This window comes from Tessaracoccus massiliensis (assembly GCF_000826065.2).
In the GTDB taxonomy this organism is placed as follows: Bacteria; Actinomycetota; Actinomycetes; order Propionibacteriales; family Propionibacteriaceae; genus Arachnia; species Arachnia massiliensis_A.
Map to the genome: position 1 here is coordinate 1 of NZ_LN623542.1, position 226033 is coordinate 226033.

General features: G+C 68.3%; 214 protein-coding genes, 5 tRNA genes, 1 other RNA gene and 9 pseudogenes (1 of these 229 cut by a window edge). 90 read left to right on the plus strand and 139 right to left on the minus strand.

Annotated elements, in window-relative coordinates:
- Window positions 1–1344, minus strand: a 1344-nt coding sequence (locus tag BN1186_RS07010) for a Clp protease N-terminal domain-containing protein (protein WP_040283424.1), incomplete at its 3' end; no start/stop codon positions are given.
- Window positions 1345–1471: 127 nt separating this feature from the next.
- Window positions 1472–1807 (minus strand): histone-like nucleoid-structuring protein Lsr2, encoded by a 336-nt coding sequence (locus BN1186_RS07015; RefSeq protein WP_040283425.1) that lies wholly within the window; start codon window positions 1805–1807, stop codon window positions 1472–1474.
- A gap of 99 nt (window positions 1808–1906) precedes the next feature.
- Here BN1186_RS07015 and BN1186_RS07020 point away from each other — a divergent pair, with 99 nt between their 5' ends.
- The gene (locus BN1186_RS07020) at window positions 1907–3007 is read left to right on the plus strand and encodes an NADH-quinone oxidoreductase subunit D-related protein (RefSeq protein WP_074437002.1); all 1101 of its coding nucleotides are present in this window, start codon (window positions 1907–1909) and stop codon (window positions 3005–3007) included.
- A gap of 19 nt (window positions 3008–3026) precedes the next feature.
- Here BN1186_RS07020 and BN1186_RS07025 read toward each other — a convergent pair whose 3' ends face one another.
- The 11 genes from BN1186_RS07025 to dacB form a co-directional block, all read right to left on the minus strand.
- Window positions 3027–3644 carry a hypothetical protein gene (locus tag BN1186_RS07025; RefSeq protein ID WP_040283426.1) on the minus strand — a complete coding sequence of 206 codons (618 nt, stop codon included), beginning with the start codon at window positions 3642–3644 and terminating at the stop codon, window positions 3027–3029.
- 84 nt (window positions 3645–3728) lie between these two features.
- Entirely contained in the window at window positions 3729–4232 is a 504-nt protein-coding gene (locus BN1186_RS07030) for a DUF3180 domain-containing protein (RefSeq protein ID WP_040283427.1), read from the minus strand.
- Window positions 4229–4792: a 2-amino-4-hydroxy-6-hydroxymethyldihydropteridine diphosphokinase gene (gene folK, locus BN1186_RS07035; RefSeq protein ID WP_040283428.1), complete on the minus strand. Its 564-nt coding sequence runs from the start codon at window positions 4790–4792 to the stop codon at window positions 4229–4231. The genes BN1186_RS07030 and folK overlap by 4 nt, the downstream gene beginning before the upstream one ends.
- Window positions 4785–5168 carry a dihydroneopterin aldolase gene (gene folB, locus BN1186_RS07040; protein WP_040283429.1) on the minus strand — a complete coding sequence of 128 codons (384 nt, stop codon included), beginning with the start codon at window positions 5166–5168 and terminating at the stop codon, window positions 4785–4787. The genes folK and folB overlap by 8 nt, the downstream gene beginning before the upstream one ends.
- A 45-nt stretch (window positions 5169–5213) precedes the next feature.
- Complete coding sequence (folP, locus tag BN1186_RS07045) at window positions 5214–6014, minus strand: dihydropteroate synthase (protein ID WP_246043263.1); 801 nt, start codon at window positions 6012–6014, stop codon at window positions 5214–5216.
- Between the two features lie 4 nt (window positions 6015–6018).
- Window positions 6019–6585: a GTP cyclohydrolase I FolE gene (gene folE / locus BN1186_RS07050; protein WP_040283430.1), complete on the minus strand. Its 567-nt coding sequence runs from the start codon at window positions 6583–6585 to the stop codon at window positions 6019–6021.
- 1 nt (window position 6586) lies between these two features.
- Complete coding sequence (gene ftsH / locus BN1186_RS07055) at window positions 6587–8524, minus strand: ATP-dependent zinc metalloprotease FtsH (protein WP_082031254.1); 1938 nt, start codon at window positions 8522–8524, stop codon at window positions 6587–6589.
- 183 nt (window positions 8525–8707) lie between these two features.
- A complete protein-coding gene (hpt, locus tag BN1186_RS07060; RefSeq protein ID WP_040283432.1) occupies window positions 8708–9259 on the minus strand; it encodes a hypoxanthine phosphoribosyltransferase in 552 nt (183 codons plus the stop codon).
- A gap of 10 nt (window positions 9260–9269) precedes the next feature.
- Entirely contained in the window at window positions 9270–10349 is a 1080-nt protein-coding gene (locus BN1186_RS07065) for a PP-loop family protein (RefSeq protein WP_082031152.1), read from the minus strand.
- Window positions 10342–11322: a zinc-dependent metalloprotease gene (locus BN1186_RS07070; protein ID WP_052459902.1), complete on the minus strand. Its 981-nt coding sequence runs from the start codon at window positions 11320–11322 to the stop codon at window positions 10342–10344. The genes BN1186_RS07065 and BN1186_RS07070 overlap by 8 nt, the downstream gene beginning before the upstream one ends.
- Complete coding sequence (gene dacB / locus BN1186_RS07075; protein ID WP_052459903.1) at window positions 11310–12785, minus strand: D-alanyl-D-alanine carboxypeptidase/D-alanyl-D-alanine endopeptidase; 1476 nt, start codon at window positions 12783–12785, stop codon at window positions 11310–11312. The genes BN1186_RS07070 and dacB overlap by 13 nt, the downstream gene beginning before the upstream one ends.
- Window positions 12786–12875: 90 nt before the next feature.
- On the opposite strand from dacB, the gene BN1186_RS07080 reads away from it, so the two are divergent.
- A complete protein-coding gene (locus BN1186_RS07080; protein ID WP_040283881.1) occupies window positions 12876–13415 on the plus strand; it encodes an inorganic diphosphatase in 540 nt (179 codons plus the stop codon).
- A 1-nt stretch (window position 13416) separates the two neighbouring features.
- Here BN1186_RS07080 and BN1186_RS07085 read toward each other — a convergent pair whose 3' ends face one another.
- Both BN1186_RS07085 and BN1186_RS07090 read right to left on the minus strand, forming a co-directional pair.
- Window positions 13417–13752 carry a fluoride efflux transporter FluC gene (locus tag BN1186_RS07085; RefSeq protein WP_040283434.1) on the minus strand — a complete coding sequence of 112 codons (336 nt, stop codon included), beginning with the start codon at window positions 13750–13752 and terminating at the stop codon, window positions 13417–13419.
- Window positions 13749–14111, minus strand: a complete 363-nt coding sequence (locus tag BN1186_RS07090) for a FluC/FEX family fluoride channel (protein ID WP_040283435.1) — start codon at window positions 14109–14111, stop codon at window positions 13749–13751. Before BN1186_RS07090 ends, BN1186_RS07085 begins: the two co-directional genes overlap by 4 nt.
- Window positions 14112–14157: 46 nt before the next feature.
- Here BN1186_RS07090 and BN1186_RS07095 point away from each other — a divergent pair, with 46 nt between their 5' ends.
- The 5 genes from BN1186_RS07095 (at window position 14158) to BN1186_RS07115 (ending at window position 18145) form a co-directional block, all read left to right on the plus strand.
- Entirely contained in the window at window positions 14158–15222 is a 1065-nt protein-coding gene (locus BN1186_RS07095) for a TRM11 family SAM-dependent methyltransferase (RefSeq protein ID WP_040283436.1), read from the plus strand.
- 111 nt (window positions 15223–15333) lie between these two features.
- Window positions 15334–15822 carry a SixA phosphatase family protein gene (locus tag BN1186_RS07100; RefSeq protein ID WP_040283438.1) on the plus strand — a complete coding sequence of 163 codons (489 nt, stop codon included), beginning with the start codon at window positions 15334–15336 and terminating at the stop codon, window positions 15820–15822.
- 112 nt (window positions 15823–15934) lie between these two features.
- Window positions 15935–17266 (plus strand): ammonium transporter, encoded by a 1332-nt coding sequence (locus BN1186_RS07105; protein ID WP_052459904.1) that lies wholly within the window; start codon window positions 15935–15937, stop codon window positions 17264–17266.
- A complete protein-coding gene (locus tag BN1186_RS07110) occupies window positions 17263–17601 on the plus strand; it encodes a P-II family nitrogen regulator (RefSeq protein ID WP_040283439.1) in 339 nt (112 codons plus the stop codon). Before BN1186_RS07105 ends, BN1186_RS07110 begins: the two co-directional genes overlap by 4 nt.
- A gap of 25 nt (window positions 17602–17626) precedes the next feature.
- Window positions 17627–18145, plus strand: a complete 519-nt coding sequence (locus tag BN1186_RS07115; RefSeq protein WP_040283440.1) for a hypothetical protein — start codon at window positions 17627–17629, stop codon at window positions 18143–18145.
- 12 nt (window positions 18146–18157) lie between these two features.
- On the opposite strand, the gene BN1186_RS07120 is transcribed toward BN1186_RS07115, so the two are convergent.
- The 13 genes from BN1186_RS07120 to BN1186_RS07180 form a co-directional block, all read right to left on the minus strand.
- Window positions 18158–19231, minus strand: a complete 1074-nt coding sequence (locus tag BN1186_RS07120) for a winged helix DNA-binding domain-containing protein (protein WP_040283441.1) — start codon at window positions 19229–19231, stop codon at window positions 18158–18160.
- Between the two features lie 20 nt (window positions 19232–19251).
- Window positions 19252–20601, minus strand: a complete 1350-nt coding sequence (locus tag BN1186_RS07125) for a flavin monoamine oxidase family protein (protein ID WP_040283442.1) — start codon at window positions 20599–20601, stop codon at window positions 19252–19254.
- 130 nt (window positions 20602–20731) lie between these two features.
- Window positions 20732–20807, minus strand: a tRNA-Thr gene (locus BN1186_RS07130).
- Window positions 20808–20859: 52 nt separating this feature from the next.
- Window positions 20860–22515, minus strand: a complete 1656-nt coding sequence (locus BN1186_RS07135; RefSeq protein ID WP_052459905.1) for an alpha/beta hydrolase — start codon at window positions 22513–22515, stop codon at window positions 20860–20862.
- A complete protein-coding gene (locus BN1186_RS07140; protein ID WP_040283443.1) occupies window positions 22508–23356 on the minus strand; it encodes a PSP1 domain-containing protein in 849 nt (282 codons plus the stop codon). Before BN1186_RS07140 ends, BN1186_RS07135 begins: the two co-directional genes overlap by 8 nt.
- Before the next feature lie 315 nt (window positions 23357–23671).
- Window positions 23672–25216 (minus strand): midas domain-containing protein, encoded by a 1545-nt coding sequence (locus tag BN1186_RS07145; protein WP_040283444.1) that lies wholly within the window; start codon window positions 25214–25216, stop codon window positions 23672–23674.
- 80 nt (window positions 25217–25296) lie between these two features.
- The gene (locus tag BN1186_RS07150; protein ID WP_040283445.1) at window positions 25297–26448 is read right to left on the minus strand and encodes a DNA polymerase III subunit delta'; all 1152 of its coding nucleotides are present in this window, start codon (window positions 26446–26448) and stop codon (window positions 25297–25299) included.
- Window positions 26449–26457: 9 nt separating this feature from the next.
- Window positions 26458–27066: a dTMP kinase gene (gene tmk, locus BN1186_RS07155; protein WP_040283446.1), complete on the minus strand. Its 609-nt coding sequence runs from the start codon at window positions 27064–27066 to the stop codon at window positions 26458–26460.
- Window positions 27063–28469: a hypothetical protein gene (locus tag BN1186_RS07160; protein WP_040283447.1), complete on the minus strand. Its 1407-nt coding sequence runs from the start codon at window positions 28467–28469 to the stop codon at window positions 27063–27065. Before BN1186_RS07160 ends, tmk begins: the two co-directional genes overlap by 4 nt.
- Before the next feature lie 96 nt (window positions 28470–28565).
- The gene (gene topA / locus BN1186_RS07165) at window positions 28566–31208 is read right to left on the minus strand and encodes a type I DNA topoisomerase (protein ID WP_139650937.1); all 2643 of its coding nucleotides are present in this window, start codon (window positions 31206–31208) and stop codon (window positions 28566–28568) included.
- A gap of 65 nt (window positions 31209–31273) precedes the next feature.
- Window positions 31274–31756 carry an HAAS signaling domain-containing protein gene (locus tag BN1186_RS07170; protein ID WP_040283449.1) on the minus strand — a complete coding sequence of 161 codons (483 nt, stop codon included), beginning with the start codon at window positions 31754–31756 and terminating at the stop codon, window positions 31274–31276.
- Entirely contained in the window at window positions 31753–32088 is a 336-nt protein-coding gene (locus BN1186_RS07175; protein WP_040283450.1) for a PadR family transcriptional regulator, read from the minus strand. Before BN1186_RS07175 ends, BN1186_RS07170 begins: the two co-directional genes overlap by 4 nt.
- A gap of 53 nt (window positions 32089–32141) precedes the next feature.
- On the minus strand, window positions 32142–33620 hold the full coding sequence (locus tag BN1186_RS07180; protein ID WP_139650939.1) for a DUF7059 domain-containing protein: 1479 nt from the start codon (window positions 33618–33620) through the stop codon (window positions 32142–32144).
- A 42-nt stretch (window positions 33621–33662) separates the two neighbouring features.
- Here BN1186_RS07180 and BN1186_RS07185 point away from each other — a divergent pair, with 42 nt between their 5' ends.
- Window positions 33663–33851, plus strand: coding sequence for a hypothetical protein (locus tag BN1186_RS07185; RefSeq protein ID WP_040283452.1), 189 nt, complete (start codon window positions 33663–33665; stop codon window positions 33849–33851).
- Between the two features lie 65 nt (window positions 33852–33916).
- Here the strand turns inward: BN1186_RS07185 and mgrA are convergent, their stop codons facing one another.
- The 4 genes from mgrA to BN1186_RS07205 are packed head-to-tail and all read right to left on the minus strand — an operon-like array spanning window position 33917 to window position 35933.
- Entirely contained in the window at window positions 33917–34966 is a 1050-nt protein-coding gene (mgrA, locus tag BN1186_RS07190) for an L-glyceraldehyde 3-phosphate reductase (protein WP_040283453.1), read from the minus strand.
- Window positions 34967–34975: 9 nt separating this feature from the next.
- A complete protein-coding gene (locus tag BN1186_RS07195) occupies window positions 34976–35344 on the minus strand; it encodes an Rv3654c family TadE-like protein (RefSeq protein WP_052459906.1) in 369 nt (122 codons plus the stop codon).
- Window positions 35341–35694 (minus strand): TadE family type IV pilus minor pilin, encoded by a 354-nt coding sequence (locus tag BN1186_RS07200; protein ID WP_139650941.1) that lies wholly within the window; start codon window positions 35692–35694, stop codon window positions 35341–35343. Before BN1186_RS07200 ends, BN1186_RS07195 begins: the two co-directional genes overlap by 4 nt.
- Window positions 35691–35933, minus strand: coding sequence for a DUF4244 domain-containing protein (locus BN1186_RS07205; protein ID WP_040283454.1), 243 nt, complete (start codon window positions 35931–35933; stop codon window positions 35691–35693). Before BN1186_RS07205 ends, BN1186_RS07200 begins: the two co-directional genes overlap by 4 nt.
- A gap of 216 nt (window positions 35934–36149) precedes the next feature.
- Between BN1186_RS07205 and BN1186_RS07210 the strand changes: the two genes are divergently transcribed.
- From BN1186_RS07210 to BN1186_RS07220, 3 genes are read left to right on the plus strand one after another with little or no spacing between them, the layout of a single operon-like run.
- Window positions 36150–36608, plus strand: a complete 459-nt coding sequence (locus tag BN1186_RS07210; RefSeq protein ID WP_040283455.1) for a hypothetical protein — start codon at window positions 36150–36152, stop codon at window positions 36606–36608.
- Window positions 36605–36940: a hypothetical protein gene (locus tag BN1186_RS07215; protein WP_040283456.1), complete on the plus strand. Its 336-nt coding sequence runs from the start codon at window positions 36605–36607 to the stop codon at window positions 36938–36940. The genes BN1186_RS07210 and BN1186_RS07215 overlap by 4 nt, the downstream gene beginning before the upstream one ends.
- Before the next feature lie 2 nt (window positions 36941–36942).
- A complete protein-coding gene (locus BN1186_RS07220; RefSeq protein ID WP_040283457.1) occupies window positions 36943–37698 on the plus strand; it encodes a hypothetical protein in 756 nt (251 codons plus the stop codon).
- A 140-nt stretch (window positions 37699–37838) separates the two neighbouring features.
- Here BN1186_RS07220 and BN1186_RS07225 read toward each other — a convergent pair whose 3' ends face one another.
- Window positions 37839–38768: an integrase core domain-containing protein gene (locus BN1186_RS07225; RefSeq protein ID WP_218975426.1), complete on the minus strand. Its 930-nt coding sequence runs from the start codon at window positions 38766–38768 to the stop codon at window positions 37839–37841.
- 17 nt (window positions 38769–38785) lie between these two features.
- Window positions 38786–39034: a helix-turn-helix domain-containing protein gene (locus BN1186_RS07230; protein WP_040283886.1), complete on the minus strand. Its 249-nt coding sequence runs from the start codon at window positions 39032–39034 to the stop codon at window positions 38786–38788.
- On the opposite strand from BN1186_RS07230, the gene BN1186_RS15445 reads away from it, so the two are divergent.
- Window positions 39027–39383: a hypothetical protein gene (locus tag BN1186_RS15445; protein ID WP_180349034.1), complete on the plus strand. Its 357-nt coding sequence runs from the start codon at window positions 39027–39029 to the stop codon at window positions 39381–39383. The two genes, BN1186_RS07230 and BN1186_RS15445, sit on opposite strands and share 8 nt — an antisense overlap.
- 29 nt (window positions 39384–39412) lie before the next feature.
- Here the strand turns inward: BN1186_RS15445 and BN1186_RS07240 are convergent.
- From BN1186_RS07240 to BN1186_RS07270, 8 genes and pseudogenes are all read right to left on the minus strand, one after another.
- Window positions 39413–39649: pseudogene (locus tag BN1186_RS07240) on the minus strand (integrase core domain-containing protein); the annotation flags it as partial.
- Window positions 39634–40135: pseudogene (locus BN1186_RS07245) on the minus strand (IS3 family transposase); the annotation flags it as partial. The pseudogenes BN1186_RS07240 and BN1186_RS07245, both read right to left, overlap by 16 nt.
- 21 nt (window positions 40136–40156) lie before the next feature.
- Window positions 40157–40330, minus strand: a pseudogene (locus tag BN1186_RS15995) (transposase); the annotation flags it as partial.
- Between the two features lie 374 nt (window positions 40331–40704).
- Window positions 40705–42954, minus strand: a complete 2250-nt coding sequence (locus BN1186_RS07250) for a DEAD/DEAH box helicase (protein WP_040283460.1) — start codon at window positions 42952–42954, stop codon at window positions 40705–40707.
- A gap of 639 nt (window positions 42955–43593) precedes the next feature.
- Window positions 43594–44199 (minus strand): type II secretion system F family protein, encoded by a 606-nt coding sequence (locus tag BN1186_RS07255; RefSeq protein WP_052459908.1) that lies wholly within the window; start codon window positions 44197–44199, stop codon window positions 43594–43596.
- Complete coding sequence (locus BN1186_RS07260) at window positions 44196–44972, minus strand: type II secretion system F family protein (RefSeq protein ID WP_139650943.1); 777 nt, start codon at window positions 44970–44972, stop codon at window positions 44196–44198. The genes BN1186_RS07255 and BN1186_RS07260 overlap by 4 nt, the downstream gene beginning before the upstream one ends.
- Window positions 44973–45066: 94 nt before the next feature.
- Entirely contained in the window at window positions 45067–46212 is a 1146-nt protein-coding gene (locus BN1186_RS07265; RefSeq protein ID WP_082031258.1) for a TadA family conjugal transfer-associated ATPase, read from the minus strand.
- A complete protein-coding gene (locus BN1186_RS07270) occupies window positions 46205–46819 on the minus strand; it encodes a CpaE-like family protein (protein ID WP_147625366.1) in 615 nt (204 codons plus the stop codon). The genes BN1186_RS07265 and BN1186_RS07270 overlap by 8 nt, the downstream gene beginning before the upstream one ends.
- 605 nt (window positions 46820–47424) lie before the next feature.
- Between BN1186_RS07270 and BN1186_RS07275 the strand changes: the two genes are divergently transcribed.
- Genes BN1186_RS07275 through BN1186_RS07295 form a run of 7 tightly spaced genes read left to right on the plus strand, consistent with a single transcriptional unit; the run spans window position 47425 to window position 51266 of the window.
- Window positions 47425–48165 (plus strand): class I SAM-dependent methyltransferase, encoded by a 741-nt coding sequence (locus tag BN1186_RS07275; RefSeq protein WP_052459911.1) that lies wholly within the window; start codon window positions 47425–47427, stop codon window positions 48163–48165.
- A gap of 52 nt (window positions 48166–48217) precedes the next feature.
- Window positions 48218–48721 carry a phage holin family protein gene (locus tag BN1186_RS07280; protein WP_040283461.1) on the plus strand — a complete coding sequence of 168 codons (504 nt, stop codon included), beginning with the start codon at window positions 48218–48220 and terminating at the stop codon, window positions 48719–48721.
- A 13-nt stretch (window positions 48722–48734) separates the two neighbouring features.
- A complete protein-coding gene (gene sp36 / locus BN1186_RS15450; RefSeq protein ID WP_180349036.1) occupies window positions 48735–48893 on the plus strand; it encodes a Sp36 family protein in 159 nt (52 codons plus the stop codon).
- On the plus strand, window positions 48893–49348 hold the full coding sequence (locus BN1186_RS15455; RefSeq protein ID WP_040283462.1) for a RidA family protein: 456 nt from the start codon (window positions 48893–48895) through the stop codon (window positions 49346–49348). The genes sp36 and BN1186_RS15455 overlap by 1 nt, the downstream gene beginning before the upstream one ends.
- Window positions 49311–50021, plus strand: coding sequence for an endonuclease III (gene nth / locus BN1186_RS07285; protein ID WP_052459912.1), 711 nt, complete (start codon window positions 49311–49313; stop codon window positions 50019–50021). The genes BN1186_RS15455 and nth overlap by 38 nt, the downstream gene beginning before the upstream one ends.
- Window positions 50022–50046: 25 nt before the next feature.
- Window positions 50047–50643, plus strand: coding sequence for a TlpA family protein disulfide reductase (locus BN1186_RS07290; protein WP_246043264.1), 597 nt, complete (start codon window positions 50047–50049; stop codon window positions 50641–50643).
- Window positions 50640–51266, plus strand: coding sequence for an NUDIX hydrolase (locus tag BN1186_RS07295; RefSeq protein ID WP_052459913.1), 627 nt, complete (start codon window positions 50640–50642; stop codon window positions 51264–51266). The genes BN1186_RS07290 and BN1186_RS07295 overlap by 4 nt, the downstream gene beginning before the upstream one ends.
- A gap of 67 nt (window positions 51267–51333) precedes the next feature.
- On the opposite strand, the gene BN1186_RS07300 is transcribed toward BN1186_RS07295, so the two are convergent.
- On the minus strand, window positions 51334–51639 hold the full coding sequence (locus BN1186_RS07300) for a WhiB family transcriptional regulator (RefSeq protein ID WP_074436967.1): 306 nt from the start codon (window positions 51637–51639) through the stop codon (window positions 51334–51336).
- Window positions 51640–51789: 150 nt separating this feature from the next.
- Between BN1186_RS07300 and BN1186_RS07305 the strand changes: the two genes are divergently transcribed.
- The 3 genes from BN1186_RS07305 (at window position 51790) to BN1186_RS07315 (ending at window position 55234) form a co-directional block, all read left to right on the plus strand.
- A complete protein-coding gene (locus BN1186_RS07305; protein ID WP_052459914.1) occupies window positions 51790–54210 on the plus strand; it encodes a transglycosylase domain-containing protein in 2421 nt (806 codons plus the stop codon).
- Entirely contained in the window at window positions 54207–55136 is a 930-nt protein-coding gene (locus BN1186_RS07310) for a metallophosphoesterase (protein WP_139650947.1), read from the plus strand. Before BN1186_RS07305 ends, BN1186_RS07310 begins: the two co-directional genes overlap by 4 nt.
- 24 nt (window positions 55137–55160) lie before the next feature.
- Window positions 55161–55234, plus strand: a tRNA-Pro gene (locus BN1186_RS07315).
- A 392-nt stretch (window positions 55235–55626) separates the two neighbouring features.
- Here BN1186_RS07315 and BN1186_RS07320 read toward each other — a convergent pair.
- Window positions 55627–56220 (minus strand): hypothetical protein, encoded by a 594-nt coding sequence (locus tag BN1186_RS07320; RefSeq protein ID WP_052459915.1) that lies wholly within the window; start codon window positions 56218–56220, stop codon window positions 55627–55629.
- On the minus strand, window positions 56220–56768 hold the full coding sequence (locus BN1186_RS07325; RefSeq protein ID WP_052459916.1) for a hypothetical protein: 549 nt from the start codon (window positions 56766–56768) through the stop codon (window positions 56220–56222). Before BN1186_RS07325 ends, BN1186_RS07320 begins: the two co-directional genes overlap by 1 nt.
- A gap of 221 nt (window positions 56769–56989) precedes the next feature.
- Between BN1186_RS07325 and BN1186_RS07330 the strand changes: the two genes are divergently transcribed.
- The 3 genes from BN1186_RS07330 (at window position 56990) to BN1186_RS07340 (ending at window position 60906) form a co-directional block, all read left to right on the plus strand.
- A complete protein-coding gene (locus BN1186_RS07330) occupies window positions 56990–58879 on the plus strand; it encodes a phosphoenolpyruvate carboxykinase (GTP) (RefSeq protein ID WP_040283467.1) in 1890 nt (629 codons plus the stop codon).
- A 79-nt stretch (window positions 58880–58958) separates the two neighbouring features.
- Window positions 58959–59381 (plus strand): glutaredoxin domain-containing protein, encoded by a 423-nt coding sequence (locus BN1186_RS15740; RefSeq protein ID WP_218975427.1) that lies wholly within the window; start codon window positions 58959–58961, stop codon window positions 59379–59381.
- Window positions 59382–59412: 31 nt separating this feature from the next.
- On the plus strand, window positions 59413–60906 hold the full coding sequence (locus BN1186_RS07340; protein ID WP_040283468.1) for an amidohydrolase: 1494 nt from the start codon (window positions 59413–59415) through the stop codon (window positions 60904–60906).
- Here BN1186_RS07340 and BN1186_RS07345 read toward each other — a convergent pair.
- The gene (locus BN1186_RS07345) at window positions 60896–61201 is read right to left on the minus strand and encodes a hypothetical protein (protein ID WP_040283469.1); all 306 of its coding nucleotides are present in this window, start codon (window positions 61199–61201) and stop codon (window positions 60896–60898) included. The genes BN1186_RS07340 and BN1186_RS07345 overlap by 11 nt on opposite strands.
- A gap of 31 nt (window positions 61202–61232) precedes the next feature.
- Between BN1186_RS07345 and BN1186_RS07350 the strand changes: the two genes are divergently transcribed.
- Window positions 61233–62255, plus strand: a complete 1023-nt coding sequence (locus BN1186_RS07350; protein WP_040283470.1) for a Gfo/Idh/MocA family protein — start codon at window positions 61233–61235, stop codon at window positions 62253–62255.
- A 435-nt stretch (window positions 62256–62690) separates the two neighbouring features.
- Here BN1186_RS07350 and BN1186_RS07355 read toward each other — a convergent pair whose 3' ends face one another.
- The 11 genes and pseudogenes from BN1186_RS07355 to BN1186_RS07405 form a co-directional block, all read right to left on the minus strand.
- Window positions 62691–65480: a cation-translocating P-type ATPase gene (locus tag BN1186_RS07355; protein ID WP_040283471.1), complete on the minus strand. Its 2790-nt coding sequence runs from the start codon at window positions 65478–65480 to the stop codon at window positions 62691–62693.
- Between the two features lie 75 nt (window positions 65481–65555).
- A complete protein-coding gene (locus BN1186_RS07360; protein WP_246043265.1) occupies window positions 65556–66962 on the minus strand; it encodes a phosphoenolpyruvate--protein phosphotransferase in 1407 nt (468 codons plus the stop codon).
- Between the two features lie 155 nt (window positions 66963–67117).
- Window positions 67118–67414, minus strand: a pseudogene (locus BN1186_RS16000) (phosphoenolpyruvate-utilizing N-terminal domain-containing protein); the annotation flags it as partial.
- Entirely contained in the window at window positions 67411–67686 is a 276-nt protein-coding gene (locus BN1186_RS07370; protein WP_040283474.1) for an HPr family phosphocarrier protein, read from the minus strand. The pseudogene BN1186_RS16000 and the gene BN1186_RS07370, both read right to left, overlap by 4 nt.
- A 9-nt stretch (window positions 67687–67695) precedes the next feature.
- Window positions 67696–69027, minus strand: coding sequence for a sn-glycerol-1-phosphate dehydrogenase (locus BN1186_RS07375; protein WP_040283475.1), 1332 nt, complete (start codon window positions 69025–69027; stop codon window positions 67696–67698).
- Entirely contained in the window at window positions 69017–69382 is a 366-nt protein-coding gene (locus BN1186_RS07380) for a PTS glucitol/sorbitol transporter subunit IIA (RefSeq protein WP_040283476.1), read from the minus strand. The genes BN1186_RS07375 and BN1186_RS07380 overlap by 11 nt, the downstream gene beginning before the upstream one ends.
- Window positions 69383–69402: 20 nt before the next feature.
- Window positions 69403–70464 carry a PTS glucitol/sorbitol transporter subunit IIB gene (gene srlE, locus BN1186_RS07385; protein WP_040283477.1) on the minus strand — a complete coding sequence of 354 codons (1062 nt, stop codon included), beginning with the start codon at window positions 70462–70464 and terminating at the stop codon, window positions 69403–69405.
- The gene (srlA, locus tag BN1186_RS07390) at window positions 70457–71008 is read right to left on the minus strand and encodes a PTS glucitol/sorbitol transporter subunit IIC (protein ID WP_040283478.1); all 552 of its coding nucleotides are present in this window, start codon (window positions 71006–71008) and stop codon (window positions 70457–70459) included. The genes srlE and srlA overlap by 8 nt, the downstream gene beginning before the upstream one ends.
- Before the next feature lie 170 nt (window positions 71009–71178).
- A complete protein-coding gene (locus tag BN1186_RS07395; RefSeq protein ID WP_052459917.1) occupies window positions 71179–71691 on the minus strand; it encodes a transcriptional regulator GutM in 513 nt (170 codons plus the stop codon).
- Between the two features lie 7 nt (window positions 71692–71698).
- The gene (locus BN1186_RS07400; protein ID WP_040283479.1) at window positions 71699–73594 is read right to left on the minus strand and encodes a BglG family transcription antiterminator; all 1896 of its coding nucleotides are present in this window, start codon (window positions 73592–73594) and stop codon (window positions 71699–71701) included.
- A 38-nt stretch (window positions 73595–73632) separates the two neighbouring features.
- On the minus strand, window positions 73633–74703 hold the full coding sequence (locus BN1186_RS07405; RefSeq protein ID WP_040283480.1) for an NAD(P)H-dependent glycerol-3-phosphate dehydrogenase: 1071 nt from the start codon (window positions 74701–74703) through the stop codon (window positions 73633–73635).
- A 191-nt stretch (window positions 74704–74894) separates the two neighbouring features.
- Between BN1186_RS07405 and BN1186_RS07410 the strand changes: the two genes are divergently transcribed.
- Window positions 74895–75704 (plus strand): HAD-IIA family hydrolase, encoded by an 810-nt coding sequence (locus tag BN1186_RS07410; protein WP_052459918.1) that lies wholly within the window; start codon window positions 74895–74897, stop codon window positions 75702–75704.
- Between the two features lie 167 nt (window positions 75705–75871).
- On the opposite strand, the gene BN1186_RS07415 is transcribed toward BN1186_RS07410, so the two are convergent.
- From BN1186_RS07415 to BN1186_RS07425, 3 genes are read right to left on the minus strand one after another with little or no spacing between them, the layout of a single operon-like run.
- The gene (locus BN1186_RS07415) at window positions 75872–76693 is read right to left on the minus strand and encodes an ABC transporter permease (RefSeq protein ID WP_040283481.1); all 822 of its coding nucleotides are present in this window, start codon (window positions 76691–76693) and stop codon (window positions 75872–75874) included.
- Window positions 76690–77514 (minus strand): ABC transporter permease, encoded by an 825-nt coding sequence (locus BN1186_RS07420; protein WP_074436969.1) that lies wholly within the window; start codon window positions 77512–77514, stop codon window positions 76690–76692. The genes BN1186_RS07415 and BN1186_RS07420 overlap by 4 nt, the downstream gene beginning before the upstream one ends.
- Complete coding sequence (locus BN1186_RS07425) at window positions 77511–78437, minus strand: ABC transporter ATP-binding protein (protein WP_040283482.1); 927 nt, start codon at window positions 78435–78437, stop codon at window positions 77511–77513. Before BN1186_RS07425 ends, BN1186_RS07420 begins: the two co-directional genes overlap by 4 nt.
- 157 nt (window positions 78438–78594) lie before the next feature.
- On the opposite strand from BN1186_RS07425, the gene BN1186_RS07430 reads away from it, so the two are divergent.
- Window positions 78595–79275, plus strand: coding sequence for an SDR family oxidoreductase (locus tag BN1186_RS07430; RefSeq protein WP_052459920.1), 681 nt, complete (start codon window positions 78595–78597; stop codon window positions 79273–79275).
- A 37-nt stretch (window positions 79276–79312) separates the two neighbouring features.
- Here the strand turns inward: BN1186_RS07430 and BN1186_RS07435 are convergent, their stop codons facing one another.
- The 6 genes from BN1186_RS07435 to ffs form a co-directional block, all read right to left on the minus strand.
- Window positions 79313–80245 carry an aminoglycoside phosphotransferase family protein gene (locus BN1186_RS07435; protein ID WP_040283483.1) on the minus strand — a complete coding sequence of 311 codons (933 nt, stop codon included), beginning with the start codon at window positions 80243–80245 and terminating at the stop codon, window positions 79313–79315.
- 246 nt (window positions 80246–80491) lie between these two features.
- Window positions 80492–81163, minus strand: coding sequence for a PepSY domain-containing protein (locus BN1186_RS07440; RefSeq protein ID WP_040283484.1), 672 nt, complete (start codon window positions 81161–81163; stop codon window positions 80492–80494).
- Between the two features lie 33 nt (window positions 81164–81196).
- Window positions 81197–81820 carry a recombination mediator RecR gene (gene recR / locus BN1186_RS07445; protein ID WP_040283485.1) on the minus strand — a complete coding sequence of 208 codons (624 nt, stop codon included), beginning with the start codon at window positions 81818–81820 and terminating at the stop codon, window positions 81197–81199.
- On the minus strand, window positions 81821–82165 hold the full coding sequence (locus BN1186_RS07450) for a YbaB/EbfC family nucleoid-associated protein (RefSeq protein ID WP_040283486.1): 345 nt from the start codon (window positions 82163–82165) through the stop codon (window positions 81821–81823).
- Window positions 82166–82256: 91 nt separating this feature from the next.
- Entirely contained in the window at window positions 82257–84443 is a 2187-nt protein-coding gene (locus BN1186_RS07455) for a DNA polymerase III subunit gamma and tau (protein WP_082031264.1), read from the minus strand.
- A 127-nt stretch (window positions 84444–84570) separates the two neighbouring features.
- Window positions 84571–84667: signal recognition particle sRNA small type (ffs, locus tag BN1186_RS07460), an RNA gene on the minus strand.
- 141 nt (window positions 84668–84808) lie between these two features.
- Between ffs and BN1186_RS07465 the strand changes: the two genes are divergently transcribed.
- From BN1186_RS07465 to BN1186_RS07480, 3 genes are all read left to right on the plus strand, one after another.
- Window positions 84809–85774, plus strand: coding sequence for an asparaginase (locus tag BN1186_RS07465; protein ID WP_040283488.1), 966 nt, complete (start codon window positions 84809–84811; stop codon window positions 85772–85774).
- A 222-nt stretch (window positions 85775–85996) separates the two neighbouring features.
- Entirely contained in the window at window positions 85997–87079 is a 1083-nt protein-coding gene (locus BN1186_RS15745) for a L,D-transpeptidase (RefSeq protein ID WP_218975428.1), read from the plus strand.
- Window positions 87080–87184: 105 nt separating this feature from the next.
- Window positions 87185–87272, plus strand: a tRNA-Ser gene (locus BN1186_RS07480).
- Here the strand turns inward: BN1186_RS07480 and BN1186_RS07485 are convergent.
- The gene (locus BN1186_RS07485; protein ID WP_074436970.1) at window positions 87235–87471 is read right to left on the minus strand and encodes a hypothetical protein; all 237 of its coding nucleotides are present in this window, start codon (window positions 87469–87471) and stop codon (window positions 87235–87237) included. The two genes, BN1186_RS07480 and BN1186_RS07485, sit on opposite strands and share 38 nt — an antisense overlap.
- A 388-nt stretch (window positions 87472–87859) precedes the next feature.
- Between BN1186_RS07485 and BN1186_RS07490 the strand changes: the two genes are divergently transcribed.
- From BN1186_RS07490 to BN1186_RS07510, 6 genes are all read left to right on the plus strand, one after another.
- Window positions 87860–88189 carry a hypothetical protein gene (locus BN1186_RS07490; RefSeq protein WP_040283489.1) on the plus strand — a complete coding sequence of 110 codons (330 nt, stop codon included), beginning with the start codon at window positions 87860–87862 and terminating at the stop codon, window positions 88187–88189.
- 155 nt (window positions 88190–88344) lie between these two features.
- Window positions 88345–89019: a hypothetical protein gene (locus BN1186_RS07495; protein ID WP_040283490.1), complete on the plus strand. Its 675-nt coding sequence runs from the start codon at window positions 88345–88347 to the stop codon at window positions 89017–89019.
- Window positions 89016–89408 (plus strand): hypothetical protein, encoded by a 393-nt coding sequence (locus BN1186_RS07500; protein ID WP_040283491.1) that lies wholly within the window; start codon window positions 89016–89018, stop codon window positions 89406–89408. The genes BN1186_RS07495 and BN1186_RS07500 overlap by 4 nt, the downstream gene beginning before the upstream one ends.
- A 25-nt stretch (window positions 89409–89433) precedes the next feature.
- Complete coding sequence (locus BN1186_RS07505; protein WP_040283492.1) at window positions 89434–89808, plus strand: hypothetical protein; 375 nt, start codon at window positions 89434–89436, stop codon at window positions 89806–89808.
- Window positions 89805–90632, plus strand: coding sequence for a hypothetical protein (locus BN1186_RS15460; RefSeq protein WP_180349037.1), 828 nt, complete (start codon window positions 89805–89807; stop codon window positions 90630–90632). The genes BN1186_RS07505 and BN1186_RS15460 overlap by 4 nt, the downstream gene beginning before the upstream one ends.
- Window positions 90629–91228, plus strand: a complete 600-nt coding sequence (locus tag BN1186_RS07510) for a 2'-5' RNA ligase family protein (protein ID WP_052459922.1) — start codon at window positions 90629–90631, stop codon at window positions 91226–91228. The genes BN1186_RS15460 and BN1186_RS07510 overlap by 4 nt, the downstream gene beginning before the upstream one ends.
- On the opposite strand, the gene cobS is transcribed toward BN1186_RS07510, so the two are convergent.
- Window positions 91217–91975, minus strand: a complete 759-nt coding sequence (gene cobS / locus BN1186_RS07515) for an adenosylcobinamide-GDP ribazoletransferase (RefSeq protein WP_040283907.1) — start codon at window positions 91973–91975, stop codon at window positions 91217–91219. The genes BN1186_RS07510 and cobS overlap by 12 nt on opposite strands.
- The gene (gene cobU, locus BN1186_RS07520) at window positions 91972–92514 is read right to left on the minus strand and encodes a bifunctional adenosylcobinamide kinase/adenosylcobinamide-phosphate guanylyltransferase (protein ID WP_246043266.1); all 543 of its coding nucleotides are present in this window, start codon (window positions 92512–92514) and stop codon (window positions 91972–91974) included. Before cobU ends, cobS begins: the two co-directional genes overlap by 4 nt.
- A gap of 76 nt (window positions 92515–92590) precedes the next feature.
- Here cobU and BN1186_RS07525 point away from each other — a divergent pair, with 76 nt between their 5' ends.
- The 5 genes from BN1186_RS07525 (at window position 92591) to serB (ending at window position 96967) form a co-directional block, all read left to right on the plus strand.
- Window positions 92591–92839, plus strand: coding sequence for a type II toxin-antitoxin system VapB family antitoxin (locus BN1186_RS07525; RefSeq protein ID WP_040283495.1), 249 nt, complete (start codon window positions 92591–92593; stop codon window positions 92837–92839).
- Window positions 92836–93219 carry a type II toxin-antitoxin system VapC family toxin gene (locus BN1186_RS07530; protein WP_052459924.1) on the plus strand — a complete coding sequence of 128 codons (384 nt, stop codon included), beginning with the start codon at window positions 92836–92838 and terminating at the stop codon, window positions 93217–93219. Before BN1186_RS07525 ends, BN1186_RS07530 begins: the two co-directional genes overlap by 4 nt.
- Before the next feature lie 18 nt (window positions 93220–93237).
- A complete protein-coding gene (locus BN1186_RS07535; protein WP_040283496.1) occupies window positions 93238–94236 on the plus strand; it encodes a class I SAM-dependent methyltransferase in 999 nt (332 codons plus the stop codon).
- 738 nt (window positions 94237–94974) lie between these two features.
- Window positions 94975–96084 (plus strand): S1C family serine protease, encoded by a 1110-nt coding sequence (locus BN1186_RS07540; RefSeq protein ID WP_074436972.1) that lies wholly within the window; start codon window positions 94975–94977, stop codon window positions 96082–96084.
- Window positions 96085–96100: 16 nt separating this feature from the next.
- Window positions 96101–96967, plus strand: coding sequence for a phosphoserine phosphatase SerB (gene serB / locus BN1186_RS07545; RefSeq protein ID WP_082031162.1), 867 nt, complete (start codon window positions 96101–96103; stop codon window positions 96965–96967).
- 49 nt (window positions 96968–97016) lie between these two features.
- Here serB and BN1186_RS07550 read toward each other — a convergent pair whose 3' ends face one another.
- Entirely contained in the window at window positions 97017–98201 is a 1185-nt protein-coding gene (locus tag BN1186_RS07550) for a M14 family zinc carboxypeptidase (RefSeq protein ID WP_082031164.1), read from the minus strand.
- Window positions 98202–98303: 102 nt separating this feature from the next.
- Between BN1186_RS07550 and scpC the strand changes: the two genes are divergently transcribed.
- Window positions 98304–99818, plus strand: a complete 1515-nt coding sequence (gene scpC, locus BN1186_RS07555; RefSeq protein WP_040283497.1) for a succinyl-CoA:acetate CoA-transferase ScpC — start codon at window positions 98304–98306, stop codon at window positions 99816–99818.
- A gap of 86 nt (window positions 99819–99904) precedes the next feature.
- On the opposite strand, the gene BN1186_RS07560 is transcribed toward scpC, so the two are convergent.
- Window positions 99905–100126 (minus strand): helix-turn-helix domain-containing protein, encoded by a 222-nt coding sequence (locus BN1186_RS07560; protein WP_040283498.1) that lies wholly within the window; start codon window positions 100124–100126, stop codon window positions 99905–99907.
- Between the two features lies 1 nt (window position 100127).
- Window positions 100128–100739, minus strand: coding sequence for a DUF2975 domain-containing protein (locus BN1186_RS07565; protein ID WP_180349038.1), 612 nt, complete (start codon window positions 100737–100739; stop codon window positions 100128–100130).
- Window positions 100740–100971: 232 nt separating this feature from the next.
- On the opposite strand from BN1186_RS07565, the gene BN1186_RS07570 reads away from it, so the two are divergent.
- The 7 genes from BN1186_RS07570 (at window position 100972) to BN1186_RS16005 (ending at window position 108699) form a co-directional block, all read left to right on the plus strand.
- Window positions 100972–101556, plus strand: coding sequence for a MarC family protein (locus tag BN1186_RS07570; RefSeq protein WP_246043267.1), 585 nt, complete (start codon window positions 100972–100974; stop codon window positions 101554–101556).
- Window positions 101557–101747: 191 nt separating this feature from the next.
- Window positions 101748–102914, plus strand: coding sequence for a M20 metallopeptidase family protein (locus BN1186_RS07575; RefSeq protein WP_040283500.1), 1167 nt, complete (start codon window positions 101748–101750; stop codon window positions 102912–102914).
- A 131-nt stretch (window positions 102915–103045) separates the two neighbouring features.
- Window positions 103046–104212 carry a hypothetical protein gene (locus BN1186_RS07580; RefSeq protein ID WP_040283501.1) on the plus strand — a complete coding sequence of 389 codons (1167 nt, stop codon included), beginning with the start codon at window positions 103046–103048 and terminating at the stop codon, window positions 104210–104212.
- The gene (locus BN1186_RS07585) at window positions 104212–105195 is read left to right on the plus strand and encodes an ATP-dependent DNA ligase (protein ID WP_040283502.1); all 984 of its coding nucleotides are present in this window, start codon (window positions 104212–104214) and stop codon (window positions 105193–105195) included. The genes BN1186_RS07580 and BN1186_RS07585 overlap by 1 nt, the downstream gene beginning before the upstream one ends.
- Before the next feature lie 245 nt (window positions 105196–105440).
- On the plus strand, window positions 105441–106979 hold the full coding sequence (locus tag BN1186_RS07590; protein WP_052460042.1) for an SDR family oxidoreductase: 1539 nt from the start codon (window positions 105441–105443) through the stop codon (window positions 106977–106979).
- 508 nt (window positions 106980–107487) lie between these two features.
- Window positions 107488–108063: a hypothetical protein gene (locus BN1186_RS07595; protein WP_040283503.1), complete on the plus strand. Its 576-nt coding sequence runs from the start codon at window positions 107488–107490 to the stop codon at window positions 108061–108063.
- A gap of 15 nt (window positions 108064–108078) precedes the next feature.
- Window positions 108079–108699, plus strand: coding sequence for a type II toxin-antitoxin system PemK/MazF family toxin (locus BN1186_RS16005; protein WP_040283504.1), 621 nt, complete (start codon window positions 108079–108081; stop codon window positions 108697–108699).
- A 221-nt stretch (window positions 108700–108920) separates the two neighbouring features.
- On the opposite strand, the gene BN1186_RS07605 is transcribed toward BN1186_RS16005, so the two are convergent.
- Window positions 108921–109622, minus strand: coding sequence for an alpha/beta fold hydrolase (locus BN1186_RS07605; protein ID WP_040283505.1), 702 nt, complete (start codon window positions 109620–109622; stop codon window positions 108921–108923).
- A gap of 316 nt (window positions 109623–109938) precedes the next feature.
- Between BN1186_RS07605 and BN1186_RS07610 the strand changes: the two genes are divergently transcribed.
- The 8 genes from BN1186_RS07610 to BN1186_RS07645 all read left to right on the plus strand — a co-directional run bounded on the left by BN1186_RS07610 (window position 109939) and on the right by BN1186_RS07645 (window position 118015).
- The gene (locus BN1186_RS07610) at window positions 109939–110958 is read left to right on the plus strand and encodes a methionine ABC transporter ATP-binding protein (protein WP_074436973.1); all 1020 of its coding nucleotides are present in this window, start codon (window positions 109939–109941) and stop codon (window positions 110956–110958) included.
- Complete coding sequence (locus tag BN1186_RS07615; protein ID WP_040283506.1) at window positions 110955–111635, plus strand: methionine ABC transporter permease; 681 nt, start codon at window positions 110955–110957, stop codon at window positions 111633–111635. The genes BN1186_RS07610 and BN1186_RS07615 overlap by 4 nt, the downstream gene beginning before the upstream one ends.
- A gap of 95 nt (window positions 111636–111730) precedes the next feature.
- On the plus strand, window positions 111731–112567 hold the full coding sequence (locus tag BN1186_RS07620; RefSeq protein ID WP_040283507.1) for a MetQ/NlpA family ABC transporter substrate-binding protein: 837 nt from the start codon (window positions 111731–111733) through the stop codon (window positions 112565–112567).
- 152 nt (window positions 112568–112719) lie between these two features.
- Window positions 112720–113808 carry a polysaccharide deacetylase family protein gene (locus BN1186_RS07625; protein WP_040283508.1) on the plus strand — a complete coding sequence of 363 codons (1089 nt, stop codon included), beginning with the start codon at window positions 112720–112722 and terminating at the stop codon, window positions 113806–113808.
- A 108-nt stretch (window positions 113809–113916) separates the two neighbouring features.
- Complete coding sequence (locus tag BN1186_RS07630; protein ID WP_180349039.1) at window positions 113917–114588, plus strand: HAD family hydrolase; 672 nt, start codon at window positions 113917–113919, stop codon at window positions 114586–114588.
- Between the two features lie 481 nt (window positions 114589–115069).
- Window positions 115070–116385, plus strand: a protein-coding gene (locus BN1186_RS07635; RefSeq protein ID WP_246043268.1) for an IS3 family transposase whose coding sequence is annotated in 2 segments (ribosomal slippage) — window positions 115070–115364 and window positions 115364–116385 — 1317 coding nt in all. Because the reading frame shifts where the segments join, the coding sequence is not laid out codon by codon here.
- Window positions 116386–116533: 148 nt separating this feature from the next.
- On the plus strand, window positions 116534–116812 hold the full coding sequence (locus BN1186_RS07640; protein ID WP_246043269.1) for a hypothetical protein: 279 nt from the start codon (window positions 116534–116536) through the stop codon (window positions 116810–116812).
- 207 nt (window positions 116813–117019) lie between these two features.
- On the plus strand, window positions 117020–118015 hold the full coding sequence (locus BN1186_RS07645) for a DUF368 domain-containing protein (protein WP_082031168.1): 996 nt from the start codon (window positions 117020–117022) through the stop codon (window positions 118013–118015).
- A gap of 74 nt (window positions 118016–118089) precedes the next feature.
- Here the strand turns inward: BN1186_RS07645 and BN1186_RS07650 are convergent, their stop codons facing one another.
- The 3 genes from BN1186_RS07650 to BN1186_RS07660 all read right to left on the minus strand — a co-directional run bounded on the left by BN1186_RS07650 (window position 118090) and on the right by BN1186_RS07660 (window position 124395).
- On the minus strand, window positions 118090–123396 hold the full coding sequence (locus tag BN1186_RS07650; protein ID WP_052459929.1) for an endo-alpha-N-acetylgalactosaminidase family protein: 5307 nt from the start codon (window positions 123394–123396) through the stop codon (window positions 118090–118092).
- Window positions 123397–123678: 282 nt separating this feature from the next.
- Window positions 123679–124050 (minus strand): hypothetical protein, encoded by a 372-nt coding sequence (locus BN1186_RS07655; protein ID WP_139650949.1) that lies wholly within the window; start codon window positions 124048–124050, stop codon window positions 123679–123681.
- A 274-nt stretch (window positions 124051–124324) separates the two neighbouring features.
- Window positions 124325–124395 (minus strand) — tRNA-Gly (locus BN1186_RS07660).
- Between the two features lie 75 nt (window positions 124396–124470).
- Between BN1186_RS07660 and BN1186_RS07665 the strand changes: the two genes are divergently transcribed.
- Window positions 124471–127233: an FAD-binding and (Fe-S)-binding domain-containing protein gene (locus tag BN1186_RS07665; RefSeq protein WP_052459930.1), complete on the plus strand. Its 2763-nt coding sequence runs from the start codon at window positions 124471–124473 to the stop codon at window positions 127231–127233.
- Window positions 127234–127345: 112 nt separating this feature from the next.
- On the opposite strand, the gene BN1186_RS07670 is transcribed toward BN1186_RS07665, so the two are convergent.
- A complete protein-coding gene (locus tag BN1186_RS07670; protein WP_040283510.1) occupies window positions 127346–128692 on the minus strand; it encodes a serine hydrolase domain-containing protein in 1347 nt (448 codons plus the stop codon).
- A complete protein-coding gene (locus BN1186_RS07675; RefSeq protein WP_040283511.1) occupies window positions 128693–129814 on the minus strand; it encodes a 6-phosphofructokinase in 1122 nt (373 codons plus the stop codon).
- A gap of 199 nt (window positions 129815–130013) precedes the next feature.
- On the opposite strand from BN1186_RS07675, the gene BN1186_RS07680 reads away from it, so the two are divergent.
- The 4 genes from BN1186_RS07680 to ppgK all read left to right on the plus strand — a co-directional run bounded on the left by BN1186_RS07680 (window position 130014) and on the right by ppgK (window position 133735).
- Complete coding sequence (locus BN1186_RS07680; RefSeq protein WP_052459931.1) at window positions 130014–130694, plus strand: DUF1707 SHOCT-like domain-containing protein; 681 nt, start codon at window positions 130014–130016, stop codon at window positions 130692–130694.
- Window positions 130694–131182, plus strand: a complete 489-nt coding sequence (locus BN1186_RS07685; RefSeq protein WP_040283512.1) for a PH domain-containing protein — start codon at window positions 130694–130696, stop codon at window positions 131180–131182. Before BN1186_RS07680 ends, BN1186_RS07685 begins: the two co-directional genes overlap by 1 nt.
- A 199-nt stretch (window positions 131183–131381) precedes the next feature.
- Window positions 131382–132722 (plus strand): PH domain-containing protein, encoded by a 1341-nt coding sequence (locus tag BN1186_RS07690; protein WP_040283513.1) that lies wholly within the window; start codon window positions 131382–131384, stop codon window positions 132720–132722.
- 230 nt (window positions 132723–132952) lie between these two features.
- Window positions 132953–133735, plus strand: a complete 783-nt coding sequence (gene ppgK / locus BN1186_RS07695) for a polyphosphate--glucose phosphotransferase (RefSeq protein ID WP_040283514.1) — start codon at window positions 132953–132955, stop codon at window positions 133733–133735.
- Window positions 133736–133787: 52 nt separating this feature from the next.
- On the opposite strand, the gene BN1186_RS07700 is transcribed toward ppgK, so the two are convergent.
- The 3 genes from BN1186_RS07700 to BN1186_RS07710 form a co-directional block, all read right to left on the minus strand.
- On the minus strand, window positions 133788–135128 hold the full coding sequence (locus BN1186_RS07700; RefSeq protein WP_139650951.1) for a hypothetical protein: 1341 nt from the start codon (window positions 135126–135128) through the stop codon (window positions 133788–133790).
- A gap of 140 nt (window positions 135129–135268) precedes the next feature.
- A complete protein-coding gene (gene argS, locus BN1186_RS07705; RefSeq protein WP_040283516.1) occupies window positions 135269–136903 on the minus strand; it encodes an arginine--tRNA ligase in 1635 nt (544 codons plus the stop codon).
- A gap of 322 nt (window positions 136904–137225) precedes the next feature.
- Window positions 137226–138818: a xylulokinase gene (locus tag BN1186_RS07710; RefSeq protein WP_040283517.1), complete on the minus strand. Its 1593-nt coding sequence runs from the start codon at window positions 138816–138818 to the stop codon at window positions 137226–137228.
- Window positions 138819–138922: 104 nt separating this feature from the next.
- Between BN1186_RS07710 and BN1186_RS07715 the strand changes: the two genes are divergently transcribed.
- The gene (locus BN1186_RS07715) at window positions 138923–140266 is read left to right on the plus strand and encodes a UDP-glucose dehydrogenase family protein (RefSeq protein ID WP_040283518.1); all 1344 of its coding nucleotides are present in this window, start codon (window positions 138923–138925) and stop codon (window positions 140264–140266) included.
- A gap of 109 nt (window positions 140267–140375) precedes the next feature.
- On the opposite strand, the gene BN1186_RS07720 is transcribed toward BN1186_RS07715, so the two are convergent.
- The 5 genes from BN1186_RS07720 to pgi all read right to left on the minus strand — a co-directional run bounded on the left by BN1186_RS07720 (window position 140376) and on the right by pgi (window position 146031).
- Window positions 140376–141068, minus strand: coding sequence for a potassium channel family protein (locus BN1186_RS07720; protein WP_218975429.1), 693 nt, complete (start codon window positions 141066–141068; stop codon window positions 140376–140378).
- Window positions 141061–142398, minus strand: coding sequence for a TrkH family potassium uptake protein (locus tag BN1186_RS07725; protein ID WP_040283519.1), 1338 nt, complete (start codon window positions 142396–142398; stop codon window positions 141061–141063). The genes BN1186_RS07720 and BN1186_RS07725 overlap by 8 nt, the downstream gene beginning before the upstream one ends.
- A 49-nt stretch (window positions 142399–142447) precedes the next feature.
- Window positions 142448–143353: a CAP domain-containing protein gene (locus tag BN1186_RS07730; protein WP_040283520.1), complete on the minus strand. Its 906-nt coding sequence runs from the start codon at window positions 143351–143353 to the stop codon at window positions 142448–142450.
- Window positions 143354–143648: 295 nt separating this feature from the next.
- Window positions 143649–144365: a SanA/YdcF family protein gene (locus BN1186_RS07735; protein ID WP_246043270.1), complete on the minus strand. Its 717-nt coding sequence runs from the start codon at window positions 144363–144365 to the stop codon at window positions 143649–143651.
- Window positions 144358–146031: a glucose-6-phosphate isomerase gene (gene pgi, locus BN1186_RS07740; protein WP_040283521.1), complete on the minus strand. Its 1674-nt coding sequence runs from the start codon at window positions 146029–146031 to the stop codon at window positions 144358–144360. Before pgi ends, BN1186_RS07735 begins: the two co-directional genes overlap by 8 nt.
- Window positions 146032–146076: 45 nt before the next feature.
- Between pgi and BN1186_RS16250 the strand changes: the two genes are divergently transcribed.
- The 7 genes and pseudogenes from BN1186_RS16250 (at window position 146077) to BN1186_RS07765 (ending at window position 151876) form a co-directional block, all read left to right on the plus strand.
- The gene (locus BN1186_RS16250; RefSeq protein ID WP_281278449.1) at window positions 146077–146205 is read left to right on the plus strand and encodes a hypothetical protein; all 129 of its coding nucleotides are present in this window, start codon (window positions 146077–146079) and stop codon (window positions 146203–146205) included.
- Between the two features lie 42 nt (window positions 146206–146247).
- Window positions 146248–147357, plus strand: coding sequence for an LCP family protein (locus BN1186_RS07745; RefSeq protein WP_052459933.1), 1110 nt, complete (start codon window positions 146248–146250; stop codon window positions 147355–147357).
- Window positions 147354–147845, plus strand: coding sequence for a VanZ family protein (locus BN1186_RS07750; RefSeq protein ID WP_040283522.1), 492 nt, complete (start codon window positions 147354–147356; stop codon window positions 147843–147845). The genes BN1186_RS07745 and BN1186_RS07750 overlap by 4 nt, the downstream gene beginning before the upstream one ends.
- Window positions 147846–147885: 40 nt before the next feature.
- A pseudogene (gene idi / locus BN1186_RS16345) lies at window positions 147886–148419 on the plus strand (isopentenyl-diphosphate Delta-isomerase); the annotation flags it as partial.
- A 219-nt stretch (window positions 148420–148638) separates the two neighbouring features.
- Window positions 148639–149541, plus strand: a pseudogene (locus BN1186_RS16350) (polyprenyl synthetase family protein); the annotation flags it as partial.
- The gene (gene crtI, locus BN1186_RS07760) at window positions 149538–151004 is read left to right on the plus strand and encodes a phytoene desaturase family protein (RefSeq protein ID WP_040283523.1); all 1467 of its coding nucleotides are present in this window, start codon (window positions 149538–149540) and stop codon (window positions 151002–151004) included. The pseudogene BN1186_RS16350 and the gene crtI, both read left to right, overlap by 4 nt.
- Window positions 151001–151876, plus strand: coding sequence for a phytoene/squalene synthase family protein (locus BN1186_RS07765; RefSeq protein WP_040283524.1), 876 nt, complete (start codon window positions 151001–151003; stop codon window positions 151874–151876). The genes crtI and BN1186_RS07765 overlap by 4 nt, the downstream gene beginning before the upstream one ends.
- 142 nt (window positions 151877–152018) lie before the next feature.
- Here BN1186_RS07765 and BN1186_RS07770 read toward each other — a convergent pair whose 3' ends face one another.
- The 5 genes from BN1186_RS07770 to BN1186_RS07790 are packed head-to-tail and all read right to left on the minus strand — an operon-like array spanning window position 152019 to window position 156772.
- Window positions 152019–153521, minus strand: a complete 1503-nt coding sequence (locus tag BN1186_RS07770) for an FAD-dependent oxidoreductase (protein WP_040283525.1) — start codon at window positions 153519–153521, stop codon at window positions 152019–152021.
- Complete coding sequence (locus BN1186_RS07775; protein ID WP_040283526.1) at window positions 153518–153850, minus strand: lycopene cyclase domain-containing protein; 333 nt, start codon at window positions 153848–153850, stop codon at window positions 153518–153520. The genes BN1186_RS07770 and BN1186_RS07775 overlap by 4 nt, the downstream gene beginning before the upstream one ends.
- Window positions 153843–154178, minus strand: coding sequence for a lycopene cyclase domain-containing protein (locus BN1186_RS07780; protein ID WP_040283527.1), 336 nt, complete (start codon window positions 154176–154178; stop codon window positions 153843–153845). Before BN1186_RS07780 ends, BN1186_RS07775 begins: the two co-directional genes overlap by 8 nt.
- A gap of 24 nt (window positions 154179–154202) precedes the next feature.
- Window positions 154203–155381: a cytochrome P450 gene (locus BN1186_RS07785; protein ID WP_040283528.1), complete on the minus strand. Its 1179-nt coding sequence runs from the start codon at window positions 155379–155381 to the stop codon at window positions 154203–154205.
- Window positions 155382–155404: 23 nt separating this feature from the next.
- Window positions 155405–156772: an MFS transporter gene (locus BN1186_RS07790; protein WP_052459934.1), complete on the minus strand. Its 1368-nt coding sequence runs from the start codon at window positions 156770–156772 to the stop codon at window positions 155405–155407.
- A 236-nt stretch (window positions 156773–157008) separates the two neighbouring features.
- Between BN1186_RS07790 and BN1186_RS07795 the strand changes: the two genes are divergently transcribed.
- Both BN1186_RS07795 and BN1186_RS07800 read left to right on the plus strand, forming a co-directional pair.
- Window positions 157009–157632, plus strand: coding sequence for a beta/alpha barrel domain-containing protein (locus tag BN1186_RS07795; RefSeq protein ID WP_082031175.1), 624 nt, complete (start codon window positions 157009–157011; stop codon window positions 157630–157632).
- A 123-nt stretch (window positions 157633–157755) separates the two neighbouring features.
- Entirely contained in the window at window positions 157756–158772 is a 1017-nt protein-coding gene (locus BN1186_RS07800; RefSeq protein WP_139650953.1) for an SH3 domain-containing protein, read from the plus strand.
- A gap of 96 nt (window positions 158773–158868) precedes the next feature.
- On the opposite strand, the gene BN1186_RS07805 is transcribed toward BN1186_RS07800, so the two are convergent.
- The 8 genes from BN1186_RS07805 to BN1186_RS07840 form a co-directional block, all read right to left on the minus strand.
- Complete coding sequence (locus tag BN1186_RS07805; RefSeq protein ID WP_052459937.1) at window positions 158869–159945, minus strand: sialidase family protein; 1077 nt, start codon at window positions 159943–159945, stop codon at window positions 158869–158871.
- Between the two features lie 114 nt (window positions 159946–160059).
- On the minus strand, window positions 160060–160740 hold the full coding sequence (locus BN1186_RS07810; RefSeq protein ID WP_040283529.1) for an N-acetylmannosamine-6-phosphate 2-epimerase: 681 nt from the start codon (window positions 160738–160740) through the stop codon (window positions 160060–160062).
- Window positions 160737–161660 carry an ROK family protein gene (locus tag BN1186_RS07815; RefSeq protein WP_040283530.1) on the minus strand — a complete coding sequence of 308 codons (924 nt, stop codon included), beginning with the start codon at window positions 161658–161660 and terminating at the stop codon, window positions 160737–160739. Before BN1186_RS07815 ends, BN1186_RS07810 begins: the two co-directional genes overlap by 4 nt.
- A complete protein-coding gene (locus BN1186_RS07820; protein WP_040283531.1) occupies window positions 161657–162574 on the minus strand; it encodes a dihydrodipicolinate synthase family protein in 918 nt (305 codons plus the stop codon). The genes BN1186_RS07815 and BN1186_RS07820 overlap by 4 nt, the downstream gene beginning before the upstream one ends.
- 28 nt (window positions 162575–162602) lie before the next feature.
- On the minus strand, window positions 162603–163391 hold the full coding sequence (locus BN1186_RS07825) for an ATP-binding cassette domain-containing protein (RefSeq protein ID WP_040283532.1): 789 nt from the start codon (window positions 163389–163391) through the stop codon (window positions 162603–162605).
- Window positions 163388–165469, minus strand: a complete 2082-nt coding sequence (locus BN1186_RS07830) for a dipeptide/oligopeptide/nickel ABC transporter permease/ATP-binding protein (protein ID WP_040283533.1) — start codon at window positions 165467–165469, stop codon at window positions 163388–163390. Before BN1186_RS07830 ends, BN1186_RS07825 begins: the two co-directional genes overlap by 4 nt.
- Complete coding sequence (locus tag BN1186_RS07835; RefSeq protein ID WP_040283534.1) at window positions 165469–166431, minus strand: ABC transporter permease; 963 nt, start codon at window positions 166429–166431, stop codon at window positions 165469–165471. Before BN1186_RS07835 ends, BN1186_RS07830 begins: the two co-directional genes overlap by 1 nt.
- 164 nt (window positions 166432–166595) lie before the next feature.
- Window positions 166596–168257 (minus strand): ABC transporter substrate-binding protein, encoded by a 1662-nt coding sequence (locus BN1186_RS07840; RefSeq protein WP_139650955.1) that lies wholly within the window; start codon window positions 168255–168257, stop codon window positions 166596–166598.
- Window positions 168258–168372: 115 nt separating this feature from the next.
- Here BN1186_RS07840 and BN1186_RS07845 point away from each other — a divergent pair, with 115 nt between their 5' ends.
- Window positions 168373–169098, plus strand: coding sequence for a FadR/GntR family transcriptional regulator (locus BN1186_RS07845; RefSeq protein ID WP_052459938.1), 726 nt, complete (start codon window positions 168373–168375; stop codon window positions 169096–169098).
- A 25-nt stretch (window positions 169099–169123) separates the two neighbouring features.
- On the opposite strand, the gene BN1186_RS16010 is transcribed toward BN1186_RS07845, so the two are convergent.
- From BN1186_RS16010 to BN1186_RS07870, 8 genes are read right to left on the minus strand one after another with little or no spacing between them, the layout of a single operon-like run.
- On the minus strand, window positions 169124–169948 hold the full coding sequence (locus BN1186_RS16010; protein WP_246043272.1) for an alpha-L-fucosidase: 825 nt from the start codon (window positions 169946–169948) through the stop codon (window positions 169124–169126).
- Entirely contained in the window at window positions 169860–170411 is a 552-nt protein-coding gene (locus tag BN1186_RS16015; protein WP_246043273.1) for an alpha-L-fucosidase, read from the minus strand. Before BN1186_RS16015 ends, BN1186_RS16010 begins: the two co-directional genes overlap by 89 nt.
- Window positions 170401–170745, minus strand: a complete 345-nt coding sequence (locus BN1186_RS15755) for a carbohydrate ABC transporter permease (RefSeq protein WP_218975457.1) — start codon at window positions 170743–170745, stop codon at window positions 170401–170403. The genes BN1186_RS16015 and BN1186_RS15755 overlap by 11 nt, the downstream gene beginning before the upstream one ends.
- Window positions 170746–170967, minus strand: coding sequence for a hypothetical protein (locus BN1186_RS15760; RefSeq protein WP_218975431.1), 222 nt, complete (start codon window positions 170965–170967; stop codon window positions 170746–170748).
- A complete protein-coding gene (locus BN1186_RS07860) occupies window positions 170964–171458 on the minus strand; it encodes an ABC transporter permease family protein (RefSeq protein WP_052459940.1) in 495 nt (164 codons plus the stop codon). The genes BN1186_RS15760 and BN1186_RS07860 overlap by 4 nt, the downstream gene beginning before the upstream one ends.
- Complete coding sequence (locus BN1186_RS07865; protein ID WP_180349040.1) at window positions 171451–172389, minus strand: carbohydrate ABC transporter permease; 939 nt, start codon at window positions 172387–172389, stop codon at window positions 171451–171453. Before BN1186_RS07865 ends, BN1186_RS07860 begins: the two co-directional genes overlap by 8 nt.
- 2 nt (window positions 172390–172391) lie before the next feature.
- Window positions 172392–172664, minus strand: coding sequence for a type 2 periplasmic-binding domain-containing protein (locus BN1186_RS15765; RefSeq protein ID WP_218975432.1), 273 nt, complete (start codon window positions 172662–172664; stop codon window positions 172392–172394).
- A complete protein-coding gene (locus BN1186_RS07870; protein WP_218975433.1) occupies window positions 172661–173623 on the minus strand; it encodes an ABC transporter substrate-binding protein in 963 nt (320 codons plus the stop codon). Before BN1186_RS07870 ends, BN1186_RS15765 begins: the two co-directional genes overlap by 4 nt.
- A gap of 287 nt (window positions 173624–173910) precedes the next feature.
- On the opposite strand from BN1186_RS07870, the gene BN1186_RS07875 reads away from it, so the two are divergent.
- The gene (locus BN1186_RS07875) at window positions 173911–174654 is read left to right on the plus strand and encodes a sulfite exporter TauE/SafE family protein (RefSeq protein WP_040283535.1); all 744 of its coding nucleotides are present in this window, start codon (window positions 173911–173913) and stop codon (window positions 174652–174654) included.
- A 104-nt stretch (window positions 174655–174758) separates the two neighbouring features.
- Here the strand turns inward: BN1186_RS07875 and BN1186_RS07880 are convergent, their stop codons facing one another.
- Window positions 174759–176255: a CoA-acylating methylmalonate-semialdehyde dehydrogenase gene (locus tag BN1186_RS07880; protein WP_040283536.1), complete on the minus strand. Its 1497-nt coding sequence runs from the start codon at window positions 176253–176255 to the stop codon at window positions 174759–174761.
- Window positions 176256–176368: 113 nt separating this feature from the next.
- Between BN1186_RS07880 and BN1186_RS07885 the strand changes: the two genes are divergently transcribed.
- Window positions 176369–177388, plus strand: a complete 1020-nt coding sequence (locus BN1186_RS07885; protein WP_040283537.1) for a Gfo/Idh/MocA family protein — start codon at window positions 176369–176371, stop codon at window positions 177386–177388.
- 8 nt (window positions 177389–177396) lie between these two features.
- Here BN1186_RS07885 and BN1186_RS07890 read toward each other — a convergent pair whose 3' ends face one another.
- From BN1186_RS07890 to iolC, 10 genes are all read right to left on the minus strand, one after another.
- The gene (locus BN1186_RS07890) at window positions 177397–178362 is read right to left on the minus strand and encodes a sugar phosphate isomerase/epimerase family protein (protein ID WP_040283538.1); all 966 of its coding nucleotides are present in this window, start codon (window positions 178360–178362) and stop codon (window positions 177397–177399) included.
- Between the two features lie 15 nt (window positions 178363–178377).
- A complete protein-coding gene (locus BN1186_RS07895) occupies window positions 178378–179376 on the minus strand; it encodes a Gfo/Idh/MocA family protein (protein ID WP_040283539.1) in 999 nt (332 codons plus the stop codon).
- Between the two features lie 20 nt (window positions 179377–179396).
- Entirely contained in the window at window positions 179397–180404 is a 1008-nt protein-coding gene (locus BN1186_RS07900; RefSeq protein ID WP_139650957.1) for an ABC transporter permease, read from the minus strand.
- On the minus strand, window positions 180401–181903 hold the full coding sequence (locus tag BN1186_RS07905; protein ID WP_040283541.1) for a sugar ABC transporter ATP-binding protein: 1503 nt from the start codon (window positions 181901–181903) through the stop codon (window positions 180401–180403). Before BN1186_RS07905 ends, BN1186_RS07900 begins: the two co-directional genes overlap by 4 nt.
- A 75-nt stretch (window positions 181904–181978) precedes the next feature.
- The gene (locus BN1186_RS07910) at window positions 181979–182959 is read right to left on the minus strand and encodes a sugar ABC transporter substrate-binding protein (RefSeq protein ID WP_040283542.1); all 981 of its coding nucleotides are present in this window, start codon (window positions 182957–182959) and stop codon (window positions 181979–181981) included.
- Window positions 182960–183130: 171 nt separating this feature from the next.
- Window positions 183131–183991 (minus strand): sugar phosphate isomerase/epimerase family protein, encoded by an 861-nt coding sequence (locus BN1186_RS07915; protein WP_040283936.1) that lies wholly within the window; start codon window positions 183989–183991, stop codon window positions 183131–183133.
- Window positions 183992–184137: 146 nt separating this feature from the next.
- On the minus strand, window positions 184138–186021 hold the full coding sequence (iolD, locus tag BN1186_RS07920; protein ID WP_040283543.1) for a 3D-(3,5/4)-trihydroxycyclohexane-1,2-dione acylhydrolase (decyclizing): 1884 nt from the start codon (window positions 186019–186021) through the stop codon (window positions 184138–184140).
- Between the two features lie 25 nt (window positions 186022–186046).
- Window positions 186047–186883: a 5-deoxy-glucuronate isomerase gene (gene iolB, locus BN1186_RS07925; protein WP_040283544.1), complete on the minus strand. Its 837-nt coding sequence runs from the start codon at window positions 186881–186883 to the stop codon at window positions 186047–186049.
- Complete coding sequence (locus tag BN1186_RS07930) at window positions 186880–187746, minus strand: Cgl0159 family (beta/alpha)8-fold protein (protein ID WP_040283545.1); 867 nt, start codon at window positions 187744–187746, stop codon at window positions 186880–186882. The genes iolB and BN1186_RS07930 overlap by 4 nt, the downstream gene beginning before the upstream one ends.
- Window positions 187743–188729 (minus strand): 5-dehydro-2-deoxygluconokinase, encoded by a 987-nt coding sequence (gene iolC, locus BN1186_RS07935; protein ID WP_246043292.1) that lies wholly within the window; start codon window positions 188727–188729, stop codon window positions 187743–187745. The genes BN1186_RS07930 and iolC overlap by 4 nt, the downstream gene beginning before the upstream one ends.
- A 157-nt stretch (window positions 188730–188886) precedes the next feature.
- On the opposite strand from iolC, the gene BN1186_RS07940 reads away from it, so the two are divergent.
- Window positions 188887–189630, plus strand: coding sequence for a GntR family transcriptional regulator (locus BN1186_RS07940; RefSeq protein WP_040283546.1), 744 nt, complete (start codon window positions 188887–188889; stop codon window positions 189628–189630).
- 105 nt (window positions 189631–189735) lie between these two features.
- Window positions 189736–190815 carry a transaldolase family protein gene (locus BN1186_RS07945; RefSeq protein ID WP_040283547.1) on the plus strand — a complete coding sequence of 360 codons (1080 nt, stop codon included), beginning with the start codon at window positions 189736–189738 and terminating at the stop codon, window positions 190813–190815.
- Between the two features lie 53 nt (window positions 190816–190868).
- Here BN1186_RS07945 and BN1186_RS07950 read toward each other — a convergent pair.
- The 4 genes from BN1186_RS07950 to BN1186_RS07965 all read right to left on the minus strand — a co-directional run bounded on the left by BN1186_RS07950 (window position 190869) and on the right by BN1186_RS07965 (window position 193911).
- Window positions 190869–190951, minus strand: a tRNA-Leu gene (locus BN1186_RS07950).
- Between the two features lie 218 nt (window positions 190952–191169).
- The gene (locus BN1186_RS07955) at window positions 191170–192105 is read right to left on the minus strand and encodes an aldo/keto reductase (protein WP_040283548.1); all 936 of its coding nucleotides are present in this window, start codon (window positions 192103–192105) and stop codon (window positions 191170–191172) included.
- 67 nt (window positions 192106–192172) lie between these two features.
- The gene (locus BN1186_RS07960; protein WP_082031179.1) at window positions 192173–193225 is read right to left on the minus strand and encodes a glycosyltransferase family 4 protein; all 1053 of its coding nucleotides are present in this window, start codon (window positions 193223–193225) and stop codon (window positions 192173–192175) included.
- Complete coding sequence (locus BN1186_RS07965; protein WP_052459943.1) at window positions 193210–193911, minus strand: TVP38/TMEM64 family protein; 702 nt, start codon at window positions 193909–193911, stop codon at window positions 193210–193212. Before BN1186_RS07965 ends, BN1186_RS07960 begins: the two co-directional genes overlap by 16 nt.
- Before the next feature lie 364 nt (window positions 193912–194275).
- Between BN1186_RS07965 and gndA the strand changes: the two genes are divergently transcribed.
- Together gndA and BN1186_RS07975 are read left to right on the plus strand one after the other, a co-directional pair.
- A complete protein-coding gene (gndA, locus tag BN1186_RS07970; RefSeq protein WP_040283549.1) occupies window positions 194276–195730 on the plus strand; it encodes an NADP-dependent phosphogluconate dehydrogenase in 1455 nt (484 codons plus the stop codon).
- Window positions 195730–196803 (plus strand): PfkB family carbohydrate kinase, encoded by a 1074-nt coding sequence (locus BN1186_RS07975; protein ID WP_040283550.1) that lies wholly within the window; start codon window positions 195730–195732, stop codon window positions 196801–196803. The genes gndA and BN1186_RS07975 overlap by 1 nt, the downstream gene beginning before the upstream one ends.
- 110 nt (window positions 196804–196913) lie before the next feature.
- Here BN1186_RS07975 and BN1186_RS07980 read toward each other — a convergent pair whose 3' ends face one another.
- Window positions 196914–197663 carry a hypothetical protein gene (locus BN1186_RS07980; protein WP_139650958.1) on the minus strand — a complete coding sequence of 250 codons (750 nt, stop codon included), beginning with the start codon at window positions 197661–197663 and terminating at the stop codon, window positions 196914–196916.
- Window positions 197664–197755: 92 nt separating this feature from the next.
- The gene (locus tag BN1186_RS07985) at window positions 197756–198493 is read right to left on the minus strand and encodes a hypothetical protein (protein ID WP_040283552.1); all 738 of its coding nucleotides are present in this window, start codon (window positions 198491–198493) and stop codon (window positions 197756–197758) included.
- Between the two features lie 259 nt (window positions 198494–198752).
- On the opposite strand from BN1186_RS07985, the gene BN1186_RS16255 reads away from it, so the two are divergent.
- The 6 genes and pseudogenes from BN1186_RS16255 (at window position 198753) to BN1186_RS08005 (ending at window position 202890) form a co-directional block, all read left to right on the plus strand.
- Entirely contained in the window at window positions 198753–199100 is a 348-nt protein-coding gene (locus BN1186_RS16255) for a lactate racemase domain-containing protein (RefSeq protein WP_281278451.1), read from the plus strand.
- On the plus strand, window positions 199087–199821 hold the full coding sequence (locus tag BN1186_RS07990) for a lactate racemase domain-containing protein (RefSeq protein ID WP_281278452.1): 735 nt from the start codon (window positions 199087–199089) through the stop codon (window positions 199819–199821). Before BN1186_RS16255 ends, BN1186_RS07990 begins: the two co-directional genes overlap by 14 nt.
- Window positions 199818–200000: a hypothetical protein gene (locus tag BN1186_RS16020; protein ID WP_246043274.1), complete on the plus strand. Its 183-nt coding sequence runs from the start codon at window positions 199818–199820 to the stop codon at window positions 199998–200000. Before BN1186_RS07990 ends, BN1186_RS16020 begins: the two co-directional genes overlap by 4 nt.
- 368 nt (window positions 200001–200368) lie before the next feature.
- Window positions 200369–200734: pseudogene (locus BN1186_RS16470) on the plus strand (glycosyltransferase); the annotation flags it as partial.
- A 113-nt stretch (window positions 200735–200847) separates the two neighbouring features.
- The gene (locus BN1186_RS08000; protein WP_052459944.1) at window positions 200848–202272 is read left to right on the plus strand and encodes a glycosyltransferase; all 1425 of its coding nucleotides are present in this window, start codon (window positions 200848–200850) and stop codon (window positions 202270–202272) included.
- Window positions 202273–202296: 24 nt separating this feature from the next.
- Window positions 202297–202890, plus strand: a complete 594-nt coding sequence (locus BN1186_RS08005; protein WP_040283554.1) for a histidine phosphatase family protein — start codon at window positions 202297–202299, stop codon at window positions 202888–202890.
- 3 nt (window positions 202891–202893) lie between these two features.
- Here the strand turns inward: BN1186_RS08005 and BN1186_RS08010 are convergent, their stop codons facing one another.
- Window positions 202894–203400, minus strand: a complete 507-nt coding sequence (locus BN1186_RS08010; protein WP_040283941.1) for a DUF6328 family protein — start codon at window positions 203398–203400, stop codon at window positions 202894–202896.
- Between the two features lie 69 nt (window positions 203401–203469).
- Here BN1186_RS08010 and BN1186_RS08015 point away from each other — a divergent pair, with 69 nt between their 5' ends.
- Window positions 203470–203892 (plus strand): hypothetical protein, encoded by a 423-nt coding sequence (locus BN1186_RS08015; RefSeq protein WP_040283555.1) that lies wholly within the window; start codon window positions 203470–203472, stop codon window positions 203890–203892.
- Window positions 203893–204051: 159 nt separating this feature from the next.
- On the opposite strand, the gene BN1186_RS08020 is transcribed toward BN1186_RS08015, so the two are convergent.
- Window positions 204052–205227, minus strand: coding sequence for an MFS transporter (locus tag BN1186_RS08020; protein WP_040283556.1), 1176 nt, complete (start codon window positions 205225–205227; stop codon window positions 204052–204054).
- 70 nt (window positions 205228–205297) lie between these two features.
- Entirely contained in the window at window positions 205298–206617 is a 1320-nt protein-coding gene (locus BN1186_RS16260) for an IS1096 element passenger TnpR family protein (protein WP_040283557.1), read from the minus strand.
- Between BN1186_RS16260 and BN1186_RS08030 the strand changes: the two genes are divergently transcribed.
- Together BN1186_RS08030 and BN1186_RS08035 are read left to right on the plus strand one after the other, a co-directional pair.
- A complete protein-coding gene (locus BN1186_RS08030; RefSeq protein WP_040283558.1) occupies window positions 206616–208601 on the plus strand; it encodes a DUF2207 domain-containing protein in 1986 nt (661 codons plus the stop codon). The genes BN1186_RS16260 and BN1186_RS08030 overlap by 2 nt on opposite strands.
- Before the next feature lie 460 nt (window positions 208602–209061).
- Window positions 209062–209229: pseudogene (locus BN1186_RS08035) on the plus strand (integrase core domain-containing protein); the annotation flags it as partial.
- Window positions 209230–209257: 28 nt separating this feature from the next.
- On the opposite strand, the gene BN1186_RS08040 reads toward BN1186_RS08035, so the two are convergent.
- The 4 genes from BN1186_RS08040 to BN1186_RS16475 all read right to left on the minus strand — a co-directional run bounded on the left by BN1186_RS08040 (window position 209258) and on the right by BN1186_RS16475 (window position 212850).
- Complete coding sequence (locus BN1186_RS08040; RefSeq protein WP_040283559.1) at window positions 209258–209890, minus strand: ATP-binding cassette domain-containing protein; 633 nt, start codon at window positions 209888–209890, stop codon at window positions 209258–209260.
- 8 nt (window positions 209891–209898) lie between these two features.
- Window positions 209899–211038, minus strand: a complete 1140-nt coding sequence (locus BN1186_RS08045; protein ID WP_040283942.1) for an ABC transporter permease — start codon at window positions 211036–211038, stop codon at window positions 209899–209901.
- A gap of 59 nt (window positions 211039–211097) precedes the next feature.
- On the minus strand, window positions 211098–212432 hold the full coding sequence (locus BN1186_RS08050) for an ABC transporter permease (RefSeq protein WP_218975434.1): 1335 nt from the start codon (window positions 212430–212432) through the stop codon (window positions 211098–211100).
- Window positions 212433–212598: 166 nt separating this feature from the next.
- Complete coding sequence (locus tag BN1186_RS16475; protein ID WP_425471484.1) at window positions 212599–212850, minus strand: DUF418 domain-containing protein; 252 nt, start codon at window positions 212848–212850, stop codon at window positions 212599–212601.
- Window positions 212851–212952: 102 nt separating this feature from the next.
- On the opposite strand from BN1186_RS16475, the gene BN1186_RS08060 reads away from it, so the two are divergent.
- Window positions 212953–213726, plus strand: coding sequence for a hypothetical protein (locus tag BN1186_RS08060; RefSeq protein WP_040283562.1), 774 nt, complete (start codon window positions 212953–212955; stop codon window positions 213724–213726).
- 63 nt (window positions 213727–213789) lie between these two features.
- Here the strand turns inward: BN1186_RS08060 and BN1186_RS08065 are convergent, their stop codons facing one another.
- From BN1186_RS08065 to BN1186_RS08095, 8 genes and pseudogenes are all read right to left on the minus strand, one after another.
- Entirely contained in the window at window positions 213790–214839 is a 1050-nt protein-coding gene (locus tag BN1186_RS08065; RefSeq protein WP_040283563.1) for a hypothetical protein, read from the minus strand.
- A 169-nt stretch (window positions 214840–215008) separates the two neighbouring features.
- Complete coding sequence (locus BN1186_RS08070; protein ID WP_139650963.1) at window positions 215009–215524, minus strand: chymotrypsin family serine protease; 516 nt, start codon at window positions 215522–215524, stop codon at window positions 215009–215011.
- 41 nt (window positions 215525–215565) lie between these two features.
- A pseudogene (locus BN1186_RS16480) lies at window positions 215566–215817 on the minus strand (IS256 family transposase); the annotation flags it as partial.
- Window positions 215818–215847: 30 nt separating this feature from the next.
- Window positions 215848–216201 (minus strand): hypothetical protein, encoded by a 354-nt coding sequence (locus tag BN1186_RS08075; RefSeq protein WP_139650965.1) that lies wholly within the window; start codon window positions 216199–216201, stop codon window positions 215848–215850.
- A 488-nt stretch (window positions 216202–216689) separates the two neighbouring features.
- On the minus strand, window positions 216690–218945 hold the full coding sequence (locus BN1186_RS08080) for a transglutaminase-like domain-containing protein (protein ID WP_180349041.1): 2256 nt from the start codon (window positions 218943–218945) through the stop codon (window positions 216690–216692).
- Window positions 218946–218983: 38 nt separating this feature from the next.
- Window positions 218984–220219, minus strand: coding sequence for a DUF58 domain-containing protein (locus tag BN1186_RS08085; RefSeq protein WP_052459946.1), 1236 nt, complete (start codon window positions 220217–220219; stop codon window positions 218984–218986).
- A complete protein-coding gene (locus BN1186_RS08090; protein ID WP_040283567.1) occupies window positions 220219–221184 on the minus strand; it encodes an AAA family ATPase in 966 nt (321 codons plus the stop codon). The genes BN1186_RS08085 and BN1186_RS08090 overlap by 1 nt, the downstream gene beginning before the upstream one ends.
- Window positions 221185–221209: 25 nt before the next feature.
- Window positions 221210–226033 carry the 3' portion of an Ig-like domain-containing protein gene (locus BN1186_RS08095; protein ID WP_040283568.1) on the minus strand. Its footprint extends 1464 nt past the window's final position, so the window shows 4824 of its 6288 coding nt (coding positions 1465–6288); its start codon lies off the right edge, out of view; the stop codon is at window positions 221210–221212.

Consider the following 226033-nt stretch of genomic DNA (forward strand, 5'->3'; position numbering starts at 1 on the left):
GCGGAGGCTGCCCGCCTTCTCGAAGTCCTGCGCGTCGATGGCGGCGTCCTTCTCCATCTTGTTCGCCGCGATCTTCTCGTCGAACTCCCGCAGATCCGGCGGGGCCGTCATGCGCTGGATGCGCAGGCGGGCGCCCGCCTCGTCGATCAGGTCGATGGCCTTGTCCGGCAGGAACCGGTCCTGGATGTAGCGGTCAGCCATCGTGGCGGCGGCAGCGAGCGCCTCGTCGGTGATGGTGATGCGGTGGTGCGCCTCGTAACGGTCCCGCAGACCCTTGAGGATGTCGATGGTCATCGCGACGCTGGGCTCAGCCACCTGGATGGGCTGGAAGCGACGCTCCAACGCGGCGTCCTTCTCGATGTGCTTGCGGTACTCGTCCAGCGTGGTGGCGCCGATCGTCTGCAGCTCACCGCGGGCCAGCATGGGCTTGAGGATCGACGCCGCGTCGATCGCGCCCTCGGCCGCACCGGCACCCACGAGCGTGTGGATCTCGTCGATGAACAGCATGATGTCGCCGCGGGTCTTGATCTCCTTGAGCACCTTCTTCAGGCGCTCCTCGAAATCACCGCGGTACCGCGAGCCGGCCACGAGCGCACCGAGATCCAGCGTGTAGATCTGCTTGTCGCGCAGCGTCTCCGGCACGTCGCCGCGGACGATGGCCTGCGCCAGGCCCTCGACGACGGCGGTCTTGCCGACGCCGGGCTCACCGATCAGCACCGGGTTGTTCTTGGTGCGGCGGCTGAGCACCGTCATCACGCGCTCGATCTCGTGGACCCGGCCGATCACCGGATCCAGCTGGTTCTCGCGAGCGGCCTGTGTGAGGTTGCGGCCGAACTGGTCGAGCACCTGGGAACTGGACTTCTCCGGGCCGCCCTCGGGCGCGCCGGACATGGAGGCCTCGCGGCCCTGGTAGCCCGTGATGAGCTGCAGCACCGTGTTGCGCACGCGGCTGAGATCAGCGCCGAGCTTGATCAGCACCTGCGCCGCCACGCCCTCGCCCTCGCGGATGAGGCCCAGCAGGATGTGCTCGGTGCCGATGTAGTTGTGGTTCATCTGCAGCGCCTCGCGCAGCGAGAGCTCGAGCACCTTCTTCGCGCGCGGCGTGAAGGGGATGTGCCCGGTGGGCACCTGCTGCCCCTGGCCGATGATCTCCTCGACCTGTTCGCGCACCGCCTCCAATGCGATACCCAGCGACTCGAGCGCCTTCGCGGCAACGCCCTCGCCCTCATGAATGAGGCCAAGCAGGATGTGCTCCGTGCCGATGAAGTTGTGGTTGAGCAGTTTCGCCTCATCCTGCGCCAGCACGATCACGCGGCGGGCTCGGTCTGTGAACCGTTCGAACATGTAACTTCTTCCCTTCCCGTCGCCCCGCGACGAGCACAGGGGACTGATTCCCCAAGCTTACTAACGGTTGGGGAGGAACAAAGGTCTCAGCACTTCTCCCGCGGCGAACACCGCCGGGCGAGCAGGCTCAGTTGGCCGCCTCGTAGGCAGCGACGATGTCTGCGGCGATGCGGCCACGGTCTGAGACCTTGTAGCCGTTGGCCCGCGCCCACGTGCGGATCTCGGTGTTGTTGGTGCGCTTGGCGGCGCCACGTCCGGCGGTGCTGCGGCTGGTGCTGCTGCGGCGGCGACCCACGCGCTCAGCCTTGGCGATGTAGGGCTCCAGGAGGGCGCGGAACTTCGCCTCGTTCTCCGGGCTCAGATCGATGGTGTAGGCGTCCCCTCCTATTGAGAACTCCACCGGCTTTGCCCCCTCCGTGCCGTCGAGATCGTCGGTGTGGACCACCTGGACAATTCGGGCCATGAAAAATCTCCTCAATTGATGCGCGCTATAAAAGCTAGGATCGCTAAGAACAGTAGCGCCACCACGGATCAATTGACAGAGGAACTCATTGTGGATTCCATGCGAATCGCCATTGGCGGATTGACGTTCCCGGGCCACGACGCCATGAGCCTCGGCCCCCGTCACCCCACCAGCGCCGGGCTGATCTCGCTGGCACTGGATTCCGACGCGGGCAGTGTCGTGCGCGCCGAGGTGACTAGCGGTTACGGCCACCGGGGGGCAGAGAAGCTGTTCGAGGTCCGCGACTACCGCTCCATGATCATGCTGGGCGACCGACACGATTGGCTCTCGGCCTTCGGTGGGGAATTGTCCCTGACGCTCACGCTCGAGAATTCCATGCGGTTGGCCACTCCCCCTCGCGCGGCCATTCTGCGCACGTTGTTGGCCGAAATGGCCCGTATTCACTCGCATCTATCCTTCCTCAGCTATCTGGCCCCTGAGGGCGAACTCCATGCCCGCTTGTGGAGCGGCGTCGAGGCGATCCGTGGGCGATTCCTGGCCTGGACCGGCAACCGCGTCCATCCCATGCTCAACCGGGTGGGCGGGCTCGCCACTGACGCACCCGAGGGCTGGCTCGATACTCTCGATGATCTGCTCGACGACATCGCCCGGCTCTCCGCGGACCTGCGGGCGGTTCTCGACCGGACCGACCGCTTCTCCGGCCTCGCGGTGCTGGACGAGGAGGCCTGCCTGGGCTACGGCTTGACGGGGCCGGTGGCCCGGGCCGCAGGCTTCGATCCTGACCGACGCGCTGATGGCTACCTGGCCTACGGGGAGCTGTTCAGGCCGGTCCACGTGCGTACCTCGGGAGACGCCGAGGCCCGCCTGGGCGTGCTGATCGACGAGGTGGGCACCTCCGTCGACATGATCCGGGTGACCGTCTCCCTGGCGGCGCAGACGACGGGTGAGGTCAATATCAAGCTCTCGCGTCGGTTGCGGGTGCCAGAGGGTGAGCACAGCACGGATGTCGAGGCCCCATGGGGCATCGCGTCGTGCCTGATGACGTCCCGCGGCAATCCCACCCCGTGGCGCGTGGCGCTGCGCACGCCGTCGTTCGCCAACGTCTCCGCCCTGGGGAAGGCCCTGGAGGGCGTCTCAACGCAACAGATCCCCGATGTGGTGGCCTCGTTGGGCTACACGATCGGGGATCTGGACAAGTAACGGGGCACGCCCCACCCGGTCAGGCGCGCTGGCGGAGATCCGGGAGGATGTCGAGGTTGAGCTTGGCGAGGTCCACCATTGTGGGGTGCTCGTCCTCGGCCCAGATCTCGTCGATGCTGGGGCGCAGCGCGCGCTCGGGCAGGTCGACGATGTTGGCGGTGTCCTCGGCGCGGCCGGCCTCAAGCTCGGCGATGCGCTTCTCGAGGGCGTCGATGCGGGCCTGCCGCTCAGCGACCTCCGCACGCAGCCACGCGCTGTTGCCGCGCATGGAGCTGAGCTCGGACTTGGCGGCACCCAGCTGGCTGCGCAGCTTGGCGATGACGGCCTTGAGGTTCTCCGCGCGGGCGTTGTAGCGCTCGATCATCGCGACGGATTCCTCGTGGTGACGTTCGGCCTGCACCGAGCGGAGCTCAACCTCGTGGTGGAGTTCCTCGGCGTGCGCCACGCGTTCGGCGCGCAGCTGGCGGACCACCACGTAGAAGGCGGCGAAGGCCATGAGGATTGCCACGACGACGCCGGCGCGGACCAGCCAGATGTTGCCGGCGAGGGATGCCAGCGACACGACGGTGCCGACGGCGAGAATAGTGAGCGCGATAGTGCGTTCGGAGGACTTGTGAGCAGCGCGACGACCAGCCATGGCGCCATTGTAGGTTCACCTCGGCGAGGACCCGCGTATTGAAACGGGCATGTTGCGACGTTTTTTCCGCTCCTCGACCCCTGATCAGGCGGGGGTGGGCTTCGCCCCGTTGGGCGGTTCGTCGTCCTCGTCGTCGCTGCGCACCATGCACGCCCGCTCCAGCAACGCGCCTGCTCCGGCCAGCAGCAGGGCTGCGACGACGGTGGCGCCGCCCTGGATCACGCGCGCCGACGGCAGCGGCGCGTCGAACTGCGAAATGTAGCGCATCACGTAGACGATGTGGCCGCCCGCGAACAGCGCGCCGGTCATGATCATCGACTTGCCCACGGCCAGGGCTGCGACCGCCTCCTGCGCGTCGACCCGCTTCTCCTCGACCCGCTTGGGCAGCGCCCGGCTGTAGAGGGCCACAGCGATGGCGAGGATGACCAGCAGGATGGGCACGGACCATGGCACGACCGGCGGGAAGGAGCCGGCCGCCTCGAAGCTGAGGATCAGCAGCCCGGCCACGATGGCACCCGACAGGACGGAGACGACGGCCTGCCGCGGCGTGGTCAGGCCCAGTTTGGGCCTGGGCTCATGGGTGCTCAAAAGCCAGTGTTGGCCTGGATGGTGATGTCGTCGCGGCGCGTCAGCACGCTCTCGTCGACATCGTCGAGCAGTTCGGCCACCGGGCCGTGGCCGGCGATCTCGGCATTCGGGTCGATGTCGTGCCACGGCACCAGCACGAACGCGCGCTCATGGGCACGGGGGTGCGGCAGTTCGATGTCGTCCTCGGAGATGCGCTTGCCCACCATGATGATGTCGATGTCCAGCGTGCGCGGGCCGTTGCGGACCTCGCGGGTGCGTCCGAAGTTCTCCTCAATGGCGAGGCAGCGGTCCAGGATGGTCAGCGGCTCGAGCGTGGACTCGGCGACCACCACCATGTTGAGGAAGTCGCCCTGATCCGGGCCCTCCCCCACCAGGGCGCTCTGGTACACCGGCGACACGTCGACCAGGATGAGATCCGGGGTCTCAGCGAGCAGGTCGACCGCTTCTTGGAGGATGGCGGCCGAGTCCCCGACGTTCGAACCCAGGCTGAGGACCACCTTGGCGATGGGGCGCAGATTGCCCAGTGTGTCGACGTCGATATCGAAGGGCCCGTTAGACATGTCTACTCCTGCTGATCGTGACGGATACATCCGCAAAGGTCTGGCTGAGGGGCGCACGGGGCTTGTGCACCGTGACCGTGACGCGCCCCACTTTGCCATGAGCGAGGCACCTGTTCGCAACCTCACCGGCAACCGTCTCGATCAAATTGCGCGGTTCCCCCGTGATCACGGCCTCAACCTCACCGGCGATCTCCGCGTAGCTCACGGTGTTCGACAGATCATCGGACTCGGTGTCGAGGTCGAGTTCCAGCACCACGTCCACGACGAACGGCTGCCCCTCGCGGCGTTCCTCGGGGAAGACGCCGTGATAGCCCGTGGCCGTCAGGCCCGTCAGCGTGATGCGGTCGATGGTGAGCTCCTTTGCCTCAGGCAGCACTCTAGCGAACCTCGCCATTGGGCCACTGTCCGGGGAGTCTTCGGATCAGAAGGGGCTTTCCAGCGCGAGCCGGCGGGCCACGGCGATAGCGTCGGACTGTCCGGCCACGTCGTGGGTGCGCACCGCCCACACACCCACCTGAGCCGCCCAGAACGAGACCGCGGCCGTGGCGCCGTCGCGCCCCAGCGGTTCGCGACCGCCCAACAACTCGCCCAGGAACGCCTTGCGGGAGGCGCCGACGAGGACGCGGTGCCCCAGCTTCTGGAACTGCGCGAGGTGCCGCAGCAGCGTCCAGTTGTGGTCCCACGTCTTGGAGAAGCCGAGGCCCGGGTCGAGGATGATGCGCTCACGGGCGATGCCCGCGTCGATGGCCTTGTCGCGCTGGGCGATGAGTTCGTGGCTCACGTCGAACACCACGTCGTCGTAGCTGGCGGTGTCCTGGAAGCGCTCGGAGTGGTCGCGCCAGTGCATCAGCACGAAATCCGCGCCGGACCGGGCAACCACGCCCAACATGTCGGGATCCGCCTGGCCGCCGGAGACGTCGTTGATGATGCGCGCCCCCGCGTCGAGGGCAGCCGAGGCGACCTCGGCGCGCATGGTGTCGACCGACACCGCGATGCCGTCTCCCGCCAACGCATGCACGATGGGGATCACACGCTCCAGTTCCTCCGCCACGCCGACGCGGGCTGAGCCCGGCCTGGTGGATTCGCCACCGACGTCGATGATGGAGGCGCCGGCCGCGAGCATCCCGCGGGCGTGGCCGATCGCCGCCTCCGTGTCCAGGTAGGCCCCGCCGTCGGAGAAGGAATCAGGCGTCACGTTGAGGATGCCCATCACCAGCGTCATCAGCTCACCTTCCGAGGATCAGGCTCATCGCCTCCGCGCGGGTGGCGGGGTCGCGCAGCAATCCCCGGACGGCGGAGGTCACGGTGCGCGAACCAGGCTTCCGGACACCGCGCATGGTCATGCACTGGTGCTCGGCCTCGATCACGACGATGACGCCGCGGGCGTCGAGGTGCTCCACGAGAGCCTCGGCGATCTGGGTGGTGAGCCGCTCCTGCACCTGCAGGCGGCGCCCGTACATCTCCACGAGGCGGGCGATCTTCGACAGCCCCGTCACCCTGCCGTCGCCGGAGGGGATGTAGCCGACGTGCGCAACCCCGGTGAACGGCAGCAGGTGGTGCTCGCACATGCTGACCAGCTCGATGTCCTTGACCAGCACCATCTCGTCGTGCGAGATATCGAAGGTGGTGCCCAGCACGTCGTGCACATCTGCGCAGTACCCGGCGAGCAACTCCGTGTAGGAGCGGGCCACCCGCTCCGGGGTGTCCTTCAACCCGTCGCGGTCGGGGTCTTCGCCGACGGCGGCCAGCAGTTCCCGGACGGCGGCCGCAACGCGCGGCTGGTCGATGGCCATGTCAGTGGCTCGGCGGGGCCGTCGGCGGGCCCCACGGGGAGGGCCCGGTCTCGGGGAGGGCCTTGGTGGTGGGCTGCTCCGGCAGCGGCTCCGGCGCGGGGGGCACCTCCACTGGCGGCTCGTCGGACGGGATGCGCAGATCCGAACCGGTCCAGGCGGGGCGCTTCCCACGGCGGCGCAGGGGCTTGAACACCTCGTCGACCTCGTGGCGGTTGAGCGTCTCCTTCGCGAAGAGTTGGCGCACCAGCTCGTCGAGCACGTCGCGGTTCTCCACGAGGACGTCGAAGGCCTCCTGGTGCGCGGTGTGGATGAGCTTGGCCACTTCCTCGTCGACGATGGCGGCCATGCTCTGCGAGAACTCCGTGGAGGAATCCGTGCCCCGCATGCCCATGAAGGGTTCGGAATCTCCGCCGCCGAGCTTGACGGAGCCGACGCGCTCACTCATGCCGTACTGCATGACCATGGCGCGGGCCACCTTGGTGGCCTTCTCGATGTCGTTGGCGGCGCCCGTGGTGGGGTCGTGGAACACGAGCTCCTCAGCCGCGCGGCCACCCATCATGTAGGCCATCTGGTCGAGCAGTTCGCCGCGGGTGCGGGAGTACTTGTCCTCGTCCGGCATCACCATGGTGTAGCCCAGGGCCCGGCCACGCGGAAGGATGGTGACCTTCTGCACCGGGTCGTTGCCGGGCATGGCGGCCGCGACGAGTGCGTGCCCGCCCTCGTGGTAGGCGGTGATGAGCCGCTCCCTGTCATCCATGAGGCGGGTGCGCTTCTGCGGGCCGGCGATGACGCGGTCGATGGCCTCGTCCAGCATGGGCTGGCGGATCATGTCCTGGTTCATGCGGGCGGCGAGCAGCGCGGCCTCGTTGAGGACGTTGGCCAGATCCGCGCCGGAGAAGCCCGGGGTGCGGCGGGCGATGGCCACCAGGTCGACGTCGCTGGCCAGCGGCTTGCCGTTGGCGTGCACCTGCAGGATCTTGGCGCGACCGTCCGCATCCGGCGCGTCGACGCCGATCTGGCGGTCGAAGCGACCCGGGCGCAGCAGCGCCGGGTCCAGCACATCCGGGCGGTTGGTGGCGGCGATGAGGATCACGCCGCCGCGCACGTCGAAGCCGTCCATCTCGACCAGCAACTGGTTGAGGGTCTGTTCGCGCTCGTCGTGCCCGCCGCCCATGCCGGCACCACGATGGCGGCCGACAGCGTCGATCTCGTCGATGAAGATGATGGCTGGCGCGTTCTCCTTGGCCTGCGTGAACAGGTCACGCACGCGGGAGGCACCCACGCCGACGAACATCTCCACGAAATCCGAGCCGGAGATGGAGAAGAACGGCACGTTCGCCTCGCCCGCGACGGCGCGGGCCAGCAGCGTCTTACCGGTGCCGGGCGGCCCATAGAGCAGCACGCCCTTGGGGATCTTGGCGCCCAGCTTCTGGAACTTGGCGGGCTCTGCGAGGAATTCCTTGATCTCTTCAAGTTCCTCGACGGCCTCATCCGCGCCGGCGACGTCTCCGAACGTGGTCTTGGGGGTGTCCTTGGACACCAGCTTGGCCTTGGACTTGCCGAAGGACAGCGGGCCGCCGGCACCGCCGCCGGACATGGAGCGCATCAGCCAGAAGAAGATCAGGATGATGATCAGGAAAGGCAGGCCCGTGTAGAGGAACATCTGCAGGAACCCGGGCGTTGGGTTCCGGCTGGTCCAGTTGTCGAGGGTGCCGTCCTGCTGGCGCTGTTCCAGCAGCGGCGTGACCGCGTCGACCTGGTTGGCCACCCACTGCGACTGGGTCTTCTTACCCGTGTGATCCGTGATCTGGATCTGCTGTTCGCCGTCGACGAGGATGACTTCCTGCAGCTTCGTGTCGCTGGCCAGGAGCTTCATCGACTCCGAGGTGGGCACCGTCTCGTAGCCGGTCACGGAACTGATCAGCTGCATGCCGAGCATGAGGAACACGATGCTGATCAGAATCCAGGCGAACGGACTCTTGAAGAATCTCTGCAACTTAACTTCAGCTCTCTGGCGACGACTTCGGACGCGCACACGGCAACGCACCGACACATTACCAGCGAGCGCAAGACTCGCCCCCGTCGAGCGTCAGCTTGCCCAGCGGGCACCGGGCGAGGGCTGTCAGGAGTAGACGTGCGGGGCGAGGGTGCCGACGTCGCGGAGGTTGCGGTACCTCCCGGCGTAGTCGAGGCCGTAACCCACCACGAACTCATTGGGGATCTCGAAGCCCACGTACTTCACCGGCACCTCCATCTGGGCCGCGTCGGGCTTACGGAACATCGTCATGATCTCGAGGCTCACGGGCTTGCGGGAGGCCAGGTTGCTCATGAGGTAGCTCAGCGTCAGGCCCGTGTCGATGATGTCCTCGACGACGATGACGTCGCGACCCTCGAGGTCCACGTTGAGGTCCTTCAGGATCCGCACGACGCCGGAGGACTGCGTGCCGGCGCCGTAGCTGGACACCGCCATCCAATCCATCTCCACGTGGCTGCGCATGGCGCGCTGCAGGTCGCTCATCACCATGACGGCGCCGTTGAGGACACCCACCATGAGGACGTCGCGCCCCGCGTAGTCTTCGTCGATCTGGTGGGCGATCTCGGCCACGCGGGCCTGGATCTCGTCGTTGGTGTAGAGGACCTTCTCGAGGTCACCGGAAACGTCTGCAGCATCCACGGAGCCGAGCCTAGCGCAGGAGCCGCAGCGTTCCTGCCTCGCGCAGCACGCGGGCCCCCGGCACCGCGATGGGGCCCTGGCCCCGCCAGGCGGTCAGCAGTGTGTCGACCGCCAGGACGTGCCGGTACTCCACCTCCGGCGCGGCCCCGCCCAGCCAGCGGTGCAGCACCCGCCAGCGCAGCGCGTCGGGCAGCGCAGCGAGATCTTCGACGGGGAGGTCGCCGTCGGCGGGGAGGGCCTCGGTGGCCAGGCGGTCCAGCAGATCTGCATCGGCCCGGGCGAGCTGCGCGGTGCGGGCCAGCGCCGGGGCGAGGTCGCGGCCCAGGGTGGAGGTGAGGGAGGCCAACTGCTGGCGGATGGCGACCCGCGCGAAGCGTGGGTCCTCGTTCATGGGGTCCTGCCAGGGGATGACGCCCCAGTCGCGGCAGGCGGCCTCCGTATCGGTGCGCCGCAGCCCGAGCAGCGGGCGGAGGAGCGTCCTTCGATACACGCTCGTTCGTTCCTCACGAGCGCACTCAGGACCCGGCGGCCACTCCCCCAGGCTCGCACTCTCAGGAGCGGAAGGTTCCGGGTCCCGAGTGCCTCGCGAGCAGCCGGGCCCAATCCCAGCGGCGCTGACCTCGCGAGGTGTATCGAGGGACGTCACAGGCCGCATCCCAGCGAGCGAGCGGGTGCCCGAGCCCCGCAGCATCCCCAGCAGGACGGTCTCGGCCTGGTCGTCGAGGGTGTGGCCCAGCAGCACCGGAACCTCGTAGGACGTGAGCGCGGCGAGCCTGGCATCGCGGGCGGCTGCCTCCAGCCCGCCGTCGGACGGCTCGACGGCGACGCGGACCGTCTCAGCCGTCAAGCCCCGTTCGGTGAGCGTGTCGACGACGCGAGCGGCGACCTCGTCGGAACCGGGCTGCAAACCGTGGTCCACGACGACGACGCGCATCTCACTCCCCCGCTTGCCGCCCGCCCAGTGCGCCCCGAGCGCCAGAGCCAGCGAATCCGCACCTCCCGAACAGCCCACCACGCAGCGTTCCGGCAGCACGGCTGCCACGGCCTGCGCCACGCGGAGCGCTGCCGCGCCCAACTCGCGCCTAGCCAAGGCGTGCCACCCACAGCGCCGGGTCCGCGATCTCTTCGGGTGTCGGCAGGTTGGCGGGCTCCTCGAAGGCGCGCTTGAGGAAGTTGCGGTACTTGATCCGCTGGATGCGCATGCAGAACTCCAGCCCGTCGCGGTACTGGGCGTTCTTGTCGAACGACGTCGACAGCCTCGCCAGCAGTCCCTGGCTCTTCGGGCGCGCGAACGCCCGCCTCATGCTCGGGATGGTGGGGGCATGACGGCGGCCGGCGTAGTCGGAGGTGTAGTCCGCGTGGCCTTCGAGGAACGTCATGGCGGCGCTGAGTTCGCGCAGCGCCTCGTCTGCCCTCGGCGAGGTGAACAACGCCCCGACGTCACGGGTGCGGGCCCAGCCGAGCAGCCCGTCGGCGAGCGAGACGTCGTCGCCCAGGATGATCCGTAGGCGTGCGGCGAGGTGGTCGCGCAGCCACGGGGCGAGCCGGAACTGCAGGGCATGGGTCTGCTCATGCAGCGCCACCCACATCCGGAAATCTGCCGGTTTGAAGCCGTGGAGCCGCTCGTAGGCGACGATCGAGGGGGCCACCAGATAGAGGGCGTCCGAGCCGGTGAAGGCGTCGTACTGCCCCAGCAGCCTCCGGCTCACCGTCCTCACGCCGGCACCGACGAGTGCCCCGTTGCGCTTCGCGGTCAGGGCGGCGCCCAGGCCTGCGCGGGGCGGGGTGAGGCTGAGTTCGGCGACGGCGCCGTCGGCCATCTCCCGGACCCCCCGGGCCCAGCCGTCCCAATCGACCACGCGGATGCTCGTGGCGCCCACCGCCTTCATGCCGAGGTGCCTGGCCGCGATCTCGCCGGCCCGGCGGGCGGTGACGCGCAGATCCGCCACGAGGCGGGTGAGTTCGTGGGCCGTGAGATCCGGCAGGTCGTCGGGGCGCAGCGCCGCGACCCGGTGGGCAAGGCGCCAGTCGATGCTGGGAGCGCGTTCCATCAGCAGCCGCACGAGGTGACGGTGCCGGTGGCCTGGTCCAGCCACACGCGGGCGGCCCAGCCGTCGGGCGCGCCGTTGATCATGAACGCGTAGGCGAGCTGCCGGCCGTCTGCGGTGAGGGTGGTGCCGCCGAGCGTGGCGACGAGGGACAGCGAGCCGGTCTTGGCGCGCGCGACGCCCCGTGCCGGGGCGGAGACGGCGTCTCCGAAGCGCTCGGCGAGAGTGCCGGTGACGCCGGCGATGGGCAGGCCGTCGAGGATGACCGACAGCCGCTCATCTGCGGCGAGCGTGGCGTTGGCCCTGGCCAGCATGTTCGGCGTGAACAGGTTGGAGCGCGCCAGGCCGGAGGCGTCGTGCAGCACGGTGCCCTCGTCCCAGATCTTCAGGGCCGTCAGCTGCTCCTGGATGGCCGCCACGGAGCCGGCGAACGTGGTGGGGTGCCCCGTCTTGGCGGCGAGCTGGAAGCCCATCACCTCGGTGAACGAGTTGTTGGAGCGCTGCATGAACTGCTCGACGAGCACGTGCAACGGCAGCGACTCGACGCGCGTCACCTCCTCAGCTTCGCCCGAGCCGGGGGCGGCGACCGGGGGCCCGGTAACCTCGATGCCCAGCGCCGTGAGCTGCGCCGCGAACGTGGTGGCGGCAGCCAGGGCGGGCGTCTCGCTCCTGGGCCCGCCAGTGGGGCCGCGGCCCTCGTCGATCCAGAGCGCGGAGATGGTGGTGACCTGGTCGCGGTAGTTGGGCGGCCAGTTCTCATTCCAGCCGGGGCCGGTGAAGTGGGACTCGTCGTAGCCGAGCGTCACGGAGGTGACGCCCGCCGCGCGCAGCGCCTCGACGGTGCGCTTGGCCAACTCCTCCGTCGTGGCCGGCACGGGGTAGGTGTCGGAGACCGACGGGATGCTGCGGAGCATGGGGTCTCCGCCGCCCACCAGGACCAGTTGACCCGGGGCGGGCTGCACCACGCGGGTGGCGAATCGTTCCGTGCCGTCGAAGGCGCTCATCACGGCGAGCGCGGTGAGGGTCTTGGTGTTCGACGCCGGGATCAGCGGGTTCTTCTCGTTGGCGGCCGCGACCACCTCACCGGAGGCCACGTCGATGACCTCGTAGGCGATCGTCACGGGCGGGCCGTCGTCAGCAGGGACGAGTTTGGAGGTGTCGAGAGCTGAGAGGCGGGCCTCCAGCGCCGCCCTGTCCGGCAGGGGGCCTGCGCTCGGGAGCTCCGCCGGGCCCACCAGGCCGGTGCCCGCGGGCGCCTGAGCCTTCTCGGTGGGTTCAGGGGCCGTCGGAGTGGGCGACGGCGCGAACAGGGTGGGCGCCACCGTCGACGGCGCACCGTCGCGTGTCAGGCCCGCTGCGGCCAGCGCTTCACGGTGGAAAACCGCGATCAGAAAACCGCTCGCCAGGAGCACGCCGACGAAAAGCCAGGTGATCACCCACTCCGCGACGCGTCCACGGCTCCGCACACCAACCTCCATAGGGGTATCCTGCAGGGGACCCGCAACGATGCGCGGGGCTTAGACACCAACTATAGGAGTGCCCAAGTGAGCGAAGAAGCGCCTGCTGGTCTGAGGCCGATCGACCCTGGCCGCCGAATCCTTTTTGACGTCACGGTGGAGATCCCTAAGGGCACCAAGAACAAGTACGAGATGGACCACAACACCGGCCGGCTACGGCTGGACCGCGTGCTGTTCACCTCGACGCAGTACCCCTACGACTACGGCTTCGTGGAGGGCACCCTCGGCCTCGACGGTGACCCGCTGGACGCCATGGTGATCGGCGCTGATCCCACCTTCCCCGGCTGCCTCATCGAGTGCTACGCCGTGGCCATGTTCCGGATGACCGACGAGATGGGCGGCGACGACAAGGTGCTGTGCGTGGCCACGGCTGACACACGCCGCGCCCACATCACGGACTTGGAATCGGTCCCGGAACACATGCTGCTGGAGATCGAGCACTTCTTCTCCGTGTACAAGGACCTGGAACCCGGCAAGTCCGTCGAGGGCGCCACCTGGACCGGACGCGGTGAGGCCGAGGACGAGGTGCAGGCCTCCTTCGAGCGCGCCAAGGGCACGCCCTACGAGCACCACCACGTCAACCTGGCGTAGCTCACCCCACTGACACACCGAGCCAGGCTGCCGCAAGGCAGCCGGCCACGGTGATGGCCGAGTAGCAGATGGCGAACCAGACACGCCCGCGGCCCAGTTCGCGGGCGGCCTGCCAGCATGCCGAGGAGAACGTGGTGAACGCGCCGCAGAAGCCTGCGCCCACCACGGCCAGCCCTCTTCCCTCCAAAGTGGCGGAGGTCAGCCCCAGGATGAACGAGCCGGCCCAGTTGACGGCGAGCGTGGCCTTCCAGGGCTCCCAGCGGCGCGCGACATACGCATCCACCCCTGCCCGCGCGACGGCGCCGAGGCCGCCAGCCAGGCAGATCAACCAGATCATCGCGTGTCGCCGCCCATGATCTTCCAGCCCGCAAGGTGACCCAACCCTGCGATGATCACGCCGAAGAAGGTCTCCATGATGGCCACCAGCACCCCCGCGAGGGACAGTGACTGGAGCGCCAGCGTGGACCAACTGGTGAACGCCGCAACGCCTCCGACGGCGAGGAACAGCCGCGCGAGCGTGATGCGGGGGCCGTAGATCCCGGAGATCAGGCCCAGTAGGAGGCAGCCCACCAGGTTGATCGCCGCCAGCACGATCACCTCGTGGCCGGTGAGGCTGAGCAGCGCGACGCGCAGCGCCGTGCCCAGAGCCCCGCCGACGAAGATCACGCCTGCCTTCACCCACCACTTCTCGCTCATCGCGGCCTAAGCTACCCGCCTGCCGCGGTGTGGGAAACTTGGCGCTATGCCTCGATACCTGATGCTGCGCACCCCGTCGGCCAACCGCGTCTATGCCGGGGAGTCCGGCCCGCTGACCGCCGCCGAGTTGGAGATCACCGCACCCTTCGCCACAGGCATCGCGGAGGAGGAACTGGCCGGGGTCGGCTACCTGTCGTTCGAGGCCCCCGAGCTGAACGACGCGCAGCTTGCCACCGTGGCGCGCCAGTCGGCCGCCTTCGCCCTGTTCGAGGACCGGTCCCCGAGCGGCACCGGCGAGGAACGACCCAACTCCGACGAAGGTTCGCGCAAGCGTGCAGACCACCTGCTGCGCCCCGTCGCCCTCCCACGCCCGTTCACGTTGGACGACGACCTGGTCTCCATCCCGAAGTACCCGGGCAAGACCAACGAACAGTTCACCCAACTCCTCGTCGGTGTCACGCTGGCGGCCATCACCCGCGAACCCACCGGGCCACGGCAGATCCTCGACCCGCTCGCCGGACGCGGCACCACCCTCTCGACAGCACTGCTGCTCGGGCACGACGCATTCGGCGTGGAGGGCGACGCGAAGGCATTCGAGCAGATGGCGTCGTTCTACAAGACGTATCTGCGGCGCAAGCGGATCAAGCACGCCGCCGACGTGCGGCCCGTGCGCCGCGACGGCAAGTCCGTGGGCAGGCGTTTCGATGCGGAGATCACCACCGACGAGGGCAGGCGCACGGTCAGCGCGTTCACCGGCGACACCCGCGACTCCGCCGCACTGTTTGGAAAGAAGCGCTTCGACGCCGTCGTCGCGGACGCCCCCTACGGCGTGGCCCACGGCTCCACCACGGATGTGCGCGGCGTCTCCGGGAAACGCGACCGCTCCCCCGCCGGCCTGCTGAAGGAGGCCATCCCGGTGTGGGCGGGCCAGTTGATGCACGGCGGCGCGCTGGGCCTGTCGTGGAACACGTTCGGCCTGTCCCGCGAGGACCTGGCCGGGCGCCTGGACAAGGCCGGGCTCGTCGTGCAGCAGGGCGGCGCCTGGGAGCGGTTCGCGCACCGCGTCGACTCCTCCATCAAGCGCGACCTCATCGTCGCCGTCAAACCCTGACCGCTCCTCCGCCCCGCCCTGCCACCCGCGCTCACATCTGGGTTTGGGGCCGTCCACCACACTGAATCCAGATGTGGCGCGACGACGGCGAGCTGAGGCTAGTCTCGGAGCATGCGACGACTCGTGCTGATGCGCCACGCCAAGACCGAATCGAACAACGCGGGCGGTGACAAGGCCCGCGAACTGACGCCGCGCGGCGTCCAGGACGCGCAGGAGGCGGGCGTCGAGCTGCGGGAGTTGGGCATCGACCACGCGCTGGTCTCGACGGCGCAGCGCACCCGTCAGACGTTCGCGGCGCTGGGCCTCGACGTGCCGGCCGAGTTCCAGGATGCGTTGTACTACGACGGCACCGACACCATGATCCAGCGCATCTCGGAGATGACCGACGACGTGGAGGCCCTGCTCGTGATCGGGCACGCGCCCACGATCCCCAGCCTCGTGGCCCAACTTGCTTACGCCAGCAACAGCTCGGCGGCAGACGAGGCGCAGTGCCACTTCCCCACCGCCACCTATTCCGCCTTCACCGTGCCCGGCGGCTGGGCGGATCTGGCCGACGGCGACTTCAGCCAGGTGCGACTCGACAGCATCGCGCGTCCTTAACGCCGCCGCAACAACCGCGACGCCCCGCTGACACGAACGCCCCCATACGCTAACCAGGCTGTTACGTGGCGGGCAGATCCGCCGAAATGTGGCGCCGACAGGATTCCTGTCCATGGAACTTCTGGAAATTGACACCGGCGACACCGCCTGGGTGCTCATCAGCGCGGCCCTCGTGCTCCTCATGACGCCCGCCCTCGCTTTCTTCTACGGCGGCATGGTTCGCGCCAAGTCCGTCCTCAACATGCTCATGATGTCGATCACCACGATGGGGATCGTCGGGGTCCTGTGGATCGCCGTCGGCTTCTCGATGGCCTTCGGTGAGGACATCGGCGGCGGCATCCTCGGCAACCCGTTTGAGTACATGTTCCTCAACGGGCTCATGTCCGCCGACGCCGTCGTCGGCACCATCCCGACGGCGGTGTTCGCGGGCTTCCAGGCCGCGTTCGCGATCATCGCCGTGGCCCTCATCTCCGGCGCCGTGGCCGACCGCATGAAGTTCTCCGCCTGGGCGGTCTTCGCGGCTGTGTGGGCGCTGGTGGTGTACTTCCCGGCGGCGCACTGGGTGTTCAGCTTCGACGACAGCGTCAGCGCCAACGGCGGCTTCATCGCCAACTCCATCCAGGCCATGGACTTCGCCGGAGGCACCGCCATCCACATCAACGCCGGCGCGGCCGCCCTCGCGCTGGCCCTGGTCCTCGGGCCCCGGCTGGGCTTCGGCACGGTACCCATGCGCCCCCACAACCTCACCCTGGTGATGCTGGGCGCCGGCCTCCTGTGGTTCGGCTGGTTCGGCTTCAACGCCGGCTCCGCGCTGGGCGCCGGCACCCTCGCGGGCGTCGCCTGGGTCAACACGCTGGGCGCGACGGCGGCCGCGATGCTCGCGTGGCTGCTCGTCGAACGCATCCGTGACGGCCACGCCACGTCCCTGGGCGCCGCCTCGGGCATCGTCGCCGGTCTGGTGGGCATCACGCCGGCTGCGGACTCGGTCAGCCCGCTGGGCGCGCTGATCATCGGGGCCCTCGCCGGCGCTGCCTGCGCCTGGGCCATCGGGCTCAAGACGAAGCTGGGTTACGACGACTCCCTCGACGTGGTGGGCGTCCACCTCGTCGGCGGCCTCGTCGGCACCCTGCTGATCGGGCTGTTGGCCGATCCGGCCTCGCCCGCCGAGACCGCCGGCCTGTTCTACGGCGGTGGCGTCGACCAGTTGTGGCGCCAGTTCCTCGGCGCCGCCGTGGTGCTCGTCTACTCGTTCGTGGTGACGTTCGTGATCGCCAAGGTGCTCGACAAGGTGATGGGGCTGCGCGTCCCGGAGTCCTCCGAGACCCACGGGATCGACACCGCCGTGCACGCGGAGACCGGCTACGACCTCAGCCACGTGGGCTACTCCACCTACGGCGTCCGCCAGACCCTGATCGTCCCCGCCCGAGAGGAAGCCCACTCATGAGGCTCGTCACCGCCATCGTCCAGCCCACCATGCTCACCGCCGTCCAGATCGCGCTCGCGCACCACGGCATCGCCGGCATGACCGTCACCGAATGCTCCGGCTACGCCCGCCAGAAGGGACACAAGGAGGTCTACCGGGGCGCGGAGTACACCATCGACTTCATCACCAAGGTCAAGATCGAGGTCCTCGTGGAGGACGCGGAGGTCGACGGCGTGCTGGGCGTGATCACGACGTCGGCGCGCACCGGCTCCGTAGGGGACGGGAAGGTATGGTCCACCCCGGTCGACGAGGTGGTCCGCATCCGCACGGGCGAGAAGGGCTCGGCGGCCGTCTGACCAGGGGTTCCCCTACCCTGGGGGCATGAGCCAGCAGCACCGGGGCGACCGCCCATCCATGTCGATGAAGCCCAGCCGGGTGACGGTCGCGCTGATCTGCGTCCAATTGCTGGCGCTGATGACCACAGTCCTCGCCGTCACCCACTACTCCGACGGGACCCCCGGCAGTCACCTGACTGCCGGGGTCCTGCTGTTGATCGGCGCGGCAGCGGTGGTGCTTCTCGGCTCCGTGTTCATTCCAGTGCGTCACGTGCTGGGCTGGTACCAGCGTCCCGGCCTGCTCATCGGCATCGTCGTGGGCGTGGTTGTCGCTCTGGTCGCGGCGGTGATCGCAGCGGTGCTGTGGACCACACCGCTGCTGTGGCTCTCCCGGCTGACCCTCGCGGTGCTGGCGATCGGGCTCGTGGCGATCGCCACGGTGGGGTTCGTCGTGGCAGGATGGCTGAGCATCCGTGGAGGTGACACGCAGCTCGGCAAGCACCAGTTGGAGTTCGCCGTCGTCGGCCTGTTCGTGATGCTGCTGCTTCCCTGGTTCATCTCCTGAGGCACTGGGCGTTCAGCCAGCGTGAAAGGGGAACTGCTCAAACAGCCTCGCGAAGCGTCGCGCTGCGGCGTCGGTGAGTTCCACGAACGGTTCGAACTGGAACGCGCGTTTCCCCGGGCGACCGGCCCGCGACCACGTCCCCACCACCTTTCCGCCGAGCACAGCCGATCGCTTGAACACCCCGTTGTTGCCCGGCACCAGTCGCTGGTGGTCCTCCGCGCTCATGGCGAACAGCCGGTCCCGGTAGCCCAGGATGAACTCGTCGAAGCCGGGTAGCAGCAGCGGCGCCGCCGTCGCCCGGCGCAGGGCCCTCACTTCATCCAGCAGGCCGGTGCGCCAGTAGCTGGCTTCATCCGCGTCGTCGGTCTCGAACTCACCCTCGACCAGCGTCAGCCCCCTGCGGATTTGAGCCAGGGTGAGCTTGGTCCACCAGGCGAAGTCCCGCACTGTCGCCGGCCCGTGGGTGGTGAAGTAGCGGCGCATCAGCTCCGCGGTGGCAGCGTCGAGGTCTCCGTTGAAGCGGGCCTCGAGGCCCGAGTCGGCAGGCAGCCACTGCGCGGCCAGCGCCACGTCCTGGTCCGTCCCGTTCCACGGGCCGTAACACACGGTGCCCTCCGCGATGAGGTTGAACAGCAGGTGGTAGCCCCGGCCCTCAGCCGTACTGATGCCGCCCGCCTCCCATCCTCCGAACAGTTCCGAGCGGGGCCGAGGCGCGCCGTCGAGGAGGGCGAGCGTGAGATCGCGCGCCCGGTCGAGGATCCCCTCGTGCAGTTCGCGACGCCGCGACATCGCGGCACGGATCGTGGGCTTGGCGCACAGTTGCGTGATCCACAGCGCATCAGCGGCAGGCATGAGGAACACGGTGCCCCGCATGGGGTAGCCGCGCACGACGGTGCCGTTGTCCAGGGCGGCGAGCACGTCGTCGACGCAGTTCGACGGCGTACGCAGCGCCACTGATGCCAGCACGCCCGGCAGGTCCTGGCCCTGCATCGCGGCGAACGCGGTGATCGCGTCCGTGGGCGTCGGGTAGGGGCGGGTGATGAGCCCCTGGGCGACGAGCCGGGTTCTGCCGAGCGTGGGTGCCATGCACCCCAGTATGGCCGCGGTCAGGCCAGGTTGCGCGCCACCACGGCAGCGACCTCGCGGCCGCTGCGCACTGCGCCCTCCATGTAGCCGTTGAAACGGGTGGCGTACTCGGAGCCGGCCCAGTGCAGGACGCCATCGGGTTCGGCGAGGACGGGGCCGTTGGTGGTCCACACACCCGGTGCGAAGTGCGCGCCGTGGCAGCCTCCGGTGAACTTCTCCGCGGCCCAGTCGCGCTCGATGTAGGCAGCGGGCTTGGAACCGGCCTGCCCGAAGCTGCGCACCACGGAATCGACGAAGGCGCGCTCGCGCAGCGTCACGGAGCGACGCGACAGCGAATCCGCGTCCGCGCCCTCGAAGAAGCCCATCAGGTGGCCCTTCGCCGCGCCCTGAGCGGTGGCGTCGAAGGTCACCCGCACGGCGCCTTCATCTGCCGACGACTGACCGCTGAGGCCCAGTTCGCGCCAGAAGGGCGCATCGTAGATGAGGAAGGCCTTGATGACGTTGCCGGGAGCCACCTTGTCTGCAGCCTCGGCGCGCCACTCGGGCAACGCCGGCTCGTGCTCCAGCGACATCGCGAGGCGGGGCGGGAGCGTGGAGATGACCTGCTTGGCCTCGATGACCTCACCGTCGGCGAGGGTCAGCCGAGCGGAGGTATCGGTGTGCTCCACCTTGACCACCTCGGCGCCAAGGCGCACCGCGTCTCCCAGCTTCGCGGCGAGGGCGTCGGTGACCGCGGCCATGCCGCCGTCGACGCGCTTCTGGTGCAGGCCGCCGTTGCTGGCGAGCATGGTCTCCAGATCCGGGCCGGAGTTGACCTGGTGCAGGCCCTCCAGGAGGGTGCAGTCCTTCGGCATGGGGCCGAACGCGGCGCTGTACACCTCCGAGAAACGGCGCTGCGCGCCCTGCGTGCGGAGGTTGGTGGTGATCCAGCGGCGCAGATCCTGGTTCAGCCACGCGTCGTTGGCCTTGCGCCAGGCCGTGTCCGTGCGGAAGCGCTCGGCGAGCCGGCGCAGGCGCAGCAGCCCCTGGCCCAGATCTGAGACCTCGAACGGTGTGAGCGCCGGCTCGTCCTCGGACGACGGCACGGAGAGAGCCTGGCCGCGGAGGCGGACGATGAGGTTGCCCTCGGCGGGCAGGCCGATGGTCTCGAGGCCCAGGTCGTCGATGATTTCGAGGAGGGAATCGAAGCCGGGGCCGATCCACTGGCCGCCGAGCTCGACGTAGCTTCCGTCGTTGAGGGTCTTATTCTCAACCCGGCCGCCGACGCGGTCCCTGGCCTCGAGCACGGTGACGCTCAACCCTCGGTCAACAAGATGCTGTGCGGCCACCAGCCCAGCCAGGCCGGCACCGATGATGGCGCAGTCGAACACGAGTTTCCTCCTCTACCGGACGTCCAGAGTCTGCTCCCTGAACGCAATGCCAAGACTACAAGGCGCCCGGCCGAGGCTGAGGGCGGGTAGGCAACAAGCAGGCCCCCGGTCCATGACCGGGGGCCTGAAGTGGAGCCGCCCACGGGAATCGAACCCGTGACCTACGCTTTACGAGAGCGTCGCTCTACCGACTGAGCTAGGGCGGCAGCAGACGGAACTATACAGAACCGACGGCGGGTTTCGCCAACTGGCCGGTCCCTACGTGCAGCGGGTGCCCTCATCGGGGACCTCGCCGTCGTAGAGGAACTTGTCGACGGCCTCGGCGATGCAGGAGTTGTCACCGGTGACGGCGCCGTGGCCGGCGCCCTCGAGGGTGAGCAGCGTGCCGGATTCGAGCTGCTCCGCCATGGAGACTGCCTGCTCGTACGGCGTGGCCGAATCCCCCGTCGTGCCGACCACCAGGATGGGCGGGGCATCAGGCGCGGTGATCTCCAACTGGGGCGCCGAGTCTGCCGTCCAGAACTCGCAGGTGAAGGAGGTGCCCATGTTGGGCGCCATGACGGGGGCCTTGGGGAAGGTCTCGCGCCAGGCGGGCAGCACCGCGTCGGCGCCCTGGTCCACGCCGTCGACGCAGCCCATCGCGGGGAACGCATAGAGGGGTGTGTCGTAACTGTTGGGGGTGCGGCCGTTGTACAGGTCGGCCAGCATCAGCAGGGCCTGTCCGTCCCCCGCGATCGCCTCGCCCAGGTACTGGGCCAGCGTGCGGTAGGCCTGGTCGTCCTCGTACAGCAGAACGGCGATGCCGAGCGCGGCCAGCGACTGGGTCAGTTCCCGGTCCCCCACCTGGAGGGGCTGCTCGTCGAGGCGGGTGAGCATGCCGTCGATGTCCGAGCGGATCTCGTCGGCGTCATCGCCGAGGTCGCACAGATCGGAGCCGGCGCACCAGTCAATGAAGTTGTTCAGCGCCAACTCGAAGCCCGCCACCTGCGGGGTGGGCTCGCGGTCGGTGATCTCGACGGCGGCGTCGAGCACCAGCCGCCCAGTGGTGTCCGGGAACAGCTGGGCGTACATCACGCCCAGGTAGGTGCCGTAGGACACGCCCACGTAGTTGAGCTTGTCTGCGCCGACGAGGTGCCGGATGAGGTCGAGGTCGCGCACCACGTCGATGGTGGTGAGGTGATCCAGGAGCTTGCCGGAGCCGTCGCGGCACTGTTGCGCGAACCGCTTGGAGCCCTCCATCAGCGCCTGTTCCTCGGCGGCGTCGTCCGGGCTGCCGTCGAGTGCGAGCATCTCCTCGCTCTCCTCGAACGTGCCGCACACCACATGGGTGGACTGGCCGGTGCCTCGCGGGTCGAAGCCGTAGGTGTCGTAGTTCTGCCAGCGGCCCGCCAGGCTCACGGCCATGCTCTGGCCACCGAACCCGGGGCCTCCGGGGTTGACGAACAGCGCGCCACGCGACGAATCGCCGCCCGGAACCCGGTTGATGGCGATCTCGATGGCCTCGCCCTCGGGGTTGTCCCAGTCGAGCGGCACCAGCACGGTGGCGCACTGCGGACGGCCGCCCTCGGTGCATTCGGACCATTCCACGCTCTGCGTGGCGTACTTCTCGTAGCTCCCCAGGCTTTCTTCGAACTCGACGCTCGGTTCGCCCTGCGGCTCGTAGGAGAGCTGCCGGTCCGCGTTGGCGTTGCTGACCGGCGCCATCGTCGGGTGCTCTGCCACCGGGGTCGACGGCACGCCCGGCATGCGCTCCCCGCTGGGCACCGGTGAAGGCGTCTCCGTGCCCGTGCGCGTGGGAGAGGCAGGCTGGTCACGGTTGCGCCCGCCCACCATGCCCCCGATGAACAGCGAGCCGATGAGGGCCAGCGCAATCATCGCCAGGATCATCTGGGTGACCTTGACCGACCTACTCATCAACTGCCTTTCCTGCCACACGGGCCTTGCGTGCGCGCGATGTCGAACATACCGATTCGAGCGGGCAGCGCACGATCTCTCCGCCCGCCTGACGCACGGTGACCGAGTCGGACGGCACGTTGTGGCCGACGACGACGCCCTCGCCGTCGTCGATCTCCACCCTGTCGCCGATCGACGGGGCCCTCTGCACGAAGTCGACATACAGCGGGTGCTCGTACTTGAGGCAGCACATCAACCGCCCGCAGGCACCCGAAATCTGCAGGGGGTTGGGCGGCAGGCCCTGCACGCGCGCGAGGCGCATGGAGACCGGCTCGAAGTCCTTGAGGAAAGTGGAGCAACACAACTCGCGGCCACAGTGGCCGATGCCGCCCTGCAGCCGGGCCGCGTCGCGGGCCCCCACCTGCCGCAGGTCGATGCGCGCGCCCAGGGCGCGGGCGAGGTCTCCCAGTAGCTGCCGGAAGTCCACGCGGTGAGGCGCGGTGTAGTAGATGGCGATCAGCCGGTCGTAGTCGGCCGACCGGTCGAGGTAGTCGACGGCCACCACCTTCATGGGCAGCCCGCGCCTGGCGATGATCTCCTTCGCCGCGACGGTGGCATCCGCACGCACCTGCCGGTTGGCCTCGTCGCGGGCGAGGTCTGCAGCAGACGCTGGCCCCAGACATACGGGCAGGTCGCCGTCCGCCAGTTCGGCCTCCTCCGGCGCCCACACGCACTGGGCCACCTCGGCGCCGTCAGCCGTCGGGTAGAGGACCCAGTCGCCGACCTTGTAGTCGCGGCCTCCTGAGTCGAGGTAGTGCAGCTGGCCGTGGCGCTCGAAGGCCACCGCCATCACCCGTGTCATGCGCCCAGCCTAACCAGTCGCTCAACGCAGCCGGATTCAGCACGGCCGAGCACAGCTGATGTGGATCGGGCGTTGCAGAAGACGGTCATCCCAACCAGGCACCGAGCAGCACCACAGAGTGACCGCCTTCTGCATGGGCGGCGAAGGCCCCCATCAGTGACAGCGGAAACCACCTGTACATCAGGTGACAGACACGCTTCAGGGCTTCGACACCGCTCGTGGAACTCGCGGGCTCAAGCAGCGACGGGCGGCGCTCAGGGAATGAGAATCCCCGCGGGGCTCGGCCTCGCGGGGATTCTTCTCAACAGGGTGGCGTCAGTTGCGCTTCGCCTCGCGGGCCTCTTCGCGGCTGCGGTAGATCGCGCCGTCGATACCGAAGCGGCCGCCGCCGAGCGACAGGAACAGGATGCCGATGCCGGTCATCAGGAGGTCCTTATCGCCGAGGAAGCCCTCCATACCGTCGACGAACGGGCTGAAGCTGCCCCAACGGATCAGGGCGAGCGCCGCGATCCCGAGGGCGGCCAGCACCAGGCCGACGATGCGCACGCCGAGCCCGATGACGAGCATCACCGCCATCGCGGCCAGCGTGAACCCGAGGATCCACGCCACCAGGCGGGGCTCGGGGATCAGCGGCTGGCGCGTCAGGAATTCAGCGGTCGCGTCGATGCTGTAGAGCACCTGGTAGGCCAGGATACCGAGGATCGCCGCGGTGATCAGGCGCAGCACGAACAGCCCGAAGCTCCCGAACCGGCCGACGCCCTTGGCGCGGGGGCGCAGTTCGCGCTCCGCGTTGGCGTCCGAGGTCTGGACCCGGCCGAGGCGACGGTCGCGCTCCTCCTTCTCAGCGCGCAGGGCGGCGGCACGGGCCTCCTCCTCAGCGGCTTCGTCCTCAACGGTTCGGCGGGTGTCGAGCACCTGCGTCTCGTCGCCATCGGTGCGGTACAGCCCGGCCATGCCGACAGGTGCGGCAAGCCCGGCGGAGCCTGCGCCGCCGGCAGCGGCCAGTGGCGCCGCGGCCACTGCCGTGGCTTCGGGATCAGTGGAGGGCGATCGCCCGATGACGACCTCCTCCGGGTCGCGCTCCGCCGTGGCGTCGGTCACGCGGGTCTCCTCGAGCGCATCAGGGTCGACCTGGGTTGCGCCGCCCTCGTCCAGCACTGCCTCATCATCAACCGGGGCCACCACCGGCTCATCGGCGGCCGGGTCTCCTTCGATGACCTCATCGCTGCGCGCCTCACCTACGGGGTCAGCCACCGGCACGACGACGGGGTCCTCGTCGACGAGTTCTTCATCTCGACGGTCCCCGACGAGGGGCTCATCGCGGGGAGCCTCATCGACCACAGGCTCGTCGTCGCGGAGATCCGCGCCCAGATCCTCGTCACGGGGCGTGTCGTCGATCACCGGCTCATCGGCGTGGTGCTGCTCGGTGCGCTCAGCCTCGATTCCTTCGGAGACCTCGCGGGCGACGTCGTCGTCCGCGGCATCCACCGGGCGATCGTCGGCGAACACGGTTTCTTCGGCCCGGCCCTCCCGCACCTCGGTGACGCCATCGTCGGCCGCGACCTCTTCCGGGGTCTCCCCCAGCTCGACGGTGGGGGCGGGCTCGTCCTCCCCCGCCACGTCGCGCGGCTCGGGCGCGGTGGTCAGGTTGGCATGATCCGTGACCTGCTCTTCAGCTGGGAGCACCGGCTCGTCGCGGGGCTCGGCCGGGGCCGGGGGTGCCGGCACGGGCACAGCCTGCTCCGCCGAGTAGTCGTCCCATTCTGCGGGCTCAACGGGTACGCCGTAGTCATCGGTCTCTTCCGTCCACTCCGCATCGTCGCGCGGGGTGCCTTCCTGGACCCACTCATTGTTGGACATCGGCTGGTTCCTATCCCTGGGCAGTCTTCCAGGCAATCTTCGCACCGAGACCCACTGTGATGAGGGGGGACACGCCGTTGCTAGGTACGTGGAGCCAGAGACAGGCTGATGAGCATCGACTCCAGCGCCAACAGCGGGGCGACGTTGCCTTCGAGCGCCGTGCGGGCCTCCAGGATGGCGTCGAGCGCGCGCACCGTCTGCTCCGGTGTCGACCGCTTGGCGACCGGTTCGATCTCGTCTGCCAGATCCGCGTTGACCAGCGGCACCTCGGGTGCGGTCTGCACGGCGAGCACGTCACGGTAGTAGCCGGTCAGTTCCGTGAGGACCCTGTCGAGCGAATCGCGCTGCATGCGCTTGGCGCGCATCTTCTGCTGGTCTTCCAGATCCCGGATCGCGGCCTGGGCGTTGCGCGGCTTGGCCGTGCCGCGTCCGCCGATCCCCAAGGCCTCCTGCAGCGCCGCCAACTCCTTGGCGTCGAGCGCCGTGGTGGTTTGCTCCGTTTCCTCCTTCGCCGCCGCCACGAGGTTCTCCGCCGCGGTGAGGCACGCGCTCACTGAGGTGAGCTTGGCGGGCAGGGTGAGGATCTCGTGGCGCCTGATGCGGGCGTCCTCTGAGCGGGCGAGCATGCGGGCGCGGCCGACGTGGCCCTGCGCCGCGCGGGCCGAATGGGCCGCCAGGGCCGGGGAGACGCCGTCGCGTTCGATGAGCAACTGGGTGACCGCCTCGTCCGACGGGGTGGCCAGCTTGATGACGCGGCACCGTGAGCGGATGGTGACGATCACGTCATCAGCATTGGGCGCGCACAGCAGCCACACGGTGCGCGGGGCCGGCTCCTCGAGGCCCTTGAGGAGGGCATCTGCACCGCGCTCCGTGACCCGGTCCGCGTCTTCGACCACGACGATCTGGTGGCGCTGCTTGACCGGCGCCATGTTGGCGCGACCCACGAGGGCGCGCACCTCGTCGACCCCGATGGACAGCTGCTCGGTGCGCAGCAGGGTGACATCTGGGTGGGCGCCGGAGAGGGTGGTGCGGCACTCCTCGCATTCACCGCAGCCCCCGCGCGGGCACTGCAGCGCGGCGGCGAAGGCCTTGGCGGCGTTCGACCTGCCGGAGCCGGGCGGGCCGACGAACAACCAGGCGTGCGTCATGGCGTGGCTGCGCCCCTCGACGGCCCGGCGCAGCGTGCCCACCGCCCGCTCCTGACCGATCAATTCCGAGAACACATCACCCATGCGGTCATCCTAGAGAAGGGGTGCGACACGGGCCGCGATCTGGGCGGCCATCCCGTCGCGGCCGGAGAACGCCTTCATCACGAAGTACTCCTCGGGGCGCTGCGCGGCCAGGTCGAGGAAGTGCTGGCGCACGCGTCGATGGAAGCCCAGCCCGGCGCTCTCCAGCCTGTCCTTGTTCTGCTTGACGGAGACCGCCTCATCGGGGTCGGCGTCAAGCAGGATGGTCAGATCGGGCCGGAGCCCGCCGACGGCCCACCAGGCGATGTCGCCCACCTCGGCGAGCGCCAGGTTACGGCCCGCACCCTGGTAGGCGATCATCGAATCGACATAACGGTCACAGACCACCACCTCGCCCCGCTCGAGCGCCGGACGGATCACCTCGTAGACGTGTTGCGCCTTGTCAGCGGCATACATGAGCGCCTCAGCGCGGTGATCGACGTCCCCTGAGGCAGGGTCCAGCACCAGGTGCCGCAGCGTGGCACCCAACGAGGTACCCCCGGGTTGGCGCGTGACCAGGTGCGCCCGCCCCTTTTCCGCGAGCCACCTCTGCAGCCGCTTCACCTGTGTCGACTTGCCGGTGCGGTCGCCGCCCTCGAACACGATGAACAGCCCGCTCATGCCCTCTGCTTCCGCGCGTACTTGTCCTGCTTCTTCTTCGCCTTGGCGATCAGCTTGCGTGCCTCGGCGGCGCGGCCGGGCCACTGATGGACGAAGCTGTGGCGGCGGAAGACCGTCTCGCTCCTGGCGCGCTCGTAGTCGAGGCCCAACTGGTACGCCTGCGTGGGAGAGAGCCCGTCCAGATCGGGTGCGCCCGGATGAGTGCCGTGCGAAGCGTGCCGTAGCTCGTCGAGCACGTCGTCGAGCTTGCGCAGCAACTTGCCCATCACCTTCGGCATGAGGGGCGCCAGCACGGAGGCCGCCACCTCGAGTTGCTGGGCGGCCATCAGCGCGGCCTGCCACGCCTCGTCCGCCCCGGTGACGCTGAGGCTGCGGCAGCGGTCGGCCAGGATGACGGTGCCCTGCTCGGCCCGCTCGAACAGCACCTGCGCCGCCGGCCACTGAGACAGGTCGCCCAGGCGCGGGGCCCGGGCGCCGACGATGAGGGCGTCGATGACGTCCATGGTGGGCTGTTCGATGTCGTGGGAGGTTTCGAACGGCAGCCCCCTGAGCAGGTGCTCGACGCTGCTGCGCCATCCCGGTTCCAGCACCGGGGCCAGCCCGCGCAGGTCGCGGCCGAAGGCCCACAGCCGGTCGTTGAGGAGGCCTACGTCCTCGGTGTCTCCGGTGCGGCGGTCGAGATCGGCGCGCACGATGTCGCCGAGGTGCCGGGCGAACAGCGTGGCGACAAACTCCTCCAGCGTCGCGTCGCGGCGCAGCGGCCGCGCAACGGGGAAGCTCGTCAGCCCGGTGGCGGGGGACCCGATCCGCTGCTGGATGGTGGGGAAGCGCTCCACCACCGTCGCCTGCACCGCCTGCGCGGCGCTGAGCAGGAACTCGCGCTGCTGGCCGGTGAGGTGATCTGTGGGTTCCACCGTGACCTCGCGGTGCCGGCTGACGACAGCACGGTCGCGGTGCACCTCCACCTTCTCGTCGCGGACGATCGCGGCGGTCTCGCCCCCGTCGGTGCGCAGCGCCCACTCGTCGCGCGTCGAGGTGAGGATGGCGATGGGGCTGAGCGCCGCGCCGCGGACGAACGGGCCCAGGAGGCGGGCGAAATCCCGGGGAAGGTCCCCGTTGCCGGCCATCTGCTCCACCCGCTCTGCGGGGAGGTGCGGTTCCCACCCCGGCGCCGACAGGTACCACTCTCCCCCACCCCGGATGACACGGTGGGCGACGACCACCCCGGCGCGCAGCAGCCTGCCGTCGGGGGCGTCGAGGATGCTGACCGCCATCTCGTAGCTGGCCCCGGGGCGATGGAGGAGGCGCGGCAGCCCCACCGCCGCCGAGGTGAGCTTCGGCTGCTCCGAGGTGTAGGGCACCTCGAACCTCAGCGCACCCGTGGGCTTGCCCTTCTTAGCCATGCCAGCAGCCTAACGCCCTTCGACACCCCGAACCCTTGGAGATTTCGACGCGACCGCGCACCCTCGCTGCTGGGGCGGAGGACGGCTCAACCAGCGTCATTTCTTGCGGGCCGCTGTCTTCCGGGTCGTGGTCTTGCGGGCCGGCTTCTTGGCCGGCCCCTTGGCACGCTTCTCGGCCAGCAGCTCGAACGCCCGCTCCGGGGTCATCGATTCGGGCGTCTCTCCGGACGGGATCGTCCGGTTGGTCTCGCCGTCGGTGACATAGGGGCCGAAGCGGCCGGTCTTGACGACGACGGGCTTGCCCGTGTTGGGATCCGCGCCGAGCTCCTTGAGCGGCGGTGCGGCGGCGGCGCGGCCGCGGGTCTTCGGCTGCGCGTAGATCGCCAAGGCCTCGTCGAGCGTGATGTCGAAGATCTGATCCTCGGAGGTCAGCGACCGCGAATCCGTGCCGCGCTTGAGGTACGGTCCGTAGCGGCCGTTCTGCGCGGTGATCTCGTTGCCCTCATCGTCCTTCCCGACGACGCGGGGCAGGCTGAGCAGCTTCAACGCGGTGGGCAGATCCACCGAATCCAGCGACATCGACGTGAACAGCGAGCCGGTGCGCGGCTTGGCGGACTTCGGGGCATCCTCGGGAAGCACCTCGGTGACATACGGGCCGTAGCGTCCGTTCTTCGCGACGATCATGCGACCGGTCTCCGCGTCGACGCCCAGCTCGTGCTCCTCATCGAGGGGCTTGCTGAGCAGCTCCTCGGCGACGGCGACGGTCAGCTCGTCGGGCGCGAGCTCCTCCGGCACGTTGGCGCGGCGCCCATCGGCGGCCTCCACGTAAGTGCCGTAGCGACCGACGCGCACGTCGATGCCGGAATCCTTCAACGGGAAGGTGGACAGCGCTCGGGCGTCGATGTCGCCCAGCTCTGTGACGAGGGTCTCGAGCCCGTGGTGGGTGTCGCCCTCGGGACCGCGGTAGAAATCGGTGAGCACCTTGAGCCGCTTGGCCTTGCCTGCGGCAATCTCGTCGAGCTGATCCTCCAGCTCCGCGGTGAACGCGTAGTCCACCAACTCGGTGAAGTGCTCCTCGAGCAGACGCGTCACGGCGAACGCGAGCCAGGTGGGCACCAGGGCTGAGCCCTTCTTGAACACGTAGTCGCGGGCGGTGATGGTGCGGATGATGGAGGCGTAGGTGGACGGGCGGCCGATCTCGAGCTCCTCCAGCTTCGCCACCAGGGACGGCTCGGTGTAGCGCGCCGGCGGGCGGGTCTCGTGGCCGGCGGGCTCCGCCTTCGCCACGGACAACTCCTGCCCCTCTGTGAGCACGGGCAGCCGCGACTGCGCGTCGTCGGAGGCCGACTCGTCGTCGGTGCCCTGCACGTAGGCCTTCAGGAAGCCGGGGAACGTGATGGTGCGCCCGGAGGCGACCAGGCCGGCCGTGCTGACCTCGGCGTCGCCGATGGCGGTCGCGCTCAGGCGCGCGTCGATCTTGATGGAGACCGATTCTCCGCGGGCATCGGCCATCTGCGAGGCCAGGGTGCGTCGCCAGATGAGCTGGTACAGGCGGTAGGGGTCGCCGACGAGGCCGGTGTCATCCGGGTGGCGGAAGGAGTCGCCTGCGGGGCGGATGGCCTCGTGTGCCTCCTGCGCGTTCTTGACCTTGGAGGCGTAGACGCGGGGCTTGTCCGGCAGGAACCGCTCGCCGAACAGCACGCGCACAGCCTTGCGGGCCGCGTTGATCGCCTCGCCCGACAGCGAGACCGAATCGGTTCGCATGTAGGTGATGAAGCCCTTCTCGTAGAGTTCCTGAGCCACCGACATCGCCCGCTGCGAGGAGAAGCCCAGCTTGCGGCCGGCCTCCTGTTGCAGCGTGGTGGTGCGGAACGGCTCGTACGGGCGGCGCGTGTACGGCTTGGAGTCGACGGAGGCGACGGCGAGGCTGCCGGCCTTGAGCGCCTCGGCGAGGGCCTTGGCGGAGGCTTCATCAAGGACGACGGCGTTGCCGGCGGTGAGTTCACCGTCGGCGTTGAAGTCGCGGCCCTGAGCGACCTTCGCGTCGCCCACCTCGGTGAGGCGCGCCGGGAAGTCGCGGGGATCGACGTCTGCGCCGCCGTCGAGGGTGATGTCGAGGTCCCAGTACGCGGCGGGGGTGAAGGCGATGCGTTCGCGTTCGCGGTCCACCACGAGGCGGGTCGCGACGGACTGCACGCGGCCGGCCGAGAGCCTCGGCATGACCTTCTTCCACAACACCGGGGAGACCTCGTAGCCGTAGAGGCGGTCGAGGATGCGGCGGGTCTCCTGCGCATCGACGAGCGCGACGTCGAGGTCGCGGGGGTTGTCCACGGCGTCCTGGATGGCGGCCTGGGTGATCTCGTGGAAGACCATCCGCTTGACCGGGACCTTCGGCTTGAGCTCCTCCATGAGGTGCCACGCGATGGCCTCGCCCTCGCGATCACCATCCGTTGCGAGGAGGAGTTCGTCGACGTCCTTCAGCTTGGCCTTGAGGTCACGGATGGTGGCCTTCTTGTCCGGCGAGACGACGTAGATGGCGCTGAAGTCGTCGTCGACGTTGACGCCGGTGCGTGCCCACGGCTGCCCCTTGTACTTGGCGGGGACCTCAGAGGCCTTGGTGGGAAGATCGCGCACGTGCCCGCGGCTCGATTCCACGATGTAGTCGCGGCCGAGGTAGCCGGCGATCTTGGTCGCCTTGGTCGGCGACTCGACAATCACGAGACGCTTGGTCATGCAGATCTGTCCTTGGTTGTTGGGGGAAACTCGTGACGAACAATAGCTTGCGCTGTCAAGATGTCAGGCTTCTAGGCATCCTTGCGCCTGCCACGGAGGTCCCATTCAACCTCGCGGCCGGTGCGGGGATCGACGATGCGATCAGCCTCTGACAGGCGCGTGAACCAGGCCCACCAGGCGGCGAGCAGCACCACGCCCAGCGCGATGGCCGCCCAGGGCGGAAGACCGAATGCCGCCCCTCCTCGCCCGGCGAGCGCAAGGATGCCGCTGATCAGGAACCAGGTGGCGATGAGCGTGTAGAAGAAGCCGCCCACCGCCAGCAGCAGCTTGCCGCGGAACAGGCGGACCAATAGGTTGCGGCTCTGGTCCACGTCGGCGAGGCCGGCGCGTTCACGGGCGTAGTCCTTGACCGGGCCGAACGCGACCACGGGGTCCTCCCCCGTCTCCGCGACGTGGGCCTCCACCTCGGCGAGGATCTCCCCGATCCGCGTGCCGGGCACATCCAGCAGCCGCAGTTCGAGGGCCAGGTCATCTGTGTAGCTGGTGCTGGTCATGAGCGCTCCTTGAGGAGGGTGGTGAGGTTGTGGGAGAAGGCGCGCCAGGTGGCCACGCGACCGCTGAGCTCGGCTTCGCCGTCGGCGGTGAGGCGGTAGTACTTGCGGCCGGGGCCGGAGTCGCCGGCCCGCCACTGGGCCTCCACAAGACCGGCCTCTTCGAGGCGGCCGAGGATGGGATAGAGCGTGCCGCCTTTGACGGCCCCGAATCCGTGGGCCTCGAGCCGGCTGGTGATCTCGTAGCCGTAGGTCTCGCCCTCGGCGATGATCGCGAACACCGCGAGCTCGAGGAATCCCTTGAGCCAAGAGGTCGGCCAGGCATCTGTCGTCATGACTAGATCGTAAACCTATCTAGTCAGCAATGCAATCTATTCAGCAAGCCAATCTAGCGAGCGCTTCCCTGGAGGACGAGCATCTGGTCGAGGAGGGCCTGGCGGATCTCGGGGAGGAGCGCGCCGGCGAGCTCGGTGACGTCGAGGTCCAGCACCTGGCCGACGGCGGCGATCACCTGCCCGACGGTGAGGTCGCCGTCGAGGGCCCCGAGCGTTGCCGCGAGGGCGGTGTCGGCCTTGATGGCGCGCAGGAGACCGACGCGCTGACGGAACACGACGTGCTCCGGGTCCTCGGCTCCGGGACGACCGATGGTTTCCTGCTCCACGTCCACGAGTCGCGGGCGGCTGGCCAGCAGCTCACCGGTGGGCAGCTGGAAGGCGTCGACGGCGGCGCGGTGCCGGGCGAACACGTCACCCACGGGCTGCGCCACGGCGTGCGGCCAGCTCTCGAACCGGAGGTGGCGTTCTGCGCGCTCAGCGCGGGTGATCAGCACCCAGCCCATGCCGATGCTGCGGATGCCCAGGGAATCGAAGTAGGCCAGCCACTCGTCGTAGGCGGCGCGCCAGCCGTCCGTGCCGGCGAGCCCCGCATCGGTGAGCCACATCTCGATGTAGCTGAACACGTCGAGGCGTTCGCGCTCGATGACCCAGGCGTCGCAGCCCTCCGGCACCCATTCGGCCAGTCGCTCCTCCCACGGCTGGTCCGTCACAGCCCAGTTGGTCAACAACTGCAGCGACCCGCCGGGGTTGAGGTGGTCTGCCGCGCCTCGCACGAGCGCCTCGACGAGGGAGTCGCCCTCGAAGTTCGCCTCGCGGTAGGTGAGGGTCGCGGCTTCGTCGCTGGGCGGGCTCATCACGAAGGGAGGGTTCGACACGATGAGGTCCAAGCGCTCCCCCGCCACGGGCTCGTACAGGGAACCCTTGCGGTAGTCGACGTCCACCCCACCCAGGGCTGCGGTGACGCGTGCCAGCTCCAGGGCGCGTTCGTTGACGTCGGTGGCGACGACGCGCTCGGCGTGCCGCGACAGGTGCAGCGACTGCACGCCGCAGCCGGTGCCCAGATCCAGCGCGGAACCCACCGGCTCCCGCATGGTGAGCTGCGCCAGCGTCGTCGACGCCGGGGACACGCCCAACACGTAATCGGGCCGGATGGGCTGCATCTGGTGGTCGAGCCCCGGCGTGGGATCAGCCACCACCCAGCCTGAGGCGCCGTCATCCGGCGATCCGTAGGGCCGGACGTCGACGACGGCCCGCACTGCGTCGCCTCCGACGGCGACGAAGCCGGCGCGTACCAACTGCTCCAGGTCCAGCGCGTTGGCCACGACCTCGCGGGGCACCTGTTGCTGCAGGATGAAAAGTCTGATGAGCGCGGCCTGTGGATCTGTCGCATCGCCGAGGGCAACGTCTGCCGGCACGGTGCAGTTGCGCCCAAGGCCGGCTTGACCGTCGTCGCCGATGCGCTCCACCACGCCATCGGAGGTGTAATCGGCCGCGACAAGGCGCTCGCGGAGCGCTGCTGCATCGAGAGGCATGCTGGCCATCCTATTGACCTTGGAACCTGAGACCATGGGTGAATGAAGATGCGTAAGCACGTGATCATCGCGGCGCTGGGTGGCGAATCCGGCAACGAGGGGATGCCCACCACCATGTGGGTGGACGACCAGTTCCGGGTGATCAAGCAGGAGGTCGCCGTGGGCGAGATCGTCACCACCACGGAGTACTCGGATTTCGACCAGCCGGTCGACATCCCGGACGTTTCCTGACCACAGCCCCGAACACAGCGCAAGACCCCGCCCACCGGTTGCCGGTGGGCGGGGTCTTGCACATGTCACTGTACGGAGTCGGTGGCTCCCTGCCAGAGGTTCACACCGTCGACGCCGCCGTGCTCGTCGATGGCGGCCAGTTCCTCCGCGGTGAATTCGAGGTTTCCCAAAGCGTCGAGGTTGTCGTCGAGTTGGCGCACCGACGATGCGCCGAGCAGCGCGGAGGTGACCGACGCCTCCCCCTGGTCGCGCAACACCCAGGCGATCGCCATCTGTGCCAACGACTGCCCACGCTTGCCTGCGATGTCGTTGAGTGCGCGCAGGTGGTTGACGTTCTCGTCGCTCAGGAGATCTGCGTCCAGTGACTTGCCCGCGGCGGCACGCGAGTCTTCAGGGATGCCGTCGAGGTAACGGTCGGTGAGCATCCCCTGGGCCAGCGGCGAGAACGCGATGACGCCCATGCCGTGGTCTGCCGTGGCCTGCAACAGGCTGGGGCTGCCATCCTCCACCCAGCGGTTGAGGATGGAGTACGACGGCTGGTGGATGACCAGCGGGGTTCTGAGGCTGCGGGCGATCTCCTGCGCCTTCGCCGTCAACTGGGCGGAGTAGGACGAAATGCCGGCGTACAGCGCGCGCCCCGAGCGCACGATGAAGTCGAGGGCCTGCATCGTCTCCTCGACGGGCGTGTCCGGATCCGGGCGGTGGTGGTAGAAGATGTCGACGTAGTCGAGACCCATCCTTTTCAGCGAGTCGTCGCACGAGGCGACGAGGTACTTGCGCGAGCCGCCGAAGCCGTAGGGACCGGGCCACATGTCCCAGCCCGCCTTCGAGGAGATGATCAACTCACCGCGGTAGGGCTTGAAGTCCTCCGCGAAGATCCGCCCGAAGTTGGTCTCGGCGGAGCCGTAGGGCGGGCCGTAGTTGTTGGCCAGGTCGAAGTGCGTCACCCCCCGGTCGAAGGCCCGCCGCAGGATGTCGCGCTGCGTCTGGAGGGGCTTGTCGTCACCGAAGTTGTGCCACAGGCCCAGCGAGATCGCGGGGAGCTTCAGGCCCGAGGTGCCGAGCCGCCGATAGGGCATGGACTCATAACGGTCTTCCGATGCAACATAAGTCATGGGTCAAGCCTATTGCGCTCCTGTACCCGCCGTCGCCATCCGTTGGAAGGTGGCCGGCGCGCCTGGCAGGTTCGGCTCCAAGGGCGCTTCCACGGTGACCTCGACGACCACGTGACGGCCGGCGCCTCGCACGTCGCAGGCTGCCACTGCCACGCCGTTGCGGCGAGCCGTATCGCTCGCGGCGGCGCAGGGATCTGCATCCTGCGCGGAGGCAGACGCTGCAGCGAGGGCGGCCAGTTCCGCCGCCTGCTCGGCATGGCGGGCGGCCGAGAACCAGGCGATGAACACCCCGGCCACGCTGAAGACGACCAGTAGGGCCAGGCTCATGCCGGTGGTGACGAGCACCCCCACGGCGCCCCGTTCGTCGCGGCGGTTCACGGTCCCTCCCCCGGCTCGTAAGCCGCCCACGCCTTGGCGGACAGTTCGACCGGCCCCAGGAACAGCACCGGCACGGCCATGGTGACCTCCGCTGCCACCCCTGAGGGCTGCCTGTCGATGTCGATGCGAGCACCGTCGGGCACCCGTTCCCTGGCGTCCTGCAGTGCGGCCTCGTCACCCCGGGCGGCCTGCCGGGCCAGCTGGGCGCTGGCCTCGGCAGCCGTGGCCTGGGCGACGCCGAGGAGGGAGGCCCCGACGAGGGCAGCGGTCAGCACGATGGCCAAGAGCAGCCCGACACACAGCTCCACCGTCACCATGCCCCGCTGCCCCCGTCGGGGCCTACTGGTCACCTCCCGACCTTCAGGAGATCAGAAATGTTGAAGTCACCGGTGAGGACCTTGCCGAACACTCCGGTGACCCAGTCGAAGAGGACCTGGAAGAACGCATTATCGGAGAAGACCCTGACGAGCAGGATGGCGATGGTGGCGGCGGCGAGCAGGCCGATGGCGTACTCGACGGTGGTGAGGCCGCGCTCGGCGAGGCGCCGGATCTCGGTGCGGCGCTCCGAGCGGACGATGGTGTTGTGCATGGCGGGTTCCTTTCGGTTGAGCGGCCGCCTCTCGGCCGGTCTCGCCACCATTAATCGGAAAAACGCCCCCCGAATCCCCACTGAGGAGCCGGTTTGTGGATGGATCGAACGGACAACACCAGCACCTGTGGACAGCGACGACTCGGCCCCAGACCTCAGCAAACAGCCGCGTCCGGGCTCCTTGGAGTGCACCCACTCTCAGCTAGCTTGGGTCCAGTGACCGAGATATTCCACTTCGAGTTCGACGCTGGCGGCACGGTCAGCGCCGCGCGGATCAACGACGGGTGGTCTCGCGAACTGACGCCCGACCAGTTCGCTGACGCCGCCTTCCTCTCGTACCTGCGCGCTAGGAGCGCGCATCGGGTCTCCCCCATCCCTCCGGAAGAGGAACTCAGCAATCAGGAACGGAGCCGCGTCCTTCGGGCCAGGCTGCGTGAGGCGAGGGAGAAGCTGCGCACCGTGCCTGATGCCCAAGACGAGCCGTACCTCCAGGACACCGGCACGATGGCCGAGGTGACGGATCGTCGCACCCGGTTCACCATCACGACGCGCCACGGTCAACCGGACAGCATCACCGTCAACGAGGCGTGGCTGCGCACCGCTGACCTCTCCGATGTGGAACACAGCCTCGTCGAGACGTTGCAGGCCCTGGAAGGAGCAAGCGAAACAGCATGAGCCAGGACCACATTCGATTCAAGATCGGCTGGTTCCGTCGAGAAAGTGACCTGCTGGCGCAAGCCTCCACCTCATTGGAGGAGGCCAGCCTCCAGCTGCAGGCGGCACGCCTCGAGCTGCATTCCGATACGGAGATCCAGCCCATCAAAGATGCCTTCGACGAGCTGAAATCTGCCCTGGCCGATGCGCCTGACATCTCCTTCGCCGCGGGTTCGGAGCGTCTTCGCGACCTGTCCGGAGCGATAGCCGCCACCGGTAAGAACTATGAGCTCGTGGAGGCGGACAACGAACAGATCGCCGCCTTGATGCGACCGAATGAAGCAGAAGGCTGACCATGGGATTCACCAGAGAGCTCAGAGAGTTCGCAGAAGACATCAAGGATGCTCTGGACGAGATCAACGAAAAGATCGAACCGGTGCTCAGTGGAGCGAAGCGGGTCATCGACCTGCTTCCCCCAAATCCCGCCTTCGAGCCGGCGAGGAGGCTCGCGGAAGATCTGCCCAACGATTGGGGCAGCGTGCACGAACCCTGGTACCTGCACTCGGAGGAGGCGGTCGACGGCACCATCGACCTCGATGCCGTCTGGAAACTGAACGAGGAACTGTGCCAGATCGACCTGACTGCCCAAGAAGTGGCCGTCGCACGGCTGGGGCAGGGCGGGGACTGGTCCTCGGCAAACTCTGACAGGTATCAAGAGTTGGCCGCTCGAGCACCCATGCAGCTGGCCCGCCTGGTGGAGACCAGCAAGGAGGCCTGCCGGTTGATGGAAGACTTCGCGAATGACTACGAGGACTACCTGGATGACATCTGGGGTGAGTTGAACTCCCTTGGGTCGATCATCTTCGACGTTCTGGGCATCCTCGCTTCTTTGCCGCTCAAGCTGACCCTTTGGACCATCTCCCTGCTGCTCTATGACCTGGGGCGTCTGATCGAGGCCGCCGGCGACCTCTGGGGGCAGATCGGACCCACCCGCGAGAAGGGCAACACTGCCCGCACCGAGATCGTGCACAGGCTGCGTGATGAGAACGCGAGGTTCAGAGCTCAGGGTCAGTGGCCCAACGTGCCGAGCATGGCCACCGACGCATGGTGACGCTCACCCTGTGAATTTGATCGTTCTTTGGCTGGGTTATGTGATGTTTGGGTGGCGTTAGTTGCCGATGACGAGGATGCTGGCGGCTGCTTCGATGACGTCGTCGGTGATGGTTTCGAGTTGGTTGATCTTGTCCCGCGTCAAGTAGTTGGCAGGATTTCCTTGGCTTGAAATGTCGGGATGGTTGGATCGGCCAGTCCTAGGTGCACCTCCTTGGGCCGGTTCCATGCGATGGCCTCGTGAGGCCTCAGCTCGTTGTACTCGATCCGGTAGTCCTCGGCACGCTCGGCGAGCACGAGCGCGTCGTCGATCTCATCCAGGTAGAGCCGCTCGTACTTCAGCGTGCCGAAGCCGCGCTCACGAGAGCCGTTCTGACCGGGCGTCTTCACCCGGGTCCGCACGTGGGCCAGCTCAGGGTGGGCGGCGATAAAGGACTCGAAGCGGAAGGACCTAAACGGTCCGCCGTTGTCCGTCACGATGGTCACCACCGGGCCCAGCTCACCAGTCTCGGGATCGACGGGGCAGGCCTCGATCAGCGGGTGGCCGAACATCTCCTGGTAGTCGGCCAGCGCCAGCTCGATCGCGTCGATTGCGTCGTGCTGGTTCCCGGTCGGCGAGACGTGGAAGGGGTGCTCGTACTTGGACCAGTAGTCCCGACATCCGGCCAGCCGCCAGGTCCCGCCGGTGGTGGTCTCGAACTCGGAGAAGTCCAGCTGCCAGACCTGGTTCGGGCCCGAGGGCTCGGTGGCGAACGCGGCCTTGCGCCGCTCGGCCAGGTTCCGCCGCTCCCCCTGGTACTCCGCCGGCAGGATCAGCCCCTCCTCGCCCAGGATGCGCAGCACGGTCGCCTCGGAGAGCACGTGCCCGTCGTGGCGGACCATCGCCCAGATCTTCCGGTGACCCCACGCCGGGTGGGCCAGCGCGTGCTCGCGGACCAGATCCCGGGCGGCCTGCCGCGCCGGCTGCGGCCAGGGCCCCTTGGTCTGTGTCCCGGTGCGGGCCCTGGCCTGCCAGCGGCGCCAGGTCCGCTCGGGCATGTCGAAGAGCTGGCAGAACCTCGCGGTCGACATGCCCGCCTCCACGCGGATCACCTCGAGGTCCTCGAAGGGCCCAGCCGGCCCTCCGCCGACTTCTTCCACACCCGGGCCTCCAGATGCGCCTCGCCCAGGGCCTGAGTCAGCTCGGCGACCTCGGCCTCCAGCTGCTCCTCCCGGGAAGATGGTCCGGACCTGCCGGCCACCAGGGCGGTCTTGCCGGCTTCCAGGAACTCGGCCTTCCACCGTCCGATCGACTGCTCACTAACTTTCTCCTTGCGTGCCGCTTCGGCGATGGACATCTCGCCGGCCAGCACAGCCCTGCCACATAGTCTGACGCGCGACAATCTTGAGCACGCGGTTGATTTGGGGGAAGAGTCGTTCGAGGAGGCGGAAGTTGCCGCGTGTGATGCGTTCGATCGCGGCGATGGCTTGGGCGTCGGTGAAGTCTTCGGGGTCGAGATCGTGGCCGAGTCGTTTCCAGTGGCGGGTGAGGAGGAACAGGAGTTCTTCGCGTCCGAGGGCTCGGTAGCGGTGTGCGAAGCCGAGTCGGCTGTAGAGCTGGGGGTAGTGTCGGAAGCGCTGGTCGATGCCGGGCATGCCGATCAGGATGATCGCGATGTGCTCGCGGTCGTGGAGGTCTCGGAGTAGTTAGAACCGCCTGAGGTTTCGTGCCGCTCTCATGTGGGTTGCAACTCTGGGTTGAGAGCAGCGTAGTGGGTGTCCTCGTACTCTGCTGGGGTGAGGTAGCCGAGGGTGGAGTGGAGCCGTCGCTGGTTGTACCAGTCGACCCAGCCGGCGGTGGCGAACTCGACATCAGAGATCGTCTTGTAAGGCCCGTCGTGGAAGACGGTCGTGCGGATGCATTCGGGTCTGCTGAAGGTTTGGTTGACCTCCGGGGTTATGCCGCCAGTGTAGCGGCGGGGTTGTAGATGAGTTCGTACTCGATGGGGGTGAGTTTCCCGAGGCGTCGTTGACGACGTTTCCGGTGGTACTTGCCCTCGATCCACGAGACGATCTCGAGGCGGAGTTCGTGGCGGGTAGTCCAGGGTTGGCGGTCGAGGACGTTCTTCTGCAGCAGGGCGAAGAACGACTCCATCGCAGCGTTGTCACCACAGGCCCCGACGCGGCCCATTGAGCCGCGTAGCCCGTGACGTTTCAGGGCTTTCAGGAAGCGTCTGGAGCGGAATTGAGAGCCTCGGTCCGAGTGCACGATCACTCCGGTGGGCCGGCCTCGGTGAGCCACGGCCATCTCAAGAGCGTTGACCGCGATCCGGGCCTTCATCCGCGAGTCGATCGAGTAGCCCACGATCCGGTTGGGAGTTCACATCCTTGATCGCACACAGATACACCTTTCCCTCGCGGGTACGGTGCTCGGTGATGTCGGTGAGCCACAACTGGTCCTTGCGTGCCTCGGGGTCCGTTGTGGGTGTCATTCCGTGGGACTGGAACCTCGCGTCACGGACCCACGCCTGCAGCGTGGTCTTCGCGACACCCAGGTCCTTGACGACCTGCTTCTGCGGGATGCCTGAGGCGACCAACGCGACCGCGTCGCGCTTGAACTCGTCGGAGTAAGTGATCTTCGGCATGGTTGCCATCCTTTCAGCACAACCTCCTCCCAGAAGTCATGCGGTCTTGGAGTCAACCAAACCTTCAGCAGACCCCCGGTGGTCCCTCAGTGTCCTCACCCTCCAGGCCCTCCTGGTCGTAGCCACCGGGCTCATAGGCGGACTGCTCGCGGGAATCACAGCCATCGCGCTGTTCTCCCACTTCGCCGCAGAAGGGGCATTGACCCTAGAGATTCCCTGGAACTACCTAGCACCAGTTACAGCCGGAACCGTCACAGCCACAGTCCTAGCCTCCCTCCTCGCGCTCACCCGCCTACGTCCCCAACAGACCCACAACTGACCATGCGCGACTGACGACACTCAGCCTTCCCAGAACCGCGCCACCCAGCGATCCAATCCACAGCTCACCCCAACAGCAGGCCGAGCAGTTCTGCAGCGTCTGTCTTGTTGAGCACCTGGTTGGCGTTGCCGCATTTGGGAGAGACGACGCAGGCCGGGCACCCCTCTGCGCAGGCGCAGCGGGTGAGTCGTTCGTAGGTGGCGGCGAGCCACTCGTCGATCACTTCGAAGCCCCGGTAGGCGAAGCCTGACCCGCCCGCCATGCCGTCGTGCACGAAGACGGTGCACAGCCCCGTATCCGGGTGCAGTGCTGTGCTGACGCCGCCGATGTCCCACCTGTCGCAGGGCGCGAAAGCGGGCAGGAGGCCGATCGCGGTGTGCTCCATGGCGTGGGCCGCCGCACCCATCTGAAGCTCCTGCCAGCCGAGGCGCCTGGCCAGGTGTGCGGGCACCGTCCACCACACGGCCTGTGTGGTCATGCGGTGTTGCGGCATGTCGAGCGGCGTGGTGTCCCAGACCTCGTGGGTCACCTCGTCTCTGCGCAGATAGGCGGTCACCTGCGAGTCGAGCCGCACGTCGCCCCGACACACCTGCATCACCCCCAACGGTTTGCAGTGGTCCTCACGCAGGATCTCGATGTCGAAGGCCGATTGCGGCTGCGTGTAGTACTGCGTCCGCCCAGCGGTGACGAACGCCTGGTGTTCCTCGCGATCGAGGTCCTCGACGAGGAACGTCTCACCCTGGTGCAGGTAGACGGCGCCGGGATGGACGGTGCGGTCTGCGGCGGCCATGTCGACCTCCCCCACAACCCGGCCGGTGTCGCGTTCGATGATGTCGATGGGCCGCTCCCCGATGGCCCTCAGGTCGATGAAGTCGACGGCGCGATCCGGGCGGGTCCAGAAGTACCGGCCGGCTCTGTTGCGCAGGACGCCCTGCTGCGCCAGCGCGTCGGCGAGGGTACGGGTGGTGGGCCCGAACCAGCGCTCGTCCTCCGCGGAGAGTGGAAGCTCCTGGGCCGCGGCGGCGAGATGGGGGCCGAGCACGCGGGGATTGTCCGGGTGCAGCACGGCGCGCTCGACCGGCGCGTCGAAGATCAGCTCGGGATGCTCGAGGAGGTAGGCGTCGAGCGGGTTCTCGCGCGCGAGCATGACGACGAGGGCATCCTGCCCCCTGCGCCCAGCGCGGCCGGCCTGCTGCCAGAACGAGGCGAGCTTGCCCGGGTAGCCGGAGATGAGCACCGCGTCCATGCCTGCCACGTCCACACCCAACTCGAGGGCATTGGTGCTGGCGAGACCCCGCAACTCGCCGGAATGGAGGGCGGCCTCCAGCTCACGCCTGTCGTAGGCGAGGTAGCCCCCTCGGTAAGAGGCGACCCGGGTGGGCTCGCGCGCCATCTCCTGCGCCGCCATGGAGATGAGCTCAGCCCCCTGCCTGGAGGCGACGAAGGCGATCACCTGCCGCCCCTCGTCCGTAAGGCCGGCCAGCAGCCTCGCGGTATCGTCGCGCAGCGACTGTTCCGGCCGCCACAGCGCCACCGTCCGCCTACCCGACGGCGACGTGTCCTCCTCGATCACCCGCACCGGGCCCGTCCCGATGAGCGTCTCGGCGAATTCCGCGGCGTTGGGCGCCGTCGCGGAGGACAGGGCGACGGTGGGCTCAGCGCCGTACTGCGCCGCCACCCGCCGCAACCTGCGGATGACCTGTGCCACGTGCGCGCCGAAGATGCCCTGGTAGCGGTGCGCCTCGTCGACGACGATGTAGCGCAGCGAACTCAGGAACCTCGTCCATCGCTGGTGGTTGGGCAGGACAGCGAAGTGCAGCATGTCCGGGTTGGTGAGGATGAAGCTCGCGTGGTCGCGCGCGAAGCGCCGCTCCGCCTCGTCCGAGTCGCCGTCGAGGGTGCTGACCCGCCATCCCTTCGGCCCCAGCGTGGCCGCGGCCCGGGCCTGATCGTGCGCGAGAGCCTTGGTGGGAGAGATGTACAGGGCGGTGTGCCGCGGCGTGGTGAGTTGAGCACGCAGGGCCTCCACCTTGACGCCCAGCTTTCCGTGGGCGCCCGCCGCGATGATGGGCATGAGGTAGCCGAGCGACTTACCCGAGCCGGTGGGCGTGCACACGATGGCATGCTCGCCGCGGAACAGTGCGTCAGCGAACGCCACTTGATGGCGCCATGGGGCTGCGATGCCGGCTTCTTCAATCCGTGCAGCGGCCTGCTCCGGGAGCCACTCCGGCCAGGACGCGGGCATGCCGGGCGAGGCGTCGCGCTGCGAGACAGCGGCCACCTCGTCGCGGTTGAGCACCCAGGAAAACGTCACAGGCCAACTGTGCCAGGCGGCTCCGACAATCTCCCGTCGCGGGAGGAGTCACGCGCCCGTAGCCCTGCGCCCTCCAGTTATCCACAGGTTTGGAATGTGTGCTCGATGCACGCACCCCGACACCGGACGCTCCGGCAACCACGCCGACAGCGGTGTCGGTGCTGTGCCCCGACAAGCAAAAGCGTTGAAGCCGTGGATGGGGGATGAAGGACGCGAGTTTCGAGGCCACGCCTGGACGTAGCAGCCCTAGGTCGCCGTCCACGCGTACGGGTAACACTCGCGTCCTTCGTCCCCCAGCCTCGGCGGAGCACAACCGCCGTGGCCAAGGTGATGGTGACGCTGCAGCGGTTTCGACACGGTCGCGGTCCTCGCAAGCTCGGACGCAACCGGCTCAACCAGCGTTGGGCCCTTCGTCCCCCATCCTCGGCGGAGCACACCCGCGGTGGATCAGGTGCTGGATCGACTGCGGGGGCCCTTTACTTCGACCTGTCCGGCGCTTCGCGCTGGGACAGGCTCAGCACAAGCGTCGTCCGCGGGCTCGCGTCCTTCGACCAGACGCGCTGCTCGTTCCTCGCAGGCGCCTGGCTCAGGACACGAGCTCGCAGGCGAACGCTCAGGGACCAGTTGCGGGGTGACGGCTCAACCAGCGAAGAAGCCCTTGATGAGGCCCGCGACGATGGGGACCACGCCGATGAGGATGAATGCCGGCAGGAAGCACGCCATCAACGGGATCACCGAGCGCACGCCCACGGTCCGGGCGGCCTTGAGCGCCTGATCCCGGGAGTCCTGACGGGCGTCCTCTGCGTGGACCTTCAGCACGCCTGTCAGAGAGGTGCCGGAGCGCTCGGATCTGGCCATGTCGGCGGCGATCCTCCCCCACACCGCATGCTCCTTCAGGTGCTGCCAGGCGTCCGGGCCTGCGCGGCCCAACGCCAACTGGGCGGCGACCTCCTTCAGGAGGCGCCCGGTAGCCGGAGGGGAAACCCGCGCCACGGTCTCCACCGCGGCGGACATCGGTTGGCCCGCCTCCAGGCTCACCGCCAAGAACTCCAACGCTTCAGGCAGTTCAGCGATCAGCTCCTTCTCCTCGCGGGACACCTTCCTGGGCCCGAGTTCTGCCGTCAGCCAACCCGGCAACGTGCGTCGTGCCCGGGGCTGCAGCCGGCTCAACGCCGTTGCCGGAGTGCGCAGCCAGACCGCCACGGCCAATGCCCCCAGCACCGCGGCCAACATCAGCTCGGTCATCGCGACGACTTCCCCTGCGCGAGCTTGTCAATCCACAGCACGCCCGCCGCCGTCAGGGTCACCGCGGCCAGCACCAGCACCTGGCCCAGCCCCTCCCCCAGCAGGAAGCTCACCGGATCTGCACCCGCCATGAACCCCAACCCGACGGCGAGGAACGGCAGCGCGGCCATGATGTGCCCGCTCGTGCGCGCAGCGGCGAGCTCCGCGTCGACGACGGACTGCAGCTGCCGTTGACGCCTCAGGGTCTCCGCCACCTGCGCGAGCACCTCCGCGACGGGCGCTCCACTCCGCTCACTGACCGTCCACGCTGAGGCCACAGCGTGAAGTCCGCCCTGGCCGGGAATGGAGGCGGCGCGCTCCAGCTCAGGCGCCACATCCGCGCCCAACTTCGACGCTGTGGCGGCGGGCCTGAGCACCGGGGAGTCCTCCGCGGCCTCTGCGAGCGCAACGCTGGGGATCTGGCCCGACTTCAGCAATGAGCTGAGCACCCTGGCGGCCACCGCGCACTCCGCAGCCCGCTTCGCCGCGAGCTTGCGACGCCGGGCGCTCACCACCAGCCACCCCACGGTGCCCACGACGATGCCCGCCACCGCAAGCCAGCCCACCACGCGCGGCCCCAGAGTTCCCGCCACGCCGAGCGAGGCCAACCCCGCCAGCACCGACCAGGGCGAGACCTTCCATTGCCGACGGCGGCGGGGCGGGTCGAGCCGTCCCAGCCCCGGCGCGGGGCCAAGCCCACCCCCGCCAGCACCGACCAGGGCGAGACCTTCCATTGCCGACGGCGGCGGGGCGGGTCGAGCCGTCCCAGCCCCGGCGCGGGGCCAAGCAGCAGTGCCGCAGCCAGGGCCGCGAGGAGCGCCGCGCCAGTCATAGCGTCACCAACCGCGAGAGTTCGGCGCCGGCCTCACCGTCGAACCGGATGCCGTCAGCCGTGAACGTGGCGGCCGACGCTATCTCGACCGTCCCGTCAGCCCCGCGCCGGAAGAGCCCCACCTGCTCCACCCGTCTGGCCCCTGAAGGCTCGCGCCTGACGTGGATGACGAGCCGCAGCGCGGCCGCCACCTGCGCGTGGCACGCGTCGCGGCTCAACCCACCCAGGGCCGCCAACGCCTCCAGCCGCGCGGGGATGTCGCGCACCGAGTTGGCGTGGACGGTGCCGCAGCCTCCCTCGTGGCCGGTATTGAGAGCAGTCAGCAGATCCGTCAGTTCCGCCCCGCGCACCTCGCCCAGCACCACGCGATCCGGCCGCATGCGCAGCGCCTGCCGCACCAGGGTGGTCAGCGTGATGGCCCCAGCACCCTCGGCGTTGGCGGGCCTCGACTCAAGCCGCACGGTGTGCGGGTGATCCGGTATCAACTCCCGCGCGTCTTCCACGATCACCATCCGCTCGTGCGCCGGCACCAGCGCCAGGAGAGCGGAGAGCAGGGTGGTCTTGCCCGTTCCGGTCCCGCCCGAAATCAGGAACGGCACCCGCTGCGCGATCACCGCCCTCAGCAGGCACGCACCCTTGTCCGACAAGGAACCGGCCGCTACCAGATCATCCAGCGAGAAACTGCGGCGCGCGGGCACCCGTAGCGACAGGCACGTGCCGGGGGCCGCGACCGGCGCCAGCACCGCGTGCAGCCGCACCCCTCCGGGCAGGCGGCCGTCGACGAAGGGCGAGGCGTCGTCGAGTCTCCTGCCGCAGGCCGCGGCCAGCCGGATCGCCAACCGTCGTACCTGCTCGTCGTCCACGAAACGCACATCCGCGCGCTCCAGCCCGGCACCCCTGTCCACGAACACTTCGTGCGGCCCGTTGACCACCACATCTGAGACGCCCGGCTCGGCGAGCAGGTCGTCGAGCGGGCCCGCACCCAGGCTGTTGCGGCGCAACTGCCCCAGCACGTCATGGACCACCGCATCCGTGACGATCACCCCCATGCCACGCAGCGCCCCGGCAACGTCCAACGGGGTGTAGGCGCGGCCCAGTGCCGCCAGCCTGGTCTGCAACGTGTCGAGTTCGAACTCAGCCACCACGCACCTCCTTCAGAACCTGCGCCACCTGTCTCCGGTACCGACGCGCGGGCCCCGCCACCGGCACCATGCCCAATTCCGCCAACCGGGGCACAGCCTTGTGTTGGCCCACCGCCCCCACACATGGCACCCCGAGCGAGCGGGAGACCACCTCCACCGGGATGGCGCGCCCCATCCCCTGCCGCACCACCACCGCTGTGGGCACCACAGCCCGGGTCTCGGCCAGCATCCGCGCCGAGGCCACCGAGCGCACGTCTGCACCCACCATCAACACCACGTGATCGCACTCCACCGGAGGCGGCTCGCGCCCCACGTCGAGCACCACGAGCCCGGCCGTGCGGGCCAGCGACCCGACGGCCGCCGTGACCGCCGCCGACGGCGGTGCGGCCGCGGATTCCCGCCCCTGCGCGAGCACCGCCAGGCCCTCGACCGCGGGCAGGCTGCCGAGGAGGTCTCCCAGTTCGCCGCGCGCATGCCCGAGATCCGGCCACCGCACACCGGCCGAGGTCTCGGCCCCCACCAGCAGATCCAGCCCTCCACCTGCAGGCGCAAGCTCGACGACCGCGGCCCACTCACCGCCGGCCGCTGCCAGCAGCGCCAACGACACCGCCAACGTGCTGGCGCCGAACCCGCCGGAGGACCCCACTCACCGCCGGCCGCTGCCAGCAGCGCCAACGACACCGCCAACGTGCTGGCGCCCAGCCCGCCGGAGGCCCCCACCACCCCCACCACCGAGCCGCGAGCCGCATCCTTGCGTACAGACGCCGACATCGCCTCCGCCAGGTGACCGGCCTCATCCGGCAACGGGAGCACCGGCAGGCCGAGTCCCGCAGAGCAGCGGGCCAATTCAGAGGCCGACGGCCCCACCAGGTAGGCGCGGCCGGGCGCGACCCCCGACCAGCGCGCAGCCACCTCCGTCGAGACCAGGCGCAACGCGGCCTCAGACCAGGCGACCCGCACCTCGTCTGGATGGTGCGCCACCCGCAGCGGCACCTCGAGCGCCGCGGCGGAGACCTCCACCGCCTCGATGACGGCGGGGTCTCGGGCGCAGAGCAGAACATGTGGTTCCATGCCCACCACTCTGGCCAGCCGGTCACCGGATATTCGATGACCTTCGCTCGCTGTGGATAACCCCCGACACGGCGTGTCGCACGCCAGCCGCCCCGCCCCGCGGCCAGCTAGGCTGGCCCTACCCCGACATGGAAGGACGGCATGAGCATCACCCTGCCCGACGAGGCCCTCACCTGGCTTTCCGTGTGGCAGGACGTGCGCGCGCTCGCCTTGGCCGAGGACGCGCACCTCACGCGTCGGCTGTCGGCTGCAGGCAACACGATCTTCGCGCTGACGGACAACCCGAAGCTGTACACCCGGCTGTCGTCGCTCGAGCGCGTCACCGCGCTCCTGGCCCGGCCGGAGGCGATCCCCACGGACCCGCTGCAGTTCGAGGTGGTCTTCGCGCACCAGAGCCTGCACCGCTACGACCTGGCCGAGGCCCTCCCCCAACTGGCCCGCGTGCTCCGCCCAGGAGGCTGCGTCAGCGCGTCCTACCTCGTGCGCGACGACTCGGTGCCGTGGGTGCGCCGCCTCGCCGCGCTGCTGCGCCGCTACGACCCCATGGCAATGAAGGGCGACTACGGCCACCAGAGCCTCGACGTGCTGGGCGGCTCCAAGTACTTCCCCGAGGTGGAGCGCCGGGCGTTTCGCATCTGGCAGCCCATCAGCCGCGACAACCTAGTGGCGATGGTCCGCAACCAGCCCCTGGCCTCCAACCTCGACCAGTCCCAACTCGACGGCCTCATCAATCAGGTCACAGACCTCTTCGACGGCGCGGTGCGCCCCGGCGAGAACCTCCGCCTGCCGTATCAACTCCTCTGCTGGCGCGCGTGGGTCAGCCACGAGGAGCTCACCGGCCCGGTGCACCTGCCGGACAGCGGCTTGGCCATCCCCCTCTGATCCCCTGCTTGGGTGACATGCCCTAGGCTGTTGCTGCGAAAGGAGCATCCACATGCCCGTTGAGCCCGTAAAGCCCAGCCACCCGCTCGTCGACATCAAGGACTCGCTGTCTGAGTTCGTGTCCAAGACTTCCGAACTGGCCTCGGCCGAGATCAAACCCTCTGCCAAGGCAGCCGGCATCGGATCCGGCTTCTTCGCGGGGGCCGTGATCTTCGCGCTGCACGCCCTCTGGATGCTGGTCATCCTCATCGCGCTGGCTGTGGGACTGCTCCTCCACGCCCTCACGCCGCTGGGGGCCTTCCCGTCCATCACGCTCGGCTTCCTCGTCAGCGTGCTGTTCTCCCTGCTCGTGGCGGGCATCCTGTTCACGTTGGGCCGCGGCAAGTTCAAGGCGGTCAAGAAGCCTGAGGCCACCCTCACGGAGGCCAAGCTCACCCTCGACGCCGTGGTGGACGCCGTCGCGTCCCGCAAGAAGGACGCCGACGTGGTGATCCGCCCCGAGGACCTCCCCCGGTTCCGCGACGCAGACCTCGAGAACACCTTCGGCCGTCCGTAGTACGTTGATCCCCATGAACAAGTGGGAATACTTCGTCGCGCCCATCCTCTCACACGTCGCGCAGCAGATCCTCAACAACTTCGGCTCCGAGGGGTGGGAGCTGGTCCAGCTCGCCCCCGGCCCCAACCCGGACACCCTGGTGGGCTACTTCAAGCGCCCCGCGCAGGACTGATGAGCGCCTCCGCACGCCTGGCCGAGCTCGGCATCGAGCTCCCGCCAGTGGCAGCCCCCGTCGCCGCCTACGTGCCCGCCACCCGGGTGGGCAACCAGGTCTGGACCTCCGGCCAGCTGCCCTTCGTCGACGGTGAACTCACCGCCACCGGCAAGGTGGGCGGCTCAGTGTCCCCCGAGGATGCGGCAGCCGCCGCCCGCACCGCAGCGCTCAACGCGATCGCCGCGGCTGCCGACGTCGCGGGCGGGATCGATGAGATCCGCCGCATCCTCAAGGTGGTCGTGTTCGTGGCCAGCGCCCCGGACTTCACCGGTCAGCCAGCCGTCGCGAACGGGGCCTCCACGCTGCTGGGCGACGTCTTCGGCGACGCCGGCCAGCACGTGCGCAGCGCCGTGGGCGTCGCGGCGCTCCCGCTGGATGCGGCCGTGGAGGTCGAACTCATCGTCGAGGCCTGACGTGGACCAGCCGGCCGCCATCAACGAGAGGCTCGCGGAGACCTACCCGGACGCGCACTGCGAGCTGGATTTCCGTGACCCGTTCGAGTTGCTGGTGGCCACTGTGCTGTCCGCACAGTCCACCGACCGTCGCGTCAACGCGGTGACCGTCGAGTTGTTCCGCCGCTTCCCCACCCCGCCTGCGCTCGCGGAGGCGGAGCGGGAAGAGGTGGAGACGATCATCGGGCCGGTGGGGTTCTACCGGAACAAGACCACCGCGATCATCGGGCTGAGCCAGCGCATCGTCGACGAGTTCGACGGCGAGGTGCCGGGCTCGCTCGAGGATCTGGTGTCGCTGCCGGGCGTGGGCCGCAAGACCGCCAACGTGGTGCTCGGCAACGCGTTCGGGGTGCCGGGGATCACGCCTGACACCCACCTCATCCGCCTCGCGAACCGCTTCGGCTGGGTGGACAGCACCAAGCCTGATGTGGTGGAGGAATCCGTAGGTGCACTGTTCCCGCCAGACGAATGGGTGATGCTGTGCCACCGTGTGATCTGGCACGGCCGACGGTGTTGCCACGCCCGTCGCCCGGCCTGCGGCGCCTGTCCGGTCGCCGAACTGTGCCCCAGCCGCGACATCGGTGAGCAGGACCCGGCCAAGGCGGCCAAGCTCCTGCGCAAACCCCGCGCCTGAGCGCGTCGGGTAGCCTCGGGGCACCATGAGGATTCGGCCTATGATCGCCGCGCTGGGCGCGGCGGCTCTGTTGGCGGCGTGCACGCCGTCGGAACAACCCACCCCCACGGAGCCCGCCAGCACCCCGCCGGATCTGGCGGCGCTGCGGGTCGAGTACGGGCTACCTGACTGCCCGGACACGGACCCGGCTGCACAGCAGATCGACGGCGGGCTGCCGCGGACCGATCTGGCCTGCCTGGGCAGCGACAAGCGGGTCAACCTCGCCGGGCTGGAGCGCACCCCCACCATCATCAACGTCTGGGCCCAGTGGTGCGGGCCGTGCCGCGAGGAGGCCCCGTTCCTCCGTGAGGGGTTGGCGGAGCTCGACGGCGTCTCGTTCCTGGGTATCGACTACAACGACCCTCTTCCGGACTGGGCCATCGAGTTCGCCGGCCGCGTCGGCTGGATCTACCCCCACGTCGTCGACCAGGACAAGACCCTGCAGGTGCCGCTCAAGGTGCCCGGCATCCCGTCGACCTACTTCGTGGATGCCGAGGGCAGGATCGCCGGCGTCCACGCCGGACCCATCGAATCCACCGAGCAACTCACAGAGCTGGCCGCCGAGTACCTGGGGGTCTCGTGAGCGTCTTCGGCCCATTGCGCGACGCGCTCCGGGAGCCGCAGACTGCGCGTCAGATCGGCATCGACCGCACTCCGCGGGGTGAGCGCTCCGCCGCTGTCCTTGCGTTGTTCACCGACGAGGCGGATCCCCTGCTGACGTTCATCACCCGTTCGGCGACGATGCGCCGGCATGCCGGACAGATCGCGTTGCCCGGCGGTGGCGTCGATGACACGGACCGGGACCGGGCACACACCGCCCTGCGGGAGGCCAATGAGGAGATCGGGCTACGGCCTGAATCGGTGACGGTGCTGGGGCAGCTGCCCGCGTTGTGGGTGCCGGCGTCGCGCTACGACGTGACCACCGTCGTGGGCACCTGGCCCGGAGACGCAGAACTCGGCGTCATGGATCCGCGCGAGGTGGACGCGGTGCACCAGTACCGGATCTCCGAGTTGACCGCCCCGGAGGCCCGCCTGATGGGCCGCCACCCCAGCGGCTTCCTCGGCCCGTCATTCGTGCTGGGCGAGCAGTTCATCTGGGGCCTCACGGGGCACTTGGTGGACTGGGTGCTGGACCTGGCGGGCTGGTCGCGTCCATGGGAACGCGACCGGGTGGCAGCCGTCCCCGAGCGCTTCCTGCGCGACTGAGAGCTCAACGCGGCCGGAAAAGAGAAACGGCGCGTGGATTTCTCCACGCGCCGCGCACAACTGGCTGTCAGCGGCGATCCACCGGGACGACGGTGAGGTTGGACTCCGCGTTGTAGTTGACCAACACGTCGTACCAGGAGTCGATATCCGGGCGCTGGCGCAGCAGCGCGCGCCGTTCCCGTTCGGTCATGCCGCCCCAGACGCCCCACTCGATCCGGTTGTCGAGGGCCTCCGCGAGGCATTCTGAACGCACTGGGCATCCCACGCACACAGAACGAGCCCGTTTCTGGTCCTTACCCTCTGGAAACAGAGCGTCCGCCATGTCCCGGCACTTGGCCTGAAGCGTCCACTCACTCACCTCAGCAAGCGACATCAGCTGCCCTCCCTTGCGCAGTTTGTCTGGTGCATTGACCGTAGCGCATGATCGGGCCTTTGCAACAGGGGGGTCTTTGCTGAGACGCTGGTCAGCGGCCCATCGTCGGCTCGACAAGGGGATTTCCGGCGCGTCACGTAGAATGGCCGCATGAAGTCAGCCTCCCTTGGACAGAAGGGCTATGCCCTCTTGATGTTCCTGGCGGTGAGCGTCCTTTCCGGCCTCCTCCTCGCAGGGCTCGCCGTGCCGATGACCGCTCTCGCCAACAGCAGCGTCAAGATGGCTGCCGAGTCGTTCGAACAGCTGCCCGCCGAGTTCGAAACGCCCCCTCAGTCCGAGCGTTCCCGCGTGCTGATGGGCGACGGCCAGGTGCTGGCCACGTTCTTCGACGAGAACCGCGTCTATGTGCCGCTGGAGGACATCTCGCTGCACATGCAGGAGGCGCAGATCGCCATCGAGGACCACCGGTTCTACGACCACGGCGCCATCGACTTCCAGGGCTTCGGCCGAGCCGCCCTCAAGACGCTCATGGGCGACACGCAGGGTGCCTCGACGCTGACGCAGCAGTACGTGAAGCTGGTGCGCGTCGAAACCGCGTCCATGAACAATGACGCCGAGGGTGTCCGCAAGGCAACCGAGGTCTCGATCGAGCGCAAGATCATCGAGATGCGCTACGCCATGGCCGTGGAGGAGAAGCTCAGCAAGGACGAGATCCTCGAGCGCTATCTCAACATCGCCTACTACGGCGACGGCGCCTATGGCGTGGAGGCCGCCGCGCAGCACTACTTCGGCGTGTCCGCGAAGGACCTGGACCTAGCGCAATCTGCGATGCTGGCTGGCCTGGTGCAGAACCCGGTGCAGACCAACCCGACGAAGTACACCCAGCGCGCACTCAACCGCCGCGACACCGTGCTCAACCGCATGGCTGAGCTCAACATCGTGACGAAGGCGGAGGCCGCGGCCGCCAAGGAGGTCACCTTCGACCCGGCGCAGGTGCGCCGCACCCCCAACGGCTGCGTGGCCTCGAAGTACCCCTTCCTCTGTGATTACGTGCAGCGCACCCTGATGACTCTGCCCAGCATGGGCGAGACCGTCGAAGAGCGCCGCAACCGGCTCAACCGTGGCGGTCTGACCATCCACACCCTGATCGACCCCACGGCCCAGGATTCCGCAGAAGCCGCCGTCGCCGCGCAGATCGCGCCGCAGGACCCGGTGTGGGGTGCTGCCGTGCTGCTGCAGCCGAGCACGGGCCTGATCGTCGCGATGGCGCAGTCGCGGCCCGACATGGGCCCCGACGCCGCCGCCGGCCAGACGTTCTACAACATCAACGTGGAGGAGTCGATGGGTGGCATCGAGGGCTTCCAGGCGGGCTCCACGTTCAAGGCCTTCACGATCGCTGCCGCGCTCGACGTGGGCATGACCCCGGATCAGTCCTACAACTCCCCCGACCGCCTGGAGATCGATGGGGAGACCTACACCAGCTGCGAGGGCCCGTTCCCGGTGCGCGCTGACAAGCCCGTCGGCAACCTGAACATGCGTAGCTACGGCAACATCGACATGCGGAAGGCGACCGAGCAGTCGGTCAACACCTACTTCATGCAGCTCATCCAGGACGCGGGCATCTGCAACACGACCACCATGGCGGAGAAGGTGGGCGTCAAGCTGGCCAACGGCGACCCCATGTCGTCGCAGTCCTACTACCCGTCCTTCACGCTCGGCACCGCCGACGTGACCCCGCTGTCCATGGCTGAGGGCTACGCCACCTTCGCCAACCGCGGCATCCACTGCACCCCGATCATCCTGCGCTCCGTCACCACCAAGGACGGCACGCAGCTCGACGTCCCCTCGGCCAACTGTGAGCAGGTCATCCGCCCCGAGGTGGCCGACGGCGTCAACTACCTCCTCAACGGCGTGGCCACCCGCGGCACCGGCCGCCCCGCCGCCATCGGCGACGGGCGCCCCGAGGCCGGTAAGACCGGTACCACCAACGGCAACGAGGCGGTCTGGTACGCCGGCTACACCCCCGAGATGGCGGGCGTGGCACTGATCGCCGTGGACAAGCCCAACCCCTACTTCCAGTCCCACCCCCGCTCCGTGCGCATGACGCTGCCCGTCAGCGGCAACCGTCTGCAGGGCACCGGTGGTGGCGATGCCGGCAAGATCTGGAACGCCGCGATGAAGGCCGCGCTGGCTGACAAGCCGAAGACCGCGTTCACGGACCCGGCAAAGGACATCCTCGAGGGTGTGAAGGTGCCGGTGCCCGATGTGAAGGGCATGGGTTACAACGAGGCGAAGGAGACCCTCGAGGCTGCTGGTTTCAACACCCGCACCGTGCGCGTGGACTCCAACCGCCGCAAGGGCTCCTACCTGGGTATCTCGCCGTCGGACGAGGCTGTGAAGTTCTCCACCATCACGTTGCGCGTCTCCAACGGCCCCAAGCCGAAACCCAAGCCCGCTGCTCCGCGGCCAGCACCCCCGGCTCAGCCTCCGGCGCAGCCGCCCGCTGCACCCCCAGCTGCTCCTCCCGCTGCTCCGCCCGCCGCCCCGCCGGCTGGCGGCGAAGAGGGCTGATGAACGGTTGGACGAAGGCTGCCGCGGCCCTCGCGGCAGCCGGTGGAGCATGTTTCGGCTGGGGTCTCCTGGAGCGCGGCATGTACACGGTGCGGCGCGTCACGCTCGACGTGCTGCCGCCCGGCTGCCCTGAACTACGTGTGCTGCACGTCTCGGATTTCCATCTGACGACGAGGCAGCGCCGCAAGCAGGAGTTCATCGCCTCGCTGACTGCTCTCGAGCCGGATCTGGTGGTCAACACCGGCGACAACATCGCCCAGGCTGCCGCCGTCGAGCCGCTGATGGCTGCCTTGGAGAGCCTCCGCGGGGTGCCCGGCGTGTTCGTGTTCGGCTCCAACGACTACTACGCTCCGGAGTTCCGTAACCCGCTCAAGTACGTGGTGAAGGGCTCCTCGAAGGGCGAGGATGAGCCGCCCGAGGAACTACCCACCGACGCCGTGGCGGCCGGGCTGGAGGACCTCGGCTGGGTGAACCTGACGCAGGCGTCGGCCACGCTGGAGGTCGCGGGCCAGCGCATCGCGTTCCGGGGCACCGATGACGCGCACCTGGGTCGCGACGACTACGACGCCGTCGCCGGGCCGGTTGATCCCGACGCGGTGCTCAACGTGGGCGTGACGCACGCCCCCTACCTGGGTGTGCTGGATGCGATGACCGCCGACGGCCTGGAACTCATCTTCGCCGGCCACACCCACGGCGGGCAGGTCTGCGTGCCCGGCTTCGGCGCGTTGATCACCAACTGCGACCTGGACACCGACCGCGTCAAGGGCCCGTCGACGCACATCGCCGGGGGCCACACCGCGCAGTTGCACATCTCCGCAGGCTTGGGCACGTCGCCGTATGCGCCGTACCGCTTCGCGTGTCGCCCGGAGGTCACGCTGCTGACGCTGCGGCCGGCCGGTTTCGCACCTGAGGCCGGGGTGCGCTAATCTAACCCTTGGCTCAAATGCCATCGGGGTGTGGCGCAGCTTGGTAGCGCGCGTCGTTCGGGACGACGAGGCCGCAGGTTCAAATCCTGTCACCCCGACGCAGGCCGAGAGAAGTGAGAAAGCGCACTTCCTCGGCCTGAAGTCATTTCTAAGACCTTCAGGCGCTTTCTCACTTCCGAGGCCAAGGAAGGGGTTGAGGACGAAGTCCGATCACCCCGACGCAGGCCGAGAGAAGTGAGAAAGCGCACTTCCTCGGCCTGAAGTCATTTCTAAGACCTTCAGGCGCTTTCTCACTTCCGAGGGCAAGGAAGGGGTTGAGGACGAAGTCCGATCACCCCGACGAAGCCCGAGAGAAATGGACAAGCTCCTTACTCTCGGGCTTTAGTCTTTTCATTAGCTAGGAGCTTGTCCATTTCCGAGGGCAGGGAAGGGGTTGAGGACGAAGTCCGATGACCCCGACGTCACGCGGGGGCGCGACGCTCAGGGGGCGTCAGAACTCTGAGTAGTGACCGGCGGCCTCGGAGCAGACGAGGCCGACACCGGCGGGCAGGCCGATCGCCTTCAAGTCCGCGCACGCGTGAGCCGACTGGAGCATCATCTCGAGTGACCAGCCCTTGTGCGGATCCGTCAGGTGCTCAGACCAGATCGCCTGGCCTCCCCCGCAATCGGTGCTGACGCTGCCCAGGACGAAGCCGTCAGGGTGCGTACTCATCACGCTGATGCCCAGCACTGTGCAGCCGTCGGTGTCCGTCGAGCTCATCGACTCTTCGACGAAACTGCGGAACGACGGCGAGACCGCGTCCAGGCGGTGGGCCTCGGAGAAGGCGATGTCCTCGATGGGCGTCTCCACCCAACCGTTGGTGGGCTCGTAGGCGGCGCGCTGCGCGGCCACCTCGGCGTTGGAACTCGAGAACTCCACCGTCGAGCCCATCGCGACGCTCGGCTCAGTGCTGGGGGTGGCCTGCGTCGGCGCGATCGACTGTGCGGTGTGCGCCGCCGGCAGGGCGGTGACGAACGGCTCCGGGGCACACCCGGCGGCCAGCAGGAGGGCGGCGACGGGGGCCGCGAGCAGGAGCACCCGCATCAGTAGTCCCTGGCTGCGCCGTCGGCATCAGTGCAGCGGAGGCCGGGGGCGCCGGTCGGGATGTCGTTGTGCGCAAGATCGTCGCAGGGCATGGCGTCGCCGAACTGGACGATGTAGTTCCACTGGTTGTCGGCGATCCCCCACACAGCCTGACCGCCACCGCAGGTGGACTCCTCAGTGCCGTACACGTAGCCGTCCTGGTGGATTCCGTGGAGGGCGATCTCCTCGGTGAGGCAGCCGGTCTCGTCCTCGACGCCGATGCGGGTGACGAGGAAGTCGCGCAGCGACTGGGGAAGGTCGGTTTCGCGGATCACATCTGACCCGGAGCGCAGCGTGAGATCCAGGGACGTCCAGGGGCCACCCTGGGGCTCGGGCCGCTCCACCGGGGCCAGCGTCGTCGTCGATTCCGCGGTGGGCGCCGCGACAGATTCAGGGGCCGTCGTAGCGGGATCAGCAGGCTCAGAGGCGGGCGCTGCGGGCTCGGACGTGAGCTGGTCGATCTCCGCAGGAGGCGGCGCCTCGGTGGCTCCGGGCGTGGTCATCTCCACCGCGGGCGTCGTCGGGGACGGCGCCGTGGACTCGGGGGAACACCCACTCAATGCGGCCGCACAGGCGAGTGCGCCCGTCAGTAATACAGCCGTTCGCACCCCAGCACTGTACCAGTGTGAGACAAAGTGTCCCGAAGTAGCAACGGATGCCCTGCGTGGCTATGGTTGAACTGGAAACGCTCAATGGAGATGCGTGATTCCAGCCGCAACGAAGGGGACCCATGTCAACCGCCACGGAAGTTAACCGGAAGAGCCGAGCCGATCTCCCCGCCACAGGCGAGGCGCCCACCCACCCGAAGCTGGCGGCGTGGCTCGACGAAGTCGTCGAACTGTGCCAACCCGATGCCCTCTACTACTGCAACGGCTCCGACGAGGAGTACGCCGATCTGGTCCGCATCCTGGAGGAGGCGGGCACGGTGGTGCGGCTCAACGACGAGTTGCAGCCCAACTCCATCTACGCCCGAACGGACCCCGACGATGTGGCCCGCGTCGAGGACCAGACGTTCATCTGCTCGGAGGATGAGCGCAACGCCGGCCCCACCAACAACTGGATGGCCCCGGCGGAGATGAAGCGCGTCATGAAGGGGCTCTACGACGGCTGCATGCGCGGCCGCACGATGTACGTGATCCCGTTCTGCATGGGGCACATCGACGCGGCGGACCCGAAGTTCGGCGTCGAGGTCTCGGATTCGGCCTACGTTGCGGCGTCGATGCGCATCATGACCCGCATGGGCGCCGACCCCCTCAAGGCGATGACGGAGAAGGACGCGGATTTCGTGCCCTGCCTCCACTCGGTGGGTATGCCGCTCGAGCCGGGCGAGGAGGACGTGCCGTGGCCGTGCTCCGAGACCAAGTACATCGTGCACTTCCCCGACGAGCGGATGATCTGGTCCTACGGCTCCGGGTACGGCGGCAACTCGCTGCTGGGTAAGAAGTGCTACGCGCTGCGCATCGCCTCGGTGATGGCACGCGACGAGGGCTGGCTCGCCGAGCACATGTTGATCCTGCGCCTCACCAACCCGGAGGGCCGCAAGTACCACATCGCGGCCGCGTTCCCGTCTGCCTGCGGCAAGACGAACCTGGCCATGCTCGAGCCCACCATCCCGGGATGGACGGTGGAGACCCTGGGCGACGACATCGCCTGGCTGCGCTTCGGCGACGACGGCCGCCTATGGGCCACCAACCCGGAGACCGGCTTTTTCGGCGTGGCCCCTGGCACCAGCATGGACACCAACCCCAACGCCATGCGCACCATCGAAGGCGGCAACTCCATCTTCACCAACGTGGGTCTGACCGCTGACGGCGACATCTGGTGGGAGGGCATGACCAAGGACAAGCCCGAGAACATCACCGACTGGAAGGGTCGCCCCTGGAGCGGCTCGACCGGCCCGCGGGGCGGCCGCAAGGACGAGAAGGCCGCGCACCCCAACAGCCGCTTCTGCACCCCCATCGAGCAGTGCCCCATCCTGGCTGACGACTACCACAATCCGGAGGGCGTGCCCCTCGACGCCATCGTGTTCGGCGGCCGCCGGGAGAACACCATCCCGCTGGTCACGCAGGCCCGCAACTGGAAGCACGGCGTCTTCATGGGTGCCACCTGCTCGTCGGAGACCACCGCTGCCGCGAGCGGCGCCGTGGGCGTGCTGCGCCGCGACCCCATGGCCATGCTCCCGTTCATCGGCTACCACGTGGCCGATTACGTGCAGCACTGGATGGACGTGGGTAAGAAGGCGGACGCGGACAAGCTGCCGAAGATCTTCTACGTCAACTGGTTCCGTCGCGACGCCGACGGCCGGTTCATGTGGCCGGGCTTCGGGGAGAACTCCCGCGTGCTGAAGTGGATCGCCGACCGCGTCGACGGCAAGGTGGAGGCCGTGGAGACGCCCACCGGCCTACTCCCGGCCAAGGGCTCGCTGGACGTCGACGGCCTCGACATCACCGATGATGATCTCGAAGCCGTGGTCAGCTACAGCGCTGAGGAATGGCACGACGAGGTGCCGCGCATCGGCCGCTGGTTCGACACTTTCGGTTGGCGCCTGCCGCGCGAACTGGTCGACGAACTGCGCACCCTCGAGGTCGCCGTGGGGCGGGCCCCCAGCTCCATGTGGTGATCGGCTGACAGCCAAGAGCGCCGGCATCGCCCCGTGGCGGTGCCGGCGATCTGCGTTTTCGGTGCACTAGCCTGAGGCCATGCAGCGTTGGGTGTGGGTCGTCGTGCTGGTATTCGGCCTGCTCGCCGCCGGGTCGTTGGGCGGCTGGCAACCCACCCTGCCGAGCATCCTGCTCGGGGTCAGCGTGGTGCTACTGTCCTGGTGGATGAGTCCGTTTTCTGGAGGCCGCACGATGAAGCACACCGAGGTCATGTCTCTGCCCGAGGGTCAGCGCCGCGTGGTGATCTACTGGCGCCCCGGCTGCATCTTCTGCCAGAGACTCAAGGGTGGCCTCGGCTCTGACGGAGGCAAGGCCACGTGGATCAACATCTGGCATGACGAGGACGCCGCCGCCTTCGTTCGCTCCGTCAACGACGGCAACGAGGTGGTGCCCACCGTCGTGATCGATGGCCAGCCGCACACCAATCCGGCTCCGCAACTGGTGCTCGACGCCCTTTCTTGACACCTTCCACGGCCGGTGAGACGGTGCGTTCATGAGTGCTTCTCTCCTGGTGCGTGGTGGGCGGATCGTCGGGCTCGACGGCGAGGCCGAGCGGGCTGCCGATGTGCGGATCCACGACGGCGTGGTCACCGAGGTGGGTCCGGGGTTGGCTGCACACGGCGAGCGCGTCGTCGATGCCAGCGGGCACTGGCTGATCCCAGGGCTGTGGGACAAGCACGTGCACTTCGGGCAGTGGTCCCGCTCCACCACCTGGATCGACCTCACCGGCACCACCAGCCCGGAGGACGCCTGCGCGCGGGTCTGCCAGGCGCTGGAGCTGCGCCGGGAGGACGGCCGGATCGCGGTGGGTTTCGGCTACCGCTCGGCGGGCTGGGACCGGATCGGCACGGTGGCGGAACTGGACGCAGTCACCGGATCGCAGCCCGTGGTGTTGATCTCCGGCGACGCCCACAACGGCTGGCTCAACTCTGCCGCGCTCGCCCGTCTCGGCGTGCCCGCCCGGCAGGAACCCATGACCGAGAACGAGTGGTTCGATACCTTCGCCCGCCTCTCCGCCATGCCGGAGCAGGCCCCCACCGCCGACGAGCAGCGCGCCGCCGTCGCCCACCTCAACTCGCTGGGCTTCACCGGCATCGTGGACATGGAGTTCGAGAACACGTTCCGTGACTGGCCCCGCCGCCTCGCGGAAGGCATCCGCGGGCTACGGGTGCGCACCGCCGTCTACGCGCCCCAACTCGACGAGGTGTTCGCCGCCGGCTGGCACACCCACGACGCCCTCCCCGGCGGCGAGGGCCTCATGACGATGGGGCCGCTGAAGATCATCAGCGACGGGTCGCTGGGCACGCGCACCGCCTGGTGCTGCGACCCGTATCTGGGGCTGCCCGACAACGACCCCAACCCGTGGGGCGTGGTCAACGTCGACCGCGAGGAACTCGAACACCTGCTGGGGAAGGCCCTCACCGCAGGGCTGGAGATCGCCGTGCACGCCATCGGGGACCGCGCGAACCAGGCCGTGCTCGACGCCTTCGCCACCACGGGGGCGCACGGCTCCATCGAGCACGCACAACTGTTGCGCCGCGAGGACGTGCCCCGCTTCGCGCAACTGGGCCTGACCGCCAGCATGCAGCCCCACCACCTCATCGACGACCGCGAGATCACCACCCGCTGGTGGGCGGACCGGGCGGATCGCACGTTCCTGGCCAAGTCGCTGATCGACGCCGGGGCCACCGTCGCGCTCGGCTCCGACGCGCCGGTGTCGCCGCCGGATCCGTGGCTGGCGATCGCCTCGGCCGTGCACCGCAGCGGCGACGACCGGCCGGCGCTGCAGCCCGAGGAGTCGCTGAGCCCGAGGGAGGCGCTAGCGTGTTCGGTCGACGGGCAGCGGCTGCGCCCCGGTGCGCCGGGCGACGTGGTGCTGCTGGGCTCAGACCCCCTGGCGGATCACGGGTCGCCGGCCGAGACTGCAGCCGCGCTGCGCGGGATGCGGGTGGCGGCCACGATCTGCGCCGGAGAGCTCACCGGCTGAGCCGTAGCGCCGCCAGTTCGGCATCGCGCTGCGGGGACGGCACGTAGGCCTGCGCGAGGCGGCGCAATTCCCCGGCCCAGTGACTGACGGCGTACATCGACCACGGGTTGAACAGCTCACCTGCCCCGCGCTGGACGGCCTGCGCCGCCAGGAGGATCAGCACGCCGGGGCTTTGACGGGTGTTCCTGGCGCACCAGTGGACGCCGGAGTTGAACCCGTTGGAGTTCGGGGCGGCCCGTGCCTCGTCGCGGCCGCTGCGGGCACGCTCGGCTGCTGCGGCGTCGATGCGTCCCACATTGAGCCTGCCACAGGGCGATAATGGGGGGATGCTCACCTTGCCGAACTCCCGCGTCCCTGACCCCATGACTGCTCCCCCGCTTCGGTGGGGCGTGCTGGGCACGGGGTGGATCGCCGAGCGGTTCTTCGACGCGGCGCACCGCCTCACGTCGCAGCGGCTGGCCGCCGTGGGGTCGCGCACCCAGGGGCGCGCCGACGAGTTCGCCCACCGGTTCGAGGCGCCCCGCGCCTACGGCAGCTACGAGCAGTTGGTCTCGGATCCGGAGATCGACGCGGTCTACGTCGCCACCCCGCACAGCGAACACCTCGCCAACGCGAAGCTGGCGCTCGAGGCCGGCAAGCCGGTGCTGGTGGAGAAGGCGTTCACGCAGACCGCCGCCGAGGCCCGCGAGCTGATCGGCGCCGCCGAGGCCGCGGGGCTGCCCGTGATGGAGGCGATGTGGACCCGCTTCCTGCCGCAGATGGACGTCATCCGGCAACTGCTGGCCGACGGCGCGCTCGGCGAACTCGAGACCGTCTCTGCGGATCACGGGCAGTGGTTCGCCGACGACCCGGCCTCGCGCCTGTTCGACCCCGCCCTCGCGGGTGGGGCGATGCTCGACCTGGGCGTCTACCCGGTCTCGTTCATGCACTTCGCGCTGGGCGCGCCGGGGCGCTCGCTGTCCATGGGCACGCGGGCGTTCACCGGGGTCGACCGGCAGGTCTCCGCGGTGTTCGACGGCTTCGACGCCCACCCCTGCGCCACCGCGCTGATCACCACGACGTGCAAGGCGAAGACGCCCACCCGCGCCTACATCGCCGGCACCGAGGCCACCGTCGAGATCCCCACGTTCTTCTACGGCCCGCAGCAGTTGACGCTGCGCACGGTCGACGGCGAGGTGACCCGCAGTGAGGAGCCCACCGTCGTCGAGCACGAGGGCCTCAGCTTTGAGGCGGCACACTTCGCCACAATGGTCGCCGAAGGGCGCCTCGAGTCTGAGCTCATGCCCTGGTCCGAGACCATGGCCGTGATGGAGACGATGACCTCGCTGCTCGCCAACCTGGAGAGCTGAGCAGCCTGGTCCCTGAGCGTCTGCCCGCGAGCTTGCGAGCCAGCGGACGACGAAGGGCGCCCGCAACGTGACTATGACTTTGACACAGTGGGTTGAGGTGTCGGATCGGCTGCGGGCGCCCTTCGTCGCCGCGCGAGGCGCGACGCTCAGGGACCAGCCAGCCCCGACACCGGGCACTCAGGCAGCCGCGCCAACCACAGCTGCGGCCATCAGCCAGTACCAGCTGAGAGTCCGACGCAGTCTCTGATGGGGGCCTGAGTAGGTGGGTCGGGCGTTGCAGAAGACGGTCACCCACACCACCAGCCAGCAACACCACAGAGTGACCGCCTTCTGCATGGGCGGCGAAGGCCCCCATCAGAGACAGCGGCAACCACCTGTGGCACAGGTGACAGACAAGCTTCAACGGTTTCGACACTGCTCGCTGCGCTCGCAGGCTCAACCAGCGGCGGCGCGACGGACGGCCTTGACGATCTCCTCGTAGACCAGGATGGCGACACCGGCGCCCACAGCGACAGCCCAGTGGATCCAGTCCAGCGACGTGGTGCCGAACGCGGCCTGCAGGAACGGCACCTCCACGACGGCGACTTGGGCGAGCGTGGCGCCGGCCAGTGAAATCCACAACCACTTGTTGGTGAACAGGTGGCTGAACGCGCTGGCCAGATCCGAGCGGGAGTTCAGTGCGTTGAACAGCTGCATCATCACCAGCGAGGTGAACACCGTGGTCCGGGCCACGGCGAGCTGCTCGTCGGCCCCCGCCAGGTGCTCGAGCCCGCCGACCAGGCCGCCCGGGAGCGTCAGGTCGTAGATCAGCAAGCTGATCACGCCCATCACCAGGCCGATACCGATGATGCGGGTCCACATGTGCCGGTCGATGATCTTGTCGTCGTAGGCGCGCGGCTTGCGGTCCATCACGTTGTCGATCTCGGGGTCGACGCCCATCGCGAGCGCCGGCCCGGAATCGGTGACCAGGTTGATCCAGAGGATCTGCGTGGCCAGCAGCGGGACGACTGTGGCGCCTGGGTTGCCGGGATCCGCCAGGCCGATGACCGAGCCCAGCACCACGCCGAGGAACACCGTGGCGACCTCGCCCATGTTGGAGCTGAGCAGGTAGCGGATGAACTTCTTGATGTTGTCGAAGATCACCCGGCCCTGGCGCACCGCGGCCACGATGGTGGAGTAGTTGTCGTCGCCGAGGATCATCTCCCCGGCCTCCTTGGTCACCTCAGTGCCGGTGATGCCCATCGCGATGCCGATGTCCGCCGACTTCAGGGCCGGGGCGTCGTTGACGCCGTCGCCGGTCATCGAGACGATCTGCCTGTCCGCCTGCAGGGCGTCAACGATGCGTAGCTTGTGCTCGGGCGAGACCCGGGCGTAGACGTTGGTGCGGCGGACCACCTCGGTGAGCTCGTCGTCGGACAGCCCTTCCAACTCCCGCCCGGTGACGGCTTCTGCGGAAGCTGAGCCGTCGGTGATGCCGAGATCCTGGGCGATGCGGGCGGCGGTGACGGGGTGGTCGCCGGTGATCATGACGGTCTTGATGCCCGCCCCGTGGGCCTGGGAGATGGCCTCGGCGGCCTCCTCGCGGGGCGGGTCGATGATGCCCACCGCGCCCACCCACACGAGGTCGCGTTCGGCGCTCTCGTCGAAGTCGTCGGGGTCTTCGTCGTCGGCGGGGCGCCAGGCGACGCCGAGCGTGCGGTAGCCCTGCTCGCTGAGCTCCACCACGATGCGGGAGAGTTCCTCGCGTCGTTCGTCGGTCAGCGGGCGCTGGCTTCGGCCCACCTGTTCCTCGACGCAGCGCTCCATCAGGACGTCGGGCGCGCCCTTGGAGAAGACGCGCTTCTGGTCTTCACGGTGACCGAGCACTGACATCATCTTGCGCTCGGAATCGAAGGGTACCTCCGCGTCGCGCTCGAACCAGCCGACGCGCTCGGCCACGCCGTCGAGCTTGTGCTGGGCCACCAGGAAGGCGGCCTCGGTGGGGTCGCCCTGGATGCTCCAGGTGCCGTCCTCGCCCTGATCCAGTTGCGCGTTGTTGGCCAGCACGCCCGAGGCGAGCAGCCGGCGGGCCTCGGCGGCGGCCTCGTCCCCGCCGTCGATCTCCACGTCGCCCTCGGGCGCGTAGCCGGTGCCGCCCAGCTTCACTCGACCGGAGGCGGTGACCACCTCGCGCAGCGTCATCTCGTTCCGGGTGAGGGTGCCGGTCTTGTCCGAGCAGATCACGGAGACCGAGCCGAGGGTCTCGACGGAGTGGAGGTCCTTCATCACCGCGTTGCGGCGGGCCAGCACCTGGACGCCGATGGCGAGCACGAGCGACAGGATGGCCGGCAGGCCCTCGGGGACGGCAGCCACGGCGAGCGAGACGCCCATCAACAGGATCTCGACGGCTTCGCTGAGGTTGGAGACGCCGTTGACCAGCGCGACCGCGGCCATCACCACCACCGCGATGATGATCACCAGCAGGCCCAGCATCTTGGAGATGCCGGTGATCTCCTGCTGCAGGGGCGACGGCTCGTCCTCGGTCTCGTCGAGCAGCGTGGCGATGCGGCCCATCTCGGTCTCCATGCCGGTGCCGGTCACGACGGCGCGGCCGACTCCGCGGGCCACGGCGGTGCCCTTGTAGACCATGTTGAGGCGGTCGCCGAGCGGCGCCTCCCCGTCGAGGGTCTCGGCGTTCTTCTCGACGGCCTCGGATTCGCCTGTGAGTGACGCCTCCTGCACGCGCAGCGACGACGAGGTGAACAGCCGGGCGTCTGCACCCACCGCGTCGCCCTCGGAGAGCACGAGGATGTCGCCGGGCACGATGTCGGTGGAGGCGACATCGGTGAGCTTGCCGTCGCGCAGCACCGTCGAATGGGTGGCCGTCATGTCCGACAGGGCCGCGACGGCGTCCTCGGCCTTGTTCTCCTGCACGAAGCCGAGCACGGCGTTGGCCACGACGATCAGGGCGATGACGATCGCGTCGATGGGCAGGCCGGTGGCGCCTTCGGCGAACCACGCGACGATCGAGATGGCGATCGCCGCGAGGAGGAGATAGACCAGCGGGTCGGTGAACTGCCTGAGGAACCGCTTCCAGGCCGGCTCCCTGGCTGCCCCGCGAAGTTCGTTGGGGCCGTATTTCTCCAGCCGTTGCCTGGCCTCACCGGCGCTCAGCCCCTGTTTGGGGTCGACTGACTGGTCAGTGGCCACGTCCTGCGCAGCTCTGGTGTACGCCGGTGCCGACATGCTCTCGCCTCCACGGATGATGTTGTGCCATCCACGCTACGCCCATCGGGCAAGTCCCGACGCTCAGGGAGCGTCTCAGCCGACGAGGCTGCGGATCTCCTCGTCCGCCAGGGCGAGCACCGCCTGCCGGGCCTCTGCGGGCGACGACGACGCCAGCACCTCGTCGAGCATCGCCCTGCACTGCGCCAGGTCGTGGCGGGCCAGCGACGTCTTGACCGCACCCACGCGGCCCACGGCCATCGACAGCGACGAGATCCCGGCCCCGGCGGCGATCAGGGCGAGCAGCGGGTCGCCGCCCACCTCGCCGCAGATGCCGACGGGCTTGTCGCCCGCGCCGCGCACCGTCATCACGATCAGCTCCCACAGCGCCGGCTGCCATCCGTTGAGCAGGCCGGCGAGGCGGCCATCCATCCGGTCGGCGGCGAACAGGTACTGCGACAGGTCGTTGGTGCCGATGGAGGCGAAGTCGCACGCCGCCAGCACGTCGGCCGAGCGCACCGCGGCGGCGGGCACCTCCACCATCGTGCCGGCCTTGGGCAGCCCCACCTCGCGGCAGCGGGCGGTGAACCACGCGGCCTCCTCCGCCGTCGCCACCATGGGCGCCATCACCCACACGTCCGCCCCGGTCGCCTCGCGGGCGCGGGCCAGTGCGGTGAGCTGGTCGTCGAGCAGATCCTCCCGGGCGCGCTGCAACCGCAGGCCGCGCACGCCGAGGGCGGGGTTCTCCTCCTCACCCAGGTCGGCGAAGGCGAGCGGCTTATCGGCGCCCGCGTCGAGTGTGCGCACCACCACCTTGCGCCGGCCGAACGCCTCGAACACGCGCGTGTAGGTGGCGGTCTGCTCCTCCACCGACGGCGCCTCGGCGCGGTCCAGGAACAGGAACTCAGAGCGGAACAGGCCTGAGCCCTCCACGTCGGCCAGCGCGGCGCGCAGTGCGTCGTCGACGGTGCCGATGTTGGCCAGGATCTGCACCGCGTGCCCGTCGCGGGTCGAGCCTGGGCCCTGCGCCATGGCCTGCAGGGCGAGCCTGCGCTCGTTGCGCTCCAACAGTGCGGCGGCCACGTCGTCGGCCGGATCGAGCACGACCTCGCCCGTGGCGCCGTCGAGCCCGACGGTGGCGGCCTGGGCCACCATCACGCCCGGCGCCTGCACCACCGCGGGGATGCCGAGTTGCGCGGCGAGGATGGCGGTGTGCGACGTCACTCCCCCGCCCTCGGTGACGATGCCGAGCACCTTCTCCGGGTCGAGCGTGGCGGTGTCCGCCGGAGCCAGGTCGAAGGCGACCAGCACCGACGGCGTGGTCAGCGCCGGCACACCGGGCGCGGGTAGGCCCATGAGGCGGGCGCCTGCGCGCTGGAACACGTCGCGCAGGTCGTCCTGCCGCTCGGCCATGTACCCGCCGAGGCCGGCGAGCATCTCGCAGTACTGCTCGACGGCGTGGTACAGCGCGTCGACCGGGCCGTGGCCCTCCGCGATCTGCATGGACGCGGCGGAGAGGAGGCCGGGGTCGCGGGCCATGGTGGTAGGCCCATGAGGCGGGCGCCTGCGCGCTGGAACACGTCGCGCAGGTCGTCCTGCCGCTCGGCCATGTACCCGCCGAGGCCGGCGAGCATCTCGCAGTACTGCTCGACGGCGTGGTACAGCGCGTCGACCGGGCCGTGGCCCTCCGCGATCTGCATGGACGCGGCGGAGAGGAGGCCGGGGTCGCGGGCCATGGTGGCGGTGGCCTCCAGCACGGGCCTGGCGGCCTCGGGCGCGGTGGCGACGCGGGCGTCCATGTCCTGCGCCACCGCCTCGAGGGCCTTCGAGACGGAGGCCTCGGCCAGCGCCGGGTCGTCGACCCGTTCGCCCGGCGGGCTGATCTTCACCGTCGAGACGACGACGGCGGGCCCCACCGCGGCCCCGGGGCTCACCCCGATGCCCTGGATGCTCATGCGTCGGTGGCGTCGTGGTCGATCTTGAGGAACTCGACGAGCGCGTCGAGGGCCTCGTCGGCTCCGTCGCCCTCGGCGGCGAGGGTGACGACCTCGCCGTGCTTGACCCCGAGCGTCATGATGCCGAGCAGGCTGCGGGCGTCAACCGGCGGGCGACCCTCCTTCTGGAGCGTCACGGGCACGCCGAGCTTGTTCACCTCCTGCACGAACAGGTTGGCGGGGCGGGCGTGCAGGCCCACGGAGGATCCGATGGCAACTTCGCGGCTGGGCATTGTGTTCACTCACTTCCAGATCGTGTCGAAGACATCCGCGACCAGTTCGTCGAAGATGCCGAGCTCCCACGCCACGTCGAGGGCGGTGTAGCGGGAGCGGTAGTACATGGCCTTGGGGAACATCGCCCGCACGTCGTCGCGGGTGATCCCGATGTCCTCGGGCCGGGAGGGGGCACCGGCGCGGCGCAACATGTCGCTGAGCTCGGCGGTGGTGACCAGTTGGGTGCGCAGCCTGTCGACGGCGGCGGGCCACTGGTCGATTAGCGGCTGCAGGCGGGCGACCAGGTCGTCGCCGGCGGCGTACTTTTCGCGGGTCTCACGGACGGCGTGATCGGCGAGCGCGCCGTCGAACCGGCTGCGGATGTCGGCCTCGATCTCGTCCCACGGGGCGCGGGCCGCCGCGATGGCTGGGAGGTCGAGGTCTGCGAGGTCGCGTGCCAGGAGCGCCTCGTAGAAGGCGCACATGGCCAGCGACCCGATGGCCACCTTGAACCCGTGCGACAGCGGCGGGTTGCGGTCGGCGCCCAACTGGGCGATCTCCCACAGGTGGCTGAAGTAGTGCTCGGCGCCCGACGCAGGCCGGGTGCCGCCGTAGGCCTGCATCGCCAGGCCGGAGAGGCACAGCCCCTCGACGAGGCCGTCGAAGGCGTCGGCGTTGCCGGCGGCCAGGTCGTCTGGCCGCGACAGCGCGGTGCCGACGCCGGACTGGACCATGGCCCACACCTCCGGGTCGATGGGCTCGATGCCGGTGTAATCAGCCAGGATCCAATCGGCTCCGCCGGGGATCTTGGCCACGAGGTCGCCGTAACCGGAGGCCGTCATGATGGACGGCGCGGCGGCCACCACGTCGAGGTCCATGATCACGACGACGGGGGCCTTGCAGTTCTTGGTGACCTTCACCCCGTTCTCCGTCATGGGTGCGCCGGCGCCTGTGTAGCCGTCCATGGAGGCGGCGGTGCCGACGACGGCGTAGTCGCGGCCCTGCTCGAAGGCGGCGAGCTTGACCAGGTCGTTGATCGTGCCGGAGCCGAGCGCGATGGGGGTGCTGGTGTCCGACATCACCCGCTGGATCTCGAGGCAGTTGTCGTAGGAGGCGTAGAGGGCGGGCCGGCCGGGGAAGATCAGCGGCTCGGCCACTTCGCAGCCGGCCTCGCGCAGCGACACCGTCAGCGCCTCCCCCGCCACGGCCCACGTGTTCTCGTCGGCGACGACGAGGTGCGGGCCGGTGCCGAGGTGGGCGGCGATCAGCCGCCCACTCTCGGCGAGGACTCCGCGCCCCACCGCCGCGGCCACCGTGTCGGTGGCGCGGCCCAGGGCCTCACGCAGAGTCTCACTGGTCACTGCCGAACACCACCTCGGCGCCGAGCGTCAGGGCCGGGGTCTCGTCGAGACCACCCAGGTGGATGGCCCCCGGCATCCGCGGCTCGGCCTCGCCGTCGAAGACGAGGGTCACGTGGCCGAGGTCGCGCAGGTTCTTCTCCGCAACCTCGCCCAGCGCGGTGAGCGTCCAGCGCTGGTTCCCGATCCGCACGGGCATCCCGACGGTGAGGCTGCCGGTGAGCTCGGCGTCGTCGATCAGGAAGCAGTACGAACGCAGCGCCTCCGGGGCCTCACCAGAGAAGGTGATGGCCATCTTCTCCTCGAGGAAGGCGGGCGCGTCCGGGCCGACCTCGATGACGGTGGTGGTGTATCCCATGATTCAGATTCCTTTCAGGACTACGAGGTGGTGGAGTACAGGCCGATGCTCGCCAACCACGCTATGGCAACGCGCGGCACGCCGTTGAGGAACCGTGAGTACAGCACTGCGGGCACGCCCACCTGGATGGTCTCCGGCTTGGCCTCGCCGAGGCCCATGCCCACCGGGATGAAGTCACACGCGTTCTGCGTGTTGATGGCGAACAGCGCGGGCAGCGCCAGGTGCGGCGGGATGTTGCCCTTGCCGATCTCCACGCCGATGAGCGTGCCGATGATCTGTGCGATGACGGCGCCGGGGCCGAGCAGCGGGGACAGGAACGGCAGCGAGCAGATGAAGCCCAGGATCATCAGGCCCCAGCCGGTGCCCGCGAGCGGGGTGAGCAGGTTGGAGAACCACTCGCCCAGGCCGGAGGCCTGGATGATGCCGATGAGCATCGCGACGAACGCCATGAACGGCAGGATCGTGTTGATCATCATCTGCACGGCGTTGCGGCCGGCCTGGTAGAACACCGAGATGACCCGGCCGGCGCCGAGACCGATGGTCTCGAGCAGGTTCTTCTTACGCTTCTGCGCCATCTGCTCGGTGAGCTTCATGGGTCGGCCATCCTCGCGGGTGGGGATGGTCGCGCCGGAGGCGGCGGCTTCGGTGTCGCCCACGCCCGTGGTGGCCTCCGCTTCTGTGGCGGCGACGGCGGCGAGCGCGGCGTCGTCGGCCGGCTGCACCTGGGCGGGACCCACGGCCGAGACGTAGATGCCCTCGTGGATGAACTGCGCCAGCGGGCCGGACTTGCCGGTGGGCACCACGTTGACGGTGGGGATGTTCTTCTTCGGGTAGAGGCCGCAGCGCAGCGAGCCGCCACAGTCGATGACGGCGACGAAGTGCTCGTCGTCCGGCACCGAGGTGTTGAAGCCGTTGACCGGTTCGGCACCCGTGAGCTCGGCGATCCTGTCGACCACCTCGGGGCGCTGACCGCCGCCGATGATGTAGACGATCTTGTTGCGCTTCGCGTCAGGCGTGAGGGTCAGCGGGCCGCCGTAGCCGCTGGGCCCGCGGGTGATGGTGATGGAGCGGTACTCAGACATTGGAGTGGACCTCCTTGGCCAGGACGACGCCCTGCTGCTTCGAGACGAAATTCGTGGTGATGTCGGTCACCCAGCCGCCCACGAAGTTGAGCACGGCGCCGAGCAGGAGGTAACGGATCGCGAGGTCACCGGTGGGCAGGCCGAGGGCGATGATGCCCTGGGCGATGCCCATCCAGACGAACAGCTCGCCGGGGTTGTTGTGGGGGAACAGGCCGTTGTTGGTGTGCACCATCTGTGCCACCGAGGCGTAGTAGCCCGGCTTGTACCGCTCGGGGAGGAACCGGCCCAGCGTGAAACACGCGGGGTTCGTCAGGAAGAACGCGCCGATGAACGGCAGCAGCAGGTAGCGGCTGATGACGTTCTTGCCGGCCTTCTGCGCGAACCTGTCGATGCGCTCCTCACCGATGAGGGCGATCATTGCGTTCATCGCAACAAGCAACATGAGCACCAGCGGGACGATGCCGGACATCCAGGACAGAAACACTTCTGCGCCTGTGCTGAAGAGTCCGACGAACCACTCCGCGGCTCGTACGAGGTAATCCACTTCAGCTCCTTTCTAGGGTGGGTGATGGTGGGGCTTGTGCCCCAGTTGGTCGACGTTGGTTGAGCCGGTCGCCCCTGAGACCGCGTCGCAACCGCCGAGCGGACAAGCAGGATGCTTGTACGCTCACCAGGGCTCGACACTGCTCGCAGAGCTCGCAGGCTCAACCAGCGTCAGACGGGCTGCTTCGCCCGTCGGGTGACGACGATCTTTTCCACAGGTGCAGCCAGACCGGGCAGCACCTTCTTCTTCGGCTTGATGCCGGGAAGCTTGTCGAGCGCGCGTCCGACGGCGGACGGCGGCTCTGCGGGGACCCCGCCCTCGGCGACCACGCGGTAGTTGTCGCGGGCGTTGGCCACAGCCCTGACCACGGACCTGCCATGGCGGGCGGCCTCGCTGGGCTCCACCATCGACATGAACCGGCCGTTGTAGAGGCTGAACTCCTTGAACGTGGCCAGCACCGTGATCCCGTTGAGGCGGTGCCCCTCGACGACGCGGTCGTCGTCGTCGAGGACGAACATCACGATCGAGCCGGCAGCGATGCCGCCGCTGAACTTGCCCATCGCGACCCTGCCCTTCTTACGCAGGTTGACGAACAGCTCAGTGAAGGCCTTGGTCTGTTTGAACGACAGGAACGACTGGGCGACCCAGGCGAAGCCGATCGCGATGATGAAGATCCAGAACATGTCCCGGTCACCTCTCTGTGGTGGGGTTCTTCTCGAGGAAGTAGTAGAAGCCTTCGAACGTGGTCAGCTGACACAGCTGGCTGATGAGGTCGCGGCGGGCGCCCAGCCTGAGCACCTCGTCGTAGACCTGGACGAGCACGTCCTCGCTGTGGCTGGAATCGGCGGGCACGCCGAGCAGGACGATCAGCCGCACCCCGTCGTCGTCCGCCTCGCGGGGGATGACGCCGACGGCGAGCATGATGTGCTCCTGCCCCTCGAGGGTGGCGTGGGGGAAGCCCACCCAGGGGTCGAGCTGCGTCTGGGCGCGCGCCTCACGCTCGCGGATCCGATCTCCGAAACCCTTCTCCACCAGGCCGCGGGCCTCGAGGTGGCCGGCCATGAACTCGACGGCCTCCTCGTACCCGGTGCCGGCGGGAAGGGCGAAGAAGTGCTGCTCGTCCAGGGCGCCTGCGAGCACGGAGCCGCCATCGGCGTCGACGTTCATGGGGATGCGCAGCTTCAACCGTTCCAGTTGGCGGGCCAGCGCCTTGCGGTCCAGCACGCGGGTGACGTGCAGGACGGGGGCGGTGGTCTCGAGGTCGGCGTCGCCGGCGACCACCACGAGATCGGCGCCGCGGAGCGCCTCGGGGGTGGCGTCGGCCAGAGCCAGGAGCTCGAACTGCGTGGAGTTCGGCAGCACCTTGGCGAGTTGGAGACGGACGAGTTCCGCGCTGGTGCGGCCCATGGCGCCGATGATCACCACCCGCAGATATGCGGCGGTGCGCTCGCGGGCTTCGAGGAACACCTGGAAGTAGGTGGCGAGGAAACCCAACTCCGCATCCTCGACGGGCAGGCCCATGCGCTGCTCGATCACGCGGGAGGCGACGGTGGCCATCCGGTAGGCGACGGGGAACTCGGCGCGCACGTCGGCCACGTCGGTGTCGTCCACCCAGATCCGGTAGCGCATCCGGTTGAGCATGTAGGCCAGGTGGCGCGAGAACTCGGCGAGGAAGGCGGTGCCAGTGAGGTTGATGTCCATCTCGGCGCGCACCGTGGTGAGCACGTCGTTGACCAACTCCTGGGCATCGGCCGCGGCCGCGCCGCTGAGCCGGGCGGCGACCTCGGCGTCTCCTGGGGCCCGCATCCCCGCGATGGGGAGGGTGAGGAAGATGCGCTCGGCCTCGTCCAGTTCGAGGTTGAAGGCCGCGGCCAGCCGGTTGGCGACATCGGTGGCCAACTCGTGCGCCGGCGCCGAGGTGAGCCCGGAGTAACGGGCGGGGAGGTACTCGATGGACCGGGCCTGGCGCGTGCGGTCCACACTCACCGTCGCCCATCGGGCCAGCTCCAGGGCGTAGACCTTCCCCAGGCCCACCTCCTCGCCCCGCTGCCGCACGATCTGTTCGACGCGCTGCTGCACCTCGTCGGCCGGGTAGGCCAGAGGGAAGTGACGGCGCAGCACGTGCAGGCGTTGCTGCAACTCAGGGCCCTCTATGGCGAGGCCCACGTTGGGCCGGCCCGCGACGGCGAGGTCGTCGTCAGCGAGGAGTTCCCGGACCCGTGCGAGGTCGGTCACCACGGTGGTGCGGCCCACCGCCATGGCCGCGGCCAGCTCTTCCGTGCGAACGGAGGTGAGGGCACGGAAGAGTCTGGCCACGATGTAGGACGCCCGGACATCAGGGTTGTTGAACGAGATGTCGTCGTCGACGGAGGTGCGCACGGCGCGGTAACGGTGCGGATCGGCGATCATCAGGCGGTAGCGGCCGTCGGCCAGGGAGATCGACGCGGAGGTGCCGAGAAGGTCCTGGAGTGCGGCGACCTCGCTGGCGACGGTGCGTCGGCTGATGTCCAGCTCGGCGGCGAGGTCGTCGGCAGGCACATGGCGCGCTGCCTCCAACAGCGCCAGGATGCGTGCCTGCCTGTTCATGACCTGACTCCTTTGTCGGTATCGGTGGGTGGTGGGTGTCAGCTGCCGGAGCCGTCGGCGCCGAAGAAGGTGTCCCAAGGGACGTTGACCTGCTGGTCGAGGCCGACCACCTCGTAGAGGTGGCGCAGCAGTGGGAACTTCTCGGGCGCGACGACGCCGCGGTCGGTGAGCTTGACCATGGCTTCGCCGATCACCTTGATGGCGGCCGCGCCTTCGAGGGTGACGCCGGGCATCTGGCCGCGGGCCTCGCTGAAGGTCATGCCGCTGCCCACGAGGCGTCCGCACTTGACGTTGCGGCCGCCCATGGAGGTGACGAAGCAGTCGCCAATGCCGGGGAGGCCCAGCGGGGTGGTGGGCTTGCCGCCGAGCAGGTCCATGAACTGGATCATCTCGATGGAGGCCTGGCCGAAGAGGGCGGCGCCGTAGTTGAAGTTGACGTAGCGGTCGCCGGCGGCCTCGCCCATGGCGTCGAGGATGCCGCTCATGAAACCGGCGCCGAAGGCGTAGCAGTTCTTGGTGGCGGCGCACACCTCGACGCCCACGAAATCGGTGTTGGTCCACACGTGGTAGTGCTCGGTGGCGAAAAGTTCGCGCCACATCTCGAGCACCTCGGCGTTGTCGCCGGTGAACACGACGGAGGTGTGGCGGCGCACTGCCACCTCGCCGGCTATCGACGGGCCGGCGATGGCGGAGAAGGTGAGCTGGTTGCGGAGATCCTCGGGGATCTCGTTGGCCAGCACGCGCGGAAGGATGGTGAGGTTGCCCTCCTCATCGGCCTGCATGCCCTTGGCCAGCGCGATGACGTGCATCCCGGGGCGGAGCAACTCGGCCAGCTGCTGGCCTGCCCACTGCACACCGAACGAGTTGACGCCGCTCATCACGAGGTCCACGCCGTCGAACGCGTCGGCAGCCTCCTCGAGCTGGTAGGCGGTGGTGCCCTCCGGCAGCTTCAGGCCGAGGTTGGGGTGGATGCCGGTGGCCTTGATGGAGTCGATGATGTCGCGGTCCAGGTGGGTGCCCACCAGTCGCATCGCGTGCCCGTTGTCGGCCAGCGGGGTGGCCAGCGCGCTGGCCATGATGCCGGCCCCGAGAACTGCGATCGTCGCCATGAAGTGCTCCTTTGCGTGTCGCGCTGCTGTGCGCGGAATGTCGATAGTGCGACGCTACGACTAAATGGGCCGCAAATCGAGCCCCATTGATGCGGGCTTCTGCGAGCGCCGTGCAAAGCTCCGGCCTAATCCGGCCCGCTGACACCCCGGCTGCTGGCATGGTGGGGTTCACCTGTTTCCGGAAGGCCGCAATGATGCTCGACTCCCCCTCCCAGTGGTACGACGCCTACGTCTTCGACCTCGACGGCACCATCTACCTGGGCGACGACCTGCTGCCCGGCGCCGCTCGCCTCATCGAGGGGCTGCGCGCCAACGACCGCACGGTGAAGTTCCTGTCGAACAACCCCACGAAGGACCCGCGGCAGTACCAGGAGAAGCTGGAGCGCCTCGGCCTGCCCACACCCATCGAGGACATCGCCAACACCGTGGTGACCACCACCCGTTGGCTGCTGGACCACCACCCCGATGCGGCGCTCTTCGTGATCGGTGAGGAGCCGCTGCAGCGGGCGCTGCGCGAGGCGGGCTTCCGGCTCACGGACGATCCGGCGCAGGTGGACATCGTGGTGGCCTCCTACGACCGCACCTTCGATTACCGCAAGCTGCAGATCGCCTTCGACGCGATCTGGTTCCACAAGCGGGCCTTCCTGATCCAGACCAATCCGGATCGGTTCTGCCCGTTCCCCGGAGGCAGAGGCGAGCCGGATTGCGCGGCGATCACCGCCGCCATCGAGGCCTGCACCGGCGCGAAGTGTCAGGTGTCGCTGGGCAAGCCGTCGGCACTGATGCTGGAGGCGGCGCTGGGTGCCACAGGGGTGGATCCGAGCCGGGCGCTGATGGTGGGCGACCGGCTGATGACCGACATCCAGATGGCCATCGACACGGGCATGGCCTCAGCGCTCGTACTGACGGGCGAGTCCACCGTCGAGGACGTGCTCGCCCAGCCGGAGGACAACCGCCCCACCTACATCGTCGAGCGCATCGACCAACTCCTGCCCACCTGAGGAATCTGGCTCAGCCTCCCAGAAGTCGATGAAGTACGTCGCGGGCCGTCCTCGACGCCTCGACGGCGTTGTCGTGCTGCTTCGCCGGCGAGTTCGACGAACGTGCTGCGGGGCCGGTCAGGGAGCAGGGCGCCGCGGTCAACGCGCTGGTGGAGTGAGGGCTCAGCTCAGCGGAGGAAGAGGGCCTTCAGCCGCCTGGTGGCCAGCGTGACGCCGATCAGGATCATGCCCGCGAAGTAGGCCAGGTGCACCCAGATCGTCGGCTGGATCAGGCCGGTGGTGAGCTGCCGGATCATGTCGACGGCGTGCCACAGCGGCATCGCCATCACGATCCACTGCACCCACTGCGGGTACACCTCGATGGGGAAGAACGTGGCCGAGAGCAGGAACATGGGCAGCATCACGAAGTAGACCATGTCCGCGTGCTGCCACACCTTCATGAAACTGGTGGCGGCCAGCCCGATGGACGCGAACCCGAAGGCCACGATCAGCGCGGCGGGGATCGCGAGGATGGCAGTCCAGGAGAGGTTGAGCCCCAACAAACTGGTCACCACGAGGAAGCCCGACGCGTAGAGCAGGCCGCGGAACAGCGCCAGCAGGATCTCGCCCAGCGCCACGTCCATGGGGCCGAGCGACGTGGAGAGCATCTGGTCGTAGAGCTTGGCGTGCTTCATCTTGAAGAACACGTTGTAGGTGGTGTCGTACATCGCGCCGTTCATGGCCGATACGGCCATCAGGGCTGGGGCGATGTAGGCGGCATAGGGCACGTCATGGCCGTAGAACTCGACGGTGCCGATGAGCGCACCGAGCCCGAGGCCCATGGAGAGCAGGTAGAAGACCGGTTCGAAGAAGCCGGTGAGCACGATGACCCAGTTGTTGCGGGCGATGACGCGCAGCCCGCGGGCCACGACCGAGCGGACGTTGCCGGCGTAGAGCCCCCGCAGGAAGCGGGGCACGCGCGGGGCGGGGGCCTGGATGGGGGCGGTCATGAGTCCAGCCTCCGGCGGAACGTGCGGATCGACAGCGCGGCGCCCACGACGGCCACCAGCAGGAGGAAACCGACGTGCACCGCGGCCATGCCAAGGCTCATCGGCGCCCCGTAGAGGGCGGCGCGGCCGAGTTCGGCGGCGTGCCACAGCGGGGAGATCCACCCGATCGGCTGAAGGTAGATGGGCAGCGTCTCCAGCGGGAAGTAGGTGCCGGAGAAGAGAGTGAGCGGCACGATGACGAACCGCTCCACGAAGCTCAACTGCCCGCGGTCGTCCTTCTGCCTCGCCACCCAGCTCATCACGGCGAAGCCGACCGCCACCGACAGCAGCACCCCGATGGGGATCATGAGCAGCACGCCCAGTGGGCGCCCGATGCCGAAGATCAGCAGCGCGATGAGGTAGAAGCCCAGCATCAGCATCACGCGCACGAGCACCGAGGCCTGGTAGCCGACGGCCATCTGCCCTGGGGTGACCGGGGTGAGGCGCATGGCGGTGAAGGTGTTGGACCACTTGAAGCCGCCGAACACGCCGAAGGTGTTCTCCTGGGCGGCCACCTGCATGACCGTGGCCATCACCAGCGCGGGTGCCACGAAGGTGAGGTACGGCACCCCTTCGATGCCCTCGCCCTGATCCACCAGCACGCCCAGCCCGAAGCCGAGCCCGAGCAGGTAGAGGAACGGGGATCCGATGCCGGTGATCAGCAGCGTCGGATAGTAGTAGCGCAGCAGCATGGCTCGATGCTCGACGAGAGACAACCAACCCCATCTGCTGCTGACGCGGTGGTCCGCACTCAGCGTCCTGTCGATGACACCGCTGCTCATTCGATGAGGCTCCTACCCGTCAGGCGGAGGAAGACGTCCTCCAGCGACGAGCGCCGCACCAGCGACGTGAGCGGCTCCAGCCCGCGCTCGGTGACCTGCTGCAGCGCATGTTCGCCGTTGTCGGCGTAGATCAGCACCCGGTCCGGCAGGAGTTCCTGGCGCTCCCCCACGCCGTCGAGCTTTCCGGCGGCGGCCTCGTTGCGGGCTGAGCCGAAGCGCACCTCGAGCACCTCGCGCGTGGAGTAGTCGCGGATCAGCCCCTGTGGGGAGCCTTCGGCGACGATCCTTCCCTTGTCGATGACCACGAGCCGGTCGCAGAGTTGCTCGGCCTCGTCCATGAAGTGGGTGGTCACCACCAGGGTGACGCCCTCCTCCTTCAGCCGGAACAGGCGGTCCCACAGCACGTGGCGGGCCTGGGGATCCAGGCCGGTGGTGGGTTCGTCGAGCAGCATCACCTGGGGGTTGTTGACCAGCCCCCGCGCGATGGTGAGGCGGCGCTTCATGCCGCCGGAGAGGTCGCTGACGCGGGCCGTGCGCTTGTCGCGCAGCTGCGCGAAGTCGAGGAGTTCCTCCGCGCGGGACTTGACGTAGGAGCGGGGCAGGCCGAAGTAGCGGCCGTAGACGACGAGGTTGTCGATGACCCTGAGCTCCTCGTCGAGCAGATCACCCTGCGGCACGATCCCCAGCTTGGAGCGGATCTCGGGCCCGTGCTCGTTGGCGTCGAGGCCGAGCACGGAGAGGCTGCCGCTGGTGCGGGTGGACGTGGCCGCGATCATCCGCATGGTGGTGGACTTGCCCGCGCCGTTAGGGCCGAGGAAGCCGAAGGACTCGCCGGGCGCGATGTCGAAGTCGATGCCATCGACGGCGGTGAAGCTGCCGTAGCGCTTCACCAGCCCGCGGGCGGAGATCACAGGAGTAGGCACGTGTGCAGCCTAGAGCCCACCGGCGACCATAAAAACCCCCCGGCCGCCCCCACCGTGAGCAATTGGATGGGGTCGCGGCGCGACACGCCGGGAAAAACGCCCTTCCGGGGCGACGACCCCATCCAATTGCTCACGGAACTCCTCCTATCCTGGCGGTATGCGCACTGTCCTGATCACCGGAGCCACCCGCGGCATCGGGCGCGAGGTCGCCCGGCAACTCGCCGACGACTGGCGCGTCATCGTCGGCGGCACCACACAGGAGGGGGTCGACGGCGTAGTCGCCGAACTGCCCCACGCCTCGGGCTTCGTCGCGGACCTGACTGACGAGGGCTCCACCGCCCGGGCCGCCGCGGGGATCGAGCGGCTCGACGCCGTCGTGCACTGCGCCGGCATCGTCGGCCACGGCACCTCGGAGACCCACACCAGGGAGCAGTGGCGCCGGATGTTCGAGATCAACGTCATCGCCGTGTCACACCTCACCGCGCTGCTGCTGCCCCACCTGCGCGACGCCGCGGGCCACGTCGTCGTGCTCAACTCGAAGGGCGGCTTCACCGCCGGGCCGGGCGGCGGCATGTACGCCGCGTCGAAGCATGCGCTGCGTGCCTGGGCCGACGTGCTGCGGCAGGAGGAGCGGGGACGCGTCCGCGTCACCTCGATCCATCCGGGGCGCACGGATACCGACATGCAGCGCGAGCAGCAGGCCGCCGAGGGCCGCGACGGCTACGACCCGGAGAAGGTACTCACCGTGGAATCCGTGGCTCGCGCAGTGGTCTTCGCGCTGACCTCAACTCCGGATGCCAGCATCGAGACGCTCACCATCTACCCCGCCCGCTGGTGATCTACGCCGGCCCCTGCGCCGTTAGTGGCCGCAGAGCTCACCACTCAGGCGGGTCCGCGAAGGCCTTGGCCAGCGCGATCATTCGGCCGCGGAACTCGTCCGACGCGGGCGCGCACCCGGCCGCCCACACGGCATTGAGGACGAGCCGGACGAAGGTCCAGGCGTAGGTGCGGTCGAGGTCGAGGCCCGCCGCGTCGGCGACGACGTCGGCCCGCAGCCGCACGTGCGAGCGCAGGCTGTGGGCCCGGGCCGCGACCTCGGCGCGGTTCCACACCACTGGCGCCACCGCATATTCCCATTCCCCGACGACGGGCTTGGGGTCGATGGCGAGCCACGGGCCGCGTGCGGGATCGAGCGGGGCGAGCACGTTGGCGTCGTGCAGATCCTCGTGCACGAGCCTCCCCGGTGGGGCGCTCACGAGCAGGTCGTCGAGCGCGCTGAGCGCCTGCTCGGCCAGCCGCGGCGGGACGCCTCGCCCGGGGTCGGCCAGTTGGGCGCGCCACCGTCGATCCTTGTCGTCAACGGTCTGGAACTGCGGCGAGCCCTCCCGGTCCAGGTGGCGGAACAACTCGCCGATGGCCTCGCAGGATTCCAGGACGGATACCGACGTCAGTGGCCGCTCCGCATCGAGCCGTTCGAGCAGCAGCGCATCGGCCGCGGGGTTGGCCGCGATGAGGCGGACGGCGCCACCCCCGCTCCAGAGACGCAGCGCCAGATGCTCCAGGTCCGCCTCCGCATGCGGCCAGCCGAGCTTCAGTGCGGCCGGGGCCCCCTCGTGCAGGACGGGGAGCACCAGCGCGTTCTCGCCGTGCCGGGCGTCGCCGTCGAGGGTGAGGTCCCATCGCGCCAAGTGCTCGTCGAGCAGCTTCGGGAGCGCGGCGAGCCAGGAGTCGCCGTCGACGGCGCGCGCGCTGAGGTCGTCGGCGTCGCGGCCTGCGACGTGCGAGCGGAACGTGTCTGGGATGCGCATCTCCCCAGCCTACGAGGCAGATCCTGACGCACGACCTCCTCGGGAACCGCCGCGTCGCGGCAACGCCCGTGAGCAATTGGATGGGGTCACGGCCGCGACACGCCGAGAAAACGGCCGAGCCGGCCCGCGACCCTATCCAATTGCTCACGGAGGACAGCGCAACCCCCACCGCGGGGAAGCTCGCCTTCAGCGGACAGCACAATCCCCGGCACGCCATGGGCGCGCCGGGGATCCGGGTGCAGAAAGTCAGCGCTGGATGACCTGCAGGTTGGCGGCGTCGAGGTACACGTCGACGTCGTTGCCGTCCTGCTCGATGCTGACCTCCCAGTACAGCTGGCCGTCGTCCTCGTCGAGCTCGGCGTCATCGAGCAGGCCGGGGGTGTGGGCGACTGCGGCGCCGATGGCGTCCTGGATGGTGGTGGCCGGCGGGGCGCTGAGATCCGTGTCCTCGTCCTCAGTGGACAGCACCTCGGTGCCCTCGCGGTTCACCTTGACCTCGATGGCGTTGCCCTCGGGGCGCAGGAGGGTGACTTCCCAGGCCCGGTCGGAGTCTTCGTCGTCGATCTTGTAGGCGACGCCGCCGGTCTCCGCCTCCGCGAACTGGATGGCCTGAAGTGCGGAGCCCACCTGCTCCATGTGGTCCCCGGAGGGTGCGGCGACATCGTCGGTGGGGGTTTCCGTGCTGAGCGCCGGATCCTTCGGCACGTCGGTTGCCTCAGCGGGCGTGGTGGCGTCGTTGGTGCCGGCGGTGTCGTCCGTCGTGGCTGCGTCATCCTGCGTGGCCTCAACCGTCTCCTGGACGGTGGGCGTGACCTGGACCGGGTCTCCGGGCTCAGGGGTGGTGTCGCCACCGCAGGCCGCGAGGCCGAGAGCAGCGATAGCGAGCGTGCTGATGGCGATTCGTTGTCGGTACATCATTCATCCCACGGTACGCCTGGGATCTTTCAACTTTCAAGTGGAAAGCGTGGGAGTGACCCTCTCGACGAGTACCCGGCGACCCTCGAACGCCCGCCCCAGCGTGGCCTGATCCGCGTACTCGAGGTCTCCGCCGACGGGCAGGCCGGAGGCGGGGCGGGTCACGCGAACGCCGAAGTCAGCCAGCATCCGGCTCAGGTACGACGCGGTGGCCTCGCCCTGGGTATCGGGATCCGTGGCGAGGATGACCTCCTGCACCTCGCCGTCGGCGAGGCGCTGGAACAGTTCGCGGGTGTGCAGGTCACCGGGGCCGCGGCCCTCGATGGGCGAAATCGAGCCGCCAAGCACGTGGTAGAGCCCCCGGAACTCGTTGGTGCGCTCGATGGCCACCACGTCCTTGGATTCCTCCACCACGCACAACTGGGCGCGATCCCGCCGCGGGTCGCGGCAGATCCGGCAGCGCTCCTCCTGCGAGACGTTGAAGCACACCTCGCAGAACCGCGCCTGCTCCTTGACCTTGCGCAGCGTGTCCGCCAGGGCGAAGACGTCCTCTTCCGGGGCGTCGAGGAGATGGAACGCGATGCGCTGCGCGCTGCGGGGCCCCACTCCAGGCAGCCGGCTCAGCGCGTCGATCAGCTCCTGGATGGCACCTTCGTACACTCAGCCACCCAGCCCGGGCATGCCGGGCATCCCGCCGGGCATCCCCGGCATCGACGGGAGATCAGGCAGCGTCGCGGCCGTGGCTGCGTCCACCTCGGACTTCGCGGAACGGAACGCCGCGACGATGAGGGCCTGCAGCGTCTCGATGTCTTCCGGGTCAACCGCCTCGGGCTTGATCTCGACCTCCTGCATCTCGCCCTTGCCACTCATCGTCACGCTGACCAGGCCGCCGCCGGCGGTGCCGGTGAAGGACTGGTTGCCCAACTCCTCCTGCGCTGCAGACAGATCTGCCTGCAGCTTCTGCGCCTGCTGCATCAGCGCGTTGATATCGAAATCACCAAACATGTCTCACTCCTGGGTAGTGCTGTCGAGTTGAGGCTGGCCCCTGAGCATGCCCCGCGAGGAACGGGCCGGGCACGAAGGCCGCGTCACCAGTCTATTCGTCCGCATCCCGCACCGAGATCACCTCGGCGCCGAACGTGGAGCTGAGCAGCTCCTCCGCGTTGTGGCCCGCGTCGAGCACCGCGTCGTCCCGGGAGACCTGCTCCGACGGCGGCGGGGGCTCAGGCTGCCGGGGCTGCTGCGGCTCGGGGCTGGGCTCCGGTTCGGCCGCCGCGATGGGCGCACCCTGCGGGCGCTGGGCCGGGCGGGCATCCTGCTCTCCGCTGCTGAGCACCGATTGGATGCGCAGTTCCACCCCGATCACCTCAATCAGGGCATCTGCCAGCACATCCGCGCTGCCGCCGGAGCCGAAGTTCTCCCGCGGGCCCTGCGTGTCGAAGCCGAGCACCAGCGCGCCGTCCTTCACGTCCACCACCTGCGCGTGGGTGCTGAGCAGCATGTAGGTGAAGCGACGGCGGCGCTTGACCTCGTCGAGGACGTTGGGCCAGACGCGACGCAGCTCTGCTGCGGTGAGTTGGGCAGGGCCACCCTGCTGAGGAGCCTGGCTCTGAGGCTGCGGGGCAGCCGGCTGGGGCGTCGGCTCAGCAGCCGGAGCGGGCCGCTGCGTGGCGGCAGGCGGCGCGGCAGGCGCGGCCTCGCCCGGCTTGCGCGGCGGCTCGCCCGCTGGGCGCCGCTGGGTGGGTGCCGCCGGGGCCGGCTCAGCAGGCGTGGCCGGGCGTTGCGCTGGAGCCGCGGACGCAGCGGCGGGCGCGTTCGGCTCAGCCGCCGGGGGTTGGGCCGGCTGCTCCGATGCCGCGGCGGGGCGCCGCACATGTTCTTCGGCGACGGGGGCCTCAGGCTTGCGCGGCCGCGCCGCCCCAGTGTCCTGCCAGTCTTCGACGGGGGCCTCCCCGCCGCCCATCATGCCGACGCGCCGCTCCAGGCGGTCCATCCGGGCGTGCAGCCCCCGTTCGTCCGCGTCCGCCCCCGGGAGCAGCACGCGCGCGCACATCAATTCCAGGTGGAGCCGGGGCGCCGTCGTGCCGCGCATCTCCGTGAGGCCGGTGGCGATGACCTCCGCGGCCCGGGTGAGCTCGCCCGAACCCATGCCAGCCACCTGGGTGGCCAGGCGCTGCGCCTGATCCGCGGAAACCTCGAGCAGCCCGTTGGTGGCGGCCTCCGGGACGGCGGCCAGAATCACCAGGTCACGCAGGCGGCGCAGCAGATCCTCCGCGAAGCGGCGGGGATCCTGACCCACCTCGATGACCTTGTCCACCGAGCGGAACACGCCGGCCGAATCTCCGGCGGCGAAGGCATCCATGATCTCGTCGAGCAACGTGTCCGGCGTGTAGCCCAGCAGCGCGGCGGCCTGCTCGTAGCTGACGCCCTCCTCTGCGGCGCCGCCCAGCAACTGGTCAAGGACGGACAGCGAGTCACGTACCGAGCCGGCGCCCGCGCGCACCACCAGCGGGAGCGCGCTGCGGTCAACCGCCACGCCCTCCGCGTCGCAGATGCTGGCGAGATAGTCGCTGAGCACCTTCGGGGGAACCAGCCGGAACGGGTAATGGTGGGTGCGGGAGCGGATGGTGCCGATGACCTTCTCCGGCTCCGTGGTGGCGAAGATGAACTTGGCGTGCGGGGGCGGCTCCTCGACGAGTTTCAGCAGCGCGTTGAAGCCCGCCGTCGTGACCATGTGGGCCTCGTCGACGATGTAGATCTTGTAGCGGCTGGCCACCGGCGCGAAGTAGGCGCGCTCGCGCAGGTCACGCGCGTCGTCCACGCCGCCGTGCGAGGCCGCGTCGATCTCGATCACGTCGATGGAGCCGGGGCCGCCGCGCGCCAGATCCACGCACGAGCGGCACACCCCGCACGGCCTGGCGGTGGGCCCCTCCACGCAGTTGAGGCAGCGGGCCAGGATGCGGGCGGAGGTGGTCTTGCCGCAGCCGCGGGGCCCGGAGAAGAGGTAGGCGTGGTTGACGCGGTTGTTCTCCAGCGCGCGCTGCAGCGGGACGGTCACGTGCTCCTGGCCGATGACGTCTGCGAACGAATCAGGGCGGTAACGGCGGTACAGCGCCAGCGGCGCGGCGGGCGCCTCGATGCGAGGGGTGTTGTCCACCTTGGACTCAGGCATGCGCTGCGCGGCGTCCGGCTCGTCGTCGGGTTCGGCATCTGCGAACAGGCTGGGCCCCGTCTGCTGGGGAACGTCCTCCAGCGGTTCGTCGAACAGGCCGGGCCCGTCCATGGGTTCGAAGCCAGGCTGATCAGCGGAGCCGAACCCCTCGTCGATCAGGGCGTACTCATCCTGGGTGTACTCATCCTCGTCCACGTCCCCCACCTTATTGCAGGCTCCGGACAAAACGCCGGGCAAAGAAAAGGGCCCCTCGCGCACCCGGAAGAGCTCACTTACCCTTGCTGCCTTCCGACCCTGGGGGAGTTGGGCGAGATACCGCCGCGCGAGGAACCTTGGACCACTCTACCCCATGGTGCCGACGGGGCCCTAAATCCAGATCTGATGCCGTCCGTGACACTGAATCTAGATGTGGGGCGACAGCGGCACACCAGAACTGGATTTGAGCGCCCGACGAGGGGGGTGGCAGGGTGTCGGGCATGGTCAGCAATCTGGATCCCGTCCTCGCCGAAGTGTGGCGCGGCCCCTACCTCGAAGCGGTCCACCACGGCTCGGTCGCCATCGTCGGGCCCGACGGCGTGCGCCTCGCGCTGGGCGACGCCACCACCCCCTTCCTGTCGCGCTCCGCGGTCAAGCCCATCCAGGCGGTCGCGATGCTGCGCCACGGCCTCGACCTCGAGGGGCACGAGCTCGCACTGGCCGGGGCCTCCCACGACGGCGAGCCCATCCACGTCAACGGTGCCCTCAGCATCCTGGCAGGCGCCGGCCTCTCCCCCGCCGATCTGCAGACCACCCCCGACCTCCCTTCCAAGGGACAGCTCGAAGCATGGTTTGAGCAGGACCGGGGCAAGGAGGCCATCGCGCACAACTGCTCCGGCAAGCACTCAGCGATGCTGCGCACCTGCGTGCGCGCCGGCTGGCCCACCGCCACCTACCGCAGCCCCGGGCACCCGCTGCAACTGGCCATCCGCCAGGAGCTCGCGACCCAGACCGAGGAGCCGGTGGGCGAGCCCGTCGTCGACGGCTGCGGCGCCCCCGCCTTCCCCACGTCGCTCGTGGGCCTCGCCCGCGCGTTCGGCCGCCTCGCCGGCGCCACGGACGGGCCGGAGAAGAAGCTCGCCGACGCGTTCCGCGCCCACCCCGAGTACGCGTCGGGCACCGCGCGCGACGAGGTCGACTACCACCGCGAGGTGCCCGGCCTGATCTGCAAGGCGGGCGCGGAGGGCACGCTGGCGCTGGGCCTGCCCGACGGCACCGGGGTCGCGGTCAAGATCTCAGACGGGCACCACCGCGGCACCGTTCCCGTCGCCGTGGCCATCCTCAGGCATCTCGGCCACTCGACGACGACCCTGGCTGAACTCGATCCCGAGCCCATCCTGGGTCACGGCGAGAAGGTGGGCCGGGTGACCGCGTCGGAGCAGTTGCTCGCCCCGCTCGGCTCCTAATCAGGACGACGCGCGGGCGCGAGTGGCCTGCACGATCATCGCCACCACCCGTTCCAGGCCGAAGCGCGTGGTGTCGATGACCGAAACCCGTGGCCGCAGCATGCAACCTTTTGTACTGTCACGGCGTATTGAACGATGAAAGGCCTGACGACGCGCAGTTAGGAAATGACCGATGCGACGTTTACGATGGCACCGACTGTGTATGCCGTGAGGAAGCTGAATATGCGCAAAAACCTTTTGGGGGTCGCCGTGGCGGCTCTGGCCATGTCCCTGGTGGCCCCGTTCGCCACCGCGCAGGAGTTCAATCCTGCACCTCCCGGTGATCTGCCCCCGCTGGTGACGGCCACGCCCACCCCGGCGCCCACGGCCACGCCCACCGAGGCCGAGCCCACCGTCCAGCCGGCCAAGCTCACCCCCGAGCAGGCCATCTACGTGACGCCCGGCTACCACCTGGTCAACGGCCGCTACTGGTTCACCGAGTGCGAGATGTACTCGTCGACGACGGTGCGCTGCAAGTCCAGCATCTACGCCTCCACTGTCTTCCAGAAGGCCGGTCAGTGGTACACACAGAACGCGTGGGCGTTCAACAACCTCACCTACCTCCCCTCCCCGCGTTCCGTGTGGGCGGGCAACCCGCTGGCCGCCACCGGTGAGTGGACGGCCACGGACGGCCGCAAGTGGCGCAGCGAATGCGACACCGCCGCCACCGGCCGCGGCGCCTGCCGCTCCTACGCCGTGGCCACCACCGCGTCGGTCGCCACCGGCAAGGTGACGCAGAAGACCGATTGGGTGTTCAACGGCATCGTGAAGTTCGACACCCCGCTCACGCCGTGGGTCAAGACCATCCCCGCCGCCGCCCCGCAGCCGGCCGGCGTGCCGCAGCCCAGCACCCCGCAGCCCATCATCACGGCCCCCACGCAGCAGTCCGGCATGCGCCTTGACCGCCGCTGCATGACGGGGCGCGCGTTCTGCGTTTCAAAGTCGCAGAACAAGATGGCCTGGGTTGTCGACGGCAAGGTGCAGACCATCGTCGACGTGCGCTTCGGCAAGACCTCCACCCCCACCCGTAACGGCGCCTTCCGGATCGGTTGGAAGTCGCGCAACCACTTCTCCAGCATCTACAAGGTGGCCATGCCGTTCGCCATGTTCTTCGACGGCGGCATCGCCATCCACTACTCCGCCGACTTTGCCCGCCGCGGCTACTCCGGTGGCTCCGGTGGCTGCGTCAACGTGCGCGACTACAAGCAGATGGAGCGCTTCTTCAACACCGCCAAGGTGGGCGACAAGGTGATCGTCTACAACTGATCCCCACCCCACACCAGCCTCGACGGCGTGCCCACCCCGGGCACGCCGTCGAGGCTTTTCCCGGCGATTTGGGACGGCTGGCGCACCTCCGGTAAGGTGCTCCACGGAGGATTCGCCTAGAGGCCTATGGCGCTCGCTTGGAAAGCGGGTTGGGTTCACGCCCTCACGAGTTCGAATCTCGTATCCTCCGCCACCTCGATCCCCGCCCCACGGCGGGGATCGACCCGTTTCAGGAGGATGAACCCCGTCTGCCGTAATGTGCTGGCTGCTCCTGCAACGCCTCGCCCCGCTGGCTCTGGCGTTGCTGCTGTCGTGAGCCCGATGCCACCCGACCCATCGCCTGGAGCGACGTGGATGTCGCCGGCATCCTCGACGCCCTCGAGGAGGATCACTCCCGCTTCTACGAGTGCGCCACGACCATCAGATCCGCGCAGTACCAGGGCACCGTCGAGACGTTATGCGATCAGGAGTTCACCACGGCCCTGACCACCCGCGGGGAGCCCATCACCGTGGACCTGTCCACCGCCGACGGTCTCCGCACCGCTCTCGACACGGTCCTGGCGGGGGCGCGAGAGGAGATCCTCGGGCTGGAACTGTTCGGCACCGTCGACGGGTCTGCGGCGGTCACCTTCCCGGGGGACGGCGAGCCACTGACGGTCACGCTGCGCGAGGGTCGGGGGCTGACGCTCAGCAGTGGAATCAACCGCTCCACCTCCGTCCCTGCCGCCAGCCTGGGCGCCGACGTGCTGTTCGCGTGCGCCCGCCTCCTCGAACTCGCAGGTGGGCGACAAGATCAGCGTGACCTACGCCGACGACGACGGCCGGTCGACCACCGTCGACATCGGCGACGGCCGGGTACCGGTCTCGGTCTCAAGGGGCACGCCGCTGAGCCGAGCGTTCCCCGTCGGCGAGGTGGAGTTCGGCAAGGTGGCCGAGTGTGGCCAGTCCATCGCGCAGGAGGCGGGGCAGGACTGGGGGTTCGTCGACATCTATGCCGATGCCGTCGGCGCTGTGGTGTACCAGTGGTCGCTGGAGACCACCCCGGATTGGGCCAAGCGGGGCGACGGCTACCTCACTGAATCGCCCCGGGATCGGTGGAGACTCGGTTAGTTGGTTTAGGCCTCGGTGAGGACCCTGTCTCACGGTAGTGGGTGGTGGGGTGTTGGTTCCAGTAATTGGTTTCGACACCGCTCGTGAGACTCGCGGGCTCAACCAACGCAGCGGGTGACCTCGGGGTTTGGCAAGCTAGGGCCATGGATGGCCTCATGGATGACGACTACGACCCGCTCGCGCCGGTCTACGTCGACGACGCCGACGACGAACTCGGCGACGACGAGGCCGCCAACTCCATTGCGGATCCCCAGCGGATCGTGCGGCTCTGGTTCGAGGATGGGCAGCTCACCCGCGTGCACGTCTCCCCCATCTGGCACCGCAAGCTGGGCGAGCACCGCAGCCTGGACGGCACCTTCGCCGCAGTGCTGGCCGCGGCGAAGATCCGCATCGCAGAGGAAGCACCGGAGCCCGCTGAGCCGGATCTCAACGGCGTTGACTTCTCCGGCCTGGCCCGCTTCGGCCGCGACCCCTTCACCACCTTCCAACTCGCCATCGACAACGTGAACCGCCGCTGGCAGGAGGCCGCCCAGCGCCAACTGGAGCAGCCCCGCCCCACCGCGCAACGGGTGCGCGTGGCGGAGGAGGAGGCGCTCGCCGTCGAACTGGACGAGCACGGGCACCTCACCGCCGTCGAGTTCGACGAGGACTGGCTGGATGAGGCGGACGTGCGCGAGATCAACGACGCCGTGCTGATGCTCGCCAAGCGCGCCTATGCGCAGTACGAGCCGGCGGAGGGCCCCGCCGACGAGCTCGCCAACATCGCCCGCGAACACGAGATCCTGATGGCCGGCCTGCGCCGCATGCTGACCGGAAAGGCACCGCAATGAGCAGCAACGAAGAACTGTGGGACCAGGTTGCCCAGCGCGTCACCAAATCCCAGGTGGGCGGCGTCCGCGCAGATGACGACGACGTCCTCGCCGCCGCTGAAATCGTCGAGGCCGCCATCAACCCGCACCGCGGGGCCCAGGGCGGCATGGGCGGCGCGGGCATGCCGGGCATGATGCCGCCGATGATGATGGGCGGCATGGGCGGCGGCGCAGGCGCCGGCGGAGCCGGTGGCGGAGGCGGAGGCGGCGGCCTCGGTGGCGCACGCGCCGCAGAGGCCGCGCAGGGCCCCATGTCCGCCCCCGCACCCCAGCCCGCGGCAGCGGGTGTCCCCGGCGACGCCACACCCATCCAGAATCCCCGGCAGCCTCACAGACGCCGGCGGGGGTGAGCCCCCCGTCGAACAGGACAGCGAAGTGGGCGGCGTGTCCATGGTGGCCTCCGAAGCGATCGTCACGGGCAAAGTGGAGGCGCAGCCGGCGGCCAGGGAGATCAACGGATTCGAGGCCAACCCGGCCGAGGTGCGCATGATCGGGGACCGCTGGACGGCCCTGGCCGAGTTCATGGGCGACCTCACCAACCACCCGGAGGCGGACATGGGCCTCTTCGAGAACGCGCAGCGACCGCAACAGGCGCTCGGCCAACAGCTCAACGAGTGGCGCAAGGGCGCCGTCGGCGAGTTTGAGGCGATGGCCAAACGGCTGCATGAGACGGCCGCCGGGTACGAGACAGTCGACGACGAAGGCGTGGCGGAGATCCGCCGCGCAGGGGCAGGGAGCGTGACCCAGTGACTCAGGCCATGATCATGGAGATCGTCACCGCCAACGTGGAGGAGTTGCGCAGATTCCACCCCAAGCGGCTGGTGGCCAAGCAGGCGGAGTATGAAACGGTCCGCGACGCCCTCGACACCCTCCAACGCGCCGCGCAGCAGGTGCTGCAGGCGGACCTTAAGCAGAGCCAGCGGGCCGCGCAGGAGATCGCCCGCGAGTACCCCGTGATGCAGACGTTCATCGGCTACCTCGTGGCCGACGGCGAACGCAACGCCCGCACAGACCTGGAGGAGGCGATGGGCGAGCTCCGCAAGGTCGCCGACGAGCGGCTCAGCAAGCACTCCTACGTGCCGCAACGCCTCGAGGAGCAGCGCGACGAGGTGCTCGTCCAGGCGCAGAAGCTCGACGACGTGGTCCCCCAGGCCGAGGCGTTCAAGGACACCGGCACCTGGCTGGGCGAGGCCGCGCAGGGCTACCGCGACACCACCGAGGTGCAGATGAACGCCCTGGCTGAGTACGCGGACATCACCCGCCGCTCGGCTCACTACCTCGACGAGGCCGCCACCCTGCACCGCGCCGCGTTCTACGTGTGCGCCGAGACGCTGAACCAGGCCGCCCGGACGATCGACGCGCTGGTGGAAGGCGACGCGAACCACCTCTTCTCCCGCATCCGCCAGTCCATCTCCCTGATCAACCGCGCCACCAGCGACCTGTCGCGCGACATCGACAGCGCGCAGCGCGGCGCCCCCGCCTCGGAGTTGGCCCGCGGGATGGAGGACCTCCTCCGCGACGCCGAGGTGCTCACCGAGCCCACCTGGCCCGCCAGCGGCGACGACACACCGTGACCGAGCGCACCATCGCGTGCGAGGACCGGGACTTCACCCAGTGGCGCGGCGCTGCCGAACATGTGCTGATCTGGGCGGTGCTGGTGGATGTCGACGGCGTGCGCGCCGCCGTCGAACAGGCCCGGGCGCGCTGGGCCGATGTGCTGCTGCCCAGGTATGACCGCCAGCCGCACGTGACCGTCGGCTACGGGGGCCCGCTTCCCGCGGTGGGCGCGGCGCCTGCGGATCCGGTCTACACCCAGGAGCGGGCGGAGTCGGACCGGGCTGCATTGGAGCGCTTGGCGTTGGCGCCGTTCGAGGTGAGGGTCGGCGGTTGGGGGAGCTTCCAGATGTCGCCGTACCTGCGGGCGGAGGCACCGGAGCTTGAGATGCTGGCCGGGGCGCTGGGCGAGGGCCGGCGTCGGCCGTACGTGCCGCATGTGACCATCGGGCTGTACTCAATCTCCGTTCCCCTGGCGGAGGTTGCCGCCCGCGCCGAGGGATGGGTATCGCCTGCGGTGACGGTGCCGGTGTCGCGGGTGAGCTTGCTGCGGTACGAGGCGGCTGATGTCGCGGGTCCTTTGGAGGAGGTCGCGGCGGTGGAGCTACGTGGCTAGGGCGAAGGCGACGAGGAACACCAACTGGGTGACCTCGATCAGCGACCCGAACGTGTCGCCCGTCCAACCGCCGAGCCGCCGCAGCAGGTGCCAGGCCCACAGCGCACCCACGAGCGACGCTGCCGCCAACCCGATCCCAGCGGCCAACGCGGCCCCGAGGCCGCCGACCCACCACGCGGCGCCGAGGATCACGACCCCCACTGCGGCGGCGGTGAGCGCAGCCGTCACCGGCCGGGTCACGCCGACGAACAGCGCGCCGAAGCCCTCCGCGCGCGCCGAACGATGCGACGTCGTGGCCAACGTCACCGCCAACCTCCCGGTCGCCGCGGCCCCGGCCAGGGCGACGGCGCCCAGCAACGCGTCGGGCATCGAGGCGAGCGCGGCTGCGTCGACCAGCAGCACCAGCACCAGCACGGCGACCCCCATCGGCCCCACGTCGGACTTGCGCATGATCCGCAGCGCCTCCTCCGGCGGGCGGCGGGAGCCGAGGCCGTCCGCGGTGTCGGCCACGCCGTCGAGGTGCAGGGCCCCGGTGACGGCGGCGACGACGGCGAGACCCAGCATGGCGCCCAACAGCGGGCCCGCGAGGTGCCACGCGCCCCACAGCACTCCCCCGGCCGCGGCGCCGATCAGCAGCCCCAGCCACGGGAACCCGGCCATGGCGCGGCGAGCGGTGCCGCGGTCCACGTCGAACGGCCGCACGGGGATGACGGTGAACAGCCCCGTCGCCGCGCCGAGCGGGTTCATGCCCACCGCCTCGCGATCCCGGCCACGCAGAACCACACCTCATCCACCGCCGCGGCGATGCGGGCGTTGAGGCGCCCCAACTCGTCGCGGTACAGCCGGCCCGAGGCGGTGGCGGGCACCACGCCGAGGCCCACCTCGTTGGTCACGAGGATCACGGTGCGCGTCGTGCCCCGCACCGCCTGCTCCAGTTCGGCCACCCTGGCGGCGACCTCATCGCGCCAGCCGGCCGTGTCGTCCCAGGCGCCTGCGGCGTCGAGTACACGGTCGAACCAGACGGCCAGGCAGTCGATCAGCACGGGCGCGTCGTCGTCATTGTTGAGCACGGCAGCCAGGTCGAGCGTCTCGGTGGTGCGCCACGTCCCCGGGCGCCGCTCACGGTGCAGCGCCACGCGCGCAGCCCACTCGGAGTCGCCGTCGACGACGGAGGTGGCCACGTACTCCACCTCGGCGACCCCGCCGAACTGCGCCTCGGCCCACGTCGATTTCCCCGAACGCGCGCCGCCCACCACCAGCGCCGTGCCCTCGCCGCTGAACTGCATGCTCATCTCCTTCCACGCGTCCATCCAACCAGACGCACCCCTTCTAGAAAGATGGGAGAGTGTCTAGAATTGAGTCATGGCTCTCTCCATCAAGACCGACGAGGCGGACGCGCTGGCCCGTGCGCTGTCTGAACGCACCGGCGAGACGCTCACCGCAGCCGTGACCAACGCGCTGCGGGAGCGACTCAACAGGGTCTCCGCACAAAACCCCCGGCGCTATCTCGACGGGATCGACAACCTGGCTGAAGACTTCCGACGGCACGCCACCTCGGGCCCCAGCGACGATGAGATCATCGGCTACGACGCCGCGGGCCTGCCCCGATGATCGTCGTCGACCCGTCCGCCATCGTCGCGGTGCTGATGGGCGAACCGGAGGCCCCACGTGTCAAGGCTGCGCTCGAGGCTGCGCACACCCGAATGATCAGCGCCGCCTCCGTGGTGGAATTGGGCATCGTGGTGGAATCCCGCACCGGCGGCCGCACACCGGTGGAGAGAGTCCTGCAGCGCTTCGAACTGAGTATCGAGCCGCTCGACCAGGCGCAATCCATGACAGCCATGGAGGCGTGGCGCCGGTTCGGGAAAGGCAACCACCCGGCGCAGTTGAACCTGGGAGACTGCTATTCCTACGCCCTGGCAGCGGTGCGGGGCGTGCCGCTCCTGTTCGTCGGCAGCGACTTCACCCAGACTGACATCATCGCCGCCTGAGTCTCTAGGGTGGGGGCCATGAGAGACGCGGTAGACGACCTGATCTGGGACGAGGCCCCCAAGGAGGCCGCGGCCATCGCCATCCTCGACGCCCCAGCGCTGGTCGACGACGCCCTCAGCATCACCGGTGACGTGCGCGTGTTCTGCGACGACTGGCGCGACGCCATGCAGGTGACGCCGGAACTCCTGGTGGAGAGCCCCGACGACATGGCCGGCGTCGATCTGGCCCTCGCCCGCCTCCCGAAGAGCCTCGCCGCGCTGGATCAGCACGCCGCCGTCGTGCAGGGCGCGCAGGATGTCACCTACCTGGGCGGGGCCCGCATCAGGCACATGAACCGCTCCATGAACGAGGTGCTGGCCAAGCACTTCGCGGCCGTGGCGGCGTCGCTGGGGCGCTCGAAGTCGCGTGTGCTGCGCGCCTGGGGCCCGCAGGGGCTCGATTCCGACTGGCCGAAGGTACGCGAACACGAAGACCTCGGCTTCGCCGTGGCCGCCTACGGGGCGACGTTCGGCGGCACGAAGATCGACCCCGGAACCCGCCTGCTGCTCGCCACCCTGGCAGGGGGCGGCGACCTCGGCCCCCTCGAGGCCGTCGACGTGCTCGACTGGGGCTGCGGCAACGGCACTGTGGCCATGTGGCTGGCGAAGGAGGGATTCGACAACGTGCTGGCGCGCGACGTGAGTTGGTCCGCCGTCGCCGCCACCGCCGTCGCAGCGGAGGTCAACGGGGCCGACGTGGACCCCACCTGGGGCGAGGGCCTGGCCGGCTACGAGGACGACTCCCTGGACGCCATCGTGACCAACCCGCCGTTCCACCAGGGCGTCGCGAAGGACTCCACCGACACCATGACGATGTTCGCCGACGCCGCCCGCGTGCTGCGCCCCGGCGGGCAGCTGTGGTGCGTCTACAACTCGCACCTGCCGTACCGGAGGGCGCTCAATGAGTCGCTGGGCCCGACGCGGGTGGTCGCACAGGACCGGGCCTACACCGTCGTGGTGTCGACGGCGCGGGGATAGGGACGGGCTAGCTGCGGGGACAGGTAGCAGGGGAAGCTGCGGGGGTCCTTCGTCGTCGTGTCGCCGTCCTCGTTCCTCGGACGCGACGCTCAGGGACCGATCAGGCGGCTCACAGGAACCACATAGACTTCGAGAGTTACCTGGTGGTGCACGCAAGGAGACCCCCATGAGCAACACGAACGAGCCGAAGCCCTGGAGCCTCGAGGCCTGGCAGACCGAAGGCACGCCGCGCGACCCTGAACCCACGCCACAGGCGACCCCGCCCACCTCCGCGCACCAGCCGCCCCCGACCCGGCCGTCGTTCCAGCAGTCCGGCCCGTCACTCCAGCCCTCCGCCCAGCGAGCGCCCTTCGGGCAGCAGCAGCGCCCGGCCTTCCAGCCCTTCTCGTACCCACCCCCGCAGCCCCCGCGCCCGCAGGGCGGTGCCACCGACGCCACACCGAAGCCCAAGCGCAGGGGTGGCGCGCGAGCCGCGGGNACCCTGAACCCACGCCACAGGCGACCCCGCCCACCTCCGCGCACCAGCCGCCCCCGACCCGGCCGTCGTTCCAGCAGTCCGGCCCGTCACTCCAGCCCTCCGCCCAGCGAGCGCCCTTCGGGCAGCAGCAGCGCCCGGCCTTCCAGCCCTTCTCGTACCCACCCCCGCAGCCCCCGCGCCCGCAGGGCGGTGCCACCGACGCCACACCGAAGCCCAAGCGCAGGGGTGGCGCGCGAGCCGCGGGCATCCTCGCCATCGCGATGTTCTCCGCCGGCATCGGCGGCGGCGCAGGCTACCTCGCCACTGACTACTTCCAGCCGACGCAGACCGCGGCCACCGCGGGCGAATCGGTCTCCCCCACAGCCGGCACCGAAACCACGGAGACGGCCGGGGGGCAGCAGACCACCGTCGTGCAGGCGGATCCCACCAACCCGAACTGGACAGCCGTGGCCGAGGTGGCGTCGCAGGCCGTGGTGGCCATCCAGGTGGCCGGCAACGGCACCGGCGGGCAGGGCTCCGGCGTCGTCATCGACGGCCAGGGGCACATCGTGACCAACAACCACGTGGTCGCCGCCGCGGGCTCCGGGGCCCAGCTCACCGTCTTCCTCGGCGCCACCGCCTACCAGGCCGAGCCGGTCGGCTACGATCCCGCGACGGACCTCGCGGTGATCAAGCTGGTCAACCCACCGTCGGATCTTCAGGTGATGGGCTATGGCGACGCCAAGAAGCTCAAGGTGGGCGACCCCGTCATGGCCATCGGCAACCCGCTGGGCCTGGCCGACACCGTGACCACCGGCATCGTCTCCGCCCTCAACCGGCCGGTCACCACCCGGGCGGTCACCAACGAGAACATCAGCACCACCAGCGACTCCCGCGTGGTCACCGCCGCCATCCAGACCAACGCCGCCATCAACCCCGGCAACTCGGGCGGTGCGCTGGTCAACGCCGCCGGCGAACTGGTGGGCATCACCTCCTCCATCGCCTCCCTCCCGACGGCGGGCGAGGGCCAGGCGGGCAACATCGGCATCGGATTCGCCATCGGTTCAGACCAGGTGGAGTACGTGGCCCAGCAGTTGATCAGCACCGGTAAGGCGGAGCACCCGCAGCTGGGGGTCAGCGCCAGCAACGTGCAGACGTACGGGCCGATGGGCGCCGAGGTTGTCCAGGTGGTGCCCGGCTCCCCCGCCGAGGCCGCCGGCCTGCAGGTGGGCGACCACATCACCGCCGTCGACGGTGCCGCAGTGACGTCGTCGGAGTCGCTGGTGGCGCTGGTGCGCGCCGGGCGCGTCGGCGAGGAGATGAACGTCACCCTGCTGCGCCGCGGCGAGGAGCTCACGGTCCCGGTCATCCCGATCGCCGCCCAGAACTGAGCGTTAGGGTGTCCCCATGGACATCCGCGTGACACTGGCGGCCACGGGCCCCATCCCCGCGTCGCTCCTGGCGTGCATCCCGGACGCGATCTCGACGACGGTCGACGAGACGGTCTACGGGCAGCGGATCAACGTCTACGCCCGGCACGATGAACCCGACGCGCTGCGCCAGGCGCTGCGGGCGGTGGCCGGGGACGTGGCGGTGGGCGTCCTCACCCGCCCGCTGGCCGCGCAACCCGCCCGGCTGCTGCTGATGGACGTGGACTCCACGCTGACCACCACCGAGGCCATCGACCTGCTGGCCGAGCACGCCGGGGTGGGCGAGAAGGTCGCCGAGATCACGGAACGCGCCATGCGCGGCGAGCTCGACTTCGGTCCCTCCCTCACCGAACGCGTCGCCACCCTCGCCGGGCTGCCGGTGTCGATCTTCGAGGACGTGGGCGCCCGCATGACGCTCTCCCCCGGCGGCGAGGAACTCATCCGCGCCGCCCGCGCCGCCGGCGCCAAGGTGGGCGTCACCTCCGGCGGCTTCTCCCAGCTCGTGGGCCCGCTCGCCGAGCGTCTGGGGCTGGATTTCTACAACGCCAACCAGTTGGAAACGGTTACCGACGGCGGGGTCGAGCGGCTCACCGGTCGCGTCACCGGCACCGTCGTGGACCGCGACCAGAAGGCCCGTGATCTGCTGCGGTTCGCGCATGAGCACAAGGTCGACGCCGGGCTGACTGTCGCCGTCGGCGATGGCGCCAACGACCTGGGCATGTTCGACGCCGCCGGGCTCTCGGTTGCCTACTGCGCCAAGCCGGTCACCGCGGCCGCCGCCGACGTGTCGATCCCGTTCCCGCGGCTCGACGCCGTCGCCGCGTTCGCCTTCAACGCCGGTTGAGCCGGCCCCTGAGCATGCCCGCGAGGAACGAGCCACGCTCAGGGAGCGGTCAGTAGGTGCCGCCGAGGACGCGGACGAGTCCGTCGCGGGCGGTGACCAGGTAGTACTCCGGCGCGGGCGTCAGCCCGTACTCGATCGTGATCGCCGCCGTCGGGTGGTGGGCGTTGATCCACTGGGTCATGGTGCCGCGGCACACGCCGTCGCGGCACGACAACCGCTTCGATGGCAGTTGCAGGTGCGTGACCAGCCGGTCGTGCAGACTCTGCGACTTCAGCTCGTAGGAGTCGACGGCGAACAGCGGTTGGTGCAGCGACACCAGCTCGTGCGGCTCGATCTTCGCCACGAAATCGCGGATCGCGCGCGACTCCGGCTCCGAGAACGGCGCGGTGCCCGAACCGTAGTGGCCGGTCTTGCGGGTCCAGTTGATGCCGAAGTTGCCGTTGAGGTCGACGCCTGCGGCGTTCTGCCTGCGACCCACGGCCTCGCCGTCGGGATTCATCGTGGGGATCACCCAGCTCTGTACGCCCTTGATGGGCCGCTGGTTCTTGAGGATCTCCCACGCGGTGCGGTTCACGTGGCGCTCCTCACCGTGCATCTGCCCGATGATCATGGAGGTGGTGGTGGCCTCGGGGTCGCCGATCAGCCAGGCCTCGATGGGGCGGCCCTCTCGTGACTCACCGATGATCTCGTAATCCAGGATGAGCCCTTCGGGCTTGCGGTCAGACGGCTCGACGGCCTCCACCGCGCGGCTGGAGAACATCACGATGTTGTTGAACACCCAGCCCGTGGCCTGGATCACTTTGCCATCGCGGACGGCCTCCGTCGCGGCCCAGAGCATGGAGCGGCAGCCGCCCTGGCCCGTCCAGGCGGTGTCGCATTCGGTCTTCCAACGGCGGCCGTCGACAGTGTGCTCGCCGGGAGTGGCAAGGGGGTTGCCCTGCCAGGTCTCGCGCTGGCTGGGGAGATAGGCGAGGTTGTTGAACACCCAGCCTTCCTCGACGCGGTGTGCGCCGTTGACCTTGACCACCCGCGGGCCCCAGAGCTGCGTGCGGCAGCGCTCCACCGTCGTCGAATAGGCCTCGCAGGTGGTCTTCCAGTGGCGGCCGCCGCTGACGTGGATGCCGGGGGTCGAGTACACGTCGAGGGGCTTGTCGTCGGCTTGGGCGGGCGGGCCGGTGAGGATCGAGGAGAGCACGGCAAGGACCATGAGGAACACTGCTGCTGAACGTCTCATGGGCGACACCTTATTGCAGGTTCCCCTTGAGAAGGGCCCCCCGATTCGGCCCGCCGGCGGGCCGGTAGGGTTGAGGCCGCACCAATTCTTCAAGGAGGACAGATGTCAGGTCGCATCCGCAGCGAGGCATTCAAGAACAAGGTGATGTCGGCCCACGATGCCGCCGCCCTCGTCCAGAACGGATGGAATATCGGCTTCTCCGGGTTCACCGGTTCCGGCTACCCGAAGGCGTTCCCCGAGGCCTTGGCCGCCATCATCGACGCCGCGCACAACAACGGCCAGGAGATGCGGGTCGGCGTATGGACGGGCGCGTCCACGGCTCCCGAACTCGACGGGGCCCTCGCCCGCACGGGCGGCGTCAGCTACCGCGCACCGTACCAGTCGGATCCCGACATGCGCGCCGCCATCAACAAGGGCATCTCGTACTACCAGGACATCCACCTGTCCCACATGGGCAACCAGGTCTCGCAGGGCTTCCTCGGCCACCTGAACCTCGCCGTCGTCGAGGCCACCGCCATCACGGAGGACGGCGACATCATCCCGTCGTCGTCGGTCGGCATGAACCGCACCTACCTCGAGCATGCAGACAAGATCATCCTCGAGGTCAACGCGTGGCAGTCCGAGGGGCTCTTCGGCATGCACGACATCTACTACCCCATCGGCGCCCTGCCGCCCAACCGCATCCCACTGCCCATCCAGAACGCGGGTGACCGGATCGGCGACAAGGTCCTCAAGATCGACGCTGACAAGGTCATCGCCGTCATCGAGACCAACTCGCCCGACCGCAACTCGCCGTTCAAGCCGCTCGACGACGACTCGCGCGCCATCGCCGGCAACCTGCTGGATTTCCTCGGCGCCGAGGTCAAGGCGGGTCGCCTGCCGGAGAACCTGCTCCCGCTGCAGTCCGGCGTGGGCAACATCGCCAACGCAGTGCTCCAGGGCCTCCTCGAGGGGCCCTTCGAGAACCTCACGTCCTACACCGAGGTGATCCAGGACGGCATGATCGACCTGATCGATTCGGGCAAGCTCACCGTCGCGTCGGCCACGGCGTTCTCGCTGTCGCCTGAATACGCCGAGAAGATGAACGACAACGCGGCCCACTACGCCAAGAAGATCGTGCTGCGTCCCCAGGACGTGTCGAACCACCCGGAGGCGATCCGCCGCATGGGCGTCATCGCGTGCAACGGCATGATCGAGGCGGACATCTACGGCAACGTGAACTCCACCCACGTGATGGGCTCGCGGATGCAGAACGGCATCGGCGGCTCGGGCGACTTCACCCGCAACGGCTGGATCTCCTCGTTCGTCTCGCCGTCGACGGCGAAGGGCGGGGCCATCTCCTGCATCGTCCCGATGGTCAACCACGTGGACCACACCGAGCACGACGTCCAGGTCATCATCACCGAACAGGGCCTCGCCGACCTGCGCGGCCTGGCCCCGCGTCAGCGCGCGCAGAAGATCATCGAGAACTGTGCGCACCCTGATTTCAAGGAGCCGCTGCGCGAGTACGTGAAGCTGGCGGAGAAGAAGGCCAACGGCATGCACACGCCGCACGACCTGGCCACGGCCCTGGGCTGGCACGTCCGCTTCCTCGAGACGGGCACCATGGCCCAGTAGCCGCTGGTTGAGCCGGTCGCCTGCGACGAAGGAGCAGCGCGACCGTGTCGAAACCCCTGAGCGTTCGCCAGCTCGCAGGGCGACGCTCAGGGGCCACTCACGGTGAAGAGGTCGCCGGGCTGGCAGTCGAGCGCGTCGCACAGCGCGGTGAGCGTGGCGTAACGGATCGCCTTGGCGCGGTTGTTCTTCAGCACCGACAGGTTGACCGGCGTCACCCCCACCACCTCCGCCAGCGCGACGAGAGTCAGCCCGCGGGCCTCCAGCAGATCATCCAGGTGACACACCACCCGGTGCTCCTGCTCGCCCATGTCAGACCAGCCCTTCCACTTCAGATTCCAGCTCGATGCCCCGTCGGAACGCCTCCGCCAGCGCCGCGAGCAGAAAGCCGACGCCCGGCAGCAGCAGATCCGAGAGGCTGGTGTCGTAGCTGAAGAGCATCGTCGACCCTTCCAGCGCGGCCTGCGACATCACGCCGCTGACGATCCCCTGCACCACGAACATCAGCGCCGCGCCCACGATGATCACCATGGCGATCCCCCGCATCCGTTTCACGTTGATCGCAGCGAACGGGCGGCCGGCCTGCACGTCGTCGAGCAACTGCCAGAGCAGCCACACCACCAGGCCCAGCAACGCCACGAAGAGCACCGACGGCGCGAGCGAGGCCAGCCACAGGCCGGGCCCGGCGTCGGTGATCTCGGCGGTGAGCTCCGGGCTGTGGGTCAGGGTCACGCCCGGCTTGCCGCCGCTGGACGGGGCCTCGTCCACGCCGTCGAGTTGCGTGACGAACGGGTCGCCGCTCACCCAGGCGATGACCGGATTGACGATGGAGATCACGGCGGTGAGACCGGTCACGCCGGCGGCAATGAGTTTGGTGAGTGTGAAGTCCGTGTCGTCGAACTTCAGGGGGTCCTTGGCAGTCATGTCAGCCTCCTTCTCCATATCGAGACACGATAACATCGACTTTCGATATGCACAATGACTTTCGATATGCTTCCGGCTGGCTTGGGCCCGGCGAGTGCCCGACATCTAGATTCGGGGTGGCCCGTGACCTCAGATCCAGATTCGGGCGGCGTCCCGTCGCCGGTCGGATCGACAACCGGCGGCCGGTACGCGACGATGGGCTCACCGTCGTCAGAAAAGGAGCGCCCGGCCCGTGCTGTCAGCCGCGTTGATGTTCTTCCTCGTCATGGACCCTCTGGGCAACGTCCCGCTGTTCCTGACGGCCCTGCGCAACACCCAGGAAGAGCGGCGGCAGTGGGTGATCCTGCGCGAGCTGCTCATCGCACTGGCGCTCATGGTGGCGTTCCTGTTCGCCGGGCAGGGGTTGATGCAGATCCTGTCGATCGACAACGCCGCGCTCGAGGCGGCCGGCGGCGTCATTCTGATGCTGATCGCCATCCGCATGGTGTTCCCCACCCCGGAGAAGAACCTGCGTGAGCCGCACACCGACGACGAGCCGTTCATCGTCCCGCTTGCCGTGCCGTACGTGGCTGGGCCGTCGCTGCTGGCCATCGAGGTGGTGCTCATCTCGCAGAACCCCGACAAGTGGCTGACCTACCTGGGCGCCATCGCCCTGGCGTGGGCGGTGACCGCCGTGATCCTGTACCTGTCCGGCTTCCTGCGCCGCGTCGTCGGCGACAAGACGCTGATCGCCATGGAACGCCTCATGGGCATGCTCCTGGTGATCCTGGCCATCCAGATGATGTTCGAGGGCACCAGGGAGTTCTTCCAGGGCTGAGCCCCCCACCTCCCCGCCTCACATCTAGATTTGGTGTCCTTGACCACGCCACATCTGGATTCGGGGCACTCAGCCCGGCCCGCGCTATCCGCCCACATCTAGATGTGAGGTCACAGACGGCACCGCAGCTCGATGTGGGCACTGTCCCGGGCTCGGGGCGGCAGACCCACGCGGCTGGTAAGAATGGAGCCATGATCGACCTGGTTGCCCTTCGCCGCGAACTCCATCAGATTCCAGAGGTGGGGCTCCATCTCCCGCAGACGCAGGCCCGCGTCCTCGAAGCCCTCGAGGGGCTGCCGCTGGAGATCGCCCTCGGCGAGACCACCACCAGCGTCGTGGGCGTGCTCCGCGGTGGGAAGCCGACGGAGGGTAAGCGCCCCGTCGTGCTGCTGCGCGGCGACATGGACGCCCTCCCCGTGGAGGAACTGACCGGCCTCGACTACGCCTCCGCCAACGGCAACATGCACGCCTGCGGCCACGACCTCCACATGTCCATGCTCGTGGGCGCCGCCCACGAACTGTGCGCCCGGCAGGCTGAGCTCGCCGGCGACGTGATCTTCATGTTCCAGCCCGGCGAGGAGGGCGTGGACGGCGCGAAGTACATGCTCGACGAGGGGTTGCTCGACGTGGCCGGCTCCCGGCCCGATTGGGTCTACGCCATCCACGTGTGGTCCGCGCTCGATCCCCACGGCACGTTCAGCACCAAGCCTGGCACCGTGATGGCCAGCTCCGACATCGCCAAGGTGCGGGTGGTCGGCCGCGGCGGCCACGGGTCCACGCCGCAGCGCGCGGCAGACCCGGTGCCCGCGCTCGCCGAGATCACCACCGCCCTCAACACCATGGTCACCCGGCGCTTCGATGTGCAGAACCCCGTCGTCGTCACCGTCGGGCTGCTGCAGGCTGGCACGATCGCCAACGTCATCCCGGAGGACGGCCGGCTCGAGGCCACCCTGCGCACCTTCGACACCGACGTGCGCGCCCAACTCATCGAGGCCATCCCCCAGGTGGTCGAGGGCATCGCCTCGGCACACGGCGTCAAGGGCGAGTTCGAGCTGGTCGAGCAGTACCCCGTCACGGTCAACGACGACGCCGAGGCAGACGTCGTCGCTGAGGTGGTCACCGATCTCTTCGGGGCAGACCGGCACGCGAGGTGGGACAAGCCCCTCGCGGGCGCGGAGGATTTCTCGCGGCTGCTGCAGGAGGCCCCCGGCTGCTTCATCGGGCTGTCCGCCTGCCTGCCGGATCTCGACCCGGCCACCGCACCCTTCAACCACTCGGCCTACGCGCAGTTCGACGACGGCGTGCTCGCCGACGGCGCCCGCCTGTTCACGGAGCTCACCCTCCGCAAGATCGGTTAGCCCGGGATTTGGCGGGAGGATTTCAGCTCAAGCCGCGGATATAGCGGCTCAGGTCAAAATCCTCCCGCGAAATTTTTGCCTGTCGCCGTGGGCACGACGACCGGCAGGTGCACGGCGGTATCGTCAGGGGCATGAACCTCGACGACGCCGCGGCCGCCGCCCTCGCCCACCCGCTGGTGGTGGGGGCCGAGCCCAGCACCGAGCATCCTGGCATGCTCACCCTCACCCTCCTCACCGGCGAGGACATCACCTGCAATCCGCAACTGGCGCAGCCGGAACCGGGCGAGTCCGATGAGGACGCGCTCCTGCGCTTCCATTCCTCACTCGACAAGCTGCTGGTCACCGTCCAGACCCATCTCGACTCCGAGGTCAACCTCGACGAGACCATCCCCCTGGTGCGCAGCGCCGATTACTTCCGCAACGCCACCGACGAAGGCCCTGCCCTCACGTTCCCGCTGACCGATTACATCGGCGTGGGCCTGGCCGTCGACCTGCCCACCGCCGTCATGCCCGTGACCCACGACAAGCTGGCCGACGACACCCCCGAGCAGCTCATCGAACGCGCCGCCCGCGCGGTGCTGAACCTGCGCGACATGACCGAGCAGTTCGGCCTGGCGCCCATCGTCGAGGACAACTCGATCCTCGTGGTGCACGCCACGGAGGGCAACGACTGCGCCTGGTTCGCGGACCTGCAGACAATGGAGGCGGCCCTCGCCCAGATGCAGGTCGTCACGGACACCGAGTGGGCGGTGGTGCCCGCAACGCGCGAGGACCTGTTCATCCTCGACACCGCCACGCCCCACTGGGACGACTTCCTCGACGTGCTCGAATCCATCCGCGACTCACACAAAGAGGTCTGCCCGCTGCCCCACGTGCAGTCCGACAACGCCTGGCTCGAATGGGTACCGCCGGCCGGTCACCCCGCCGAGAAGCGACTCACCAAGCTCCGCGCCGATATCCACGCCGCCCAGCACGGCCACCAGCGCGAACACCTGCAGGCCGTCAGCGGGCCGTTCCCGTCGTCGATGCTGCAGATCGAGCGCCTTGGCCGGTGGGAGACCCTCGCCGTGACCTCCGACGACGTGACCAGCATCCCCCGCACGGATCTGGTGGTCTTCTTCCGCGAGGAGGACGACGAGCCGCTGGGCGTGCACCTCAACAACGCGCTGGTGCGCTGCCCGCACCTGTTCTCGCTGCACGAGGGCACCTTCCCGCCCCGGCTGCTGGTCCAGCCCCCGTCCGACGAGGACCGCGCCGTGCTCAGCGAGGATCGAGTGGACTGGGGTGCCACCGGCTGATGCGTCCCATGCTCGCCACCCCCACCGCCACGCCCGGCGTCCCGCCGCTGGGGCCGGGCTGGCTGCATGAGGTCAAGTGGGACGGCGTGCGCGCACTCGCGGAGACGCGCGCCGGGCGGCTGATCCTCTACAACCGCACCGAGGGGGAGATCACGGTGGCATACCCGGAGGTCGCCGAAGGTGCGCGCGGCCTCCCCGACGGGCTCCTGCTCGACGGCGAACTCATCGCCATGAGCAGCGCCGGGGTGCCGTCGTTCCACGCCATCGCCCCCCGCATGCACGTACGCAACCCGGCGCGCGCCGCCCGCTGGGCGAAGGACCGTCCGGTGACGTTCATGGCCTTCGATCTCCTCCGAGCAGGCGGCGAGGACCTCACGCGGCTGCCCCTCACCGAGCGCCGGGCCAGGTTGGAGCGACTCAGCCTGGGCCGTCCGCACTGGCAACTCTCCGAGCAGCACGACGACGGCGAGGCCCTCGCCCAGTTCACCCGCGACACGGGGCTGGAGGGTGTGATCAGCAAGCGGACGGAGTCGCCGTACGTGCCGGGCGCGCGGAGCACCGACTGGGTGAAGACGCCGCACCGCACCGAACTGGTCGCGGTGATCGGCGGATGGATCCCCGAAACCGGCAATGACAAGCGACTGGGCGCCGTGTGGATCGGCCACCCCGCCGACGAGGCGACGTTCGACACCGGCCCCGTGCTCTACCCGCTGGGCCGCGTCGGCTCCGGCCTCAGCCACGCGGAGAAGGACATGCTCCTGGAGGTGCTGCGCACCACGCAACGTCCCACCACCCCGTTCAGGCCACCGCCCAAGGACCCGGCCGTGCGCAGGACGCACTGGGTGGAGCCCATGCTGTGCGTGCAGGTGCGCTACCTCAACGTGACGCCCGACGGCGTGCTCCGCCAGCCGGTGATGCTGCGGCTGAGGCCGGACGTCGCGCCGGCGGATGCCCCCACCGTCGGGCCCGGCGACGCCTCCTAGACTCGACGACGTGCCCGATCTCCACTCACTCCTCGACCTCGCGCGCGACCCCGCCTGACCCAACCTGCTGATGCTGGGCGGCTAACCCCAGCTGTCACCCAACCGTGCACCAGTCCCGATATCGTGGATGACATTGACGCGTGAGCGCTTCCTGTCCTCGCCCTCGATCGTCACCCGGCGAGCGCCGAGAAGGTCGGCGTGACGTGCCGCGCCTAGATCCAGCCCGCATGCTCTACAGTGGGCCCATGAACGCGCCCTCGCCCCTGCTCGGCCTCTCCGCGCCCGCCGGCGCAGGCCGGTCCGTCCTGGTCACCGGGGCCACCGGTTATGTGGGTGGAAGGCTGATACCAGAACTGTTGGCCGCCGGCTTCGAGGTCCGGGCAGGTGCCCGTAAGCCTGAGGTCCTTTGTGACCGACCGTGGGCTGATCAGGTGGACCTGGTGCGCTGCGACCTCAGTGAACCAGACGAGGTGCGTGCTGCAATGGACGGGGTCCACACGGTGCTGTACCTGGTGCACTCCATGGGCAGCGGTGGAGACTTCGTGGAGCGCGAGCAGGGCATCGCCGACGTCGTCGCCGTGGCTGCGGAGCAGGAAGGCGTGCAACAGCTGGTGTACCTCTCCGGGCTTCACCCTGATCGGCCCGTCAACGAACTGTCGGACCACATGCGATCACGTGAACTGGTCGCACGCCGTCTGGACGCCTGCTCGGTGCCCACCCTCACCTTCGAGGCAGGCGTGGTGATCGGTACCGGGTCGATCTCCTTCGAGATGATCAGGCACCTGGCCGAGCGGCTCCCCGTGATGCCTGGCCCGAAGTGGCTGGCCAACCGGGTGGAGCCCATCGCGATCCGCGACGTCCTGTACTACCTCTTGCACGCGTGCGCGCTGGAGGAGCCGGTGCAGGCACGTGCCCAGATCGGCTGCGGTAGTGCCCAGACCTTCGCCTCCATGCTCACCGACTTCGCCGCGGAGGCCGGGCTGGCTAGGCGCTGGGTGCTGCCCCTGCCCCTGCCTGCCCAGAGGCTGTCCGGGATGTGGATCGGGCTGGTCACGCCGATCCCGATGGGTATCGCCGTCCAGTTGGCCGCCTCGCTCGCGGAGGACGCGGTCACCGACGACCATGAGGTGGCGCGGCTGATCCCGGACCCGCCCGGCGGCCTCACCTCTTACCGGGCGGCCGTCCGGCAGGCCCTCGCCCGACAGGCCGAAGGGCCACTGGAGGTGACGTGGGACGCGGACCTGACGGCCTCGGCCGAACCCGCCGACCCGATTCCTGCGGACCCGGACTGGGCGGGACAGACGGTCTACACGGACACGCGGGAGAAGAACTCGACGCTGCCCCCCGCCGCGGTGTGGTCCGTGATCGAATCGATCGGCGGGCAGAACGGCTGGTACTCCACTCCAGGCCTGTGGAGGGTCCGCGGCTGGGTTGACAAGCTCTTGGGCGGGCCGGGCCTGACCCGCGGTCGCCGCGATCCGCGCACCCTGCGTGTGGGTGATCCGGTGGACTGGTGGCGCGTGGAGTCAATGGAGCGGGGGCGCAGCCTCACCCTTCGTGCCGAGATGCGGGCCGGCGGACGGGCCTGGTTGCAGTTGAAGGTGGAGGGCACCCCTGAGGGATGCGTCTACCGGCAGCGGGCGGTATTCATGCCCTCGGGCATCCTGGGCCGCGCGTACTGGACGACGATCCTCCCCTTCCACGCCGTGGTGTTCCCGTCCATGGCCTCGAACATCCTCGAAGAAGCCGGGCGACGGGTGGACTGCGCCACCGTGCCGGACTGATCTGACGGCCCGCGCTGACGGGCTGAACCAGGGGGCTGACCGGGTCAGCTCCACCACTGCTGGCTGATCGAGGTGGAGACAAGGCTGGCAACCACGTCGACGCCGGTGATGATCCAGGTCAGGACCTTGTGCTTGTCGTAGGTTTCCAGCGGTCCGCTGCTCGCTCTCCTTCCCGCCGACGGTGAGCAGGAGCAGCAGGTCGACCAGGTACCAGACGCCCAGGCCTCCCGGGGTCAACAGCTTGACGATCCCGTGTCGGCCAGGGAAACAGTGGCGTGGATCGTCGCGTGCAGTTCGGTCACCGGTGGATCTTCTTCTTCGGCGCGGCATGGCCCTGCGCCGCGCGACTCTCTGCAGAGCGCCTCAACCTCTCCACGCCCGACATGCTCACCTGAGCGGGGGGAAGCCTTCCTCGAGTACTTCCCGACCGGGTGGCCGCACCTGGTGGCGGGCGAGGTGGTTCGCCGGACCGTCTCGTGCACGGGCGGCGGAGGTAGGCTTGGGCCCGATGTCTGAACCCAAGCAGATCGCGACCCTCCCTCCCATCGAGGAACTGCGCGACGACGTGCCGCGCAGCCCGCGCACCGGCGAGCCGCGCCGCCCCGTCGTGCTGGGCGTCGCGTCGACTCTGATGTACCTGGCGGTGATCGGCGCCGGCGTGGTCTACGGGCTGCACTGGTGGCTCGCGGCAGACATGGATCGCTACGCCTCCTCCGCGCACCTCGTCGAATGGCTGGCGCCCAAGCCGGGCACGTGGCAGTCGCTGCTGATCGAGGGCGGGCTCGCCGCGGCGGTGGCACTGGCCGTCGGCGCCGCAGGCGTCGCCGGTTTCCAGGCGTGGAACGGTTGGCGCTGGGCGCGTTGGGCGGGCCTCGTCGCCGCCGCGCTGATGGGCGGCTACCTGGCGATCACCCATTGGTGGGGCGCGTTTCCGCTGGCGCTCACCGTCGTGGGCGCGGCGCTGCTGTTCCTGCCGCCCGTGACCCGCTACTTCCGCGAGTGGGAGAAGGCCCGCAGCGAGCGGCCCACCCCGTACCGGCGCCCTGAGCGGATCTTCTACGGCCGCCTGCCCCGCTTCCGCTGACGTTAGACTCCAGGCATGGCCAATCCCCTGCTCGACGGTCTCTTCCGCGTGCTGCGCGACACCGCCTCACGCGCTCTACACCGGTCCCCCGTGCCCACCCGGAACGATCGCGACCTGGAGGAGCCACGGGCCCCCCGGACCCGCGCCCGGTTCAAGCCGAGCGCCAAGCCGAAGCCGTCGTCGAACCGGAAGGGGCCGCGGCAGAAGCAGCGTCGCCACACGCCCCAACCGACGTCGGGGTACCCCGGCGACTACACGCGCATGCCGGAGATCATCTACGACCCCCACCCCGACGGCCGGCCGGACCCCGGCGAGATCGTGTGGACGTGGGTGCCCTACGAGGAGGACTACTCGCAGGGCAAGGACCGGCCCGTGCTGCTGATCGGGCGCGACGGCGACAGGCTGCTGGGCCTGCAGGTCACCAGCCAGGACAACGACCGAGACGCCCACGAGGCCCACGCCGGCCGCTACTGGATGGACATCGGCGCCGGTGAGTGGGACGCCCAGCGTCGCCCCAGCGAGGTGCGCGTCAACCGCATCATCCGTATCGACCCCGACGCCGTGCGCCGCGTCGGCGCGATCCTGAGCGACCAGGTCTTCACCCGGGTCGCCCGTGAGGTCGCCAAGCACTACTGAGTCGTTGCTTGAGCCCGCGACGTTGGTTGAGCCCGCGAGTTCTACGAGCGGTGTCGAAACCCCCGACGCAGGTTGAGCCCGCGAGTCTCACGAGCGGTGTCGAAACCCCCGACGCAGGTTGAGCCCGCGAGTCTCACGAGCGGTGTCGAAACCCGGTGAGTTTGCAAGCAGCCTGCTGTGAAGCTCACCGGGTTTCGACACTGCTCGCTGCGCTCGCAGGCTCAACCAGCGGTGTCTGCCTCGATCAGCAGTCTCTCCAACGTCTCGGTGTACGGGTCGGGGTGGGTGAGGCTCACCATGTGCGTGCCGTAGCCCAACACAACGAGCCGCCCACGCTGGGCGGCGGCCGTGAAGCGACGCTCCTGCCCGCGGAACTGGTCAAGATGCCCGTTGAGGATGGTCACGGGTACCGGGATGCGGCGGAGGTCTGCCAGTAGGTCGAACTCGGCGACGGCGCGGACCCCCGCCGCGACCGCCTCCAGGCTCGCCCGGCCCTTCCGCAGATACGCATCTGCCCCGGCACGGCCGAGCACGCGGTACAGCGGCGCCTCACCGGCCCGGTCCACCAGGCTCACGGCGCGCCCGTAGAGCCGCGCGCTGCGCCGCCCGGGCTGCGTCGAGCATGCCGCGGCCACCAGGGAGCGCACTATCTCCGGATACAGCGACGCGGCGTGGATCGCCAGCATTCCACCCAGCGAGCAGCCCACCAGGTGCGCCGGCCCCGCCGTCGCCCCCTCCTCCAACGCGGCCCGGATGCTCTCGACGGCCGCCTCGCCCGTGAACGCCTCGTCGCGACGTGAGCCGTGGCCGGGGAGATCCGGCGCGATGCACGTCCACCCGCGGGCGCTGAGCCGCTCAACCTGCGGGTCCCACATGCTCGACGATGTGCGCAGCCCGTGTACCAACACCACCGTCCCACTCATAGGCCCAGTCTAGGAGCGCCCCGCTGGCCGAGTTCTCGGCGAGCAGCCTCACCCACCCGACGCTGGTTGAGCCCGCGAATCTGGTTGAGCCCGCGACGCTGGCTGAGCCCGCGAGTTTCACGAGCGGTGTCGAAACCCGGTGAGTTTGCAGTCAAGGTTGATGGGAAGCTCACCGGGTTTCGACACGCGCTGGCTCCCTCGTCGCAGAGCGCGACTCAACCAGCGTTTTGCGCCGACGGTGAACACCGGGCGGGCGGATTCGATCAGCCCACCACCCCAGTGGTTGAATGACAGCGGAAACAGGAGACACATTGCCATGATCACCGTCACAGACCTGCGGAAGGTCTACCACCAGGGGACACGCGAGGTGCGGGCCCTCGACGGCGTCTCCCTCACCGTGCCCGCCGGGTCAATCCACGGCGTCATCGGGCACTCCGGCGCCGGCAAGTCCACCCTCGTGCGCTGCCTCACCATGCTGGACCGCCCATCGTCCGGCACGGTCGAGATCAACGGCGTCGACCTCACCGCCGCCCGCGCCGACGCGCTGCGCACTGCCCGCCGTCGGATCGGGCTCGTCTTCCAGCAGGCCAACCTGTTCGACTCGCGCACCATCGAGGACAACGTCGCCTACCCCCTCGAGCTCACAGGCATGGGCCGCAATCAGCGCCGCGCGAAGGCGCAGGAACTGCTCGGCTTCGTCGGGCTGCGCGATTCCGGCAAGGCCTATCCCGCCCAGCTCTCCGGCGGCATGCGGCAGCGCGTGGGCATCGCGCGCGCCCTCGCGACGGACCCGGACGTCCTCCTCTTCGACGAGCCCACCTCGGCGCTCGACCCCCGCACCACCGACGAGATCCTCGACCTCATCGTGTCGCTGCGCGACCGCGCCCCAGCGGAGCTCGCCGTCCTGGTCATCACCCACGAGATGCACGTCGTGAAGAAGATCTGCGACTCCGTCTCCCTCCTCGAGGCGGGCCGCATCGTCGAATCCGGGCCACTGACAGACGTCGTCAAACGGCTCGACGGCCGCCTCAGCCAGGCCCTCCTCGGCATCCCGGAACATGCCCACGTCGACGCCGCCGACGCCACGCTGGTCGACGTGTTGGCCAGCGGGGAACGCGCGGCCATGCCGATGATCGCGCACGCCTCCAACGCCGTCGGAGCCGAGTTGGCCATCCTCGCCGGCTCTGTCGAGCAGCTGGCCGGTACCACCTTCTCCCACCTGCGCCTGGCGGTGCCGCACGGAACGGACCCCCGTCGCGTCGTCGCCGAACTCACGGCTCTCGGGGCTGACGCCCGGGTCACCGCCGACATCACCCCCGGGGAGGCGGTGGCATGATCCTCCTCGATACCTGGTTCAACAATCCCGCGTTGAAGGTCGCCCTGTGGCCCGCCTTCGTGGAGACCCTCCAGATGGTGGGCATCGCGAGTATCGCCACGGTGCTGATCGGGTTGCCACTGGGCGTGATCCTCTACGTCACGCAACCCGGCGGCCTCAGCGAGAACCGGCCGGTCAATCTCGCGCTGTCGGCCGTGGTGGTCAACATCACCCGATCCATCCCCTACGCGATCCTGATGGTGCTGCTGATCCCTTTCACCCGCTGGATCGTGGGCACCGCCATCGGCCCCATCGCCGCCTCGGTCTCCCTGTCGATCGCCGCGATCCCCTTCTTCGCCCGCCTCGTGGAGACGGCGCTGCGCGACGTTCACCCGGGCAAGCTCGATGCCGCCCACGCCATGGGCTCCACCAAGATGCAGTCGGTCACGAAGGTGCTGCTCCCCGAGGCGATGCCCGCTCTGGTGGCGTCGTTGACCACGACGGTGGTCACCATCATCGGCTACTCCGCCATGGCTGGTCTCATCGGAGGCGGCGGCTTGGGCCGGCTCGCGTACAACTACGGCTACAACCACTACCAGGTCGATGTGATGATCATCACCGTCGTCATCCTGGTTGTGCTCGTCCAACTGATCCAGATGCTGGGCGACTACCTCACCAAGAAGGTCGACCACCGCTGACCTCCCCCAGAACTCCCGCCGTCGGGCGGGCGGCCCGTGGGCCACACCCAGAAGATGGCCGACTTGTTGTCGGCCCAGAGCAAAGGAGAAACCCTATGCGAAAGATTCTCACCACCGTCGCTGCCTCGTTGGCAGCCGCCATGGCCCTGACGGCCTGCGGTTCCGATGCCACCGAGCCCGGCACCGCCACCACCCTCGACCCCGCCAACCCCACCAAGGTCACCGTCGGCGCCAGCGCCGTCCCCCACGGCAAGATCCTCGAGTTCGTCCAGGCGAATCTGGCCGCAGACGCCGGCATCGACCTGGAGATCCGCATCTTCGAGGATTACGTGCTGCCCAACGAAGCGCTGTCCTCCGGTGAACTTGACGCGAACTTCTTCCAGCACGTGCCCTATTTCGACAACCAGGTGGAGGAGAAGGGCTTCGAGTTCGAACACGGCGAGGGCGTGCACATCGAGCCCTTCGCGCTGTTCTCGAACAAGCACACCTCCCCCGAGCAGGTTCCCGATGGCGGGCTGATCGTCATCACCAACGATCCGTCCAACCAGTACCGCGGGCTGAAGCTGCTTGAGGAGGCGGGCCTGCTGCAGGACATCACCGAGGACACCCTCGCGCTGACCATCACCGATGAGCAGAACCCCAAGGGGCTGAAGTTCGAGGAGTCGCAGCCGGAGATCGTCGTGCAACAGCTGGACGACCCGAAGGCGGACGCCGCGCTGATCAACGGCAACTTCATCCTCAACGCCGGTCTCAAGGCCGACGACGCCATAGCCATCGAGGCCGTGGAGGGCAACCCCTACGCCAACATCGTGGCCTGGCGGAAGGACAACACCAACCCTGGTGTCGAGAAGCTCGACGAGCTCCTGCACTCAGACGAGGTGGCCGAGTTCATCAAGCAGGAATGGCCCTCCGGAGACGTGATCCCCGGCTGACAAGCCACGCGGTGCACGACCGCGTGGCCCCGTCGTCGTACCTCTACCCCACAAGGTGAGACCTGGGTCCCCTACGGCGTCGCCCGGCTGAGGTGTAAGTTCGCAATCGACCCGGGCGCTGGGCCCGAGCCGCGCACACGTAGGGAACTGACATGCGGCACCTCACCCGCTTTATCACCATCATCCTGACCGCGCTACTGGCCGCCACCGGCGCGGTCCTGGCGCCACCGGCCACCGCCCAGGTCGACGTCTACACCACCCCCGGCGAGCACGTCAGCGGCGGCCGCGAGTGGCGCACCTGGTGCGAGCCGTACTCGCAGACCGCCCGCTGCACCACGCAACTGAAGGTGGCCGGCGTCTGGACGTTCAACAACCTCACCTACCTGCCGTCACCGAGGTCGCTGTGGGGCAAGAACCCCCTGGCCACGCCTGGCGACCACAGCGTGAAGGGCCGCACCTGGCGCACCGAGTGCAACACCGCCCGCACCGGCCGCAACGGCTGCCGCTCCTACCTGTGGGACGGGCACACGTTCGTGTTCAACAACCTGGTGCAGTTCGGGGCGCTGCGTTCCGATCTGGGCTCGCTGTACACGTACCGCCCGCCGGCGCCGAAACCGCCCGCGCCGCCGGCGCCGCCGTCGGGGAAGTACAGCATCTCCCGCGGCCCCAACTCGAGCAACCGGGTGATCCTGACCTACGACGACTGCCCGAAGTCGCTGAGTGCGTTCAAGGAGACGGTGCGCGCCGCCGAGAAGCTGGGCGTCTCGATCGCGATGTTCCCCACGGGCAACTGCCTGAAGTCCGGCCGCTTCGACGCCGATTACGCCCGGGCGCACGGGCACTACGTGTTCAACCACTCGATCACTCACCCGGACCTGACGAAGGTCTCCTACGAGAAGGCCGTCCGCGAGCTGGGCGCCCCCGGGGTGGTGACCACGTACGGTCGCCCGCCGTACGGCGCATACAACGCGAGCGTGAAGAAGGCCTACGCCGCCGTCGGGATGAAGGTGTGGACGTGGAATCTCGACACGTTCGACTACCGCGGCAAGTCCAGCAGCGAGCTGGTCTCCCACGTGGTGAAGAACGCCGGCGCGGGCGACAGCGTGCTGATGCACATGCAGTGGCACGGCTTCAACGGCGCCACCATCAGGGCGATGCGCGACGGGCTCAAGGCCAAGGGGATCGGGATGTGCGTCAACCGCGGCCCAGTCGCCGCCAGGCCCGCCGCCCTCAACTGCTGATGCCGTGAGCAATTGGATAGGGTCACGGGCGCGACACGCCGACGTAACACCGTTTCGCGGTGATGACCCCATCCAATTGCTCACGGGCGGGCGGATATGGTGGAGGCCATGACCCGCACGGTTCTCTTCGACCTCGACGGCACCCTCACCGATACCGTCCCGCTCATCGCCGAACACCTCTCCGGCGCCTTGGTGAGCAACGGCATCGACTGCACCCCACAGGCTGTCTACCCACTGATCGGGCGTCCGCTCGACGTCGCGATGGGCGAGCTGCACCAGTTCGGCGACGACCACGACACCTTGGCGCGGGTCGTCGACGAGTACCTCGAGAACCTCCTCCGCGCCGTGGACGAGGCCGGTGACACGCTGCTGCTGCCGGGCGTCCACGACATGTTGGAGCGGCTGCGCGCCGAAGGATTCCGGGTGGGCGTGGTCACCGCGAAGGGCGCCGAGTCCGCCGTGCAACTGATGTCGGTCACCGGGCTCAATCCCTTCGTGGAGGCGCTGGTCACCAACAGCGACGTGGAGCGCGGCAAGCCGTTTCCCGACGCGGCTCTGCTGGGGTTGGAGCGACTCGGCGTCGCGGCCGAGGGCGCCTGGTACGTCGGCGACGCCACCAGCGACATCGAGATGGCGATCGCCGCGGGCATGCGCCCCATGGGGATCACCACCGGCGCCGCCACCCGCGAGGCGCTGCTCGAAGCCGGCGCCGAGGTGGTCGTGGATTCTGCCGCGGAGGCCGCAGAGTTCCTGCTTGAACAGGAGCAGCCCGAGAATTAGCGGGAGGATTTTGTCTCATCACTCCCATATCCGGGCACGCCTCGATATTCTCCCCGCAAATCTCACAGAGGCGCTGGTGGCAGCAGGTGTCTGCCGGTGCGGAGGATGCGGAGCATAACCTCTGTCGTGTCCTCCCAAGTGTAGTGGATCTGGCCAAAGCCGAGCCCCACGGGCGTGTAACCGAGGCCCCGCGCATTCGAGAAACGGGCGTAGTCGTCTTCACGGTAGGGGTGGAACTCCGCGCTGTCGCACTCCGTGATCAGCGATCTGCCTACGAGGTGATCGACCCGGCCCACGCCAGGGATGGTCACTTGGGACTGCACTGGGAACCTGTGTTGCTGCAGCCAGAGCCGCACCTTCGTCTCCGAGCCTGATTCGTCCCTCGGTCGAAAAACTTGAGCGTCCGTTGTTTGGTCGCTGGCGCCGAAGTGAATCGCCCCGGGTCTGGTGGAGGCTCACAAACCAGTGAAGGATGAGAGTCATGTCAGCACCGAGGAAGTACAGCGTCGAGCTCCAGCAGCGAGCGACGCGGATGGCGTTGGATGCGAGGAAGGATCCCGAGACGAGTCGTGGCGAGATCAAACGGGTCGCCGACCAGTTGGGGGTCCATCCCGAAGCGTTGCGGAACTGGGTCCGGCAGGCCGAGGTCGACGGCGGGACCCGTCCCGGGTTGAGCACGGATGACCAGGCCCGGATCACCGAACTGGAACGCGAGGTCCGCGAGCTGCGACGCGCGAACGAGATCCTGAAAACGAGCGCGGCTTTTTTCGCGGCCGCGGAGCTCGACCGCAAGATCAGGTAGCCACTCGGGAGGTGCCGGTCGCGGTGGTCGTGGACTACATCGACACCCACCGCGATCGGATCGTCGAGGACCGTGCACTCGGAGTCGAGCCGATCTGCCGCGTCCTGCGCGACGCTGGCGTGCAGATCGCTCCGAGCACCTACTACGCAGCCAAACAGCACACCCCTTCCACCCGCGCGCTCCGCGACCACGAACTGACGAAGGAGATCCGCACCGTGCACACCAAGAATCTGGGCGTCTACGGCGCACGGAAGGTCCACGCAGAGCTCGCCCGCACCGGCCATCAAGTGGCCCGCTGCACGATGGAGCGGCTGATGCGGGCCGAAGGACTACGCGGCATCCCACAGGCCAAGAGCACGTTCACCACCGGCTCCGACGGCGCGGAAACACCCCGACCTGAGGACCTAGTCGATCGACAGTTCGTCGCCGATGCACCGAACCAGCTCTGGGTGGCGGACCTGACCTACGTGCGCACGCATGCCGGCTGGGTCTACGTCGCGTTCGTCTTGGACGTGTTCTCCCGGCTCGTGCTGGGCTGGCAGGTCTCCACCTCACTGCGCACCGATGTGGCCCTCGACGCCCTCGACATGGCGCTGTGGGCACGCCGACGCAGCGGCGCCGATCTGACCGGTTTGGTCCACCACAGCGACCGCAGGGTCCAGTACCGAGCCATCCGCTACACCCAACCACTCGCCGACGCCGACGCCGTCGCGTCCGTCGGCAGCAAGGGCGACTCCTACGATAATGCGATGGCCGAGGCACTGAACTCGCTGTTCAAGGCCGAGTGCATCCGCAACCCCGCGATGCGACCCACAGGCGGCTGGAAGCACGTCGGCGACGTCGAGATCGCCGTGGCCGAGTACATCGACTGGTACAACCATCGCCGCCTCCACGGCGAACTCGGCCACGTCCCGCCCGTCGAGCTCGAAACCAATTACTGGAACCAACACCCCACCACCCACTACCTTGAGGACAAGGTCTTCACCCAGGCCTAAACCAACTAACCGAGTCTCCACCGATCCTGGGGCGATTCACTGGCGCTACCACGGGTTCATCACCAACAGTGACCTACCCATGATCGAGGCCGACCAACGTCACCGTGACCACGCGATCGTGGAGCAAGTCATCGCCGAGGTGAAAACCATGGCACTGAAGCATCTTCCCTCCGGGAAGTACTTCGCTAACACCGCATGGGTCGGCTACGCAGTCATCGCGTTCAACATCTCCCGCGCCGCAGCCCACGCAGCCCAGCGTCCCACCACCCGATGGCCCAGCCTGACCCGACACCTGATCACCATCCCCGCCCGGGTCACCCGATCCGCCAGACGCCTGCGGCTCCATTTACCGCCCCGATGGGCCTGGAAAACCGCCCTCGACCAACTCTGGACAGCCACCAGCCCACCACTACGCGGCACTCTCTGACCACCCAGCCCCCGCAGGGCCCAACCAAAGGAACCCAGTAGAAAAGCCGGGCAGACCGGCAGATACCCCACGCCCTGACCCCACACGAACACCCACCACCACCCACCCCTGGCCACAACCAGCCTCCAAGACCACCAACGGTGGATCCAGGCTCAGGGACCAGGCCCGTGGTTTACAGTTGAGCCGCCCTCAGAGAAAGCGGACAGTATGGCTCACACCCACCACGACGGCGACCCTGAGAACTCAGCGCTTCCCCAGAACCCATCACCGCCCCACCCCGGCGCCGACGACTCGCCCGTCCTGCAGCCCGACACCCCCGGCCGCTGGGTCTCCCGTCTGCTCAAAGGCATCGCCGTGGGCATCGGAGCGATCCTCCCCGGCCTCTCCGGCGGCGTACTCGCCGTGATCTTCAAGCTGTACGACCCGTTGATCCGCTTCCTCGCCAACCCCCGCCGCAACTTCCTGCGCAACGTGCTGTTCTTCATCCCCATCGGCATCGGCGTGGGGCTCGGCATTCTCGGCTTCGCCGTCATCGTCGAGGCGGCGTTCGGCACGTATGCCGCCCAGTTCGTCTGCCTGTTCATCGGCTTCGTCATCGGCACCTTCCCCTCGATCTACCATCAGGCGGGCAGACGGGGCCGCAGCCCTCAACACCTGGCCATCATGGCCGTCTCTGCCGCGGCGATCTTCGCGCTCATGTTGATCGGCGGGCGCTCCGGTGAACTGCTGCAGGTCGAGCCCAGCATCCCCGCATGGATGGGCTCCGGCGCGCTCATCGGCCTGGGCGTCATCGTGCCCGGCATGAGCCCCTCGAACTTCCTGATCTACTTCGGTCTCTACGACAAGATGGCCAGCGGCATCAAGGCCCTCGACCCGGGCACCATCATCCCTCTCGCAGTGGGCCTGATCCTGTGCGTCCTGCTGTTCGCCAAGGCCGCCGCCTGGGCGTTCGACCGTCACTACGCCGGCATGTACCACTTCATCCTCGGCATGGTGATCGGCTCCTCCGTGGCGATCTTCCCCACGGTGGTCTTGCCTGCCTTCACTCCCCAAGGCCTGGCCGACGCCGGGCTGAGCCTGCCTGCAGCCGTAGCGTTTGCGGCTGTGTTGCTCGTGGTGGGGATCATCGCGTCCTACCTGTTCAGCAAGGTTGAGGACCGCGTCTCGGACGAGCGCGAGGCGTTGACCGACGCGGCGGAGTAGGACTGGGCAGAGAGACGGCCCCGGAGCGGAAGCTCCGGGGCCGTCTTCTTGTCAGACGCTAGGCGCCTGGGGGATCATCGCCAGCTCGGGTCGCCGAACATCACGATGTTGTTGAACACCCACTCGTTGTACTGGCTGAACTCGTAGCCTCCAGCCGGCCGCGGAACGGCCTTGTACACGGTGACGTAGGCGTAGGAGCGGCAGCCGTCGCGGCCGGTCTCAGCCGTGCCACAGACGGTGCGCCACTGACGAGAATCGGTATCCGCAGTCCATTCACCAGTGTTCGCGAGGGGGTTGTCGCCCCACGCGGCCTTGGTCATGAACGGCAGGTACGTCAGGTTGTTGAACGCCCAACCCTGCTTGACCTGGAAACCTTCATCGGTCAGCAGCACCACAGTGGCCCAGATGTCCGTGCGACAACGCTCGGTCTGCGAGTAGGGCTCGCACACCGTGTTCCAGTCACGGCCGTTGAGATCCTTGTGGAGACCGGGCTTGGTGTACGGCGCGGTGCGCTCGAACTTCTTCGGCTCGGTCGGCTTGTCCGTCGGCGTGTCGGTGGGATCATCCGTCGGGTCATCCGTGGGCTCCTGGGTCGGCTCCTCAGTAGGCTCCTCGGTGGGCTCCTGCGTCGGCTCCTCGGTGGGCTCCTGCGTCGGCTCCTCGGTGGGCTCCTCCGTGGGATCAACCGTCGGCGCCGGCGACACGGTGAGGGCGAAGGTCGCCGTCGCAGCGTTGCCGGCCTCGTCGGTCACGGTCACCGTCACGTTGGACGTGCCGGCCGCCGTGGGCGTACCCGAGATCAGGCCGGTGTTCTCGTCGATCGACAGACCGGCAGGCAGGCCGGTCGCCGAGTAGGTCAGAGCCTCCGACACGTCGTCGGTGGCCTCAACCTGCAGCGAGAACTCCTCACCCACGGTGCCCGTCTGGGCGCCGATCGCGGTGATTTCCGGATCGACGGTGTCGCCCGGCACTTCATCAGAGGAGCACACGACGCGGGCCAGGGCCCAGTCGGCGTGGTCGTTGCCGTTGCCGTCGCCAGCATCGTTGGCGATGAGCCTCAACTGGTTGACACCGGTGATGTCGATGTCGATCTCGTAGGCCTCGCTGTTGTGACGCAGGATCGGCGTGCGGTACAGCTCCTCGCCGTCACCTTGGACGATGAAGATCACAGAGCCGCGGCCGGTCTGGATGTCATTGATGCCCACGGTCGCCTTGAACTGCTGGCACTCGCCCTCAAGGCCGAAGGTCACGTTCGCCGGAGCGTGCATGCCGATGCCCTTGAGGTAGGTCTCGCCATCGATCTTCAGCGGGGGTCCGTCGCCGGCACCCTGCTCGCCATTGCCGAGATCCCATTCGATGGGGCCCCAACCGTTGCTCGGCTGGCCGACGACACGGTCGCGCATATCGGAGAGGTAGATCTCGCCCTCAGGCAGCGGCTCCACGACGATGACGTTGTGCGTCCGCGTGATGGAGGATTCCGCGCCGTCGACGGTCACCGTGCCGGTGAACGTGAAGACGCTGTCCTGAGCGCCCTCAGGCACCGTGACGGTCCAGACCTGCGTCGAGGTCTCGCCGAAGGCGAGCTCGGTGGGACCAGCGGTGGCGACCGTAGCGGTCCAGCCCTCAGGCAGGTCCAGCTTGTGCGTCACGTCGGTGGCCTCGTCGCTGAGCGAGGTGATCGTCGTGGTGACGGTCATCTCGCGACCCGCCTGAGGCGTGCCCGAAACACTCATGGTGCCCTCGAGGCAGGCGTTCGTCTCCGCAGCACCGAGGTGCTCGACGCGGATGTCGTCGATCGTCATGTTGTGCTGGGTGTTGGCCCCAGCCAGCTTGTCGACGGCGATGAACGCGTTCGCGCCACAGGACGCGTCGAACTCCTGGCTCCAGGTGGCGGTCTCCCGCTGCTGGCCCAGCACGTCCGAGACGGCGTTGACGGTGCGCACACCGTCGTCGGTCACGACGTCGCTACCCAGGCGGATGCGGTACTGGTCCGCATACGTGGTCTGGTAGTCGAACGAGACGCGGTAACGCTGGCCGGCCTTGAATGGGATGGCACCAGGCGAGGTCTTGAGAACCTCACCGGTGTTCTCGTTGTTCAGCATCAACGACCAGTTACCGTGCAGCACGTTGTCGTTGTACTTCGCGCCCTCGGAGACGGTGTTGGTCTCATCGACGCCCCACCAGCCCTTCTGGGAGTACGGAGCGTGGAGACGTGCCAGCTGGGTGCGGGCATCGCCGCCGGCGTTGGTGCGGCCGGTGACGAACGGGAAGTAGCCCGTGTCGGTGTTCTCGTAATCCTCGAAGAAGATGGTCTCCTCCGTGGCCGCCGGATCCACCGAAGGCGTGAACTCGACGACGCGCAGGTCATCGACACGCACCAGTGCATCACCAGCGGGAGCCTTGACGGTGAAGTCGAACGCCGAGCCGTCGGTGGTGAAGGTGACACGCACACGCTGGTGGTTGAAGCGCAGCTTCTGGTCCGACGCCGTGGCGTTCATGACCGTGGAGGCCTGGATGGTGTTGGCCACCCCGCCGTCGACCGCCTCGGTGTAGCCGGCAGCGGTGATGCCGCTACCGGTGGCCTCGACGGTGACCGGACGCGTCTTGCCCGGTTCGATCTCAACCCACGCCCAGGCGGAGTACGTGCCAGCGGGCAGCGTCAGGCGCTGCGAGATGCTGGACTCGCCGGGGCCGAAGTTGGCCTCGTAGTTGCGGCGTTCGTTGTACTCGACCGTCACGTCGCCCTGCACGTCGTAATCGGCTGTGGTACCGGAGAAGAAGCCCGGATCGTTGATGCCGGAGCCCTCGCCCCACTGGGGGCTGACCGGTTCCGGAACCGCGGAGGTGGGGTAGAGGACGTAGGCGGTGTTCTTCTGGGCATCGATGGTGACCGAGCCGTCGGTGACGGCGATCTCGCCCACCTCGACGCGACCGGTGTCGGTCAGCTCGAAGAGGGTGAGGGAGGCCTGCTGCTTCCAGGCATCGCCGAGCTCCCAGACGGAGGTGCCACCGGCGCCGTTGTAGTGGTAGAGGCGATCCTCGCCGCCGTCGGTCCAGGGAAGGAGGTACTTACCCTGATCGTACACCGTGGCGCCGTCGAACTCGATGGTGCGGTTGGTGGGCACCGTGGTGCCTGCGATCGACTCGAGCGGGGAGGTGGCCACCGTGCCGTTGGCGAAGGTGATCTTGCCGGTCTCCCACTTCACGATGTTCGACTGTTGCAGGAACGTGGTGGGCAGGTTGCGCTGCCAGATGTTGGCGATGAACTTGTTGTAGTCCACCTTGCCGGCCCAACCCTCGAAGTCCTGGACGTTGGTGTTGCCCAGCACGGGGTGGGGGTTCCAGGCGTCCTTCAGGTCGTTGTAGATGAACCGCATGACGTTGGAGTTGAGGCCCTTGTTGGTGGCACCACCGTAGGGCTCGTCCTGCGACCAGTGCGACCAGGTGAGCTGGTTCGGGAAGCGATCGGACCATTCGGACGACAGTTCCCAACCCTGCTCAGCCAGTTCGCCGGCGAAGCGCTCCATCTCCCAGCCGTACGGGTAGTAGACGTCCACATAGAGCCAGTCGAGGTTGCGCGGCTTCTCGTCGTAGAAGTCCTGGAAACGCTTCAGCACCTCACCGGTGGCCAGATCCTTCGGGCCGTCGATGTAGTAGGACTGGTTCATCCAGCCCCACGCCTTGCGCGGCGGCATGTAGAGGAGATCCTCGGAGAAGCTCTTCGCCTCGGAGTAGGACTCGGTGGCGTTGACGTGCACGCCGAAGCTGGAGTTGTACTTGTCGCCGCCAACCTCAGTGAGGGTCTTCAGATCTTCGAAGCCGCCGGCGCGCTCGTTGTAGTGCCCGGCGTAATCCGGGTGCGCGGCGTCGTGGCCTTCAGACTGGTAGCCCTTGAGCAGCACGCGCTGACCCAGGTTGTCGGTGGCCAGCGAGATGCGCTTGGTGTCGTCCAGCGTGCGCAGGAACGGGTGCGTCGCCTGGGACACGATGTTGAACGGGATGCGGGAGACGACCTGGTTCTTGACGTTCTCCGAGCCGATGGCGGTGGGCATGATCTCGCGGTGCGCGAGAGCGGCGTCCTGCCAGTCGACGACGGCGTCATCGTTGCGGTCACGCGTGAGTTTCACGGTGACCTGGGGATCGTTCTCGCGGCCGATGTTGCCCTCGGCGTCAGCGTGCTCCTCGACGGACTCGGCCAGCCACACCCAGGTGCCGGAGTAGGCGGCGCCGTGCTTGACGCCGTCCACCTCGGTGATCTGGCGCTGCAGGCGGTTGTTACCGGTGGCGACGCGGCCGGAGGTGGTCTGCGGGCCGCGGTTGTCTTCCGTGGCGTTCGACTCGAGCGTGGCGGCCAGCGTGTCGTCGTTGGCCATCAGCAGCCAGGAGCCGTTGATGCCGCCGGCGGCCGTGGTGGCCAGGGGCTCGAAGCGGTCACCGCTGGTCTGGCGGTTGACGCCGATGAGGCCGGCGGTGAGCTGCGCGTCGTTGCCGGTGACGGTGACGAGGTTGTGGCCCGGGATGCGGACGCGGTTGACCGCGTTGTCCGGGTCCACGATGTTGGTCAGCGTCATCGTGAGGGCGTCTGCCTCCACGCTGAACACCGCGTCGAAGGACACACCTGCCAGGTTGGGGAAGGTCAGCGCATACGTGGCGGTGTTGCCGGCGACCACCGGATCCGCGACAGTGACGGGCTGCTCGGCCTCGTTGATGAGGATCGAGGTGAGCGGGGCGCCGAGACGGCCGGCCAGCTGGTCCCCACCGAGGCGGTAGTCGACCACCTGCGGGAAATCGGGGTGGAGGCGCACGCGCAGCTGATCGCTGGCGATCTCGACGGCGCCCTCAGGGATGGGGATGTCGCCCGGTTCGGGATCAACAGGCGGATCCGTCGGGTCGACGGTGGTCTCGGTGGCGATGTCCGCGTTGAACTCCGCAAGAGACGACGCCGAGCCCTCAGGCGAGATGGGGTTGGTACCCGCAGAGCCGCCCCACGCCGATTCGTAGGTCACCCGGACGCAGTTGGCCGACACGGGCGTGTCGAGCGTGATGGTGCGCACCTCTTCGCGGCTGGCCAGGTCACCAGGGAAGGAGCCGGTGGCGACCTCGGTGTAGGAGGCGGCAGCGCAATCTGCGCCGACAGCCGTCTCCAGCACGTACTCGTTGATGCGCCCGGAGCCGTTGGACGACAGGCGCGGACTCAGGTGCACGCGGCCCAGGTCTACTGCGGCGGCGCCGAGCTTGTAGGTGAGCATGTGCGGGAACGCGTCGAAACCGCCCTGCCACTTGCTGTGCCAGTAGGTGTTCGCGTCACCGTCGAGCGTCAGCGCGGCGGCGCCGTTGGTCCCCTCGCCTGTGGCTTCCACGGAACTCGCGGTGACCGACATGTCTGATTGTGGAATGGGTGTGTACTCGTAGGCCGCGTGGGCTGTGGTCTGTGGAAAGACCATCCCTCCCACGGCCAAGGCAACGGCGGCGGATACAGCAACCGCGCTGCGCAACTTCACTCTGGACATCTACGTCCCTTCGGGTCGATTTCGCCGGGGCACAGCCACAGTGCACCGGCACTTACTTCACGTGGGTTCGACTCTAGCGATCGCCCCTGACAATGTCCGCGAGGGGTAGCGATTAGCTCGTTCAAACCATCTGCAACCAGCCGAAACGCTCACTCACGCTGCGAGCGTCGCCGACCCCCGAGCCACTGGGGTTGGGAATGGACTGCGGCCCTGGCTCTGAGCATGGCGGCCCGAGGAACGAGGACCGCGACACGACGAAGGCGCCGTCGCCGTGGCCTCGTACACCGTCACGAACGCATACGAGCGGTAGCCATCACGACCAGTACGGGCAGTGTCACACTCGGTCATCCACTTGCGGCCGTTGGTCGACGCAGTCCACTCACCGTCATTCGCCAAGGGATTGGCACCCCAGGCCTCACGCGTCATCAACGGCAGGTAGGTGAGGTTGTTGAACGCCCAACCGTCCGTACGGACGAACTGGCCGAGGCCCGTATCGCCGTGCGCGACATGCTGCGCGAACTCCATGCAGGCAGCGCCTCACTCCCCCTCCCCGACCCCCGCACCACCGTCAAGCGCTGGGCCACCACGTATCGCCCGCCGGGCTCGCCGCACGTATGGGCGCCGCTGGCGTCTCCGACCGCGAAGCGCTGCCGCTGGCCGACGCGGTGACCGTGCTGCATGCCGCACTCCACCCCGAAGCGTGGCCTGAACTGCCGCCGCATGGCCGAGGCCGCAAACGTGACCCCGAGGCGGTCCCTGCACACAAACGCTTTGGCGTTCCGGCCCTAGTCAGCAAAAGAGCGGGCGACGGGAATCGAACCCGCGTGTTCAGCTTGGGAAGCTGACGCTCTACCATTGAGCTACGCCCGCGTGGAGAACAGATTAGCAGGCATCGCGACGCGGCCCCACCTACCCCGGCCCGCCGCTCATCAGTAGGCTGGTGGCGTGACGCAGACGCAGCCCCCGCTCAAGCGGGACGAGCGTGCGATCACGCGGCTGGCGATGGCCCACGACGCCTCACATTTCCTCCTGACGCCCAGCGCCGTCGTCACCCCCACCAGCACGCAGGAGGTGGCAGATCTCCTGGTCGCGGCCAGCGAACTGCACCAGCCCATCGGGTTCCGCTCCGGCGGCACCAGCCTCTGCGGCCAGGCCGTCACCGACGGCGTGCTCGTCGACACCCGCAAGCACTTTCGCGACATCGAAGTGCTCGACGACGGCGAACGCGTGCGCGCAGGTGTCGGCGCCACGCTGGGCGCGGTCAACGCCCGGCTCGCGCCCTACGGCCGTAGGCTGGGGCCGGATCCCACCAGCGAGGTGGCCTGCACCATCGGCGGTATCATCGCCAACAACTCCAGCGGCATGCTGGCCGGCGCGCAGCACACGGCCTACCACACCGTCGAATCCATGGTGTTCGTACTGCCCAGCGGCCGCATCGTCGACACCGCGGACCCGACGGCCGATATCACGCTGCGCGTCGAGGAGACCAGGCTGGTGGGCGGGCTCCACATGCTGCGGCAGCGCCTGCGCACCAACCCGGAGTCGATCGCCGACATCAACCGCCTGTTCAGCATCAAGAACACCATGGGCTACGGCATCAACGCCCTCCTGGAGTTCCACCGCCCGGTCGACATCATCCCCCACCTCCTCATCGGCTCCGAGGGCACGCTGGGCTTCGTCGCCGAGGCGACGTTCCGCACCGTGCCCCGGTTCAGCCACTCGGCGGCGGCACTGGCGGTGTTCCCGGATCTCGACGCGGCGGCAGAGGCCGTGCCCGGGCTGGTCGGGCACGGGTTCGGGTCCATTGAACTGATGGACGTGGCCGCGCTGCGGGTGGTGCGGGACCAACCCACGGCGCCCCGGATCCTGCGCGATATGGAGCTCACCACCCAGTCAGTGCTGCTGATCGAACTGCACGACACCGACGCGGACTCGCTGGCCGAACGCCTGGTGGCGGCGCGGGCTGCGCTGCGCGGCCTCGACGTGGACCACGTGGTGGAACTCACCACGGACCCCGCCGAGAAGAACGCGCTGGTCGAACTGCGCCGCGGTCTCTACGCGCTGGTCGCCGGCGCACGCACCTCCGGCACCACCACCCTGCTGGAGGACCTCAGCCTCCCCCTCGACCGGTTCGCGGAGATGTGCAAGGCGCTCGACGCGCTGTTCGACAAGCACGGCTACGGCATCGACAACGTGCCGCTGTTCGCCCACGCCCGCGACGGCAACATCCACTTCCTGCTCAGCGAACGCTTCGACGAGCCGGCGGGCCTGCTGCGCTACCGCAAGTTCACCCGTGACCTGGTGCGGCAGGTGCTGCGTCGCGGCGGCATCCTCAAGGCCGAGCACGGCACCGGGCGCGCCATGGCCCCGTTCGTCCGCGCCCAGTACGGCGACGAACTGTACGAGGTGATGCGCGAGATCAAGCACCTGTTCGACCCGGCCAACATCCTCAACCCCGGCGTCATCATCTCCGACGACCCGGACCAGCACCTGCGCAACCTCAAACTCATGCCCACCATCGAGCCGGAGGTGGACTCCTGCATCGAATGCGGCTACTGCGAGGCAGGCTGCCCCTCCCGCGACCTCACCCTCACGCCGCGGCAGCGCATCGTGCTTCGCCGCGAGTTGGCCGCCCGCCAGCCAGACCACAAGCTGCTGGAGGCCATCAGCGACGAGTACCTCTACTCCGCCATCGAGACCTGCGCCGTGGGCGGCATGTGCGCGGTGGCCTGCCCACTGGGCATCAACGTGGGAGACCTGGTGCGCCGCCAACGCGAGGACCTCGCCCAGGGCATCGAGAAGAAGGCGTGGACGCAGGCCGCCCGCAACTGGGGCCTCGCCACCAGGATGGGATCGGCCGCACTGACCATGGCCAAGACGACGGCGCCGCTGGCCAACGCGGTAACCACCTTCGGCCGCCGCACGCTGGGCGAGGAAGCCGTGCCCGGCTACGACGAGCGCCTGCCGCGCGGCGCGGGCCTGAAACGCCGCCCCCGCCGTCGGGACAGGGGCCGGCTGTACGGGGTGGCGGCCTACTTCCCCAGCTGCCTGCAGACCGTCTTCGCCCCCGCGGGGCAGGGCACGTTCCAGGCTTTCCGCGAGGTCGCGAACCGGGCGGGTGTGCAGGTGTCGCTGATAGACGCCGGGGACCTGTGCTGCGGCTCGCCGTGGAAGGCCAAGGGTCTCACCGACGGCTACGAGATCATGAAGGCCAAGACCCTGGCCGGCATCACTGCACGCACCGCCGACGGGCAGGTCCCCATCGTCGTCGACGCCTCCAGTTGCACGCAGGGGCTCCGCGACATGGCGGAGGGCCGCAACCTGGAGATCATCGACCTGGTGCAGTTCGCCGCCGAGCATCTCCTCAACGATCTGGAGGTCACGCACCCCATCGGGTCGATCGCACTGCACCCGACGTGCGCCTCCACCAGGCTGGGCATCAATGACCACCTGCTGGCCATCGCGAAGACCATCAGCGACGACGTGGTGGTGCCGGATTCCTGGGCCTGCTGCGGCTGGGCGGGCGACCGGGGTCTGCTGCACCCGGAGCTGACCGCGTCGGCGACGGCGGAGATGGCCGAGGAGCTGTCGCAGCGGAAGTTCGCCGCCTACGCGTCGCTGAACCGTACCTGCGAGCTGGGCATGAGCCGCGCGACGGGCGAGACGTACGTGCACATCATCGAGCTGCTGGCCCAGGCCACGAGGTAACCGTTCCCTGAGCGTCCGCAGCCTGACCAACACCCCAACCAGCGGGGCCAAGGCCAATGAAGCGCTGCGGCGGCCCTTCGTCGCCGCGCGGGCGCAACGCTCAGCGACCAGCTCAGCCGATGGCAGTGTTGACGAGCTGGATGAGGTCAAGGTCCCGGGCGACCGGGGTGAAGCCCATCCGCAGCACCACCAGACGCTCGCTGGGGACGATGAACATCCGCTGGCCGTCGTGCCCATCCGCCCAGAACGTGTCCGCCGGCAGTTCCGGGTGGACCAGCGAACCATCGGCGCGGTGGTTGACCCACCAACTGGCCCCGTAGTTCGCCGACGACGGGTCCGTCGAGTCGACGGGCGTCACCGTCGTCGACTCCTCGATCCAGCCCTCCGGTAGCAGCCGCTGCCCGTCGACCACGCCGTCGTCCAGGACGAACTGGCCGATCCGGGCCCAGTCGCGCGGGGTGGCCCACAGGTACGAGCCGCACACGGGCGTGCCGCTGGCATCCGGCTCCAGCACCGCCGAGGCCAGGCCCAGCGGAGCGAACAGCTGCTCGCGGGGCATGGTGGGGCCGCCGCCTAGCCGGTCGTTGAGCACGGCACACGCCAGCACGGAACTGCCGGTGGAGTACTGCTCGAACGTGCCCGGCTCGTGGGCCGCGGGGAGGCCGGCGACGTACCCGGCCATGTCGTCGGTGTCGAACAGCATCTTCGTGATGGGCGAGCCCAGCTCGTAGGTCTCGTCCCATTCGAGGCCGCTGGTCATGCGCATCAGGTCATCGACGGTGATCTCCGCGCGCTGATCCGTCCACTCCGGGCGCAGGTTGGAGTCTTCCGGCGTGAGCGCGCCCTGCATCACAGCCCGCCCGACCAACAGGTTGGTCACCGACTTGGTCATGGACCAGCCCAGTTGGGCGGTATTCGAGGTGAACCCGTCCGCGTAGCGTTCGCCGACGATCTCACCGTCCTTGACCACCACGACGGCGCGGGTGCCCAACGCGGCGACCTCACCGTCGGGCAGGTGGTCACCGAACGCCCGCCCGATGGCCTCGTCGAGCGACGGGTCGAGGCGGGGGTCTTCAGTCAGCAGCATGGTGGGCGGCACCGGCTCGGGCGGCTCGAACGCCGGCGGCCGCGCGGCGATGGTGCAGCCGTAGCCCTGGGTGTAATAGGCCGTCTGGCCGGCGAGCAGGCCCAGCACCGAGACGTAGGTGTAGCCGTTGCGGTTGTTGTACTGCGACAGGTACGGCACCAGCGGGTTGGGCGGCAGATCCGTCTCGGCGTTGCCCCTGTCGGCGATCTCGGTGAGCGCGCACAGGTTGTGCGCCGCGTACCCGGTGCCGGTGCGCAGGATGGGCCGCACGTAGAGGTACACCGAAAGCGCGGCCACGAACACCACCGCCAGGATCAGGCACAGGACGATGACCCAGCGCGGCCTGCGCGGAGCCTCAACCTGCGTCGACACTCAGTCTCCCAGGCCGGTGCCGACGCCGCGAGCAGCACGCACCCACTCGTGATCCACCGGCACGGTCTTGAGGTTGCCGGCCACATCCTTGAGCGGCACCGCCACAGCGGCGCCCGCCTGCGACGCGACGGTGATGCCGAACTTCCCCTTGGCCACGAAATCCGCGCCGGCGGAGCCGAGGAGGGTGCCCAGCAGGCGGTCGTTCGCATCCGGGGTGCCGCCGCGCTGCACGTAGCCGAGGATGGTCACGCGTGACTCCAGCCCGGTGGCCTCCTCCAACTGCTCGGCCACCTTGAAGGCGTTGTCGCGGTGCTCGGCCTCGATGGCGTCGCGATGCCGGTCTGCCGCAGCCTTCGCCTCCGGGGACGACGCGTGCTTGCGCAGCGCCTCCGCCGCGGCCAGATCCGCCGAGCCCTGCTCGTCGCGGGCACCTTCGGCCAGGGCGATGACGGAGAAGTTGCGGCCCGAGCGGGCTCGCTTGTTCACCGATTCCGCCACCGATTCGATCGAGTAGGGGATCTCCGGGATCAGCACCACGTCCGCGCCGCCTGCGATGCCGGCGCCCAGGGCGAGCCAGCCGGCCTTGTGGCCCATGATCTCGACCACGATCACGCGGTGGTGGGAGTGCGCCGTGGAGTGGAGCCGGTCCACGGCCTCCGTCGCGATGCCCAACGCCGTCGAAAAGCCGAAACTGGTGTCGGTGTGGGCGATGTCGTTGTCGATGGTCTTGGGCAGGTGGATCACGTTGAGGCCCGCGTCGGCGAGCCGTTTGGCGTTCTTCGCCGTGCCCCCGCCGCCGATGCACACCAGCGCCTCAAGTTCGTTCTTCTCGTAGTTCTTGACGATGGTGGGGATCATGTCGCGCACCTCGCCGTCGACCACCATCTTGTGCGGCTTGTCCCGCGACGTGCCCAAGATGGTGCCGCCGATGGTGAGGATGCCGGAGAGCGCATCCGAATCCAGCACCTGGAAGTTGTTCTCGACGAGGCCCTTGAGCCCGGAGCGGAACCCGAGGAGCTCCATGCCGTGCTGTCCGATCGCGGCCTTGCCGAAACCGCGGATCGCCGCGTTCAGCCCAGGTGAGTCTCCGCCTGCCGTCAGAATTCCGATGCGCTTAGCCATGCCCCCCACCCTAGAACCCCACACCGACACTATGGCGGGATTCGCAGTGACACACCCCTCCGTGTGACCGCTCGCTCAGGGACCAGCCCCGCAGCCCGTCCGACACCTCAACCACCGAGGTCGGTGATGTCCCTGAGTGGACCCCGGACGCGCGGGGCGTGGCGCCGCCCCGGCGGGTGGTGCGCCTACAGTTGACCCCATGTCGAGCGAACAGAACCGTCTGAGCGAGCTGCGCTGCGCGGACCAGGACCGCGAGCTGGTGGCGCAACTGCTGAACAACGCCTACGCCGACGGCCGCCTGACGTTCGACGAGCACGCAGACCGCATCGCCAAGGCCTACGACGCCAAGACGTTCGGCGACCTCACCCCGCTCACCACGGATCTGGTGGCCCCGCAGCCGCAGCCCGTCGTGCAGGCCTACTCCGCACCGTCGCCCTCCGCGGTAGGGGCCGATCCGGATCAGGTTCCCACCCGGTTCGCGTCGTCGTCGACGGTGGCGGGCATCGAGGCGTTCACCGGCGGCAACGCGGTGCTCTCGACGTTCAAGCCGGGGCAGCTGCACACCGTCGCCTCCAACGTCACCATCAACGCGTGGCTCGGCGAGGTGAAGATCGACCTGGTGGGCGCCGCGTTCGAGAGCCGCGAGACGGTGATCAACATCGGCGGGTTGATGGGCGAGGTGGCCATCCGCGTGCCGGAGGGCGTCGAGGCGGACGTCACCAAGCTGAACATGATCATGGGCGAAGCCAAGGTGGACGGCACCGTCCGCCATCCCGACGGCGTAGGCTTGCGGCTGGTAGGCACCTTCATCATGGGCGAGGTCACCATCCTCGGCCCCGATACCACCCGCCGCCGCAAATACCAGAGGTTCAACCGTTGATGGACGCCCTGTTCGACCCGCCCGGCACGCCCTGGCAGCGGCTCTCGCCGAAGTACCTCACGCAGAAGATGATCACCATCCCGCTGGGGTGGCTGTTCTTCTTCGCCTTCCCCGGCGTGCCGCTGTTCATCTGGGGCGCCGACTGGATGAAGTGGGCCATCGTGGCGCTGGCGGTGGTGACCATCGCGTGGCGCATGATCCGCGCACCGCGCGTGTACCGACGGTGGGGTTACGCCGAGCGCGACGAGGACGTCTACCTCACCTACGGCCTCTGGCGCCGCAACCTCCAGTGCGTGCCCTATGGCCGCATGCAACTGGTGCAGGTCAGCAGCGGCCCGCTGGACCGCATGTTCGGACTGGCCACGGTGCAGATGATCACGTCGTCGACCAGCGGCACCGTCGCGATCCCCGGCCTCCCCGCCGCGGACGCCGCCGCGCTGCGCGACCGGCTGATCGCCCGCGGAGAGCAGCAGCAGGCCGGCATCTGATGAGCCAGGGCCCAGATTTCCTGCCCCCTTCGGCTCCTGAACCCCCGCCGCCTGGAACCCCGCAGCCTCGTGCCTGGCCGACCCCGCAGGAGTCGCGCAACTGGTCGCCGCCGCACGTGCCCTCTCCCCCGGCGACCCCTCAGCCCACTCCTGCAGCCACAGTTGGCCACCTCCCCACGTCGCGACTCCCCCGCAGAAGGTGATCGAGCGCCCCCATCCCCTCACCGGCCTGGCGCGCTCGGGCATCGCGCTGGTGGCGGGCGGCTACTTCGTCATCCGGGAACTCCTCGAAGGCGGCCCCGGCTTCGGCGACGGATTCCTTTTCATCGGCCTGGGCCTGCTGGCCGTGGCCCTCATCGCGGGGATCTCCGGCATCCTCACCTGGCGCACCACCACGTTCGTCGCCGACGACGAGGAGTTCCGCATCGAGCGCAACTTCGTCTCCCAGTCCTCCTCCAAGGTGGATTACACCAAGGTGCAGTCGGTCGACGTGGCCCAGCCGCTGATCGCCCGCCTCATGGGGTTGGCCAAGGTGCACATCGACGTGGGCGGCGCCGGCGGCCTCGACATCGCCTTCCTGTCCCGCGCCCGCGCGGAATCGCTGCGCGACCATCTCGTCGCCCGCATGCAGCGGGCCCAGGCTCCGCTGGCTTTCCCCCCGCCTCAAGCCTCCGACGGCGTGCCCGCGCCGGGCGACCACCCTGTCGGCCCCCTGCCCGGTGGCCCTCCCCCGCACGCGCTGGAGGAGGAGATCGTGACGGTGCCCGCCGGCAACCTGCTGCTCGGCACGTTCATCTCGCTCGGCTCTGTCGGCGCGCTGATCGGCGGTGGGCTGCTTCTGCTCGTGGCGGTCCTCGCCCAGACGCCGGTGACCATGCTGGCCGCGGCCATCGGCATCGGCGGTTGGGTCTGGAACCAGACCGGCCGCAACTGGAACTTCCGTATGACCCGCCGCGAGGGCGCCCTGCGCCTGACCCGCGGCGCACTCAGCACCACGGCGCAGGGGCTGCGACCCAGCCGCATCCAGGGCATCGCCATCAAACAGGACATCCTCCAGCGCCTCACCGGGCTGTACCAGATGAGCGTGACCGTGCTGGGCTACGGCGACCCCACGGGCGATGAGAAGCGCACCAACGCCGTCGTCCTGCCCTACGGCACCTGGGACGAGGTGCTCACCGTGCTGCGCGCGATCTGGCCCGAGGTGGACCTGACGCAGGTGCAGCCGCACGGGCAGCCGGACCGCGCGCGCTGGCTGACGCCGGTGAGTTTCACCTCCCACACGTGGGGCATCGGTGAGCACGTCGTCGTCACGCAGCACGGGTTGCTGGAGCAGACCCGCACGATCGTGCCGCACCGGCGGATGCAGTCGGCCAGCGTGCACCAGGGCCCGCTGCAGAAGATGCTGAAGCTGGCCACCATCGAGGTGCACACCACCGACGGCCCGGTCACGCAGCGGCTGTACCACCTGGACGAGCGCGTGGCGCGGCAGGTGTTCGAGGAGCAGGTCTCACGCGCCCGCGCCGCCCGCGAGGCGGGCTGAGCCTCAACGCAGACGGGGCATGGTGACGCGGGGCACCTCGATGTCGCGGAGGAGCTCGAAGGCCGCCTCGAACACCGCCATCACTGCGAGGTCCTGCCTGCGGTCTGGCGATTCCCGCGCCGGGATCGATGGTGGTTGTCAGCATGGTGCTCCTTCGGTTGGGCCGAGGGCAACCCGGGAAGGGAGCACTCCTGGCTGCCGCCCGCCGTCGCTCCGCTACGATTGCCCGCATGAGCATCATCCTTGGCATCGACGTTGGCGGCTCCGGCATCAAGGGCGCCCCGGTGGACCTGTCGGCCGGCGACTTCGCCCAGAGCCGCGTGCGCATCCCCACGCCGCAGAAGTCGACACCGAAGAACGTCGCCGCCGTGATCGCGGAGATCATCGAGGAGTTCAAGGACAAGATCGGCGACAACCCCGTCGGCATCACCATCCCCGCCCCCGTGGTGCACGGCCGCATCCCGTTCATCGCGAACCTGGATCAGAAGTGGGCGGGCCTCGAAGCGGACAAGTACCTCGAGGACAAGCTGGGCCGCCCCATCACGCTGGTCAACGACGCCGACGGCGCGGGCCTGGCCGAGGTGCACTTCGGCGCCGCCAAGGGCCACCCCGGCCTGGTGATCATGACGACGCTGGGCACCGGCATCGGCACCGCCATCATCTACCGCGGCGTGCTGATCCCCAACGCCGAACTGGGCCACATCGAGATGTTCGGCAAGGACGCGGAGAAGCAGGCAGCGTCGTCGGTCAAGGACAAAGAGGGCCTGTCCCACAAGAAGTGGGCCACCGAGCGCCTGCAGCCGTACTACTCGCGGCTCGAGATGCTGCTGTCGCCTGATCTGTTCGTCGTCGGCGGCGGCGTCAGCAGCGACTGGGACGATTTCGGCCCGCTGCTCGACCTCAACACCGAGATCATCCCGGCCAAGCTGCGCAACCGCGCCGGCATCATCGGCGCCGCGATCGCCGCGCAGGACGCCGCCGAGAACCCGGACCTGCTGGCCCAGCCCCACTGAGGTCGCGCCCGGCTCGCGCCAACCTTCACCCGAGGCGCCAGCGTCGGCTGGATCAGTCCGCCGTCGCGTCCCAGGCGGCAACCCAGTCGGCGGTCCAACCCGACAATTCACGGTCCGCGTCGGAGCGCGACTGGTAGGCGCCGTCGGCTCGGCCCGTGTCGCTGGACCAGAACACGGGCGACGGTGCCTCGCTGATCGAGATCTGAGCGTCGCCCTCCCAGGAGTGGGCGCGCAGCACCTCGACGGCGCGCCCGTAGCCGTCGGCGGTGGTGAGATCCACGCCTGGCGAGTTGTGGAAGTAGATGTCGAAGGTCCGCTCGCGGCGCCCGCCGCCGGGTTCCCTGATCGAGGTCCGCACGAGCCCGGCGCGGTGTGCGTCGACGAGGATAGGGCCGTACAGCGGCCAGTTGGCGGCTCGGAGGCGCGACGGGTGCGGGGCCTCGGAGCCCTCCACCTCGACGCTCACCATGGAATCGGGGCCGGGCGTCCACTGGGTTGAGCCCACGAGTTCGATGAACTCCCCCAACTCCTCGAGGCCCGGAACCCGAACCGTGTAGGTGCCCCTGTCAGCGGCAATGCTGACCAGTGTGGCCCCGGTCCCGGCGACGAGGTCGCCGATCGCGCCGAGGTCGCCTGAAAGCTGGTCAACCAGAGCGGAGAGCTTTCCGTACCACGATTCCCGGGGTGAGGACATGCTGACATCAGGGTCTGCATCGGTGTGCGCGTCGAGGGCGGTGATCAACTCTCGGGCGTGCTCCACGTCCGGCACGTCGTAGTTCAGCTTTCCGTAGCGGAACTGCGTCAGATGGGCATCGGCGCTCGCCGCCGCGTCCACCGCAACGCGCAGCAACTCCACGTCCTGCGAGCTACCGGGTGTGAAGGTCAGTTGCGCGCCGTCCCCCTCCGAACCGGCGCTGAGGGAGCCGTGCTCCGGCCAGTCGAGATCCTGCTCTGCGTAGGACAGGGCCCAAGCGTAGGGATCGGTGCCGTCCTCGAGCTGCACGCCTGCTCCGTTGTGGATGATGGCGCTCTCCACCACCGGCTCGCCCTCGAGATACCGCACCCAGGCCAGGTTCGGCGGCCCCGGCTCCGGCCCGCCGGCGCCATGGAAGTACTCCAGGTCGCTCACCGCGTTGCCGGCCACGATCTGCACCTCCGGCTTGCCCTCGCGCGGCCCCGCGTCGTTGGTGACGTCGAAGATCTCCCGCCCGAGCTCCGTCAGCTGCGCTGGCTCCACGGTGGTGTCGACCTCGACGACGATGGGGTCGCCCTCCGCCACGCTCACCACGCCCTCGATGGCGCGAAGCTGATCGACGAGCGGCTCCTGCGGCCCGCGCAGGGCATCGCACGCAGTCAGCATCAGCACGAGCGGGAGAATCCAGAGCCTCATCATCCAGCCAGGATAGGGGCCGGGCGGCTCAGCGCGCCTTCGGGCGTGGTCCAGGGGGACAGCACTCAGATGTGAAGGGAGGATTCAGACCTAAGCCGCCATATGGCGGGCTTATCGCCGAATCCTCCCTCCAAATTTTTCGCTCACATGCGATCAGGGGCGTCGATCCCGAGGAGGTCGAGGCCCTTCGCGAGCACCTGCTTCGTGGCGGCGCACAACGCGAGGCGCGACGCGCGCACATCGCCCTCGGACTTCAGCACCGGGCAGGCCTCGTAGAACGAGGCGAGCGCGCCGGCCAGGTCGTACAGGTAGGCGCACAGCTTGTGGGGCTGCAGGTTCTGCGCCACGTCGTCGACCACCTCGCCGAAGCGGCTCAGCAGGAGCGCAAGCTGCTGCTCGGCAGGCTCGTCGAGCACGGTGACCGAGCCCCAGTGGATGCCCTCGGCCTCGGCCTTGCGCAGGATCTGGTTGGCGCGCGCGTGGGCGTACTGCAGGTAGGGGCCGGTGTCGCCGGTGGTCTGCACCATGCGCTCGGCGTCGAAGGTGTAGTCCTTCTGCAGACCGTTGGAGAGATCGGCGTACTTGATGGCGGCCAGCGCGATGTTGGGCGCGGCCACCTCCTCCGCGGCATCCAGCAGCGAGCCCAGCGTGGCGGCGGAGCCGTCGCGGGTCTTGAATGGGCGACCGTCGGTGCCCAGCACCATGCCGTAGCCCACGTGCTGCGCGGTGACGTCGCCGGGCAGGAAGCCCGCCTTGCGGGCGGCGGCGAAGACCTGCTTGAAGTGGCCGGCCTGGCGAAGATCGGTCACGTAGATGATCCGGTCCGCGTGCAGCTCGTTGACCCGGCGACGGATGGCGGCCAGATCCGTGGTGGCGTAGCCGTAGCCGCCGTCGGACTTGCGCACGATCAGCGGGGCGTCGAAGCCCTCGACGAACACGCACAGCGCGCCGTCGTCCATGACCGCGACTCCGCTCTCCTCCAATTCCTTGACCAGGACGGGGAGATCCGCGTTGTAAGTGGACTCGCCGGCCAGGTCGTCGTCGGTGAGCTTGACGCCCAGGCGACGGTAGGCCTCGTTGAAGGCGGGCTTGGAGATATCGACGAGCTGCTGCCAGATCCGCAGCGACTCCTCGTCGCCGCCCTGGAACACCGCGACGCGGGCGCGGGCCCGCGTGGCGAACTCCTCGTCGGTCTTGAAGCGGGCCGCGGCGCGCTTGTACAGGGCATCGGCCTCGTCGAGGCTGAGCGCGGTGACGTCGAGGCCCTCGTCGAGCACCTGCTCGATGAGCATGCCGAACTGGGTGCCCCAGTCGCCGATGTGGTTCTGCGGGATGACCGTGTGGCCAACCGCGGTGAGGACGCGGTTGAAACAGTCACCGATGATGGTGGTGCGCAGGTGCCCCACGTGCATGGTTTTGGCGACGTTGGGCGCGGAATAGTCGATCACCACGCGCTGCGGGTGGTTGACCGGGTTGAGGCCGCCGTGCGGGTCCTCCAGGAGCGACGACACGGCGCCGGCCAGCACGTCTGAACGCATCCGGAAGTTGATGAAGCCGGGGCCGGCGATCTCGAGCGGCTCGCAGAGATCCTCGACGTCGAGCTTGGCCACGATGTCGGCCGCCACCTCGCGCGGCGGGCGGCCCTGCTCCTTCGCCAGCCGCAACGCGACGTTTGACTGGAAGTGGCCGAACTGGGGCTTGGTGGCGGGACGCATCTCGGGGTCGACGCCGGTGACCTCACGGAGCCTGGCATCGAGGAGCGCGGGAAGTGACTGCATGGGGCCATTGTTCCACTTACGGTCAGAGTCGCCCAACACACGGGTTCGTCCAGGAAACCCGCCCCTCCCAAGCGTGAAGGAGTGGCCCAGGTCGGGGGGACGCAAGTGCTTCTCAGGCACCAACCCGAACCCAGGTCCCTTTGAGGCCACGCCGGGACGCGGCAGCGCAAAGTCGCCGTCCACGCTTGAGGGCAACACTCGCGTCCTTCTTCCCCCAGCCTCGACGGAGCCCACCCGCAGTGGCACAGGAGCCAGAAGGCTGCAGCGGTTTCGACACCGCTCGTAGAACTCGCGGGCTCAACCAGCGCGGTGTGCGACCGGCTCAACCAGCGTCGATGGCGGCACGCTCGATGGGCAGGCCCCGACGGAAGCGCTCCATGAAGGTGTTGAAACCGGCCACGTCGCGCGGATCAGGCGACACCGTCGAGATGTGTCCGCCCACGAAGACCTCATCGGCCAACCAGTCCGCGAGCGAGGTCTCGTCGGCGTCGAGGAAGGCCGCCAGCAGCGCCATGCCCCACGCCCCACCCTCGCCCGCGACCTCACCGACGGAGACCTGCGTGTCCATCGCCGCAGCCAGGAAGTTCTGCGCCACGCCCTCGGTCTTGAACAGGCCGCCGTGGGCGAACATCGAGTCGATCTGCACGCCCTCCTCCTTCAGCACGTCCATGCCGACGCGCAGCGCACCGAACGTGGAGAACAGGTGGGTGCGCATGAAGTTCGCCAGCGTGAATGTGCTCGACGGGTGCCGCACGAACAGCGGGCGTCCCTCCTCCAGATCGACGACGTGCTCGCCGGCTACGAAGTTGTAGGCCAGCATGCCGCCACCATCAGGGGTGCCGTCGAGCGCTGCGCGGTAGAGGGTCTCGAACAGGGTCTTCTCATCGAACTGCGCGCCGAACGCCTCGGCCACCTCGCCGAACAGGTGCACCCAGGCTGCGAGATCGAGGGCGCCGTTGTTGCAGTGGGCCATGGCGACGAGGTCGCCTGCGGGGGTGGTCACGAGGTCGATCTCCTCGTGCAGTTCCTTCAGCCCGCCTTCAAGCACGACCATCGCGAAGATGGACGTGCCCGCCGACACGTTGGCGGTGCGGGGCGCGACGGCGTTGGTGGCCACCATGCCCGTGCCGGCGTCGCCTTCGGGCGGGGCCATGGGGATGCCCGCCTGGAGCTGGCCGGAGGGGTCGAGCAGGCGCGCGCCGTCGTCGGTCAGTTGCCCGGCGGGCTCGCCCGCCCGCAGCACCGTGGGCAGGATGTCCGCCAGGCGCCACCCCAGCGAGCGCTCGGCTACCAGGTTGTCGAACGCCCTCAGCATCTTCTCGTCGAAGGTGCCGGTGGACTGATCGATGGGGAACATGCCGCTGGCATCGCCGACGCCGAGGGTGCGCTCCCCCGTCAGCTTCCAGTGCACATAGCCGGACAGCGTGGTGAGGTAGTCGATCTGCCCCACGTGGTCCTCGCCGCGGAGGATGGCCTGGTACAGGTGCGCCACGCTCCAGCGTTGCGGGATGTTCTGCTGGAACAGCTGCGTCAGCTCGGCGGCCGCCTCCGGCGTCATGGTGTTCTGCCAGGTGCGGAAGCCGACGAGCTGCTCGCCGCTGGCGTCGAAGGGGAGGTAGCCGTGCATCATCGCCGAGATGCCGATGGCGCGCACGCTGCGCAGCTCACAGTTGAGTTGGTCGCGGACGGCGGCCACGAGGTCCGCGTAGGCGTCCTGCACGCCGGCCCACACGTCGTCGAGGCTGTAGGTCCAGATCCCGTCGTCGAGGGTGGCGCGCCACTCGTGCCCGCCGGTGGCGATGGGTTGGTGCGTAGGGTCGATCAGCACCGCCTTGATACGGGTTGAGCCGAACTCGATGCCGAGATGCGCCTGTCCGTTGTTGATGACGTTGCAGAATGCCGCGTTGGGATCCACGTTGAGCCCTCCTAAATGACCTGGGGTTGAGGCTTCTTTCATAATGCCCCATCTCGGGCTTCTGAAGTGAGGGCTCAGCTTGTCGCGTGGCTAATGTGTGTGCCATGCGGATTTCAGTAATTGGTTGCGGATACCTCGGCGCGGTGCACGCGGCGTGCATGGCGGAGTTGGGCCACGACGTGGTAGGCCTCGACGTCGACGAGAAGAAGATCGCCAAGCTCTCCCAAGGCCTGCCCACCTTCATCGAGGCCGGGCTCCCGGAACTCTTGGAGAAGAACGTGCGCGAAGGCAGGCTGCGGTTCACCACCGACGCCTCCCAGATCGCCGAGGCGCAGATCCACTTCATCGGCGTGGGCACCCCCCAGCTCCAAGGCCGCCTCGGCGCCGACATGAGCTACGTCAACCAGGCCGTCGACACCATCCTGGAACACGCCAACCCACCCCAGGAAGGCAAACCCGTCCTGATCGCCGGGAAATCGACGGTGCCCGTGGGCACCGCCCAGGCCATCGCCGAGCGCCTCACCACCTCGGGCAGGAACATCATCCTGGCCTGGAACCCCGAATTCCTCCGCGAGGGCTACGCCGTCAAAGACACCCTCACCCCCGACCGCATCGTCTACGGCCTCCCAGACAACCAGGAGATCGGCGCCCAGGCCAAAGCCCTCCTCGACGAGTGCTACGCCACCCAACTGGCCGCCGACACCCCCCTGGTCGTTGCCAACTACCCCACTGCCGAACTGGTCAAGGTCGCCGCCAACAGCTTCCTCGCCACCAAGATCTCCTTCATCAACGCCATGGCCGAACTGTGCGACGCCACCGGCGGCGACGTCACCCGCCTGGCCGAAGCCATCGGCCACGATGAGCGCATCGGCAACAAATTCCTCCAAGCCGGCATCGGCTTCGGCGGCGGCTGCCTCCCCAAGGACATCCGCGCCTTCATGGCCCGCGCCGGCGAACTCGGCGTCGACCAGGCCCTGACCTTCCTCCGCGAAGTCGACACCATCAACCTGCGACGCCGCGACCACGCCGTCAACCTCGCCGAAGAAGCCGCCGGCGGGCGCCTCGTCGGGAAGAAGGTCGCCGTCCTCGGCATCACCTTCAAACCCGACACCGACGACCTGCGCGACTCCCCCGCCCTCGACATCGCCAGCCGCCTGTGGGCCCGCGGCGCCGAACTGGCCATCGTCGACCCCGCAGCCGCCGAAACACTACGCGAACGCCGCCCCGACCTCACCGTCCCCGACACCGTCGAGGAGGCACTCCAGGACGCCGACGTCGTGATGATCCTCACCCCCTGGAAGGAATACACCCAACTCGACCCCACCACAATCCTGCCCCTCGTCGCCACCCCCAACATCATCGACGGGCGCAACGTCCTCAACCCCAAGGACTGGGCCGACGCCGGCTGGAACTACTACGGCATGGGCCGAGGCGTCCCCACCTGGTGACCCGGTGGACTCGCGGAGCCCGATGCCGAGCTCTATCTGAGGGCGAGTTCAAGGGCAACGACTTCTCTCAGACCGACGTCGCCAGCGCCCTTGAGGCGCCGCGGCGCCCTCACCTCGTAAGGTGGAAACGTTCCGCCTTGGCGATGGGGCCGGTCACCAGGATCTCGTCGGCTGCCGCCAGCACGGTGTCCCCGGTGACGTCCTTCCAGTTACCACCGCTCTCCTTGGCGGCGATGATCGTCACGCCGTAGGTCCGCCGCACGTGGAGTTCACGGATGGGCCTGCCCACCACCGCCTCGGGAGGTGTGCTGCGTACCAGGGCATACCCGCCGCCCAGCTCGATGTAGTCCTGCAGGCGGGCGTGTAGCTGGTGCGCCACCCGCTTGCCGCTCTCGCGTTCCGGGTGCACGACGTGATGGACCCCGATCTGCTCGAGGATCCGTCCGTGGGCATCCGAGACCGCCTTGGCCCACACCTGAGGCACCCCGAACCCGAGCACCAGGGATGCGGTCAGCAGGCTGGCCTCGATCGAGTCGCCGATGGCCACGACAACGTGCTCGGCCTCGTGGATGCCGAGTTGCCGCAGCACCTCCTCGCGGGTGGCGTCGGCCTTCACCACGTGGGTGAGCTGGCCGTTGAGCAGTTGGACTGATTCCTCCGCGACGTCGACGCCGAGCACGTCGGCCCCACTGGCCATGAGTTCCAGCGCCACGGACTGCCCGAAGCGGCCCAGCCCGATGACGACGACGTGGTCGGCCAGGGCCCGGCCGTCGGGCTTGCGGAGGGAGCGCAGATTAACCAATGATCGGCCTTTCCTTGGGCAGTTCGTAGAGACGCTTCCGGGATCGAAGCGCCAGCGCGGAGGCGAAGGTGATGGGGCCCAGCCGCCCGAGGTACATCAGGAAGCACAGGATGAGCTGTGAGGCGGTGCCGAGGTCTGCGGTGATGCCGGTGGACAGGCCGACCGTTGCGAAGGCAGAGATCGTCTCGAACAGGACAGAATCGAGGGAGAAGGGCGACAGGAGGAGCAGGCTCATCGTCGCCAGCACCACGAGGGCGAGCGCCAGCAGCACCACGGAGATGGCCTGGCGGTGTACCGCGCGGGAGAGCCGTTTGCCGAACACGTGGACCGCGGTGTCACCGCGCACCTCCGTCCAGATGATGAAAAACAGCACTGCGAAGGTGCTGACCTTGATCCCGCCAGCGGTGCCGGCCGGGCCGCCTCCGATGAACATCAGCACGTCCATGCCCAGCCAGGTGGCCGGCCGCATGGCTCCCACGTCGAGGCTGTTGAACCCGGATGTGCGGGTCTGGACGGAGTGGAAGAAGCTGGCCAACAGCTTGTCGTCCCAGGCGAGGGGGCCGAGAGTTCCCGCGTTGCGCCACTCCAGCACCGCAATGAACAGCCAGCCCGTGATGAGCAGCACCGGGGTGAGGACAACCACCAGGCGGGTGTTCATCGACCATCGCATGAGGTCGAAACCGAAGCGCCTCAACTGCAGCAGTACGGGGAAGCCGAGACCACCGAGGATGGTGGCGGCTGCGATGGGCAGGCAGATCCACGGGTCGTCGACGAACCCCGTCAGGTTGTCGCTGAAGAGTGCGAAGCCGGCGTTGTTGAAGCTGGACACGGCGTGGAACATGCCGTGCCAGATCGCCCGGCCGACGCTGTGGTCGTAAGCCAGCCAGAAACGCAACGTCAGGCTCAGCGCCACCGCAGCCTCGACGACGAGGGTGACCTTGACGATGCCGCCCAGCACGTCGGTGAGGTCGCCGGGCCCCGCCGCATGGGTCTCGGCGACTGCGGTCAGTCTGGAGCGGAGCGAGAGCTTGCCCAGCACTGCGTAGCCGACGAACGTGGCCAGGGTCATCACCCCGAAGCCGCCGATCTGCATCAGCACCATGAGGACGGCCTGCCCGAAGGGGGTCCAGTAGTGCTCGTTGTCGACGATGGTCAGGCCGGTGACGCAGATCGCCGAGGTGGCAGTGAAGAACGCCTCCATGAAGGAGGCCCCACCGGGGCCCTGCCGCGAGACCGGGAGCATCAGGAGGAGCACCCCGACCCAGGCGGCCGAGGTGAACGCCACGAGGATCACCCGAACCGGGCTCAACCTCCGTAGAGCAGTGAGCACCGGGTAAGACTACTCCTCCCCGGTGCACAGCTAACTCAGGTCACGCGCCTCAGCCGAAGCGCACGATGTTGTTGAACACGTAGTCCGTCTTGGCGGTGAAGGTGTAACCGCCGCCCGCGCGCGGCGTGGCGGTGATGACCGGGGTCTGGATGTAGGAGCGGCAGCCGTTGCGCCCCGTGGCGGCGGTGTCGCACTCGGTGCGCCAGTTGCGGCCGTTGATCACGTGGTCGCCCTTCGTGGCCAGCGGGTTGCCCACCCACAGGCTGCGCGCCGACGGCTGGTAGGTGAGGTTGTTGAACGCCCAGCCGCTGCTGCGCACGTACTGCCCGCGGTTGTGGGAGATCACCGTCGCCCAGATCTCGGTGCGGCAGCGCTGGGTGCGGGAGTAGGGCTCGCACTCGACGCGCCACAGGCGGTTGTTGTACGCGTAGGTGCCGGTCTTGGAGTAGACGTGATCCGCGGCGGCCGGGTTGGTGGGAGCGATGTTCGCGTTGACCGCGGTCAGCCACTGGGAGCCGGAGTCGTAGGCCGTGCCGGCGTCGGTGAGCGGCCCGCGGTAGAAGTTCACCGTTGCGTAGATCTCTGAGCCTTCGCGCACCGCGCCCACCGCGATGTGGGTGTAGCTGGGCTCGAGGATGTTGGCGCGGTGGCTGCTGGAGGCCATCCAATCGTCCATGATCGTCTTGACCGGGTCCTCGAAGCCGACGTTCCAGCCGACATTCTCGCCCCAGGATAGGGCCCCCGGCCAACGGAAGTCGTCGTTGTGGGAGATCTTGCCGGCCCGCTTCATGGAGATGGCCCAGTCCTGCGCGATCTCGGCGGAGACCTTGGGCACGAACTTGAGGGGCTTGAGGTCGCGTGCGGTGCGGATCGCGTTGTGGGCCTCCACCAGTTGCGCAATGGTGGTTGCGTTCGACTTCTGCGACGCCTCGCTCGCCTCAGCCGGCTGTGCCATCACCCCCGCCAATGCGAAAACGGCAGCGAACAATAGGGCGAACAGTCTTTTCACGACGGCACCTTCCGGGGAAGCAGGGTGTCTAGCGCTCCGACGGTAACACCGGGCACGCCAACCGTTGGGCAACGGCACGCGCTTCCCGCCGACCAGGCAAGGGCAAGTTGTGCACCGACTCCGCTGCACAAGTTTCCCCTGCCCACAGAGATCGCGTGGAAGCCGTGGCGCGGTGGTTCAGGTGACGGACACGCGTAGAGGTTTCGACACCGCTCGTAGAGCTCGCGGGCTCAACCAGCGCTCAGGAGCCGGCGGCCTCGAGGAGCGACGGGTCTGGCGGGTCCTGCTGCGGCGGGCGGGCGGTGATCAGGTCCCACTCCATCTTGACCCGCGCGGGCCACTCGCGGACCCACCCCTTGCTCCAGTTGTAGGGGAAGCGACCCAGCATGGTGGTGTCCCCCACGCCCACGGCGTCGACGCCTGCAGCCCGGCAGATGGTGAGGGCCCGGTTCACGTGGTAATCCTGCGTGACCAACGTCACGTCGGTGACGCCGAACACGTCGCGGGCGCGGACGCACGAATCGTAGGTGTCGAACCCGGCCGGGTCCTCCACCACCTTCTCGGCGGGGATGCCGCGCTGGACCAGGTAGTTGCGCATGACGCGGGTCTCATGGTTGGAGCGGGCGAGCCCGTCTCCGCTGACAAGGATCGCGCGGATGCGCCCGGCCTCGAACAGTTCGGCGGCGACGTCGAGCCGGGCGGCGAGGAACGCCGACGGGCGACCCGGATCCGCCTTGGCACCCAGCACCATGCCTACGGCGCGCTCCGGCACGTCGGCGACGCTGTGGCTGCGTCCCCACGAGGCCACCAGGGCGTGCACCGCGGCGCCCAGCATGGGCACGACCGCGAAGACCAGCACCAGCACCCCGGCCCAGCGCAGCAATCTGCGCCACAGGGGCCTCGGCGCGCGGGATGACGGGCCTCCCCCTCCGCCCCGCACCGCCGTCGGCTCAGTCACGGTTCTCGAGGTACCAGCTCACCAGCGACTGCGTGGACGGGTCCTGCTTGGCGAGCGCCTCGGCGTCGCCGAACACGGCCGGGGCGATCTCGAGGGCGAGCTTCTTGCCCAGCTCGACGCCCCACTGGTCGAAGGAATCGATGCCCCAGACGATGCCCTGCACGAAGGTGATGTGCTCGTACAGTGCGATGAGCTGGCCGACGACCGACGGGGTGAGCGCCGGCGCCATGATCGACGTGGTGGGCCTGTTGCCCTCGAACACCCGGGCCGGCACGATCTCCTCGGCCGTGCCCTCCGCGCGGACCTCCTCGGCCGTCTTGCCGAACGCGAGAGCGGCGGTCTGGGCGAAGAAGTTGGCCAGGAACAGGCCGTGGACGTCCGTCTCGCCGTCCTTGATCGCGTTGGCGGGGTTGGCCACTGCGATGAAATCAGCCGGGATGAGGCGGGTGCCCTGGTGAATGAGCTGGTAGAACGCGTGCTGGCCGTTGGTGCCGGGCTCGCCCCAGAAGATCTCGCCGGTGTCCGTGGTGACGGGGCTGCCGTCCCAGCGCACGGATTTGCCGTTGGATTCCATGGTGAGCTGCTGCAGGTAGGCGGCGAAGCGGTGCAGGTACTGCGCGTAGGGCAGCACGGCGTGGCTGTGCGCGTCGAAAAAGTTGACGTACCAGACGTTGAGCAGGCCCATCAGCAGCGGCACGTTGCGCTCTGGCGCCTCGGTGCGGAAGTGGGTGTCGACGGCGTGGAAGCCGGCGAGGAAGTCACGGAAGCCGTCCGGGCCGATGGCGATGGCCACGGGCAGGCCGACGGCGGAATCCACCGAGTAGCGACCGCCCACCCAGTCCCAGAAGCCGAAGGCGTTTTCGGGGTCGATGCCGAAATCCGCCACCTTGTCGAGTGCGGTGGAGACCGCGACGAAGTGCTTGGCGATGGCGCCCTTCTTCGCCTCATCCGTGTCGTCGATGGCGCCGCCGGCGACCAGCGCCTTGAGCAGCCAGCCGCGCGCCATGCGGGCGTTGGTGAGGGTCTCCAGCGTGGTGAAGGTCTTCGAGGCGACGATGAACAGCGTCGTCGCGGGGTCGAGATCCTTGACCTTCTCGTAGCAGTCGTTGGGGTCGATGTTGGAGATGAAGCGGCAATCCAGGCCGTCCTGCTTGTAGGGCAGCAGCGCCTCGTAGACCATCACGGGGCCCAGATCCGAGCCGCCGATGCCGATGTTGACCACCGTCTCGATCTGCTTGCCCGTGACGCCCTTCCACTCGCCGGAGCGGACCTTGTCTGCGAAGGCGTACATCCGGTCGAGTACCTCGTGCACGTCAGCGACCACGTCCTGGCCGTCGACGACGAGCTCAGCGTCTCGGGGCAGGCGCAGCGCCGTGTGCAGCACGGAGCGGTCCTCGGTGACGTTGATCCGCTCACCGTTGAACATCGCCTCGCGGCGTTCGGGCAGGTTGACCTGCTCAGCCAGGCGCACCAGCGCGGCGAGCACGTCGTCGGTGATGAGGTTCTTGGAGAGGTCGACCCGCAGATCCGCCAGGTCGAAGGTGAATTCCTCGGCACGGTGGGGATCTGCGGCGAACCAGCCGCGCAGATCAGGGACGAGCGCATCCTTCAGCGTGCGAAGATCCGCCCAGGCTTCGGTGGCAGTGGCATCAACCGGAGTGTTCATGCCCCCAGCCTAGAGGCTCGCCCGACGTCCACCGAGGGAGCACCAGTGTTGCCCCCCTTGACGCCGCGCTCAGGCTACATCTGCGCGATCCACGACCCCACCACCGAGCTGCACACCAGCGAGCCGCTGCAGATCTGCGCGGTAGCCCGCGACATCACCCGCGCTGTCTCCTGACCGCCAGTTGGCGTCCCGGCGCCCCTGGGGGACAATGAGGCCATGAAGCGAGCCCTCCTCGACGACGCCTACGACGATGACCACGTCGAGGATCACGACGACCTCCTCGGGGACGGGGACGACGACGCCCCGCGCAAGAAGAAGCGCCGCGGGCCGCTGTTCGTCCTGTTCATGTTGTGCGTGCTGGTGCTGCTGATCCCCATCCTCGTCGTGGGCTTCTACCTGGGGCGCGGCTACCTGGCGCTCGACAGCATCGAGCGCGACTCGTCGCTGACGCCCACCGATTACCAGGGCCGTCCCGCACCTGCCGTCGCCAACCCGGACGAGCCCGACGCGAAGGCGCCCATCAACTTCGTGCTGATGGGTTCGGACACCCGCGGCGACGAGCGCGGCCGCTCGGACTCGCTGATGGTGGCCCACGTCACCGGCGACCGCGAGCACGTCTACCTCATCTCCTTCCCGCGCGACATGTGGGTGGAGATCCCGGGCCGCGGCAAGGCCAAAATCAACGCGGCCTACTCGTGGGGCGGCGTCCCGCTGACCGTCCGCACCTTGGAGAACCTGCTCGACGTGCGGATGGACCACACCGTCGCGATCGACTTCGAGGGCTTCATCAACCTCACCAACGCCGTCGGCGGCGTGACCGTCTACAACCCGTGGGCCACCGAGCAGAACCCGGGCACCCGCTTCGAGAAGGGCGAGATCACGCTGCAGGGCGAACGCGCGCTGGTCTACGTCCGTGAGCGCTACCCGCTGCCCAATGGCGACCTCGACCGCGCCTACCGGCAGCGCACCGTCGTCAAGGCGATCATCGGCAAGCTGGCCACGCCGGAGACGCTGACCAACCCGTCGCGGTTCAGCGACGTAGTGGGCCAGGTGGCCGACACCCTCACCGTCGACGACCAGATGACCAACAGCTACATCACCGAGCTGGGCACGCAGATGCGCGTGTTCAGCGGCGACGGTGTGCGCATGCTGCAGGCCCCCATCCGTGGGTTCGGCACCATCGCGGGGCAGTCGGTCGACGTGGTGGACCACGGCCGCCTCGAAATGCTCGGGCAGGCCCTGGCCACCGACACGATGGAGCAGTACTTCACCAGCTACGGCAACGATTCCTACGCCAAGCTGCCGCAGGTGGACCCGGACGAGTGACCGGTCCCGCGAAGCGCTCTGACCGCCCGAGGTTCCGCTGGTGGGCGCTGGGCGCCATCGGGGTGCTGTGCCTGCCGGTGGTCTGGCTGGTGTTCATCGCCGACGGCTGGACGGTCAACCGGCTCGTGGTGTGGATCTGGACGTGGCCGATGCGCCTGGGGATCCCCATGACCCCCGACGACATGGACGCCCTCCTGAACACGCTGATGCTGCTGCCGATCGCCCTGTTGGCGGCGCTGTGGATGCCTCAGGTCCGCTGGTGGCTCTGGGGCGTGCTGGGGATGCTCGGCTCGCTGGCCATCGAGGCGCTGCAGTTGCTGTTCCTCCCCCGCGACGCGAGCGGCTACGACCTGCTGTTCAACACGCTGGGCGCCTTCCTGGGCGCCTTCGGCGGGGAGTTGATCAACCGGCGCTGGGTGAACCGGCCGTCCCGGGGGCCGACGGGGAGCTCGCCCCGATTCCGCAACGCGGGTTCAGGCAGCGGCTAGAGTGGGGCGCAACCCTCGACAAACATTGGACAAGGACACGATGCACCAGGCCTCCAGTGACACCGTCACCCATGTGACCCCAGACGACGTGGTGCTGCTCGACGAATCCGGGCAGCCCGTCGGGCGCGCTGACAGGACGGAGGTGCACACGCACGACACCCCGCTGCACCTGGCCTTCTCCACCTACCTGTTCAACGACGCGGGCCAGGTGCTGATCACCCGCCGTGCGCTGTCGAAGAAGACGTGGGCCGGCGTGTGGACCAACTCCTGCTGCGGCCACCCGAAGCCCGGCGAGAGCTTCGACGACGCGGCCGCCCGCCGCGCGCGCGAGGAGCTCGGCCTCACCATCGGCCCGCTCACCCCGCTGCTGCCGGATTTCCGGTACCGCGCCGTCGACGCCTCCGGCATCGTCGAGAACGAGATCTGCCCGGTTTACGCCGCCGGCGTCGGCGATCAGGATCCGGTGCCCAACCCTGACGAGGTCGCCGAGTGGGCCTGGGTGGAGTGGGCTGATCTGCACCGCGCCATCGACGCTACCCCCGCCGTCTACAGCCCCTGGGCCGTACTCCAGGTGCCGGCGATCGACGCACTGCTTGAGCCGACCGCCTCCGAGCTTGCGAGGAGCACGGCCGTGTCGAAAACCGGCGAGGTGGGCGCCGTCGAGGCGGTGGACCGCCTCATCGCCGACGAACTCAACACGTTGGCAGCGGAATGGGACGAGCTGATCGGCGACCTCGGCGTCGACATCCTCCCCGACGACCTCCCCCACTGGCTGGCCCGGCTCAGCTCCGGAGGCAAGCGGCTGCGCGTCCGCATGGCCTACTGGGGCTTCATCGCCGCGGGCGGCGAGCACGGCAGCGCTGCCTACCACCACCTGCTGCGTGCGGCCGCGGCGCTGGAGATCCTGCACCTGTTCACCCTCATCCACGACGACGTGATGGACGAATCGGATTCCCGCCGCGGCCACCCGTCGGCCCACGTGGAGGCCGCCGCCTGGCACGACGACGCCCCCACCGTCGGCGGCGCATCCCGCCGCTTCGGGGAGAACATCGCCATCCTGCTGGGCGACCTCGCCCACACCGTCGCCGACCGCCTCGTCGACGGCCTGCCCGCCCGGCTGCGTGAGACCTGGTACAAGCTCTCGGTGGAGCTCATCGCCGGGCAGCGCGCCGATCTCACGGGCGCCGAGGCGGGCCGTTGGGACCGGCCTCACGCGGAGGGTGTCGCGCGGCTGAAGTCCGGCCGCTACACGGTGCTGCGGCCGCTGCAGTTCGGCGCCATCGCCGCCGGGGCCTCACCGGAGCAGGAGCGCGCACTGCTGGAGTGCGGCGAGCGGCTGGGCCACGCTTTCGCCCTGCGCGACGACTTCCTGGGCGTCTGGGGCGATCCAGCCGTCACCGGCAAGCCCACCGGAGACGACCTGGTGGAGGCCAAGGCCACGGTGCTGCTGTCGATCGCCCGCGAGCGCCTCGACGGCGAGACCCTCGACGCGCTCGGCACCGGGCACTTCGGCCGCGACGACGCCCCTGCCCTCGCCGCCCAGCTCCGCGAGGCAGGGGTCGACCAGGAACTCGAGCGCCTCATCGCCGACAACGTGGCCGAAGCACTCGCCAGCCTGGCGGACGCAGACTTCACCGCTGAGGGCGTCGAGGGTCTCAGTAGCGCCGCCCGCGCCGTCGCGTGGAGGCAGTCGTGAAGCGCGTCGCGGTGGTGGGGGCCGGCCTCTCCGGCCTCTCCGCGGCGCTGCACCTGACCGGCGCGGGGCACCGCGTCGCCGTCCTGGAACGCGACTCCGTGCCCGGCGGGCGCTCCGGCGTCCTGGAGCGCGAGGGGTTCCGCTTCGACACCGGACCCGTCGTGTTCACGATGCTGGACCTCCTGGAGGAGGCCTTCGCCGCCGTCGGCCGCACCACCAGCGACTACGTCACGATGAAGCTCCTGGACCCGGCCTACCACACGTTCTTCGCCGATGGCTCGAGCCTGCTGGTGCGGCCCGGCCACGAGCTGATGCGCGAGGAGATCGCCGCCCAGTGCGGGCCGGAGGACGCCGAGGCGTTCGACCGGTTCGTCGCCTGGCTCAAGCGACTCAACGACGTGGAGCTCCCCCACTTCATCGACGCCAACTTCAGCTCCCCGCTCAGCCTGCTGCGCTCCCCGCGCGCCGCGCTGGAGCTGGTCCGGCTGGGCGCGTTCGGACGGCTCGGCGCTGCGGTGGAGCGCCGGTTCGACGACGAGCGGCTCCACCGCGTCTTCAGCTTCCAGGCCATGTACGCCGGCCTCGCCCCCGCCCAGGCGCTGGCGCTGTACGCGGTGATCACCTACATGGATTCGGTCAAGGGCGTCTGGTTCCCCGAGGACGGCATGCACGCCGTGCCGCGCGCGATGGCCCGGGCGGCCACCGATGCGGGGGCCGAGGTGCGCTACGGGGCCACCGTCGAGCGCGTGCTGCGCGGTGCCGACGGCGCGGTCACCGGCGTGCGGCTGACCGACGGCGAGGTGGTGCCCGCCGACGCAGTCGTCGTCACGGCCGATCTCCCCGTCGCCTACGAGCGTCTGCTGCCGGATCTCCGGGCGCCGCGCGTGGCGAGGAAGGGACGCTACTCGCCGTCGGCCGTGGTCTGGCACCTGGGCGTGCGCGGCGAGCTGCCGCCCCACCTGGGGCATCACAACATCCACTTCGGCCGCGCCTGGGACGAGGCTTTCAACGATCTCCTCAAGCGGGGCGTCCCCATGGCGGACCCGTCGCGTTTCGTGGCCGTCCCGACGGTGACCGCGCCCGATGCGGCGCCGCCCGGCCACCACACCCTCTACGTGCTGGAGCCGGTGCCGAACCTGCAGGTGGGGCGGATCGACTGGGCCGTGGAGGGCCCGAAGATGCGCGGACGGATGCTCGCCTTCCTGCAGGAGGCCGGCTATCCAACAGAGATCGTCACCGAGGAACTCGTCACCCCCGCCGACTGGGCCGCGCAGGGCATGGCCGCCGGCACCCCGTTCGCGCTGGCCCACACCTTCCCGCAGACCGGGCCGTTCCGGCCGCGCAACGTGGACCGACGGGCACCCGGCCTGGTCTTCGCAGGCTCCGGCACCACCCCCGGCGTCGGGATCCCGATGGTGCTGATCTCCGGCAAGCTCGCCGCCCAGCGTGTGGAGGAGCTGTGAGCACCCTGGAGGCCGGCTACGCGCGCTGCGCCGAGCTCACCCGTCAGTACGGCACCACGTACTACTGGGGCGCGCGCCTGCTGCCCCGGCACCAGCGCCGCGACGTCTACTCCGTCTACGCGCTGTGCCGGCTAGCCGACGACATCGTCGACGAGCCCGAACGGGTGGACCGGGCAGTCCCGCAGGACGGCACTCCCGAGGAGCGCCTGAACGCGTTCCGTGCCACGTTCTTCGACGCTCTGGCCACCGGCCGCTCAGAGGAACCCGTGATGACGGCGATCGTGGACAGCATCCGCCGTCGCGGAACGGATCCTGAGTGCTTCGAGCGGTTCTTCGACGCGATGGCGTTAGATCTCCACCAGTCGACGTGGGCCACGTGGGAGGAACTGCGTGACCGCTACATGGAGGGCTCGGCCGCCGTGATCGGCGAGATGATGCTGCCCGTCCTCGAGCCCTACACCCCTGAGGCGATGGGCCCCGCCCGCGCGTTGGGGCACGCGTTCCAGCTGACGAACTTCCTGCGCGACGTGGGCGAGGACCTGGACAGGGGCCGCGTCTATCTACCGCAGGAGGATCTCCGGCGCCACGGCGCCGACCCGTCGCTGCGCCGGGTGACCCCGCAGTGGCGCGCCATGATGGCCGAGCAGTTCGCGCGCAACCGTGCCCTGTACGACGAGGGTCGCCGCGGGTTGCCGATGCTGCCACCCGCCTCGCGCCGCTGCGTCGGCACCGCGCTGGTGCTCTACAGCCGCATCCTGGACAGGATCGAGGCGCGGGACTACGACGTGTTCTCGGGTCGCGTGCGGGTCCCGGCGCGGGAGAAGGTCGCCGTGGTCGCGCGCACCCTCACCGTCGGCCTCCCCAACACCTGACCCGGTCCCTGAGCGCCCCCATCAGAGACTGCGGCACCAACCTGTGGCTGAGGTGTCAGACACGCAGCGGGCGCTTCGTCGTGCCCGGCTCCTTCGTCGCGGGGCACGCTCAGGGACCAGTCGGCGACGCCCAGGCAGCAGGTCAGCGGGCGGCGAGGCCCTTCATGGGGACGGTCCAGACGTCGTGGCCGGCGGCGCCCCACTGCTCGAGCAGGCGGTTGGCGGCGAGGAAGCCCGTCGTCGCGGCGCGCTCCATCAGGGCGACCGGGTAGTCGCACCGCACCCAGTCCCCTGCGAGCACCAGACGCGGGTCAGCCGTGGCGACCCCGGGGCGCTCGCCCCACCGGTCCGGCCCGATGAGCGTGCAGTCGTCCTCGATGAGCACCTCGCGGTGCAGCACGCCGGCGCTGGCGGTCTCTGGGAAGACGCGGTGCATCTCCGCCTCCAACTCCTGCACCACGTGACCGGCCGCGGCCTCGTCGGTCATGACGGCCGGGTCGCAGGCGTAGGCGTGCAGTTCGACGACGGAGCCGCCGTGCTTCCACGCCCACTCGGCCGCGCCGTCCTCGAAGCGTTCGAGCACGGAGACGTTGTCGAGCGGGCCGTAGCCGGAGGTGCCCAGGAAGGCCGGGCGCCACTGGTTGACGGGCTTGTCCAACCACAGCCGCACGACGGTGAACGGGGGCGCGTTGTACGTGCGGGCCACTGAGTCGCGCCAGGCGTCCATGTGGCCGTCCTCCATCCCTGCGGCGAGGGCACGGGCGGCGCGGGGATCGGTGGCTAGCACCGCGGCGTCGGCCTCACAGCGCTCCCCGTCTGAGGTGACGGCCAGCACCTTGCCATCGAGGTGGAGGTGCTCGACGGCGACCCCAGTGCGGATGTCCACGCCCAGGCCGCGCAGGCGCCGGCCGAGGGGATCCCAGAGGACGGTGTCGTAGTCGTCGGTGGGCACGTCGAAGATCAGGCCCTCGGCGGAGCCCAGGAAGTAGGTGTGGAACATCGCCACGAGTTCCCCGGCGCCGAACTTGCTCGGGTCCGCGAAGAAGGAGCGGGCGAACACTTCGAGGGCCAGGTCGCGGGCATCCGCGGGGAAGCGCAGCCGGTCGAGGAACTGGGCGGCGGATTCGCCGTCGTACTGCGAGTAGGTCTCGGGGAACTTCACCCGCAGCAGTTCCATCGCTGCGGGGACGTTGACCTTGGCGAGGGTGCGGGGCGTGAACGCGGGGCTGCGCAACACGAACTGCATGACGGAGAACGGCGGGGTCTTGGCCAGCCCCGTGAACGAGTCGCGCAGGCCGTCGGGGCGCTGCAGCGGGTAGTCCTCCAGCGGGGTGAGGAATGAGAGGTCCACGTCGATGCGTTGCAGCAGGCGGCGCAGGTTGTAGTACTGGCGGAAGAAGGCGTGGAAGCCGCGGCTCATGGTGCGGCCGTCGTCCAGGGGCCAGGCGGCGACGCGCCCGCCCAGCCTGTCGTCGGCCTCGAAGAGCGTCACGCGCACGCCACGTTCGGCCAGGGCAGCGGCCGAGGCGAGGCCCGCGATGCCGCCGCCGATGACGAGCACGTGGCGCTCGCGGTCGACGCTGCGCAGGCCGGGCGCGCCGGGGTGCTTGACGGCTCGCTTGTCGCGTCCGGGCACATTCTTCATCGGGCCCCCTCCGTGCGGCGGTTGCGGTTGCGGCGGCCCAGGACCACCCAGGTCATCATGGTGAGCGTGATCATGGCCCAGCCGAAGCCGAAATCCTCGATGGGGATGTCCCAGGGGAAGCGGATGCCGGAGTGGTGCTCCGGGTTGTAGAGCACGATGGGGTTGGACAGCTTGGTGAGCCAGCCGTCCACCAGGATCTGGAAGAAACCGATGATGGCCATCGAGAGCCAGTACTGGAGGCTGCGGAACAGGCCGGTGCGCAGCCAGAAGATCTCGACGGCGATCACGGCGAGGATGCCGATGACGGTCAGGACGGTGTACTCAGGCATCGTCGCCTCCCTTGCGCAGGCGGCCCAGCACGTAGCCCACACCCTCGTAGGTCAGCAACCCGCACAGGGGGATGACGAGGAAGAACACCAGCTCCTCCAGCGGCATGACCCCCAGGTTGATCCCCGTGATGAACTGCGGGTTGTAGGTCCAGTGCTCGCGCACGATGCCCAGGATGTCCCAGGCGACGAAGATGATGAGCATGGGCAGCATCGCCAGCAGCAGCCGCACGGGGCGGCGGTAGACGCGGGCGCGCAGCACGAATTCGAGGGGGAGGGTGATCGCGATGCACGCGGCCATCAGGATCAGGTACTGGTAGCTGTCGTCCATGATGTCCGCAACACTACACAAAGCCTAGACACGCAGGATGAGCCCGCGCAGGATGTAGCCCTCGATGAGGTCGTCCCAGCTGATGCTCGGCTCCTGCAGCACCTCCGGCCGGCGGGCGAGCAGGCGGGTGAGCAGTTCGTCGGTCTCGAAGATCGCCAGCGGCTGGCCCGGGCACTTGTGGGCGCCGTCGCCGAACGTCAGCACGGAGCCGTCCACCCCGCGCGGCAGGCTCCGCCCGGGGCACAGGCCGAGGGGCTCCTCCCCCACGGCCTCGGGATCCGCGTTGACCTGGCGCACGCACACGTCGACGATGTCGCCTGCCTCGATGGTGGCTGTCTCGTCGCCGTCGGTGATCTCGATGTCCTCCTGCGCGCGGCGGTAGAGATGGCCGACGACGGGCTCGAGGCGGATGATCTCGTTGAGGATCGCGTGCCGCTCCTCGCGCTCCGCCACCAGGTACCGGTCGCGGAGCGTGGGGTTGCCGAGCAGGTGCCAGGCGGCCATGGTGATGAACTCGCGGGTGGTGACCATGCCGGCGGTGCCGTAGGTGACCGATTCCACCAGGATGTCCGCGTTCGTGTAGCCCTCGTCGATGAGATGGCTGATCACGTCTCCTTCGCGCTGTCTCCGACGGCGGCGGATGGCCGGGCGGACGTCCTTGAGGTAGAACCCGACGATGGGCACGATTCCGCGCCAGGCGGCCTGCATCCACTGCTTGCGGGTACGGCCCAGATCCGGGAGCGTGATGTCCAGCGGCGGCTGGCGGAAGAAGGAGACCAGCCGCGGAGCCATCTTCTCCGGCGGCGCCGCCGTCAGGCCGACGATCCTGGAGGTGACCTCCACGCTGTAGTGGAGCGCCACCTCGTCGAGGGCCACCTCGCCGGTGAGGGCGTCGACACAGCGGGCGGCGCTCTGCGCGATGGTGTCGCCGTGGCGCTCGTGGACCACCTTCGGGGCGAAGAAGCGGCCCACCTTCGCGCGTTGCTCGTCGTGCAGCGGGCCGTCCGACATCAGGATGGGGTGGTGCTTGAGCACGCCCTGGGGGACGTACTCGGCGGTGAAGCCGGCCTGGGTGGTGGCGTGCCGGGCGCGCAGCACCTGCCGGGCGGCCTCGAGGGATCTGATGCGCCAGACGTCGCCCGTCCGATCGATCCTGGGCTCCGGGGACTCCCCGGCCTTGTGGGCGCGACGTTGGCTGCTCATGCCTCCATCATGGCAGGCCGGGTTCAGGCCTCTTCGAGGGCCTTGTCCGTGTACTCGGGCAGGAACCAGGCGGCCACCATGGCCAGGGCGAACATCGCACCGAGCACCACGAACAGCGTGGGGCGGCCTGCGGCGGCGACGATGACCGGCACCAGCAGCGGCGCGGCCATCGCGGCGACCCTGCCGAACGCCGTGGCCGCGCCCGCCCCGGAGGCCCGCACCGACGTCGGGTAGACCTCCGGCGTGATGGCGTACAGCGCACCCCAGGCGCCCAGGTTGAAGAAGCTCAGCATGCAGCCGGCCGCCAACGTGATGCCGTAGGCGGCAGATTCGTTGCCGGGAGCGAGTGCCTCGGAGAGGGCAGGCGCCATGCCGAACGCGAGGGCGCCGACGACGGAGCCACCCAGGAACGTCACCAGCGTGGGGCGGCGGCCCCACACCTCGATGAGGATGGCGGCGAGGAGGTAGCCGGGCAGTTGCGCGAGCGTCATGAAGAGCGTGAACTCGAAGGATTTCACCAGCGTCATGCCGCCGTCGTAGAGGAGGGTGGGCAGCCAGATGAACGCGCCGTAGTAGGAGAAGTTGATGCCGAACCACACCAGCCACAGCGCGATGGTGCGGGTTCGGAACCGGTTCCCGAAGAGTTCGCGCTTGGTGACCTTGGTGGCGCCGGCGAGTTCGCCGTCGGGCGCCTTGTCGTTGTCGTCGACGGCGACGCCGGCGGCCTCTTCGAACTCGGCGACCGCGGCCTCCGCGTCGGCGTGGCGACCCTTGGATTCCAGGAAGCGCACGGATTCCGGCAGGCCGAAGCGCACCACCAGCGCCCACACGGCGGGGATGGCACCCAGCGCGAGCGCCCAGCGCCAGCCGTTCTCGTGGGGCACCACGAAGTAGCCGATGGTGGCCGCGGCCAGCCAGCCGACGGCCCAGAACGATTCGAGCGCCACCACGACGCGGCCGCGGATCTTGCGCGGGGCGTACTCGCTGACGAGCGTGGACGCGACGGGCAGCTCGGCGCCCAGACCCATGCCCACGATGAAGCGCAGCACGATGAGCATCACCAGACCCGTCGACAGGGCCGAGATGCCCGTCGCGATGCCGTAGATCAGCAGCGTGAGGGCGAACACCTGGCGTCGACCGATCCGGTCCGCCAGCAGCCCGCCCAGCGAGGCGCCGATGGCCATGCCGACGAAGCCGATGGAGCCCAGCAGCGACAGCTCACCGGAGCCCAGGCCCCATTCCGCGGCGAGCGCGGCCATGATGAAGGAGATGAGCCCGATGTCCATCGCGTCGAGGGCCCAGCCGATGCCGGAGCCGAAGAGGAGCTTGTTGTGCTTGCGGGTGTACGGCAGCTCGTCGAGTCGCTGCGCACGCGTGAGGTTCAGGCTCATGCGCGGAAGACTATGCCCAAGCTGCCGCCCGGCGGTAGGTCCGCCGTCGAGGTGAGCACCCCGGATCTGGATGTGGCGTGGCCCGGGCCCCGGATCTAGGCCGCCACGCCATCATCGGTCCCTGAGCGTCGCCAGCGAGGAACGAGCCAGCGACGACGAAGGGCCGCCGCAGCCCGACCAGCACCCCAGATTCGGGCCGGGTCGCGCGGGGCGGGGGCGACGGGCAAGATGGGGGCATGACTGTGCGTGGAATTGTGGTGTGCCTGCCGGACGCGCCGATGGACGACTACATCGGCGTCATCGAGGTGCTCATCCAGGAGGGATTCTCCCACTTCGCGCTGCCGGCCAACGCTGAGGCGTTGGCCGATGTGATCGCCATCTTCGGGGCGCGCGCCACGTTCGGGGCGCTGCGCGTGTGGTCCAGCCAGCACGTCCACCGGGCCGCAGACGCCGGGGCGAGGTTCCTGTTCTCCGACGTGGCGGGCAGCGACGTGGCCGACGCCTCCGACGAGCGCGGCCTCCCCTGCTGGGGCTCGGCCATGACGCCCCGCGAGGTGCGCGGGGCCGTGCAGCTCACCGGCGGCGCCCTCCTGTACCCGGCCGACGTGGTGGGCCACGCCATGGCGGCGCGCCTGGCCGAACTGGATCTCGTCGGGCAGGTCATCCCGCTGGGCGGCGTCGGCGCGTACGCTGCCGGCGAGTGGTTGAAGGCCGGCTCCCCCGCCGTCGGCGTGGATCACACGCTGCTGGGTGACGCGTTCGACGGCGGCCCGCTGGGCCAGCTGCGCGACCGCTGCCACTCCTTCATCTCGCTCGAGCGACGCTACGTGACCAGCGCGGAGGAGCAGCCGGCCGACTGAGCAGGAGGACCTCTCAGAAACTTTTCAGATTCATCGGCGAGTCGCGCCCTCTCGCTTTGGATTAGCCACTGCCATCGCTTACTCTGAGAAAACCTTAAGTTCTCTCAGGAAAGGGGCGGCCACATGGCAGCACCACGGCGCGCGGCGGCATCCGACGACGCGACTCTTGAGGACCTCGGAACCGTCACACCTGCGCGTCGCGCGGCTGGCGGTGCTGCGGCCCGCGGCCGGCTGACCCGCATGGCGCTCGCGCCCCTGGCGGCGCTGTCCGTGACCGGTCTGGCAGCTGGCCTGTTGCTCCTCCCGCCCACGGATCCGGGCACCACAGAGGGCGGCCAGGCCTCCCCCGTGCACGCCTCCCCCCTCGCGGTGAGCAGGAGCCAGGTGCGCCCCACGCTGTCGGCCCCTGAGACCGCTGCGCCTGCCGCACCCGCCGTCGAGACGCCGGAGCCCACCCCGGCGCCGGAACCCGCCGTCGATTACGGCAAGCTCGCCGAGGCCGCCGGCACCCGGTACGCCAGCGCCCCGGTGAACGTGCGCACCGGCCCGGGCACCGGGTTCGACGTGCGCACCGCACTGGCTGAGGGCGGCGAGGTCACCATCACGTCCTGGGCTGTCGACGGCTGGCACCAGGTCTCACTCAAGGACAAGGCCGGCTGGATCAAGGGCACCTTCCTGACCGAGACGAAGCCCGAGCCCAAGCCTGCACCGAAGGCAGCCCCGCAGGAAGCCGGCAAGCAGGCCAGCAGCGCCGCCGGTGCAAGCAGCAGCTCCGGATTCTCCGGCGCCGCATGCGAGAAGGCCGGCGGCCTGGAGCGCAACCTCACGGACCGCACCGCCACGGTCCTGCGCGCCGTGTGCGCAGAGTTCCCGAAGGCCAGCTCCTACGGCGGCTACCGGCCGGACAGCGACAGCTACCACGGCAGCGGCCGCGCCATCGACGTGATGGTCAGCGGCGAATATGGCTGGCAGATCGCCAAGTGGGCACGCAACAACGCGAGCTCCCTGGGCATCGTCGAGGTGATCTACGAGCAGAAGATCTGGACCTCGCAGCGCGCCGGTGACGGCTGGCGCGGGATGGCGAACCGCGGTTCGACATCCGCCAACCACTACGACCACGTGCACATCTCCGTGCGCTGATTTTTATTGCTTCATTTTCGGGGGGGCAGGTGTGGAGATTCCACACCTGCCCCCCTTATATGAAGCGATAATTTCCCACCCGCCGGTATGGCCTCCTCAGGCCCCGGTCTCCGGCGGGGCGGCGCTGCCACCCGCGCTCTGGCGGGGCTCGAACGTGGCCTCTCCCCCCTCGAGCCCCAGCTCCGCGCGGCTGAGGCTCAGGAACTCGATGGAGGTGTAGTCGCCCGCCTCCCAGATCACGCCGAGCCTGCCATCAGGCAGCTCTCCCGCCACGGAATAGGCAGCCGCGCCGTCGTCCAGCAGTATGGGGTGGCCCCAGGTGGCGCCGTCGTCGGAGCTGACGCGTAGCGCGAGCCGGCGTCGTTCCCGCGGGTCGTCGAGCAGGGTGCAGACCACGTCGCTGCCCCAGCGGGCCAGGCCGCCGTTGCAGGCCGGGTCCACGAGGTCGCCGTGCGGCACCGGCTCGGAGAAGCTGACACCGCCGTCGTCCGAGAGCGCCCAGCGACGCCGGGGTCTGGCGCGGGCGTGCAGTAACACGCGGCCGTCTGCGAGGCCCAGCACCTTGTTCTCGTCGCAGTCCGGGCCCACCCGCTCGCCAAGCTGCCAGGTGGCGCCGGAGTCGTCCGAGTAGGCGGTGGCCGCGTAGTGCTCCCCGGCCTCCGTGCGCAGCACCATCGGCTGAAGGAGCCGTCCGGAGCTAAGCGTGGCGCCGTGGCCCGAGGAGGCGAACATGCCTGTGACGTCGGCCGGCTTCAGGTCCGCGGTGAGGTCGCGATGGGTCCAGGTGTCGCCGTCGTCGATCGACGTGGCGCGCCAGAGCGTCAGCCCCTCCCCTTCGGGGCCGGCGTCCGCGGTGAAGAACGAGCGGCCCGTTGAGCCGACGTACCAACAGAACAGGGTGCCGTCGGCGCGCACGACGAAGCTCGCGTCGCCGAAACCGCCCGCATCCGTGCGGCGGCGCAGCACCCGCACGTCGGACCAGGTCCCGCCGTTGTCGTCGGAGATGCGGTAGACGATGTCGAAGGGGCCCGGGAGGTCGCGCCAGTCGGCCCGCACGTCCCATGCCGCGATGACCCGCCCCGCCGGCGTCACCGCGAGGGCCGGGATGCGGTAGCAGGGGGCGTCGAACGCCGCCCCGTCGAGCGGCTCCCCCGTCCGTGCGAGAGTCGTCATGATGCCTCCTGGTCTGAGTTCAAGTAGCCGATACGCTGCGGGGCCCCTTCGTCGTCGCCTGGCTCGCAAGCTCGCGGGGCGACGCTCAGGGAGCGGGGCGACTTCAGAGACAGGTCAGGCGTTGGCGACGGCGTCGGAGAACCAGCCGGTGATCGTCGCGGGATGCGTGATGGCGGTGCCGACGACGACGCTCCACGCACCACGCTTCATCGCCTCGGCGGCGACCTCGGGCGTGTGCACGCGGCCCTCGACGATCACCGGCTTGTCGACGGCGGCGAGGATCTGATCCACGGCCTCCCAGTCGACGCCGGGGGTCTTGGGACGCTCGCCGCTGTAGCCCACCAGGGTGGTGCCGATGAGATCGGCGCCGGCCCCCTGCGCGGCCACGGCGTCGGCCTCGGACCCGCAATCGGCCATGATCAGCACCTCGGGGAACTCGGCCTTGAAGTCCGCGATGGTCTCAGCCAGGGTGCGCTCGTCGGGGCGTTCGCGGCGGGTGCCGTCGAGGGCGACGATCTCGCAGCCCGTGCGCGCCACGTCGAGACAGTCCTGCAGCGTGGGCGTGATGTAGACGCCGGTGTCGCCCACCTTCACCAGGCCGATGATGGGCACGTCGACGCGCTGGCGGATGGCGCGCAGGTCGTCGAGTCCCTTGGCGCGGATGGCGGCGGCCCCACCGCGGACGGCGGATTCGGCCACCTGCGCCATGGTGTTCGGGTCGAGCATCGGTTCCCCGGGATATGCCTGGCAGGAGACGACGAGCCTGCCTTTGATGGCGTCAACGGTGGTGTTCATGATCTCTCCTCGTTGGCGAAGACCTGGGCGGCGGCTCCGACGAGGGCGGCGGACGAGCCCAACTGTGCTTTGAGCACGGGCAGTTCGGCCAGCACCGGCACCACCTCGCTGCGGATGGTGTCGCGCAGCGGCTGCCACCAGACGGGGCCCGCATCGGCGACTCCTCCGCCAATGACCACGGCGGCCGGGTCCACCACCGTCACCACCCCGGCGATGGCCTTACCCAGCGCGACGGCGGCGTCCCGCACGACGGTGCGCGCATCGTCGTCATAGCCGGCGTCGGCGCGCTCCATGATGTCGCGACCCGACGCCCGGTCGCCCCCCAGCGACGCGTAGCGCCGCTCGATGGCTGGCCCTGCGGCGATGGCCTCGAGGTGTCCCGGCCGGCCGCAGGGGCAGCGCAGCTTCTTGGCCCCGGGGACGGGCATGTGGCCCATCTCACCAGCCACGTGGTGGGCGCCGGTGCGCAACTTCCCACCGAGGACGAGCGCGCCGCCCACACCGGTTCCCACGGCCACCATGAACAGCGACTCCAGCCCCTGGGCCGCTCCGAAGCGGAACTCGCCCATGGCGTGGGCGTCCACGTCGTTGAGCACGCAGACACGGCGGTCATCGCCCCATGACAGGCGACTTCGTAGCCCTGACGCGACATCTGTGCCCACCCAGCAGCGGAACGTGTCGGTCGACGAGATGATGCAGCCGGCGCGTGAGTCGACGACTCCGGCGGTGCCGACGCCCACCCCCAGCACGTCGTCAGGCATGACCCGGCGCACCAGGTCAGCCACCACGTCGAGGACGGCGTCGCCGCCCTCAGCGGCCGGGGTGGGTGCGGTCACGACCTCGCCGAGGGCGCCGTCGGACGCCACCAGCGCGACGGCTGTCTTCGTACCACCGAGGTCCACACCCACCGCGTAGGTCATGACAGCAGGCCGACCTCTCGCAGGATCTCGTCGATGCCGGCCTTGCAGGACTCGTCGAGGGCGCGCAGCGGGGCGGGCATGGCGGCCGAGGCGATGATCCCCAGGCTGGCCATGGCCTGCTTGAAGGCACCGATACCGCCCGCATCGCCGGACCTGCCCTTGGGCACGAAGGCGATCTCGAACAGCTTGGCGATGCGTGCCTGCTCGTCACGCGCGGCGGCCCAGTCGCCGGAGGCCGCGGCCTCCCACAGGCGGGCGTAGCCGGCGGGGTCGACGTTGGCCAGGCCGGGCACGGCGCCATCGGCGCCGAGCAGCAGCATGCCGTCGACCAAGATCTCGTGGCCGGTCAGCAGCTCCAGCGGCGAGCCGGCGGCCTCGTTGGCGGCCACCAGACGGCGGAAGCCCACGTCGTCGCCGGAGGAATCCTTCACACCGGCGATAACGCCCTCCTGGCCGAGGCGCACCAGCATGTCGACGGCGAGGTAGTTGTGTACGCGCACGGGGACGTTGTAGGCGTAGACGGGCACGTCCACACCTGCGGCCACCATGCGGAAGTGTTCCTCGATCTCAGCCATGTCGTTGAGGGCGTAGAGCGGGGAGGTGACCACGACGGCGTCGGCGCCGAGTTCGACGGCGCGCTTGGCCGCCTCCACCATGCGTCGGGCCGTCAGATCCGGGGTGCCGACCAGGACGGGGACCCGCCCGGCGGTGCGCTCGACGGTGCGGCGGACCACCTCGTCGCGCTCGGAGTCGGTCAGGTAGGCCACCTGGCCGCTGGAGCCCAACACGAACAGGCCGGTCATACCGCCGTCGATGAGGTGGTCCACCACCTTGTCGAGGCTCTCATAGTCGACGGAGCCGTCGTCGTGCATGGGGGTGACGACGGGAGGGACGATGCCAAGCAGCTTCTGCATGTTTGAACTTCTTTCGAAACGGAGGGGTTTAGAGGAGGGAGGGGACGGCGCTCAGTAGCGTGCGGGTGTACTCGTGCCGGGGGTTGGCGAACAGCGCATCGGCGGGGCCGGTCTCGACGATCTGGCCGGCCAGCATCACCGCCATGCGGTCCGAGATGAAGCGCACGGTGTTGATGTCGTGGCTGATGAACACCAGGCCGAGGCCCAGCTGTTCCTTCAGGTCCGTGAGCAGGTTGAGCACCTGGGCGCGCACGGAGACGTCGAGAGCCGACGTCGGCTCGTCCGCGATGATCACGTCCGGCTCCAGGGCGAGGGCGCGGGCGATGGCTACGCGCTGGCGCTGGCCGCCGGAGATCTGCCGGGGCAGCACATCCAGCGCGGACTGCGGCAGGCCCACCACGTCGAGGAGATCCTTGACGCGCTTCTCGCGCTCGCCGGGGGTGCCCACGTTGTGCACCTTGAACGGGTCGAGCAGCGCGTCGCGCACCTGCATGCGGGGGTTGAGCGCCGTGGCCGGGTCCTGGAAGACCACGGAGACGGCGCGGCCCAGCTTCTTGCGGCCGTCGGCGTTGAGCTTCATCTCGTCGCCGAAGTACCGCACGGTGCCGCTGGTGACGGGCTGGAGGCCCACCATCACCCGGGCGAGCGTGGACTTACCGCAGCCGGATTCTCCCACCAGGCCGAGCGTCTCACCCTTGCTGACCTGCAGGTCCACTCCGTTGACGGCATGCACCCTGTCCGGGCGGAACAGCTTGCCCGTGCGGGCCTTGTGGATGACGTGGACATCCTCGAGTTCGACAACCGGGGTGGTGCTCATCGGGATCCCTCCTTCAACAGCTCCTCGAGCTCATCGGTGCGGGCGTACAGGTGGTCCTTGCCGGGCACCGGCCTGAGCGTGGGTTTCTGGTCCAGCCCCACCGTCGGGTACGACGAGCGCGGGGCGAAGCGGTCGCCGTCGACGAACTCGCGCGGCGACGGCACGACGCCGGGCACCTGGTGCAGGCGGCCGCCGCCCTGTTCGATCGAGAGCACGGCGCCCAGCAGGCCACGGGTGTACTCGTGGATGGGGTTGCTGAGCAGCTCGCGGGTGTCGGCCTGCTCCACCACCTGGCCGGCGTTCATCACCGTGATCCGGTGGGCCACCTGTGCCACGAGGGCTAGGTCGTGCGAGACGAAGACCATGGCGAAGCCCAGCTTCTCGCGCAGCTCGTTGAGGAGGTCCACCACCTGGGCCTGGACGGTCACGTCGAGGGCGGTGGTGGGCTCGTCGGCGATCACGAGGCGCGGGTTGCGGGTCAAGGCCATGGCGATCAGCACGCGCTGGCGCTGGCCGCCTGAGAGTTCGTGCGGGTAGGACTTCAACGTGCGGTCCGGGTCCAGGCCCACCAGCTCGAGGAGTTCCTCGGCGGTGCGCTGGCCGCCGCGCTTGGTGAGCTGCGCCATCTGCGAGCGGATCAGCATCGACGGGTTCAGCGAGCTGAGCGCATCCTGGTAGACCATGCTCATCTCGTGGCCGCGCAACGCGTTGCGCTCCTTGGGCGACATGGTGAGCAGCTCCTGGCCCGCGAACTTCACGGAGCCCTCGATCCTCGCGGTCTCGGGGAGCAGGCCCATGATCGCCATCGAGGTGATCGACTTGCCACAACCGGATTCGCCCACCAGGCCCATGGTCTCCCCCGGGCGGACGGTGAACGAGACGCCGTCGACGATCTTGACCTCGCCGTGGGCGCTGGGGAAGGAGATCGACAGGTTCTCGACCACCAGCAGCGGCTCCACGTCGGGGTTGTCGAGCACCAGCCGGTCGGTGCGGGCCAACTCGGCAGCCATCAGTGCCTCCAGGCGACCCTCCAGCGACTCGCGCTGCGTGAGGTTGGCGTGTGCGATGCCGTCGGCGACGGAGGCGCCGGCCATGGCGTCCTCTTCGGCCTGCACGTTGACGCGGGTCTTGATCTTCGGCGACGCCAGAGCGTCGGTGAGGCCCTCGGAGAGGATGTTGAGGCTCAGCGTGGTGATCAGGATGAACACGCCGGGGAAGAACGTCACCCACCAGTGGCCCGACAGCAGCAGCGCCTTGCCTTCGGAGAGGATGTTGCCCCAGGTGGCGGCGTTGACCGACGTGATACCGGTGCCGATGAAGGACAGCGACGCCTCGAAGACGATCGCGTCGGCCACGAGCACCGTCGCGAAGACCATGATCGGTGCCAGGCAGTTGCGGGCGACGTGCTTGATGAGGATCCACCAGGTGCGCGCACCGGCAACCTTCGTTGCCGCCACATAGTCCTCACCGAACTGCGAGAGGACGTTGGCGCGCACCACTCGGGTGAGCTGGGGAACGTAGATCAGCGAGATCGACACGATCACCACGGGCATGATCGGCGCCCGCGACGACAAAGCAACGACCAGCACGGCGGCCAGGGCGATGCCGGGGAAGCTCATGATGACGTCGAGGACGCGCATCAGGAGCTCGGAGACGGTCTTGCTGGCCGTCGCTGCGATGGAGCCGAGGACCGCGGCCACCGCGAGGGCCAGGCCCGTGGCGGCGAGGCCCACCAACAGGGAGACGCGGGTGCCGTGGATGACGCGTGAGAGGATGTCGCGGCCGGCGTCGTCGGTGCCGAACCAGAACATCGAGTTCGGGGGAACGGAGCTGTCGGGGATGAGTTGGGTGCCCACGCCTTCGATGGTCAGTTCCTTCATGACGATCATGTCCTGGGGAACCAGGCCCGACGCGTTGGGCGAATACGGCGCCACCAGAGGAGCGAAGATCGCCATCAGCGCCATGAGCGCCAGCACGATCAGTGAGATCTTGGAGCCGATGGGCAGTGCGCGCAGCCTCTGGAACCGCAGCCCCGGCTGGGCGAGCTTCTTTTTCGATTCGGCAGACAGCGTCAGCATCAGATGCTCCTGATCCGCGGGTTGACGATGACGTAGAGCACGTCCACGATTACGTTGATGACGATGAAGGCGATCGCGACGGTGATCGTCACGCCCTGCACGATGTTGATGTCGTTGCGGGTGATGCCCTGGAAGATGAGCTGCCCCATGCCCTGGATGTTGAAGATCATCTCGATGACGACGGCGCCACCCATGGCGTAGCCGACGCGGAGACCGAGCACGGTCAGTGGAGTGATGAGCGCGTTACGCAACACGTTGCGGCTGATGACGACGCTCTTCGGGACGCCCGCACCGATTGCGGTGCGCACATAGTCGCGGTCGAGTTCCTCAACCATCGAGGTACGCACGACGCGGGTCAGCGACCCCATGGTGGGTACGGCGATCGCGATCGCGGGCATGAAGATCATGTTGACGTAGCCGGCTGGATCCTGAGTGAACGGGATCCAGTTGACCACCGCCGGGAACCAGCCGAGGCCTCCGGAGATGTTGCTGAACGCCTGGATCATCAGCAGCGCCAGCCAGAACGACGGCGTCGCGAGAGCGGCGATCGAGATCAGGCGGATGACCTGGTCGGGCCAGCGCTCGCGGAACAGTGCGGCCAGCACGCCCATAATGACCGCCAACGTGACGCCGACGGCGAGGCCGATGAAGGTCAGCTGGAGGGTCTTGGGGAAGTTCTGCGCCACCATCTGCGAGATGGGCACGCCGGTGAAGGAGCTACCGAGGTCGCCCTGGACGAGACCACTGATGTAGCGGAAGAACCGCACATACGTGGGGTCGTTGAGCCCTTGAGCCTCGCGGTAGTTGTTCAGCGCCTGCGGAGTGGCGCTCTCGCCCAGCGCCAGACGGGCGGGGTCTGCGGCGGAGAGAGACATCACGATGAAGACCAGCAGCGTGACGCCCAGCACCATGATCGGCAGCGCGATGATGCGCCGACCCAGCAGCCGGATCAGATTCGACACGTGTCGTCGCTCCTTGCGGGCGGGTCAAGCGCCCATAGGGTTGCGGTGAAAAAGATGGCTCCGCCCGGGGCCCCGAGCGTTCGGGGCCCCGGCAGAACCAAGGGGACCGCGAGGTGTGCGGTCTGTAGCCGGGCCCCTGGAGGGCCCGGCGCTTGGAACAGGTGTTACTTGGTGCTGCCGACGCCCACGAACGACAAGCCGGTCACCGCGATGGGCTGGAAGTCCTGCAGCGTCTCGGGATCCCACCCGGTCGGGGTCTTGCGGTGGAACAGCGGGTAGAGCGGCGCGTCTTCGGAGATGATGTCGAAGATCTCGTGCCAGGCGCCCATCTGGTCGTCACCGGTGGCACGGCTCGCGGTGTCGAGGAGCTCCTGGACGCGGTTGTAGGCGTCCGTGCCCTTCCAATGCATGCGCGAATCGGTCCACACGTCACCGGCGAACCACCAACGCAGCAGGAGGTCGGCGTCGTCACCGAAGACCGACGGGTCACCCGGGGTCATGACGATGTCGAACGAGTTCGGGTCGCCGTCGATGGTGCCGTAGACGTCCGAAGACTGCTTCTCTTCGTAGGCCACGGTCAGGCCCGCGGCCTCCAGCGACTCCTTGACGATCGGGCGCACCGCAGAGAACCAGCCGTGGTCCGAGGACAGCAGGCGGACGCTGGTGAGGCCGGTCTCGGCGAGGAGTTCCTTAGCCTTGTCCATGTTGCCGGCGTACTGGACGGAGGCCTCCTTGAACGCGGCGTGGTCCTCGTGCACGAAGGCCTTGGCCGGGGCGGCGAGATCCGACATGCCGACCTTGCAGATCTGGTCGTAGTCCAGGGCGTACAGGACGGCCTGGCGGTTGCGCACATCATCCATCGGGGCGGAGCCGCAGTTGAACATCATGAACAGCAGACCGAAGCCCTGCTGGGCGGCGACCGACTTGGTCTCGGCCAGCTGCGCCAGGTTGGCCGCGGGCACGGAGTCGATGGCCTGGACGGAATCCGAGCTCAGCGCGTTGGTGCGGGTGGAGTCATCGGGGATGATCTGCCATTCCATCTCGGCGGCGCGGGCCGGGTACTGGCCGGTGTAGTCGTCGAAGCGCTCGAACATGACCACCTGCGAGCTGGCACCGTTGTCGGTGAGCTTGTAGGGGCCGGTGCCGACGGGGTTCAGATCGTAGGCGGAGGCGTCAGCCTCAACCAGGGCCTTGGGGACGATCTTGACGACGGCGAGGCGCTCGGGCACCAGCGAGAAGGGGTACTTGGTGTTGATGGTCACCGTCGTGTCGTCCTTGGCGACGACCGAGTCGATGAACGGGATGAACGCGGCGTAAAGGGAGGCGTTGGCCTCGTCGAGCACGCGCTCGAAGGAGAACACGACGTCCTCGGGCGTCACCGGGGTGCCGTCGTGGAACACGGCGCCTTCGCGCAGGGCGACCTCCCACGTGGTGTCGTCAACCTGCGTGGGCATCTCGGCGCCCAGTGCGGGGAAGATCTCGCGGGTGGCGGGGTGCAGCTCGGTGAGGCCCTCCATGGTGTGCCAGTTCGCAGCCAGGGTGAGGGCGGCGGTGGTGGTCATGGGGTCATAGCCGTTGGTGCCCAGCTCGTACGAGATGGCGGCGGTGATCTTGCCGTCGGAGGCCTCGCCGCCGGCGGCGGGGGTGGTCGCGTCCGCAGTGGTCCCCGTGCCGGAGGGCGTGGTGGCGCCAATGGCCGGATCCGGCTGTGTCTCGGCCGGGCTGCAGGCAGCCATGGAGCCCGCGAGCGCGGCAGCCGCACCGAAGGAGCCTGCGAGCTTGAACAGGTTACGGCGCGTGGTGGGTGCGCCCATGGGGTTCGTCATGAAAACTCTCCTAGTTATCGGACATCCGATGTCTGACGTGAAACAGTATTGCACGATACTCCCAGATAGACTCGTCGACGCTCAACATCTGTGTCCAAACCGTTAGGAAAGGTAGATGGCGATCAACAGCCACGAACCCCAGCGCCTCCGCCAGACGATCGAGGCGGTGAAGGAACACATCCTGCGCGAGAAGCTCAAGCCAGGCGACCCGATGCCCACCGAGGTGCAACTGATCGAGGCGCTGGGCGTATCGCGCTCCAATTTGCGCGAGGCGATCCGCACGCTCGTCACCCTTGACATCGTGGAGGTGCGGCACGGCACCGGCATGTTCGTGGGCCAGATGTCACTGCGCCCGCTCGTCGAAGGGCTGGCGTTCAAGGGTGTGGTGCTTCCGGGCGAGGATTTCGAGACGCTACGCCAGATCGTTGAGGTACGGATGGGCCTGGATCACTCGCTGGCGCCGGGCATCGTCGAGCGGATGAAGGACCAGGGCTCCCCCGAGTTGGGTGCGCTGTGTGACGAGATGACGCAGAAGAATGACGCCGGGGAGTCGTTTGGAGCGGAGGACCGGCTGTTCCACCTGAACCTGGCCGAGCTGCTGAGCAACGAGTTGTACGCCCAACTGGTGGCTGCATTCTGGGACGCGCACACGCTGATCGCGCCCCGTCTGGGCATCCCCACGCCGCGCGACATGGCCGAGACGGTCCAGGCTCACCGCGCGATGCTCGACGCGGCTGTAGCCGGGGATCTGGAGGGCTACCGCAAGGCCGTGGACCAGCATTACGCGCCGTTGCTGCGCGTGCTGGATTCGTCGAAGAGGGCCGCCCAACCCGTCGGGTGACCCTCTTCGACGCCTTCCAGGGCTGTTAGCCGAGGCGCACCACCGCCGCGCCAGGGCGTTCAGGCGCGAGGGTCAGCGTGCCGTCAGTGAGAGCACCCCAGTCTGGGGTGAGCAGTTCGCCGTCGATCTCGACGGGGACGTCAGCGTCGATGAACGCCAGTGTCGAGCCATCCTCGGCGGTACCGAGCCGCACCCAGACGTCGTCGCCGAGATCCAGCGTGCGGGCCGACGGCGCCACCTGCAGGTACTGACCTGCCGGCCCCATCCACTTCCCCAGCGACGCGACGATCTCAGACTGCCACTCGGGCAGCCGGCCGTCGGCCATGGGGCCCACACCGAACAGGAGGCGGCCACCCCGCGTGACGACGTCGACCAGGTGGCGGATCGCTTCCGGCCCGGCCAGCGCGTGCGAGAGGTCCTCCTCCCGGTTGTAGGCGAAGGAGAGGCCGACGCCGCGGCAGTTCTCCCACATGGTGGCGTCCTCGTTGTCCAGCATGTGCTGGTATTCGCTGGTCACGTAATCGGCGTGCGGCACCTGCCAGCGGTCGTTGACGACGCCGTCGGGGTTGGCCTCGTAGAACTCCTCGAAGACGGTGCCGATGCCGTAGTCCTTGAAGTTCTTGCCGGCGTCGGGCCATTCGATGTCGTTCCACAGCACGTCCGGCTGGTAGCGGCGCACCAGGTCACGCACGTGCTCGGCGGCGTACTCGGCGTACTCCGCGTCGAGGGGCCGCAGCCCGTCCCAGGACCAGGTGTCGGCCTCACCGATGGGCGGGAACGGCCGCTCGTGCCAGTCCAGGCCGCCGGAATAGTAGGTGCCGAACTTGACGCCGTGCTCGCGGGCAGGCATCGGCGTAGGCGCCGACGAGATCCTGCTTCGGGCCGCGCGCCACCGTGTTGCGCTCGGTACCGGGCGCATCCCAGAGGCAGACGCCGTCGTGGTGCTTGGTGGTGAGCACCGGGTAGTCCGCACCGGCTGCGGCGAGTTCGCCGACGAGGGCGGAGGCGTCGAACTTCTCGGCCTTCCACTCGTCGATGAAGTCGTCATAGGGCCGGCCGCCATAGACATCCTGCTGGTGCTGCCACGCCTGGCTCCCCTCCAGCCGGATGGTGTTGTAGTACCACTCCGAGTAGGGGTTGTGGGTGTACCACTCGGTAGCGGATTCGACGGTGCCGAGCTCCGCCGTCGGCTCGGCCCAGGCAGGTACCGAGTACGGCCCCCAGAGGATGAAGAAGCCGAGCTTCGCCTGCCGGAACCACTCCGGCACCTCACGTGCATTGAGCGCCTCCCAGCGCTGTTGGTCAACGGCCACCGAAACCTCCGATATTCATGCCCCGAGACAGCTGGCGCTGCATCAGGATGACGATGATCAGGCTGAACGCCACGGCCACGGAACAGGCCGCCATCAGCGGGCCCCAATCCGTGCCGCGCTCGCCTGAGAACATGGACAGACCCAGCTGCAGCGGCGCCTTCGCCGGGTCGGTGATGATGATCAGCGGCCACAGGAACGCGTTCCAGTAGTCGATGAACGCGAACGCTGCCACGATGGCGATGGGGCCACGTAGGAGCGGCACGATCACGTGCACCAGCAGCTTGAACTGGTTGGCGCCGTCGATGCGGGCGGCCTCTTCGTAATCCGGCGGCAGCTACAGCAGGAACTGGCGCAGCAGGAACGTGCCGAACGCGCCGAACGCGAAGGGCAGGATCACCATCGAGTACGTGTTGACCGCGTTCAGCTCGTTGGCGCCGATGAACAGCGGGATGACCAGCACCTCGATGGGCAGCATCAGCGTGGCGATGAACACGGCGCACACCGGCCACCAACGTGTGCTGGCGGAGGCGACGCGCGACGTCGACCACCCCCTCATCGTGGTGACGTTCTGGCCGCACCCCGAGGACAGCTCAGCGGCGTTGGCCGCGGCCACATCGGTGGCGCCGGTCTTGATGACGGCGTCGAGGATCTGATCGGCCAGCTCGATCGCAGCTTCTGACGGCCGGGGAACTCGAGGCGGGCGAAGGCGTAGGCGCTGAGCACCGAGACCGTCACCGCGATGAGTGCACCCATGCCGGCGATGAAGAACGTGTTGAGCAGGATCCGGGCGAACGGGATGGCGGTGAAGACGTCGGCGTAGTTGCTCCAGCGCACCTCGGAGCCCACCAGATCCGCGCCGCCCAGCAGCACTTCCTGGCTGGGCTTGAGCGAGTTGATGAACATCCACAGGAACGGGATGAAGAACACGAACCCGAACAGGGCGAGCAGGATCTTGCTGATGATCTTACCGGGCCGCACGCGCTTGGCGCTGGCCTTGGCCTGGGGATCCACATAGTTGGAATCCAGTGTGGTTGCGGTGTCAGGCATCGTAGCTCACCCACTTCTTCTGGCCGATGAATTGCAGGGCGGTGAAGATCATGATGATCACGAACAGGACCCACGCCATCGACGACGCGAACCCCAGCCGGTCATAGGAGAAACCGGCCCGGTAGAGGTACAGCACGATGGTGTTGGTAGAGTCGCCCGGACCTCCCCTGGTCAGCATGTACGGCTGCGTGAACACCTTGAAGCCGCCGATGACCGTCATGATAGACGCAAAGAACAGCGACGGCGACAGCATGGGGACCGTGACCCGCCAGAAGCGGCTCCACGCGGTGGTGCCTTCGATCTTGGCGGCCTCCATCACCGACGGGTTGATGTTGTTGAGGCCGGCGGCGAGCACGACGATGTTGTAGCCGATGCCCTGCCACAGCGACATCATGATCAGCGAGATGAGCGCCCAGCTGCCGTCGCCCAGCCAGGACGGGCCCTGGATGCCGACGCCTGCGAGCAGGGTGTTGACCAGGCCGTTGTCCTGCAGCATGAGCCGCCAGATGAGGGCGTTGGCCACCATCGGGGTCACGACGGGGATGAAGAACAGGATGCGGAAGAAGCCGCCCCACTCTGGCAGCGAGTGCAACCACACCGCGATGGCGGTGCAGATGATCAGGTTCGCGACGGTGTAGCCGATCGCGAAGATCGCCGTGTTGCGCAGCACCGTGAAGAACACGGGATCCGCGCCTGAAAGCAACTGGACATAGTTCTGGACGCCGACGAACTCGCGCTCGCCGTACAGAGGCCAGTTGTAGAGGCTGATCACCAGCGAGGCGATCAGCGGCACGACGATGAAGATGAAGAAGCCCGCCATCCCGGGGGTGAGGTGGAGCAGGGCCAACAGGCGCTGGTTGTAGCCAGGCTTGCCGGTCCTCTGCACCTTCACCTTCGGGCGGGCCTCAAGCCTGGAGGCCGTGGTGGACATGATCAGCCGACGCTCTGCTCGATCTGGGACATGATCTCTTCAGCGGTCTTGCTGCCGCGGAAGCCGTCCGAGGAGTACTGCGAGAACTGGGTGACAACCTGGTTCCACTGGGGCGTGGTGACCAGCGCCTGGCCGGATTCGAGGAGTGCCTCGACAACCTCGACATCTGCTGCGGGCTTGCCCTCGGACCAGCCCTCGAGCGCGGAGGCGATCGACGGCACGGTGCCGCGGTGCTGGCCGACGTAGGCCACCACCTCAGGCGTGGTCATCTTCATGATGTTCTCGAAGGCGGCGGCCTTGTCCGGGAATCGGCAACGCCGAAGCCCGAGCCTTGGATCATGCCGTTGGGCGAGCCGTCGTCGGAGGGCGGCGAGGCGATGCCCACCTCGGAATCAGAGCCCTCCTGGTAGGTGGAGTAGAACCAGGGGCCGTCGATGTGCATCGCGATGTTGCCGGCCATGAAGCCCTGGCGACCGACCTCATCGGTGTCGCCCGGGTTCGGGGCCGTGGCCACCTGCTCCTTGGCCACCAGGTCCATCGTCCACTGGAAGTCCTCGACGAGCGCCGGATCGGTGAGCGTGAGCTCGCCGTCCTGGCTGGGGGTGATGCCGTTGGCGAAGCTGAGCGGCAGGAACGGGTAGCTGATGTCGGCCGAGATGCCGAAGCCCATCTTCCCGTCCTTGGTCAGCGCCTTGGCGTCGGAGAGGAACTGCTCGCGGGAGTAGCCGGCGCCGGGCGGCGTGAGGCCGCCCTCTTCGAACATGGCCTTGTTGAAGAACAGGAGCATGGGCTCCGCGTCGTAGGGGATGGCGCGGACGCTGCCGTCGACGGTGAGGCCCTGCATCATGGCCTCGTTGTACTGGCCGAGATCGAGGCCGGCGTCAGCCGCCAACTCGTCGAGCGGAGCCAGCAGGCTGCCGAGTTCCTGGGCGCGCGCGGCCTGCGTCGTGATGATGCAGGGGGCGTCCGAGGCGGACATGCGGGTCTTGACCAGAGTCCAGTACTCCTGGAACGAGGGGCCGTCCAGGGTGAGGTTGAACTCGGGCTCGGTCTCCTGCACACCGGCGATGAACGTCTCCCACTGCTCACGGTCAGACTGGTTCGACACCCAGGTGTACATCTGGTTGGGGCGGTCTCCCGCGTCCCCTCCGTTGCCGGAGTCTCCGCCGCAGGCGGCGAGACCCAGGGCCAGCGTTGCGCTGGCCGCGATGGCGGTGGCTCGACGAATGTTCATGGTGGTACGCCCTTCTCCTGTGAATGCGTTGGCAGAGACCCGGGTCAGGAATCGGCGGCGACCCCTGTGCCTCTGAACACACAATGCACGCGTCGAAAAATCCTTCGTCAAGACATTTGTCCGGAAAACGTGATCATTCTGCTAGCGCTAACACCTCATTGGGCAGGTGTTTAGCGTAGTCAGGCCGTGAAACACCGTGTCGCCATGTGCAAACAAACTTTTTCCAAGTCATCTCCCAGCGTGGCCAAAGTTCAGGTCTCCCAGCCGCGTCCTCTAGGGTTCGCAGCATGATCGAACTGACCGCGCTGGGATGGGCCGCCCTCACCGCCGCCGCCCTGCTGATCGGGGTGGCGAAGACGGCCCTGCCTGGCGCGGCCACCATTTCGGTGGCGGTCTTCGCCGCGGTTCTGCCGGCGCGCGAATCAACGGCTGCGTTGCTGATCCTGCTGATCGTCGGAGACCTGGTGGCCGTCTGGATCTACCGGCGCCAGGTGGACGTCCCTGCCCTGCTGAGGCTCATTCCCAGCGTTGTGGTGGGCCTCATCCTGGGCGCACTCTTCCTGGCCTACAGCGACGATGTGGTGATGCGCCGCTCCATTGGCGTCATCCTGCTGACGCTTACCGCCCTGACGCTCTACCTCATGAAGAAGGGCACACTGAGCAGTGACAACGCCCTGGCCAATCCCAGGATCCGCGGCGGCTACGGCGTGCTGGGCGGCTTCACGAGCATGGCGGCCAACGCGGGCGGCCCGGTGATGACCCTCTACTTCGTGGCCGCCCGCTTCGACATGATGCGCTTCATCGCCACGCAGGCGTGGTTCTTCTTCGTGATCAACGTGGTGAAGGTGCCGTTCTCCATCGGGCTGGGGCTGCTGAAGCCCGAGGTGCTGCCCGCGTTGGCGATCCTGACCCCCGTGGTGCTCATCGGCGCGTTCGCAGGCCGACGGTGGGTCAGGCGCTTCGATCAGCGCACGTTCACCCGCGTGGTGATCGTGCTGACGGTGATCTCGTCGTTGTACCTGCTGCGCTGAATCACCCCTGACGCCCAAGACCGAAGAATATTGATGCATAAACGGGGGTCAGATGTGGACGCTCCACACCTGACCCCCGAATCTGCATCGCTATTTTTGCGAACTCACTCTTCGCGCTTGAAGGACAGGTTCGCCTCGTACGTCCACTCGGACGGCCAGCGGCTGGTGATGGCCTTGAGGCGCGTGTAGAACGACACGCCCTCGGGGCCGTGGATGTGGTGATCACCCAGCAGGGAGTCCTTCCACCCACCGAACGAGTAGTAGGCCACAGGCGTGGGGATGGGTACGTTGATGCCCACCATGCCGGCCTGCACGTCCAACTGGAAGCGGCGGGCGACGCCGCCGTCGTTGGTGAAGATGGCCGCGCCGTTGCCGAACGGGGAGTTGTTGACGATCTCGATCGCCTCCGCGTATGTCTCGGCGTTGACGATGGTCAGCACCGGGCCGAAGATCTCCTCTCGGTAGGCCGGCGCGTCGAGGGGCACGTTCTTCAGCACCGTGGGGCCAACCCAGAAGCCATCCTCGTAGCCATCGACGGTCAGGTCGCGGCCGTCGAGCACCACATCTGCGCCACGCTCCTCGGCGTCGGTGATGAGGCCCTTGATACGTTCCTGCGCCTTGCGGGTGATGACGGGACCCATCTGGACGCCGTCGTCGAGGCCGTAGCCCACCTTGATCTTGGCTCCGTTTGCCTTGACCAGTTCGGCCAGCTTGTCGCCGACACCGCCCACGGCGACGACGACGGGCAGCGCCATGCAGCGCTCACCGGCGGCGCCGAAGGCTGCCGCCGCGATGTGCTGGGCTGCGAACTCGAGATCAGCATCCGGCATGCAGATGGCGTGGTTGTTGGCACCGCCGAGGGCCTGGACGCGCTTGCCGGCCTCGGTGGCCTTCTGCTGGATGATGCGGGCGACGGGGGTGGACCCGACGAAGGAGATGGCGTCGATGCCGGGGTGCTCCAGCAGCGCCGTGACGGTCTCGACGTCGCCGGCCACAACGTTGAACACACCGTCAGGCAGGCCTGCCTCCTTGTACAGCTTCGCGATCAGCAACGACGCGGTGGGCGTCGGCGTCGCGGGCTTGAGGATGAAGGCATTGCCGGTGGCGATGGCAATGGGGTGCATCCACATGGGCACCATCACCGGGAAGTTGAAGGGGCACACGCCGGCGACGACACCGACGGGCTGGCGGATGGAGTGGATGTCAACGCCGGAGGAGATGTCGTAGGAGAACTGACCCTTCACAGCCGCGTTGATGCCGCAGGCAAAGTCGAGAGTCTCACGGCCGCGCTGGATCTCACCGATCGCGTCGTTGTAGTCCTTGCCGTGCTCGTTGACGATGGCCTTGGCCAGCTCGTCCTGGTTGGCCAGCACGAGTTCGCGCATCTTGAACATGATGGCGGTGCGCTTGGCCAGCGACTGCTGCGACCACTCGCGCTGCGCCGCACGGGCAACCTCGACGGCGTGGTCGACATCCTCGCGGCTGGCGGCGAGCACTTCGCCGGCCACCTTGCCGCTGGCGGGGTTCTCGACGGGGATCCGCTCCAGGGGCGAGCCTTCGTACGGCGCCCCCCCGATCCAGTGGGTGATGGTCTCAGTCATAACTCAACCTTCCAGTCGTGGCCACGTCGCCTATTTGTCTGTACAATAACATCAGGTGGCGCGTTCCACAACCGTCTGCCGCGAAGAAATCTGTGTGCACAAAGGAGAGCGATATGGACGCGCAGTACACGATCGGCCTCATCGGGGTGGGGCGCATCGGCATCATGCACGCGGGGATCCTCGCTGCGAACCCGTTGGTCTCCCGCCTGGTGCTGGCAGATGTCTCCGAGTCCCGCGCGACATCGGTCGCGGCCGAACTCGGATGTGACAGCGCGCCCGTGGAGCGGGCCCTCGACCCCGCCAACCCCCTCGGCCTCGACGGCCTGGTGATCGCCACCGGCACCTCCACCCACGCCGATCTACTGGTCAAGACCGCAGAGATTGGCCTGCCCACCTATTGCGAGAAGCCGTTGGCACTGGACCTGGAGGAGGCCCGCCGGGCCCTTGAGGCGCTGGAGGCTTCAGGGCTCCCCCATCACATCGGCTTCCAGCGGCGCTTCGACGATGGCTACAACCGGGCCAGGCTGCTGCTCCGCGACGGGACGCTGGGCGAGCTGCGTCGGTTCCACGCGCTCACGTGCGACCACGTCCCGCCGGCAGATGAGTTCCTCCCCGGCTCCGGCGGCATCTTCCTGGATTGCAACGTGCATGACTTCGACATCCTCCGCTGGCTGACCGGCCGGGAGGTCGTGGAGGTCTACGCCACGGGCTCCGCCCGGGGCTCAGCCGCCTTCGCAGACAACAACGACTTCTCGGATGCCGTCACCATCCTCACGCTCGACGACGGCACCGTCGGCAGCCTCCACGCCTCGCGCTACAACGGGCAGGGGCACGAGGTCCGCCTCGACCTGATGGGAACGGCGGGGTCAGCCAACGTCGGCCTCGACAACAAGGCGCCCCTCCGCTCGGTGGAAGAGGGCGTCAGCTTCCCACCGGAAGATCCCTGGCACGATTTCATCGAGCGCTTCAAGCCCTGCTACGAGCGGGAACTGGACCATTTCCTCCGCAACCCCATGCAGGGGCTACCCAGCGCCTGCACTGCGTCAGACGCTCTCGAGGCACTCCGGATCGCGCTGGCCTGCAACCTGTCAAGAGACGAGCATCGCCCGGTCCGCGTCGCCGAGATCGGGTGACGCGGAACCTAAATTTCTGCGGGCTTCCAACTGGGCGGGCCCTCGAGAAGGACTGAACGCAGCAGGTTCACGCTCTGGCGCACACCCTCCAGCGCGTCCTGCGTGACGTCCTCATGCTCAATGCTCAGCGCACCGTCGTATCCGGCGTTGCGCAGATCGGCCAGGAACTGTCCCCAGAACTGTTGGCCGCCCGGGTGCCCGAGCCCGAGGGTGACGTAGTTCCAGGCCCGGTCTCGTGCTCTCCCGGGCGGCTGGGTGTCGAGCATCCCGTGCACAGTGGCCACATCGGGCTGGATCCTGACATCCTTGATGTGCACGTGATGGATGGCGCCGTCGAGTGCCCGAGCCATGCTGCGCGGATCCACGCCCATCCACATCGGGTGCGAGGGATCGAAGTTGGCACCCACCGTGTCACCCACCTCATCCCGCAGCCGCAAGAGGGTTGCAGCGTTGTAGACCAGTTGCTTACCGTGCATCTCGACGGCGAACCGGACGCCCCTCTCCTTCCCGAAAGCGGCGAGATCACGCCAATACGGGATGGCGACCTCGTTCCACTGGTACTCCAGGATGACCTGCGTCTCGGGCGGCCAGGAGGTGGTGACCCAGTTGGGCGTCGAGTCGCCTGGGGCGCCAGCTGGCAGACCCGACATCATCACTACCGTGGGCACCTCCAGGAGCGCTGCCAACTCGACGGTGTCGCGTACCACGGCATCCACCTTCGGGCCGATCACGGGATGCAGTTGGTTGCCGTTCGCGTTGAGCGCCACCACCCGCATGCCGCGCTCTCGGAGGGCCGCTGTGAAAGCGTCGCGTGCCCCGACGTCACCCAGCAGGGCGCGCACATCGAGGTGCGGCGCTTCCGACCAGCCTCCGGTGGCGAATTCCAGGTCTCGGATCCCCATGTCCGAGGCCGCGTCCAGCATGGCCTCGAAGGGCATCGCACCCAGGGAGTCTGTCAGCAGCGCAATGCGCATGGCTCACGGCACCTCTCACTCGGAAACTGGGACCCAGCCGCCGTCGTTCATGGACCGCACCAGGGCGTCCGAGACACGGGTGGTGTGCATGGCCTCCTCGACAGTGGCGGCCTCCGCCGGCACCTCCCCCGCTAGCGAGGCCTCCACCCAGGCCTTGAGTTCACGGCGGTAGGCCGCCTCAAAGCGGGGGCGCCAGTCGGCGGCATATTCGGCGGTGCGGCCAAGATCGGCACTGACGATCAGCGGGGCTTCGTCGTTGAGCGACGGCGGGTGCGGCAGTTCGACGGAGGCGCGCTCACAGACCAGCTCGCAGCGCACGTCGTAGCCGTACTGCGCCTGCATCTGCAGGGAGACGGTGTGCAGCACCTCGTCGGCGGTGCGTAGGAGAATCAACTGGGGATCGATCCGCTGCTGCAGCAGGCTGGTGGTGCGGCCTGCTGCCCACTGCACCTCGACGATGGGCGAACGCGTAAGCCACGCCACGATGTCGAGTTCGTGGACGGCGGAATTGGTGATGGTGACAGCCGAATCAACGTCCTGAGTGGAGACATTGCGGTGAACCGAGTGACTCATCAGCAGTTTGCCGTCACGCCCCTCATCGAGGCGACGGCGCATGGCAACGTAGCCCGGATCGAAGCGCCGCATGAAACCGACGCTCACCAGCGGCCGCTCCAGTGCAGCGTGCGCCTCGGCGACGGGGGTGGCTTCCGCCACCGTCGGCGCAAGGGGCTTCTCGCACAGTGTGGGGAGGCCAGCCTCGATGGCGGCCAGCGTGGTGGCGGCGTGGAGCGGATCAGGCGAAGCGATGATCACGGCATCGACCAGGCCCGATGCGATGAGCTCCTCCCCTGTGGAGAAGACGCCCTCGGCGCCATACTGATCGGCGACTGCCCTCGCGCCGTCCACACTGATGTCGGCAATGGCGGCAACCTTGGCCCCCGCTACCTGGGTGGCCAGCAGCCGGGCATGATCTCGGCCCATGATTCCGGCCCCGATGATTCCTACTCGAAGCATTTGTGTTCCTCGGCTCTTTCTCACACGGTCGCCAGGCGGCGACGCTTCTCTTCGGATGCGGTACGGCGGACGTCGATGAACACCGCGATGATGATGACAGCGCCGATGACCATGAACTGGACGTCAGACTGCGCATTCATGATGGTCAGGCCGTTACGGATGACGGCGATGATGAGGCAGCCGATCAGGGTGCCCCAGACGGTCCCCTTGCCGCCGGTGAAGGATGCTCCACCGATGATGCAGGCTGCGATGGCGTCGGTTTCGTAGTTGCCGCTCATCGCGGCCGAGGGGTTGGCGACACCGGATCGTCCGACGATGACGATACCGGCGAGCGCGCACACGAAGCCGGACAGGCCGTAGACGAACGTGAGCACACGATCGGTGTTGATGCCGGAGAGACGGGTGGCCTCCGGGTTGCCGCCGACGGCATAGATCGAGCGGCCCAGCGCCGTGCGGGTCAGCAGGATGTGCAGCAGGACAAAAGTGATGATCAGGGCGATGAACGATCCGGGGATGCCGTTGAAGCCGCCGCCACGCAGGAAGTCCGCTGAGCCCAGCCACGTCACTGTTTCGGGGAAGCCGGAGATGGTGCGGGTGTTGACGACGAAGAGCGCGGCACCCGCTAAGACGAACTTCATACCCAACGTCGAGACGAAGGGGTGTGGCAGTTTCAGCTTCGTCAGCAGCAGCCCGTTGGCGATGCCCACCAGGGTGCCGGTGATCAGGGCGGCGACCAGCAGGACGATGGGGCTCGTGATCCCGAAGGTCGTCATCAGCATGGCCATGATGCAGGCGCTGAGGATGGCGTTGGCGCCGACGGAGAGGTCGATGCCGGCGGTGATCAAGACCACCAGCATGCCTGCGGAGAGGAACCCGTTGACAGCTGTCTGGCGCAGGATGTTCATGCCGTTGTTGACGGTGCGGAACTCGGGGCTGATCGACGCCATGACCAGCACAAGGAGTGCCAGGGCGAGCAAGGGCGCCAGTGCCCTCAGAATCCCGGCGATGCGTGCGTTGGTGGTCTTCATGCTTGTTTCCGTTCTCCCCATGCGGCTTTCATAATGTCGTCCTCATTGAAGTCCGGCTCCCCGCGCCGCACTTCGGCCATCACCTCACCGTCACGCATGACGATGACCCGGTCGCTCATCCCGAGGACCTCAGGCAGTTCGGAGCTGACCATGATGATGCACTTGCCTTCGCTGGCAAGCCTGTTGATGATGTTGTAGACCTCCACCTTGGCGCCCACGTCGATGCCTCGCGTCGGCTCGTCGAAGAGGTAGATTTCCGCTTCGGAATTGACCCACTTACCGATGACAACCTTCTGCTGGTTGCCTCCGCTGAGCTTCGAGACCTGATTCTCCGCGTCGGGCGTCTTGATGCGCATTGACGCGATGGACGCGTCGCACACCTCTTTGACCTTCGCACGATCCAGCAGCGGCCCCTTCTCCACCTTGTCGAGCGAGGAGAGAATCAGGTTGGTGGCAATGGACTGATTCAGCACCAGCCCCTGGCCCTTGCGATCCTCCGTCAGGAAGGCGATGCCCCGGCGTACCGCATCCTGCGGCGACTTGATCGTGACCTTCTCACCATTGACGTAGACCTCGCCCTTGTCGATCGGAAGGTCACCGAAGATGGCCCTCATAGTTTCCGTGCGTCCGGCACCGACCAGCCCTGAGAAGCCGAGAACTTCGCCGTAGCGGGCCTGGAAGCTCACATTCTTGATGGTGCCCACAGACGTCACGTCGCGGAACTCCACCGCCACCTCGCCGGGTTGCGTCTCGAACTTGGGGAACTGATTATCGACGCTGCGGCCGACCATGGCCCGGATGAGCTTGTCGTTGTCCAGATCGCCAATGTTCTCGGTGAGGATGTGTTCGCCGTCGCGCATGACCGTGACGCGGTCACACAGGATGAACAGTTCCTCGAGCTTGTGCGAGACGAAGAGGATCGCCACGCCCTGCTCCTTGAGCCCACGCACAACCTGGATGAGCTGCTCCACTTCGCTTTCACCCAGGCTGGAGGTGGGTTCATCCATGATGATGACTTTGGCTCCGGTCAACAGTGCCTTGGCAATCTCCACCATCTGCAGCACGCCCATGCCGTAGATTCCAGCCGGCTTCTCGACGTCCACGACGACACCCAACGAGCTCAACAGCTCCCGGGCCTTGGTGTGCATGCCTGAGTAGTCGAGGAGCCCGCCACCCTTCTTCAGGAACTGGTTCAGGAAGATGTTATCGGTCAGCGACAGCTGGGGCACGATGTTGAGTTCCTGGTAGACACAGGCGATGCCTGCGTCCTGCGCCTGCTTGGGCATGGTGAAGCGATGCTGCTTGCCCTCAACGAGGATCTGGCCCTCTTCGGGCACATAAACCCCCGTCAGCACCTTGATCAGCGTGGACTTTCCGGCACCGTTCTCCCCGATCAGGCCGTGGATCTCGCCCGGCTCGATCTGGAGTCCCATGTCCCTCAGTGCAACCACACCGGGGAATCTCTTGGTCACGTTGCGTAGTTCGACAACTGCGCTCATGTAGTCACGTCCTTGTGTCATCCCTCAGGTAGGGCGCCCCGTAGAGCGCCCTACCCGGAGTCGTCAGTGGATTACTCAGGCGCCGGCCAGTTGTTCCTCAAGCTTGGCCAGGTACTCCTCCGCGTTGTCCTTCGTAATGACGGTGGAACCGGTGTCGATGAAGTCCTCGACGTCCTCACCCTTGACGGCCTTCACCGCAGCCTCGACAGCCTGGTAGCCCATGCCGAACGGGTCTTGGGCGACGGTGGCGGTGACCGTGCCGTCGATGACATTCTGCACGCCGGCCTGGATGCCGTCGAAGCCGATGATGGTCAATTCCTTACCGGCAGCCTGAGCAGCGCGGGCAGCGCCAGCTGCCATGTCGTCGTTGTTCGCCACGACCACCGAGATGTCAGGGTTGCTCGTCAGGACATTCTCCATGATGGAGGCTGCCTTGTCACCGAGGCCCTCACCGTACTGCTGGACGACGACTTCGACGCCGCCCTCTTCGAGCCCGGCCCTGAAGCCGGCTTCCCGGTCGTCTGACGTGGTGTTGCCCTGGACGCCACCGATCCAGGCTGCCTGCGCACCTTCGCCTGCAACTTCGGCCGCGTACTCGCCGCCGGTCTTGGCGGCGGCTTCGTTGCCGGTGCCCACGTAGCTGACCTTCGCGTCGTACGGAGCGTCGGTATCCACGAAGAGAATGGGCTTCTCGGTGCTCCCCAGCATGGACACGACCGAATCCGGCTGCAGCGGTGCGATGACCATCGCCTGGATGGTCCCGTCAGCCAGCATGGTCTCGAGCATGCTGTTTTGCTCATCGTAGGCCGTTTCGGAGGCGGGTCCCTGCAGAGCGACGGTGACGCCAAGCTCCCTCTCCGCCGCCTTCACACCCGAGGCGACGTACTGCCAGTACTCACTGGACAAGGTCTTGAGGATGACGCCGACCTTGATGTCGCCGCCGGTCGCGTCTCCGTCTGCTGTAGTGCCGCCCGAGCCGGGCTCAGCAGCGCCCATGCTGCACGCAGAGAGCGCCAGCGATGCGGTCACGAATGCGGCAAGGAGAGTCTTCTTCATCGATTCCTCCACGAGGTCGTGGGCCTGTCGCCTATGACACCTGGCCCGATTCCGTCAGCCTAGAGACGGCCACGACGCTTGTCAATACAATAGTTACCTTTGTGTGATGAAACAGGCGGAGGGCCTCCTCCGGGAAGCCCTCCACCTGCTCATTTGTCAGCTGCTAAAGCCCTACGACAAGGCGGAAAGCGCGTCGAGCGAGGCCTTCGCATTGGCGACCGGGCCGCCGTCGGCGGGGGGCTCCTCATCGAGCATGACGTCCTGCTCCAGCACGTAGTAGCCGTCGAAACCGGCATCTTTCAGGAGGCCGACGATCGCAGCGAAGTCGATGTCACCCTGGCCGACGGGCACGAACATGCCCGCCTTGATGCCTTCGCTCCAGCTGATCTCGCCCGGCAGCAGCTTGTCGGTGAGCTCCCTGCGGATGTCCTTGGCGTGCACGATGTCCACGCGGTCCGCGTAGGTGCGCACCAGCTCGACGACGTCCGCACCGCCGGCGCTGATGTGACCGGTGTCCAGGCACAGACCGACGCTGGAGTTGTCCAGCACCCGCTCCACCTCGTCGACGCTCTGGACCATCGTGCCCCAGTGCGGATGGATACAGGCGGTCACGCCACGCTCAGCGCACACCTCGGTGATCCGCGACAGGTTGCTGAACAGCGTCTGCCATCCCTCCTCATCCAGGACGGGGCGGTTGTCGTAGCCGTCCTGGCCGGAATCAGCGGCGAGGATCAGGAACTCGCCGCCCGCAGCCTCGAAGGCGTCGAGTTCCTTGTTGACCTGCGGGATGGGATCGAACGACGGGTCGTGCATCACGGATAGGAAGAACGAGCCGACGGGCTTGAGATCGAAGTCGCGCACCGCGGCGGCGCGCTCCTCCGCGTCGATCGGCAGCCAGCCCTGCGGGCCGAACTCCGTGGCGGTCAGGCCGATGTTCTTCATCTCGGTGAGCACCCGCTCGGGGCTCATCTGGTATCCCCATCCGGGGACTTCACATACGCCCCAGCTGATGGGGGCTCCGGCGATCTTCATGCGTTCTCCTTCGTTGATTGAGCCTGCGAGCTCTGCGAGCAGTGTCGAAATCTCCGAGCCCCCCCCCAGCGTGCCGGAGGCCGCGAGCGGTTTCGACGCGGTCGCGCTGCTCGCAGGCTCACAGGCGACCGGCTCAACCAGCGCTGTCACAGATAGTGGCGTTGGGCCTTCTTCATACCGACGTACCATTCGCGGGCCTCGCGGGTGGAGGCGATCCGCGACACCTCGGAGACCGGCACGTCCCACCAGCTGGTGCTGGGCGGGTTGGGCCCGATCAAGGCGGTCTCGATGTGGATCATCACGGCACGGTCCATGGCCTCAGCCTCGCGGTAGGCGGCGCGGAACTCCTCCATGGTGCTGACGCGCAGCACCGTGAGGCCCCAGCTCTCGGCGTTGGTGGCGATGTCGACGGGGAGCAGCTCGCCGTCGGCGTTGTGCGGCACGTCGCCCTGGCGGTACCGGGTGCCGAACCGCTGCGAGCCGTGCGACTCGGACAGCGATCCGATCGACGCGAAGCCGTGGTTCTGCAGCAGCACGATGATGACCTTGAGCCGCTCCTGGACGATGGTGGCCAGCTCCATCGGCAGCATCTGGTAGGTGCCGTCGCCGACGATGGCCACCACTTCGCTGTCCGGCGCAGCCAGCTTGACGCCCATCGCCGCGGGGATCTCGTAGCCCATGCAACTGAACGCATACTCCAGGTGGTACTGCTGCGGGGTCTTCGCCCGCCACAGCGCCTGCAGGTCGCCCGGCATGGAGCCAGCGGCGTTGATCACCACGTCCTCGTCGCCCATCATCTCGTTGAGGGCGCCGAAGACCTCCAGCTGCGAGGGCTTGGGCTGCAGGTCCATGTGGTTGTACTCGTCGGTGGTGCGCTCCCACTCCTCGCGCAGCTCGGCGATCTCAGCGGAGTAGGTGTCCGCCACCCGGTAGCCCTCCAGCTCGGCACCGAGCGCGATCAGCGCCTCGCGGGCGTCGGCAACCACCATCTCGGCCGCGTGCTTGGCGGCATCGAACGCGCCCACGTTGATGTTGACGAACGACACGTCCGGGTTGCGGAACGCGGTGTGCGAGGCGGTGGTGAAATCCGAGTACCGGGTGCCGATGCCGATCACCAGATCAGCCTTGGCGGCCAGCTCGTTGGCAGGCTTCGCCCCCGTCGACCCCACACCGCCGACGGCGCACTCATGGTCTGCGTTGATCGCGCCCTTGCCGGCCTGCGTGTCCGACACCGGGATGCCGGTGGCCGACGCGAACGCCCGCAGCTCCTCGCTGGCGAACGAGTAGATGGTGCCGCCGCCCGAGACGATGAGGGGGCACTTCGCCCCGCGGATCATCTCCGCGGCCCGCTCGATCGCGATCCGCTCGGGCGCGGGCCGGCGGATCCGCCAGACACGCTTGGCGAAGAACTCCTCGGGGAAGTCGTAGGCCTCGGCCTGCACGTCCTGCGGAAGGGCGACGGTGACCGCGCCGGTGTCGGCGGGGTCGGTCAGCACGCGCATGGCCTGCATCAGCGACGGGATGAGCTGCTCGGGCCGCTCGATGCGGTCGAAGAACCGCGACACCGGACGGAACGCGTCCGTGGCGGCAGTCAGCGGGGAGACCGGGTCCTCCACCTGCTGCAGCACCGGATCCGGGGACCGGGTGGCGAACTGGTCCGAGGGGAACAGCAGCACCGGCAGGCGGTTGGTGGTGGCGACGGCGGCGCCGGTGACCATGTTCAGCGCGCCCGGACCGATGGACGAGGTGCACATCCACGTCTGCAGCCGGTTGCTCTGCTTGGCGAACGCGGCGGCCGCGTTGACCATGCCCTGCTCGTTGCGGGGCATGATGTAGGGCATCTGCCCGCCGTCGGGCTCCGGGTCGAGGTCGTTCTGCAGCAGCGCCTGGCCGATGCCGGCCACATTGCCGTGGCCGAAGATGCCGAACGCCCCCGCGATGAGTCGGCGCTCTTCGCCGTCGTGCTCGGAGAACTGGTTGACGAGGAAACGGATGACGGCCTGGCCGACGGTGAGGCGTACGGTGCTCATGCTCACTCCTGGGTGTTAAGGGGGGTCATGGGGAGGTCTCGCGGATCCACGTGTAGTGCGGATCATCGGTCATGAGCCACGTCGAATCCTCGGCGGGGCCGGCCATGACGTTGAGGTAGTAGAGGTCGTAGCCGGGGGCGGCCACCGACGGCCCGTGGTAGCCGAACGGCATGATCACCACGTCGCGCGAACCCACCTCGGTGCACACGTCGATGGGTTTGCCGGGCGACGGGTAGATCCGCTGCAGCGCCATGCCGGGGGAACCGTCGCGGCCGGGGCGCACCTCGTAGTAGTAGATCTCCTCGAGCACGCGCTCCACGTCGTTGTGTTCGTCGTGCTTGTGCGGCGGGTAGCTGGACCAGTTGCCGCCGGGCGTCAGCACCTCGCAGGCCAGGAGGTGGGAGGTCTCCAGCTCGTTGCCCAGCGCATAGTTGTTGACCTGCCGCGAGCAGTTGCCGGTGCCACGCAGCGTGGTGATGACCTTCGACGCCGGGCAGTACACCACGGGCAGGTCCTTGGTGGCCTTCGAGCCGGGCAGCGCGAACCGGCCGCCCCGCTCGCTGCGGATGGTGGCGCTCTTGCCGCGCGGCACGTACAGGTAATCCGTGATGGCCGTCCAGATCTCCTCGCGACCCTCGAGGGTGTGGGTCTCGCCGTCGACCTCGACGGTGCAGGAGCCGCTCAACGGCAGCACCAGGATCTCCTCGCCTCCGGTCTCGACGGTCTCCTCACCGCCCGCGTCCAGGCGGAGCACCCGGATGGAGCACCATTCCCACGACGCCCGCTCGGCGTCGACATCGGTCTCGTAGTTGCCGTGGGCCGTCTCGCCCGCGGGGATCACGTACTTGCCGTTGTCGTTCACAGAACCTCCACGATTCGGTCCACCGCGCCGGCGACATCACCGTCGCGGGGGAAGAGCAGGGCCCGCCCGATGACGAGACCCTTCACATTGGGCAGCCGGAGGGATTCCGACCACGAGCGGACTTTGTCGTCCAGATTGGGGGTCACCGGCCCGCCGAGCAACATCACCGGCAGGCTTGAGGCGGCCATCACGCGTTCCATGTCCGGCACGCACGGCAGCTTCAGCCACGTGTGCCGCGACGTGCTGCCGAGAGCTGAGGCCACGGCGATGGAGCGGATGACGGCATCAGGGGTGAGGTCGTTGGCGAGCCGGCCGTCGGCGCGGCGGCTCACGAAGGGCTCCAGCAGCGCGATCTTCCCGGCCGCTGCGAGGGCATCGACGGCGTGCGCGGCCTGCTCGAGCATGGCCGGCGTGGCGGGATCACCCAGGTCGAGCCGCAGCAGCAGCTTGCCGCCGTCGAGCCTGGCGGCTGCGATGCCTTCGGGGGTCCAGGCGGTGATGCGGTCGTCCACTTCGAACGACGCACCGATCAGCCCGGAGCGGTTCATGGAGCCGAGGACGAGTTTGCCCTCGAGCGCGCCGAGGAGCGTGAGGTCCTCCACGATTTCCGGCGTGCCGAGGAAGCCGTCGACGCCGGGGCGGCCCAGCGCGGCGACGCACCGCTCCAGCAGCTCCTCCCTGGAGGCCATGGCGAACGGGTCAGTGCCTGCCTTCAGCGCCCCGCGCCCCGGGTGGTCGGCAGCCACGATGAGCAGTTTCTTGCCCGCTTCCGGCAGGTGCCCGGGGGCACGGGCGGCCATCGTCTCCGCCACGCGGCCGGGATGGCGGAAGCGGATCTCCGAGAGCTCGGCGAGGCGGCTCATCGCCGGGAACTTTCCGTGGCGGCGGCCACTTCCGGGTGGGCAGCCAGCATGTCCTCCACCTGCTCCAGCGTGGGCATCGCGAGCGAGGTCTCCAGCTTCGATGCGACGATCGCACCGGCCGCGGAGGCGAACTGGATCATCCGCGTGAGATCCCAACCGCTGAGCAGCCCGTGACACACTGCCCCGCCGAAGGCGTCGCCAGCGCCCAGGCCGCAGACGACGTCGATGCAGGTGGCGGGCACGAACGTGCGCTCGGTGCGTGATTTGCCCAGGGTGCCGACGGGCCCCTGCTTCACGATGGCGATGTCCACACCGCGGTCCAACAGGGCGTCGGCGGCGCGCTCGGGGTCGCTCTCCCCCACCGCGATGCGGCACTCTTCGAGATTGCCGATGGCGACGTCGGCGTGCTCCAGCATGGCCCCGATGTGCGCCGAGGCGGTCAACTCGTCGTCCCAGAAACGCTCGCGGTAATCGAGGTCGAACACGATGGTGCTCTCCCCCTTCGCGCGGGCCAGGTGCCGATGGGTCTCACGGGACGGCTCGACGGACAGGCCGCTGGCGGTGAGCCAGATCAGGTCGAAGCGGTCCAGCTCGGCCGGGAGGTCGTCGGGGCTGAGCTGCAGATCCGGCGTGCTGGGCTCCCGGTAGAAGTACAGCGGGAAGTTGTCCGGCGGGAACACCTCGCAGAATGTGACCGGGGTGTTGAAGGCGGGATTGACCACCACGTGCGAGGCGTCGACGCCGCAGCGCTCCAACTCCTGCACCACGAACCGGCCGAACGGATCGTCGCCCACGCCCGTCAGGGACATGACGCCGGGGCGGTAGCGGGCGCACGCCACTGCCACGTTGGTGGCCGAGCCGCCCAGGAACTTGGAGAAGGTCTGCACGTCTTCCAAATGGACGCCCACCTGTTGGGGGTACACGTCGACACTGCACCGGCCCGCCACCAGCACGCGGGGAACGCTCGCGTCATCCACAGCGATGACCTCCTTCGTCGTGGCTTCAGTCTGCCTCACGAACCGGAGCGGGTCAACTCTTTGTTCACACATATATAGCAGCCCCTGAGGGAGTATGATCGCCTACCAACCACGGCCATGACCCCGGCGCAGCTGTCAAAGGTGGCCCTGTCCAGGAGTATGCATGAACGAGACCTACATACCGCAGATCGAGATCGATCGCGACTCTCCCATGCCGCTCTACGAGCAGATCGCCAGACCCATCGAAAAGGCCATCCTCTCCGGCGAGCTGCCTGCCGGTTCGATGATCGAGGACGAGGTCTCCATGGCCCACCGGCTCGATGTGGCGCGCCCCACCGCCCGCCGCGCGCTGCAGGAACTCGTGGGCAAGGGCCTGTTGACGCGTCGTCGGGGCGTGGGCACCAGGGTCGCCCCGCCCCACGTGCACCGCCCCATGAAGCTCTCCTCCCTCAATGACGATCTGGCCGACGCCGGCTTCCAGCCCTCCACGAAGGTACTCGCCTACGAGGTCCGCGAGGCCACGGACCAGGAGGCCGGGGATCTCGGCCTGGCCGCAGGCGACGGCGTGCTCAGCGTCAGCCGGCTGCGCTACGCCGACGACCACCCGCTCGCCGTGCTCACCAATGTGATCCCGCTGGACATCGCTCCAAGTTGGCAGGAACTGGGCGAGCACGGCCTGTACCAGTGCCTGACGCAGCGGGGCGTGCAGATCACCTCCGCCAAGCAGCGGATCGGGGCGCGCGGCGCCACCGTTGAGGAGGCCGAGACGCTCGGCGAGGACCCGGGAGCGCCCCTGCTGACGATGCACCGCGTGGGCCACACCGAAGACGGCCGCGCCGTCGAACTCGGCAGCCACGTCTACCGCCCCACCCTCTACTCCTTCCAGTTCTCGCTGTTCATCTCCTGACGATTATGTTCTAACAATGACTTGACTTGAGTCGCACAAGAGGGCTACCTTGGCCGTACAAACGGCGACGACGCCGCCTTCCCGGCACACTCAGGAGCCTGACTGATGACAGATGTCTCTTACACCCCCGGCCCGCTGCTCGAAGCCGCGCGCAACACCCCCACCTGCCTCTGGAACGATTCGTCGGATCTGGACGAGCTGAGGCAGTCGATCTCGTTCGGTGGCGTGGGCGCCACCTGCAACCCTGTGATCGCCTACACCACCATCCAGAACCATCTCGACGTGTGGAAGCCGCGCATCGAAGCCATCGCGGAGGCGAACCCCACGTGGGGTGAGTCGCAGATCGGCTGGCAGGCCGTCAAGGACATGTCTCAGGAGGCCGCCGAGCTCCTGCAGGACTGCTTCAAGGAGTACAAGGGCCGCAACGGCCGCCTATCCGTGCAGACGGATCCCCGCCTCCACCGCGACGCGGACGCTCTAGTCGCACAGGCCATCGAGTTCCATGAACTGGCCGACAACATCGTCGTGAAGATCCCCGCCACCAAGACGGGCCTCGAGGCCATCGAGGAGGCCACCTACCGCGGGGTCAGCATCAACGTGACGGTCTCCTTCAGCGTACCGCAGGCCGTGCGTGCTGCGGAGGCGATCGAGCGCGGCCTGGAACGCCGCGAGGCCGAGGGCCACGACGTCTCCGAGATGGGCTCCGTGGTGACCATCATGGTGGGGCGCCTCGACGACTGGATGAAGCACGTCGTCGCCCGCGACAAGCTGTTCATCGACCCGTCGGCGCTGGAGTGGGCGGGCATCGCGTGCATGAAGAAGGCCTACCGGATCTTCCAGGAGCGCGGCTTCCGCGCCCGCCTGCTCTCCGCGGCGTTCCGCAATGTGTACCACTGGGCCGCGTTCGTGGGCGGCGACGTTGTGGTTTCGCCGCCGTTCAAATGGCAGCAGATCATCAACGGCTCGGACTACCAGGCCGTGCCCCGCATGGACGAGCCGGTGCGCCAGGAGTACCTCGACGAGTTGATGAAGATCGAGGATTTCCGCCGCGCCTACGACGTCAATGGGATGACGCCGGAGGAGTTCGAGGATTTCGGCCCCACCCGCAAGACCCTTCGCCAGTTCCTCGGAGCAGACGCTGATCTCGACGCCCTGGTGCGCGACATCATCGTCCCCGCCCCCTGAGCCTAAACTGAAGAACCCCTGCCCGGTCTCCCCGTCAGGGGTTCTTCTCGTTGTGCGCGTGAGAGGAGTTGAACCTCCACGCCCTTGCGGGCACCGGCACCTGAAGCCGGCGCGTCTGCCATTCCGCCACACGCGCATTTCGAATCTCTCGATCCGACGTCAAACCTTAGCACTCCGGCGGCGTCGCCTTCAAACTCGCCATGGGCGATGCCGCACGAACTGCCACAACGTGGTGAGACTGGGTGTAGTGGCAACTCGGACGGCGACTACGCCTGACGGTTGGCCACTACGACGGGGCCTCCGCATAGTGGCAATCCGTGCGGCGTTGTGCAGCCGGATCGGGCTCAACCAACGTCAGGGGACGAGGTAACCGGCGGCGCGGAACAACTCGTACCACTCGGGACGGGTGAGCTCGACGTCGGCGCCGGCGGCCGCCTTCGTGACGCGCTCCGGGGTGGTGGTGCCCAGCACCACCTGGATGTTGGCCGGGTGCCGCGTGATCCAGGCGACGGCGATCCCCTCCGGGGCCACGTCGTACTTCGCCGCCAAGCGGCCGATCACCTCGTTGAGCTCCGGATAGTCAGGGTTGTCGAGGAACACGCCGTTGAAGAACGCCGCCTGGAACGGCGACCACGCCTGGACGGTGATGTCGTGGAGGCGGCAGTAGTCGAGGACGCCGAGATCGAGGCTGGGCGACTGAGGCACGTCCACCATGTTCGCCGCCACCCCCTGCGCGACGATGGGCGCGTGCGTGATCGACAGCTGCAGCTGGTTCGCGACGAGAGGCTGACTCACGTAGCGACGCAGCAGCTCGATCTGGTTCGGCGTGTGGTTCGAGACGCCCACATGGCGCACCTTGCCGGCCGACACCAGCTCGTCGATCGCGCGGGCCACCTCTTCCGGCTCGACGAGGGCGTCGGGGCGGTGCAGGAGGAGGATGTCGAGGTAGTCGGTCTGCAGCGCCCGCAACGAACCCTCCACCTGGCGCACGATGTGCTCGTAGGAGAAGTCGAAGAACGGGCCGTCCTTGTTGATGCCGCACTTGCTCTGCAGGATGATCTCGCCGCGCTCCGCGTCGCTGAGCCGCAGCGCCCCCGCGAACCGCTGCTCGCAGCCGTGGTAGGGCGCGGAGCCGTAGATGTCGGCGTGGTCGAAGAAGTTGATCCCCGCCTCGCGGGAGGCGGTGTAGAGGGACCGCACCTCGTCGTCGCTCTTGTCCTGGATCCGCATGACTCCGGTGACGACGGCGGGGACGCTCAGCTCTGTCTGTCCGAGGTTGAAGGTCTTCATGCCTCACCCTATCCCGGTCCCTGACCGTCGCGCCCGCGCGCTCAGGGACCAGTGGCTCAACCAGCGCTCAGCGGGAGAGGAGTTCGTGATGGACGGCGGCGAGGTCGCCGGAGACGACGTGCAGGTCGTGCTGCGCGGCCAGGCGGCGGCCGGCCTCGGTCAGGTCCGCGGCCTCGCCGCTCAGGATCGCCCTGGCGGCGACTTCGAACTCCACCGTCGTCGACGCCCGGTGCACCGCGGCCTCGTGCAGCCAGCCCTCGTAGACGGGGATGTCGCGCACCAGCACGGGCACGCCGCTGGACAGCGCCTCGAGCACCACGATGCCCTGCGTCTCCTCATGCGACATGAAGCAGAACAGGTCCGCCCCGGCGTAGGCGTCGCGCACCTCGTCGGGCGCGACGTGGCCCATCAGGTGCAGGTTGGCCGGCAGGTCAGCGAGCGCGGCGCGCACCTCAGGCGTCATCATGGCCTCGCTGGGCGCGGTGCCGGCCCAGTAGAAATCTGCCTCCGGCATGGCACGCGCCAGGTCGATGTATTCGACGATGCCCTTGCGCACCATCAGATGCCCCACGCTGAGCACCACCTTGCGCCCCTCCGGGATGGAGTAGCGCGTGCGGAACCGCGCCCGCGCCTCGGCTCCGCCCGAGAAGAAGCGGGTGTCGACCCCGTTGGTCAGCACCCGGATGGGCGCCTGGATGTTGTAGTGCTCGATGATGCTGCGGGAGTAGGGCGTGGGGGTGACCACCACGTCGCCGCGTCGGTACACCACGCCCAGCCACTTCTCGAACAGCGGCGCGAACGTGGCGGCCCCCACCCAGGACTGCTCGAAGTCTTCCCGCGTGGAGTGCGCGAACACCACCACGGGGATGCCCAGTGCCTTGGCCAGCAGGCCCACCAGCACCGAATCGGGGAAGATCGTGTTGAGCTGCACGATGTCGGGCCGCTTCCACAGCTTGACGATCTGCGAGCCCAGGGTGCGTAGCATCGCCGCCTGGTGCCGCATCGCGGAGCCCACCCCGCTCTTCTCCATGAACTTGCCCGCACCTGAATACAGGCACACCCGCGGCGCCGTGTAGGGCTGCACCGCCGTCGTCATGGTCTTCATCACAGTCCCAGCCATGGGAACACCGCCTTCAGGATGGCCATCACGCCAGTTGTGTAGAGGAGCACTCCCCAGGGCTTGCACAGGAAGATGATCAGCAGATAGGTGCGCCAGCGCATCGTGGTGAGGCCGGCGAGGTAGCAGAGCACGTCATCCGGCGCGAGCGGCATCGCGATGGCGATGGCGAAGTAGCGCGTGAACTTCGGGTGGTCGAGCCACTTGCCGTAGCGTTCGAGGGTGCGCTCGGAGAAGCGGGCGACGACGAGGTCGCGGCCGGCGTGCCGGGAGATCGCGAACACCAGGATGGAGCCCACGACGGTGGCCAGGTAGGCGAAGATCGCGCCCTTGATGTAGCCGAAGATCACCGGCGCGGAGATGATCGCGCCGGACCCGGGGATGACGGGCACCACGGATTCAAGCGCCCCGGCGATGATGAACGCGACGGGGCCGAACACGCCGAACCCGTCGACGAACTCCCGCAGCGACGCCACCGAGGTGAGCACGCCGCTGGTGATGCCCACCACCACCAGGGTCGCCACCCCGGCCAGGCCGAGGAGGGTCAGTGCGTGGAAGAGTCGCTTGAGCTTCGACGCCCGTACCGGATCCGACGGCGTGCTGACGATCTCGGCGGCCGCGGGCCCGTCGTCGCCGGAGGTGATCGGTTCGCTCCCCACGGCAGGCTCGGCCTCGAGTGTCGTCGTCATGGCCCCATCATCCTGGCGACGGGGGTCAGCGCACATCAGGCCATCGTCTTGTTCTGCCCCCTACTTCAGTACGAGATGGGCAGGGGGTCGCCCCTGCTGATTGAGACTCGAGCGCAGCGAGCAGTGTCGAAACCGCAACGCGAGCTCAGTCAGCGTCCACCATCACCCAGTGCGGGATCAGAGGCTACAGCGCCTCGTACTCAGCCACCAGCTCGTCCTGGGACTCGCCGCAGTAGATCCCGCTCAGGGACCGGGGCAGCGCCTCCACGCGCAACGAGCGCGACAACTCATGGCAATCCGTCATGGGAGACTGGGCTGGCACGACATGCTTGACCCAACACCCCACTGCTTTGAAGGAGCTTCGATGGCTATCGCCACCCCCACCCCCGCCAGCGCCGATCTCGGCGTCACCGGCATGGGCGTCATGGGCTCGAACCTGGCCCGCAACCTCGCCCGCAACGGCCACAAGGTGGCCATCCACAACCGCACGTCCGCCAAGACGGAGGCCGTGATCGCTGAGCACGGCTCCGAGGGTGAGTTCGTCCCCGGCGAGACGATGGACGACTTCGTCGCCTCGCTCTCCTCTCCCCGCGTCGCCATCATCATGGTGCAGGCAGGCCCCGCCACGGACGCCGTGATCGGGGAACTCGCCTCCCGCATGGACGAGGGCGACATCATCGTCGACTGCGGCAACGCGCTGTTCACCGACACCCGCCGTCGCGAGGCGGATCTCCGCGCCCGCGGCATCCACTTCGTCGGCTGCGGCGTCTCCGGTGGCGAAGAGGGCGCCCTGCTCGGCCCCTCGATCATGCCCGGCGGCTCCGTCGAGTCCTACAAGCGCCTCGGCCCCATGCTGGAGTCGATCTCCGCCCACGTCGACGGCGAACCCTGCTGCACCCACGTCGGCGCCGACGGCGCCGGCCACTTCGTCAAGATGGTCCACAACGGCATCGAGTACGCCGACATGCAGGTCATCGGCGAGGCCTACGACCTGCTCCGCCGCGCGCTCGGCCTCACCCCCGCGGAGATCGCCGACATCTTCGCTGAGTGGAACAAGGGTGACCTCGACTCCTACCTCATGGAGGTCTCCGTCGAGGTGCTGCGCCAGGTGGATGCCCGCACGGGCAAGCCGCTGGTCGACGTGATCGTCGACGCCGCCGGCCAGAAGGGCACCGGCGCCTGGACCACCCAGACCGCGCTGGATCTCAGCGTCCCCGTCACCGGCATCGGTGAGGCGACCTTCGCGCGTGGCCTGTCGTCGTCGCCCATCCAGCGCGCCGGCGCCCGCGGGTTCGAGGGCCACGCCGAGGAGTGGAACATCGAAGACCGCGACGCGTTCATCGAGGACGTCCGCCAGGCGCTGTACGCGTCGAAGCTGGTGGCCTACAGCCAGGGCTTCAACCTGATCCAGGCCGCCGCCACCGAGTACGGCTGGGACATCTCGCTGGCCGACATGGCCCGCATCTGGCGCGCCGGCTGCATCATCCGCGCCCGCTTCCTGGGCGAGGTGACCCGCGCCTACCTGACCACGCCGGATCTGCCGCTGCTGATCGCGGACAAGTACTTCTACGACAAGGTGGTCGAGGCGCTGCCGTCCTGGCGCCGCGTCGTCAGCCTGTCCGCCCTGCACGGTGTGCCCGCGCCGGTGTTCTCCTCCTCGCTGTCCTACTACGACGGCGTGCGCAGCGAGCGCCTCCCCGCCGCCCTCATCCAGGGCCAGCGCGACTACTTCGGTGCGCACACCTACAAGCGCATCGACGCCGAGGGCAGCTTCCACGTGCTGTGGGGCGAGGACGAGCGTGTGGAGGTGGTGAGCTGATGAAGCTCCGCGAAGACGCACAGTGGGCGCTCGTCGTCCCCACCTCGATGGGCGTGCGCATCACGCCTGAGAACCGCCAGCCGGTGCACACCTCCAGCCGCTACCTGATGCAGGCCACATCCGCCGAGACCAACGTCGCGTCGGTCCCGTCACACCTGGGCCTGCCGGTGAAGGTGCTGACCCGCTTCGTCGAGGACTCCCCCATCTCCGCCTTCATCAAGGCGGATCTGCGGGCCCGCGGCATGAGCTACGAGGGCCCGGACGTGCCGCAGGGCGACGCGTGGGGCAACCGGCACCAGTTCAACATCGCGGATTCCGGCTTCGGCGGCCGCGCCCCCCGGGTGTGGAACGACCGCGCCGGTGAAGTGGGCCTCGACCTCTCCGTCGATGACTTCGACCTGGAGAAGCTGTTCGCCGAGGAGGGTGTGAAGATCCTGCACCTGTCCGGCCTGGTGGCCGCGTTGTCGCCCAAGACCTCGACGTTCTGCGTGGAGCTGGCCCGCAAGGCCAAGGAGCACGGCACCGTCATCAGCTTCGACCTCAACTACCGCAAGTCCTTCTGGAAGGGCCGCGAGGACGAGCTGGGCGCCGCGTTCAAGGAGATCGCCGGGCTGTGCGACGTGCTCTACGGCAACGAAGAGGACTTCCAGCTGTGCCTGGGCATCCAGGGCCCGGAGGCCGGCGGCGAGGGCATCGATGAGGAGATCGAGAGCTTCAAGCAGATGATCGGCCGCATCTCCGAGGCCTACCCGGAGGCGTCCTACATCGGCACGTCGCTGCGTGAGGTGGTCTCCGCCAACCAGCACCGTTGGGGCATGATCCTGTGGGGCGACGGCGAGTTCAACGTCGCGCCGCTGCGTGACATCGACGTGCTCGACCGGATCGGCGGCGGCGACGGCTCCGTCGGCGGTGTGCTCTACGGCCTGCTGCAGGGCTGGTCGACCGCGAAGTGCATGCAGTTCGGTTGGGCGACGGGCGCGCTGGCCGCGACGTCGGTCAACGACTACGGCGCTCCTGCTGATGAGTCGCAGGTCTGGTCGATGTGGGAGGGCAACGCCCGCGTCCAACGCTGACGCCGGTTGAGCGGTCCCTGAGCGTCGCCCTTCGTCGTCAGGGACCAGCCAAGGCGACGCTCACGGGAGGGACAACGGCTCGATGATGTCGCGACCCTCCCGCGCCACGCTCAGCCCTTGATGGCGACGAAGCCCTCGCCCGCGAAGCGCAGCGTGTTGTCGATGGCGGTGCGCCAGTTCTCAAGGTCGCCGTCGTGCATGGAGAGCGTCTGCACCTCGAGCACGCGGCCGTAGAGGTGGCTGACGCACAGCGCGTGGTCCACCTCGCCGTTCTGCTGCGAGGCAGGCGCCTCGACGCAGTCCCAGGCCAACCCGCCGGCCTCGACGTGGCGCTGCTCGGCCTCGCCGTTCTCCCGCAGCGCGACCACGGCGCTCTCGACGGCGGTCGTGTAGCCCTCGGCGCCGCGGTCGAAGACGGGGGCGGGTTCGCCGTCGACCATGGGGAGGTAGGCCATCAGTTGTGCGCTGGCCTGGTTGTCCTCGCGCACGTAGTTGAACACCGCGGTGTGCTCCTGCGGGTTGGTCTCGACGCGCTGCTGCGGCATGCCGCCGAGGTCCTTGGGCATACGCCCGAAGTCGTTGGTGCGGATGCCGTCCACGAGATCAGGGTTGGCGTCGGCCACTTCCTCCGTCGGCTCAGCCGTGGCTTCGGTGGGTGAAGCCTCCTCCGCGGGCGCTGTTGTCTCCGAGGCCGCCTCAGTCGTCTCGGCGGCTGGCCCGGTGGTCTCCTCCACCGGCGCCGACTCGGTGGTCTCAGCGACGGTGACGCTTTCGTCGGGCGTCACCGGCTCGGGGTCGGGGGCGCACCCCGCGAGGAGGGCGATGGTCAGCACGGCGGCAGGGGCGAGTCGTCGAAGCATGTGGTCTCCTGTGGTCAACATCGGGGCTTGTCACGCTAATGCAGGGGGTGGGTCGGCTGGCGTCATCCTCCAACGGCACACGTGCATCGCGACTACTCGCTGAGGGCATCGACAGCCTCGGCTATCTCGGTGAGCGCGGCCTCGACCTCGGAGCGCCAAGCATCGATATCAGCCTCGGGCGCGCTGATCCGCTGCATCTCCAGCACCCTGCCGTACCGGTGGCTGAGGCACAGGACGGCGTCGGTGCCCTGGTTGTTGCCGTGCCCCTCGAAGCAGTTCCAGGCCAGCCCGCCGGCGTCAAGGGTCCGCTCCTCCGGCGTCCCGACTTCCTCGACCGCTTTCCGCCCGAGCTCAAGCGCCTCGGTGTAGCCCTGGTCCTCGGCGCTGGACACCGGCTTGCGTTGACCCCCCTGCAACTCTGGGATGAAGGCGGCGAAAAACAGCCTCGTCTGCTCGTCCTGCGAGGAGTACTCCATCTGCGCGAAGTGGTTCTGCGGGTTGGTGTCGATGCTGCGTTGGGTGAGGCCATCGATCTCCTTCGGCATGGCACCGAAGTCGTTGGTGCGGACGCCGTCGACGACATCGGGGCTGGCGTCGCCGGCCTCCTCGTCCGCACTCTCCCGAGTTGCCTCACCGGAGGGCGAGGGTCCCTTGGTCTCCGGCATGGGTTCAGTGGTCTCGGCGGCAGGCGCCGCAGTCTCGTCCACTGAAGACGTCTGCGTCGTCACTGTCTCCGGGATGGTGGGGCTCTGTTGCGGTTTGTCGGAGGGGGCGCACCCCGCGAGGAAGGCGATGGTCAGCACGGCGGCAGGGGCGAGTCGTCGCAGCATGTCTCTCCAGCGTTCGGAAACGGGGCTTGTCAGGTTAGCCGAGGAGGGGTTCACGGCCCAGATGTCGGTAGAAGTACCCTCGCGGTGCCCTCGCCTCCTGAATGCCGGGGGGGGTGCTGGCAACGAAGGGAAATCTAGCGAGTCGGGGGGCGCGGCGGGGTAGCCTGCACGTATGACGAAGCTGTACCCAGGCGTGCCCGATGCCGCGAGCGTCGGCGGGCCGGAAGAGACCCTCGACGACAACTAGATCCGCGCGTTCGTGCTGGAGCAGTTGCGCGGCTACGACTTCGACGGCAAGCGCGTGACCCTCGTCGTACCCGACGGCACGCGGCACGCCCCCGTCGACAAGGTCTCCAAGCTCATCCACGAGGCGCTGGGCGACCGGCCGAAGGATGTGCGGGTGGTGATCGCGCTGGGAACCCACGATTACATGAGCGACGAGGCCATCGGCCGTCTCATGGGCTCTGAGCCCGGCAGGTTCGAGGAGACCTACCCCGGGTGGGAGATCTTCAACCACGACTGGCGCAACCACGACACGTTCGCCGACCTGGGGACCATCCCCGCCTCGCATCGGGGAGTTCACCGACGGCCGGTTGACCGACCGTGACATGACGGTGCTGGTCAACAAGATGGTGGTGGACACCGACATCTCGCTGGTGCTCGGCCCCGTCCTGCCCCACGAGGTGGTGGGCTTCTCCGGCGGCAACAAGTACTTCTTCCCCGGCCTGTCCGGCCACGACGTGATCGACATGTCCCACTGGGTGGGCGCGCTGATCACCAGCGACGAGATGATCGGCTCGGTCGGCATCACACCCGTGCGGCAGATGATCGACGCGGCCGCGGAGCTCGTCCCGTCGACGAAGCTGCTGCTGGGCATGATCGTCAAGCCCGGCTCGGACGACCTGCAGTTCATGGCGTTCGGCGACACCCGCGCGTCGTGGGAGGCGTGCGCCGAGGTGTCCAGCCAGGTGCACGTGAAGTACGTGCCGAAGGCGTACAACCGGGTGGTCTCGATCATCCCTGAGATGTACGAGGACATGTGGACCGGCGCGAAGGGCTTCTACAAGATGGAGCCCGTCGTCGCCGATGGTGGCGAGCTGATCATCTACGCGCCCCACATCAAGGAGGTCTCCGTGATGCACCCCGGCATCGAGGAGATCGGCTACCACAACCGGCAGTACTTCGTCGGCCAGTGGGAGCGCTTCAAGGATCATCCGTGGGGTGAGTTGGCGCACTCGACGCACCTGCGCGGCCTCCGGGGCGAGCGAGATGATGCGCATGCTTGGGCGACTACAACCCAGAGACCGGCGAGGAGACCAACCGCGTGACGGTGACGTTGGCGACGGGCATCCCGCGCGAGACGGTGGAGGCGATCAGCTTGGACTACCTCGACCCGGCCGACGTGGACCTCGAGACCTTCCGCAACGACCCCGACACCCTCGTCGTCCCCAACGCGGGTGAGTTGTTGCACCGCACGGAGTCGCAGCGGGGTCGCCTGCCCGCCTGACGCCGCAACGATCGCCACAACGATTTCAATCGGATCGTTGTGGCAGTCCATGCGGCGACTACGCCTCAGGCATTGCCACTACGACGGCGGGCAGGTGTGCAACAACCGCAACCCACTCCGGTTAAGCCTCAGACACCTGCATCCAACCCGGCCCCGCACATCACCGAGATTTGGCGGGAGGATTCAGCCGTATCCCTCGATAGTGAAGCCATAGGCGCAAATCCTCCTGCCATTTTTCTGGCGACCCCCAAGACGCCACGCCCGCGGCGCTGCCGGGGCGCCTCGGTAGGCTGATGCGCATGCGCGTCGCGTTCATCTCCCTGCACACCTCCCCCGCCGAGCGGGCGGGAACCGCCGACGCGGGAGGGATGAACGTCCTCATCCGCGCCCTCGCCGCGTCACTGCAGCAGACGGCAGGGGTGGAGGTGGAGTTCTTCACGCGCCGCTCCTCCCCCTCGCAGCCGGAGACCACCACGCTCGACGACGGCATCGTCCTGCACCACATCGACGCGGGCCCGGCGGCCCCTCTGCCCAAGAGCGAGATCGACCAGCACATCGACGAGTTCCGCACCAACCTCCGCCCCCACCTGGTCCCTGAGCGTCGCGCCCCGCGCGGCGACGAAGGGTCCCCGCAGCATCCCCACCTACCCAACCCCAACCGCTTCAGCCTCATCCATTCCCACCACTGGATGTCCGGCGTGGCGGCGATCCCGCTCGCCCGCGAGGCGGGCATCCCCCACGTCATGACCTATCACTCGGTCGCGGCCCACCCGAACTCCCCGCTGCGCGACGGTGAACCCCCGGAGTCGAGATCCTCTGCGCCCGCGAGTCCGATCTCATCCTGGCCGTGTCCCACCACGAGGCCGCGGTCGTCATCGGCCGCTGCCAGGCGGATCCGGAGAAGGTGTCGATCGTCCGCCCCGGCGTCGACACCACCCTCTTCCACCCCGCCGGCGACAACGCCACCTGGACGCCGGGCCCCACCGTCGACCCCGGGTACCTCCTGTTCGCCGCGCGACTCCAGCCCCTCAAGGCGCCTGACGTCGCGATCCGCACCCTCGCGCTCCTCCCCGCCGCCGAGCGACCCAGCCTGGTGATCGTCGGCCAGTCTTCTGAGGACTTCGCTGAGTACGAGACGGAGTTGCACGAGCTGGTCGACGACATGGGCCTCACCGGCAAAGTGACGTTCCTCCCCGGCCAGGACCGCGAGTCGTTCGCGCAGATCATGCGGCACGCGTCGGTGCTCCTGGTGCCGTCGCATTCGGAGACGTTCGGGTTGGTGGCGCTCGAGGCGTCGGCCTCCGGCGTGCCGGTCCTCGCCGCGGCCGCGGGTGGGCTGACGGAGGCGATCTGCAACACCCACACCGGCCTCCTCGTGCCCACGCACAACCCGCATGCCTGGGCGGGTGACCTCCTCGCCCTCCTCCGCAACCCCGAACTCCGCGCCAAGCTGGGCCGCATCGGCCGGCAGCGCGCGGAGAACATGACGTGGGCGCACACGGCCAACAACACCGTCGACAACTACCGTCGCGTCCTCGCGGATCGCTGCGTCCAGCGTGTCGCCTTCGTGCACGCGCACCCCGATGACGAGACCCTCGCCTCCGGAGCGCTGATCGCCCACCTGGCCGACGAGGGGGTCACCGTCTCGCTGCTGACCGCGACCCGTGGGGAGATGGGCGAAGTGGTCCCCGGCCCGCTCTCCGCCCTGGCCGGCACGGCGGAGCTCGAGCGCACCCGGGAGGCTGAGCTCGCCGCGGCCAACGATGTTCTGGGCGTCTCCTTCCACGCCTACCTCGGCATGCCCCCGGCGCGCGCGGTGGGCGAGGAGCCGCGACGCTACCTGGATTCGGGGATGCAGTGGATCTCCGACGGCGTGGCCGGCCCTGCCGACACCTCCGACGAGCGCTCATTGTGCGCCGCGGACGAGGCCGAGGTGGTCGCCGACATCGCAGCCTTCCTGCGCCGCACCCGTGCCGAACTGGCCATCAGTTATGACGACGACGGCGGCTACGGCCATCCGGATCACGTGCGGTTGCACCACCTCACCAGGGCTGCGGCCGAGGAGGTGGGCATCCCGTACGCGTCGCTCACCGACGACAAGGACCGCGCCAGCCGCTGGTTGGAGCTGGAGCGCTACCGCGCCCGCGCGGCCGCGGCGCTGCGCAACCACCGCACCCAGGTCACCGTCCACGACGACGTCAACATCACCCACAGCGGCGGCCAGCACGACACGCTGATCGCCTCCGTCGGCCTCCGGCTCCCGCCCAGTTGACCCGACGTAGCTAGACTCGCAGCCATGCGTTTGATCCTGATCCGCCACGGCGAAACTGACTCCAACGTCAACAAGCAACTCGACACCGCCCGCCCCGGAGCGCCCCTCAACGAGACGGGGCTCGCGCAGGCTGAGGCCCTCGTCGAGGCGATCAGGGACGAGCCCATCGACGTGCTCTACGCCTCCACGCTCCTGCGCGCGCAGCAGACCGCCGCGCCGCTGGCGAAGGACCGCGGGTTGGAGCCGATCATCGTCGACGGCATTCAGGAGATCGCCGCCGGTGTGGAGGAGATGAACACCGACTGGACGAACTACGTGGGCATGCTCAACACCTGGCATCCGGAGAACATGGATGTCGGGCTTGAGGGCGGGGAGACGGCGCGCGAGTTCATCACGCGTTTCGGCAACGCCATCGCGGCGATGGAGCAGGCAGGCGACGAGCGGGTCGCGCTGGTCAGCCACGGCGCCGCCCTGCGGGTGTGGGCGATCTGGCAGGACCCGGAGATCGGGTTCGAGAACGCCGTACCGCTGAAGAACACGCAGTGGATCGTGCTGAACGGATCGACGGCGGAGGGCTTCACCATCGAGCGGTGGGGCGACTTCACCGTCGGGGCCTGAGCGTCACTCCCTGATCTGCGGGTTTCCGCGGGCCCACCACAGTGGCATGGCGAGCCAGACGCCGATGAAAAACACCGCGGCCATGGCTCCGGCGACGATGGCCTCCGGCCACCCGGCGACCACGCTGAACACCAGCGCCAGCACCAACGTCAGCGACAGCGCCAAGAGCCCCAGCCCGATCTTCGTGACACGGGCGGACAGGTCGATGAGGTCTGGGCGCATCCGCCGCCGGAAGAACGCGCGGTGGAACGCGACGGGGGCCACGAGCATCGCGGCGCTGAGCGTCGCCGACGACACCGACGCCAGGTAGAGCATCCGCTGCGCGTAACCGATGTCCACGAAACGGGCCTGGAACGGCAGCGTGAACAGCAGGCCGGCGAGGATCTGCACGCCGCCCTGGGTGACGCGCAGCTCCTGCAGCAGTTCGTTCCAGTGGCGGTCGTAGCGCTTGTGCTCGGGCTCCTGATCACGCCCGATCTCGTCCGCCGCCACAGCCTCGCGCTCGTTCATCTGCACAGCGTACGGCTTTCCAGCGGTGGCTTGGGCTCTTGCGCTGGTGCAGGCTCGTAAACTGGTGCCATGAGCAAGATTCGCCTCATCGTCACGACCGCCTCCGGCGTCATCGCCGCCACCGCCACGCTGCTCAACGCCCTGCGCGAGAATCCGCAGCTCTCCGAGAGCATCGACGGCGCGGTGGGCAAGCTGCGCAGTTCGATGAACTCCGAGAACCCGAAGCTGAGGTTCGAGGCGAAGCTGAACGCGATCGACGTGGCGGCCACCGCCGTCGAGGAGACGTTCCCGTACGCGACTGAACCTTCGGGCTGGCGACGTCAGGCCCAGGCCCTGCGGATGCGCGGCGAGCTGGCGTGGAGCGCGAACACCGGCAAGGCCCGCCGCAAGGGGATGAAGGCCCTCAACGCGGAGACCGCCGAGGTGCTCAGCCAGGTCAACGAGCGACTCGCCGAGTTGCAGACCACCCCCGCCGAGGTCACCGGTTCCTGAGCGTTCGCCATCGACGTAGGAGAGCCGGTCCCTGAGCGTTCGCCAGCGACGAAGGAGCCAGCGATCGACGAAGGGCCCCCGCAGCCGACCCAGCACCGCAACCACCAGATCAACGCCACAGTCACCCTTCGACGACGCGCGCAGCGCGACGCTCAGGGCTCAGAGCCGCGACTCCGCCCCGACCAACGTCAGCACCGCCCCCACGCCGGCGATGAGCGTGCCCACCAGCAGCATCAGCGACACCCCGCTCACATCGAGCAGCACCCCACCGGCGAGCGACCCGACGACTGAGCCCACCGTCGAGGTCATGGTCATGTAGGCCTGCCCCTTGATGCGGTCGCGGGCGGGCAGCAGCCGCTCGACGTAGTAGACCGACGCCATCACCATCACGGCGAACGCGACCATCTGCAGCGTCTGGGCGCCGTAGATGCCATGCACGCTGGGCGCGAGCCACGTGAGGCCGGTCTTGACCACGAAGAACACGCCGGCGATCTGCAGCAGCCGCCCGGGCGACCAACGCCCCACCACCCGGCTCCACAGCATCATCACGGGCAGTTCAAGCACCGCGGCGATCATGATGGCGGTGCCCATCTCGCCAGCGCCCCCGCCGTGGTGGCGCATGATCTGCAGCATGTAGTTGTTGATCATGGCGTGCGATGCCATGGACAGTGTGACTCCGGCGAGCAGCGCGAAGAACCGACGCCAGCGCGCGGGTGTCATGGGCTCGACGGGGGCCTCCATGTCGGGCTCCTCGACGTCCGCCTCTGCGACGACGGCGACCCCGGCGCGGTAGACGAACGTGACCGTCGCCACGAGGAACACAGCCTGGAAGCCGATGATCAGCAGCGGCACCGTCACTGCGCCGGCGCTGGCGACGATCCACCCCGCCACCACCGACACGAGCGCGAACACACCGGAGCCCGCGGCACGCGCGACGCCGAAGTTCACCGGCACACCGCGCGCCATGGCTGCCATGCCCAGTGCGTTGACCAGCGGTTGCAGCAGTTGCACCGTGAGGATGAGCAGCCCGAAGAACACGGCCGTGAGCAGCCAGTGCAGCCCGGGCAGCAGCAGGATGGCGGCCGTGATGAGGAGGAGCGCGGACAGCGCGGCGGCCCAGATGCGCAGCGGCACTCGCCGCGACCTGTCGGCCGCCCCCGCGACGACGGGCTGGAGCACCGCCGAGAGCGCGCCGCCCACCGCGATGACGATGCCGATCTGCGCGTTGCTGAGCCCCGCGTCGAGCAGGTAGGCGCTGGCGAACAGGATGACCATGCAGAAGCCGCTCCAGTAGGCGGCCTGCACCACTCCGTAGCGGGTGGTGGGCGCGGTCATCTGAGTCACCCCGGCATCCTACGTGGTCCCCGAGATTGGTCCTGAGCATGATCCTGGCCGAGAGGCTGGCTCAGGGACCGCGAAAACCAGCGCGTCCCTCAGCGTCCTCGTTGCGCAGCAGCACCGCGGTGGCCATCAGGCGCCGGCTCCTGCCCCTCTCGGCGAGGGGCCCTGGCTCGTGCGGCGCGAGGCTGTCCAACACCGCCAACGTGGCCTCCGCCAACCAGTACATGTCCCCGAGATCCGGCAGTCCGCCGTCCCTGCTCCGCCAACCCAGCGCGGTGAACTGCTCGCCGGACCAATGGACGTGGCCGGGATCACCCGCAGCAGCCACGAGCGCCAACCAGGCCGCCTCCCGACGCGTGCGGTCCTTCTCCAGCAGCGGCAGCCTGGCCACCGCGTAGTCCCACAGCAGCCGCGGTTCGTCCGCCAGGGCGCGGCCCGTCTTCGTCAGCAGCAGCGTCCCCTTCACCACCCGGGCCAGTCCCAGCACCGTCACCGCCTTCCGCAGGAGGCGCACGTCGCCCGTGTGGTTCTCTTTCCGGGGCGTGGACTGCGGCCGCGCCTCCAACCCCAGGTCCCGGTAGATCTCGGTCACCTTCGCGGGCGGAAGGTACCCGGCGCTGGTCAGCGTGATGCCCTCTCCTATCGCACGCAGCATCACCTGGAACGGCTCGATCATCATTGCGACGTCCTCGTCCGACGGCGACCCGGCGTCGGCGTCGATCCCCACCGCTGCGTAGTGGAAACGCACCGGTTCGAGCGTGCGTTGCATCATCTCCCGCACCTCGGCGGGCAATCGGGGGAAGATCTCGGGGACGAACATCGCCGTGAAGTGACGCTCAGATTTGGCCGGCACGAAGCCGACGGTGCGCTGGGCTGTCCGCGCGACGCCAGCCGCCCAGTCATCGATGTCCTCTGCCCAGTCCCAGGCCGATTCCTCCGATGGCCCCGCCCCCTCGCCACCGATGAACGCGGGCCGCAAAGGCTGTTCGGCCGGGGCAACCTCTGCTGTGTACACAGTCAGCACCCAGGGGCCGTAGGCGTAGGCGACGGCTGCCCCTTCCAGGCCCAGCACTGCGTACGCCGGCACCTCGGCCTCGTCCAGCCAGCCAGGTGCTCCGTCGGAGGCCGGGCCGAAGGTCTGGCCGCTGGGCGTGGCGAAGTGGTGAGGTTGGTGGTCGAGCCAACGAAACGCCGCCTGGATCACCCTGTGCAGCCCCGCCAGGTTGAGGGGGCCCGGCACCTCAACCACCCGCCGGCACGCGTCGTCGAGCACCAGATGAAGGGTCAACCGGGTCTTCGCATGCGGGGCGAGTGGCATCCACCCAGTATCCCGGCTCCGCACATCGGCGGGCATGGCCCCGCCGTCGGGCACAATCATGAGCATGTGGAGTCTGTGGCGCAAATGGATCGCGTACCCCCTCGGCTGGCTGTTCGTCATGGCGCTGGTCCTGGGTGTGGTCGCCTCATGCGCAGCGCCGGACCGGTCCAAGGCGTCGCCGCCGATGGACGAGTTCACCGCCACCTATGTGGCCGAACGCAAGGGTGACAACGTCAGCCTGCAGGTCACCGAGAGGATCACAGACCAGCTCGACCGCTACCGCAAGGGCATCACCCGCATCCTGGTTCCCGTCGCCGACGGTGAGGACATCGGGATCAGCGGGATCGCGGTGGAGGATCCCGACGGCAGGCCCTACCCGTTCAGAGAGAACACGAAACCCAACGGCGACATCGAGCTGCTGATCGACCGCAACGACACCTACGAAGAGCGGGACTACCGCGCCAAGACGTTCACCTTCATCATCACCTACGAGATCGAACGCATCATGTCTGATGCAGACGACATCCAGGAGATCTACCTCAACACCAACGGCACCGAGTGGGACAACGGCTTCAGGGACGTCAGCGCCGAGCTGATCGTCGACCCGAGCCTCGTCGGACACCTGACCGGTGACATGGCGTGCTACTGGGGCATCGCCGGTTCCGGACAGACCTGCGACATCAAGCACGACGGCGAGGGTACGTTCACCGCACACCGCGCCAACATCAGGGCGTACGAGAACATGACGATCGCCGTCGGTTTCCAGCCCGGCACGGTGGCAGATCCGCTACCCCCCATCAAGGCCCGCTCGTTCGGCTGGTGGGGTGTCGCAGGGCTGGTCGCCATCGGGCTCGCCGCCCTCGGCGCCGCCCTGCTCACCCGCCGCCTGGTGCGTCAACCGGCGCCCACCGAGACCGGCATCGTGACGCAGTTCACCCCGCCTGAGGATCTGGAGCCCGTGCTCGCGACGGATTTCCTCGGCGTGCCGGAGCGCGGCGCCGCTGCGCACCTGGCGTGGCTGGCTGGCGAGGGCTTCGCCGAGCTGACCAGCAGCCAGGACGCGGAGGCGCCGGCACCGGCGTCGGCCATGTCGCCCGGCGAACGGTCGCAACGGCGGGCCGAGTTGCAACTGCGGTGGCAGGAGCCGGCCGGGCGCGTGGGCGAGAAGATGGACTGGCGCATGCGCAACATCACGGAGGCCCTGTTCGGCAGCCCGGGCAAGGAGAGGCCCCTGAGCCGGGGCCGTCACGACGAGGCGCTCGCGGAGGCTCAGGAACTCCGCGACAAGTCGCTGGTCGAGATGGGGCTGCGCAAGGAGATCACGTTCGGCACCACGATGCTGACCATCGGCTACATCAGCCTACTGTTCTTCGGGCTGATGCAGATCTGGATCGGCCTGGACGGGCTGGGTTGGTACTTCCTCGCGGCCGGGGTGATCGGCGTCATGCTGCTGCTGTGGGCCTTCCACCTGCTGCCGGCGCACGGCAGGCTGACCCAGAAGGGTCTGGAGATGCAGCGCTACCTCGCCGGCCTCGAGCGCTTCGTGACCACCTCTGAGGGCGAACGCATCCGCTGGATGAACAGCGTCGCCACGGCCCCGCGCGACGAGCAGTCCCGCGTCGACCTCTACGAGAAGCTCCTCCCCTGGGCCATCGTCTTCGGTGCGGAGAACTCCTGGCGCCAACTCCTGGGCGACATGTACTCCCGCTTCCCCCAGAAGGCCGAGCGGGCGATGCCCGCCTGGAGTTTCCTGACCACCCCGGGCAGCTGGGACGACGGCGGGCGAAGCAACTACACCCGTCAGCGGTACCGTCACGGCCGCAGCCAGTGGAACCGGCGCGCGAGTTTCGGCGAGGGGACCATCACCAACGGCCTCAAGGCCACGTTCGAGACCTTGGGCGATGTGGCCCGCGGCATGGCAGATGCCAGCGCCTCCACCCGCGGCAGCGGCCGTGGCTGGGGCGGCGGCGGTGGCGGATTCCGCGGTGGCTCCCGCGGCGGTGGTCGCAGCGGCGGTGGTCGCGGTGGCGGTGGCGGCGGCCGCCGCTAGCCTCGGCCCACCGGCCTCACGTTGGACCAAGTCATCCATTGTCTGGATCTCGGCGGCCAATTTCAGCTCGGGCACGGCCAGGTCGAGGAAGTAGAGTTCTCCCTCGATCTCCCACGGGGTGGTTGGCGACCCAGCCTGGGAATGTGTCCTTCCTGAGCATCACGTGTGCTGCCCGCTCGAGCTCAGACCACGGCTCGTCACGCGACTCCGCTACGAGCCGAGTCCTTGCTCTATTCCCGCGCCTCCCCTTGGCGAGCTCCAGCGCATGACGCAGGTCGGCAAGGGTGACGGCACCACGGCGCAGGGCCTCGTCAATAGCGCCGCCGCCCCGCATGTCAGTGAGGTCGAGCACAGTCAGCCCAGGGTTCGTCCGTTGAGTTCCGGCCACCACGTCAGCCTCGCCGCGGTGTCCCGGGTGAACACAGCGTTGGGGTAGGCCTGCCTGGCGGCGGCTACGCGCGCCTACGACAACGCCCTGATGGAGACCATCAACGGTCTCTACAAGAGCGAATGCATCCGCACGACCGTCTTCCACGACGGGCCTTACAAGACGAGCTCTGATGTCGAGTTCGCCACCGCCGGCTGGGTCGACTGGTACAACCAGCGACGGCTCCACTCCACTCTCGGCTACCTCATGAACCGCACGGAAGGTGGGTTCAGTTCTGCACGAGTTTGCGCCGCTCCAACCGCAAGGTGATATCTGCTGCCTTGGCGAGCTGATTGGAGTGAGTCACGACGATGACACACTTATCGTGTTCGTGGGCTGCTCCCCGGAGGATGTCGATCACAGCTTGAGCGGTGTCCCCGTCGAGGCTACCGGTCGGCTCATCAGCGAGAATGACCGGTGCTGAAGACACCAGCGCCCGTCCGATCGCAACTCGCTGCTGTTGCCCGCCCGACAACTTCAAGACGCTTCGTTGTGCAGCCGCAGCATCGATACCCAACTGTTCCAGGTCCTGAACACTTGCTTTCCGGTTCACCAACCGGAGATTCTCCAGCGGTGTCAGGTAATCGATAAGGTTGTAGTTCTGGAAGACCAGCGAGACCTGTTTCTTGCGGTGCATGGAATACCCCGTCGCGGCGACGTCTTTACCGTCGAATCGGACCACCCCGGAACTAGGTGCGTCCAAACCGGCAAGCAGGTTCAACATGGTCGTCTTTCCTGCTCCGGAAGAGCCGACAATGGCGTAGCACTTCCCCTTGTCGAAATCATAAGTGACCCCGTTGAGGACGCTCCGAGCATTGCGGTCGTAGGTGTAACTGACATTATCAAGCTGCATGATGCTCATGGTTGTTCCTAACTAGACTGTGAAAGAATGCGGCGCGGCCGCTGACGGATGATGGGGGTGATCCCCAGCGAAACTCCGGCGAAGATGACGAGCAATCCGAGCCCCAATGAAACGGCGATATTCCAGACCTCATACGCCGGGTTCAATCCGGCGATTGTCTCATCGCCTGTCGTCGACAAGACGATGCGAGCGAAATGGCTCGAGAGGAGCTGCCCCACCACCGTCGCGATAATGGCCGCTGTTAGAGCAAAGATCCCAGATTCGAGGGCGAACTGGGCCATGATGTTCGCTTTACTCTTCCCGATCGCCAACAGGACTCCGAGTTCGCGGATACGTCCGCGAATCCAGAACGTACTGACCAGGATCAGTACGCAGCCTCCCGCCACGCACAGGGCCACCAGCAGCATCGTCAGCAGTCGATCGACCCCAGAAATCGCCTGGAGTACCGGACCGAACTGGGCGGAGTTGTCCTCCAGTGCCAGATCCGGTGCAGCCTGCTCAGCGGCTTGGAGGGCTGCTGGCAATTGGTCCGCACGCTCGGTCATATAACGACCAACGGTCAATGGTGCGCCCAGCTGTTGAGCCGATGCCAAGTCCGTCAACACGTGGTTCTCAGACGCACCGGAGGGAAGACCCGAGGCGTTCTCGGTCCTGCCGTCGAAGATGCCAACAACGGTCACAGTGACCGTGGCTTTCCCCTGGGTGAGAGTCAAAGTGCTACCCACGTCCAGCGCGTTCTGCTGGGCGAACCTCTGGTGGATCAAAGTCTCGTTCTTTCCCGAACCCACGTGGTGACCTTTGATGATCCGATAGAGCTTGCCCTGGAAGGCCGGATGCAGTTCGGAATCAGTTGAGCCGGTCACGCCAACGTCACCACCAAACCTCGGGTCGAGTTGGATCTTGGTGGCCCCCATGACCGGGGTGGCGCCCTTGGGTTTGGCGAGCGTTTCCGCCTCCAAGCTGTATCGACTGATCTGCGGTAGGGTCGCGAGACGCTCTGCCTGGGTGCCGTCCAGCGTGCTGACGCTGCGTGCGGTGAAGCCTGCGCCGGCGTTGGCGTCGATGGCGTCCTTGACATCGCGCATCGTTGAACGTACCCCGGACTGGGCTACCACGGCGGTGAAAACCACCGTCATGAGCAGAATCATGAGCACACTACGGCGCGGTTTGCGCAGGACGCAGCGCCAAGCTCTCGACCATGCGTCACTCATGCCGCATCGACCAGAATCGCTCGAGGAGGCTTGCGGAGCATGGGAATGGCAGTGATGGCAACCACCACCACGATCACGACAGCACACACTCCGACTGCCTGGACAGCTGCAGACGATGTGAGCCCCACAGAAAGGCTGTCCAAGGTCTGGGTGGACGCCGAGGACTCCAGGTCGGCGCCGAACTGACCGGCCTGAGACATCTCCTGCTTGGCGGAATTGTTGACCGCACCGAGCGCGGCGCTTCCCATTGATTGGGCCAGGCGACTTGCTGCCAAATAGGCAATGCCGAATGCTGGCACTGCGATGAGAGCCAGCTCTGCGAGATACTGGCCAACGATGCTGGTTTTGGTGACACCCATCGACAGCAAGGTTCCGGTTTCCTTATGGCGTTCATTCAGCCACAGAAACAAAATGATCATGACGATTGCACCCGCGAATACCGTCGTGGCCAGCGTCGTGGTCCGCATGACGTTTGTGACGCCGACCACTGCTCCTGTGATTCCTGACAAGTATTGCGTGGCCGGGGAGATCTGGTAGTTCTGCCAGTCGATGTCCTGCGCGGCGGCCGTCTCCATGATCTGATCAAGGTCGGCGTCCTTGGCTGCGAAGAAGTTCGCATCTTGGTAGATCTCTGTTTCCGAGGTCACGTCGTAGAGCTTTCGAGTCGAATCGAGATCAGTGAAGAGCGTGTTGGCGAACAGTTCGCTGCGTTGAGCTACCGGCTGAGTGTTCTTCCCGGAGAACAGGCCGACAATCTCGGTCGTTGCCTCGGCAGTGGATTGTCTCTGGTTGTCGGCGTCGTACTTGTTCCCCTTGAGGGTGAGCTTGCTGCCGACGGTGAGATCATTGGCCTTCGCCAGGTCTTCGTGGATAAGCGCCTTGTGGGTGTCGTCCGGCTTCAGATGCCGTCCCGCGACGAGCTGCAGCGCGCCGCTACGAAAATTGTTGGAAATCTCGCTTTGATTGACACCCCACACGTTGACCGCATTCCCGAACTGGGCTTCCCGCTGGGTGTCGTAGTCATCGTGCTCAACCTTCTGCACCTTCGCGTTGACCAAATCAGCGGTAACGTTCTGCCTCGCGACGTAGGAATCAACACCGTCCAGGCCAGCGAGCTTCTGGATGTCGGCCCCCTTCACGGTTCCGGCGCCTCTCGGGGTCCCCAAGTTGTACAGAGGATTGTTCTCCAAGACGAAGCCGCGGCCCGTCTTGGTGTCGATGTCGTCGGACACCTGATCGGCTGCGTGGGTGACCGCACTAGCTGCCATCACCACAGTGGCCATGATGATGAAGACGAGCAGAAGGATCAACGTTTTGACTGGCTTTCTCACGCAGTAGCGCAAAGCTCTTCCTGCAAACGACAAGGCTTCCCTTTCAGATCACCGCTGGTGGCGGTCCCTCCAGCACTCACGAAGTGTATTTAGGGATGCTGTGAGATCCCTTAGTGGAGTCTGAGTGTTCGCAGTCAGGTTTCCCGGCCCTGGTGGGAGAGGAGGGTTACTCACCTGGAACTGTGAGACCGGCAGATCGTAGACCGACCCAGCGCGCCAGCGACTCGAGGGGCCCGCGGCCAACCAACATCGCCCATAGCGTGCAGCCAACGATGGACCCGCCGATCATGAAGGTAGCCGTGAGGTCACCGTCGACGGGTCCGGTCCATTCACCGAAATTGGCGTTCCCGTACACCGCCAGGGTGACGACCACATGCGGCGCATACACGGTCAGCGGCATCGACCCAACCGCGGACAAGCCATAGGTGACTCAGCGCACCGGCCCGCGGCACACCAACAGACACAAGCCGATCACCGCAGAGCCCTGGTCCACCTGGCCCGCGACGGCTGAATCACACCTGTGGCCACCGGCGCCGGCACGCTCGCCTCCACCTGGGACATTGGTTCCCCGTCCAGCGAAACAACCCTCGTCGACCCAGCGCGGACACAAGTTCGCCTCCCCACAGGGACCCCCCTTCCAGGCCTGCTCGGGCCCGCGCTCCGGCTGATCTGGCGCGACCGCCTGGCCGCACGGGTCGCCCTCGTTCGCCACGACGCTCTTACCCACGCGGTGACCCCGCCCAGCGTCGCTGCGGTCTACCGGTTGATTCCTGAAACCCCGACGGTGAGCACGCTTCGGGCACGGGTCGGTGAACAAGCGTGCCGTGACGCGCTGGAGATCCTGCAAGAACGCAGCTGGACCACGATCCAACCGCTCCCCCCCCCCACGCGCGACGCGCGTATCGAGCTGGCCGAGCGCAGCGTGCTCGACCGAGCGGCCCGGGAACGCGGGGTCGAAGGCTTCCTAGAGCGGCGAGCGCAGCGCTACCGATTGGAGAGCGTGCGCTGGGCATGGCTACACGTCGAGATCGCATGGCTCCGCGCCCCTAAAGACCACAAGACCGGGCGACGGGCTGACGGCACGCCTGATCACCAGACGGCGATGAGGCTCCTCCAGGGCGAAGCGCACCAGGTCCTCCTGTCGGCCGAGCAACTGCTACGCGATGAGTTCGACGCGGCACTTCTGCACTCAGTGGGTGTGAGTCCGCTCGGTATTCCCGGGAATACCGAGCGGACCGGTATGCTTGCGCCAGGAAGTGTTGACTCCAGGGTTCGCATGCACTGCCGCGATTGACGATCAACAACGGGGCTGGGCCTCTTGGGGAGGTCCAGCCCCGTTGACGGTGGGGTGCGCGGGCTAGTTCGCTGGCCAGGTTGGGTTCGGGTTGTAGTCGTCGAAGTAGACGAGGTTATTGAATACCCAGTCAGCAGTCCACTGGTAGGTGGTGCCGGTGTCGGTCTGGACTGTCTTGATGAAGTCGGCCCATGCCCAGGTGCGGCAGGCTCCGCGGCCGGTCCGTAGGGTGTCGCATTCGGTGCGCCACTTGCGGCCGTCAGCGGCGGTCCATTCGCCGGTGGTGGCGAGCGGGTTACCGGTCCAGAGGGCGCGTTTGGCGGGTAGGTAGCTCAGGGAGTTGAAGGCGAATCCGTCGGAGCGGACGAACTTCCCGTCGACGTAGCTGACGACGGTGGCGGAAATTTCGGTGCGGCAACGGCTGGTTTGGGAGTACGGCTCGCATTCCGTACGCCAGATTCGGCCGTTGACGACGTGTACGCCTGGAGTGATGTACACGTTGACCTGGTTGCCGATCCCTGGCTCGTAGAGGTCGATCTTATTGGTGTCGAGGACGAATCGGACGACTCCGAGTTCGGCCAGTGTCTCGGCTGCGGCGCTGAGGGTGGCCTGGTCGGGTTGCTGTGACACGGACACGACGATGCCGTCAAGTACGGCGTTGGGTGCGATGCCGTTCCACGGCAGCCCTGAGGTCTCCAATGCGGTGGCGACCTCGTTCATCATTGCCAGCAACTCGGTCTGTGAGTAGGTGCGCTCGTGCATCGTGTAGGAGACGGGAGGCAAGGCTAGTGCGTCGACGAGTCGCTTCGCGTCCGCGGCGCGAGCCTTGGCGTAGTACACCTCCACTCCGGTGTATCGGTCCGCGAACACGAGGCCGGTGAACACGTCTGGGTTGGCGTTGGCGATCTGTTCGAGCTTCTGGGCCGTGGCGGTGACCGTCGCGTTCGGGAGTCCGCTGTAGGTGTAGGAATACGGCGCGACCGTGTCCTTGGCTACGACGGCCGCTTCGAGCTGTGGCTCGTCCGCGTGGGCCGGGCCACCGTCCCACGCGAGGGATAGAGCGAGCGCGGCGGAGGCCGCGATCGCTAGCATCTTGTTCTTAACTCGTTCCATTGAGGAACCCTCCAATCACTGCGGTGGGGTACAAAGCCTTCACACCGCTCATCTGAGTTGAATACTGCCATTTGCCGAACCGGGGACCGTCAGGGCCGACAGGGCAGTCTGCCTCTGCGCTGCCTGCGGTGACGATGCCGTATCCGATCGCGCCCCCCGTACAGCGGGCCTACCACACGGAACCGCCCGAGTCGCCGAAGTAGGTGCGTCCACAGTCCGGAACCCCGTCGAGGTTCTGGTCGCTGAAGGTGACCGTCAAACGCCCCACGGTGCGGGTGGGCGAGGTTCCGATGGGGACCATCTTGTTGGTTTCGTGGACTCGGTAGCGGCATGAGGTGCCGGTCGTGGCGCCGGTCATGCATAAGGTGGTGCCGACGGTGCGGACGCCGTAGTTCATTCCGACGATGAGCACCCTGGCGGTCTCCGGGGCGTTAACCGGATCGTTGGTGTTGTAGATGAACCGTTCGACACGGTCGGGGTTGGATCCAACAACTTCCCAGCCATGGGGGTTGTGGACGGTGCCGTTGGTGGACAGGACCTGCCAGTCGCCATAGTTCTGCTGTGACACACCCCACGTGTTGGTGTACGTCGCACCGATGATGTACTCCGTGGGGTTTCCATGGTTGAAGAACGTTCCGTAGCCGCAATGGCCAGCGGTGAGGACACCGATTGTTCCGTTGGGCAACGTGATGGGGTACCCGGCGCTACAACTAGAAAAGGTGAGGTTGTCGACGAGTTGCGATCCCATCGTGAACCGCAGCGCGTCGTTCCGAGGTGAATACTCGACTGGCTCGCGCTCATCCCGCGCTCCAACACGGACTTGATCAACTCGGGCAGGAACCCACCCTCCCCAGTCAACGAGATCCCCCGTTCGCTGGTCGAGGCCAACATCGCATCAAGCAGTTCGTCGTCGATCAACTCACGGCGCAACTGCCCGGCCTCGCTAACCGGCTTGTCGTTGTTCTTGGTCATAGTCATAGTCAATCTCCTTCAGATCGGCTTGACCTCTTACACAGACCATTTGACACCCCCGATCTCGTCGCTCGTCGCGTCCACCTGATCGACGAGTGCGTGTGCAGTCCTAGCGCCACTGGCGGCGTGGTACACCTCGACCGCTCCGAAGTCGGCCGTGAACGCGAGCCCCGAGAACACCTCGGGATGATCCGCGACGAGCTGCTCCAACTCGAAGGCGACATCCTCCATACGATCAGAAGGTTCGCCGACCCACACGCGTTCGAGGACAGGCCCAGAGGAGGCATCGGATGTGTCGTCAGCATCGGCGCCGACCGTAGTCATCGCTACAGCGACCGCTGCGGCAGCCCCCGCCGCCAGCAATCGTCTCAAGTTCTTCCAGCGTGTCATCGTGCAATCCTTCCGTTCCATGACGGTGACACGCACCGCACCTGCGGTGCATACCACCATCCTCACCCAGAAACACGGATCACGCCGAGGAAATCCAGAACATCAACGGGCAACAGCACAAATCCCGACGTATGGTCACCCAGACGCTCCGAGCGGACACAAGAGGCGAACCCGCGCCGGTCAGGATTCCACTAGGTCCAGAATTCCCTGAAAGCTCGCCAGACTGGCTACCGCTACCCGCATAGCGTACGGCGTCGTCTCGGCCGAATTGCTCCGCGTCGAGCTCGACGCCGTGCGCTACGCGTGTACTGCGGAAAGTGCCCCTGGGAAAGTCGATCACCACCTCACTCGATGAGGGGTAGCTTCGTGCTCCCTCCTGAGTGGTTGCTCCTCCGCAGCGGACACTAGTGCAGGAGCGCGAGGTTGGTCACCTGAGCGCTCTCTTTGTTCACGATCTGAAGGGTGTTGGCTTTATCTCCAAGTTCATCTCACTTGATGCGGCGGAAGGACTTCGTCGACAGGTAGCTGAACAGCCAGCGCAGCCAGTTGACCGAGCGGCGCATGCCCTTCCTGATGCCCGTCGCGGAGCGCCAGTACTCCTTCGTGATGGCCTCGCTCGGTTCGCCGGGCGCGAAGACCAGCCAGTCGGCCTCCTTCGCCAACGCGACCGGATCGGCCGAGTCGCCCAGCTTCGTGAAGTCCTCGACGAAAGTCTCGGCCTGCTCCGAACGCGTGGCCGACACCGAGGGCGAACGGCCCACGTCGCGGGCCCGGTCCACCAGCTCGGACCAGGCACCGGCGATCCGGTTGGCCATCACCGGGTTGTTCCGGCGACGGGCCCGGCGGCGCAGCTTGAGGCCCACGATCAGCGCGATCGGCACCACGATGGTCAGCAGCGGGATGCCCGCCAGCGCCACGATCGCGCCGATCTGCGCCCAGTCGATCTGGTTGTCCTGCTCGGGTCGCTCGCCCGGCGCGATGGACATCAACTCGTCCTCCGGCGGCACCTCGGGGCGCTGCGGCGGCGGGGGCGGGTTCTCGATGAAGGGCAGCTGCTCCGGCGGGGTGCGCTGCTCGTCCTCCGGGGGCTTACGGTCCTCCGGCGGCGTCGGGTCGAACACCACCCAGCCCAGGTCCTCGAGGTACACCTCGGTCCAGGCACCCACCTGGCCGCCCGAGATGGCGTTGCCGCTGCCCACCTCGTATCCGTAGATCACGCGGGCGGGCAGGCCCAGTTCGCGGGCCATGAGCGCCATCGCGACGGCGTACTGCTCATGGTCGCCGATCATCAGCGCCGGGTCTGCCAGCAGATCCATCAACCGACGCTCCGAGTGCCCCGAGAGCGAGGCGGTCTCATCGGCCTGGCCGTGACTGAAGTAGCCCTCCTGCAGCTTGGCCTCCAACGTCAGCGCCATCTGGCCCCCGGTGGCGCCGTTGCCGGCCCAGAGCCGCGCCGTCGTGATCACCTCGTCCGGCACCCCCGTCGGCTGAGGCAACACGTAGCGACCCGCAGCCGCCTGCGAGATCTGCTCATCCGACGGCCGGGGGGCGACGCGGGCGCCGAGCTCGTAGGAGTCGCCCTCGCGCAGGCCCGCGACGTTGAGGCCGGTGCCGGAGCTGCGGTTGTAGAAGAAGTTCTCCCCCAGCTCGACGGCGCGGTCGCCGAAGAACCGCACGTGTGTGCTGCGCCCGATCGTCGGGGTCCAGACCCCCTCGTAGCCGCGCACGTTCAGTTGCACGGTGAAGTCGTCGCCCTGGGTCCGGTCGGCGATCCACTGACCCACCCTCGTGAACGTGGTGGCCTCGGCAGCCTCGTCGTCCAGCGTGGAGACGCGGTAGCTGATGCCGTCGTACTTGTCGAGGGTGGCGATCCGCACGATGTCGCCGGGCCGGGCGCCCGACACGTCGAAGAGCACCTCGGTGCAGTGCTGCGTGATGTTGGCCCGGAAACCCTGCAATGGGGAGGCGAACTGCTCCAGATCGATCGGCGGCTCCATGGCCGCGCGCAACGTGTCGCGTTGCGGCGCCGGCGAGATCAGGGGCACGACGGCGACCGCAGCCGCCAACGCGACGGCGAGGACGCCCGCCCCCAGCAGGGCGCGCAACGGCTTGATCCGGGTGGGTGTGCCCGCCAACTGTTCGCGCACGACGGCGCGCCGGTGGCTGCTCCACACGAGCACCGCCACGAAGAACGCTGCACCCACCAGGAACGGGCGGTAGGCAACCTGCGAGCCGACGATGACGGCCACCAGGTACGCCACTCCAGGCGGGACCCAGGCCATCATCGGCCGCGTGCTGCGCAGCGAGATCAGCATGCCGAGCAGCCCGGCGGCCAGACCCACCAGGCCCGGCACCGTGAGCAGGTTGAACGTCTCGCCGATGGGCGGGTCCAGCGTCAGCATGTCGCGCCACGCGGTCACCGGCCCCACGAGCAGGCCGAAGAGGGTGCGCAGCGACGGCACCACGTATCCGATGGTCGACGACGGCATCGCCAGGAGGCCGCCGAACAGGAACCAGACGCCCACGGCCGCCAGGGCAGTGGTGCCCGACGACCAGCGGCGCAGGGTGGACAGCACCGCCAGCCCGATGCCGACGGCCCCGAAACCCAGCACGGTGACGAACAGCCAGGACGTGCCGTAGACGGGGAAGAAGCCGAGCGCGACCAGCGCGAGCAGGCCGAGGATCGCGGCGGCATCCGTGGCGATCCACGGCCACCGCTGGCGGTCCCGCGCGAACGGTGTCACAAGCCTGGGCGTGGCTGCACGCCTGGGGCCCGCGGCCATCACTGCATCGCCTTCCGCATCGCGCGGGGCAGATCCTCGAGCGCCCCCACCTGGATCACCGTCACGTTGCCGGCGGAGCGGGCGCGCAACTCGGCGCCCTCCTCGACGCGGATCCCCACCACGCGGGTGTCCACATCAAAGCGCGAACACGCCTGACGCAGAGCCGACAGCGTGGCGGTGGAGCCGGTGATGCACACCGCCACCGACGCGCCGGGCTCGCGCCGGACGGCCCCGTGCACCAGATCCGAGATCCCGCCGCGGGTGGTCTGCTCCACCAGCGACAACTCATCCAGGGTGCGCGTGGGGGTGACCGTGATGAGAGTGTCGCGCGGGGTCAGCAGCGCCAACGGGCTCTCGGAGTACAGCGTCTGCAGCGCCACGGAGGCGGCGCATGAGACGCCCAGCTCGAACTCGTCCTCGTCCAGGTAGGCGCTGCGACCCGTGTCGAGCGCGACGAGCACCCTCGACATCCGCGATTCCTCGAACTGTCGCACCATCAACTGCCCGGCGCGGGCGGTGGAGCGCCAGTGCACGTGGCGCCGGTCGTCGCCGGCCACATAGGGGCGCAGCGCGTGGAAGTTCATGTCGGCCGACGTGATGTGCGTCGACGCGTGCCCCTCGAGATCGTGCACGAAGCCGGTCTGCCGGCCGGGCAGCGCCACGGTGCGGGGATGCACGTAGAGTTCCAGCTCCTCCGTCCAGAACGTGGAGCGGCCGGCCAGCGAGAACGGGTCACCCTGCACGGTCTGCGCGGGCCCCACGGTGATCAGGCCGCGCCGGTCCGTCGGGATCCGGAACTGGTTGTGGGAGACCTCCCCCGCCTTGAGCGAGGGTAGCGAGAAGCTCGTCGACACGGGGCCGACGGGAAGGTCGAGCCGGGAGCCCCAGTGGCGGCGCTGCGCCGTGTTGCGCACGGCAAGCTCGCCGCGGGCGGGCTCCCCCATCACGACGGAGCGGCCCGCGAGCTGCAACCCCACCTCCAGAGACGGGCGGCCGATGGTGAACAGCAGGCACACACCCACTGTGACCACCGCCGCGACGCCCACCACGGTGTACTCGAGCCACCCGAACACCAGGCCCAACGCCAGGCACGCCAACCCACCGGCCAACGCGATCCAACCGCTGGTGCGCAGACCGGTGACGTCGCGCACCTTGCTGAAGAAGCGGCGCGCGACGTCGAATGTGGGTGGGTCGACAACCTCTGGGGCCTCCCACCGTGCGGGGGTGGCGGTCATCAGGCGGGCTGACGCTCCGTCGGCGGCGGCACCGCGCCCACCACTTCGGCCATCACGTCCACGGCCTGCACGCCGTTGAACTCGGCCTCCGGGTCAAGGATGAGGCGGTGCGCCAGGCACGGGATGGCGAGCATCTTCACGTCATCCGGGACCACGAAGTGGCGGCCCAGCGACGCGGCCCACACGCGGGTGGTGCGCACCAGCGCCAGCGCGCCACGGATGGACACGCCGAGGCGCACGTCGTCGACGTGGCGGGTGGCCTCCGTGAGGCGGGCGATGTAATCGAACACCGAGGATTCGATGTGCACCGAGGCGGCCAACTGGCTCATCTCCGCCACCTGCGAGGTGGACAGCACCGACGGCAGCGCCGTCGAACGGGGGCGGCTGCCGCCCGTGGCGAGGATCCGCAGCGTGGCGTCGTGATCCGGGTAACCGAGGGTGGTCTTCATCAGGAAGCGGTCGAGTTGCGCCTCGGGCAGCCGGTAGGTGCCGGCCTGCTCGATGGGGTTCTGCGTGGCGATCACCATGAACGGCTGCCCCACGTTGTACGACTGGCCGTCGACGGTGACGCGGGCCTCCTCCATCACCTCGAGCAGCGCGGACTGCGTCTTGGGCGAGGCGCGGTTGATCTCGTCGGCCAACACGATCGACGCGAAGATGGGACCCTGATGGAACTCGAACTCGCCGGCCTTCTGGTCGAAGATCGTCACGCCGGTCACGTCTGAGGGCAGCAGGTCCGGCGTGAACTGGATGCGGCTGTTGGTGCCCTGCACGGACTGGGCGATGGCGCGCGCCAGCGTCGTCTTGCCGGTGCCCGGGTAGTCCTCGAGGAGGAGGTGGCCTTCGGCCAGCATGCACGTGACCGCGAGGCGCACCGCCTCCGTCTTGCCCATGATGACGCGCTCAACGTTGGCGACGATGTTGGCGAAGTTCTCGCCGAACCATCGGGCTTGTTCGGGATTCACGGCTGGTTTCTTCCTTCGTTCCAGGTCATCTCAGTCTGCTCCAGGAATAGGTCACTCCCTGGAGGGTGCATCTGACGTCGACAAAGTCTGCCAGTACTGGTGCGGGGGTGGAGGGGACCGGCTTCGGAGCGGGCGCCTCCGGATCCGTGGGTTCGGGGGTCACCCACTCCACGGGCGGCTGGACATAGATCTGCTTGCTGAGGGTGAGCACCCCGTCGTCGCCGGCCGTGTACCGCTCCGCGGCTGAGTCGTCGCCGTTGGGCACGACGACGCACTCGCCGCCACGGGTGAGGTGCCGGAACTCGAACGAGAGGACCCCGCCGTCGAAACGCGGCTCCCGCGGCGCGGTGGGGTTCACGGGAATGAGCCCACCGTGATCGCCGTGGCTCCAGCGGATCATGGACTCGCCGTAGGGGACGTCCACCGCGCCGCTGGTGGTCTCACCCCGGCACCTGCCGGAGGTCCTGGTGAGACAGAAACGGTAGCCCTGCGGGTCGTAGCCGTTGGTGGCCTCCCAGTTGTTAGGGTCGATGGTGAACGTGGCCCGTGCAGTATCCAGGTCCAGGAACTCGACGCGTGGGTTGCCGGGTGCGTTGGGCGCCGCCCCCTTGGGCCGGAGATCGGTGCGCGTCTCGTGGGGCGACTCCATCTCCTCCAGCACGGCGCGCACCTTGAGCGTGTAGTTCCGCCCGTTGACCAGGCCGGTGATCATGCCGTTGCCGGGAAGGTTCGACCATCCGCCACCCAGGCTGTACTGCACCTGGCCAGGCGAATTGCTCGGCATGTTGTGTTCGGCGCTGACGGTGATGCTCTTGTCACCGGCGACGGCCTCCACCTTGGTGAGCTTGGGCAGCGCCCACGCGATGATCGGGGGATCCGAGATGCCCAGGGCCACCTCGCTGTGCCGGTTGGTGGCGTAGACCCGGAACGTGGTGGGCGCGGTGCCCATGCCGTAGATGGTGGTCTCGTGCGTGGCTCCTGCCCCCGGGGTCACGATCTGCTGTTGGCCGGTGCGTTCGGCCCCACCTGTGATGGGCACCACGCGGTACTGCGCGATGGGGTCACCGTTGGGGTCCACCGCCGAGGTGGTGAACGTCACGCGGAAACCACCGCCCACGTTGTCCCGGATCGCGGTGGGGGTCACGCCGATGCTGCCCATCGGCGGGCCGGCGGGGTACTCGGGGTTGGAGAAGACCGACGGCGGGGAGTCGAAGTGGGCGGCGTTGGCCACGACGCCGTGGTTACTGACGGCCTCCACCGTGAACTGGGAGACCTGCCCGTTGGTCAGGTTGCCCCACCACAGCGTGCGCGTGGTGGCGTTGGTGACCTGCGGGCTGTCCGGCTGCTCGACGCCGCCGACGTAGCGTCGGATCCGGTACTCCTTCACGCCGCTGGAACCGTGCGGCGAGGATGTGATCCGATTGTGCGTCCACGAGACGGTGAGGCCACGGTCGCCGGTGGCGGCGTTGACCGCCTCCGGCGGGAGGAGCTGGGCGTCGGGGATGAAACTGGCTGAGGCGGCCGAATCCTGCGACTCGCCCACCGAGTTCGCCTCCCGCACGGTGGCGGTGTAGGAATGCCCGTTCTTCAGGCCGCTGATGGTGCACACCCCGCGGCCACAGGTGCCGGGCACGGTCCCTCCGGTGTTGCTGACCGCGATCGTGGTGGCGGTGACGTTGGCCGCGTCGTCGCCGCCGGTGCCGGTGGAGTTGTACTTGAACGTCACCGTGCCGTCGCCCGGCGTGATGTCGTACGGATGGCCGGGCTGGCCGGGCACGTCGCGCACGCGCACCTGGATGCGGCCGTTGACGCGACGATCCGGGTCGTGGAGCGCGTCGTTGACCGTGTAGCTGACCATCATCGTGCCGTGGAACCCCTGGGCAGGGGTGATGGTCACGGTGCCGTCGTCGGTGTTGGCGACGGCGGAGCCGCCGCCGCTGATCACGCTGGCACCCTCCAGGAAGACCGTCTTGTCGTGCGGCAGGTAGCTCGTCACGCTGCCCAACACCGGCACAGGCAGGGTGTCGCCGGCGTTGATCTCGGCCACGATGTCCTTGGCGGAAACCTTCTGGAACTTCGACGCCACCACCATGATCGTCAGCTCGAAGTGGGCGGTGTTCGCGTCCACAGAGCCGTCCACCACCGTGCCGGACAGCACGATGGACTCGCCCTTGCGCGCGCTGTCGAGGGCGCGGGCGTGGATGCGGTTGCCGCGCGCCTCCCACACGATGCCGGCCTCGCCGCGCACCACCCGCGGCTTCTCCAGCAGGTTGACGCTGTCGCCCTCCGGGTCGCGGAAGAAGCGTGTCACGTCGACGCTCTGCTCCTCCTCCGCGGCGCCCACCTCGAGCACCGGGTTGGTGGTCAACAGCTCCGGCGCGGCGTTGAGCAGATAGGCCTCGCCCTGATCCGTCGAGTTGGAGGTGGTCTCAGCCTTCAACACGTCGACGGGGATCGAGATGTAGGCCTCGCGTGCCGTGGTCGTGTCCGAGGCGGGCACCACGTCGCGCACGAGGAACACGACGACGGCGCGCCCGTGGTAGCCCAGGTCGGGCATGAACTTCACCACGGAGGGGCCGTCCGCGGTGGCCTGTCCGCGTGGATAGCCGCGGATCTCGTCGTTACTGGGGAGTTCGACGTCACGGCCCTGGGTGCCGTCGACCACCTCGTTGATCTCGATGCGCAACTCCTCGCCGGCGCGCACCTTCATGGGCTCCTTGAGCTCCCTGAGTACCGGCACGACGTCGCCGCGGCCCGGCACGGTGATCACGCCGCTGGTCTCCAGCCCGTCGCCGTCGACCGCGACGTAGCGCACCTGCTGCATCACGTCGCGCACCCCGATGGACACGTTGCCCTCGTCGGTCAAGCGCGGAGCCAACTCGTCGTCCGGGTCTTCGCCCGGGATGCCGACGCTCAGGTCCTCGCTGGGTCCGTCGGGGTCGTAGTCGTTGGCCAGGGGGTCGACCTCGACGAACTCCTTGTCGGCCAGCATCGCCACGTCCACCAGGTCGTCGCGCGTGATGGGAGCCAGCAGCGGCGCCTCCTCGTCGACGGTGACCCTCAGCTGGCCGGTGTTGAATTCGCCCCGTTCGTCGATGATGTCGTAGCTGCCGTCGTAGTCGCCCGCCTCCTGCGGGGCGACCATGACCAGTTCGGTGTCGTTGGTCAGCGTGACCGGGATCTCCGCCTGCATCCGGGCCGGCTCCTCGCTGGCGAACATGATGGGATCGCCGTCGAGGTCGTAGTCGTTGAGCAACGGCGCGATCTGCACCTGGCGACCCGGGCGGGTACGCACCTCGTCCATCACCGCGATGGGCTTGTTGTTGATCTTGGTGGGCAGCGCCACGCCGATGCGCACCTCGCCCAGGGCCTCCACCCCGTGGCTGTCGACCACCTTGTACTGGAACGTGTCCGTGCCCGCGGAGGTGAGGAACGCCTCGTACTCGAAGTACCGCTCCCCCACGTTGAGGACTCGCCCCAGGCTGGGGATGGAGCCCAGGCCGACGAGCCGCACGGCATCGCCCTGGGGGTCGATCCCGTCCAGCGGGATGGGGATGCGGGTGGTCGTGCCTGCCAGCACGCGGTCGATGACCTGGCGGGGCTGCGGCGGGTCCGCGTTCGAGGCCTCCTCGGAGACGACGGTGACCCTGATGATGCCGTCGGTGGCTTCGCCGGCGCTGTCGATCGCGCGGTAGCTCAGTTGACTGACGCCGGGCGCCGCGCCCGCCGGCACGCTGATGCGCACCGCGTCGCCCTCCACCCAGGCGTTCTCCCCGAAGGGGTTGTCCATCAGCTCGGGGGCGATCGTGAGGTCCCGGCCATCCGGTGAGGTGTCGTTCTCCAACACCTTGACTGCGCCGGTGGCACCGGCCCGCACGCGCAGCACGTCGTCCTCCGTGCGGGGCCCGATCTGATCGGCGGCCGCGGTGCTGACCACCTGGACGGTGCCGCGGACGGCCTCCCCACCGTCGGAGACCCAGTAGTGGAAGCTCTCGTTGCCCTCGAGTTCCGTGGTGGCCTCGATGTTGAGCAGGGTGCGGCGCTCCATCGTCACGTTGAGGGAGGGTGGCACGTCCGTGACCGTCTGGATGACGAGCACGTCGCCGTCGGGATCCGTGTCATTGAGCAGCGGATCGATGGTCACCGAGCCCATGGCGGGCACGTGCGCCTCGTCGCCCACGGCCACCGGTGGGCGGTTGGTGAGGCGCGGCAGCACGTCGATGCGCACCAGGCCGGTGGCGCCGTTGTTGACGCTGTAATCCACGTAGTAGGTGCCCGATTCCTCGGCGGTGAACGTGAAGCGGTTGTCCGCCAGCGACGCGTCCACGCACTCGCCGCACTCCGCGTTGACCTCGGTGAGGTTGATGGCGCGGATGTCGTTGGCGAGGGGCTCAACCATCACGGGTTCGCCCTCCATGGTGGTGGCGAAGTCGCCGAAGGTGGTGGGCGGGATGACCTCTTCGGAGACGTTGACGTGCATCTCTCCGGTGGTCTCCTGGCCGTGCCGGTCCGCGACCGTGACGTGGATCACCTTGGGGCCGGGGTCCTTGCCGACGTCGGTGTAGGTGATCTCGCCGTCAGGGCGGAAGTCGACGATGTCGTCGAACTGTTCGTCCATCGTGGCGCCCACCAGGATGAGGGGGTCGCCCTCGGGGTCGCGCCAGTCGAGGAGTGCCCGGTAGGCGACATCGCTGTCGCCCAGCGTGACCTCCAGCGGCCGGGGGCCGGGGACGGATTCCCCGTCGATGGAACGGGTGCCGCGCAGATACGGGGCCTGGTTGCCGCCGTCGGCCTCCTGCGGGTAGACGGTGACGAAGGCGGTGGCCGAGTCGTCCCCGCCGCGCCCGTC

Bases quoted from the DNA above. Each gene is read 5' to 3' on its own strand.
- BN1186_RS07015 (WP_040283425.1), bottom strand. From the start codon at position 1,807: ATGGCCCGAATTGTCCAGGTGGTCCACACCGACGATCTCGACGGCACG.
- BN1186_RS07020 (WP_074437002.1), top strand. From the start codon at position 1,907: ATGCGAATCGCCATTGGCGGATTGACGTTCCCGGGCCACGACGCCATG.
- BN1186_RS07025 (WP_040283426.1), bottom strand. From the start codon at position 3,644: ATGGCTGGTCGTCGCGCTGCTCACAAGTCCTCCGAACGCACTATCGCG.
- folK (WP_040283428.1), bottom strand. From the start codon at position 4,792: ATGTCTAACGGGCCCTTCGATATCGACGTCGACACACTGGGCAATCTG.
- folP (WP_246043263.1), bottom strand. From the start codon at position 6,014: ATGACGCTGGTGATGGGCATCCTCAACGTGACGCCTGATTCCTTCTCC.
- folE (WP_040283430.1), bottom strand. From the start codon at position 6,585: ATGGCCATCGACCAGCCGCGCGTTGCGGCCGCCGTCCGGGAACTGCTG.
- ftsH (WP_082031254.1), bottom strand. From the start codon at position 8,524: ATGCTCGGCATGCAGCTGATCAGTTCCGTGACCGGCTACGAGACGGTG.
- dacB (WP_052459903.1), bottom strand. From the start codon at position 12,785: ATGGAGGTTGGTGTGCGGAGCCGTGGACGCGTCGCGGAGTGGGTGATC.
- BN1186_RS07085 (WP_040283434.1), bottom strand. From the start codon at position 13,752: ATGATCTGGTTGATCTGCCTGGCTGGCGGCCTCGGCGCCGTCGCGCGG.
- BN1186_RS07090 (WP_040283435.1), bottom strand. From the start codon at position 14,111: ATGAGCGAGAAGTGGTGGGTGAAGGCAGGCGTGATCTTCGTCGGCGGG.
- BN1186_RS07095 (WP_040283436.1), top strand. From the start codon at position 14,158: ATGCCTCGATACCTGATGCTGCGCACCCCGTCGGCCAACCGCGTCTAT.
- BN1186_RS07100 (WP_040283438.1), top strand. From the start codon at position 15,334: ATGCGACGACTCGTGCTGATGCGCCACGCCAAGACCGAATCGAACAAC.
- BN1186_RS07105 (WP_052459904.1), top strand. From the start codon at position 15,935: ATGGAACTTCTGGAAATTGACACCGGCGACACCGCCTGGGTGCTCATC.
- BN1186_RS07110 (WP_040283439.1), top strand. From the start codon at position 17,263: ATGAGGCTCGTCACCGCCATCGTCCAGCCCACCATGCTCACCGCCGTC.
- BN1186_RS07115 (WP_040283440.1), top strand. From the start codon at position 17,627: ATGAGCCAGCAGCACCGGGGCGACCGCCCATCCATGTCGATGAAGCCC.
- BN1186_RS07120 (WP_040283441.1), bottom strand. From the start codon at position 19,231: ATGGCACCCACGCTCGGCAGAACCCGGCTCGTCGCCCAGGGGCTCATC.
- BN1186_RS07135 (WP_052459905.1), bottom strand. From the start codon at position 22,515: ATGAGTAGGTCGGTCAAGGTCACCCAGATGATCCTGGCGATGATTGCG.
- BN1186_RS07140 (WP_040283443.1), bottom strand. From the start codon at position 23,356: ATGACACGGGTGATGGCGGTGGCCTTCGAGCGCCACGGCCAGCTGCAC.
- BN1186_RS07145 (WP_040283444.1), bottom strand. From the start codon at position 25,216: ATGTCCAACAATGAGTGGGTCCAGGAAGGCACCCCGCGCGACGATGCG.
- BN1186_RS07150 (WP_040283445.1), bottom strand. From the start codon at position 26,448: ATGGGTGATGTGTTCTCGGAATTGATCGGTCAGGAGCGGGCGGTGGGC.
- tmk (WP_040283446.1), bottom strand. From the start codon at position 27,066: ATGAGCGGGCTGTTCATCGTGTTCGAGGGCGGCGACCGCACCGGCAAG.
- BN1186_RS07160 (WP_040283447.1), bottom strand. From the start codon at position 28,469: ATGGCTAAGAAGGGCAAGCCCACGGGTGCGCTGAGGTTCGAGGTGCCC.
- BN1186_RS07170 (WP_040283449.1), bottom strand. From the start codon at position 31,756: ATGACCAGCACCAGCTACACAGATGACCTGGCCCTCGAACTGCGGCTG.
- BN1186_RS07175 (WP_040283450.1), bottom strand. From the start codon at position 32,088: ATGACGACAGATGCCTGGCCGACCTCTTGGCTCAAGGGATTCCTCGAG.
- BN1186_RS07180 (WP_139650939.1), bottom strand. From the start codon at position 33,620: ATGCCTCTCGATGCAGCAGCGCTCCGCGAGCGCCTTGTCGCGGCCGAT.
- BN1186_RS07185 (WP_040283452.1), top strand. From the start codon at position 33,663: ATGAAGATGCGTAAGCACGTGATCATCGCGGCGCTGGGTGGCGAATCC.
- mgrA (WP_040283453.1), bottom strand. From the start codon at position 34,966: ATGACTTATGTTGCATCGGAAGACCGTTATGAGTCCATGCCCTATCGG.
- BN1186_RS07205 (WP_040283454.1), bottom strand. From the start codon at position 35,933: ATGCACAACACCATCGTCCGCTCGGAGCGCCGCACCGAGATCCGGCGC.
- BN1186_RS07215 (WP_040283456.1), top strand. From the start codon at position 36,605: ATGAGCCAGGACCACATTCGATTCAAGATCGGCTGGTTCCGTCGAGAA.
- BN1186_RS07220 (WP_040283457.1), top strand. From the start codon at position 36,943: ATGGGATTCACCAGAGAGCTCAGAGAGTTCGCAGAAGACATCAAGGAT.
- BN1186_RS07225 (WP_218975426.1), bottom strand. From the start codon at position 38,768: ATGTCGACCGCGAGGTTCTGCCAGCTCTTCGACATGCCCGAGCGGACC.
- BN1186_RS15445 (WP_180349034.1), top strand. From the start codon at position 39,027: ATGGACATCTCGCCGGCCAGCACAGCCCTGCCACATAGTCTGACGCGC.
- BN1186_RS07230 (WP_040283886.1), bottom strand. From the start codon at position 39,034: ATGTCCATCGCCGAAGCGGCACGCAAGGAGAAAGTTAGTGAGCAGTCG.
- BN1186_RS07255 (WP_052459908.1), bottom strand. From the start codon at position 44,199: ATGACCGAGCTGATGTTGGCCGCGGTGCTGGGGGCATTGGCCGTGGCG.
- BN1186_RS07260 (WP_139650943.1), bottom strand. From the start codon at position 44,972: ATGGAAGGTCTCGCCCTGGTCGGTGCTGGCGGGGGTGGGCTTGGCCCC.
- BN1186_RS07275 (WP_052459911.1), top strand. From the start codon at position 47,425: ATGAGCATCACCCTGCCCGACGAGGCCCTCACCTGGCTTTCCGTGTGG.
- BN1186_RS07280 (WP_040283461.1), top strand. From the start codon at position 48,218: ATGCCCGTTGAGCCCGTAAAGCCCAGCCACCCGCTCGTCGACATCAAG.
- sp36 (WP_180349036.1), top strand. From the start codon at position 48,735: ATGAACAAGTGGGAATACTTCGTCGCGCCCATCCTCTCACACGTCGCG.
- BN1186_RS15455 (WP_040283462.1), top strand. From the start codon at position 48,893: ATGAGCGCCTCCGCACGCCTGGCCGAGCTCGGCATCGAGCTCCCGCCA.
- nth (WP_052459912.1), top strand. From the start codon at position 49,311: ATGCGGCCGTGGAGGTCGAACTCATCGTCGAGGCCTGACGTGGACCAG.
- BN1186_RS07290 (WP_246043264.1), top strand. From the start codon at position 50,047: ATGAGGATTCGGCCTATGATCGCCGCGCTGGGCGCGGCGGCTCTGTTG.
- BN1186_RS07300 (WP_074436967.1), bottom strand. From the start codon at position 51,639: ATGTCGCTTGCTGAGGTGAGTGAGTGGACGCTTCAGGCCAAGTGCCGG.
- BN1186_RS07305 (WP_052459914.1), top strand. From the start codon at position 51,790: ATGAAGTCAGCCTCCCTTGGACAGAAGGGCTATGCCCTCTTGATGTTC.
- BN1186_RS07320 (WP_052459915.1), bottom strand. From the start codon at position 56,220: ATGCGGGTGCTCCTGCTCGCGGCCCCCGTCGCCGCCCTCCTGCTGGCC.
- BN1186_RS07330 (WP_040283467.1), top strand. From the start codon at position 56,990: ATGTCAACCGCCACGGAAGTTAACCGGAAGAGCCGAGCCGATCTCCCC.
- BN1186_RS15740 (WP_218975427.1), top strand. From the start codon at position 58,959: ATGCAGCGTTGGGTGTGGGTCGTCGTGCTGGTATTCGGCCTGCTCGCC.
- BN1186_RS07340 (WP_040283468.1), top strand. From the start codon at position 59,413: ATGAGTGCTTCTCTCCTGGTGCGTGGTGGGCGGATCGTCGGGCTCGAC.
- BN1186_RS07350 (WP_040283470.1), top strand. From the start codon at position 61,233: ATGCTCACCTTGCCGAACTCCCGCGTCCCTGACCCCATGACTGCTCCC.
- BN1186_RS07355 (WP_040283471.1), bottom strand. From the start codon at position 65,480: ATGTCGGCACCGGCGTACACCAGAGCTGCGCAGGACGTGGCCACTGAC.
- BN1186_RS07360 (WP_246043265.1), bottom strand. From the start codon at position 66,962: ATGCAGATCGCGGAGGGCCACGGCCCGGTCGACGCGCTGTACCACGCC.
- BN1186_RS07370 (WP_040283474.1), bottom strand. From the start codon at position 67,686: ATGCCCAGCCGCGAAGTTGCCATCGGATCCTCCGTGGGCCTGCACGCC.
- BN1186_RS07380 (WP_040283476.1), bottom strand. From the start codon at position 69,382: ATGGGATACACCACCACCGTCATCGAGGTCGGCCCGGACGCGCCCGCC.
- srlE (WP_040283477.1), bottom strand. From the start codon at position 70,464: ATGTCTGAGTACCGCTCCATCACCATCACCCGCGGGCCCAGCGGCTAC.
- BN1186_RS07395 (WP_052459917.1), bottom strand. From the start codon at position 71,691: ATGTTCTGGATCTTCATCATCGCGATCGGCTTCGCCTGGGTCGCCCAG.
- BN1186_RS07400 (WP_040283479.1), bottom strand. From the start codon at position 73,594: ATGAACAGGCAGGCACGCATCCTGGCGCTGTTGGAGGCAGCGCGCCAT.
- BN1186_RS07405 (WP_040283480.1), bottom strand. From the start codon at position 74,703: ATGGCGACGATCGCAGTTCTCGGGGCCGGCATCATGGCCAGCGCGCTG.
- BN1186_RS07410 (WP_052459918.1), top strand. From the start codon at position 74,895: ATGATGCTCGACTCCCCCTCCCAGTGGTACGACGCCTACGTCTTCGAC.
- BN1186_RS07415 (WP_040283481.1), bottom strand. From the start codon at position 76,693: ATGACCGCCCCCATCCAGGCCCCCGCCCCGCGCGTGCCCCGCTTCCTG.
- BN1186_RS07420 (WP_074436969.1), bottom strand. From the start codon at position 77,514: ATGAGCAGCGGTGTCATCGACAGGACGCTGAGTGCGGACCACCGCGTC.
- BN1186_RS07430 (WP_052459920.1), top strand. From the start codon at position 78,595: ATGCGCACTGTCCTGATCACCGGAGCCACCCGCGGCATCGGGCGCGAG.
- BN1186_RS07435 (WP_040283483.1), bottom strand. From the start codon at position 80,245: ATGCGCATCCCAGACACGTTCCGCTCGCACGTCGCAGGCCGCGACGCC.
- BN1186_RS07440 (WP_040283484.1), bottom strand. From the start codon at position 81,163: ATGATGTACCGACAACGAATCGCCATCAGCACGCTCGCTATCGCTGCT.
- BN1186_RS07450 (WP_040283486.1), bottom strand. From the start codon at position 82,165: ATGTTTGGTGATTTCGATATCAACGCGCTGATGCAGCAGGCGCAGAAG.
- BN1186_RS07455 (WP_082031264.1), bottom strand. From the start codon at position 84,443: ATGGACGGGCCCGGCCTGTTCGACGAACCGCTGGAGGACGTTCCCCAG.
- BN1186_RS07465 (WP_040283488.1), top strand. From the start codon at position 84,809: ATGGTCAGCAATCTGGATCCCGTCCTCGCCGAAGTGTGGCGCGGCCCC.
- BN1186_RS15745 (WP_218975428.1), top strand. From the start codon at position 85,997: ATGCGCAAAAACCTTTTGGGGGTCGCCGTGGCGGCTCTGGCCATGTCC.
- BN1186_RS07495 (WP_040283490.1), top strand. From the start codon at position 88,345: ATGGATGACGACTACGACCCGCTCGCGCCGGTCTACGTCGACGACGCC.
- BN1186_RS07500 (WP_040283491.1), top strand. From the start codon at position 89,016: ATGAGCAGCAACGAAGAACTGTGGGACCAGGTTGCCCAGCGCGTCACC.
- cobS (WP_040283907.1), bottom strand. From the start codon at position 91,975: ATGAACCCGCTCGGCGCGGCGACGGGGCTGTTCACCGTCATCCCCGTG.
- cobU (WP_246043266.1), bottom strand. From the start codon at position 92,514: ATGCAGTTCAGCGGCGAGGGCACGGCGCTGGTGGTGGGCGGCGCGCGT.
- BN1186_RS07525 (WP_040283495.1), top strand. From the start codon at position 92,591: ATGGCTCTCTCCATCAAGACCGACGAGGCGGACGCGCTGGCCCGTGCG.
- BN1186_RS07530 (WP_052459924.1), top strand. From the start codon at position 92,836: ATGATCGTCGTCGACCCGTCCGCCATCGTCGCGGTGCTGATGGGCGAA.
- BN1186_RS07535 (WP_040283496.1), top strand. From the start codon at position 93,238: ATGAGAGACGCGGTAGACGACCTGATCTGGGACGAGGCCCCCAAGGAG.
- BN1186_RS07540 (WP_074436972.1), top strand. From the start codon at position 94,975: ATGTTCTCCGCCGGCATCGGCGGCGGCGCAGGCTACCTCGCCACTGAC.
- serB (WP_082031162.1), top strand. From the start codon at position 96,101: ATGGACATCCGCGTGACACTGGCGGCCACGGGCCCCATCCCCGCGTCG.
- BN1186_RS07550 (WP_082031164.1), bottom strand. From the start codon at position 98,201: ATGAGACGTTCAGCAGCAGTGTTCCTCATGGTCCTTGCCGTGCTCTCC.
- scpC (WP_040283497.1), top strand. From the start codon at position 98,304: ATGTCAGGTCGCATCCGCAGCGAGGCATTCAAGAACAAGGTGATGTCG.
- BN1186_RS07560 (WP_040283498.1), bottom strand. From the start codon at position 100,126: ATGGGCGAGCAGGAGCACCGGGTGGTGTGTCACCTGGATGATCTGCTG.
- BN1186_RS07565 (WP_180349038.1), bottom strand. From the start codon at position 100,739: ATGACTGCCAAGGACCCCCTGAAGTTCGACGACACGGACTTCACACTC.
- BN1186_RS07575 (WP_040283500.1), top strand. From the start codon at position 101,748: ATGATCGACCTGGTTGCCCTTCGCCGCGAACTCCATCAGATTCCAGAG.
- BN1186_RS07580 (WP_040283501.1), top strand. From the start codon at position 103,046: ATGAACCTCGACGACGCCGCGGCCGCCGCCCTCGCCCACCCGCTGGTG.
- BN1186_RS07585 (WP_040283502.1), top strand. From the start codon at position 104,212: ATGCGTCCCATGCTCGCCACCCCCACCGCCACGCCCGGCGTCCCGCCG.
- BN1186_RS07590 (WP_052460042.1), top strand. From the start codon at position 105,441: ATGAACGCGCCCTCGCCCCTGCTCGGCCTCTCCGCGCCCGCCGGCGCA.
- BN1186_RS07595 (WP_040283503.1), top strand. From the start codon at position 107,488: ATGTCTGAACCCAAGCAGATCGCGACCCTCCCTCCCATCGAGGAACTG.
- BN1186_RS16005 (WP_040283504.1), top strand. From the start codon at position 108,079: ATGGCCAATCCCCTGCTCGACGGTCTCTTCCGCGTGCTGCGCGACACC.
- BN1186_RS07605 (WP_040283505.1), bottom strand. From the start codon at position 109,622: ATGAGTGGGACGGTGGTGTTGGTACACGGGCTGCGCACATCGTCGAGC.
- BN1186_RS07610 (WP_074436973.1), top strand. From the start codon at position 109,939: ATGATCACCGTCACAGACCTGCGGAAGGTCTACCACCAGGGGACACGC.
- BN1186_RS07615 (WP_040283506.1), top strand. From the start codon at position 110,955: ATGATCCTCCTCGATACCTGGTTCAACAATCCCGCGTTGAAGGTCGCC.
- BN1186_RS07620 (WP_040283507.1), top strand. From the start codon at position 111,731: ATGCGAAAGATTCTCACCACCGTCGCTGCCTCGTTGGCAGCCGCCATG.
- BN1186_RS07625 (WP_040283508.1), top strand. From the start codon at position 112,720: ATGCGGCACCTCACCCGCTTTATCACCATCATCCTGACCGCGCTACTG.
- BN1186_RS07630 (WP_180349039.1), top strand. From the start codon at position 113,917: ATGACCCGCACGGTTCTCTTCGACCTCGACGGCACCCTCACCGATACC.
- BN1186_RS07640 (WP_246043269.1), top strand. From the start codon at position 116,534: ATGGCACTGAAGCATCTTCCCTCCGGGAAGTACTTCGCTAACACCGCA.
- BN1186_RS07645 (WP_082031168.1), top strand. From the start codon at position 117,020: ATGGCTCACACCCACCACGACGGCGACCCTGAGAACTCAGCGCTTCCC.
- BN1186_RS07650 (WP_052459929.1), bottom strand. From the start codon at position 123,396: ATGTCGGTCACCGCGAGTTCCGTGGAAGCCACAGGCGAGGGGACCAAC.
- BN1186_RS07655 (WP_139650949.1), bottom strand. From the start codon at position 124,050: ATGGAGTTCGCGCAGCATGTCGCGCACGGCGATACGGGCCTCGGCCAG.
- BN1186_RS07675 (WP_040283511.1), bottom strand. From the start codon at position 129,814: ATGGCTAAGCGCATCGGAATTCTGACGGCAGGCGGAGACTCACCTGGG.
- BN1186_RS07680 (WP_052459931.1), top strand. From the start codon at position 130,014: ATGTCGAGCGAACAGAACCGTCTGAGCGAGCTGCGCTGCGCGGACCAG.
- BN1186_RS07685 (WP_040283512.1), top strand. From the start codon at position 130,694: ATGGACGCCCTGTTCGACCCGCCCGGCACGCCCTGGCAGCGGCTCTCG.
- ppgK (WP_040283514.1), top strand. From the start codon at position 132,953: ATGAGCATCATCCTTGGCATCGACGTTGGCGGCTCCGGCATCAAGGGC.
- BN1186_RS07700 (WP_139650951.1), bottom strand. From the start codon at position 135,128: ATGATGAGGCTCTGGATTCTCCCGCTCGTGCTGATGCTGACTGCGTGC.
- argS (WP_040283516.1), bottom strand. From the start codon at position 136,903: ATGCAGTCACTTCCCGCGCTCCTCGATGCCAGGCTCCGTGAGGTCACC.
- BN1186_RS07715 (WP_040283518.1), top strand. From the start codon at position 138,923: ATGCGGATTTCAGTAATTGGTTGCGGATACCTCGGCGCGGTGCACGCG.
- BN1186_RS07730 (WP_040283520.1), bottom strand. From the start codon at position 143,353: ATGGCACAGCCGGCTGAGGCGAGCGAGGCGTCGCAGAAGTCGAACGCA.
- pgi (WP_040283521.1), bottom strand. From the start codon at position 146,031: ATGAACACTCCGGTTGATGCCACTGCCACCGAAGCCTGGGCGGATCTT.
- BN1186_RS07745 (WP_052459933.1), top strand. From the start codon at position 146,248: ATGAAGCGAGCCCTCCTCGACGACGCCTACGACGATGACCACGTCGAG.
- BN1186_RS07770 (WP_040283525.1), bottom strand. From the start codon at position 153,521: ATGAAGAATGTGCCCGGACGCGACAAGCGAGCCGTCAAGCACCCCGGC.
- BN1186_RS07775 (WP_040283526.1), bottom strand. From the start codon at position 153,850: ATGCCTGAGTACACCGTCCTGACCGTCATCGGCATCCTCGCCGTGATC.
- BN1186_RS07780 (WP_040283527.1), bottom strand. From the start codon at position 154,178: ATGGACGACAGCTACCAGTACCTGATCCTGATGGCCGCGTGCATCGCG.
- BN1186_RS07785 (WP_040283528.1), bottom strand. From the start codon at position 155,381: ATGAGCAGCCAACGTCGCGCCCACAAGGCCGGGGAGTCCCCGGAGCCC.
- BN1186_RS07790 (WP_052459934.1), bottom strand. From the start codon at position 156,772: ATGAGCCTGAACCTCACGCGTGCGCAGCGACTCGACGAGCTGCCGTAC.
- BN1186_RS07795 (WP_082031175.1), top strand. From the start codon at position 157,009: ATGACTGTGCGTGGAATTGTGGTGTGCCTGCCGGACGCGCCGATGGAC.
- BN1186_RS07800 (WP_139650953.1), top strand. From the start codon at position 157,756: ATGGCAGCACCACGGCGCGCGGCGGCATCCGACGACGCGACTCTTGAG.
- BN1186_RS07805 (WP_052459937.1), bottom strand. From the start codon at position 159,945: ATGACGACTCTCGCACGGACGGGGGAGCCGCTCGACGGGGCGGCGTTC.
- BN1186_RS07810 (WP_040283529.1), bottom strand. From the start codon at position 160,740: ATGAACACCACCGTTGACGCCATCAAAGGCAGGCTCGTCGTCTCCTGC.
- BN1186_RS07815 (WP_040283530.1), bottom strand. From the start codon at position 161,660: ATGACCTACGCGGTGGGTGTGGACCTCGGTGGTACGAAGACAGCCGTC.
- BN1186_RS07820 (WP_040283531.1), bottom strand. From the start codon at position 162,574: ATGCAGAAGCTGCTTGGCATCGTCCCTCCCGTCGTCACCCCCATGCAC.
- BN1186_RS07825 (WP_040283532.1), bottom strand. From the start codon at position 163,391: ATGAGCACCACCCCGGTTGTCGAACTCGAGGATGTCCACGTCATCCAC.
- BN1186_RS07830 (WP_040283533.1), bottom strand. From the start codon at position 165,469: ATGCTGACGCTGTCTGCCGAATCGAAAAAGAAGCTCGCCCAGCCGGGG.
- BN1186_RS07840 (WP_139650955.1), bottom strand. From the start codon at position 168,257: ATGACGAACCCCATGGGCGCACCCACCACGCGCCGTAACCTGTTCAAG.
- BN1186_RS07845 (WP_052459938.1), top strand. From the start codon at position 168,373: ATGGCGATCAACAGCCACGAACCCCAGCGCCTCCGCCAGACGATCGAG.
- BN1186_RS16010 (WP_246043272.1), bottom strand. From the start codon at position 169,948: ATGCCTGCCCGCGAGCACGGCGTCAAGTTCGGCACCTACTATTCCGGC.
- BN1186_RS15760 (WP_218975431.1), bottom strand. From the start codon at position 170,967: ATGAGGGGGTGGTCGACGTCGCGCGTCGCCTCCGCCAGCACACGTTGG.
- BN1186_RS07860 (WP_052459940.1), bottom strand. From the start codon at position 171,458: ATGCCTGACACCGCAACCACACTGGATTCCAACTATGTGGATCCCCAG.
- BN1186_RS07865 (WP_180349040.1), bottom strand. From the start codon at position 172,389: ATGTCCACCACGGCCTCCAGGCTTGAGGCCCGCCCGAAGGTGAAGGTG.
- BN1186_RS15765 (WP_218975432.1), bottom strand. From the start codon at position 172,664: ATGAAGATGACCACGCCTGAGGTGGTGGCCTACGTCGGCCAGCACCGC.
- BN1186_RS07870 (WP_218975433.1), bottom strand. From the start codon at position 173,623: ATGAACATTCGTCGAGCCACCGCCATCGCGGCCAGCGCAACGCTGGCC.
- BN1186_RS07875 (WP_040283535.1), top strand. From the start codon at position 173,911: ATGATCGAACTGACCGCGCTGGGATGGGCCGCCCTCACCGCCGCCGCC.
- BN1186_RS07880 (WP_040283536.1), bottom strand. From the start codon at position 176,255: ATGACTGAGACCATCACCCACTGGATCGGGGGGGCGCCGTACGAAGGC.
- BN1186_RS07885 (WP_040283537.1), top strand. From the start codon at position 176,369: ATGGACGCGCAGTACACGATCGGCCTCATCGGGGTGGGGCGCATCGGC.
- BN1186_RS07890 (WP_040283538.1), bottom strand. From the start codon at position 178,362: ATGCGCATTGCGCTGCTGACAGACTCCCTGGGTGCGATGCCCTTCGAG.
- BN1186_RS07895 (WP_040283539.1), bottom strand. From the start codon at position 179,376: ATGCTTCGAGTAGGAATCATCGGGGCCGGAATCATGGGCCGAGATCAT.
- BN1186_RS07900 (WP_139650957.1), bottom strand. From the start codon at position 180,404: ATGAAGACCACCAACGCACGCATCGCCGGGATTCTGAGGGCACTGGCG.
- BN1186_RS07905 (WP_040283541.1), bottom strand. From the start codon at position 181,903: ATGAGCGCAGTTGTCGAACTACGCAACGTGACCAAGAGATTCCCCGGT.
- BN1186_RS07910 (WP_040283542.1), bottom strand. From the start codon at position 182,959: ATGAAGAAGACTCTCCTTGCCGCATTCGTGACCGCATCGCTGGCGCTC.
- BN1186_RS07915 (WP_040283936.1), bottom strand. From the start codon at position 183,991: ATGAAGATCGCCGGAGCCCCCATCAGCTGGGGCGTATGTGAAGTCCCC.
- iolD (WP_040283543.1), bottom strand. From the start codon at position 186,021: ATGAGCACCGTACGCCTCACCGTCGGCCAGGCCGTCATCCGTTTCCTC.
- BN1186_RS07930 (WP_040283545.1), bottom strand. From the start codon at position 187,746: ATGAGCCGCCTCGCCGAGCTCTCGGAGATCCGCTTCCGCCATCCCGGC.
- BN1186_RS07940 (WP_040283546.1), top strand. From the start codon at position 188,887: ATGAACGAGACCTACATACCGCAGATCGAGATCGATCGCGACTCTCCC.
- BN1186_RS07945 (WP_040283547.1), top strand. From the start codon at position 189,736: ATGACAGATGTCTCTTACACCCCCGGCCCGCTGCTCGAAGCCGCGCGC.
- BN1186_RS07955 (WP_040283548.1), bottom strand. From the start codon at position 192,105: ATGAAGACCTTCAACCTCGGACAGACAGAGCTGAGCGTCCCCGCCGTC.
- BN1186_RS07960 (WP_082031179.1), bottom strand. From the start codon at position 193,225: ATGGCTGGGACTGTGATGAAGACCATGACGACGGCGGTGCAGCCCTAC.
- BN1186_RS07965 (WP_052459943.1), bottom strand. From the start codon at position 193,911: ATGACGACGACACTCGAGGCCGAGCCTGCCGTGGGGAGCGAACCGATC.
- gndA (WP_040283549.1), top strand. From the start codon at position 194,276: ATGGCTATCGCCACCCCCACCCCCGCCAGCGCCGATCTCGGCGTCACC.
- BN1186_RS07975 (WP_040283550.1), top strand. From the start codon at position 195,730: ATGAAGCTCCGCGAAGACGCACAGTGGGCGCTCGTCGTCCCCACCTCG.
- BN1186_RS07980 (WP_139650958.1), bottom strand. From the start codon at position 197,663: ATGCTTCGACGACTCGCCCCTGCCGCCGTGCTGACCATCGCCCTCCTC.
- BN1186_RS07985 (WP_040283552.1), bottom strand. From the start codon at position 198,493: ATGCTGCGACGACTCGCCCCTGCCGCCGTGCTGACCATCGCCTTCCTC.
- BN1186_RS08005 (WP_040283554.1), top strand. From the start codon at position 202,297: ATGCGTTTGATCCTGATCCGCCACGGCGAAACTGACTCCAACGTCAAC.
- BN1186_RS08010 (WP_040283941.1), bottom strand. From the start codon at position 203,400: ATGAACGAGCGCGAGGCTGTGGCGGCGGACGAGATCGGGCGTGATCAG.
- BN1186_RS08015 (WP_040283555.1), top strand. From the start codon at position 203,470: ATGAGCAAGATTCGCCTCATCGTCACGACCGCCTCCGGCGTCATCGCC.
- BN1186_RS08020 (WP_040283556.1), bottom strand. From the start codon at position 205,227: ATGACCGCGCCCACCACCCGCTACGGAGTGGTGCAGGCCGCCTACTGG.
- BN1186_RS08030 (WP_040283558.1), top strand. From the start codon at position 206,616: ATGTGGAGTCTGTGGCGCAAATGGATCGCGTACCCCCTCGGCTGGCTG.
- BN1186_RS16260 (WP_040283557.1), bottom strand. From the start codon at position 206,617: ATGCTCATGATTGTGCCCGACGGCGGGGCCATGCCCGCCGATGTGCGG.
- BN1186_RS08040 (WP_040283559.1), bottom strand. From the start codon at position 209,890: ATGAGCATCATGCAGCTTGATAATGTCAGTTACACCTACGACCGCAAT.
- BN1186_RS08045 (WP_040283942.1), bottom strand. From the start codon at position 211,038: ATGATTCTGCTCATGACGGTGGTTTTCACCGCCGTGGTAGCCCAGTCC.
- BN1186_RS08065 (WP_040283563.1), bottom strand. From the start codon at position 214,839: ATGGAACGAGTTAAGAACAAGATGCTAGCGATCGCGGCCTCCGCCGCG.
- BN1186_RS08075 (WP_139650965.1), bottom strand. From the start codon at position 216,201: ATGACACGCTGGAAGAACTTGAGACGATTGCTGGCGGCGGGGGCTGCC.
- BN1186_RS08085 (WP_052459946.1), bottom strand. From the start codon at position 220,219: ATGACCGCCACCCCCGCACGGTGGGAGGCCCCAGAGGTTGTCGACCCA.